This is a genomic window from Paraburkholderia hiiakae (assembly GCF_904848665.1).
In the GTDB taxonomy this organism is placed as follows: Bacteria; Pseudomonadota; Gammaproteobacteria; order Burkholderiales; family Burkholderiaceae; genus Paraburkholderia; species Paraburkholderia hiiakae.
Window position 1 is genome coordinate 57672 of the sequence record NZ_CAJHCQ010000002.1, and the last position, 230686, is coordinate 288357.

Sequence of the window (230686 nt, forward strand, 5' to 3'; positions counted from 1 at the left end):
CAGGCGCTCAAGATCGGCAAGCAGCTCAATGTGCCGGTGAAAGTGTTCTACACGCGCGAGGAGGACATTCAGCACGACATGTACCGGCCGTACTACTACGATCGCATCTCGGCCGGACTCGACGCGAACGGCAAACCCGTGGCCTGGCAGCACCGCATTTCGGGTTCTTCGATCATGGCGCGTTTTGCGCCACCCGCCTTCCAGCACGGCGTGGACCCCGACGCCGTGGAAGTCGCCGCCGACCTGCCCTACGACCTGCCGAACCAGTTGATCGAATACGTGCGCGAGGAGCCGCATGCGGTGCCCACCGCGTTCTGGCGCGGCGTGGGACCGACGCGCGGCACGTTCGTGGTGGAGAGCTTCGTCGACGAACTGGCCGTGGCCGCGAAAACCGATCCGGTCACCTACCGCCGTAATCTGCTCGGCAAGTCGCCGCGCGCGCTGGGCGTGCTCGACGTAGCCACACGCGCCGCGAACTGGGGTCCGCCCATGCCGAAGGGCCAGGGGCGCGGCGTTTCGGTGATGCACGCGTTCGGCAGCTTCCTCAGCATGGTCGCGGACGTCACCGTGGACGACGGCGAGGTGCGCGTGAACCGCGTGGTGTGCGCCGTGGATTGCGGCATGGCCGTGAATCCCGAGACCATCGAGGCGCAGATCCAGGGCGGCATCGTGTTCGGCATCACCGCCGCGTTGTGGGGGGAAATCACCATCGAGCGCGGACGCGTCACGCAAACCAACTTCACCGACTACCGGATCATGCGCATCGACCAGATGCCGGTGATCGAAGTCCATATGGTGAAAAGCACCGAAGCGCCCGGCGGGATCGGCGAACCCGGCACCTCGGCGGTCATTCCGGCCGTGGCGAATGCGATCTATGCGGCCACCGGAAAGCGTCTGCGGCATTTGCCCGTGGGCCGCCAGCTCGTGAACGCGAGCGCGTCCGCGCAATCGGCGTGAGGGAGCGAACCATGACGACAACGATCGAAGCATCCCAACGGGCCCGCGGCCTGCGCCGCGCTGGCGGCGACGGCGCAAAGCTCGCGCTTGCCCTCGCGGCCGCCGCGACGCTCGCCTGCGTGAGCGGGCGCCCCGCCCTCGCGGCGGACGCCGCCACGATCCAGCGCGGCGCGTATCTCGCCGCCGTGGGCGACTGCGCGGCATGCCACACGGCGCCGCACGGCAAGCCGTTTGCGGGCGGCCTGCCGATGAACACACCGCTCGGACGCATCTACACGACCAACATCACGCCCGACCCGGACACCGGCATTGGCGGCTACACGCAGGCGGACTTCGCGCGCGCCATGCGCGAGGGCGTCGCGAAAGACGGCCACAACCTCTATCCGGCGATGCCTTATCCCTCGTATGCGAAGGTCCGCGACGAAGACGTTGCCGCGCTCTACGCGTACTTCATGCAGGGCGTGCAACCCGTCAAGCAGAGCAACCGCGCCGCCGACATCAAGTGGCCGATGAACATGCGCTGGCCGCTCAAGATCTGGAACGCCGTCTTTCTCGAGAAGGGGGCCTACCAGGACAAAGCGGGCAAGGACGCAGCATGGAACCGCGGCGCGTACCTCGTGCAGGGTCTCGGCCATTGCGGCTCCTGCCACACGCCGCGCGGCATCGGTTTCAACGAGAAGGCGTTCGACGAAAGCGGCGACGCCTGGCTCACGGGCGCCGCGCTCGACGGCTGGTTCGCCTCGAACCTGACGGGGGAACACAACACGGGCCTCGGGCGCTGGAGCGAAGCGGACCTCGCGCAGTTCCTGAAGACAGGCGCGAACCAGCACGCCTCGGCGTTCGGCGCGATGACCGATGTGGTCAACAAGAGCACCCAGGCGATGAACGACGCGGACGTCAACGCGATCGCGGCCTACCTGAAGTCGCTGCCGGCGAAGGGCGGCGATGGCGGACCGGCGTATGCGTATGACGCGCAGGCGACGAAGGTATCGCTCTCGCGCCCGGCAAACGATGCGGGCGCGCGCGTCTACACGGCGTATTGCATGCACTGCCACGGCGCCGACGGGCGCGGCTTCGCGCCGATGTTCGCGCCGCTCGCGGGCAATCCGAATGTGCTGGAGAAGGACGCGTCGTCGCTCATCAACGTCACGCTCAACGGCACCGGCGATCTCGTGATCCAGGGCATGCCCGCGCCATACCCCATGCCCGCTTACGCAGATGTCCTAAGCGACAAGCAGATCGCCGACGTGCTCACGTTCGTGCGTGCGGGGTGGAACAACAAGGCAGGCGGGGTGGGCGCGGCGGAGGTGGCGAAGATGCGCACGAGGACGCAGGCTGCACGGTAGGAAGGAGTGTTGAAACAATCGCGCCGGCCATGAAAGCGGCCGGCGCGATTGTCGCAAGGCGCTTGTAGCAAAGCGCCGGTAGCGTTAGTGAGCGAGCGGCTGCGTCACGTCCTGACCGAACCACTGCATGGAGATCTTCTTGAGCGTGCCGTCCTGCTTGAGCGAGGTGAGCGCGTCGTTGATCGCCTTCTCGAACTTCGGATTGCCCTTGCGGAACGGAATGGCCATTTCCTGATCGGCGCCCGGCACCACGGCGCCCGGACGCAGCGGCAGATTCGACGTCTTGATGATGTACGGCAGCATCAGGCGGTCGTCCATCGTCGCGTCGATGCGCTTCGTGGCCAGGTCGCGCAGCTTCTCGGGCGCGCCGGGATACGTTTGCACGTTGATGCCCGGCACGGCGCGCGCCATCTGGTCATAGTTGGTGCCGAGCGTCACGCCGAGCTTCTTGTCGCCCTTGAATTCTTCGAGCGTCTTGAACTCGCGCTTGTCGTCGGAGCGCTGAATGAGCTGGGCCGCCGAATACGTGTACGGCTGACTGAAGTCGAGCGCCTGCTGGCGTTGCGGCGTGATGGTCACCTGATTGACGATCACGTCGAACTTGCCGGCCTGCAGCGCCGCGATAATGCCGCTCCATTCGGTGGGAATGAACTCGGGCTTGACCCCAAGCTTGGCCGCCACGGCCTTCGCGACGTCCACGTCGAAGCCGACGAGATCGCCCTTGCTGTCACGGGAATCGAACGGGGGATAGGTGCCTTCGAGACCGATCTTGAGCACCCCGGCCTGTTTGACGGAATCGAGCAGATCTTCCGCATGGGCGGAAATGGCGGTAAATCCCAGTGCCGATACGGCAAGCGCGCTAGTGAACAGGAGCTTCGTCAACTTCATTCAACTTCCCCTCTTTATCTGGATGTCTGGACTGCTTCGCGATGGCACATCAGCGCCCCCCGAGGCCGCGTCGCTAGAGAATACTACGATCGGCAGCGCGATCGTAGCCCGCACAACTGAGTACTTTCCCGCGCTAAAGCGGCGCGAAACGCTGCACGGGGTGCCATCAGCCCGCCGAGGCATTTATCGCCTTCACCGCCTCTAACGCGCCGCCCACCATCTCGCGCACCACCGGCTCGACTTTCTGCGCGAGCGTCGGCACGTAGTCGAAGGGCGCTGCCTCGCTCATGTACGTCGACTGGCACATTTCGAGTTGCACGGCATGCACGCCGTCCTGTGGCGCGCCGTAATGACGCGTGTTGTAGCCGCCCTTGAAACGGCCGTTCGCGATCCACGTGAAGTCGCTCGCAGATGCCGCGCGCTCGACCGCCGCCTGGACCGCGGGCGCCGCCGTGCGTCCGTCCTGCGTGCCGATGTTCAGATCGGGCAGCTTGCCGTCGAATAGCCGTGGCAGCACGCTCGCAATCGAGTGCGCTTCCCACAGCAGCACGTTGGCGTGCTGCGCGCGCAGGCGCTGCAGCTCGGCGCGCAGCGCATCGTGATACGGCTGCCAGTACGTGGCGACGCGGCTTTGCCGCTCATGCGCGTCAGGCACACGGCCCTCGCGATAGAGCGCCTCGCCGCGAAACGTTTCGGTCGGGCACAGCGAAGTCGTCGTCTGCCCCGGATACAGGCTTTCGTCATTGGGCGGCCGGTTCAGGTCGATCACATAGCGAGACACGCGCGCACCGAGTATCGTCGCGCCCAATGACTTCGCAAACGCATAGAGCCGGTCGAGATGCCAGTCGGTATCGGCGACCGTGAGCGCGATATCCGTATAGGCGTCGCGCAGTGGCTCGGGTATCTGCGTGCCGAGGTGGGGAATCGAGATCAGTAGCGGCGCCGTGCCGCGTTCGAGCAAAAAGAGGTCGGTCATGTGGGCTCCGTTCGGTTGGCCGGGCACTCAGGCGTCGGCGAGGAGATGGTGCAGCGCCTTGCGATAGTCGGCGTACAGGCGCGTTTCGTCGCGGTGGCGCCGCTGCGCGACGACTTGCTCGCCGCTCACATACACGTCGCGCACGGGCGTCTCGCCGTGCTCGCAGAACACGACTGAGGAAAGCCAGGTTTGCGGATGCTGCTGCGTGAGGCTCGGATGCTGTGCGTCGAGCACGAGCCAGTCGGCGCGGGCGCCCTCCTGCAATGCGCCCACCGCGCGTCCTGTGGCGCGCGCGCCGCCAGCGAGCGCCGCGTCGAACAGTCGGTCGGCGACCTGCGCGGTCTCGGGCGACGCGAGCACGTTGCGTTCGCGCCGCGTGAGCCGCTGCCCGTATTCGAGCAGGCGCAGTTCGGCGCGCCAGTCCACGCCGATATGGCTATCGGAGCCGATGCCGAAAGCGCCCTGCGCCGCCAGGTAGTCGCGGGCCGGGAAGATGCCGTCGCCGAGATTCGCCTCCGTCGTGAGGCACAAGCCCGCCACTGCGCCGCTCTTCGCGAGCGCCAGCGTCTCGTTCATGTCGACGTGAGTCGCATGCACGAGACACCATCGCGCGTTCACGTCGAAGCGATCGAGCAGCCATCGCAGGGGCCGCGCGCCCTCGGCTGCGAGGCACGCGTCCACTTCGGCTGTCTGCTCGGCGATGTGGATATGCACGGGCGCGTGTGGCAACACGGCATCGAGTCCTTCTAGCAGCACGCGTAACGAGTCCTGCGAAACCGCGCGCAGCGAATGGGGCGCTACGCCATAGCGCAATGCCCCGTGTTCCGGCTGAAAGCGTCGCATTGATTCAACGATGGCGAGCAACTGGTCGGGCGTGTTGATGAAGCGCCGCTGGTCGTCGCGCGGCGCTTGCTCGCCAAAGCCGCTGTACTGGTAAAGCACCGGCAGCATGGTCATGCCAATGCCGCTCCCCTCTGCGGCCTTCACCACACGCTGCGCCAGTTCAGCGGGGCTCGTATAACGCTGGCCGTCCTGCGCGTGATGCACGTAGTGGAACTCGCAGACGGACGTGTAGCCCGCTTTGAGCATTTCGACGTAGAGCCAGCTCGCGACCGCGGCAAGATCATCAGGCGTGATGCGTGCAGCGAACCGGTACATCAGGTCGCGCCAGCTCCAGAAGCTGTCGGTGGGATTCGCGCGATATTCGGTGAGGCCCGCCATCGCGCGCTGGAACGCGTGCGAATGAAGATTAGGCATGCCAGGCATGAGCGGACCCGCCGCATACGCGACGCCCTTCGGCGCTTGCGCGAGATCGGGTGTCACACCGCGCAGCGTGCCCGTTGCGTCCCATTCGAGCAGCACGTTGCGGCGCCAGCCGCCGGGCAGGTACGCGTGGTCTGCGAAGAGCGTGTTCGTCATAGCTCATGCCCGCGACAACACCGCTTGCAGGAAGCTACGCGTGCGCGGCTGCGCCGGCGCGGTAAAGATCGTCGACGGCGGCCCTGCCTCGACGATCTCACCGCCGTCCATCACCACCACGACATCGGCCACTTCCTTCGCGAAGCCCATCTCGTGGGTGACGACCACCATGGTCATGCCCTCGGAAGCCAGCAGCTTCATGACCTGCAGCACCTCGCCAACCAGCTCCGGGTCGAGCGCCGAAGTCGGCTCGTCGAACAGCATCACGCGCGGCTGCATGGCGAGCGCGCGCGCAATGGCGACACGCTGCTTCTGCCCGCCCGAAAGGCTCGCCGGCATCACATGCGCCTTGTGCGCGAGCCCGACTTTCTCGAGCAGGGCAAGCGCGGCAGACTCGGCCTGCGGCTTCGAAGCGCCGCGCAACATGCGCGGCCCAACCGTGATGTTGTGCAACACCGAAAGGTGCGGAAACAGGTTGAACGACTGGAACACCATGCCGACTTCAGTCCGCAGCGTATTGAGCGCGCGCTCCTTGAGCATCGCGCCGTTCTCCACGAGGCGATGACCGCAGATATCGACCGTGCCGCCCTCGGGCTGCTCGAGCCCGTTGCAGCAACGCAGGAACGTGCTTTTGCCCGAACCGCTCGGGCCGATCACGACGACCACCTGCTGCGGCTGAATATCGAAGTCGATGCCATTGAGCACGAGGTGCGAGCCAAACGACTTCTTGAGTCCGCGAATGCTGACGATCGGATCCGGTTGCGCGCTCATTGCACCATGCCTCCTGCGCGCAAGCGGCGCTCGACGCGATGCAGCGCATAGTTGGTGGTCTGCGTGAGCACGAGGTAGACGAGCGCAATCACGAGGTACACCTCCAGCGAACGATACGAAACGCTGATGATCTTCTGGCCTTCATGCATGAGGTCGTCGATCGTCAGCAGCGAGACCAGCGCGGAATTCTTGATGAGCGCGATGAATTCGTTGCCGAGCGGCGGAATCATGCGAACGACGGCCTGCGGAAGGATGATCGCGCGCATGGCCTGCCCCGCCGACATGCCGATCGAACGCGCGGCTTCCATCTGCCCGCGATCGACGGACTGGATCGCGCCGCGCACGATCTCCGAGACATAGGCCGCCGAATAGAGTCCGAGCCCTAACATGCCGCAGACGAACGCCGGCAGCAGAATGTTGAACTGCGGCAGCCCGAAGAACAGCAGGAACAACTGCACGAGCAGCGGCGTACCGCGAAAAAAGACGAGGTAGCCGGTGCAGAAGCCGTAAATGAGCCGTCGTTGCGGCGCGAGCCGGCCGATGCCGATCAGAAGGCCGAGCATGCAGCTGAGCACGAGCGCCGCGGCGGTCACTTCAACCGTGACCAGCGCGCCGTGTGCGATATCGGCCCAACCGGCAATCGCCGGAGAGAAGTCGAGTTGCATGGATCAGATCCGCCGCGTCACTTCGAACCCGAGCCGAACCACTTGTTCACGATCTGGGCGTAGGTGCCGTCCGCCTTGATCTTCGCAAGCGCGGCGTTGAGCGAATCGCGCAGTTGCGGTTCGTCCTTGCGCACCGCGATGCCATAGGCCTCCTTCGTCAGCTCCGTATCGAGCACGCGAAATCCTGGGCGCGTACGCGCGAACTGATACGCGGCGGGCTTGCCGGTGATGGCGGCGTCGGCGCGGCCAATGCCGACCAGGTCGAACATTTCCTGGTTCTTCTCGACCTCGACGCGCGTGACCTTCGGGTAGTTGTCGCGCAGGAAGTTCACCGACTTCGTCCCGACCTGCACTGAGACCTTCTTGCCGTCGAGATCGGCGAGCGTCTTGATCGGCGAGTCGGCCTTCACGAGCGCGACGAGGCCGCCCGCGAAATACGGCTGCGTGAAGTCCACCACCTGGCTGCGTTCAGGCGTGATGTAGATGCCGGAGATCGCGGCGTCGAAGCGGTGCGCGATGAGCCCCGGAATCAGCCCCTTGAAGTCGATGTCGGTCCACTGGACCTGCTTGCCCATGGCCTTGGCGAGCGCGTTCATGAGGTCGACGTCGAAGCCAGTGCGCTGGCCGTTTTCCGTGAACTCCATCGGCGGGAACGTCGCATCGGTCGCGACCTGGAGGACGTTCTGCGCTTGCGCGCTCGCAGTGCCGGGAGCGGCGGCGGCGAACATCGCGAATGCGACGCAGGTGGCAGACAGCAGTTTATGCAGTTTCATGGTTGGACTCCTGTGTGGTTTGTCGGGACGCTGCGTTTTGGCTTCGGGCGCTGGCTTCTGTCGTTGCAATCAATCGGTTTGCAGGCGGGTTTGCAGGCGCTCGGAAATGGCGTGCGCGGTGCGCAAGGTCCAGTCGGCGAGTTGCAACTCCCGGCCCGCCACGCGCGACGACGGCGCCATCAAGGTGATCGACGCGTTCGCGTTCGCGCCGCGCGCCACGCGCCGGAACACAGGCGCGCTCACGCCCCATACGCCGGGGTCGACTTCGCTTTCGCTGACCGCGTAGCCGCGTGCGCGAATCTGTTCCAGCTCCGCTTCGATCGCGGCGCGGCCCTTTGCGTCGCCGGCGAAGATGCGATCGAGCGCCTCGCCCCGCGCCTTTTCGTGCATGAACGCGAGCAATGACTTGGCCGACGCTCCGGCCTTGAGCGCCACCGCGCGCCCCTTCTCGAACGAGCAGCGCAGCGAATGCGTGCTTTCGATCATTTCGAGGCAGACCACCTGATCGTTCACCGCAACGACGAGTCCGACGCTCTCCTGCGAGGTCCGCGCGAGTTGAAGCATGCCTTCACGGCTCGATTCGACGAGCAGCGAATTGACGTCGAAACCGAGCGCAAGCTGCAGACTGATGGGGCCCGGCGCGTAGTAGCCGGCGTCTTCGGTCACGAAGCCCCAGCGCTTGAGCACGGCGACCTGGCGGTAGAGTGTGCTCTGCGCGAGACCCGTTGCCGCGAGCATGTCCTTCGCGGACATCGCCTTGCCGCGGCTCGCGAGTGCCGAAAGCACCAGTAGCAGGCGCTCTGCGCCAGTAACACCGGGTTCCTGTTTCACCTGGAGGACGGAGGCTGAATGGATGCAGTCAGCATGCCACGCCACTCCCGGAAATCAAAAATAGGATTCCCATCGAATGGGAAAGATGTGAGAGGGTTTTCCCTGGAGATGTCCCGCGTGGGTGAGCGCGATGTCTTTTACCCGCTTCTGGTAATGTCACGCACATGCAAACGATCCTCTCCATCGAGAATCTCTCGAAAGTCTATGCATCGGGACTCCGGGCGCTCACGAACGTCAACCTCGACATCCAGCGGGGCGAAATCTTCGCACTGTTGGGGCCGAATGGCGCGGGCAAGACGACGCTGATCAGCATCATCTGCGGCATCGTCAATGCGAGCGAAGGCAGCGTGCGCGTAGCCGGTCACGATATCCTCGCCGACTACCGCGCCGCGCGCTCACTGATCGGCCTCGTGCCGCAGGAGCTGACGACCGACGCGTTCGAAACAGTTTGGGGCACCGTCTCGTTTAGCCGCGGCCTGTTCGGCAAACCGGCCAACCCCGCGTATGTCGAGCGCGTACTGCGCGACCTGTCGCTGTGGGAGAAGCGCAACAACAAGATCATGACGCTCTCGGGCGGGATGAAGCGCCGCGTGCTGATCGCAAAGGCGCTTGCGCACGAGCCGCAGGTGCTGTTTCTCGACGAACCGACTGCGGGTGTGGACGTCGAACTGCGCCGCGACATGTGGGAACTCGTGCGCGGGCTCAAGGCAAACGGCGTGACGATCATCCTGACGACCCACTACATCGACGAGGCCGAAGAGATGGCCGACCGCATCGGCGTCATCAACGCGGGCAAAATCATGCTCGTCGAGCGCAAGGACGTGCTCATGCGCAAGCTGGGCCGCAAGCAACTGACGTTGCAACTCGAAGCCCCGTTGAGCGCCATTCCGGAAGGACTCGCCGCCTGGGGGCTGGAGCTGGCCGACGGCGGCACCGAGCTGACCTATACCTACGACAGCGAAAACGAACGCAACGACATCATTACGCTGCTCAGAAACCTGAACGACGCCGGCATCGGCTTCACGGACCTGAAAACGAGCCAGAGTTCGCTGGAGGACATCTTCGTGAGTCTCGTCCATAAAGACCCGCCGGCCGCTTCGCCATTCGCTGCACCTGCGGTCGCGGAAGACGGCAAAGGACAGGTAAAAGGACAGGTAACCTCACGATGAACCACTACGCAATTCGCGCCATCTACCGGTTCGAAATGGCGCGCACACGGCGCACGCTGATGCAGAGCATTGTCGCGCCGGTTATTTCGACCTCGCTCTATTTCATCGTATTCGGCTCCGCGATCGGTTCGCGCATCAAGGAAGTGAATGGTGTCAGTTACGGCGCGTTCATCGTGCCGGGCCTCATCATGCTGTCGCTCCTTTCGCAGAGCATTTCGAACGCGTCGTTCGGCATCTACTTCCCGCGCTTCACGGGCACGATTTACGAACTGCTCTCGGCGCCCGTGTCCTACCTCGAAATCGTGATCAGCTATGTCGGCGCGGCGGCGACCAAGTCGGTCGTGCTCGGGCTCATCATCCTCGCGACAGCGGCGCTCTTCGTGCCAATTCAGATCCAGCATCCCGTGTGGATGGCGCTGTTTCTGCTGCTGACGGCGGTCACGTTCAGCTTGCTCGGCTTCATCATCGGCATTTGGGCGGACAACTTCGAGAAACTGCAAATCGTGCCGCTCCTGATCATCACACCGTTGACGTTCCTCGGCGGCGCCTTCTACTCGGTCGACATGCTGCCGACCGCATGGAAGGTGATCACGCTGTTCAACCCGATCGTCTATCTCATCAGCGGTTTTCGCTGGAGCTTCTACGGGCTCGCGGACGTCGACGTTGGCGTGAGTCTCGGCATGACGGCTGCCTTTCTCGCGGTGTTCCTCGCGATCACCGCGTGGATCTTCAAGACGGGCTACCGGCTGAAAACCTGACGTTAGCGAATCAGCCGGCCGAACGCCTCGAACTTCAGGCCGGCACCTGCCCCGGTGCGCTGTCGAGCGGGCCGTTTTCGGGGCGGTTCAACGGGCCGCCAAACGAGCCGTCCAGAATACGAAGCTTGTCGGTCATATCGGGAAAACTGTGACCGGCGGCGCGAAGCTCATTCACGAGCCGATGCCCAACGGCGCGGCAGTGAGCCAGCGTCTCGTGCAAACGCGGCTCCGACTGCAGACCGGTCACCGCCCGCTCCAACTCAGGCGGTGATTCGCTCAGCAGCGCGGGAACGACTTCCTCCGGTGGGATCAGCGAGCCGTGACTCAGCAGTTGCGCGGTCCAGTCGCATCCGTACAGCAGTGCGCGTCGTTCGGCTCTGCGCGCTTCGTCCTGCTCGAGCGTGGCGAGGCTGTGGCGGCTTTTCTGAATCTCGGCGCGCCACGGCGCAAGGATATCGGCACGCAGCGCCGCTATCGCTTCGCCGAGCGCAGCGTTTTGCCCGCCCGCTACGAGGCGGCGTTCTTCGAGCCGGTCTGCTTCGTCCCGATAGCTTTCGAGGTACGCCAGCCAGTTCAACGGCAATTCCGGTTTTTCGAAAAACGCGCGGCGCACTTCATTGAGTTCGTTGCGAATATCTTGCAGCGCCTGGTTATCGGCGAGCCGCGCTTCATGAACGTCGTGGGCCGTCACCATCTGCCGATGCAAAGGGAAAAGTGGATTGCTGTAGCGCCGCTGTAGATGTCGCTCCGCCGCACCCGGCCGGGCGCTCCATTTCCAGTTGGGCAGCGATTTCGCGTCGAATTCGACCGCCTGGATCATCGGCCGGAAAACAGACAGCGCTTCGTCGGTGGCGTGGCGAAAGCAGTCCGCCAGCTTGTAGTCGTTGCCTTGCAGTAAGACGCCCGCATCCCCCGCATAAGGCGACTCGGGCCGAAGCCTCAGCGTGCCGGTGGCGAGAAAGAATTCCATCGGCAGTTCGACGCTCACGCCTTCCAGTGTGAACGTGCGCTGATTGGCGGAAATGGTCTCGACAGCATGCGCAAGGCGGTTTTCCTCGTCGAGGAGCGTGTCGATCGCGTCTCCCGACGACGGCTGCGCGGCGTCGGCAAGCAGGCAAAACGTTTCGCGCGCCATTCTCGCCGCGATGCTGCCGTGCTTCTCGGCAAACAGCCAGAACCAAAGGGCGAGCTGATAGCCCTTGACCCCATTTTGAGCGGTGGTTTCGACTTCGGGTGTGAACGCGATGCCGGGCGCAGCCCAGTTCGCGAACGGCGGTGTGCCAACGCCCTGATACATGCTCAGGAGTTGGCGTATCGATTCATGCGTATCGGTGGGCCAGTTGCGCGCTTCTTCCTGGCGCTTCTCTGTTTTCCAGAACCTCCAGTCCATTCTGCACCTCGCTAGAGAGCAAGAGCATCGGTGCTACTCGCTGCGAGCGATACTTGCACACTCCGCCGAGGGCGTAAACCGGTGATGTCCGCTGTTGCCCTTCAAGCCCCGCTCAATTCGTGATGTAGCGCGACAAATTCGCGCGTGAGTTTGTGCGCCGGATCGAGGTGAACGACGGGCTTGGCCTGTTGATGGGATTCGCGAATCTTCACCGACGACGACAGCCGCGACGACAGCACCGGCAACCCTTCATCCACGAGTTCATCGACAAGCTTCTGCGGCAGGCTCGCGCGCGGCTGAAACTGGTTGATGACGATGCCTTCAACCGTGAGCGCGGCATTGTGATCCTGCTGAATCTCCTTCACGTTCTCGAGCAGCGTGTAGAGCGCGCGGCGCGAGAAGTCGTCGCAGTCGAATGGAATGAGGCAGCGCTCGACCGCGATGAGCGCGGAGCGCGTGTAGAAGTTCAGCGCAGGCGGCGTGTCGATGTAGATCGCATCGTACATGTCGAGCTCTTTGAGCGCGTCGCGCAGCTTGTAGATCTTGTAGCGCGACTCGAGCTTGCCGTGCAGCGTGTCGAGATCGGGATGCGCGGGCATCACGTCCAGATTCTCGAAGGGCGTCGAATGAATGAACGACGTGACGTCGATGGGCTTGAAGCTGAAGGTCAGCGCGGTTTCGAAGAAGTCGGCGACGTTGGGCTTTGCATTGGTGGAAGCGGCCCCGAGCAGGTACTGGCTCGAATTTGCCTGCGCGTCGAGGTCGATGACGAGCGTACGCTGCCCCTCATTCGCGCTGATTGCTGCGAGATTACAAACGATCGTTGACTTGCCTACGCCACCCTTCTGATTGAACACCACACGCCGCATGTCTTCGCTCCCCTGTTTCTCGTCAATTCACAATGAGACGGATGGGGCTCAGCATACCCGATGCGGCGGTGCAAAAAAGTTTTTTGGTGGCGGTTTTCTCGGCGAGCGGCTAATTACATGACCACTTCATTTTCCCGTGCCGTTTGGTTGGTTATAACCACTGCCGTCGCATGCGTAACTCGCGGTTGCCGGAAGCGCCAGGACAAGCGAAACAGCCAACAGGGCTGCAAAAACGCGTCGAGCTTTCATTTGCTTTCCTCCTGTTCAAACGTAAGCCGGTGCGTTAAGGATAGGTCAGATGGACTTACCGCGTGCTTTTGTGTGATTACGTGTCATTACGACCCGAAGACTCCGCTCAAATGTGTCCCCAAAACCTGCGCTGCACCTGCATCACTTCTTCCTCGACCTCGGCCACCGGGCCGATCAGGTCAACGCGCTTCTGGCAATGGTCGAAGACATACCGCGACGACACACTCATCGTCGGATTCTCCGCGTGATTGCCCGTGGCTTGCAGCAGTCGCTCTTCCGTCATGCCGAAAACCACGCGCCCAATGTTCGCCCAATAGGCCGTGCCCGCGCACATGCAACACGGCTCGACCGTCGTATAGAGCGTGCAACCCCACAAGTATTGCGGCGTAAAGTTGAGCGCGGCGGTGCGTGCAAGCACCGCTTCCGCATGATTGACGGTATCGACATTGCCCTGTTCGATGAGAACCGACTCCTGATCGGGCCCGACGAGAATGGCGCCAAACGGGTGATGACCCAACAGCGTCGCGCGTTCCGCGACCAGGCTTGCGTGACGCAAATGGCGGACGATCTGTTCGCGCGTCGGCGCCAGCCCTTGCTCAGGAAACGCCGCTGCGTTCTGCGGCGGGGAAATGGTCAGGCTCAAAGTGTGTCTCCTCCTTGTTAGCGGTGTTACTTCGGCAACGCGCCGTCCACGCCCTGTACGAACCAGTTCAGCCGCAGCAACTCGGCGTCCGGCAGCGACGCGCCCGCGGCCACCTTGATCGCGCCGCTCTGATCCTTGATCGGTCCCGCGAACGGATCAAACTTGCCAGCAATGATGTCGTCGCGCTTTTGCGCGAGCGCTTTTTGCACGGCAGGCGATACGGTTGCCGTGTTGATGTCGGCGAGGTCGATGGCTTTTTCCTTGAGACCCCACCACGTTGGCGTGTTGGTCCACGTGCCCGCTTGCACCTGTTCTACCAGGTGAGAGTAATACACCCCCCAGTAGCTCACGCATGCGCCCAATTGGGCGTTCGGGCCGAACTTCTTCATATCGGAGTCCCAACCGAACGCGTGCACTTTCTTTTGCTCGGCGGTCTGCATCGTCGCCGTCGAATCGGTGTTCTGGATCAGCACGTCCGCGCCCTGGCCGATCAGCGTTTCGGCCGCCTGCTTTTCCTTACCCGGATCGAACCAGCTATTGATCCATATGACCTTGACCTTCGCGTCCGGATTGACCGAGCGCGCGCCCATTGTGAAGGCGTTGATGTTGCGCACCACTTCCGGCACCGGCACCGAGGCGACGAAGCCAAGCGTATTCGTCTTCGTCGTATAGCCGCCAACGAGCCCGGCGAGATACGCGCTCTGGTACGTGCGCACGTCATAGGTTGCGAAGTTCGTGGCCTTCTTGTAGCCCGTCGCATGCTCGAATACAACATCGGGATAATCTTTTGCGGTCTTCAGTTCGAAGTCCTGAAAGCCGAAACTCGAGCCGACGATAATCTTGTTGCCCTTGCTCGCGAGGTCCCGAAACACGCGCTCAGAATCGGCCGATTCGGGCACGTTCTCCACGCGCGTGACCTTGATCTTGTCGCCGAACTTCGCTTCGATCGCCTTCACGCCCTGTTCGTGCGCATAGGTCCAGCCTGCGTCGCCGGGATTGCCGAGGTAGACGAACGCGACGCCCATCGGGGCCGCGGCGGTGGCCGCGGGGCTCACCGCGGCACAGGCGCCAAGCGTGGCGAATACTGTAGCCACGAGGCGCAGTGAGCGCACCGCCGCGCAAGCGAGTTTTGTTGCCATGAAGTCTCCGAAACAGGGAATGGGAAGGACGCGGCGCGGCGGTAGTCCGCCGACTTAGGTCGCGTTAGCAAAGATAGTGGTAAATCAAAATTAAGGCCGAAATTACGATTCATTATGTGATGAATAACGGAATCGATATAACAGCGACGCGTCGTTGAAGCACGCAAACGTCCAGGGCTTCACGCTGGAACGCGTCGTGCTTGCCAAACCCGTTGCCCCTTCAACTTTTGCGCTCGGGAGACCTGCCATGGAAACCGCACTCGTCACGGACTTTTCGCACGTCAAGCTGCAGGACACGTCATTCACCGGCGGTGGGCTGCGCGACTTCTTTGTGTATCGAGACCTGGGGATCGCCAATGCGACGCACGGCAAGGTGGTCGCGCAACTCGTCAGGGCAAATCTTGCGCCGGAATTGGGCACTGGCTGGCACCGGCATGAGGCAGATTTTCATATCGTCATCATGCTCAAGGGCTGGGCGCGCTTCATGTACGGCGACAAGGAAACGCTCGTCGAAGCGGGAGACTGCGTGCATCAGGCGCCGGGCATCGCCCATTACCTCTTCGATTACTCGCCCGACATGGAGTACCTCGAAATCGTGAGCCCCGCCGACTTTAAGTCGATCGACGTGGAAGCGCCCTGCGCCGTGCCCGCGCCGACGTCGTGGCAAGCGAGCCCCGCGCTGTAGCGCTCGCCCTATTTGGGCTGCGTTTCGGCGGCGCGGCTGATCGCCGATGCGGCATGCGCTTCGGCGTCGAGCAGTGCGCGCAGGGTCACCTGATCGTCGCCCGGCGCCTCCGACGCCGCAATGCGCAGCGCGCGCGGCTCGTGGTCGTGAATGGTCGCACGCACGAGAGGATAAATCTGCGTGTCCCAGCGGCGGCCGTTGAATACGCCGTAATGACCCACGCCAGTCTGCACATGATGCGTCTTCATATAAGGGCGCAGCCCCCGGCACAGATCATGGGCGGCAACGGTCTGGCCAACCGCGCAGATATCGTCCTTCTCGCCTTCGATCGTGAGCAGCGCGGTGCGGCGGATCGCGTGCGGCTCGACGAGGCGCTCGCCCACCTTGAGCTTGCCGAGCGGCAGTTCGTACTCCTGAAACACCGAGCTGACCGTTTCCAGATAAAACTCCGCGGCGAGATCGGACGTGGCAAAGTACTCGCGATAGAACACATTGAGTGCATCGGCTCGCGTGGGGTCGCCCTTCGCCCGCTCGTGGCGCATCTCCTCGAACGAGGCGAGATGACGCTCCAGGTTCATCGACATGAACGCACTGAGCTGCACGAAGCCCGGATACACGCGACGCTGCGCGCCGGGAAAACCGCCCGGCACCGCGCTGATGAGATTGCGCTCGAACCACGTGATCGGCTTGCTGTTGGCGAGTTCGTTGACCTTGGTGGGATTCACGCGGCAATCGATCGGACCCGCCATCAGCGTCATGCTCGCGGGCTGCGCGGGATCGTTGTCGGCGGCCATCAACGATACGGCCGCGAGCGCCGCGACCGTCGGCTGGCAGATCGCCACCAGATGCGCATCGGGGCCGATCCGTCGAATGAAGGACATGACGTGCTCGACGTATTCGTCGAAGCCGAAGCGGCCCGCCGACAAGGGCACGTCGCGCGGGTTGTGCCAGTCGGTGATATAGACGTCGTGGTCGGCGAGCATGGTGCGTACGGTACCGCGCAGCAGGGTCGCGAAGTGCCCCGACATTGGAGCGACGAGCAGCACGCGCGGCTGCGGCGCGGCCACGTCCTTGCGAAAGTGGAGCAGCGAGGCGAACGGCGTGCGCTTGACGACGGCTTCGCTCACCGGCGTGCGCACGCCGTCCACGTCCACAAAATCGATTTCAAACGGCGGCCGCGCGTGCGAAAGCCCGGCAAGCTCGATCTGCTCCCACCAGGCATCGAGATAGCGCGCGTCGAATCCGCAAGCGAGCGCGGGCCAGGCCGCGAGCGTCGCGCGGGAGAACGACGCGCTAGCACGCCCGAACCTCGTCAGGTCCGCGAACGTCTGATAGACCAGATAGGCAAGCAGGTTCATGGGCACGGCTCTCAATTGTCTTGAACGCCAAGCGAAGCAGGCAATACGTATGCCAGAAGCGTTGACTGGCACAGTGCTTGCGCCTTCCCGGCACAGCGAGCCATGCGTGCGCAGGCCCTCGCGCGTTGGCCGGCGCGCCACGCCATGGCAACAGGGCGCGAGTGTATCGCGCAAAGCGCCGGCTGCGCCGCCTTCCTGCATGCCGCAATGTAGTGCGCCGAATGGCGCGAGAGGTGCATACCGGGGCGATGCGCGCATTCGGTGCATGCGGCTTCCCGCGCTTGGCCACCGTGTCCTTACCGTTCTGGAGCGCCCCATGAATCAGACGACCACGACCCTGACGATCAGCAGCCGGAACTATTCGTCTTGGTCCATGCGCGGCTGGCTGCTCGCCAGACTCGCTGGACTCGAATTCGACACGGTAACGGTGCCGCTCGACGACGCGGCCACGCGTGCCGAGTTGCTGCTGCTCTCGCCTTCCATTCTCGTTCCCTGCCTGCGCCACGACGGCATCGCGGTCTGGGACACGCTCGCGATCTGCGAATACCTCAACGAGATCCAGCCCCACGCGCAGCTGTTGCCCGTGGACCGCACAGCCCGCGCGCACTGCCGCTCGGTCTGCGGGGAAATGCATTCGGGCTTCAGCGCATTGCGCTCGGCGCTGCCGATGAACCTGCGCGGCCACTTTCCGAACTTTCGCGTCTGGTCGCGCGCGCAGGACGATATCGGGCGTATCGTGACTATCTGGCGCGAATGTCTGCAAAAGTATGGCGGGCCCTGGCTCTTCGGCGAGATCGGCGCGGCGGACGCGATGTACGCACCCGTCGTCACACGCTTGCTAACGTACGACGTACCGATCGACCCCGACATCGGCGACTACTGCATGCGCGTACTCAAGCAGCCTTACGTCGCTGAATGGATCGCGGCGGCCCAGTCGGAAACCGAGGACATCGACGAACTCGATATGGAGTTCTGAGCGTCAACAAAGCGTCACCGCGCACCAACATCGGGCATGACACGTTGCCCCTGCGTCGGCATGGAAGTTGCGTTGCCCCATGCAGCCCGAATACCGAACAGTATGAAGAAGCACTAAAGGCGCGAAAAAAGCAGCGCAAAAAAAGCAGCGAACGGAAAAACGCACATGACGCAAACATTCTTCAACGAGATGTTCGAGTACGGGGAATTCGACGTTCGCGGCCTCGCCGCCACGGCGTTCGCGCAGGCCGGCGAGCCGCGCGCCCACTACCGCGAATTCTTCACATGGATGCGCAGCCAGAGCGAGCAGCAAATGCTCAAGAAGCGCGCCGAAGCCGATGCGATCTTCCGTCGCGTGGGCATCACCTTCGCCGTGTATGGCGAGAAGGACGTCACGGGCGCGGGCACCGAGCGCACGATTCCCTTCGACGTGATTCCGCGCATCTTCCAGCGCCAGGAGTGGAACACGCTCGAGCGCGGTTTGCGTCAGCGCGTGAACGCGCTCAACCGCTTCATCCACGACATTTATCACGAGCAGGAAATCGTGAAGCGCGGCATCGTGCCCGCCGACCAGATCCTGCGCAACGCGCAATACCGCCCCGAGATGCAGGGCGTACACGTCGCACACGACATCTATGCGCATATCGCGGGCATCGATGTCGTGCGCGCCGGCGAGGGTGAGTTCTATGTGCTGGAGGACAATCTGCGCGTTCCCTCCGGCGTTTCGTACATGCTGGAAAACCGCAAGATGATGATGCGGCTCTTTCCCGATCTGTTCGTGCGCAATCGCGTGGCGCCCGTCGCGCACTATCCCGACCTGCTGCTCGATACGCTACGCGCCGCCGCGCCTTCCGGCGCAGACAACCCGACCGTCGTGCTGCTCACGCCGGGCACGTACAACTCGGCGTACTTCGAGCACGCGTTCCTCGCTCAGCAAATGGGCATCGAACTCGTGGAAGGCCAGGACCTGTTCGTCGAGAACGATCACCTTTATATGCGCACGACGCAGGGCCCGCAGCGCATTGACGTGATCTACCGGCGCGTGGACGACGACTTCCTCGATCCGCTCGTCTTCCGCTCCGATTCGACGCTTGGCGCGGCGGGCCTCATGAACGTCTACCGCAAGGGCAACGTGACGCTGTGCAACGCGGTGGGCACGGGCGTGGCCGACGACAAGTCGATCTACCCTTACGTGCCCGACATGGTGCGCTTCTATCTGGGCGAGGAACCGCTGCTCAAGAACGTGCCCACGTGGATGTGCCGCAAGACCGACGACCTGCAATACGTGCTCGACCATCTGCCGGAACTGGTCGTGAAGGAAGCGCACGGCGCGGGCGGCTACGGCATGCTGATCGGTCCCGCTGCCACGCGCGCCGAGATCGAAGCGTTTCGTGCGGCGCTCGTCGCACACCCGGACAAGTACATCGCGCAGCCTACGCTCTCGCTCTCCACCTGCCCGACCTGGGTCGAAACGGGCGTCGCGCCGCGCCACATCGACCTGCGCCCGTTCGTGCTCTCGGGCAAGGAAGTGCGCATGGTGCCGGGTGGGCTCACGCGGGTCGCGCTGCGCGAGGGCTCGCTCGTGGTCAATTCCTCGCAGGGCGGCGGCACGAAAGACACCTGGGTGCTCGAGCGCTGAGCCGGCGCATCAACTTACTCAAGCGGCGCGTGAGCGTTCACGACCGCGAAGACGAAGCCGAGATCACGCGATGAACGAAGCGCAATTTGTCGATGACAGGCGTTGGCAGCGCGAACGGATAGCCGTCGGGCATACCGAGGCTGCGGTTCAGGCTGTTGAGCGCGTAGGTGAGCGGAAACCAGCGCGCCATGAGGCCGTCGAAGCTCGCCTCGTCCACCGGCGTCTGGTCGACCAGCGTGGGCTCGTCGGGGCTGTCGGGCAGCAGCGCGAGGCCGCAGGCCGTTGCCGTGTCGAGGGTATCGACGATATGCAGGTAGTGCGCCCACGTCTCGGCCCAGTCCTCCCACGGATGCACCGACGCATACGCGCTCACGTGGCGCTCGGCCCAGTCGGGCGCGGGGCCCTCGGCGTAGTGCGCGGCGAGCGCTTCGGCATAGTCGGCGCGCTCGTCGCCGAAGCGGCGGCGAAACGGTTCGAGCCAGCGCTCCGTTGGCCCCCGCGCGATGAGACGATCGAAATAGTAATGGCCGACCTCGTGGCGGAAATGCCCCAGCAAGGTGCGATACGGCTCGTGCAGCGAGACGCGCGTGCGCTCGCGCTGCGCGTCGTCGGCCTCGGCGATGTTCATCGTGATGAGGCCGTGATCGTGGCCCGTCATGATCGGCTGGCCATCGCCCGTCTCTTCGAGGAACTCGAATTGCAGGCCATGTTCCGGGTCTTCGGCGCGCGTGACGAGCGGCAGGCCGAGCGCGCCCAGTGTATAGAGCAGGCGCCGCTTGGCCGTTTCGAGGCGATACCAGTAAAGGCGGTTCTCGGGCTGCGAGAGGTTGGGGATTGTGCGCGTGAACTGGCAGGCGCGACACAGCGTGTCCTCGGAATCGGCCGGGATCATGCCATTGCAGACGTTTTCGATTGCGTAGTTGTGGCACTGGCGAAAGAGCGCGCCGTCTGCCTGCGCATTCAGGCTGCGCCAGCGGCCCTCGCCGGCGTCTTCGAAGGCGTGCATCTCGCCCGTCTGCGGCACGTAGCCAAGGCGCGCCTCGCACCGTTCGCAGTGCTCGTTTTCGAAAAACACCAGCTGATTGCATTGGTCGCAGTGAAAAGTCTTCATAGCCGCATTCCTGAGATGGCCGCGCGGGCCGCAACGCTTCGCGCAGCACGCGGCGTGCCTCGCACGCGCGTGGCGCGGTTGTCGCCTCGGCTGTCACAGCCCGCACTCGCGCCATCCGCATCATACGCACGCTGCCCCGTGCGCCGCTTCGCCCTTTTTCCGCCGTTCCATCCACGTCGATCGAGGAGTCGGGTGTGTCCATCCGTGTCGCGTTAAACCATGTCACGCAGTATCGCTATGACCGGCTCGTGCGCCTCGCGCCTCACGTGGTGCGCCTGCGCCCCGCGCCGCACTGCCGCACGCCCATCCTCTCGTATTCGATGCGCGTGGAGCCCGCCGGTCATTTCGTCAACTGGCAGCAGGACCCGTTCGCCAACTATCAGGCGCGGCTCGCGTTTCCCGAGCCGACGCGCGAGTTCAGCGTCACGATCGATCTGGTCGCGGAAATGGCGGTGTACAACCCGTTCGACTTTTTTCTCGAGCCGAGCGCCGAGCGCTTTCCGTTCACCTACGCGCCCGAACTGGCCGCCGAACTCGCTCCGTATCTCGTGCCCTGGGCCGCGCGCGGCGAGCCCACGCCGCGCTTCGCCGCGTTCGTCGAGTCGATCGACCGCACGCCGCGCGTGACCATCGACTTTCTCGTCGATCTGAACCAGCGCCTGCAACGCGAGATTGGCTACCTGATCCGCATGGAGCCGGGCGTGCAGACGCCCGAGGAAACGCTGGAAAAGGGCTGCGGCTCGTGCCGCGACACGGGCTGGCTGCTCGTGCAGACGCTGCGTCAACTCGGGCTCGCGGCACGATTCGTTTCGGGCTACCTGCTGCAGCTCACACCCGACATCAAGGCGATCGACGGCCCGCGCGGCGCCGAGGCCGACTTCACCGACCTGCACGCCTGGTGCGAGGTCTACCTGCCGGGCGCGGGCTGGATCGGGCTCGATCCGACCTCCGGGCTGCTCGCGGGCGAAGGCCATATTCCGGTGGCGTGCACGCCGGAACCCGGCAGCGCCGCGCCGATTTCGGGCGCGCTCGACGAATGCGAAGTCGAGTTCTCGCATTCGATGTCGATCTCACGCGTGCTCGAAACGCCGCGTGTGACGAAGCCCTACACCGAAGCGCAATGGGCCGACATGCACGCGATGGGTGTCCAGGTGGACGCCGCGCTCACCGGCCAGGACGTGCGCCTCACGATGGGCGGCGAGCCGACCTTCGTGGCGGCGGGCGACCGCGATGCGCCCGAATGGAATACCGACGCGCTCGGCCCGACCAAGCGCCGCTACGCCATCGCGCTGATGGACAAGCTGCGCGCCCACTATGGCGCGATGGGCTTCCTGCATATCGGCCAGGGCAAGTGGTATCCGGGCGAGCAGTTGCCGCGCTGGGCGCTTTCGCTCTTCTGGCGCACGGACGGCGAGCCCTGCTGGCGCGACCCTACGCTCTTCGCCGACGAGCGCTCGCTCACCCACCATACGGCCCAGGATGCGCAGCGCTTCATCGCCCACCTCGCTGCGAAGCTCGCGGTCGATCCCGAGCACGTGCAGCCGGGCTACGAGGACACCTGGTATTACCTGTGGCGCGAGCGCCGCCTGCCCGTGAACGTCGATCCATTCGACTCGCGCCTCGACGACGAGCTGGAGCGCATGCGGCTGCGCCGCATATTCGACTCGGGCCTCGACACCGTGACCGGATACGTGCTGCCGCTCGCCTGCGAGCGCGGCGAGCCGTCGGCGACCCAGCCCGCCTTGCAGGGCCCGCGCTGGGTGAGCGGCCCCTGGTTCTTCCGCGACGAGCGCATGTACCTCATTCCCGGCGACTCGCCGATGGGCTACCGGTTGCCGCTCGATGCGCTGCCGTGGGTCGCGGCGGGCGACTACCCGTGGCAGCACACGCGCGATCCGTTCGCCGCGCCGGCGCCGCTGCGCAGCGCGGCCGAGCGGCGCATGCAGTACGAGGCGAGCTACGATGCCGCCGCGCACTCGCGGCATGGGCAAAGCGCGGGAAGCGCCAACGCAACCGAAACAAACCGCTACCCCGAGCGCGGCGAATCCGCCGCCTGGATCCACCGCACCGCACTGTGCGTCGAAGCGCGCGACCCGGCGCGCGCCGCAGGGCCGAAAGCCGAAGCGGCATCCTATGGCCGCGCGCAAGGCCAGTTGCACATCTTCATGCCGCCGCTCGCCGAACTCGACGATTACCTCGACCTGCTCGCCGCAGTCGAAGCCACCGCCGCGGACCTCGCGCTGCCCGTCGTGATCGAAGGCTATCCGCCGCCGCGCGACCCGCGCCTGAAAATGCTCCAGGTCACGCCCGACCCCGGTGTGATCGAAGTGAACATCCACCCGTCGTCGAACTGGGACGAGCTGGTCGAGCGCACCGAATTCCTCTACCAGGCCGCGCACGAAACGTTGCTCTCCACCGAGAAGTTCATGCTCGATGGCCGGCACACCGGCACCGGCGGCGGCAATCACCTCGTGCTCGGCGGCGCCACGCCTGCCGACAGCCCGTTCCTGCGCCGCCCCGACCTGCTCGCGAGCCTCGTGGCCTACTGGCACAACCATCCGTCGCTTTCGTATTTGTTTTCGGGCCTTTTCATCGGGCCGACGAGCCAGGCGCCGCGCGTGGACGAAGCGCGCAATGATCAGGTCTACGAACTGGAAGTCGCGTTCGCCGAAATCCAGCGTCAGGTCGATTTGCTGCGCGGTTTCGGGAGCCCCTTCGACGATGGCCCGCGCGTGCCGCCCTGGCTCATCGACCGCACGCTGCGCAACATCCTCATCGACGTGACGGGCAACACGCATCGCGCCGAGTTCTGCATCGACAAGCTCTACTCGCCCGACGGCCCGACCGGGCGCCTCGGCCTGCTCGAGCTGCGCGGCTTCGAAATGCCGCCGCACGCGCACATGAGCCTCGCGCAGCAACTGCTGCTGCGCGCGCTCGTCGCGCGCTTCTGGAAAACGCCGTACACGCAACGCCTCACGCGATGGGGCACCGAACTGCACGACCGCTTCATGCTCTCGACCTTCGTGCAGATGGACTTCGACGACGTGCTCGCCGAAACGTCCAAGGCGGGTTTCGCGCTCGACGCCGCCTGGTTCGCGCCGCACTTCGAATTCCGCTTCCCGCTCGTGGGCGAGTTGCAGACGAGCGGCATCGCGCTCTCGGTGCGCCATGCGCTCGAACCGTGGCACGTGATGGGCGAGGAAGGCGGGGCCGGCGCCACGGTGCGTTACGTCGATTCGTCGGTGGAGCGGCTCGAAGTGCGCGTGCTCGGCATCAACGAAAACCGCCATATCGTCAGCGTGAACGGCCGCGCGTTGCCGCTTCAGCCCACCGGGCGCGTCAGCGAGAGCGTGGCGGGCGTGCGCTTTCGCGCGTGGCAGCAGTCGACGTCGCTGCATCCGACCATCGGCGTGCACGCGCCGCTCACGATCGATATCGTCGACACCTGGAACGCGCGCGCGATCGGCGGATGCCAGTATCATGTTGCGCATCCTGGTGGCCGCAGTTATGAGACGTTTCCGGTCAACGCCTACGAGGCCGAAAGCCGCCGGCGCGCGCGCTTCTTCACGACCGGCCACACACCGGGGCCGCTGGAAGTGGCGCCGCCCGAGCGCAGCCTCGAATTTCCGTTCACACTGGATCTACGCCGCGGCGAATTGCGGCCGATAACCCGTCAAGAGCCCTAACCGAAGGCGCGCCTCGCGAACGAGGCGCGCTGTCACGACCCACGATCTTGCCGACCCAATCCACCCTGCCGTTCGATTCCTCCGCCAGCAACGAAGAGGCGAGCGCGCCGCTGCGCACGCTGCCGGTGCGCGCCGGACACTGGGACGAGCTGCAAACGGCGGACGGCGAACTGCGTGAGCCGTGGCGGCAGTTTTTCGGCCTGCTCGGCAAGCCGGGTGTGGCGGGATTCGACAGCGCCGCAGCAACGGTCGCGCGCCAGGTGCGCGAGAACGACATCACCTATAACGTCTACGCGGACACGGGCGGACCGCGGCCGTGGGCGCTCGACGTGCTGCCGTTCGTCATCGACGAAGCCGAATGGGCGCAGATCGAGCGCGGCGCCGCGCAGCGCGCGCGCCTGCTCAACGAGATCGTCGCCGATATCTACGGGCCGCAAACGCTGCTTGCGCGCGGCCTGCTGCCGCCCGCGCTGGTATTCGGCCATCCCGGCTATCTGCGCGCCGTGAAAGGCTTCGTGCCGCCCGAGGGTCAGTACCTGCAGATCGTCGCCCTCGACCTGGCGCGCTCGCCCGAAGGCCAGTGGACAGTCGTCTCGCACCGCACGGAAGCGCCCTCGGGACTCGGTTATCTGCTCGAAAACCGGCTCATCGTTTCGAGCCTCTTCGCCGAGCCGTTTCGCACCATGCGGGTGCACCGTCTCGCGCCCTCCTATTCGCAACTCGTCGCCACGCTCGCCGCGGCTGCGCGCGCGGTCATGAGCGCCGAAGAGCGCAGCGTGAGCGGCGCGTCCGCGCATATCGTGCTGCTCACGCCGGGGCCGTTTAGCGAGACCTACTTCGAGCACGTGTTCCTCGCGCGCTACCTCGGCCTCACGCTCGTCGAGGGCAAGGACCTCACAGTGCGCGACGACATGCTGTACCTCAAGACGCTCGACGGCCTGGAGCGCGTGCACGCGGTGCTGCGCCGCCTCGACGACACCTTCTGCGACCCGGTCGAGCTTCGCGCCGACTCGACGATCGGTGTGCCGGGGCTGCTGCAGGTCATGCGTGCGGGCAACGTGATGGTCTCGAACGTGCCGGGCGCCGGCTTCGTCGAATCGCCCGCGCTGCACGGCTTCATGCCCGGCATTGCGCAGGCGCTGCTCGGCGAGGAACTCGCGCTGCCGGGCGTCGCGACCTGGTGGTGCGGCGAAGACGCGGCCTGGCGCGATGCGCTCGCACAGGTGCCCGAGGCGCTGCTCGTGCCGACGTGGCCAGACGCTGCGAACGCGTCGCCCACGCCGCCCGGACTCGCCGCCGGGCTGCAAACGCTCGCGGACTGGCGCGAGCGCATCGAGCAGTTGCCCGACGCCTTCACGGTGCAGCAGCCGCTGCGCTACAGCTATACGCCGCGCTATGAGAACGGCGCCGGCATGCTCGGCGCGCGGCCCGCCGTCCTGCGCGTCTACGCGATTGCCGACCAGGAATGCGGCTGGCGTGTGCTGCCCGGCGGCTTCACGCGCCTGGCGGCAGAACATCAGGAATCCGTATCGATGCAGATGGGCGGCAGCAGCGTGGATACCTGGGTGCTGTCGAGCCAGCCCGGTTCGACCTTCACACTTCTGCCGAGCCCGATCAAGCCCGGTGAGCTGCGCCGCGAGCGCCGCCGCGTGCCGAGCCGCTCAGCGGAGAATCTGTTCTGGGCAGGCCGTTACGGCGAGCGCGCCGAAAACGGTGTGCGCCTGTGCCGGCTGATTCTCGGCTCGCTCGAAGGCAGCGACGCCGAAGAGTTGTTCGGCACCTTCATCGAACTGGCCGCCGCCAATGGCCTCGTGCCCTCCACGGGCGATGAAGCGCGGCGCAACCTCGACGACTTCGAGCGCGCGCTCGTCGCCAATCTGCACGAAAATGCGGGCGCAACGGGAATCGGCCGCACGCTCGCGAGCCAGGCGTACGCGTGCGGCGAGATTCGCGGCCGGCTTTCGAACGACCATTGGCGCACCGTGCTTGCCTCGCGCAACGACTTCCGCGACGCGCTCCACGCGCTTTCGCTCGTGCCACCGGCAGCGCGCAACGGTACAACCCTCGAGTTCAGGCGTCACACGCCGTACGACCGTATGGCGCTGATGGGCGCGCTCGATGCGCTCGCCACGCAGTTGAGCGCCATCAGCGGCTGCCAGGGCGACCGCATGACCCGTGACGAAGCCTGGCGCCTGCTGTTCGCGGGACGCCATATCGAACGCGTGGCGACGCTCGCCACCATGTTGCGTATCGCCGCGCACGAACGCACGCTCGCCACGCCCGCGGGCTTCGACGTGCTGCTGCAACTGTTCGACAGCACGCTTACGTATCGCTCGCTCTATCCGGGGCGCCTGGAAGTGCCCGCCCTGCTCGACGTGATCGTGACCGACCCGACCAATCCGCGCGGCCTCTACGGCGTCTATGCGCGGCTGCGCGCGCGGCTCGACGAAATCGCCCAGGCATCGCGCGGCCCGAGGCGTGAGCCGTTCGCCTCGCAGCTCGCGCCCATCGAGGCGCTGCCCACGCTGGAAACGCTTTGCGAGCCCGGCGATGACGGCCGCTACCCAGCGCTCACCGCACTGTGCGACAGTCTCGCCGAGCGCATGGCCGCGATGTCGAACGAGATCAGCGCACGCTGGTTCAGCCACGCCGTGCCGCTCGCCGCACAGGTGTGGTCATGAACGGCGCGCGCCTCGCGGTCACGCACCGCACGACCTATCGATATTCGACGCTCGTCGAAACCGCGCAGCATCTCGCGACGATCCGTCCGCTCGACCTGCCGTGGCAGCGCGTGCTCGCACACCGCGAACGGATCGAGCCCGCGCCGTCGTATCAGACGAGCCGCCGCGACGCATTCGGCAACGAGGTCCTCTACTTCTCGTTCGACGCGCCGCACGACTATCTGCAAATGACGAGCGAGACGAGCGTACTGCTCACGCCGCGCTACGATTCGCTCGATATCGCCGCGACACCCGCTTGGGAAGACGTCGAGTGCATGCTGCGCTACACGGCGGGCGGCGCGTTCCATGCGGAGTCGGAGTTTTGCTTCGCTTCGCCGAATATCGCGTTACAGCCCGGAATGCGCGCCTACGCGCTCGCGAGCTTCACGCCTGGCACCCCCGTTCTGGCCGGCGCGATCGACCTGATGCATCGCATCCATACCGACTTCGAGTACCTGCCCTCGGCAACGGCGTTCGACACACCCGCGGCGCGCGCGTTCGAACTGCGCCACGGCGTGTGCCAGGACTTCGCCCAGGTGATGATCGGCTGCCTGCGCTCGATCGGGCTCGCGGCGCGCTATGTGAGCGGCTATCTGCGCAACGACCCGCCCGAAGGCGCACCGCCGATGATCGGCGCGGACGCCTCGCATGCGTGGGTGTCGCTCTACGTGCCCTCGGGAACGTCTGCACCCTCTGCATCGTCCGCACCCTCTGCCGGCTGGATCGATCTCGATCCGACCAACGACGTGCTCGCCGATCAGGGCCACGTGACGCTCGCCATCGGCCGTGATTACACCGACGTGTCGCTTCTGCGCGGCGTCATTCTTGGCGGCGGCGCGCATCAGGTGGACGTGGCGGTCAGTGTGAACGCGAATTGATCGACGTGCTCGGACCCAGCGTCGAAGTCGTCAAGAATTTGCGGCGCAATTGCGGGTAATTGCGTAAGGCTAAAAGCGTGGCTGCATGCAGGCGCGCGCGATACCTACGCGCGCGCCTGCATGCCATTTCGGTTTATGGCGCGATCGGCTTTCCGCTCGCGTCCTTGACCTTCTCCTTCCACTGCGATTTGATTTCGCTCACGACGGAGTCCGGCAGCGAAATGTAGTCGAGGCTATCGGCGGCCGAAGCGCCATTCTTGAAGGCCCAGTCGAAAAACTTGAGCGTTTCCTTGCCCTGGTCCGGCTTGTCCTGTGCCGTATGCAGCAGCACGAAAGTCGCGCCGACAACGGGCCACGCATCCTTGCCCGGCTCGTTCGTGAGGATCTGGTAGAACGACGTCTTCCAGTCCGCGCCGGCAGCGGCTGCCTTGAACGTTTCGGTGCCCGGCTGAACGACTGCGCCCGCTTCGTTCTTCATCGAGGCATAGACCATGTGATTTTGCTTGGCGTACGCCCACTCGACGTAGCCGATCGCGCCCGGTAAACGCTGCACGAAGGCCGCGACGCCGTCGTTGCCCTTGCCGCCCGTACCTGTCGGCCATGCCACCGTCGTGCCTTCGCCGACCTTGCTCTTCCACGCGGGGCTGACCTTCGAGAGGTAGTTCGTCCAGATGAAGCTGGTGCCCGAACCATCTGCGCGGCGCACCACGGCGATGTCGAGGTCAGGCAGCTTGACCTTCGGGTTCAGCGCGACGATAGCCGGATCGTTCCACTTCTTGATCTTGCCGAGGTAGATGTCGCCGAGCACCGGGCCCGACAGCGTGAGTTCGCCGGCCTTGACGCCCGGCACGTTGATCGCCGGCACGACACCGCCGACCACCGTCGGAAACTGGAACAGACCGTCCTTGGCCAGTTGATCGTCCTTCAGCGGAGCGTCCGAGCCCGCAAAGTCGACGGTCTTGGCCTGAATCTGTTTGATGCCGCCCGACGAGCCAATGCCCTGGTAATTCACCTTGCCGCCGCCCGACTTCTGATAGGCATCCGCCCATTTTGTATAGATCGGCGCCGCGAAGGTACTGCCCGCACCGGTGATATCCGCAGCCTGGGCGATGCCCGTGCCCAGCGCGAGAATGACAATCGCAAATAGACTGACTTTCATCCCGTACTCCTTAAAATCGTTATTGATGCGCTGGACGTTACGTTCGTAATGTGACGATCGGGTGACACTGCAATCGATCGCCGAAGTGGGCTTATGGATGGTGACGCGATCATTCAGAGGGCGTGTTAGCGAAGGCTCGCTGAATACGTTCGCGTGCGCATGGCGGCACGCGTGCAATGTCCCAAAGGCGACGAAAACGCGTGATGCGCGCGAAGCGTTGGTGATGGACTTTGGTCCATGCCGTGGATGGCGGATGCAGGCAGACGCATCCGCATTGAACGCCGTGAGCGTTCAATGCCTCACCACGAAGGCCGTGGTGCTACTTCCTGCGCCTCTGGTTGACGAGCCGGAGAATATCGTTCGTCGGGCCGCTCGTGATCAGGCGCGAGATGTCGTCGAGATGGACCCATCGACACCGGGATATCTCGCTACTCGGGCGTGCCTTGGCTTGCCTGGGTATTTCGCAGGAGAACACATGATGGTGTTTCTGCTTGCCGCGAATGTCGAACAGATACCTGGCTGCCTTTCCGGCGAGCCGGGTCTCCTCCCTGAGTTCTCGTAGCGCGGCTTCCGTAAGATGCTCGCCGCGCTTCAACATGCCGCCCGGTAGTGCCCACTTCGACCGACTGCGTGCGACCAGGAGAATTCGCTTACCTCTGCGACAAATCACGGTGGCCCGTTTCTTCAACTCGAACTCCCACTTCGTTCCCGGAGGGTGCCGCTCGGTGCATCCGCATTGCAACGCCTGACTTGGGTAAGCATCGTAATACAGAAAATCAGAAATTCAACCTGCTAGCGGCGCGATGGCCGTCAACTTGCCAGATTTTTATCATTTCATCAAATCGTCATAAAAACCAGGTAGCCAACAGTCCTTATGGTAAGGTTTGGGCCAACATATTTTTTGTCGGACTGGAGCTGCAATGGATATGGACGGTGACTGGCCCTTGCCACGGCCGCGCACTCCTTTCAGAATCGATCGGCGACGCTCCGCTGCGGCACTCGCCAGAAAGACCTCTATCGCCAGCACCTTTTCGTCATTGGCCATGCCCGTGGTCATCGAGGTGGTGCAAAGAACGAAAGCCCTGGCGACGGAAGTCGACCCCGAAGCGTTTCATCAACTTCGGGTGGCTTTCAGAAAACTCCGTGCATTGTATTGGGCGTACTCCCCCTGGCTCGGCGAGGAAGCCACCGCGCAAGCCAGCGATGAATTCAAGCGCCTGGCTGCCGTGGCAGGCGGAACGCGCGACTGGGACATCGCTGGCGATCTCCTGAGAACCGCGCAGAAATCGGACGCATCGATCGAACTGCTTGTGAGCGCCGCGCGTGAGAAGCGCGCACAAGCGGTGGCGCATAGCCAGGCGCTGATCAACAGCGACACCGTCGAGGCATTTCTGAACGACGCCGTACTTCGTGCGCAAACCACGCTGCAGTCGTGTTGCAATGATCTTCCGATAAGCACGTTCGCTAAAAAGCGAGTCCGTATGGCACAACGCACGCTTCGAAAGCGCAGCAGGCGCGCCGTGCGAAGCGAGGCTGGCCATGAGGATAATCTCCATGACGTGCGCAAGGCCGGCAAAAAGCTGCGCTATCTGCTCGAGTTTTTTCAGCCCGTCATCAAAGGCGATCACGAACGCACGCTCAAAGAGCTGACGTCCGTGCAAAAGATGCTGGGGGAGTTCAACGACATTGCGGCAAGCGAGACCCTGATTCGCAACACGACATTCGACGCGGTTCCAGCCGACGTCGTCGAGAAGTCACTGCAATGGCTGGAAAGAAAGAAGTGCCAACGAATAGAAGTGGCGTCGCAAAGGGTAAAAGCCATATCTGGCTGAGCCAATGCCACCGCCGTCACTGGCAGGTCACGACGCTAACAGGCAAATTCTCGCTCGCCATTCCGAGTCTCTCGCGCGATGCCGTGGTGATGGAACCGCCCGGCGGCAGGCATTCCGATTGCCCCATCCCCCCGCCTTCCGTTTGCGGCGTGCCGTTGTTGAACGACTGCCACGTGATGATGACCGATGCACCGCAATTGTTGATCAAGTCGGTGTAGTCGAGCCCCAGTTTGGCGTTTTTCCCACGATATTCCCGGTCGATGCAGTCTGTCGAAAGCTCGCTCGGCTCGAAGCGCGGCGAAGCGGTTGGCGCCGCACGAGCGCCAGCAGCGCTGGCCGCGCCATGCGCCAGAAAGACCAGCAGAAGCACTGCAAGTCGGCTGTTAGCCAGATTGCGGGAAGCTGTCATTTCTTCACCTCGTTTTCGGGTGTCGATCACCGACAGTTAGCTTCCCACAGCGGCCAGCGTCAAGTGTCAGCAGGCGCCTTGCGTGTGCGAACAGACAGTATCCCCACCTTTTTATTAAGGAATTCGAAATGACGAACAGGATATCGGCGTGACACTCACAAGGCTTGGACCTGCACTGCGGGTCCGGGCGCGCCGCCCACACTGGGCGCAATCACGAGATATCTGCGGTGATCGGCGACGCCTGGCGTGTCAGGCGTAACGACCTGTCGAATCTGGCCCAGCGTGTTGACGATTGCCGAGCCGGCCGGATTGGTCTTGAAACTCGCGAGCACGTCAATGCGGCCACTGCCGTCGGCGTGGTCCGAAAGACCGAGGAAATACGGCTGACCCGCCTGCAACCCGGTGACCGCTGCCTGCAGGACCTGCAGCAAGCCCTGATCGAACAACGCCACGGAAGTGGGCGCATTGCCATGCCCGGCTGCCGCGCCACCCACCGGAATCAGCGTCACGTGCGTCGCCTCGCCCGCCGCGCCGAGCGGCTGCGTGTTGGCCGTGCCATCGCCGTCCGGCACGGCGTCGGGCACATACGCCACGGCTTGTGGCGCCTGGCCGACCGGCACCGTGGCGATGACTTTGTTGGTCAGCGTGTCGATTGCCGTCATCGCGTCGCCGTTTTCGAGGCCCACGTAGACACGCGTGCCGTCGCCAGACGGCCAGATGCCATGCGGCAAGCTCCCAACAGCAATGGTCGCCACCTGCGAAAAGTCGTCAGTACGGAACACCTTGATCTGGTTCAGGCCTCCCACCGTGACGTACGCAAACATGCCGTGGGCGTTCTGCACGATGTTCACATGATTGGTGATCGGTCCCGTATCGAGCGTTTTCAGCAGCGCAAACGGTGGCCGTGCGTCGAACACCTGAGTCTTGCCCACATCCTTGAGCGTGAACCAGACCTGCCGGCCATCCGGCGTGGCCGCAATGTTCGGGCAGAACGGGCTCGCCTGCGTGACTCTCGCCACGATCTGGTGATCGGCGACCGAGACGACATCGGTTTCCGGATTGAAGGACGAACAGATATATCCGTACTTTCCGTCCGGCGAGAAGATCTGCATGCCTGGCCCGGCTGGCACGACAATGCGCGTCTTCTCTTCGAAGGTCCTGGCGTCGAGCACATCGACGTAATTCTCGCCGCGCACGGTGACCCACACCTCGCTGCCGTCGGGCGTGAAAAAAGCTTCGTGCGGGGAGCGGCCCACGTAGGTCACATGCTTGACCGAATTGGTTTGTGTATCGATGAACGTCACCGAATTCGAGCCGATAGAGACAATGGCGAGCGTGCGATGATCAGGAGAAAAGCCCATTCCGTGCACGAGCAACTGACCGTGATAGAGCGGGCTGAAGTTGGCCGGAATCGGCTCCCCGAGCCGGATGACACCGATCAGACGATTGGCGGCGGGATCGATGACCGAAACGGTATTCGAAAACTGATCAGACGAATAGACGCGGTCCCGATGGCTGACTGGAATATCGGCAGCCGTGAGCGATCCGGGGACCTGCCCCGCTTCGGCGAGCATTGAGGCAACAAGCGATGCGGCAATCATGGCCGCGCCGAGAAGGGGGTTGTATTTCATGACGTTGTCTCCTGCGTCGTGACGCGAGTGGACCCGCGGGCCAAGGTGTCAGTGGGAGATCGGAGCTGGAGCCGCGATCGAATCATGCACCGCGAGGCGCATGGCGACGATCTCCTGCTGCTGCTCGACCACGATCTCCTGAGCGATCCTGCGTAGCTGTTCGTTGTGTCCGTGCCGCAGTTCCGCCATGGCCATGTCGATCGCGCCCTGGTGGTGTGGAATCATCGTTGCGACGAAATCGCGGTCGATATCGCCCGTGGGCCTGGCCGCCATGCCGGCCATCATCTTCGTCATTGCCGCTTCGTTTTCCGAAAGAAACAAGTCCTCTTCACTGTCGCGAGAAGATCCGGCGTCACTCGACGGCGCAGCGCATAGACCGGCCAGAGAAAGCACGGCCGCACCGCACACCATTGCTCGCAAAACGAGTCGAATTGCAGCGTTCATGACTTCCCCTCCGTATCGGTCGAATCACATTGGACGTGAAGGCAAACAGCGCAATAGTCCATTTACTCCATGTCGGCCAGATTCGCATTGCGGATTGACGCGCCGCGAAACGTTGTCAAACGCTTTTCAACTCCCGCGCCTCTGGCGGACCGAGTGGAATAACCGCCTCGATCTCGCGTTCGTACCGTCAAGTTCGGGTTTGCGGGCGTACCATCAATGCACATCGCATGAAGGTCGCACGCACGGCCCATTCATTTTTTACCGGGCACCGCACAGCAGATTAGCCGCTTCGCAGCGGCGGGGAGCGTTCCATGGCCACGGGCATCGAGCTTCAAGATCAAGGACGGCAACTGTTGCCGTTTCGCGAGTCGGTATTGGCGATGCTAGGCGTCGCGTCGGTTTCGATGCTGATCGCGCTCGACCAGACCATCGTTGGCACCGCGTTGCCGCGCATCGTGGCTGAGCTCAAGGGCTTCGAACTCTATGCATGGGTCGCGACCGCCTACATGCTGGCATCCGTCATCACCATTCCGATCTTCGGGCGTCTGGGCGATCTGTTCGGCCGCAAGCCCTTCATGCTCGCCGCCATTCTTCTCTTCACCCTCGCATCGGTGCTCTGCGGGATGGCGACCAACATGCTGTTTCTCGTGCTCGCGCGCGGCCTGCAAGGTATCGGTGGCGGCATCATGATGGGGACAGTATTCGCGACCGTTGCCGACCTGTTCCCCGATCCGAGGCTACGCCTGCGCTGGCTGGTGTTCGTCACCTCGGCGTTTGGCGTTGCGAACATGGTCGGACCCACGCTCGGGGGCATGCTGACCCAGCACGGAAGCTGGCGGCTCGTGTTCTTCGTCAACGTGCCGGTGGGTCTGGTGGCGCTCTACTTCGTGCACGCTTTCCTGCCGCATCTGCGCCATGCCCGCGAAGGTGGGAGGCTGCGCCTCGACTGGCTCGGCGCTTGCGTCGTCGCTGTCACGTTCGGCGCGCTGCAGCTAGTGATCGAGCTCTTGCCGAGACAAGGATGGACGACCATGACGATCATGCTGGCGATGATCGTGCTGGTCTTTTCGCTAACGCTTTTCTTCTGGGAAAAGCGCATGGGCTATCCGATCATCCCCGTGGACATGCTGCTCGATCGAAAGCTCGGTCCGCTCTTTGCGATGTCGGTGCTCGGCGGGTTCGCGCTGTTTTCGCTCGTTTTCTACGTCCCGCTGCTGTTCCAGGGCGGCTATGCGATGTCGCCGCGCTCCTCGGGCATGCTGATCACGCCGCTCCTGCTCGGCACGACGGTTGGCAGTTTCGTGAACAACCGCGTGGTCACGCGCATCCGGCGCGCCAACGCGATCCTCTATGTCGGCTTCGCACTGTCTGCTTTCGCGAGCCTCGCGGTGGTCGTGCTGCGCGGCAACGAGCCGCATCTCGTGTGGATGGCGTGCATGGGTGCGAGCGGCCTGGGGCTCGGCCTCGTGGGCACGAGCCTCACGGTCTGCTCGCAGCAGATCGTCTCGCGAGACCATCTCGGCGCCGCCACGGCGATGCTGCAATCGCTGCGCACCTTCGGCGGCATGCTGGGCACGGCGATGACCGGCGCGCTGCTCGGGCACCTTTACACCATGGGCGTGAATCGCTCGCTGGACTCGTATCAGGCGACTCAGTGGTTCAAGTCGTTTGCGAGTCCCGAACTACTCGTGGACCGCGCCGACCAGGCCGCGCTGATCAGTCGCCTCGTAAGCGCCGGGCACGCTGGCGACGCGATGATGAACTCGGCGCGCAGTGCGCTCGTGGAATCGATCCACATGGGCCTCGTCGTCGCTGCCGTGGCCGCGCTCGCCGGCCTGTGTCTCGCGTGGTTTGTGCCGCCTGTCCGGGTTGGCAATTATCCGTAGACGTCCAAGTTGAGCGGGTGTTGAGCGCAGGGTTAGGCCTTGTACGCAGGCAGGAACTGAGCCAGGCGTGCACCCATTTCCGCTCCGAGGGCCTGCAAGGCATTGAACGGCCGGATCATCACTTCGAATTCGACAATCAGGCCTTCGCTGTCGAAGCGGATCATGTCGATACCCTTGAGCTGTTTGTCGTCCACCATGGCGCTGAACTCCAGCACGACGTTCAGTCCATCTTCACTACTGAACTGCCGGTGGTAGCTGAAGTCCCGCAAGATGGTCACGACCGTTTGCAAGGCCATCAGCAACGCGGGAGCCGGTGCATAGGGCTTGAACGCCATGGGCGAACGGAAAATGGCATCGGGGTGCACGATGGAACTCAGCGTGCTGAGATCCCCGGTTTCCACCATCGTGTGCCACTTCTCAAGGGAAAGCGCGACCGCGGGCTGAACGTTAAGGGTCGACTGATTCATGGAAACTCCGTTCTCCGAACAATGGGATCGTCAAAGCGCTGCTGCGAGCGTGGTGCCCTGGTAAATGGCCCGCTTGGCATCCAGCTCGGCGGCCTCGTCAGCGCCGCCAATCACATGGACAGCGCGACCGGCGGCCTGCAATTGATCGGCCAGATCGCGCAGTGGCTCCTGCCCGGCGCAAATCACAACATTGTCCACGGCGAGAGTCCGAGGCTCCCCGTCGATCGTCACGTGTAGCCCGTCCTCGTCAACGCGTTGATACTCCACCGAGGACACCATGTCCACGCCACGCGCCTTCAGTGCGGTGCGATGAATCCAGCCAGTGGTTTTTCCAAGCCGGTCGCCTACCTTCGACTTCTTGCGTTGCAGCAGATGCACATGACGCGCAGGCTGCTCCAGATGCGGCTGCCGCAAACCGCCCCGCCCCGTATAGGTTGTATCCACGCCCCATTCGGCGAAGAATTTCGCGGGGTCCAGGCTAGCGCTTTCGCCGTCGTGCACCAGATACTCGGCTACGTCGAAGCCAATGCCCCCCGCGCCGACAACGGCTACATCGCGCCCGACGGATCTGCCGTCGCGCAGAACGTCGAGGTAGCCCAGCACCTTGGGATGGTCTGCACCAGCGATCCGGGAATCGCGCGGCACGACGCCGGTGGCGATCACCACTTCGTCGAACTCGCCCTGCATGAGGAGTTCCGTGGTGACACGCGTGTTGAGGCGAAGCGCAATACCTTTGAGTTCGAGCTGGCGCCGGAAGTAGCGTAGCGTCTCCTCGAACTCTTCCTTGCCGGGCACCTTCTTCGCAATGTTGAACTGTCCACCGATTTCGGAGCCGGCCTCGAACAGCGTCACCGAGTGGCCACGCTCGGCCGCCGTCACTGCACAGGCGAGACCCGCCGGACCTGCGCCCACAATCGCGACCCGCTTGCGCTGTTGCGCAGGCCGGATAACGATTTTGGTTTCATGGCAGGCGCGTGGATTCACCAGGCAAGACGTGACCTTGCCTGCGAACGTATGGTCGAGGCACGCCTGATTGCAGCCAATGCAGGTATTGATTTCATCGGCGCGGCCTTCGCGAGCTTTGCGCACGAAGGCGGCGTCGGCGAGGAAGGGACGTGCCATCGACACCATGTCGCAAGCGCCTTCAGCCAACAGACGTTCCGCCAACTCGGGGGTGTTGATGCGGTTGGTGGCAACGAGCGGAATCGACACGCTGCCCATCAGCCGCTGCGTGACCCAGGCGTAAGCGCCGCGTGGCACCTTCGTGGCAATGGTCGGTATACGAGCCTCATGCCAGCCGATGCCCGTATTGATGATGGTCGCACCAGCCTGTTCGATGAGCTGCGCGAGGCGGGTGACTTCCTCTAGCGTCGACCCGCCTTCCACGAGGTCGAGCATGGAGAGGCGGTAGATGATGATGAAGCTGCGGCCAACGCGCTCCCGGATGCGCCGCACGATCTCTACAGGAAAGCGAATACGGTTCTCGTAACTACCGCCCCAACGATCATTGCGATGGTTCGTGCGCGCAACGATGAACTCGTTGATGAGGTAGCCCTCCGAGCCCATGACTTCTACCCCGTCGTAGCCCGCATGCTGTGCGAGCGCCGCGCAGCGAACATAGTCGTCGATCGTCTGCTCGACCTCTTCGTCGGTCAGCTCGTGAGGCACGAAAGGATTGATCGGTGCCTGCAGGGCGCTGGGCGCAACCAGCTTCGGCTGATATGAATATCGCCCGAAATGCAGGATCTGCATCGCAATCTTGCCGTCTTCCGCATGGACTGCCCGGGTAATCACGCGGTGCTGCTCCGCTTCGGCCTCCGTGGTCAGCATGGCGCCGCCGTGCATGGGTCGAGCGCGTTCGTTCGGTGCAATGCCCCCCGTCACAATCAAGCCGACCTCTCCGCGCGCACGCTCGGCGTAGAAGGCGGCCATGCGCTCAAAGCCCTCGGGCACCTCTTCCAGGCCGACGTGCATCGAGCCCATCAGGACGCGGTTTCGCAGGGTGGTGAAACCCAGATCAAGCGGGCGCAGCAGATTGGGATAATGTTCCATGACGTTTATGAAACTAGTTGCATAGATGATGTGAGCCATCATGCAACTAGTTTCATGAACGAGCAAGGGAATGTATAGTTTTAGAGGAAATCCTTTATCTTCAGTCCATATCACCTGCTCTCCTCAGATGTCGCTCCCTCACGCTTTGCTTACCGCCCTCGTCGAAAGATCCTGCTCCGGATCCGAGTTGGCGACCCGCTTCGACAAGTCAATTGGCTACTTCTGGAGCGCCTCGCATCAACAGATTTATCGCGAATTGGGGCATCTCGAAGGAGCGGGGTTCATCGAGTCATTACCTGAGGAATCCACCCGCGGCCGCAAGCGCGCTTACCGGATCTTGCCGGCAGGCCAGACTGAACTGAGACGATGGATCACGCAGGAAGAAGAGCCCGCGGCATTACGTCATGAATTCATGGTCCGACTGCGAGCAGAAGCGGCGGTCGGACCTACCGGGTTGGAAAATGAGATCCGGCGCCGCATTTCGTTGCATGCCGGCAAGCTTGCGCACTACCGTGAGATCGAAAAGCGCGACTTCGCGGTCGAACCGCGGGACCGGGAGACTGCACTGCAGCTTGTCGTGCTGCAGGCTGGAATCGGCTACGAGAGCGGTTGGCTGGAAACTCTGAATGCTGCATTGGCTGCGTTCGAGAAACCGCCGCGCGATTCCAGATCAGTCTCGACTCGCCGAACGCCGGATGAGTGAGTTACCGAGCGCATAAAAAATCCGGGCCACGGCTTCACGACCCAGAGACGATTTCAAACATTTAGATGCGCGAAGTATCACGAATCGACTTCCGATTGCGTTTCCAGTGTTGACCGTCGTCGCTGGAGCGAAGGCGCGAACGCTGTCATTCGCGCGACTCGCACCCGTCGGCTGACGGCGAGCCTGGTTGCTCGTCGCGGGCGGCCACGTCGATGGTCCAGCCGAAGCCCCGAATATTCCGTATCACGTCGTGTCCGAACTTCTTGCGCACACCGTGTATGAGCACGGCCACAGCGTTGCTCTCGACTTCCTCGCCCCAGCCATACAGCCGGTCCTCTAGCTGGGCTCTTGAGAGGATCATGCCGGGCCGCTCCAGCAATGCTGCCATGAGAGAAAACTCGCGCGCGGACAGCACCTCGCGATGCCCCTTGAAAGAGAGTTCGCGAGTATCGAGATTCAGGCCCAACGTTTCGTCGCCGAGCACCGAAACCGCTGACCCGGCGTGGCGGCGGAGCACCGCGCGAATGCGCGCCAGCAGCTCGGAGGTGTTGAAGGGCTTGAGCAGGTAGTCGTCGGCACCGATGTCGAGGCCCCGAATGCGGGTCTCGATGTCGTCGCGAGCCGTCACGATGAGCACCGGCGTGGTACAGCCGCGCCCTCGCGCAGTGGACAGAACGTCGATGCCGTCAGAGCCTGGCAGACCGAGGTCCAGCAGCACAATCGAATACGCATTGCCCACCACGGCCTCCCTGGCCTGCGTGCCGTCCCGGATCCAGTCCACGCTATAGCCGGCGTCCTTCAATGCGCGCATCAAGCTTTGGCCGATATCGATGTCGTCTTCAACGATGAGGATTCGCATGATCAGTCATCCGCATGAATAGGCTGCTCCAAGGCAGACGTTCGCCTGCGCACGCGCGATTGTGATCCGGCGACGCGAGCAAAAGCAAGCGCCCGATAGCGCAGCGCGGCCCGGCAACGTATCGTCCCCATAATCTGATATCGTTGGCGCACGAGCCAGCATTGGCGGCGCGGCGGCGGGCCGCCATCCTCCACTGGCTAACGCGGGGCGAACCGTCATGCTCATGAAAGCCAGATCTCTCAGCACCCAGCTGATCGTCTCGCTAGGCCTGCTGCTCTCCATCTTCGGAATCGTGCAAGGCGTGAGCTCCTACCGGCTCGCCCTCGTAGGCGTGAATGCCCTGCTGGACGATCGGCTCTCGAACGTTGCGGGGCGCATACGCGAAGTGTACGAGGCGGCCATTCCGCACCGCTCCCCTGGCTCGAGCAATGCCGACGACATCGTCGTCATCGTTTGGACTGCAGAACACAAGTCTCCCGCTCGCACGACGGACAGCGCCGTCGAGTTCGACCGCAATTCGCCCACGGGCTTCTCGCAGCAAATCGCCGCGCACGAGGCGTGGCGTGTCTATACGCTCGTCACCTATGACGAGGTGATCCAGGTCGCCCAACGCATGTCAGTGCGGGTACGTATGGCACAAGATAGCGCGGCACACGCGCTAATGCCCGTTTACGTGCTGATTCCGGCCGTGTGGATCGCGGTCTACATTTGCGTGCGCCGTGCGTTCCGGGTGCTTGACCGGCTCGGGCGCCGCGCCCAGGCAATCGATTCGACGCGTCTCGAGGCCCTGCCGGACGAAGGCCTCCCCGTCGAGTTGCGTCCGTTCGTCAGTTCGATCAATCGCATGATCGCGCGGCTCGACGAATCGATGCGGCTCGAGCGCGATTTCATTTCCGATGCCGCACACGAGCTGCGTACTCCGCTCACCGCCTTGAAATTGCAGGCCGACAATCTGCAAGGCGACATCGCTCCGCAAAACCGCGAACGCTTCCAGGCTCTGCGGCGTGGAATCGAACGCACGAGCACACTCGTCGCGCAGCTGTTGCAGCTAGCGCGCGCGGATGCGCAGACGACCTCGACGCCGCCCGCTGCGCTCGACGTTACGGAGGTCGTTGCTTCGGTCGTCTCTGAGCTGCTGCCCATCGCCAACCAGAAGCGCATCGACATCGGCGCGAGCGAATTGACGCCGGCACGCATCTGCGCAACCGAGTCGGACCTGCACGCCGTGGTCAAGAACCTTATCGGCAACGCGCTGCGCTACACACCGGAAGGCGGCTCTGTCGATTTGCGCGTGCTCGCCACCGAGGGTCATGCACGCATCGAAATTGCGGACACGGGACCTGGCATTCCTGAAGAGGCGCTACCTCGCGTATTCGACCGGTTCTTTCGCGTGAACCATGACGTCGAGGGAAGCGGTCTGGGACTCGCGATCGTACGCGCAATCGTCACACGCTACGGCGGTCGCGTGACGCTCGATAATCGCCATGACGGCGTGACGGGGCTGCGAGCCGTAGTGGAATTTCCGCTGCTCGCCAAGGCCACGCGTTCGGTCCAGCTAACTCGCGACTAATTCTGCTTTGCCAAGATGCTTCTCGTCGACGGGCCTCCGTCCCCGTTCAAGGAGAAACATCATGTTCGCCAGACTCATCAGCAAGCTCGAAGCACACTTCGCCGCCATGGAAGATCAACGACGCGATGTCTACCTCGCCTCGTCGGCTGATCTCGCAGAACTCGAGCGCCGAAACCAGTACTTCGATGCTCACCACAATCCGTTCGCCCCTTACTATCCCGACGCGCAAACCGACTGGCGGCGTTGAAACGCGACGAGGTATAACCCAGGCCTAACTTTCCAGCGCCAGGATGCTATCCGTGCACTTACTGGACACTCTCATCATGAAATCCTCACGAACCGCCTGCCTTGCCCTATCCGCCTGTATTGTCGCCCTCGGCCTCGGCGGGTGCGCCGTCATCCCGCCAACCGGCCCAAGCGTGGTCGCATTGCCCCCGCAAGGCAAGCCGCTAGGCGAGTTCCAGCAGGAGGACTATGCATGCCGGAACTACGCCTTCCGCTCGGACGGCACCACCCCGCCTTCGGCGAGCCACGATGTGCTGGGCAGTACGGCGATCGGCACGGCGGGCGGCGCGGCGGCTGGGGCGCTCTTGGGTGCGGCGGCAGGCAATGCCGGTATTGGCGCAGCGATCGGCGCCGGAGCGGGCTTGCTGCTCGGGAGTGCCGTGGGCGCCAATAACGCCCAGGCGAGTTCCACAAGTTTGCAGGCCAGCTATGACGCGGCTTACTCGCAATGCATGGCGTCGAAGGGGAACAGGATCACGCAGCCGGCCGTCTATGCGACTGCGCCCGCGTATGCGCCGCCCCCCGTCCTGGTACCGGCCCCGGTTGTCTATGGCTATCCGCGCCCCCTCGGCTACTGGGCGTACTGAGGGCTTCACATTGCGCTTCACACCTCGACAAACGATGCAGGTTTGCCGATGCGGCTGTTCTTCCCGAACGTCCACTATCACTTCGTTTAGCACGGCTTGCCCGGACTGACGTTGCAGCCGTTTTGAACTGCGAAAACGAAATAGCAAACTGAATGCGCCGCACCCTAACCCGTCGCTAACTCAACCGCTTCAAGATGAACATGGACTTCAGGAGACGCGAACCGCTGTTCCTGCAATCCCCTTCATCAGCCGAGGCCCGCTCAATGTCCAAGACCATCGTTGTTGCAATCAACCAGAATCCGACCGACGCGTTCCTCGCGACGGCGCTCGACACCGCCAGAAATTGCGACGCGCATATTGTCGCCGTGCATATCGTCGACTTGACGCCCTGTTTTACGGGGATGGGCGACTTCGACTACGGCCTGATCGTGTGCGCAATGGAAGAAGGCGGCCGGACGACGCTGGCCCGCGCGATGAAGATACTGGAGGGCAATCGACGCGGCGCTGAAGCGCGCCTCTTGACGTCGCCTCTGTCCGGTTCGACCATCGGCGGCCAGATAGCTGCGGTTTGTGACGCGGCAGGTGCCGTGCGGGTTCTTCTGGGCAAGCGCAAACGGGGTTGGTGGCGCTTCTTGAACGAAGATATCGCCGCGTCCGTGCAGCGCCACACGAGCACGCCCGTACAGATCATCGGCAAAACGCGCTCCGCGCCCGCTGTCCAACGCCCGCTGCGAGGGCCGGTGCACGGCGAACGGGCCACTCCGGAACCGCAACCATAAGCGCCGACAATCACGATGGGTTCGCCGACGTAAGTGCGTCGCGCCGCAGCGCTCGATGTTTCCGCCAAAGCTCACCGCCCCTCCTTATTTATATGGAATCCTATGTACTTTTAGAATTTCCCTAACGTTTCGTCGTTATCCAGACCCCAAAATTCTTCCGGCAAACCACGATCCGCGGCATCGCCGTTGCGCCGCGCGTCGTTCGAGCGAATGAATCCGTTCCTCGACAAGCATCGCATCCAGCCTGTCATCGACCGCGTCTACGCGTTCGACGAAACCGTGCAGGCGTTCGGCAAGGTCGTGATCAAGATCGGCGATCGAGGCGATTGAGGCAATTAAGGCGATCGAGCGCGAGGCGGGCGTGGTCCGTCGTCAGAAGCGATGTGCGAAAAGCAGCTTGGGGGAGGCCAAAACGGGTGTTTTCGCCACACCGCACCCGGCAAGGGTTGACGCGCGGAATGCGTGGCCATTACCCTTGCGCGCTGATGGTTCCCGGCGACGGGATCAAAAGGGAACGCAGTGCAAGACTGCGGCTGCCCCCGCAACTGTCAGCGGCGAGTCCATGCCAGAGAGGGCCACTGGGAAACCGGGAAGGCCGGCAACGGACGTCGACCCGCGAGCCAGGAGACCTGCCATCAGCCGAGTCCAGCAGCCGCAGCGGGCGGGGATCCCCAATGCGCAAGCACCGCCCATGCGGCGGTCGCCCGTTGCAAGGACAGCCCTATACGGGAGCTGTTTCCAGCCACTGCATCATGACGTTTCGCCAATTCGTTTTGACTTCCGCCGCGCTCGCCTGTGCGTGGCAAACCGCGCATGCTACCGCTGTTGCCACCGCTGGTGCCACCGACGCCGCCAACGCATCGCCCACCCAGGCGCAGCAGCCCAGCGACGACACCACGCTGCCCAATATCCTCGTCGTGGGCGACACGCAGCATCTGCCGCAATCGTTCGACCAGCGCTACGCGAGCACTCAGGTGCTCACGCGCGCAGACCTCGAGCGCGTCTCCCCCGCCGACCCCAGTATCGCGCAGGCGCTCGCCACGCTGCCCGGCGTCACCGTCTCGCAGACGGGCGGCCCGGGGTCGTACACGGGGGTGAGCATCCGCGGGTCGTCGGCTGACCAGGTGGCCGTGTTCATCGACGGCATCCGCGTGGGCTCCGTCACCACCGGCACGGCCGAATGGGGCGATCTTGCGACCGCCTCGTTCGACCGCGTGGAGGTGATCTCGGGCCCCGCGGCCGCCTCGTTCGGCGCGGACGCCATGGGCGGCGTCGTCCAACTCTTCACGCGCCATGCGTCGAACCAGCCGAACCAGACCACCGTGTCGTTCGGCGGCGGCTCGAACAAGACCTTCGACACGCAGGTGCGCACCTCGGGCACGATCCCCTCGACCGGGCCGCTGTCCGCGTTGAGCGGCCTCACGTATTCGCTTGGCCTGCACGACTACAACACAGCCGGTATCGACGCGACGCAGCCCTGGGCTTACGGCCACGAAGACGGCCGCAACCCTTACCATGCGCAGAACCTGGACGCGCGCCTTGGCTACGCGTACGACAACTGGTCGATCTCGACCTTCGCGCTTTACCACCGCTCCGATCTGTCCTACGACAACGCGGGAGGCAACGACCGCCAGCGCGACAACCAGCTCACGACCGGCCTCGCGTTCCACCTCGACATCACGCCGACCACGCAGTTCGACCAGTCCGTGGGCTACGCGACGGACCGTCAGTTCCTCTATTCGAACGACCCGACGATCCCGACCGACGAAATCGACTCGACGCGCTTTTCCACCTCCACGTCGCTCACGCATCAGGAAAGGGGCCACACGCTCTTCGGCATGCCGCTCGACGGCGAGACCAAGCTCGCCTACGACTACACGCGCGAACTGGCGTTCCTGCCGGTCGATGTGCCGGGAGGCCTGCCCGCGCGCAACGATTCCGCGGTGTCGATGCATCAGTCGACCACGCTCGGACCGGTCACGCTGTTCCTCGCGGGGCGGCACGAGATCGTGCAAGGGGAAGCGGTCAATACCGGCAACGTCGCGCTCTCGTGGGCGATCACGCCGGTCTACACGGCGCGCGTTTCGTATGGCAATGCGTTCCGCCTGCCCACGTTCAACGACCTGTACTATCCGGGCTACTCGAACCCCAACCTGCTGCCCGAGCGCAGCGACTCGGTCGAGGCCGCGCTCGACGCCACCACGTCGATCGGCACGTTCACGGCAGCGGTGTACGACACGCGCGTGCACGATCTCATCACGTACAACTCGCAGACTTTCCTGCCCGTGAACGTGGGCCGCGCGCACATTCAGGGTCTCGACCTCTCGTACAAAGGTACGCTCGGCAAATACACACCGGTGAGCCTCACGGTGGGGATCCTGAATCCGCAGGACGTGACCGACCAGACCTGGCTCAATCGCCGCCCGCGCCAGACGGCGAGTCTGAGCGTGGATCACACGTGGGACGAGTTCCAGCTCCACGCGCTCAGCACCGGCGTTTCGCTGCTGTATAACGGCTCGACGTTCGACGACCAGCTCAACACCCTCTACCTGCCTTCGTGGACGACGGTGAGCCTGCGCGCCTCGTACCAGGTCAATGCGCATCTGGCGCTTTCGGCCACGCTTGCGAATGTGTTCAACCGGCAGTATGTGACCGCCTACGGGTACAACACGCTCGGGCGCACGGCGTTTGGCAAGGTGACCTATACGTTTTGACGCGTTGCCTGCGAGCGGGTGCGCTTAAGCTTTTTGCCCGCCCGCTCGCCTAGCCTTCACGCTTCGGCCGCCGCACCGCGCGAATCTTCCCGCTGTTCCCGCCGCCGCAAAAGAACTGCTCGCCGCCATCGGACTCCAGCCCCGAAACGGCGGTTCCGGGCGGCATGTCGAGCTGTTCCAGCACTTCGCCCGTGCCCGGATCGATACGCCGCAAGTCGCTCTCGTCGCCTTCCCAGGTGCCGTGCCACAGCTCGCCGTCCACCCACGTCACGCCCGTGACGAAGCGGCTCGATTCGAGCGTGCGCAGAATCGCGCCCGTCTGGGGATCGATCTGATGGATCTTGCGCTCGCGATACACCCCGACCCAGAGCGTGCCGTCCGCCCACGCGAGGCCCGAGTCGCCACCGCCTCCGGGCGCGGGAATCGTGGCGAGCACGCGGCCCGTTTCGGGGTCGATCTTGTGGATGCGGTCCTCGGCGATCTGGAACAGGTGCCGCCCGTCGAAGGCCGTGCCCGCGTGCGCCGCGATGTCGATCGAGCGCTGCGGCTGGCCGCTCACCGGATCGAGCGAGGCGATGCGCTCGCCCACGGCGAACCACACCTGCTTGCCGTCGTAGGTGACGCCGCCCACCTTCTCGACGCCCGGATAAGGGCCATACTCGCGAACGATCTCAGCCGTCGAACGTTTCATGTTTTCTCCTTTGGGTGAAGGGACAGGCGTTCATCCTAATCGCCCGGTAGCGGCGCGGGGAGTAACAAGGTCGTCGCGAATCCGGGAACAGGCGGCGTGGTCCAGCGGCGCGCACGGCCATAGCCGAACGACTGCACCTTGTCCGCCGTGGCGAGCGAATCGAGCGCGCGCTGCACGGTGCGCTGGCTCGCACCGAGCGCGAGTGCCAGCGCCGAACTCGACCACGATTCGCCATCGGCGAGAAAGGCCAGCACCGCCGCGTGTTTTTCTTCCACAGGCCGCGCGAGAACCACCACTTCGCTCGCGTTGCGCGGCGCGAGCGCAAAGCCCTGCTGGGTCGCGCCGATATCCGCTACGTCGCGCAACAGCGTGCGCAAGCGGCCAATTTCCACGCGCAGGCGCGCGCGGTGCGTTTCATCGGCGTGCTTCGTGCGAAAGGCGCGGGCGATGAGCGCGTCGCGGGGCACATCGGCGGGCCACGCCTCGGCGAGCGCGCGGGCGAGCACGAACAGCACGGGGCGCCTTGCGAGTTCGATGATCGTCGCGCCCTCGCGCGCGACGTAGCGGCACGCGTCCACGACAAGCGCTTTCGACGCGAGCAGCGCCTCGACGTCTTCCAGCAGGAGCACCCGCTCTTCGCCGCGCGCAATGAGGCGCGCAGCCGGCGAAGTCAACAGTAGCGCGGCGCTCTCGATCTCGGCGCTCAGCGCGGCGATGCCCGCCTCGCGCGCTGAGCGTGCGGCCTCGGCGAGCGAGCGCCGCGCCACCTGCGTTTGAATGCGCCGCATGGCAATGCCGGCGGCGATCAACTCGTGCGCCGCGCGCAACGCGGGCGGCAGCGGCGCGGGATCGGCCTGCGCGAGCATGCCCCCGGCCTCGTCGAGCCGGCCAATGAGCAGCAGACGGCGAATCTCCAGGTAGCGCGCGTGCGCGGCATTGAGGCGGTCGCCATGGGCTTCGAGCGTTTGCCGCGCCGCAGCGAGCGTATCGGCGGGCCAGCCGAGATCGCGCGAAGCGAGCGCGATCTCGGCCTCGGCGACGACGCAGCGAGCACGCGCCACTGCCTCGCGCGAGCCGAAGCCGCGCGCCGCGCTGCGCAGCAGCGCCTTTGCGCGCGCGAAGTCGCCGAGCTGCGCCATGGCGATGCCACGCAGCGCGAGCGCGGGCGCGTCGTCGCGCAATGCGACCCGGTTCAGCGCGCCGAGCGGATCACCGGCTGCGAGCGCGTGCGCCGCTGCCGTAATCAGCGAATCCATGGTCATGCGAATCCCGCCACACTTGTCACTCCCCTGCCTCCTCGGTCCGCGCCTAATCTAACACGGCGATCAACCGAATCATCGATCGAACGACGCGGCGGTGCGCACAGCACGCCGCCACTCTGGTGAATCCATAGGAGGACCAAGCAATGGCAACCCATACCACAGGAACGCGCGAAGACTGGCTTGCGGCACGTATCGAACTGCTCGCGGCCGAAAAGGAGCACACACGGCGCGGGGACGTACTGGCGCAGCAGCGCCAGGCGTTGCCGTGGGTGCGTGTGGACAAGACGTATCGCTTCGAAACCGAAGATGGGGGCGCCACGCTCGTAGATCTGTTCAAGGGGCGCTCGCAACTGCTCGTTTATCACTTCATGTTCGGGCCGGACTACGCGGCCGGTTGCCCGTCGTGCTCGTCGATTGCGGATGGCTTCGATGGCATCGCCGTGCATCTCGCGAATCACGACGTTCGGCTCATGGCGGTATCGCGCGCGCCGCTTGCCAAGCTGCTGGGCTACCGCGAGCGCATGGGATGGCAATTTCCGTGGGCCTCATCGAGCGGCAATGACTTCAACTTCGATTTCAACGTGTCGTTCACCACGGCGCAGCAGCGCGCGGGCGACATCGAATACAACTACGCGCGCAGCGGCCACGCGATGGACATGAATCCTCCGCCCGCGCCCGTTGTCGAGTTCGCAGCGAGCTGCGGCACCGACGCGGCGACCTACACGCGCGACCGCCCGGGCCTCAGCGCGTTCGTGCTGGAGGACGGCGTGGTCTATCACACGTACTCGACCTATGCGCGCGGTCTGGATGGCGTGTGGGGCATGTACCAGTGGCTCGACCGCGCGCCGAAGGGGCGCAACGAGGCCGGCATCTGGTGGCACCGGCACGATGAGTACACGCAAAGCTGAGGTGCGTCATGGATAGCGTCGGCATAACGGTACGGCGGCGCAGCGGCGCGCCGCGTGTGATTTTCTTCAGCGTTTCGTCGCTGGTCTTTGCGGCGAGCGCAGCGGTGACGTTCGTCTGGTGCGCTTCGATGGAGGCGATGGGCGGCACGCCCATGCCCGGCGGCTGGACGATGTCCGCACTCTGGGCACCCATGTGCGGACGCACCTGGTTCGACGCCGCCGTATCGTTTGCCGGCATGTGGAATGTGATGACGATCGCGATGATGTTGCCTGCGGTCGCGCCGGCTTTGTGGCGGTACTTTGAGGCCGTGGAGCATGCGCGCGCTGCGCGGATGACTGCGATAGCTGCGGCGGGGTATTTCCTTGTCTGGCTGCTTGTTGGGGTGCTCGTGTTCGCGGCGGGTGCGCAACTTACAGCGCTTGCCGTCGCCGCGCCTGCGTTGGCGCATACCGCGCCAGCCGCGGCGGGCGTTATCGTCGTGATCTCGGGCGTGTTGCAGTTCTCTGCGTGGAAAGCGCGGTGGCTTGCGTGCTGCGGGTACTCGCCGTCGTGCGGGCATGCGCGGCTCGATGTGCAGGCCGCACTGCGTCACGGCTTGAGGATCGGTCGGCACTGCCTGTGCTGCTGCGGGAATTTGATGGCGGCGCTGCTTGCGGCCGGTGTGATGGATCGGCCAGCGATGGCTCTGGTCGCTGCGGCTATTGCCGCGGAGAGATGGGTGCCAGGTGGCGAAAGAGTCGCGCGGGGGATCGGGGTGGCTGCGATCGCGGTGGGAGTGGTAATGGTGGTGCGGGCGGTGGCTACATAAAAAAAATCGCCGTTCCGCACTCGCGAAACGGCGATAAAACGCTCCGACTCTAACGTCGAACTCACGCCTCCAGACTCGCGCCTGCACACGAGCCTGATCGACGCTCCGGATTGTTATTAGCAGTCCGGAGTAACAGCAAGAGGCGGACTGGAGTCAACCTCTGCGCTGCTGGGCGAAGCCCGGCACGACCGGGGGGACACCCGGTCGCGCCGCACTGCGCGCCTCTTATGGCGGCTCACATGCCGCCGAAAGACTTCTTGACCGTCAGCTTGTTGGTCACCGACGTCACACCGGGAACACCCTTCGCGATGTCCTCGACCTTGGCGATCTGTGCCGTGTCCGAAACGGTCCCGTTGAGCGTAATCGCACCACCCTTGGCGCCCACGCTGATGTTGCCCGCGTTGATCGACTTGTCCTTCCCGATGGCCGCGTACACTTTGCGGCGCATGGCGCGATTCGCCTGTCTGTCCGTGGGCACCGCCGCGGAGGCCGCTGCGCCCGGAGCCGCCGTCGCGGACGCCGCCTGCGCCTGGGCGGGCGCGCTGGCGGACGCCTGGGGCTGTGCCCACGCACTCATGGAAGCCGCCGCGACGAACGTCGCGATTGCCAACCCAGCTACCGTGGTTTTCTTCATAAATTGCTCCGTTTTTTCTTGAGTTTATGAGGATCAGAACGCGTGACGAATACCCACCATCGCCGCCGTCGTCGACTGGCCCGGCGCGACCGGCGCACCGTAGATGATCGTCTGGTTCATGGTCCCCTTATTGCTGACGTAGCCGACCTGGGCATAAGCCTTCGTCGCCTTCGAGAGGTTGTATTCAGCGCCTACGGCAACTTCGCTCGAGTGATTCGCCGAGTTGTTGCGGTCCTTCAAATAGTAGTAGCCCGAAGTGACCTTGAAGACCGGGCTAAACTGGTAACCCAGGCCGGCCGAGATCATTTCGAAGTTGTAGGTCGCCTTCGTGAACAAGCTGGACGCGTTGGACGAGCTGAACGAGCTGGATATCGAGAATCCGCTGATCGTGTACATCGCGCCGACGTAGTAGAAGTTGTTGTTGTTGCGGCCAGTGGCTGGCGCAGCCGGCGTCGTGGGATAGTTTCCCGCGAACGGGTTGGTGTCGTGCCCGCTGTAGTAGACCCCAGCCAGGTTCAGGCCGTAGTTCGAGTACTTGAGCACCGCCGACTCGCGCGTGCCGCCCTGGAACTGGCCCGGCACACCGCCCGGCGCGTACTCCAGCTCGAGCGAAGCGCCATAGAACTTCGGCGATCTATAGACGATCGCGTTGCTGTCATAGAGCGCGCCGATCGGCGCGTTCGTGCTCGTGCCCGGCCAGCCGGCCGCCTGATTGAGGCCCAGCCACGCGGTGAGAATACTGCCGAAGTATTGCGCGCCGCGAACGTCGGTGTCCGCCATCGCGTAGATCATCGGAATGATCTGCCGGCCCGCGTCGATCGAACCGAACCAACCCGATCCACCAATGGTCGTGATCTGGTTGAAGAGCGCGGTCACGCCCGGCGTGTCGGACAGGCCCGACTTGCCGTTATTCGACGTGAACGAGCCTTGCAGCTTGAAGTTGATCTTGTAGCCGCCGCCAATGTCCTCCGTCCCCTTCAAACCCCAGATGCTCGAAAAGATGCCGCCGTCCTTGAGTTGCCAGACGCTTCCCAGATTCTTGGCAGTCCCTGAAAAGTTTGCCGCCGAGGTGCTTTGATACAGCACACCGGTGTCAACCACGCCATAAAGTGTGACCGACGATTGCGCATGCGCTGCGCTGGCGAACAGGGCCAACGCTGCCAGGCTGCCGAACTTCAATTTCATTGTCTCTCTCCGTGTGTGTGGCTACCGGGTGTCCCGGCGCCTATTGTTGTTGCCTGAAGGGTATTACCTGAATGAAAACTCTGTGACCAGGGACTTAACCAGCTTGCAGGTAGTGGCCGCCGTATTGATCACGCAACTGGTTCTTGAGCACCTTCCCCGTCGCGCCAATTGGCACGGCGTCGACGAACAGCACGGCGTCGGGCTTCCACCATTTCGCCACGCGGCCGTCGAAGAACATCAGCAAGTCGGCCGCCTCGAGCGCGCTGCCCGGCTTCTTCACGATCAGCAAGAGCGGCCGCTCGTCCCACTTCGGGTGGCGCGCCGCAATGCACACGGCTGTCGCGACTTCGGGGTGCAGACTCGCGACGTTTTCAATGTCGGCGGAACTGATCCACTCGCCGCCCGACTTGATCACGTCCTTGCTGCGATCCACGATCTGCATGAAACCGTCGGCATCGATCTTCGCCACGTCGCCGGTCGGGAACCAGCCGTCCTGCAGCGGCGAGGCGTAATCGCCGCCAAAGTATTCGTTCGCGACCCAATGGCCGCGCACCTGCAAATCGCCTGCGGCATTGCCGTCCCAGGGCAGTTCCTCGCCCGCGGCGTCGACGATCTTCATGTCGATGCCGAACACCGAGCGCCCCTGCTTCGCCTGAAGCGCGTAGCGCTCATCTTCGGCCAGCCCGGTCTGATGCGCCTTGAAACTGCAAACCGTGCCCACCGGGCTCAGCTCCGTCATGCCCCATGCATGCAGCACGTCGACGTGATGGCGCTTCTGGAACGCCTGGGTCATCGCGGTCGGGCACGGCGCGCCGCCGATGATGGTACGGCGCATGGAAGAGAACGAACCGGCTACCGATTCGACGTGCGCAAGCAGCCCTTGCCAGACAGTCGGCACGCCAGCCGAAACTGTGACCTGCTCTTCCTCGATCAGTTGATACAGCGACTTGCCATCCAGCGCCGCGCCCGGAAACACGAGCTTCGCGCCGGTCATGCAGGCGATGTACGGCAGGCCCCACGCATTGACATGGAACATCGGCACCACCGGCAGGATCGCGTCGCGCGCCGAGCAGTTCAGCGCGTCGGGCAACGCCGCGGCGTAGGTGTGCAGCAGCGTCGAGCGGTGGCTATAGAGCACGCCTTTCGGATTGCCAGTCGTGCCCGACGTATAGCAGAGCGACGAGGCGCTGTTTTCGTCGAGCAGCGGCCATTCGAAATCGTCCTTGTGATTGTCGATCAGATCCTCATAGCAAAGAAGTCGCGATCCAAGGCTATGGGTGCGCGGCATATGCGCGCGATCGGTCATGGCGATGAAAAATCTCGGAGAGGTCACACGTGCCGCGACGCTTTCGATGAGCGGCAAGAACGTGAGATCGAAAAAAATCACGCGGTCCTGTGCATGCTCGATGATGTACACGAGTTGATCGGCATGCAGGCGCGGATTCAGCGTATGAAGCACAGCACCCGAACCCGAAACCGCGAAGTACAGCTCCATGTGCCTGTAGCCATTCCAGGCCAGCGTACCCACGCGCTCGCCCGGCGCAATCACGAGGCTCGACAGCGCATTTGCCATGCGGCGCGCGCGCTGCGCGAGATCCCGGTAGCAGTAGCGGTGAATGTCGCCTTCCACGCGGCGCGAGACGATTTCGCGCGCGCCGTGATGGCGTTCTGCATGCTTGAGCAGCGAAGCAACCAGGAGCGGTTGCTCCATCATCATACCTTGCATGGTTTGCTATCCTAAGTAACTTTTGTTCGTGTGCGACGTTTAAATGCAGTGCCGCTCGGCTATGCCTGGCTGGAAGCCGGCGTTCCCATCACACTCAGCAGCAGCTTTCCTTCCACGGTCCGCACAGGAAACGTCGTGAGCTTCAGTCCGCCCGCGCCCGGCATACAGCCGCTGCGCACGTCGAAGCGCAGTCCGTGCGCCGGGCAGCGCAACATGCATCCTTCGAGCGGGCCGCTCGCGAGCGAGGCGCCGTTGTGGGGGCACGAATTGTCGACCGCGTGCATCTGTCCGTCGATATTGAACAGCACGATGCTGCGGCCATCGACGAAAACCAGCTTGCGCTGGCCCGGCGCGAGTTCGTCGGCCACGCCGACCGGTACTTCACGTGTCATTTCTCTTTCCCCTCAACTTCCCTCGGTTCGCCGCGACTCGCCTCAGTTTGCGAGCGCCAGCGCCATCGCGCCGGCCATCGCGACCGGCGAATACACGCCAGAGAGCGAATAACCCGTGTTGAACACGAAATAGGGCACGCCGGTCACCTGCGGGTCGGCGAAGGGCACGCGCTGTCCGGTCGGGTCCGCGAGGCGTTTCGATGCCGCAAGGTGCGCCTCAAGGCCCTCGCGTTCGAGGCCGCATTCAAGACCCAGACGTTCGAGCACCGCGTAGTCGCCGATGTCCTGACCTTCCATGAAGTAGGCCGTGAACACGCGCTCGATCAGCGCCGCGCTCTGTTCGCGCGTGCCGCGGCTAGCGGCGAACGTGACCAGGTCGTGCGCGGCGGCGGTATTCGGCAGCAGCTCGATGCGCTCGAACGCGAACTCGACACCCGCGTCGCGCCCCGCGCGCTGCACCTGCGCGCGCCGTGCGGCCACCGCTTCGGCGCTGCCCAGGCGGTCGCGATAGAACGCCTGATACGGCAGGCCTTCGAGCGGCGTCCACGGCAGCAGCTGGTGCGAGCGCCACTGCACACGCACGCGCACATCGGGCCGCGAACTCGCGAAACGCGCGAGCGCCGCATCCAGATTGCGCTTGCCGATCAGGCACCAGGGGCAGATGAAATCGAAGAAGGCTTCGATCGTCAATACGGCCGGTTCACCCGCGTCGCGACTCGCCTGCGCCGCCCACTTTTGATCAGACAAGTTCATGGATCAACATCTCGGCCATGGGCCATTCGCCAAATCCCGCTGCGGGATTCAGATGACCGACTTCACCCAGGTCAACAAGCCTGCTGCCCCAATCCTTCGCCATGGACTCCACGCGCTCGAATTGCGCGAGCGGATCGTTGCGGCTCGCGCCCACGATGCTCGGGAACGGCAGCGGCTTGCGCGGAATCGGGTTCCAGCCGTGCTCGACGAGCGTTTCGAATGCCGGATAACCCGGCGGCAGCGGCGTTTCGAGGTCCGCCGGCGCGGCAAGCAGCGCGCCATGAATCCTGCGGCTGTGCTGCTGCGCCCAATGCACCGTGATCATCACGCCCGCACTGTGCGCCACGAGGATAACGGGACCGTCGATTTTCGCGAGCGCCGCGTCGAGCGCGGCCACGCGCGCCGCGCAGCTCAGTTTGTCGTGCTCGAGAGGCGGCACGGAAGCCGCCTTGGGCAGTTTGCTTTCCAGCAGCGTCTGCCAGTGCTCCGCCACGTGGTCGCGCAACCCCGGGACCATCAAAATGGTCGGTGTGGTTTCCTGCGTCATTTGTTTGGTCTCCTGCGCGCTTTCAGTACGGCTTGTCGCCGATAATGCCGGCGCGTTCCATCTTGCGGTGACAGGGCGCATAGTCCATCACGGCATAGTGCTGGGTGCTGCGGTTGTCCCAGATCGCGATGCTGTTCGGCTTCCAGCGCCAGCGTACCTGGTACTCCGGAATATAGGCTTGGCTCACGAGATAGCGCAGCAGGTCGGCCGCGCCCGGATTGGCGTCCTGACCGAAGCGCACACGATCGGGCGTGTGATAGTTCGTGATGTGCGTCGTGAACGCGCTCACGAACAGCACCTTCTCGCCAGTTTCCGGATGCGTGCGCACCACCGGGTGTTCCGCGTCAGGAAACTGCGCTCTGAGCGCATGGCGCTTTTCGATCGGCATGGCCGCACCAAAGCTCGCTTCGATGCTGTGGCGCGCATACAGGCCGTCGATCTGCGCCTTCACGTGTTCCGGCAGCTTCTCGTATGCGAGCACCATGTTCGCCCACATCGTGTCGCCGCCCACGGGCGGGCACTCCACGCAGCGCAGCACCGCGCCGAACTGCGGCGCCTCGCGCCAGGTGGCATCCGCGTGCCAGGCGTTTTCGTAGCGGTCGTTGGGCTGCTCGGGGTTCTTGTAGATGCGCACGAGGCCCGGATGATCCGGGTCGCTGCCCGCCACCGGATGGTCCTCCAGCTCGCCGAAGCGGCGCGCGAACTCCACATGCTCGGTGCGCGTGATGTTCTGGTCGCGCAGGAACAGCACGCGGTGCTTGAGCAGCGCCGCGCGAATCTCGGCAAAGAGCCCGTCGTCGTGAACGGCATCGGCGAGATTCACGCCGGTCAGTTCCGCGCCGATGGCATAGGTCAGTTGTTCGACTTTCATGCTGAGCCCCTCAGATGACGAAGACCGACGACCCCGTCGTTCTGCGCGCTTCGAGGTCGCGGTGCGCCTGCACCGCGTCTTCCAGCGCGTAACGCTGATTCAGTTCGATCTTGATGCGGCCCGCGGCAACGTGCCCGAACAGCTCGGAAGCCAGCTCGTTCTTTTCCGCGGGGTCGGCGATATAGTCCGCCAGCGCGGGGCGCGTGAGATAGAGCGAGCCCTTCATCGCGAGGATCTGCGGATTGAACGGCGGAATCGGGCCGGAAGCCGTGCCCACGCAAACCATCAGGCCGCGGCGCTTGAGCGAATCGAGCGACGCTTCGAAGGTGTCCTTGCCCACGCTGTCGAACACCACGTTCACGCCCACGCCGTTCGTCAGTTCACGCACGCGCTTCGCGACATCTTCGCGGCCGTAGTAAATGATGTGGTCGCAACCATGTGCGCGCGCCACTTCGCCTTTCGCCTCGTTCGACACCGTGCCGATCACCGTGATGCCCAGCAGCTTCGCCCACTGCGAGACGATCAGGCCGACACCGCCCGCCGCTGCATGCAGCAGGATCGTGTCGCCGGCCTTGAAGTCGTGAATGCGGCGCATGAGGTACGACGAAGTGAGGCCTCGCATGGTCATGCCGGCCGCCGTTTCGCACGCAATCGCGTCGGGCAGCTTGATGAGCGGCGCCGCCGGGATCAGGCGTTCGGTGCTGTACGCGCCGAGCGTGTTGATGAAGCCGGTGTAGGTCACGCGGTCGCCCACTGCCACGTTGGTCACCTCGGGGCCCACGGCCTCGACCACGCCCGCGGCTTCCACGCCCATGCCAGCGGGCAGCGGAACGGGGTACAGGCCGGAGCGGAAGTAGGTATCGGCGAAATTCAGGCCGACTGCCTCATGGCGCAGGCGGACCTGCCCGGGGCCGGGGTCGCCCACTTCAACGCTCTCATAGCGCAAGACTTCGGGACCGCCGGTTTCATGGAAGCGAACTGCTTTGGCCATGTTCAATCTCCTATCCGTTACTCAAACGCAGTGACTCAAGCTCAGTCAAGCTGACTCAGACTGCAAAATCAGATTCATCGTTGTGCGTGACCACCGGCTTCTTCGCGCAGTGCGTTCACACGATCCAGATCGACGGCGTAGTTACGCTTGCCGATCAGGAAAACAGCTGCCGCCACGAGCGGCGCAAACGGCACGAGCTGCAGCGCGCCAAGCAGGCCGATATGGTCCGCGGCGATGCCCGTGAGCACCGCGGCAGGCGCAAGACCGAGCAGGTTGTTCGCCAGCGTGAGCGTGGCGAACGCCGAAGCGTGGATCGAAGGCGGCGTGAGGTTCGCCACCATCGCGCCCGAGGGGCCCGCTGCGCCCGCGCAGAAGAACATGGCGGCGCCGATCAGGGCGAGCTGCGCCGGGCCAGCCGGCATGCGCAAGCCGACCGTGAGCAGCGCGAAGCAGATCAGGCAGTACGCGATGGCGACGCTCCATTTCCGCGCGCCGTTATCCTTGCTCAAGCGGTCCGCGAGGTTGCCGCACACCACCATGCCAACGCCCGTCACCAGCACGAACAGCGCGGCGGTCGCGGCCGCTTTGCCGGTCGCCATGCCGTAATAGCGGTTCAAAAAGCTCGGCAGCCAGCTCCACACGGCCGCGGGCACGAGCAGATGCACGCCGCTGCCCACATACGCACACACCACGGAGCGCGTGGAAAAGAGGCCCTTGAGCAGCGCGCGCAGGCTCATGCGCATCCCAAGGCCATTCGCATCACGGCTCACGCTTGCCGGCTGCAGCGTGGCAATCCGCTTTTCGGTGACGACGATGCGATAGATCACGACCAGCACGATACCCATGGCCGCCATCGCGCCAAATGCCGCGCGCCAGCCGTGCTGCGCCGCGACCGCGCCGCCCAGCGCCATGCCGAGCACCGAGCCGAACGCGCCGCCCGCCATGAACGCGCCTGTGATCGTGGAGCGCAGCCGCACCGGAAAAATACTCAGGACAACGGCAATCCCCACGCTGCCATAAGCCGCTTCGCCGATACCCACGAAGGCGCGTGCGAGCAGCATTTCGCCGTAGTTCGTCGAGAGCGCGCAGCCCAGCGTGGCGATGCTCCACAGCGCCGCCATCAGGACGATGCTCTTCACGCGGCCCCAGCGGTCGGCGAGTACCGAAAGCGGAAACGTGAGCACGCCCACCATCAGCGCGACCACGCTGCTCAGCGAACCGAGTTGCGTATCCGAGAGATTCCATGAGGTCTTGAGCAGAGGGAACACTGCATTCAGGACCTGCCGCGACATGTAGTCCGAAAGCAGCAGCCCGACCGTCAAGGCGAACACCACCCACGCGTAAGCGGGCACGCTCGTCTCGGTCGTCGTCAATTCGCCCGCAGTGGGCTCAGCATGCGTGAGCATGGGTTGTCTCCTAGGTGTCCCGCTCTTCGTCGGGTTGCGTTGTTCTCTCAGGTCTGCCGGCAGGCAGGGGCCCAGCGCCAAACACCCGTTTCAAGGCCCGGCGCGCTTACGCGCCGGGCCCCACTGCCATTACGCCGCGCGCAGCGGCAGGTTCTTCACACCTGCTACGCGGTTCGGCGCCATGCCGTTGGCCGCGAGCGTTTCGTCGACGGTGTCGTACTGCACGCCAATGCGGTAGATCTCGCGCGCTTCCTTGCCCGTGGCAATTTCGCGGCCCAGCTCGCGCGCCACGCGCACGCACTGCTCGATCTGCTGCACGGACGTGAAACGCTCGCCGTGCTGGTCGATGATCGTATCTTCAATGCCGCAGCGCGGGTGCAGGCCCATGGCCATCGCCATCATGTTGAACGGCAGCACGTTCTTGAGCAGCGATTCCGCCGTGACCGTGCAGCCATCGGGCGCGCGGTGCACGAAGTTGAGGAAGTTGAACGGGTTCGGGCCGTCGAAGCCGCCGCCGATACCGATCCACGTGAGATTCAGCGGGCCCTTGTACGCGCCCTTGCGCACGAGGCGATCGAGCGTTTCGAGCGCGTGGATGCCCGTGAGCTGGAAGTGTGGCTGGATGCCCGAAGCCTGCAGGCGGCGCAGATGCTCCTCCACCCATGCCGGGCCGGCCGGCACCGTCATTTCGCTATACGCGGCCATGAGTGCCGGGTGCGCCAGCGAAGTGCCCTCCAGGTATTCCGGGTAGAGCAGCTCCATGATGTTCATCTGCGTGGTGTTGATCGCCACGGTCACCTGGTCCGGCTTCGGTTCGAGGTCGGCCAGCATGTGGCGCGTGTCGTCCGAGAGCCACTTGGCGGCCTGGCCGTCGTCTTCCGGCGCGAACGAGATCGAGCCGCCCACCTGGATGATCATGTCCGGCACCGCGGCGCGCACGCCCGCGATCAGCTCGTTGAACTTCGAGAGACGCTTGGAGCCCTTGCCGTCGAGTTCGCGCACGTGCAGGTGCAGCACCGTTGCGCCCGCGTTGTAGCAGTCCACGGCCTTCTGGATCTGCTCTTCCATCGTCACCGGAATGTCTTCCGGGAAGTCTTCGGGCATCCATTCCGGGCCATACGGCGCGGTGGTGATCACAACCTTGTCCTGATTCTCAGGGTGCAGCGAATCGTCGAGGAATTGCATCGTGCTCTCCAATATGGGGGGCGGTATTTCAATGTTTGGCAACGTGGCCAGGAGCCTGAAATACCGCTCGGAACTTGGCTGATCCGTTGAGATGCAAGATACGGCAATCCTGCGGTACACTTTTCTGATCGCGCGCCATCGTTTTAGTTTTTCGCGCCACCAGGCGTTAACACCGATATCAGCGCACGCCCATGTTTTACGGGCTGACATGGCGCGGCGAAGGTGCAGCATCGAGGAGACACGACTATGGAAACGACCCTGAGCGCGGTCTCGCTGAGCGGCTATTTCGACGTGGCGAAGCGCGTCGGGCTGAACCCGGTCGAACTTGCGCACGAGGCGGGCGTGGACACGGCGGCGCTTGCGAACCCGGACCACCGCATTCCCGCCGCCGCCGCGTGCCGGTTGCTGGAGCGTTCGGCGGAAAAGGCCGCCTGCCCCACGTTCGCGCTGCAAATGGCCGAAACGCGTCACAAGTTCGGCGCCGGCGTGGTCAACATTCTGCTCGCGCACAAGCGCACGCTGCGCGAGGTGCTGCTCGCCACCGCCGAGTACCGGCATCTGCTCAACGAAGCGCTCGCGGTATATGTCGAAGATACGGGCGCGACGGTCACGATCCGCGAGGAACTGGTCGTCGATCCTGGCACGCCGACACACCAGGCCATCGAGCTCGCGGTGGGCGTGCTCGCACGCCACTCCAGCGCGCTGCTCGGCGACCACTGGAAACCGCGCGCGGTGCACTTCGTTCATCGGGCGCCGCCCAGTCTCACATATCACCGGCGTTTTTTCGGCTGTCCGCTGGAATTCGGCAGCGACTTCAACGGCTTCGTGTGCACGGCCGCCGACCTCGACTACCCGAACCCGGCCGCCGACCCGGAGCTGGTGCGCTACGCGGAAAGCCTCGCCGATTCGCTCAACGTGTCGGGCATCGATTCCGCCGCGCTCGAGGTGCGCAAGGCGATCTACCTGCTGCTGCCGCTCGAACGGGCCAGCGTCGAAGGGGTGGCCGCGCATCTGCGCCTGAGTGTGCGCACCATGCAGCGCCAGCTCGGGGCTGCCAGTACGAGCTTCACGCAACTCGTGGAGGAAGTGCGGGGCGAGCTCGCCGTGCGCTACATGAACAACCCGCGCTACCCCATCGGGCGGGTTTCCGACCTGCTCGGCTATGCGCAGCAGGGCTCGTTCACGAACTGGTTCAGCGCGCGCTTTGGCATGACACCGCGCGACTGGCGCAATAGCCATTTGAAGTGACGGGAGTTGTGGCGCGCGTGCCCTGCCCCTCAGCCCCTTAGTCCCCCCAGCCCCTCAGCCCGTATGCGAAAGCGGATGCGGCTCGTCGGAATCGAACGTGGTCATGAGCCGCACCAGATCGGCAAGCGAGTTCGCTTTCATCTTCTCCATGACGCGGGCCCGGTGAATCTTGATCGTTTTCTCCGCCGCGCCCAGTTCGTCGGCCACGAGCTTGTTCGGGCGGCCGGTCACCACGAGCGCCATGACCTCGCGCTCGCGCGGCGTGAGCTTTTCGACGCGGCGCTGGATCTCGGCGCGCTGCTCGCGTTGTTCGAACAGGTGGCAGCCGCGCTCGAGCGCGCGCGACGTGGCTTCGAATAGCACGCGCGCGTCGATCGGCTTCGTCAGGAAATCCGATGCGCCCGCCTTCATCGCCTGCACCGCCGTGCCCATGTCGCCGTGGGCCGAAACAAAGACGATCGGCACCCTGCCCTCGAGCCGCTGCTGCAATTCAATGCCGCTCAAGTCGGGCAACTGGAGATCGAGCAGCAGGCACGCCGGCGCGCTCGCCAGATCCGCGCCCTGCAGAAAGGCGCTGGCGCTGCCGTAGGCCTCTGCCGTATAGCCGCCGGATCGCAGCAAGCGGCATAGCGCGTTGCGAACATGTTCGTCGTCGTCCACGACGAACACGATGGGAGTTGGCGAACTCATGGTGAAAAACGCGTATTCGTCTGCACGTACGCGCCCTCCGCGGGAAGTTCGATATTGAACGTCAGGCCGCGGTCGGCGTTGCGCTCGGCCCATAGCTGGCCGCCGTGCGCCATGACGATGGTGCGGCTGATGGAGAGGCCAAGACCCAGCCCTTGCGGCTTGGACGTCATGAACGGCTTGAACAGCGTGACGAGCCGGTCGGCATCGACACCAGGCCCATGATCGCGGATGGCGAGGCGCACCTTGCCGCGATCCTCGCTGGCCGTGACGACGATGCACACCCTGCGATCTTCAGCGCGGCAGTCGTGCACCGCGTCGAGCGCGTTCAAAAGCAGATTGACGAGCACCTGCTGCAGCTGAACCGCGTCGGCATGCACTTGCGGCAGGGCGTCTTCGATCCGCGCGCCCACTGCCGCGCCACAGGTCTCCGTTTCACGGCGCAGCAGGCGGATCACGTCGCGCACGAGGCTGCCGACATCGACAGGACACATCTCGGGCGGCTCGCACCGTGCGGACTGGCGCATCTTGCGGATGATCGCGTGCGCACGCGTGCTATCGGACACGACCTCGCCCAGCAGTTCCCGCAGGTCGCTCACGGCCGGCGGGTTCTGGGCGAGAAACCGCTGCGCCGCCTGCGCGTTGCTGAGAATGGCCGTGAGCGGCTGGTCGACTTCGTGCGCGAGCGCGGCGGCCATGTCGCCCACTTCGGCTGCCCATTCCCGACGCAGCCGGCGGGGTTCGCTGCCCGGTTGCGCGAGTGTCGCGTCGTGACTTTCCGGTTCGATGACGACCACCATGCGCGCCGCCGGTCCGGCGGCGAGCGACGCCGAAGCGCTCACATGAACGTCGATATCGGCGCCGTTCTTCGAGCGCGCGATGGCCACGCGCGTCACGCTGTGCGGCCTGCCTTGCTCGCTCTGCAATGCGGCGAACGATACGGGGCGCTCGTCTTTCTTCCAGGCCACGAGCACGGCCTCGATACGCATGCCGATCAATTCGCCCAAGGCGTAGCCGAGCACCCGGGTGGCCATGCCATTGGCCCAGGCTACGCTGCCCGCTTCGTCGATCACGAGCGCCGCCGCGGGCACGACTTCGAGAACGCTGTGCACACTTTGCGCGATAGCCTGCGTGGCCTGCGCCGAGGCGTGGCCGGTTTGGGGCGTAGCCAATGCCTTCCCGTCCGGGAGACCGCGTGGCTTGATTCTCTCGAGCCATGCCAGCAGGCTGGCCCCTGCATGCTCGGCTCTCGATCTGTTCAGTTTTAGCTTTTCGTTGCCCACGTCTGCCCTGATCACGGTGTCCTCCGACTACGCTGCGCCGCTCCGGCGTGAGAAACGTTTCAAGCGCTTCAGCGTCACGCGGGGCGGATTTGACGAGCACCAGAATTCCGGCCGTTTGCGGGGCAGGTTGCGCCCCAATACTGACTACCGCCTACTTTTGATTTCGAAGAATGCTCCGGCAGTTAATGAGTCAGTCATTGAAGAAAAGAATGGATGGGATCATCGTGCGGAACAGCGTGGCTGCACGCTTTCACTGCGCCTTCATTATATGAAAGAAATTGCTGGTGATTGATCCCGCACGCACTTGTTTTCGATAATTTTTCCCGTACCCGCCATCATCCAGGCGCTCCACGGCTTGAATGCGCTTGCGCTGGCTGATATACACTGACTATTTACGGGATATATTTGCGAACGTTATCTTTGATTTCGATGATGATTCCCGCAATCGTTATTTCTAGCTATTCAATATGAATAGCGATGATGTTTTTTGTATTGCGAATAATCTATGACGTTCTTCATGAAATAAGCGCGGCCATTATTTCGAAGTGGGAACGCGCTAAATGTCCAGCAGGAACAGTCACACTTTTAGCGCGCGCCGGCTCGCTTGGCGCCATTGTCGATCAAGGCGCCGAAGCTGGCGCCGCCGCGCTCGCCGCATGATGTTGCGTCGCGTTCTGCCTGGCATGTTGCTGAGACTGGTTCGAGCGAGCCTTGTGCTCCGCTTTGCGCTGCACGTCCCGCATCTGCCTCGTACCCATCGTTCCCGCTTGCCCATATACCTCAGACATGAAAACTGGCGCGCAAAGCAGGAGCGCCGTCGCACACGCAGCAAAACGCATTTTCATTTTGGACCTCCAGGTATGCACGCTGCCTGCCTTGACGAATGAATAGCATCGTTGCGCAGCCGCGCCGGTGTCAATAGGACTCTGGTCCGATTGCCAGCGCGATGCGGCTTACCGGACTATACCCGTGGGCCTCCCCGCCTCGCCATACTTGAAAAAGAATGCGCGCGCACGCGCTCACCCCTTCTCGTTGTCGCTATCCGCCCCGTAGTCTGGTTGAGCAAACGAATGGAAGGATCGGCCATGACCTCATGGATCAAACAACGCATGTACACGGTCTGCCTGCTCGTGTTCGCGTTGCTGTTCGCAGGCGCTCAGGCGTTGCGCGCGCAAGATGCGCCGCAGCCCGCCCCCTACAAACCCGAGGAGCTGGAAGCGCTCGTCGCGCCCATTGCGCTCTACCCCGATTCGGTGCTGGCGCAGGTTCTGATGGCCTCCACCTACCCGCTGGAAATCGTGCACGCGGCGCGCTGGGTCAAGGAGCACCCGAAGGTGAAGGGCGACGACGCCGTGAAGGCCGTTCAAGACCAGCCGTGGGACACGAGCGTGAAATCGCTCGTTGCCTTCCCGCAAGCGCTCGAACCGATGAACGACAAGCTCGACTGGACCCAGAAGCTCGGTGACGCGTTCCTCGCCCAGGAAAAGGATGTGCTCGCCGCCGTCCAGCGCCTGCGTGCGCGCGCGCAGGACTCGGGCAACCTGAAGAGCAACGAGCAGCAAAACGTCGTGGTCGAACAACCGCCCGCGCAAGGCGGCCAGACTATCGTGAAGATCGAGCCTGCCAACCCCCAGGTGATCTACGTGCCGGCGTACAACCCCACGGTCGTATACGGCGCATGGAGCTACCCGGCTTACCCGCCGTACGCCTGGCCGCCGTCTCCCGCTTACTATCCCGGCGGCGCGCTGATGACCGGCTTCGCATGGGGCGTCGGCCTTGCGGCCGCGGGCGCGATCTTCAGCGACTGCAACTGGGGCGGTGGCGACGTCAACATCAACGTGGACAAGGCCCGGAACGTCAACCGCAACTTCGACAGCACGAAGGTCCAGGGAGGCAGGTGGCAGCACGATTCGAGCCATCGCCAGGGCGTTGCGTACCGTGACAACGCTACGCGCGAAAAATTCGGCAACAACGTGGCGGGCGCCGACGGACGCCGCGACTATCGCGGCCGCAACGGCCAGAATGGCCAGGGCGGCGCCAGCGTGGCCGATCGCGCGGGCAACCGTGCGGGTGCAGGCGCGGGTGGCCAGGGCCTCGGCAATGGAAACCGCGCGGGCGCCGGCGCGGGTGGCCAGGGACTCGGCAATGGAAACCGCGGGAATCAGGGCAATGCCGGCAATCGCGGTGGCCCGGGCAATAACCCGAGTGTCGGCAATCGCGCCAATTTCGCCGACAACGGGGCGGCAGGCAATCGCGGGAACGTCGGCAATAACGGTGCGGGCGGCGGTCCAGGCGGCAATCGCGCGGGCGCGGGTAACAACGCCGGCGTGAGCAATCGCGTGAGCGCCGGCGGCGGCGGTGGTGCAAGGGGCGGCGGCGGGCGTGACGGCGCTTTCCAGGGGGTAGGCAGCGGCGGCGCCACCCAGCGCGACGCGAGCCGCGGCCGCTCCAGCGTGCAATCCTCGGGGTTCAATCGCCCAAGCGGCGGCGGTGGTATGCGCGGCGGTGGCGGCGGACGCGGCGGCGGCGGCCGACGCTAAGGAGAACAGCCATGAACAGACATGAGTTTCTCCGTCCGGCGGCATCCGCGGCAGTCGCGGCGGTTATCGCCATCGCACTCCTCGCGTTCGCGCCACGGCCTTGCGCGGCCGCCGGTCAAAACACCTTCTCCACGCCCGACGCGGCGATGACGGCGTTCGGCGACGCTGTGGCCGGCAACGACGAAGCGGAATTGCGCGCGCTTTTTGGCGCGGATTTCCGCCAGCTCATACCACCGGTTGGCGCCGAGATCCGCGACAAATTCCTGAGTGAATGGAAGACCTCGCACGCCATTCAGGATACCGATGCCAATCATGCGGTCATCGCCGTTGGCGACGACGGGTGGACCTTTCCGGTTCCGCTCGTCAAAACCGCTCACGGCTGGCACTTCGACACGCACGCCGGGGTCGAGGAAATGCGCGATCGCCGCATTGGCCGCAACGAGCTTGCCGTGATGCAGACGATGCTCGCGGTCTACGACGCGCAACGCGAATATGCGCAGACCTATCACGACGGCAACAAGATGCTGGTCTACGCCAGCAAGCTTGCGAGTTCGCCGGGCAAGCAGGACGGCCTGTACTGGCCGACCGAATCCGACCAGACGCCCAGTCCGCTAGGCGTTGCGTTCCTCACGGCCGGAACGCGCAACACCGAAAACGCGGGCTATTACGGCTATCACTACAAACTGCTGACCTCACAGGGTCCGCACGCACCGGGCGGTGCCTATAACTATGTGGTCGACGGGAAGCTGTTCGGCGGCTTCGGCGTCGTGGCATGGCCGGTGCACTACGGCGACACGGGCATCAAGACGTTTATGGTCAGCCACGACGGCCAGGTCTATGAGCGCGATCTCGGACCCGATGGCGCGGCGAAAGCGCAGGCGATGACGTCTTTCGATCCGGGCCCGGGCTGGTCGAAAGCTTCGCCCTGAGACGTAACGTCGGCCCGATCAAGGCGCGTGCGAAGCGTGGGCCGGTGCTCGCACCGGTGCGCCTTCGCCGAGCATATAGAGCAGCAGCGCGTCGCGATCGGGTCCACTCATTGCCGCCGTTGAGCGCATGAGCACCGCGCTCGCCCAGCAAACGTCGGCCATCGTGGCGTCAGGGCCGCCGTTTGTGACGCGTTCGAGCCGTGCCACGGCCTGCGGATCGCCCGCAAGCGCCGCGTTGACCGCATCGTCGAGATGCCGCAACGCCCTCTCGTACGCCACGGGCGCGGGCAGCGTGAGCGGCGCCGCAAGCAGGGACCGGATCACCACGCGGTAGAGCAGCGAGAAGTATTCGGCGGTGTCGGCGTCGCTCATGCTGCCGATCGAAATGCGGTCGGCAATGTCCTGCACACTCGCGATCCCCTGGCAATTGCCGCGCGCCACGCGGCCCATGTACTTCGCGAGCAGCGTGAAGTACGCCAACCGGTCCGGCGCAGTCAGGCGCGCAATGCCGCTGCGGATCAGACGCTCGCGCGCCGTGTCGTCGCGCAATCGCGCTTCGAGGCCCGCCACGCCGCCGGGCACGGCGAGCGCAACGGCTGGGTCCGCACGCAACCGGTAGAACCAGGCTTCGACGATGCGTGCCTTGATCGTCTCCCGCTCCACGCCGGCCTCGCTCAACGCAACCGCGTTCTGCGCGGACGTTTGCTCAGCGGGCGCGACAACGTAGTCGAGCACCGCGAAGAGTCCCGCTGGCGCGTCCTCGTTGCGTGGCACGCTGCCCGACGCGTCGTGAGCCGCCAACGCCAGCGCCGTGGTCAGTGCCAGCAACGTGCAACACAACGTCTTCATGAGATCCCACGTAGCGCGCTCAATTCTTCGCATTACCCACTGTTGCACGGTCCGCGCGAATCGCCGCCGCTATGTCGGCGCTGATGGTGGCGAGTGCGCGGTCATGCGCGTCGACGAGCGCGCCGTAGGCCCCGCTCGCCACCTGCTCATGCGCCACCGTGTGCCCGAGCGTCAGCGCCTCGTGACCCGGCGGCTTCACGACCCATTGCGCGTCGATCGTCACCGAATCCCCCAGCACGCTGTCGATGCGGGTGATATCCACGCGAACGCGCCAGACCGGCGCAGTGGCCGCGCCCGCATCGACCGTCGAAACGCGCGCCGTATCGAGCCGCTGCGCGAGGTCCGCGGCAACGACGCGCCCGACGTCCAGCTTGAGCGGCGAGGCCCAGCGCGCGCACTCGTTCATCTCGATCGTGTTGTCCGGATTGCGCGTGACGATTTGCGGCCGGTCCACCATGTCGGGCACGGTCACGGGACCGACGACGACATCGAGCGCCGCAGCGCTGGTCGGCACGGCGCTCGCCGCCGTAGACGTCGCGGCGCTCGCTTCGTCGGCGCGCAGCGCATAGAACGTGGGAGACGGCGAGGAGCATCCGGCGAGGCTCACCATCGCAGCGGCGAGAACGGTATGCAAAGTCACGTTGCGGCGGTTCACTGCTTGCCTCCAGGTTTGCCCTGCACCACGGCCTCGGGATGGCGCTCGAGATAGTCCGTGAGCATGCGCACGGAAGCGGCGGTGCGTGCCAGTTCACGCATGGCGTCGCTCGTGTTCTGCTGAAGCTGCGAGTCGGGCTGCAAGGCGTCGGTGGCCGAGTTGAGCGTGGACTGCGCCGCCGAGAGCGTGTCGTGCGCCTGCGGCACGACGTCGGTGCCGAGTTTCGCCATCACGTCGTTCGCGCTCTGCAGCGTGCGCTGCGCGCTCGCGCCGATCGCGTCGAACGGAATGCCGTTGAGCTTCGCGAGCAGCCGCGTGAGCGAATCCTGCAACGATTGCAGCGTGCGCGGCACTGTCGGCAGTTCGGGCGGCGTTCTCGACCAGTCGATTTTGGCCTTCGGCGCGTCCGGGAACACATCGAAGGCGACGTAAAGCTGTCCCGTGAGCGGATTACCCGAGCGCAGCTGGAACCGGAAGCCGCTGGAAATCAGAAACTCGGCAAGCTGTCGCGGTTCCGCTGAGAGCCGTCCGGTTGGCTTGCCATCCTGGAAGCGCGACGTAAAGCGCTGTGGATACAGGTTGATTTCAACAGGAATGCTGAACTGTTTCTTCACCGGGTCGAAGCGCGTATAGATGCGTGTGACCTCGCCGATCACGACGCCGCGGAAGTCGACGGGCGCGCCCACCGTCAGCCCGCGCACCGAATCGTAGAAGGTCACGACGTAGGTGTCGACAATCTGGTCGTGCTCCTTCATCGAGTCGGCGTGCGTGGCGTAGAGTTCGAACTTCGAGTCGGCGCCGGCCTCGGGCGACTCGCTGCCTGCGTCGGCCTCGGGCGATTCGAACGCCACACCGCCAATGAGCAGCGACACCACCGACTGCGTGTTGATCTGCACGCCGTCGGGGCTGAGCGACACGTCGAGTCCGCTCGCGTGCCAGAAGCGCGTGTCGCTGCGCACGAACCTGTCGTAGGGCGCGTTCACGAATACGCGCAGCGTCACGCCCTTGCCGTTCGGGTCCATTTCATAGGAAGCGATCTGGCCGACCTGAAGACGGCGGAAGAACACCGGCGAGCCGACATCGAGCGAGCCCATGTTCATGCTGTGCAGCACGAATTCGCGCCCCGGAACGTCGCTCGGGATCGCGGGCGGCACTTCGAGTCCCACGAAGTCGCGGCGTGTCCTGGTGGAGTTGCCTTCGTCCATGCCCACGAACGAGCCTGAAAGCAGCGTGCCCAGGCCAGAAACGGTGCCGCCCGAAATGCGCGGGCGCACGACCCAGAAGCGCGTGTTATCGACGAGCATGCTCGTCGCGTCTTTCACGAGCTCGCCCGTCGCGATCACGCGCTTGTGATCGGGCGAGAGCGTGACCGCCTTCACCACGCCGATATCGACGTCCTTGTATTTGATCTTCGTTTTGCCGGCCTCGAGGCCGTCGCCGGTCTTGAAGCTGATCGTGATGGTCGGCCCTTCCTCGATGACTGCCTTGGCGGCAAGCCAGCCGCCAATGAGCACCGCGACGATCGGCACGAGCCATACGATCTGCATGCGCCAGCGCGAGCCCTGCACCGGCTTTGCCTCGGGCAGATCCGGCAGGGAATTGTCGTTACCGGGTGCTGCCATTCTCGCGCTCCACAGCGTCCCAGATGAGACGCGGATCGAACATGTTCGCGGCGAACATCGTGAGGATCACGACAGCGCCGAAAGCGATCGCGGCGGGCCCCGCCCTGATCGTGGCTAGCGCGTTGAACTGCACCAGCGCAACGAGCATCGTGATGACGTAGATGTCGAGCATCGACCAGCGGCCGACCAGCTCGATCAGCCGGTAGATGCGGGTGCGCTGCTCGGGCAGCCATGTCCAGCGGCGTTGGGTGGTCCACGTCAGATACGAAAGCCCGAGAATCTTCAGCATGGGCACGGCGATGCTGGCAATGAACACGAGCAGCGCGAGCAGCCACGAGCCCGACACCCACAGATACACCACGCCGCTCATGATCGTGTCCTTCTGCGTGCCGAACAGCGAACTCGTGTCCATGACGGGCAGCACGTTCGCAGGCACATACAGCACGATCGCCGCGACCAGAAGCGCCCACGTGCGCGAGAGGCTCGCGACCTTGCGCAGATGCAGGGCGCAGCCGCAGCGCGGACATGTCGCAGCATGCGCGGCCGCCGGCATGCGCGCGAGCAGCCCGCACACATGGCAGCGCGCAATCCCGCACGCTGCGCCCGTGAGCGGGCCTGCAGCGCGGTCGCCTCGTCCTCTGGCCTCCTCGCGAGGCACGAAGTTCGTTGTCACGTTGGGGGCGTTGGCCGGCTGCGTCGCGCGTGCCACACGCGACCAGAACTGGCGCGCATCGAACGCCGCGCTCGCGCCCGCGAGCACCAGCATCAACGCGCCAAACGACCACAATGCAACGCCCGTCACGACCGTTGCGATATGGGACAGCTTCACGAGTGCGACCAGCAGGCCGAGGATCAGCACCTCGGTCATGCCCCAAGGCCGCGCGGTGTACATCACGCGAAACAGGAGCGGCGCCTGCCAGGGGGCGCGGTTGATCGCAAGCGGCACGAGAAGGGCGAGCAGACACACGACTTGCATGCCGGGCATGAGGATCGTCGTGGCGAACACCAGCGCCGCGATGGGCCACATGCCGTCCAGATAGAGAATCTCCACGGCGTGCCACAGGGTCGTGCGCACGAGATTGCCGTTCACCGAGAGCCCGACGATCGGATACAGGTTGGAAATGACGAACAGCACGAGCGCGCCCAACGCAAACGCAAGCGCGCGTCCGAGGCTTTCCGGGAGATCACGCTCCAGTTCAGCGTTGCAGCGCAGGCATCGCAGCGTGCCACGAGGCGGACAAGGCGCGCCGCGCTGCATAAGGTCGCAGTCGTGGCAAACAAGAAGCTCGGCGCGCTTCATCGCGAGGGGCCTCCCTGGATCCGGTCGTGGCGTGGTCGCTCCATCATCGCTGTACCGATTCGGCATGCGGGGCGTCAGCCTGGCGGCTGCACGCCAAGCACCGCATGGACCGCGCCAATGAGCGCGGAGTCGTCGAACGGCTTGCGCAGGTAGGCTACCGCACCGGCTGCCTGCGCCTGCTCGCGCACGCGCGCGTCGTCGTGCGCCGTAATGACGATGCACTGTATGCCGGTGCCATCCAGCCGGCGCTGCACCTCGATACCGTTGATGCCGGGCATCTGGATATCGAGGACCACGCACCTTGGCGCGTGAGGCGCCGCCGCCGCCAGCGCGGCGAGAAATGCCTCGCCGCTCGTGTACACGTCGGAGTCGATGCCGACCGACTTCAACAGGCGCTGGATGGCTCGCCCGACTGACTCCTCGTCGTCGACGACGGCCACGGATCGTGTCACGTTGCTCATATGACTGTGCGTTCGGTTACCGATGGAGACGGCCAGACCGGCGCCGCCGTGCGCGCCGACCGGCATCCTGAGCGCACGCGGCTGGCCCATGCCCGGCTACTTGTGCTGTGCAGGCTTGACGGATACGGCGAACGCTTCCGTATACACTGCCTCGACCTGATCGCCGACCTGCACGCTGGCAAGCTGTTGGGGATCCTCGACCCGCAGGTCCATCGTCCCGCCTTCGGGTCCCATCAAGGTAACCGTCTGCGTTTTCGTGTCGACCGCCACGACGTTCGCCGTGACTTTCACCTCACGCCCGACCATGCCGCCGGGCTTAGCGCCGGCAGCCGCGCGCTCGGCCTTCGGCGTTTCCTGTATCGAGGTCTCGCCGTCGCCTCCCTTCTTCAGACTCAGCGTGAGGGATTCCTTATAGGCCATCGTCACGATATCGCCGACCTTTAGTTGATCGAAGTTTCTGACTTCCGGCCCCAGCTCGGCTTCGACCAGCTTGCCGTCGTGACGCTTGAGCGTGACAGTGCGGGTATCGGCATCGATCTTCGTGATGGTCGCCGTCACCTTGTGCATGCCGGTGACGGTTGCCTTGCCCGGCTCGTGCGTCACGTTGGCCGTTGTCTGCCCCTGGGCCGCGGCAAGCTGCGCCGCGGCGACGATCGCTGCTGAAACAACCCACTTGAGGTACGGCATCGCGACCTCCAATTACAGATCGAGCTTCGTCACCTTGGTGCCGGCTACCGACGCATCGGCCATGATGCCCGTGTTGGTCATCACGATCGCCTGGACCGGCGCGGTTGCGGTTCTCGTGTCGATCTGACCATTCGCGCCAACCTTGACGAGCGCCACGGAAACGTCGCCGCCAACCGACCAGCCCTTCGAGTTGCGGAACTTGTCGAGCGAGTCCTGAGTCATGAAGAGAAAGATCACGGCGGTGGACTGCACCCCCGCCTGCAAGCCAAACGAAGCGGCCGCCGTGCTGTAGTACCCGACCGTCGATCCGCCTACGCGCAACGCGCCCTGGCCGTATGACCCGCCGATAATCAACGCAGCCTTTCCGACCGAAGGAAATACCAGCACGCCTTGCGCCTTGGAAACGAGTTCTTGCGAGCCCGCGACTGTCGAGAACAGCCGCGACAGCGCACCGTCCACGGACGCATCGATCTCCTGGCGTTTTGCCGTATCGGTCGCGCCGCTCGTCCCACTGCTCGTGGTCGTGCTGCAACCCGCAACGGCCAGACCGGCCGCGGCCGCCGCCGTAAGCACAAAAATCCGTCGCTTCATTGTTGTCCTCCATTGAGTTTAGACAGCCCGGACACGGCACTCACGCATGCGGATCGAACGTCACGCGAGAATGAGACGTTGCTCGCACATCGTTGAGTTACATAGTCTCAGACGCGGCGTACAGGACAAATCGGACCTTGGTCTTACGCCACCCAGAGGCACGACGGGCATCGCGCGCGCTAGTTGACCGTGTAGCCACGCCCTTGCATGCACGAGGCAAAGGCGCGGTTGAACGTGTCCATCGCACCCTGCTGCTGTTGCTGCGCGTTGGCCTGCTGGGCGCGCCGGTTCTGCCGCGCGCGTGATCCGCCCACCATCGTTCCGGCCGCGGCGCCTACCGCCGCGCCCCTGCCCGCGTCACCCGTGATGGCGCCGATCACCGCGCCGCCTGCCGCGCCGCGCGCCGCGCCTTGAACGCGCTCGCCGCCGCCCACCGCCGGGCCCGAAGGCGGCGGCGGCGTCGCCGCAACCTGTTGCGGGTCGATACCTGTATTGCTCTTCGCCCACGAATAGCACGCCGATTCGTCCTTATGCTGTTGCTGCGCGCTCTGCCCCTTCGCGGGGTAAGCAATAGGCGTTGCCTGCGCGGCGCTCACCAAAAGAAGCACTGCGGCGCTCAGCGCGCACGTCCGGCGATTTATATAGGTATCCATATCAACTCCTTGGGCGCGTGCGAGAGCGCGCCGATCACGCCTGCTGCTATCGGCGGGAGGTTGGGAAGCGACAGTCGTGCTGTCGGCACGACGCCCGGATTCAGGGCAAACACCGCACCGTGCGAGCGGCGCAGTGGTCCGTTCAATGATGTGGGAGCGGTACGGCGAAGACAATCAGACCATGGTCCTACCGTCAGCTATTGCGGCGGGAAGGCGCAATGACACGCCCGCCGGCGCAGGGCCAGAGCGGCCATGCGGTGCGGCGGGCGTACGAGAGGTACTGAAGCAGATGCTACGGTCGATCAGAACTTGTGGCGTATGCCGAGGCTAAACATGATCTGCGAACTCGAACTGCCGTTGAGCCCATAGTCCGCCACGGAAGCCACTGCGGTGGTCAGAATGGAGGTCGTTGGGCCGGTCGGCACGCGCTGCGTGCCATTGGCGTGCTGCCACGCGCCGACGAGGTACACATCGGTACGCTTGGAGAGGTTGTAGTCACCGCCCAGCGAGACCTGGTTATAGGTCGCCGAAGTATCGCCCGCGCTGTGCGTCCACGTATAGCCCGCGCCGATGAGAGACGCCGGTGTGAGCGCATAGTTCACGAAACCAGCGGCGACGTTGTAGCGCTGGTTGGATGGGAAGAGCGATTGCGCGTCGGCCTTGTACTGCGCGTTGCTATACCTGCCGCCGAACGTGAAAGATCCGGCCACGTATTGCAAGGCAACGGAGCCAATGCCGACCCACTTCGCGGTTTCGTAAGCGAGGTTCTGATAACCGCCATCGAACGTGCCGTCCGAACTGCTGGTCCAGTCGAGGCGAGGGACCGTCGAGTTTGCGTTATGCATGCGGATGTAGCCCGCCGCGATGCTGAATGGCCCAGTCACATAGCTCGCTGCCGCCGACCAGGTCTGCTGCGAACCCGTCGCGCCCGCGACGCCGCCAAACGCATACATGCCTTCGACCTGGAAGCCTGCGAACTGCGGCGACAGATACTTGATCGCATTGTTCGTACGAGAGCTGTTGTCGTTGTTGTCGACGTCGCCCGGCGTGGCGAAGGTGCTGCCCCAATAATTGTCTGCGGTAAGCGGCTGGACCATGTCGACGACCGGGTCGTACTGGCGGCCCAGTGTCACCGTGCCGTACTGGTCGTGCGTCAAGCCCACGAACGCCTGGCGGCCGAACAGGCGACCGCCCTGTTGCGAAGTGCCGCTATTGATATCGAATCCGCTTTCCAGCTGGAAGATCGCTTTCAGGCCGCCGCCCAGGTCTTCCGTTCCCTTCAATCCCCAGCGGGATCCTTGCAGATTGCCACCTTGCATCCGATACAGGTTGTTTCCCTGGGCGTCGGCGTTGTGGACGAACTGGAAGGCTTCGTCGATCACGCCATACAAGGTGACGCTGCTTTGCGCTTGAGCTACCGGCGCCAGCACGGAAAGCGGAACAGGAAGCAACATAAGCGCCAGCTTTTTCATGTTTGCAACTCCTTCACGCACCGAGTAATCGGTATTCCTATATTAGTCGCTTGCTTTGACGCGACTCGGCGTGAAATTGGTTCCGTTGTCGGCGCAAGACACCCCATGCGGCGCGCTCGCAGCCCTTCGCTCTGTAACCGTAGCTTAAATAAAGCGTTGAAACCGGCATGTTTGCAAATGCCGTGACGCCCCTCGTTACCGCGCCGACATCCGCTTCGCAAAAACAATCAGGAGTCCATACACGATACCCGCGCCGAGGCTCGTGCAACCGCTATACCAGACGAGCCCAAGCGCCCAACCCTTCCCCGCCACCGCCAGCCACAGTGCAACGAACAACGCGCTCCAACCCGCACAACGCAGAACACGGGAAGCCGCGGCAGACAACAGCGCGCCGAACAGCGTCTCTTGATGACGCTCCATGGCCATCGCGAGACACGCAAACGCGGGCACGCACAGCATCAAAGCGAAAACCAGCATCATGCATCCTCCTGCGGCGCGAGCGCGTTCACGCGGCGTTCGCCCGCCGCCTTCGTACGCGGCCGGTGCCGCGCCGCGCGCACCGCGAGCGCGGCGTGCAGCGCGGAAAGCGCCCACATCATCAGATCGAAGCCGGCATAGACCCAGTCGCCTTCCGCGAGACTGCGCCAAAGCGGGCGCTGAGTGGTCAGCGCATTGAGCACGGGCAACAACGCCAGCAACGCAGCCGCGAACCACAGCAACTCGATCCACGCCCGTTTCGCGGGGCGCGCGAGCGCGTAAAGCAGCGTGGCCGCCCAGATCGCGAAGAACGCATTGATTTCCGCTTCCGCCCGATGCGCCAGCGAGACTGGCAGCAGACGGTTGGCCCACAAATACCCCGTCATCGCAATGGAGAGTCCGGCGATGCTCGCGATATTCAGGCGCTCCACGAGGCGAAAGCCGAAGTACGGCCGCTCGGGATCGGGCAGCTTCTGGCGGCGCTTCACCGTCCACATCACGAGCCCGGTGCCCACCATCGCCGTGCCCGCGAGGCTCACGATGAAATACAGCCAGCGCAACTGCAGGTCGCTGAAGCGCCCCATGTGCAGCGCGTACAGCACGCCGCGCGTTTCAGCCGCACCACCCACGCTGTCGTTCACGCTGAGCAGCTTGCCACTCACGCCATCGAAGAGCAGGTACTGCGGGCTCATCGACACGCGCGCCGCCTCGCCCCGCGAAACCGCCACGCGCGCGCTGGCGTCGCCGGGATTCGTCACGGTCACGCGCAGCACGTTGTCGCGCCCCCAGCGCGCCTGCGCTTCGCGCACCATCGCGTCTAACGGCGCAAGGGGCGCTTTCACGCCGAGCGGCTTACCGGGCTGGATATACGCGCTCATCTGCGCGGCCAACGCTTCGCGTTGCGCCGGCGTCTTCAGCGCGGTTTGCGCGCCCCATGGCATGTACATCGTCATCAGCGTGACAAGGCCCGTATACGTGATCATGAGATGGAACGGCAGGCCAAACACCGAAAGCGCGTTATGGGCGTCTAGCCAGGAACGCTGGCCCTTGCCCCAACGGAATGTGAAGAAGTCGACGAAGATCTTCTTGTGCGTGATCACGCCGCTCACGATCGCCACGAGCATGAACATCGCGCACAGGCCCGCCAGCCAGCGTCCCCACATCACCGGCATGTAATAGAACTGGAAATGGAAACGATAGAAGAACTCGCCGCCCAGCGTGTCGCGCGCGCTGACTTTATCGCCCGTTGCAGGATCGAACGTCGCTTCGCCGAAGGCGCGCTTGCCTGACGCAGTAGCGGGCATGCGCCAGAATGCGCTGGCGATATTGCTGCGAGCGGTCGGCAGTTGCATGCTCCACTGCGGGCTGCCTGCCGCGATCGTTTCGAGCGTGCCGTTCACACGCTGCGCGACGGCGGCGGGGTCGGGCGTGACCTGCTGGTGCGCGAGTTCGGGCCGCATCCATTGCGATAGCTCCTCCTTGAAGTAGCTGAGCGTGCCGGTCAGGAACATCGCATAGAGAATCCAGCCAACTAGCAGACCAGCCCACGTATGGAGATCGGACATGCTCTGGCGCACGCCGCGGGCTTGCGGTTGTTTGTCTGAAGGCTTCATTTGTGCGCGCCTCCCGCCGCCACATAGGATACGGCAGACGTTGCGGACGCAACCGACGACGAAGCCCACCACGCCGCCAAAGCGAGCGGGAGCGCCACGAGCAGCAGACCGGCCCATGCGCGGCGCGCGCTTCGCGCGAGAAATACCCAGATCACCGCACCCGCGTAAAAAATGAAGCTCGCCAGCATGCCCGTGATGACGCCTTGCGGTGCGCTCACGGGCAGCGCGAGCGCAGCCACGCTCGCAAGTGCGCCGAGCGCATACCCGCCGAAAATGGCGCCGGCGATACGCGCGGCAAGCGGGCCCGCGCAACGCGCGCGGCGCATGTAGTCAAGCGCGACGCTCATGCCGCCGCTCGCACGGCTGATGTGACGTCCCCCAACGAACGCGTAGACAACGCCAACCCCGCCAAAACTCGTTTCATGACCCTTCCTGCAAACTTGAGATGTCGATCTGCATCGAACGCGGCGGCCTGCGAAGGCGCGCGCCAATGCTCACCTGCGCTTCACGCGAGGTGTCCGGATCGTATTGGGGGGACATTGATGTATTACCGACGAGGTCGTGATAATACCCCGTGCGCGCAAAGTGGGCAAAACGCCGGACCCGCGCGCAAACGCAGGCTGGCGCCTGCGCCATCTGTTGTTCATGCATCCATCTCGTACGACGAAGCGCGCCAGAACAAGATCGCGCGCGCCTCCCCGCTCAGATCGACTTGACCTCGCCGCCGTCCATCCTGAGCGTCGTGCCGGTCATCCAGTGCGCGCCGGGCGATACGATGAATGCCATCAGTTCGGCAATCTCCTCGGGGGTGCCGTAGCGCGCAATGCCCGCTTCGGCGGGGAATTTTGCCGTGGCTTCCTCCACGCTCACGTGGTGCAGCGGCGCCCAGCGTTCCAGATACGACTGGCGGCGGCCCGTCATCACGGCGCCGGGCAGCACGCTGTTGACCTGCACGCCGTCCGCGATACCGCGGTCCGAAAACGCCTTCGCGAGCGCGACGATCGCCGCGTTGATCGTGCCGACTGCCGCATAGGGCGCCTTCGGAAACACGGCCGAATTGCCCGACATCAGCACGACCGCGCCCGAGCTAGCCTTCAGCGCCGGCCAGGCTTCGATCGTCAAACGTCGCGCACCGTGCAGTTTGAGTGCGAGACCGCCCTCCCATTGCTCGTCGGTCATTTCGAACAGATCGACCTGCGGCACCGCGCCCGCAATGTTGAGCAACGCGTCGATGCGCCCGAACGCCGCGAGCGTTTGCTCCACCACTTGTCGCGCAGCTTCGGCACGCGAAAGATCGATGTCGATGACGAGTGCCTGAGCGCCAGCCTCCCTCACCTGCGCGGCGGTCTGCTCGAGTTGCTCGCGATTGCGCGCCACCACGGCGATAGCGTCGAAGTCACGCGCCAGCCTCACGGCCGTCGATCGGCCAATGCCCTGACTTGCGCCCGTTACGATTGCGACTTTGCTAACCATCTTCCCACTCCTCGTTCGATCAGTATTGCCAATCATCATTCGAGAAATTCTGTGATTGCCGTGGCGATCTCGTCTGCATGCGTTTCCAGCGCGAAGTGTCCGGTGTCGAAGAAACGCACCACCGCTTGCGGCAGGTCACGCTTGAATGCTTCCGCGCCCGCGGGCAGGAAGAACGGATCGTTCTTGCCCCACACGGCGAGAAACGGCGGCTGGTGCGTGCGGAAATACGCCTGAAACGCGGGGTAGAGCGCAACGTTGTTCCGATAATCGCGGAACAGGTCGAGCTGGATCTCGTGCGCGCCGGGGCGGCTCATATAGTAGTCGTCGAGCGAATAGCCGTCCGGCGACACCGCCGATGCATCGGGCACACCGTGCGTGTATTGCCAGTGGGTCGTTTCGCGCGTGAGCATCGCGCGCAACGCGTCGCGATTCGTGGGCGACGGGTCCTGCCAGTAAGCGCGAATCGGGTTCCAGCCGTCGCTCAGGCCTTCCTCGTAGGCGTTGCCGTTTTGCGAAATGATCGCCGTGATGCGCTCGGGATGCGCGAGCGCGAGCCGAAAGCCCGTGGGCGCGCCGTAGTCGAATACATACACCGCGAACCGGTCGAAGCCAATGCGCTCGGTAAAGCGCGCGATCACGTTCGCGATGTTCTCGAACGTGTAGGTGAATTGGTCCCGATCCGGCAAGTCCGATTGGCCGAAGCCCGGCAAGTCCGGCGCGACGATATGGAAGCGGTCGGCGAGCTTCGGAATGAGGTCGCGGAACATGTGGCCGGCGCTCGGAAAGCCGTGCAATAGCAGCAGCTTCGGTGCGTCAATGGCCCCGGCTTCCCGGTAGAAAACGTTGAAGCCGTCGACATCGGCGCGGCGGTAGGTAATGGCTGTCATGAGTTCCTCCAGAGATGAACGGACACTTGAACGAACAATTGCGCGGGTTAGCGCGAAGAGACGGACTGAACGGCTTCGACGATGACTTGCGCCACTGCATCGGGCGCCGTGACGCTTGGCGTGTGATCGACTTCATGGGCGCGGATCTGGGCGTTCATCCGGTTCGCCATGAAGCGTTGCGTGTCGGGATCGATCATGCGGTCTTCGCCGGCAACGAGAAACCAGGCCGGCCGGTCTCTCCATAGCGGGCGCCCCACCGCTTCACCAATGCACGCCGCCGCAATGGGACGCTGGATCGCGGCGAGCGCCGCCGCCTCCTGCGCAGTGGCGTGCTGCGAGAACGCGTTCGCAAACGCTTCCTGCGGGAGCCAGATCCAGCCGTGGCGGTCGGGCGCGAGTTGCGGCGCCTGCGGGTGCGTCTTCCCGCGATAGAACACGTCGGCTACGGTCTCGCCCTCGTCGGGTGCGAGCGCGGCCACGTACACCAGCGCCGCGATGTTCGCAGCACGCGTGGCCCCGATCACCGCCCCCGCGTACGCGTGACCGGCCAGCACGACCGGCCCGTCGACCCGTTCGAGCGTGCGCTCGAGCGCCGCCACATCGTCGCCCAGCGAAGTCAGCGGAAGCGGGGCCGCCACGGCGTCGATGCCCTGACGGTTCAACCGTTCGATCACCTTGCTCCAGCTCGACCCGTCCGCCCATGCACCGTGCGCCAGCACCACACTCGTTTTGCCGTGAGACATGCTCTGCTCCTTGAAAGAAAGTGGCGCTGGCTGCGACATCGGCCGCTCGGCACCATCACCTTTTGTAACCGTATTACTGATGCTTTAGAGGTTACGATGGGCGTGTGTAACTTGTCAACGGCATTTTTAATGGTTACACTGACCGCACCCTGATTACCCTTTTGCGGCAAGAAGATGGACTACCGTCCAATACCTGCGATATTCGTGGCCGACGCGCCGGGGCTCGACTTCCTGAACTCGGTTGCAACACCGGTGGACGCGCCCATCGACTGGATCGCCGACGGCGAAGGTTTGCTGTCCTGGCTCGACCAGGCGGGCATGGTTCCCGCGCCGGTGCTCGCCGCCATGCGCGCGCAGTTCACGTCGGCCGGGTTCGACACGGTCGCCGGCGAGGCGCGCGCCCTGCGTGAATGGTTCCGGGGCTTCGTGCGGGAAAGAATGGGCCGGCCGCTCACCCGTGGCGATTTGGACGAACTCGCGCCGCTCAACGACCTGCTCGCGCGCGACGATCGGTACGGCGAAGTCGTCGCGCTCGGCGGCGAAGGCGCGGCGGCGTTCGAGTACCGCGTGAATCGGCGCTGGAAATCGCCGGAATCGCTCTTGATGCCGATTGCCGAAGCGCTGGCGAAACTCGTGTGCGAGCAAGACTTCACGCACGTGAAAGCCTGCGAAGGGCCGAAATGCACACTGCTATTCGCCGACCACACGCGCGGCCACGCGCGCCGCTGGTGCAGCATGGCGATCTGCGGGAATCGCGCGAAAGTTGCCGCGCACCGCAAACGACTCAAGGAGCGCGAAAGCGCCTGAGGGGCTGACGTGGGCAGGCGTGCGCCCGGGCGCGAGCCTTGCGGGATCTGGCGAACCTACCGAAATGGGAGAGGAACGATGAACGCCAGCACCCCAAAGCCCCATGAAAATGGCACTGGCAAAGCCAACGAAAACCCGCAGCAGAAGCACACCGAGCACAGCGACGATCAGCGCAGCGCCATGCCCGAGCGCGATGACAAGTCGCGCAAGCAGTCGCCCGCCGACCGTCCGGGCAAGCAGTCCGGCGAAGGGGAACCTTCGGTGGGTTGATGCCGTTGTCTACACCGCGAAAGAGGCTTGCGTAGCGCAAGCCTCTCAGTATTTTCGCGTTGCGTACTGCTTCGGATAACTGATCGAATCACATCGGCGAATCAGTCGCGATCCGGTGCGCCGAGCGGAAAGAGCGGACGGTATGGCCGCGCCTCGTCCACGGCGCGCGCGTACGAAGGCCGTGCGAGCAGGCGCTCGCGATAGGCGCGCAGCGCGGGATACATCGGGGCGATGCGATGCGTCCAGTCCGCGTAGAAAAGCGACGAAGACGCGGCGCAATCCGCCATCGTGTAGTCCTCGCCCGCCGCCCAGGTTTTGCCCGCGAGCTGGCCTTCGAGCCATGCATAAGCGAGTTCGAGCTTTTCCGCCGCAAACGCCCGCCCTTCGTCGCGCCTCGCGGGGTCGCCGGTCAACGCGCCGTCCACGGCACGTTGCACGGGCGTCATGACATGCAGGTCGAAGAAGCGGTCGAGAAAACGCACGTCGAGCGCGGCCATGGGATCGGCGGGCAGCAGGCGCACCGGCCCGGGATGCTTAAGCTGCAGGTATTCGATGATGATGCTTGTTTCCGCAACGTTGCGCTCGCCGTCCACGAGCACCGGAAACTTGCGTAGCGGCCAGCGTCCGAGCCACTGCGCCGTATGTTCGGGCGTATCCGGACCGATGCCGCGAAATTCGAAGGGTGTGTTGTTCTCGTACAGCGCGACGAGCACTTTCTGCGTGTACGAGGAGAACGGATGACCATATAGCGCAAGCGACATCGTTGAGTCTCCTGGTTCGAGCCGGCGGCAAGTCTTTGAACCATGCGCCGGTTGCGTGCGCAATGCAAGCGCTGCCGGGAACTGCAGCGGCGCGTGTTCGGGCAACTGTACATGGCGGTGGCCGCACGCGTGACGTATCGTGGGCCCGTGCGGTTTCCCCTCTTATTCTTTCGATATGCTCAACATCCTTGGAAAAGCATCGTCCATCAACGTTCGCAAGGTGCTCTGGACCTGTGTCGAATTGAATCTTCCCTTCGAGCGGGAGGATTGGGGCGCGGGCTTTCGCTCGACACATACGCCGGAGTTCCTCGCCTTGAATCCCAATGCGCTCGTGCCGGTTATCAAGGACGGCGATTTTGTTCTCTGGGAGTCGAACACCATCATCCGCTATCTGGCGTCGCGCTATGGCGGCGCGCATCTCTATCCTGCCGATGCCGTGATGCGCGCACGCGTCGATCAATGGATGGACTGGCAGGCAACCGACCTGAACCGTTCGTGGAGCTATGCATTTCTCGGCTTGGTCAGAGCGTCGCCCGCTCACCAGGCGACGGGCGAAATTGCTCTTTCCATCGAGAACTGGACCCGGCATATGCGCATTCTCGACGCGCGGCTGCAGGCAACCGGCGCGTTCGTTGCCGGCACGCACTTCTCGCTTGCGGATATTCCCGTTGGGTTGTCGGTGAACCGCTGGTTCGGCACGCCGTTCGAGCATCCCTCTTTGCCCCGCGTTTCCGCGTATTTCGAACGGCTTGCCGAACGTCCCGGGTTTGCGATGCATTGCGGAAACGGGATACCGTGAGGAACGGTGCGGGCAGTGCGTCGAATTGCCAGGGAGACCGATCAGTCGTGGTTATCGCTCTGCCGTCCCAGTCCGCCAACTCGCAAGTAATTCTCCAATGACGCTATCCGCTCAGTCGCGACGATGGCGCCGACATAACCGTCCGGGCGCACGAGTACCCAATCGCCGGACCGAAGCGCGTAGGCATCGCGGAAATGACCTCCATCATCGATGACATCGCCGCACACGCCAAAGGTATGAATGCGCAAACCTGGGCGCGGCGCCACCCGATCGCGTTCGACGTCGTAACCCAGGAGTGTCCAGTGAGTGCCCTTGAACAACTCGAAGAGACGCGTTGAATGGCCGGTTGCGCGACGAAGGGGAGCGTCGGGCGCGCGGTCGCCGGCGCGCAGGCCGGCAGAGCGTTCAGGACACTCCATCGCGAGCGAGGACCCGAAGTAGCCGATGTCGAGCTGCTGAACTTCACGGCCGCGCCGAAGCTCGCCCCGCTTCATCGCGTCGAGCAACTTCGTCGAAAGACCGAGCATGTCGGCTGCGACTGGCCGGCGTTCTTCCTCGTAGCTATCGAGAAGCCCGTCGGGAGCGCCTTCGATCACCGCCGCCAGCTTCCAGCCGAGGTTGTAGGCATCCTGGACGCTGGTATTGAGCCCTTGCCCGCCCGTCGGCGGATGAAGGTGCGCAGCGTCTCCGACCAGAAACACGCGATTGTCCTGGTAGCGATCGGCAAGACGCGCGTTCATGGTGTAAGCGGACGCCCAGGATACCGATTGCACGCGGACATCGTGGCGGCCGGTGCGCTCGGCCACCATGGCAGTGAGGCCCGCGGACGAGAGATCGACATCGCCCTCTGACGGGACGGGCGCCTGTATCTGGAACAGGTCTGTGCCCGCGAGCGGGCATAGCGAAAGCTGCCGCTCCATCGACCCCTCGTTGAAGCGATGCCAGGCGTTGCGTTCCAGCCCCGTCAGGAAGACATCGGCCACGACGGCGCGCACGCCAAGTGTCTTACCCGGAAAACCGACGCCGAGCGCCGCGCGCACGAAGCTGCGCCCCCCGTCGGCGCCTGCCAGATAGCGCGCACGAACGATCTGTTCGCCGGCCTGATCGACAATGCGCGCCGCCACGCCGTCCTCGCCCTGCTCGACACCGACCAGTTCGCATCCATACTCGACCTGATGACCGAGTTCGGCGAGCCGTTCGCGCATGGCCATTTCGGTTAGAAACTGAGGAACGAGCAACGGCTGGCACCAGGGTTCGCTCGGCGTTGGGGATGCGTGCTCGATGATGTCCGACTCCACGTAGCTGCCGTCAGCACGATATTCGCGCTGCGGTGGATACGCGCCCCCCGCAACGACCACACGGTCGATGATGTCGAGGTCTTCGAATATTTCCTGTGTTCGCGGCTGAATGCCTTTGCCACGCGAACCCCGGAACGGTCCGTCATTCTTGTCCAGCAAGCGGAATGACACGTGTCGCCGCGCCAGTTCGATGGCGAGCGTCAGCCCGGCGGCGCCCGCCCCGCTGATCAGGACATCGACAGCTGAAGTTCTCGTCATCATCCGCTCCGTTATGTGTAATATGCACGCAACAGGAGGAATAGTATGTCGTCCAGAAAAAATGTGCAAGATACACATATATCCGAACGCATCCGGGAATTGCACCTTGCGTTGATCAGCATCGTCAGCGTGATGAACCGGCCCGAACTGGACGAGAAGATGGTCCGGGAGGCAGGCATTTCGCTCGATCGCGCATTGTTTCCGCTGCTGGTCCTGGTCGAGCGACTCGGCCCCATCGGAGTGGTCGATCTTGCCGGACGCGTGGGACGCGACCACACCACGGTCAGCCGTCAGGTGGGAAAACTCGAGAGCCATGGTCTGGTCGAGCGGCGCGCGGGCGCCGAAGACGGCCGCGTTCGGCAAGTCGTCGTGACGCCCAAGGGCCAGGCGATGACCGACGCGGTGGATGCCGCACGCGATCGGCTGGGCCAATCGTTGTTCGCCCGCTGGGAGCAGACGGAAATCGACGAACTCGTGCGACTGATGCGCAAGTTCGCTGACGATATCGAAATCCAGGCTTCCGGTGCCGGGACGTGATTCGGCAGCGGACTCGGTCCAGCATCGGCGCGGCAACGCCAAGCCGTGCACAATACCCCCTATGCAAGCCCCAGACCTCGAACGCCTCGTCACCCTCGCCATGCCCTTCGGCAAATACAAAGGCCGGCTCATCGCCGACTTGCCCGGGCATTACCTCAACTGGTTCGCCCGCGAAGGGTTCCCGCCGGGCGAAATTGGCCGGCTGCTCGCGCTGATGCACGAGTTGGACCATAACGGTCTGAAGGGCTTGCTCGAGCCGCTGCGCAAGCGCGCATAGCGCCACCCCGGCCCGGCGCACAATGCCCGGGCGAATCTCTTGCGAGGTAGGGCGACATGGCCAGATTTCAGCCCGACGGATGGCATACCGTCACGCCCCGAATCGTCGTGCGGGACGCGGAAAACCTGATCGCGTTCATCAAGACGGTGTTTCAGGCGCAGGGCGAATTCCGTCACGGGCTGCCTGCCGAAATCAGGATCGGCGATTCCGTCGTCATGGTCAGCGGGTCGGAAGGCCTTCGCGATCCGATGCCGGCATTCCTGTATGTCTACGTCGAGGACACCGATTCGACCTACCAGAGAGCGATGGCGGCAAATGCGATCTCGCTCGAGCTTCCGACCGACTTGCCCTACGGCGACAGGCGCGCGATGGTCAGAGATCCGTGGGGAAACACCTGGCAGATCGCCACACATCAGCGCGACCTCCCGGCTGCCGAGATCCGTTCAAGGTTGGCCAACGAAGGTTAGGCCAACATTTTGCGGAGCATGGCTGCTTGCCAGGACTCGCCGGTCAAATGCCCGTGCCGTTCGATTACGCGAATGGGGGTTGCAGGACAATGGCATCATCGCGTTCAGGGCCGGTCGTGACCATCGCCACGGGAACGCCGACTTCGTTCTGAATCGCATCGATCAGCGCCGCTGCCTGCGGTGGCAGGTCGCCATACGAGCGCACGCCCCGGGTCGAACCCACCCAACCATCGAAGCGCCTGAGGACCGGCTGAAGGCGTTGCTGCTCGGCGTTCGTGGACGGCATGTAGTCGATGCGCGCCCCATCGAGCATGTAGCCCACACATAGCTGCACCGACTCGAAGCCATCGAGCACATCGAGCTTGGTTAGCGCCAGCTGGTTGATGCCCGCGACTTTGCAGCTCTGACGCAGCTGTACGGTGTCCAGCCAACCGCAGCGGCGCGGGCGGCCGGTGTTGACTCCGTACTCGCCGCCGCGCTCCCTGAGTTCGTCACCGAGCGCTCCGTCCAGTTCCGATGTGAACGGGCCTTCGCCAACACGCGTTGCATAGACCTTGCTGACACCCAGCACGCGCCCGAGGTGCGACGGCGCAATGCCGGCGCCGCTGGCCGCGCCGGCGGCGATAGTGCTCGATGATGTGACGTAGGGGTAGCTGCCCCAATCCACGTCCAGCATGACCGCTTGCGAGCCTTCGAAAACCACGCGTTTGCCCGACGAATGGGCGTGGTCGAGCTGTTCCCAGACACGGCCCACGAACGGCAGGATGCGTGGCGCCATGGCAAGCAGGTCGTTCAACATTGGGTCGCGCGGGAATGGCTCCTGGCCCGAACCGCGAAGCCACGCGTTATGGTGCTCGAGCAAGACGTCGAGTTTCTGGGCCAGAAGTTCCGGTTCGGCAAGATCGCACACGCGCAAGCCGCGGCGCCCAACCTTGTCTTCGTATGCCGGACCAATGCCGCGCAGGGTGGTGCCAAGCGGCTTTGCGCGCATTCGTTCCTGGGCAGCGTCGATCGCGCGATGGACTGGCAGGACCAACGTAGCCGTCTCGGCGATTTGAAGCACCTCAGGCGTCACGCGAATGCCCATCGCAGCCATACGGTCGATCTCCGCGAGAAGCGCCTCGGGGTCGAGCGCGACGCCGTTGCCGATCAGGCCGAGCTTCCCGCGCACCACACCGCTCGGGAGCAGTGCCAGCTTGTACGTTCGGCCATCCACCACCAGCGTGTGCCCGGCGTTGTGCCCACCGTTGTAACGAACGACGATGTCCGCCTTCTCTGCGAGCCAGTCCACGATCCGGCCCTTTCCCTCATCGCCCCACTGCGCGCCGACCACGACGACATTCGACATGCGATATTTCCCCTGGTGAGTAAATCGAACAGATCCAGAACAGGAGCTGCTGCAAAGGGGCTCAATATAGGTCTACGCAGCTGCCATGAAAAGCGATGTAAACTCACCTAATCTGTCAGGAAAAATCACATAGGATTCGGGTTATGTCTCGTCGTCTGCCGCCGTTGAACGCGCTGCGCGTATTCGAAGCCGCCGCTCGCGTGGAGAGTTTTTCAGCGGCAGCCGAGGCGCTTTGTGTCACGCACGGGGCCGTTAGCCGGCAAGTGCGGCAACTGGAGGACTGGCTCGGACTCGACCTGTTTGAGCGTCGCGGCCGCAGAGTCGTATTGACAGCATCGGGGCGCGCTTACCTGGCCGAGGTATCCGCGGCGCTGGACCGCATCGCGCTCGCGACCAGTGAGCAACTCCGGGCCACCCGAGCGCAGATCGTGAGGGTCAATGCGCCCACGACTTTCGCGTTGCGCTGGCTGTTGCCGCAGCTTTCCAGCTTCCAGTTGACCAATCCGGCGGTGGAAGTGCGGCTGACGACTTCGGATGAGCCGATCGAAAAGCTGGGCGATGAATGCGATGTGGCGATTCGCGGCAGCGAGCAGAAGTCGGCGGGGTATGCGGTCAAGGAGTTCTTATCGGAAGTCCGGCTGCCGGTTTGCTCACCCAGGCTGCTGGAAACGCACCCGATACACGACGTCCCGGATCTCGCGCACCACACCCTGCTTCACACGGCGACCTATCCCGGCCTTTGGGCGCAATGGCTTGTGGCGAGCGGTAACCCAGGGCTTGCTCCTCGCCATTCCCAGCAACTGGATCACTTCTATTTGACCCTGCAAGCCGCCATCGATGGTCTGGGTATTGCAATGGGTCCGACCGCCCTTGTCGCACTCGATGTCAAAGAGGGCCGCCTCGTGTTTCCCTTCGACGGCCCCGCCCTGCCGGCATGGCGCTACTGCAGCTATGTGCGCGATGCGCGCATCGAGGACCCTGCTATCAATACCTTTCTGGCGTGGTTGCGCGAACTCGGGCAGCGCTTTTCACATCATGCGTAGCGAGGGTGGCGCATCGTCTGTTTCCGCGCTCACGGGTTGACAGCCTGAATTCGATGCTTTAAAAAGTAAAGCATGAAGATTCCACGACCAGGACAACCCGTTCGCGGCTCGACAACCGGACGGCCGATCATGGTCGTGCTGGACCTGCTCGGGCGGCGGACCGCACTGCGGATACTGTGGGAACTCCGTGACGAGGCGTTGACGTTTCGCGCGCTGCAGGAAGCCTGCGACACCAATGCCCGCCTGCTCAATACTCGCCTCGCGGAATTGAGAGCGTCCGGTCTCGTCGAGCACGGCGAAGGTGGTTATCAGATGACGGCAGAAGGCAGGAAGCTCAGGGCCGCATTGCAGCCGCTGCAGGCTTGGGCCCGACAATGGGCCGAACGCGACCCGCAGGGGTTCGAAGCGGCTGATCGCGATCACGCGGGCCGCGAGGCGTGATTCCTCAGGTGCCCGAACTATTCTCGCAGTGACGTGCACAAGGCTTGCGCGTCGGCATCGCTACGAGCGGGTTCGGGACGCCTTCGCACCGCACGCGAGCCACGTTCCGCACGACCCAGGGAGTTGAACGATGTTGCACAACGTGAACCATCTCCGCTGGAAGATTGTGGCATTGCTCGTCGCGCCGCTGACGTTCGTGATGACGCTCGACCGCACAGCCATGGCTGTGGCAGCCCCGACGATCCAGAACGAACTGGGCCTGTCGATCGTCGAGATGTCGATGATTCTCACGATCTACTTCTGGGCCTATGCAATCGGGCAGATACCGGCCGGCCGCGCCGCCGAACGCTTCGGGTCGCGTAAGGTGCTGTTCGGCACGAGCACGCTCTGGTCGCTCATGATGCTCGCCACGCCCCTGGGCACCTCGTTCGCCTGGCTCTTCGGGTGCCGCCTCGTGCTGGGCGGGGCGCAATCGGCGGACTGGTCGAGCAGTGTCGTCGCGCTCAAGCGCTGGGTTCCGGCCAGCGAGCGCGCGAAAGGCAACGCACTGCTGCTCGCGGGACTCTATCTCGGCCCGATCATTTCGGCGCCGCTTACGGCGTGGACCATCTCGCGGTTCGGGTGGCACGCCGTTTTCCATGGATTCGGCGCGCTGGGCCTGCTGCTCGGCGCGATCTGGTGGTTCGGCTACCGCGATACGCCGGCAGCGCATCCGCTCATCACAAAGGAAGAGGTCGAGTACATCGCAGCCGGCCAGCCACCTGAACACACCGCAGCCAGGGGCGCGCTCAGGCGCTGTCTGCGGCAGTGGCGCTTCTGGATCTTCGGTGTGCAGTACTTCCTGCTGGTGCTCATCCAGAGTTTCTATACGACGTGGCTGCCAACGTACCTCATGCGCGCGCGCGGGCTTTCGCTCAAGGCGATGGGTCTGTACGCATCGTTGCCGTGGGTGGCTGTGTTCGTGGCAGTGTTCGCCGCAGGGGCATTCAGCGACTGGCTGCTCAGAAAGACGGGCTCGGTCTATCGGGCGCGCACGCCCGTTGCGGTGAGCGGATTTCTCGTGAGCGCGCTTGCGTTGGCGGCGGCCTCGCGAGCGGATTCGATTACCGCGGTGATCGGCTTGCTGTGCCTGTCCTTTGCCGCGGTGGGATTCGTGCAGGTGGTCGTCTGGTCTGCCACGCAGGATCTCGGGCGCGAGTTTGCCGGCGTCATGTCGGGATGGACGAACGTGTGGGGGGCCCTGTCGAACGTCGCGGGTCCCATGACGCTGGCGCTGGTCGTCAAGGTCACGCATAGCTGGGGAAGCGGCATGATCGTGATCGGCGCGGCGGCCGCTTGCGGAGCGCTGCTATGGCTGTTCGTGCATCCCGAGCGCCCCTTGCTACGTGACGACGTGGGTGGCCCGCCAGCTCCCGTGGAAACGGGCGCAACAACAGACGCGATCGGGACCGCGGGGGTTTCGCGCAACGATGCGCGCGAAACCGATGCTGATGCCGGACAGGTGTCCGAGCAGAACGGCTGAAAAGATCCATCGTTGCCGTCGCGAAGCCGGTACTCGAATAAGTTGATTCGTCAACTTGATATCTGGGTGCGCATCCGGTTGCTCTGAATGCGGCGGGCATATCCTTGCTGCGCGTCTTGACGCACGCGGAGGCGCCCGACCGATCGAATACGGCAAGTGGCTTACGCATCGGGCTGAATGAGACCCTCACCATGCCGTCAATCAGAGCGATGGCAATCAACGTTGATCGCCCCAGTCCAGGAACGACAAGATACCTCCCGACTGCCTCCCCTGCCTGGATATCGGACCAAAGTCCCATTGTGCTCCACCCGGGTGGCGACCAGACTTGAGCAAAGGTGGCCACGGCAGCCATGTGGGCTCGCAATCCGCTGACAACTGGCACGAGCGAGCCGGCGCCATATGCCGGCCTGTTCGCGACCTGGTGGTCCCGGCTCCCCTCCTGTCGCGCGCAGATTCTCGTGGCTCCACGCCGGCGGCTGAATGGGACGTTGCGTAGCGACGCGGACGCTCGCGCGCTGCGCGCCTCTGCCGCGCCCGTGAACTGCTGAGTCAGACGAATGACGATGCGCAGCGCGCTCGGTCCGTCGAATGTCTGAACGTCGAGGAGCAGGTGAACGGTGCAGACCCCATGATATGTATGTATTCGTCGAGTTCATCGACCGCCAACCCGACGCTCAACGTTTTGTTCGAAATTGGCGCGAATCCGGAACTCACGCAAGCGGACGTGCAAAACCGTGTGTGCCTCGTGTTGCCACGAACGCCACGGCAGGTTGAGTCCCAGGGCATCCAGGTCCAGAAGAAGTCGAGCGCATTCATTGCTGCACAGGTGCCGCAATGACTCACAGGAAACTCATCGCCTGTCACGAATGCGATCTCCTGCAGCGCGAGGTGACCGTGCAAGCGGGCGGAGCCTTGCGATGCCGGCGCTGCCGCGCCCAGCTATACCGCGAACTCCCCAACAGTCTCGACCGGGCGCTCGCGTTTTCACTCGCCGCGGTTGTACTCTTCGCGGTCTCGAATCTCTATCCGATCGTCGGCCTGTCGGTCAACGGGACGGTCGTCGAAACAACGCTGCTGGGCGCCGTGGGCGTGCTGTATCTGGACGGGAAATGGCCAATCGCGGGCCTCGTGTTCATTACGACTGTCCTCATGCCGATCTTGCAGACCGTAAGCATGCTGTGGTTACTGATCCCGCTGAAATGCGACCGTGCGCCGTGGGGCGGTGCGGCCATCTTCCGGCTCTGCCGCTTTTGCCAGCCCTGGGGGATGACCGAGGTGCTGATTCTCGGCTTGCTCGTTGCGCTTGTGAAGTTGTCCGCGATCGCGGGCGTGGTTGTGGGTCCTGCGCTGTGGTCGTTCGCAGCCCTGATGTTCGTGCTGGCGGCGGCCGGCTCCGCTTTCGATATGCGCACCTTGTGGGCGCGGGTCGCCGCCGTTGAGCACATCGACGCGCAGCCAGACCTGGACGAGGCGTCTCTGCAAGGCGCGCTTACCGCAGCGCAATGCGGTCTCGCGCAGTGCCACGATTGCGGACTGCTCGCAAGCCTACGGGCCAACGCCCATACGTTCGATTGTCCGCGCTGTGGTGCAGCGATGCACGTACGCAAGCCCGCAAGCCTGTCTCGCACGTGGGCCTTCCTGGTCGCTGCGATGGTGATGTACATCCCGGCGAACATGTTGCCCGTGATGTACACGAACTCGCTCTTCGGCACCGAGAACGACACGATCCTCTCCGGCGTCGTGTACCTGTGGACTTCGGGATCGTGGCCGCTTGCGATTGTCGTGTTCGTCGCGAGCATCGCGGTGCCGATGCTCAAGATCCTCGCGCTCGTCTACCTGACGATCTCCACACAAAGGCACTCGCGCTGGTACCCCGTCGAGCGCACACGGATCTATCGGATGGTCGAATTTGTGGGGCGCTGGTCGATGCTCGACATCTACGTGATCACGATGCTCGTCGCGCTCGTGCAGTTCCAGGCACTTGCGACAATCCAGGCCGGCAACGCGGCGATCGCGTTCGGTGCTGTGGTGGTGTTGACGATGTTTGCAGCGATGGCGTTCGATCCCCGCCTGATATGGGACGAACTGGAGCGAGATCATGCCGGAACCGGAGAAAAAGCCTGATTTCCCCGACGCGCAAGCAACGCCGCGCTCGCGCTGGCGTCTTCAGGTCGTCTGGCTCGTACCTGTCCTCGCGGTCCTGATTGGCGGATGGCTCGCTGTCAAGGCAGTCGTCGAGAAGGGACCGACGATTACGATCAGTTTCCTGACCGCCGATGGTCTCGAAGCGGGAAAGACGAAAGTCAAGTTCAAGAACGTCGACATCGGGCTCGTCAAAACCGTAACGCTCACGCCCGATCACGAGCGAGTCGTCGCGACTGCCGACATCAATAAAAATGCGACGAACATGCTTGTCGACACCACGCGTTTCTGGGTCGTGCGCCCTCGTATATCCGGCGGAACGGTGTCTGGGATCGGCACGCTCCTGTCCGGCTCTTACGTCGAAATGGATGTCGGGAAATCGAAAGTCGACCGTCGCGACTTCGTCGGCCTCGAGACACCACCCGCGATCGCGAACGATGTGCCGGGGCGCGAATTCATTCTGAAAAGCACCAATATGGGCTCGATCGACGTCGGCACGCCAGTCTATTTCCGAAGGCTGCAGGTCGGACAGATATCCGGCTACAAGCTCGATCCTGACGGCCACGGTGTGACACTGAGGGCGTTTATCAATGCGCCATACGACAAGTTCGTTCTTGCGGACACGCGCTTCTGGCACGCGAGCGGTGTCGACGTAACAGTCGGCTCGGGTGGCATCCAGGTCAATACGCAATCGCTCGTGTCGATCATGATCGGCGGCGTGGCATTCGAGTCGCCGCCGAGCGGGTTCGACGGAGCCGTCGCCGCGACCGAGTCGACCTTCACGCTGTTCCCGGATCGGGCTGACGCGATGAAGGCGCACTATCACGTCGTCGCCAAGTACGTGGTCGACTTCACTGAATCGGTCAGGGGACTGACCGTGGGCGCGCCTGTGGACTTCCGCGGCATTGTGGTGGGCGAAGTGACAGCGATCTATACACGCTTTGATCTCAAGACAGAGAAGTTCACCATTCCGGTGGAAATAGACCTATATCCAGAGTTGTTCACGTCTCGCTATGAGGCCGGCGCAGTCAGCGCCCCAGGCGGGCGCGTGTCCAACGATCCGCACGCACTGGCGGATCGCCTCGTCGCGAAGGGACTGCGTCTCCAGCTTAGAACGGGCAATTTGCTGACAGGCCAACTGTATCTGGCCGCCGACTTCTTTCCTGATGCGCCAAAAGCCACCGTCAATTGGGCGTCATCGCCTCCAGAACTTCCGACGATCCCCGGAAACCTGCAAAGGCTGCAGGACAACGTCACGCAACTCGTGGCAAAGCTCAACACGATTCCGTTCGATGCGATTGGCAAGAACACGCGAGAGACGCTGGCGAACGCGAAGACGCTACTCAACGATCTCGACACCATGATCGTCCCGCAGGCGCAGGGCACACTTGCCGCGGCCCACACTGCGCTCGACTCGGCCAACAACGCGTTGCAGCCGGACTCCGCCCTGCAGCAGAACACGACCGACATGATTCAGGAGCTTTCACGCACGGCTACGGCCTTCCGCACGCTCGCCGATTATCTTGAGCGGCATCCGGAGTCGTTGCTTCGCGGCAAGCAGCAGGAGAACCACCCGTGACGCGTGCACTGATATCGGTCGTTATTGCCCTGTTGGCCGTGTCGCTTGGCGGCTGCGCCAGCTCGCCAGCGTCCAGCTTCTACCGGTTGAAGCCTGACGCAACACTTGCCACCATGGGCCCCGTGGCGCCGCTACATGTTGTGGTCAACCCGGTCACGATTCCCGCGTTGGTTGACCGCCCGCAGATCGTCGTCAGCCTTGCCGACAATCAGGTGTGGCCTGAAGAGTTTCAACGCTGGGCGGAGCCGCTGAAAGGCAATATTCAGCGAACGATCGCTGGCGATCTCGCGGTGCTGCTTGGCTCTGAGCACGTAAGCGTGTATGGGGCGGATACAAGTGGCTTGCCAACGTGGCGTGTGCGCGTCGACATCATGCAATTCGATTCGGTGCTGGGGGATATGGCAACGATAGACGCACTGTGGACAATCTGGCCTCCAGGCCAGGTGACACCGATTTTCGGGCGCACGCTCGCGCGCGAGCCTGTGCAAGGGCAGGCTTACGACGCGCTTGTTGCCGCTCACGATCGCGCATTGGGCTCGGTGAGCCGGGACATTGCGGCTGCGATCGTGAAGAGCCTGTCGCGATGACTGGCGCAATGGCATCCGCTACAGCGGCCCGGGCAACGCTCCCTTCCGGGTTTTACTTTGTCGGCTTCGTTAGTGACGACGTGTCAATCGCAGTCACGTACCGTTTGCGAGGTGGAAATGATGAAGGCCAAAACGAGCAAACTGCCTCCTCAAGTGGTCGACAGCCTTGCCAGGTTCGACCATACCGTTTTTGTATTGCAGGGCGGCGGCGCTCTGGGTGCGTATCAGGCTGGCGTATTTGAAGGCTTCGTTGAAATTGGTATCGCTCCGGACTGGATTGCGGGTATCTCGATTGGCGCAATCAACGCGGCACTGATTGCCGGAAATCCCCCGGAAAAACGGGTTGAACGGCTACGCGAGTTCTGGGAGCGCGTATCGGCCCGCACATCGCTGATACCGCAAGCCACCGCAGGCGCAACGCGGTCGTGGTTCAATGCCTGGAGTGCGGCATCGGTTATTACGTTCGGTGTGCCAGGATTTTTTGTGCCGCGCGCGCTACCGCCGTTCATGGCCGTTCATGGCACGCCCGATGCCCTCAGCTTTTATGACACTCACCCTCTTAAGAGAACGCTCGAGGAACTTGTCGATTTTGATCTGATCAACCGGCGCGATATTCGTCTTTCGCTCGGGGCGGTGAACGTGTGCTCGGGGGAATCAGTCTATTTCGACAATACCAAAACAAGGATAGGCCCGGAGCATGTCATGGCGAGCGGCGCATTACCTCCGGGGTTCCCTCCTGTATTGATAGAGGGACAGTGGTATTGGGACGGAGGAATCTCATCCAATACACCGATGTGGTACGTCGTCGATGAGGCTTATCGGGAGAGCGCGCTCGTATTGCAGGTCGATGTGTTCACCGGCTCTGGCCACTTTCCCGAAAATCTCCAGCAAGTTCAGGAGCGCCTCAAGGACATTCAATACGCGAGCAAAGCGCGCTTCAGTTCGGCGCATATCAAAAAGACCGAGGAGTTGCGCACTGCGCTACGCCGTCTGCTGGACAAGCTTCCCGAAGCGATGCGCGACGATCCGGACGCACAGCGGTTGGCGGCGGTGAGCACGCGAGGCGCGGTCGCCCTGGTTCATATGACCAACCGCCACAACACCGGCTCTTCGGACTTCAAGGATTACGAGTTTTCACGCGCCACCATTGACGAACTATGGCAGGGCGGCCTCGGCGACGTGCACGATGCAGTTGCGCGGAAAGCCTGGGAGGATGTGGTCGAGCTTGCTTATGGAATTCGTGTATTCGACCTGACACCGGTCGAATCACAACATCAGGAGAAAGCACCATGACGGAATCCGAGGTAAGAGAGCGCGCCTTTGCCATGCCACTCACGAGTCCCGCCTATCCACCGGGTCCCTACCGATTCGTGGATCGGGAATTTCTTATCATCACCTATCGGACTGATCCGGAGAGGTTGAAGAAGGTCATACCCGGCCCGCTCGAGATGGTTGATCCCATAGTCAAATTTGAGTTCATCCGGATGCCGAACTCCACTGGCTTTGGCGACTACACCGAAGCCGGACAGGTCATCCCGGTAAGTTTTCAGGGACACACTGGTGGGTACGTGCACGCGATGTTCCTCGACGACATGGCACCCATCGCCGGTGGTCGGGAAATCTGGGGCTTCCCCAAGAAGCTCGCGAGTCCGCAACTGCGGGTCGAGAAAGACACGATCGGCGGCGTGTTGCGCTACGGGCCCGTGCCGATTGCGGTGGCGACGATGGGCTACAAGTATCGTCCCGCGCCTCACGACCAGATCCTGGCGTCACTCTCCGCACCCAACTACCTGCTCAAGATTATTCCCCATGTGGACGGATCCCCCCGAGTTTGCGAACTTGTGCGGTACTTTTGCGAAGACATCAGTGTCAAGGGCGCATGGAATGGCCCGGCAGCGCTTGAACTGTTTCATCATGCGCTTGCGCCTGTCGCTGAACTGCCAGTTCTGGAAGTGCTTTCAGGAGTCCATATCCTTACCGACCTGACACTCGGTCTGGGTACGGTAGTTCACGACTATCTGGCGGATCGGGAAGCCGCATCGTAAGTTCAGATCGGCTTGCGCCTTTCGAGGAACGTGTTGAGCACGATCCATAGTGGTCGATGGAGTCGAGGTCGGTGGCAGGCTTACGGCAAGCTGTATTGCGCCATTCGTCACTGGATTGACACCGCGGGCTTCATTGGCCTTCGTTGACCACGCGTCCTAAACTCTTTGAGACGACGACGGGATGGCGATCGGCGCTTTATCGATCATGCACCATTCACGTTCAGGCCGAGCCCTTGGGAGACCGCAATGAAGACTGTGTTGCTAGTGGTTTGCTTAATGATCAGTTCAAGCGCGTTTGCGGAATGCGCGAGGAATGCCCGTGGCGAAACCGTTTGTGGCAACGGGGCGACGGCGGGCGGCTATAACCGGAATACGGGCACCGCCTGGACGTCCCAAACAAATCAGAATGGTGTTCGGACGACCCAAACCAATCGTGGTGGCGAGGCGAAGACGGCGAATGGAAAAGGCGTCGTGCGCGGGCCCGGCGGCGCTACTTGTTATCGGACAGCGAACAGTCACGGCTGCAACTGACTGCACTTATTTCATCCATGCGTGCATCGGCACAAGAAACCCGGTGGTTCTCGATTTGGGATTACGCGAGGCATTGTCATGTTTTTCGAAGGTAGTCGTTACCTAAGTTCAACAGACGTTGCTGCCACGATGTCAAGCGGCGACAGTTCGGCCTGGACTCAGGCATGCATCATGGCGCCGATCCATCTCTAGCAACCGACAACGCCAGCGCCTCGCGCATCGGAAGTGGCGACACGGTGAGCGAGCCGGGACCTGGTTCGCGGCTCGCAAAATCCGTACGACTGCCTTGGTCCTCCACTAACCTGGAGAGGTCGATGAGGAGCAAAAATTCCGCTATGGGGGTGAAAGACTACATGCTGCGCTATGCGCGCGACCTGGCCGACTCTGGCCGATACGCCGACTGGCGCGCGATCGAAGCGCTACTGCGGCTGAGGTACGGCGAAGAGCAGAGCGATCGCTTGCTCAACGATGCGTCAGTCCGGGGCGAGTTGGACCGGCGCTGCCAGCATCCCGCACATGCCGGCAATAACATCGAGCAGATCCGGCGTTGACGCGCATGGCGTTGGGGATATCGGACCAAAGTCTCATTGCTTTTGGCCGGGACGGCTAGCAGACTTCACGAGAACAGGCGCCGTGACCATGCGACGCCGATACCTGGGTTGCGCCGGCGGCCCTTTCGAGCGCGCCGCATACGCGGTCCCTCAGCCAGACTACGAACGTCATTCTGGTTTTTGCGCGAATCATCGGGCGGGATGTATCGAGCGAGTCATACCCGGCGTGGGTAGTGTGTCCGGGAGCGGCAAGTCGGCTGGCCCCTTCCTGTCTCGGCCAGCGCCGCGTCCAGTGCGATCGACGGACCCTTGCTGATCCGGATCGCGAACAGTAAGCGGGCAACGAAGAGGTGACCATGCGCGTGCGTGCCGGGGCGATGCGCAGGTCCGGCGCGTTGCGGGAGGCCATTCATGAGCGGACCGTTCTTTCCCGAGCATCGACCGTTATCCCGGGTTGTGGCACGCCGAGGCCGCCTGCCGCTAATCATCGTCACCGTTGCGCTGACTCTCTTCGCCGGTTGCAAGAAGGCCTCGGGGCCGCCAGCGCTCGGCGCGCCGGAAGTCACGGTGATGACGGTCGCGGCTCAAGACACCCCGGTCGATCTCGAGTTCACCGCACAGACGCAGAGTTCGCGTGAAGTCGAAATTCGTGCGCGTGTGGACGGCTTTCTCGACAGGCGGATGTACACCGAAGGCGACAAGGTGAAGGCCGGCCAGACATTGTTCCTGATGGATCCGAAGCCGTTTCAGGCCGCGCTGCAGACGACGCGTGGCGAGCTTGCGCAGCAGGAGGCGCGGCTCACGGTCGCGCAGCAGAATCTTGCGCGGGTGAAGCCGCTTGCCGCGCAGCAGGCATTGAGCCAGAAGGACCTCGACGACGCGATTGGCAACGAGAAGCAGGCGCAAGCCGCGGTGATCTCCGCGCAAGGGCAGGTGGAGACGGCGGAGCTCAACCTCGGCTACACGACGATCAAGTCGCCCCTGGACGGTCTCGCGAGCTATGCAAGACAGCAGGACGGAAGCTATCTCATCGCCAATTCATCTGGGCTCCTCACCTATGTCTATCAGCTCGATCCGATCTGGGTGAACTTCAGCATTTCCGAGAACGAAATGCTGAAATTTCAGGACCAGATTTCAGCCGGCAAGCTGCTCTTCCCGCCGCACAGCGAGTTCGTCGTGGCAGTCGAACTTGCCGATGGCACGGAATTTCCCCAGCACGGCACCATCAGCTTTGCGAATCCGGCGTTCAGCACCGACACCGGCACTTTCCTCGTGCGGGCCACACTCGCGAACCCGAAGGGTACGTTGCGGCCGGGGCAGTTCGTGCGCGCGCGCGTGTCGGGCGCCGTGCGGCCGAATGCCATCCTCGTGCCGCAGCGGGCGGTGCTGCAGGGTGCGAAGAGCCACTTCGTGTGGGTCGTCGACAATCAGTCGAAGGCGCGTCAACGAGTGGTCGAAGTCGGCGACTGGAACGGCGATAACTGGTTCATCAACGATGGCCTGAAGGCGGGCGAGCGCATCGTGGTGGACGGCGCGATCCGCGTCGTGCCCGAGGTGCCGCTCAAGATTGCCGCAACGCTCCCCTCGACGAAGAGCGGCGGCAAGACGGTCGTTGAGAAGGGCGGCGCGTCGGCGCCCCAGGTGAGCGCAGGCGAGCGAGCGACGGCGCCGGTCGCAACCAGCGGCGCGTCGCAGTAAGGGGCGACTCGATGAACATCTCGCGCTTCTGCATCGACCGGCCGATCTTCGCGTCCGTCATCTCGATCGTGATCACGCTCGGCGGCGCGTTGACGCTGTTCTCGCTGCCCATCGCGCAGTATCCGGACGTCACGCCGCCGCAGATCACGGTCTCCGCGACCTACCCGGGCGCCAGCGCGGACGTCGTCGCGAACAACGTGGCAGCGCCGATCGAGCAGCAGGTCAACGGTGCGGACAACATGATCTACATGTATTCGTCCGGCTCGTCGACTGGCAACTACACGCTCAACGTCTTCTTCGGGATCGGCACCAATCCGGAGCTAGCCCAGGTCGACGTGCAGAACCGCGTGAACCTCGCGTTGCCGCAGCTGCCGCAGCAGGTGCAGTCGCAGGGCATCCAGGTCCAGAAGAAGTCGAACGCCTTCATGATGGTGATCGCGATCTACTCGCCGGACGATCGCTTCGACCCGACCTATATCGCGAACTATGCGAACGTCTATGTGCTCGACACGCTCAAGCGGATTTCGGGTGCGAACCAGTCGGCGATCTTTGGCACTCCAGATTACGCGATGCGGATCTGGTTGAAGCCCGATCGTATGGCGCAGCTCGGCATCACCGCCGGCGACGTGCAGAACGCCGTGCGCGGTCAGAACCAGCAATTCGCGGTGGGCACCGTCGGCCAGGCGCCAACCGGCAACCCGGTCGAGCAGTCATTCGCGGTGACAACCACCGGGCGGCTCGCGACGCCCGCCGAGTTCGACGACATCATCATCCGCGCAGCGAGCAACGGTGCGGCGATCGTCCGCTTGAAAGACATCGGCCGGGCCGAGCTCGGTCAGAAGAGTTATTCCAACCGCACTACCTACCAGGGCAAGCCGGCGACGATCATCGCGGTCTACCAGCAGCCGGGCGCGAATGCGCTCGATGTCTCGAAGCAGGTCCGCGAGACGCTCGCCGAGCTAAAGACGGCATTTCCTGAAGGGCTCGACTATCAGATCGCGATGGACACGACGGATTTCACGCGTGCGTCGATCGCCGACGTGATCCACACGTTCTTCGAAGCGCTCGTGCTGGTGGTGATCGTCGTGTACGTGTTCCTGCAGAGCCTGCGCGCCACGCTCATACCGGTGCTGGCGGTGCCGGTGTCGATCGTCGGCACGGCGATGGGGATGGCGGCGCTGGGCTTCTCGATCAACATGCTGACGTTGTTCGGGATGGTGCTCGCGATCGGCATCGTTGTGGACGACGCGATCGTCGTCATCGAGAACGTCGAGCGCAATATGACCGTCTTCAAGCTCAGTCCGAAAGAGGCGGCCAAGCGAGCGATGGACGAGGTGTCGGGCCCGGTCATCGCGATTGTGCTCGTCATGTGCGCGGTGTTCGTGCCGGTTGCGTTCCTCGGCGGGATCACAGGACAGTTGTACAAGCAGTTCGCGATCACGATCGCGATCTCGGTGGTGTTCTCGGGCATCGTGGCGCTCACGCTATCTCCGGCGCTTGCCGCCATCCTGCTCAAGCCCACGCACCACGAGAAGCGGGGCTTCTTCCGGTGGTTCGACAATCAGTTCGAGCGGATGACGTCCGGCTACGGGCGCGCCGTGCAGTTCATGATCAGGCGTTACGTGATGGGGTTCATCGTTTTCGCCGCCGTGATTGCGCTCGCTGTCCTGATGGGGAAGTCGATCCCGGGTGCTTTCTTGCCGCCCGAAGACCAGGGCTATCTGCTTGGCGCGATCATCATGCCCGATGCGGCGAGCCTCGACCGGACCGCGGCCGTGGGCGACAAGGTCACCGACTATTTCATGAAGCAGCCCGCGGTCAGCAGCATCACGATCGTGAACGGCTTCAGCTTGCTCGACAGTCAGAACAAGAACAACGCGGGCACTTTCTTCGTTGGCCTAAGGGGTTTCGACGAACGGTACAAGTTCTCGAACATCAGGGAGCAAAACGCGCGCGCAGTGCTAATCAAGGCTTACGAGACGCTCTCGAAGATCCAGGAGGGCATCGTCATACCGGTGAATCCGCCGTCCATTCCGGGCCTGGGTACGACGGGCGGCAGCGAGATGTGGATCGAAAGCCACGGAGACGCCTCGATTCAGCAGCTTGCGGCTGTCGTGCAGGATTTCATGGCGAAGGCGAAGGCGCGCCCCGAGCTCTCCGGCGTGACCACGACGTTCAACGCGAGCTCGCAGCAGTTGCTCGTGAACGTCGACCGCGACCAGGCGGAGACGCTCGGCGTGCCGGTCGAAGAGGTGTACAGCGCGATGCAGACCATGTTCGGCTCGCTTTATGTGTCGCAGTTCAACAAGGACGCGCGGCTCTGGCAGGTGATCGTTCAGGCCGATCCGCGCTACCGGCTCACGCCCACGGACCTCGACCAGATCTACGTGCGCAGCAAGACGCAGAACATGGTGCCGATCAAGGCGGTGATGACCTACAAGTACGTCACCGGACCCGACCTGATCACGCGCTTCAACAACTTCCCGGCGGTGAAGATTACGGCGAACGCGGCGCCGGGCTACAGCTCGGGCCAGGTGATCGACACCTTGAAGGAGCTCGCCGCGCAGATGCCGCCGGGCTACGCCGTCGGCTGGAGCGGCGAGGCGTTCGAGGAGATCAAGTCGGGCTCGGCCGGGGGGCTCGTGTTCGTGTTCGGGATCATCATGGTGTTCCTGATCCTCGCCGCGCAATACGAGAAGTGGTCGCTGCCAGTCGGCGTGCTCATGGCGGTGCCATTCGCCCTTTTCGGCGCGCTGCTCGCGATCCTGCTGCGCGGCCTGAACAACGACGTGTACTTCCAGATCGGGCTCACCATGCTGATCGCGCTCGCCGCGAAGAACGCGATCCTGATCTTCGAGTTCGCCGTGCTGAACCGGGAGGAAGGCAAGACGCCGTACGACGCTGCGCTGACCGCCGCGAAAGAGCGCCTGCGGCCGATCGTGATGACTTCGCTTGCGTTCATCCTCGGCTGTGTGCCGCTCGCCATTGCGCTGGGCGCCTCGCAGAACAGCCGCCATTCGATCGGCACAGGCGTGATCGGCGGGATGCTGGGCGCGACCGCGATCGCCGTGTTCTTCATTCCAATGTTCTACTGGGGGATCGAGTCGCTTGGTTCGCGCAAGGACGGCGGCAAGGAAACACCCGCGCCGGGCAGCGGAACGCCGCCGCCCGCGTCCGGCGGCTCTGGCTCGCCTACGGTCACGCCGTCCGTGCGGCGTGAGGACGACTGACATGCGAGCCGCCGCCTTTGCGCGCGTCGCCGCGCCGGTCCTGGTGATGGGCTTGCTGAACGGCTGTCTGCTCGGCCCCAACTACGAGCGGCCGAAAGTGGACGTGCCGGCAACGTACCGGTTTGCGTACCCGGACGTGGCCGACGTCGCCAACACCACGTGGTGGGAACAGTTCGACGACCCGGTACTGAACGACCTGGTGAAGACCGCGCTCGAGAACAACCTCAACGTGAAGCAGGCGGCCGCGCGTGTCGACGAGTTCATGGGCCAGTTCGTGAGCACCCGTTCGGCACTGTTCCCGCAGGCGAGCGTCGGTTTCAGCGCGGCGCGCGAGCGCGCATCGCAGGACGGGCCGACGCCGATACCCGCCGGCGTCTCGCCGGTCTTCAACGAGTTCCAGCCGAGCGTGTCGGCCTTCTGGACCATCGACCTGTTTGGCCAGGTCCGGCGCGAAACCGAGGCGGCGCGTGCAAACGTGAACTCGGCTGAGCAGAGCCGCCGCGCGACGATCCTGACGCTCGTCGCATCGGTCGCGACGTCCTATATCACGCTGCGCAGCCTCGATATGCAGCTTGAGATCGCACAGAGCACGACCGCGAGCCGGGCCGATTCCGTGCACGTGTTCACGCTGCGCCAGCAGTTCGGACAGACCTCGGATATGGAGCTTGCCCAAAGCCAGTCCGACTATGCGGCGACGAAGGCGACCATCCCGCAATTCGAGCAGCAGATCGCGCAGCAGGAAGACGCGCTCTCGGTGCTGCTCGGCAGCAATCCGGAGCCGATCCTGCGCGGCCGCGCACTGGTGGATCTCTCGACGCCCGCCGTGCCTGAGGGCATGCCGTCGGACCTGCTCGAACGCCGGCCCGACTTGCTGCAGGCTGAGCAGAATCTGGTCGCGCAAAATGCGCTGATTGGCGCGGCGCGCGCGCTGTATTTCCCGCAAATCTCGCTCACGGGGCTCTTCGGATCAGTGAGCACGCAGTTCTCCAATCTCTTCACCGGACCTGCGCGGGTATGGACGTTTGCCGGCTCGGCAATGATGCCGATCTTCACGGGCGGCAACATCTACGGCCAGAACAAGCAGGCCGAGGCACGGCAGCAGGAGGCGCTGTTCGCCTACGAAAACGCGATCAAGGTTGCGTTCCAGCAGGTCAACGACGCGCTGATCGGGGTGCAAAAGTCACGCGAGCAGTTTGAGATTCAGAGCCAGCAGATCACCTCGCTGCGCAAATATCTGCGGCTTGCGCGGCTGCGTTACGAGGGCGGCTATACGAGCTACCTGGAGGTGCTCGATGCCGAGCGCAATCTGTTCAACGCGGAGCTGCAGCAAACGCAGACACAGGCTGCGACGCTGACGAACCTCGTCAACCTCTACATGGCGATGGGCGGCGGCTGGGTCGTTCAGGCGGAGCAGATGAGCGTGCCGCCGCCGGCGCAGCCCACTACGCCGCAACCCGTTGCGCAGGCGCCGCAATGACCCGAGGGGGTCTCATACGCGCCACAAATGCGACCGCTACAGCCATCCGCGAATCCCCTCCCCAAAAAAACGCCGGGCTGGAAAGCCCGGCGCGGAGTTCGCAGGAGGGGCAAGAGAGCCCGGCACTCCTACGACGTGTAGGACGCCCATTGTCGTTGTGACTGGCCCGGCGCGCCGTGATCAAAGTCAAAGACCGTGGCACCCGCCAGGCGCCGCCTCGCGCTCCAGCGAACCCACGCTTGAATTCAGCCGTCGCGGAAGATAAAGCTGTACGCGCTCAAAGCCGGCACGCCGCCCAGATGCGCGTACAGCACCTTCGACCCCGGCTCGAATTCGCCGCGGCGCACCTTGTCGATCATGCCGTGCATCGACTTGCCCTCGTACACGGGATCGGTGAGCACGCCCTCCAGCCGCGCGCACAAGCGAATCGCCTCCAGAGTGCCTTCGTTGGGCAAACCGTATTCCGGGCCGGCGTAACGCGTGTCGAGAATCACGTCTTTTTCGCTGATATCGCGGTTGAGATCGACCAGCCCGGCGGTGTGCCGCGCAATGCGCGTGATTTGCGCGTGGGTCTTCTCCGGTGTTGCCGAGGCATCGATGCCGATCACGCGATCCGCGCGGCCATCTGCTGCGAAGCCGACCACCATGCCCGCCTGCGTGCTGCCTGTCACCGAACACACGACGATGTAGTCGAACTTGAAGCCCAGTTGCGCCTCCTGCGCCCGCACTTCCTCGGCAAAGCCCACGAAACCGAGGCCGCCGAGCGGATGCTCCGAGCAGCCCGCCGGTATCGCATACGGCTTGCCGCCAGCCGAGCGCACGCCCTCGAGCGCTTCCTCCCAACTCGGTCGAATACCAATGTCGAAGCCGTCCGGCACGAGCCGTACGTCCGCGCCCATCATGCGCGACATCTGGATGTTGCCTACGCGGTCGTAGACGGCGTCGGAATAGTTGACCCAGTTCTCCTGGACCAGCACGCACTTCATGCCGAGATGCGCGGCGACGGCTGCAACCTGGCGCGTCTGGTTCGACTGGATGCCGCCAATCGAGACCAGCGTGTCGCAACCTTGCGCGAGCGCGTCGGGAATCAGGTATTCGAGTTTGCGCGTCTTGTTGCCGCCGAAGGCGAGCCCGCTGTTGCAGTCCTCGCGCTTCGCGTATAGCTCCACCTTGCCGCCGAGATGCTGGCTCAGGCGCTTGAGCGGCTGGATAGGTGTGGGTCCGAACGTCAATGGATAACGAGGAAAGCGCTGGAGGTTCATCGAATATCTCCGGGAGGTGGGCTCATGTGGAACGTGGGCGACGGCCGGAACACGCCATTGCGTGCGCCATCCGATGGAGAAATGTTAGGCGCCCTGCCGCGAAATGAGCTTGCTAAAAAAATATCGACGACCTACTTTTAAAGCGATCTCTTTGGCTATCGAACATGTTTAGTTTGCCAAATAATTAAAGGACGCAATGAAATTAACCAGGCAATCTCCCGCTACGCCGAATCACCCGCCAGCATTGGATCGCATCGATCGCGCGATCCTCAGGCATCTGCAGCAGGACGCGTCGATTTCGAACGTCAGCCTCGCGGCCAAGGTGAAGCTCAGTGCGCCCGCGTGCTTGCGGCGTGTGGAACGGCTCAAGGAGTTAGGGCTGATACGCTCAATCGTCGCGTTGCTCGATCCGAAGGCGCTCGGCGCGGGCATGCTGGTCGTGATCGGCTTCGTGCTCGATCGTTCGACGCCCGAAGCGTTCGCCGCATTCGAGAAAGCGGCGCAGAAGGTTTCAGGCTGTGTGGAATGCCACGTCGTGACCGGCGAATTCGACTACTTCATGCTGGTGCGCACGCGCGATAACGAAAGCTTCAACCAGTTGCATGCGGAGCAGTTGTTGTACTTGCCGGGCGTGCGGCAGGTCCGCAGCTTCATGGTGCTCAAGGAGATTCTTTCGACGCATGCGTTGCCGCTGTGACGGTAGACGCGCGAATGCGATCCTTTACAAAGGATGCCTAAATTTCGACGCAATGCCGGGAATTTGAATGAGGATGATGAAGCAACGTGCCTGAAATGTGCCTAAAGGCCACGCGTTCTGTTGGTGGAGGTAAGCGGGATCGAACCGCTGACCTCTTGCATGCCATGCAAGCGCTCTCCCAGCTGAGCTATACCCCCATGCAGAACGGCTTCCGCGCCAGTGGGATGACGCAGGATCGAGCGATGTCAGCTAACGGACCTGCTCGAAGAGCGGCGATTATATACGCCGCCCGTGCAAGCCCGCAAGCACCCGCTGCAGTCCTGGGAACACAACGCGAGGCGCGATGCGTCCTCCATCGCACCCCTCATTTGGAATCCTTATCATTACCGCGCAAAAGCAAAAAGCCGGCTAATAAGCCGGCTTTCTTGCCTTATTCGCAGCCAAATCGCGCGAATGCAATCCGCTCCAGTACCACAACGCTGTTGCAGCGAACGATACTGGAAGAATTTTGGTGCCGACGGCGAGACTCGAACTCGCACAGCTTTCGCCACTACCCCCTCAAGATAGCGTGTCTACCAATTTCACCACGTCGGCATTCCAATACAACCCGGGACTATAAGATCCCGTCCACTCTCGCCTCTTGGGCTCGAAGGGTCGCCATTGTATCGACTCGTCGCGCATTTTTGAAGACCCTGCGCGAAGATTTTTTCAAGCGCTGCGCCAACGCTTAAAACTCCAGCGTTGAAGTCAATTCCAGCGTGCATCCGAGCCCCACGCCCAGCTGATTCGACCCCGCCGCACTCCAGTAGCGCCGGTTGGCCGCATTCTCCCCACGTAATAAATGCCGCCGTTCACCGAAAGACCCGCGAGCACCGGCACGCGATATCCAGCGAACAGGCTCGCCGTGACGTGCGGCGTATTCTCCGGCGTCTTGCCAACGAGCGTCGGGTCGGAAGAATCGATCTGCTCCGCGTCGAGATAAACGGCCGATGCGGTGAGCGAGACGTCCTTCGTCACATCCCCCTGCACCGAAAACTCCACGCCGCGATAGCGCGCGTTGCCGTCGATCACATAGACGTTGTCGGCATTCGTTTCTGCGCTGGCCTGCTTGAGGTTGAAAAGCGCAAGCGAGACGAGCGTGTTGCCGGCGAGACGCGTGCGCACGCCCACTTCCTGCTGCCGGCTCACCGCCGCAGGCAGGATCTGGTTTGCGTTGACGGCCGTGGCCGGCGCGCTGCCCGCCGATTCGAGCGCCTCGACGTAGCTCGCGTAGACGCTCGTCTGCGGCGTGATGCGGTAGGTAATGCTGCCCGAGGGCGAGGTGTGGTTGATGTCGGAGCTCGGCGTACCTTCAGGCGCTCACACCGCCTGCTTCACGGTGCTGCAGGCGTTGCTTCGTGCGACGCGATCAGCGCCCGGCAGCAGGCCCACGCCGGCTCTTTTTCACCGGCGCGCGCTTGCGCACGGCGTCGGCGTGTTCGCGGATCGTCTCGATCAGCGCGCGTAGTCCCGCCGGCGCGTGCCGCCGCCCAGGGTAGTAAAGGCAGAGTCCGTCGAGCGGCGGCGTCCAGTCTTCCAGCACGCGCACGAGCGTGCCCGCCTCCAGGTCGGCGTTCACGTTCCATTCGGTCAAATACGTGAGGCCGAGTCCGTCGCGTGCGGCCGCGAGCATGAGACCCGGCTCGTCGAGCGTCAACGCACCCTCCACGTCCACGCGCACGGCCTGCCCGCGCCGCTCGAACTCCCATTGGTAGATTTGCCCGCTGGGCATGCGGCTGCGTATGCAGGGGTGCGACTTGAGATCGGCGGGCGTGCGCGGCGGTTTATGTTTCGCAAAGTATTCTGGACTACCAACCACCGCGAAACGCTGACGATCGCCAAAAGGCACGGCGATCATGTCCTGCGGCACGATATCGGCGAGACGAATGCCGGCGTCGTAGCCTTCGACCACGATGTCGATAAGGCGCCCTTCCGTGACGAGATCGAGCTTCATCTCGGGATAGCGCTTCAAATAGGCGATGAAAACGGGCATGACCTGCTTCGCCGCGCCCACGGAAGCATTGATGCGCAACGTGCCCGAGGGCGTGTCGCGAAAGCTGCCCGCCTGATCGAGCGCCTCGCGGATCGTAGACAGCGCGGGCGCGACGCTGCCCACGAACTGCGCGCCGGCTTCGGTCAACGCCACGCTGCGCGTAGTGCGATTGAACAGCCGCACGCCGATGCGCGCTTCGAGCGCCGCCACCGCGTGACTGAGCGCCGAGGTCGACACGCTCAGTTCATCCGCCGCCGCACGAAAGCTGCGATGGCGCGCCACGGCCAGCACCGCTTCGAGTTCCACCAGGCCCGATGTCTTCATTATCCCGAATCGCTCAAGAGGTCATGCACCATTGTACGGCTAGTCAACGCAATGCCAAGCGTCTATCTTGCCCTCATCGACTCACGTTTTCTGGAGCAGCCATGCAGATCATCGACAAGATCTATATCGACGGCGCGTTCGTCACCCCTCACGGCGAGGAGTACTTCGACCTCTTCAACCCCGCGACCGAGGCCGTGATTGGCCGCGTGCGTCTGGCCGATGCGGCGGATGCGGATGCGGCCGTCGCCGCCGCGAAACGCGCGTTCCCGGCGTTCTCGCGCACCACGAAGGCGCAGCGCATCGAGATGCTCATGGCGCTCTACGAGGCCGTCGTCGCGCGCGAAGACGCGCTTTTCGACGCGATCGTGGAAGAGTACGGCGCACCGGTCTCGCGCGGCCGCTGGATGGCGCAGCACGCCTCCAGCGTGCTGAGCGATGCCGCGAAGACGCTGGAAAACTATGCGTTCACGCGGCGCGCGGGCACAGCCGAGGTCACCATGCAGCCGCTGGGCGTCGCCGGGCTGATTACACCCTGGAACAGCGACGCGGGCTTTATCTGCGGCAAGCTCGCGGCCGCGCTCGCCGCGGGCTGCACGGCCGTCATCAAGCCGAGCGAGATGAGCGCGATCCAGACGCGCATCGTGACCGAGGCGCTGCATTCGGCGGGCCTGCCCGCGGGCCTCTTCAACATCGTCACGGGCCGTGGCGACACCGTGGGCGCGCGCATCGCCGAGCATCCCGACGTCGCCAAGATTTCGTTTACGGGCTCGACTGCGGTCGGCAAGACGATCCTGCGCACGGCAGCCGAAACGCTCAAGCGCGTGACGCTCGAACTGGGCGGCAAGTCGCCGGTCATCGTGCTGGACGACGCGAATTTCGACGAAGCCGTGCCGCTCGCGCTGCAGGCCGGCTTCATGAACAGTGGACAGGCGTGCATTGCGGGCACGCGCATTCTGGTGCCGCAGTCGCGGCTCGTCGAGTTCGAAGCGAGCGTCGCGAAGGCCGTGGCGCAGATTCAATCGGGCGATCCGCGCGACACGCACACGAGCGTCGGCCCGATGGTGAGTCAGAAGCAATGGGAGCGCGTGCAGCGGTATATCCGCATCGGCATCGACGAAGGCGCACATCTGATTGCGGGTGGCGCGGGGCGGCCCGAGGGCATCGAATCGGGATGGTTCGTACGTCCCACCGTGTTCAGCGGCGTGACGAACGACATGACCATCGCGCGTGAGGAGATTTTCGGGCCGGTGCTTTCGATCATCGCGTATCGCGACACCGAACACGCCATCGAGATCGCAAACGATACGCCGTATGGCCTGCAAGCCTATGTGCTTTCGCCCGATATCGAGCGCGCGCGCCGCGTGGCCGCGCAGATCGAAGCCGGCCGCGTGCTCGTCAACACGCTCACGCATGAACCGGCCGCGCCGTTCGGCGGCTTCAAGCAATCGGGAATCGGGCGCGAGTACGGCACCTTCGGGATCGAAGCGTTTCTGGAGCCGAAGTCCACGCTCGGCGTGTTTTGATGCGCCGCTAGCCGCGCAAAATGGCAAACGCCCCGGTTGCGCTGCTAACCGGGGCGTTTGAACTGCGCTTGAGGCGCTCTACATCAGAAGGTCTGCCAGTCGTCGTTGGACGTGGCCGTTGCCGGCTCGCGGCGATCCGCCTTCGGAGCGCTCGCAGAGGCGGCACGCACGGGCGCGGGCCTCGATGGCGCGGCACGCTTGACCGTTGCGCTCGCAACTATCTTCGTTGTCGGTGCGATGCTCGCCGTTGCAGCACGCCCAGCCGCGCCGATGTTGAACATCGATACCAGCTCGCGCAACGCCGCCGCCTGCGAGGACATCGACTGCGCCGCCGCCGAAGCTTCCTCGACTAGCGCCGCATTCTGCTGCGTGACCTCGTCCATCTGCGTGACGGCCTGGTTGACCTGCTCGATGCCGGTGCGCTGCTCGCCCGATGCGGCCGAAATCTCGTTCATGAGGTCGGCAACACGCTTGACCGATTGCACGATCTCGCCCATCGTGCGGCCCGCGTCGTCCACGAGCGCCGTGCCGTTGTTCACGCGCTCGACCGATACGCTAATGAGTTCCTTGATTTCGCGCGCCGCCGTCGCGCTGCGCTGTGCGAGCGTGCGCACCTCGCCCGCCACGACCGCGAAGCCGCGGCCCTGCTCGCCGGCTCGCGCCGCTTCCACAGCCGCGTTGAGCGCGAGGATGTTGGTCTGGAACGCAATGCCTTCGATCACCGAGATGATCTGCGCGACCTGTTCGGAGCTGTTCGCGATATCGCGCATGGTATCGACCACACGGCCCACCACTTCGCCGCCGCGCGTGGCCGTTTGCGAGGCCTGGCCCGCCAGCGTGTTGCCCTGCGTCGCGTTATCGGCGTTCTGCTTGACCGTTGCCGTGAGCTCTTCCATGCTCGCCGCCGTTTCTTCGAGCGAAGCGGCCTGCTCTTCGGTGCGCTGGCTCAGGTCGGTGTTGCCCGCCGCGATCTGCGCGGAAGCCGTCGCGATGCCTTCGCTGCCGGTGCGCACACGGCCCACCAGGTCGACGAGCCGCTCGTTCATGTGACGCAGCGCGCCGAGCAACTGGGCCGCCTCGTCGCTGCCGTCCACTTCGATGCGCGCGGTCAGGTCGCCACGCGCCACGGTTTCGGCCACATCCACGGCCCGCGCGATCGGGCCCGTAATCGAACGCGTGATGAAGAGCGCAATCGTGGCGCCGAAGCCAATGGCGAGCACGAGCAGCGCGATGGTCCAGGCGAACGCGCTGTGGTACGCCGCCTTCGCCATGGCGACTTCGGCGGTCGAGCCGTTGTGATTGAGGGTCACGTCCTGGTTGATGAGGTCCATCAAGGCCTGGAACGACTTCGCCGATGCGGTCGAAACCGCTGCGCGGGCATCGGCCGATCCGCCGTCGGCAGACATGACGAGGGCCTCGATCTTCTTGTCGTCATCCAGATACTGCGACCACGCGGTGCCGATCGAATCGGCCACACGGTGCTCTTCGGCCGAGGAAACCAGCTTCGAATAGCCGTCGAAGGTCGTGCCGAACTGGCCGATCATCTGCGAGTGCTGATCGTGCAGCGTAGCCTTCTCGCTGGCGTCGCTTGCGATCAGCATGCGCAGCGACGTGCGGCGTACGTCCTGCGCTTGATTGCGCAAATTGCCGAGCGTCTCGACACTAGGCAGCCAGTTCGCGCCGATTTCCTGGGTGCCGTCGAATATGCGCGACGCCTGAAGGAGCCCGATCCCGCCCACTGCGCCGAGCAGGAGCAACACAATGGCAAAGCCCGCGCCGAGACGCGGGCCGATTTTGATTCTGGTAAGGAATGACATGGGGACGCCGTAGTGAGAGGTCACTTGTATTGACGACCACGACGCCAAAAAATTAAGTCAATGTTGCAAATATAACAACACGTAAGGAAAGCACGCGCTGGTCGAACGATCGGTCTCTTCTCATATGATTAGGATGACATATCAATTGAATCAGCTATGCGCCACGCAAACTCCGACCTGCGCGATCGCCGCATCGCGCTGCGCCGAACTCGCGCGCGTCGCGCCCGTGAGATACGTCGTGACGAGGATAGGTGCGCGCCCGGTGGGCCAGACAATTGCCACATCGTTCGCCGTGCCCCGGTCGCCCGTGCCGGTCTTGTCGCCCACGCGCCAGTCCTTCGGCAAGCCCGCGCGCAAACGCGCGTCGCCCGTCTTGTTGGCGACCAGCCATGCAATGAGCTGCTCGCGCGAAGCCGCGGAAAGACGCTCGCCCAGCAGCAATTCGCGCAGGTTGCCGACCATGGCGGCGGGCGTGGTCGTATCGCGCGGGTCGCCCGGTATCGCTTCGTTGAGCGTGGTTTCGTTGCGGTCGAGGCGCGTGACCGGGTCGCCAAGGCTGCGCGCGAAGGCCGTAATCGCGGCCGGACCGCCGATGCTCTCCAGCAGCAGGTTCGCCGCCGTGTTGTCGCTGCGCGTGAGCGCGGCTTCGCACAGCTCGGCGACCGTCATGCCCTCGCCGCCCGCGCGCGGGCCGCTCACCGGTGAATACGACACGACTTGTGCATGCGCATACACGACCTTGCGCGCAAGGTCTTCCTTGCCATGATCCTTGCGCGTCAACACGGCCGATGCGAGCAACACCTTGAACGTGCTGCACATCGGGAAACGCTCGTGCAGGCGCCAGCCGCGCACGTGCCCGCTCGCCGTATCGAGTATCGACACGCCGAGCCGGCCGCCCACCTGCGCCTCGATGGCGGCAAGCTGCTTTTCCAGCGTGCCCGCTTGCGGCGGCTTCGCCGCGCTCGCGGCCGTCGCGCCGAACGCCTGAGATGCAACGCCAGCTATCGCACCGCCTAATACCGTCATCGTGAATCTACGTCGTGTGATCATGGCTTCTCCCTGAAGAGCCGCCACTATCGCGTGTTCTCCGTGAAGTGACAAACGATGATAAATTGCGCCACGCCCCAGAAAAACTTATGGCTCGATCATGCGACCGCATCTGCCCCTCAATGCCTTGCGCGCCTTCGAATCGTCGGCGCGTCACTTAAGTTTCACGCGCGCGGCGAGCGAGCTGAACGTGACCCAGGCGGCCGTGAGCCAGCAGGTCCGCATGCTGGAGGAGCGGCTTGGCGCGACGCTCTTCAAGCGCCTGCCGCGCGGTCTTGCGATCACCGACGAAGGGCTCGCGCTGCGCCCCGTGCTCACCGACGCATTCGATCGCATCGAAGCCGTGTTGCGGCAGTTCGAGGGCGGCCACTTTCACGAGGTGCTGACCGTGGGCGCCGTGGGGACTTTCGCAGTGGGATGGCTGATGCCGCGCCTGAAGTCGTTTCACGACGCGCATCCGTTCGTCGAGCTGCGCATCATGACGAACAACAATCTCGTCGATCTGGCGGGCGAAGGACTCGACTTCGCCATTCGGTTCGGCGACGGCACCTGGCCCGGTTCGCGCGCCGCGAAGCTATTCGACGCGCCGCTCGCCGCACTCTGCGCGCCCGATATCGCGCAACGCCTGCATAGGCCCGCCGATCTCGCCAACGAAAAGCTGCTGCGCTCGTATCGCGCCGACGACTGGACGCTCTGGTTCGAAGCCGCCGGGCTCGCGCCGCGTCCGGTGCGCGGGCCCGTGTTCGATTCGTCGCGGCTCATGGTGGAAGCGGCGATGCAGGGCGCGGGCATCGCGCTCGCCCCGGTTTCGATGTTCGAGCGCGATCTCGCGGCGGGCAGGCTCGTGCGGCCCTTCGATATCGAGGTGCAAGCGGGCAGCTACTGGCTCACGTCGCAGAAGGGGAAAACGGCGACGTCCGCCATGCGCGCGTTCAATCAATGGATCGTGAAGGAGGCCGGTAGCGGCGAGAACGCGTGAATGTTGCGTTACGCGCCGGCTTGCAAGAGCCGCGCATGAAGCGCATCGATTTCCGTCTCCGCGAAAACCTCGATGCCGTGCTGGCGCAGCAACGCAGTCGTCACACCCGCGCCCGCATGTTTGCGGCCCGCAAAGCTGCCATCGTAAATGGCACGGCTACCGCATGAAGGACTGCCGTCCACGAGCAATGCGAAGCGGCAGTCGTGCGCGAGCGCGAGTTCGAGCGCCACGTGCGCGCCCCCCACGAACTGCGAGGTAACGTCCTCGCCGCGCACGTCGATCACGCGCGCGCTCCCCTCCAGCACGGTGGCACCTGAGGCGGCATCCGCGATCTCCGCAGGCGGCCTGGGCACGCCGAACCCGCCAGCCACTTCAGGGCAGACCGGCACGAGGCGCCCCTCACGCTGCCACTGCTCGATCAGTGCATGCGCAACGGTTTTTGCCGAGCCGTTGTAACGAACCGGACGGCCAAGCAGACAAGCGCTAACGAGTATTCGGTGGAGCATGCGGGATACGTTCAGATTGCACGAATCCTTCGCATTTTACGCGCCGAAGTCGTGCAACATCACAGCGTCATCGCCAGCCGCGCGGCTTGATCGATCGCGCGCAGCGCGTCCAGTTCGGCCGCGACATCGGCGCCGCCGATCACCTTCGGTTGTGCGCCGCGCGCGACGAGTTCATCGTAGAGCGTGCGGTTCGAATGCTGCCCCGCGCACAACACGACATGATCCACGGCGAGCACATGCGGCTTGCCATCCACGCGATAGTGCAGGCCTTCGTCGTCGATCGCATCGTACGCCACGCCCGAGGTCATCATCACGTTCGCCTGGCGCATGCGTGCCTTCAGGATCCATCCCGTCGATTTACCGAGCCCCTTGCCGAGCGGCTGCGCCTTACGCTGGAACATATGGACACTGCGGCGCGGCGCGCCATGAGCGTCGACACGCGTCAGGCCGCCCGCATTCGCATTCGCGGGATCGACACCCCATGCGCGGAAAAACACCCCACGGTCCAGCGCTTCCTGCGCGTCGCCCAACAGATACTCGGCCACGTCGAAGCCGATGCCGCCCGCGCCGATGATCGCGACACGCGCGCCCACTTCGACCTTGCCCGTGAGCACGTCGATATACGACACCGCCTTCGGATGATCGACGCCAACGATATCGGGCACGCGCGGCGTGACGCCCGTGGCGATGACGACCTCGTCAAACGTCTCGCTTGCGAGTGCTTGCGCAGTGGGCGCATGTCCAAGCCGCACCGCTACGCCGAGACGCTCTAACCGCACCTCGAAATAACGCAGCATCTCGTGAAACTCGGCTTTGCCGGGCACGACCTTCGCAAGATTCAACTGGCCCCCCAGCCGCGCATGGGCTTCGAACAACGTCAGCTGATGGCCGCGCTCAGCCGCGTTGAGCGCGAACGCCATACCCGCCGGTCCGCCGCCCACGACCGCAATGCGTTTGGGCTGCTTGGCCTTGCCTGCCGCGAATTCGATCTCGCGCCCGGCGCGCGGATTGACGAGGCACGTCGCGGTGCGTTCCGTGAAGATGCGGTCGAGGCACGCCTGATTGCAGCCGATGCAGGTGTTGATTTCGTCGGCCATACCCAGCCGGGTCTTCTTCGCGAAGTCCGGGTCGGCGAGCAGCGGGCGCGCCATCGAAACGAGATCGGCTACGCCGGAGGCGATCAGTTCTTCGGCAACTTCGGGCATGTTGATGCGGTTCGACGCCATCACCGGAATCGATACCGCCTCTTTGACGTTGCGAATCGCGTCGCGCCACGCCGCGCGCGGCACGCACGCCGCGATGGTCGGCACGGCCGACTCGTGCCAGCCCACGCCCGTGTTGATGAGATCCGCGCCGGCCGCTTCGATCTCCTTGGCGAACGCCGCGGTTTCGGCGCCGCTCATGCCGCCTTCCACGAGGTCGATGGAGGAGATACGGTAGATCAGCATGGGCTCGCGGCCCATTTCCGCGCGCACGGCGCGCACGATATCGAGCGCAAAGCGGATGCGGCCTGCGAAGCTGCCGCCGAATTCGTCGTCGCGCGCGTTGGTGAGCGCGGCCGTGAACTCGTTGATGAGATAGCCTTCCGAGCCCATGATCTCCACGCCATCGTAGCCGGCCTGAACCGCTAACGCCGCCGTGCAGGCGAAATCGGCGATGGTGGCGCGCACCTCCTGCGTGCTGAGCGCGCGCGGCGCGTATGCGTTGATTCTTGCCTTGGCGGCCGTGGGGCCCACACACTCGGGCACTTTCGCATAACGGCCCGCGTGCAGAATCTGCAGCACGATCTTTCCTCCTGCTTCATGAACCGCGCGGGTCACAACGCGATGCTCGTCGAGCTGCTCCGCGCGATTGAACAGCGGGCCGCCCGGCTCCATCACGCCTTCGGGATTCGGCGCGAACCCGCCACTCAGGATCAGGCCGATCTCCCCGGCTGCGCGCGCCGCATAGAACGCGGCGAGACGCTCGTGCGGACGATCGAGCGTTTCGAGCCGCGTGTGCATCGCACCCATCACCATGCGGTTGGGGAGCAGCGTCGCGCCAACGCGAAGCGGGGTCAAAAGCCGGTCGAAGGTCGCCATGGGGTTGTCTCTTGATATTCTCGTGCGTCGTTTCACGACTCTAGGCGAGCCACCTAATTGCGTCAATATCATGATATATATTGATGGCGCGAGGAGGGGTAATGCCCAAATGGACGGCGCACCCACTTCCCGTCACTATTTTCGTATCAGGTATTTGTCTCATTGCCTGCGCGCTAGCGCGGGGACCGAAAGGCCCACATGACCCAGAACGACCCGTCGTACGACCAATCCGTCTCGTCCATTCACAACCGGTTGTTCTTCCGGCTGTTCCAGGCAGGCAACACGCTAGACCGGCAGACGGCCAAGGCGCTCGGCATCACCACCGTGCAGTGGTCGGTGCTGGGCGCGCTCTCGCGCCCGCAGGTAGCGCAGGGCATGTCGTTTTCCGAGCTGGCCGACTATCTCGTGGTGAGCCGCCAGAGTCTCGACGGCGTACTCAAGCGTCTGGAGCGCGACGAGCACGTGCTGCGTGTAGCCGACACCGTGGACCGGCGCGCGAAAAAAGTCGTGCTCACCAAGCAAGGCAAAGTGTTCTGGGAGAGTCTGCAGCCGAAGATCTACGAGTTCTATCGCCAGGCGCTCGCGAGCTTTCGCTTCGACGACAAGGTTTCGCTCGTGCATTTCCTGAATCAGCTGAACAAGGGCCTGGACGAGATCGATCTGGGCGAACAGGCGCAGCGCGAGCCGGAGTGAATGCACCCTCGCGCTTTCATATCGTGCAATGCGCGCCCGGTGTGTGCAAATTGCGCATTTCCGAATGCGGGCCAGCAATTGCACATGGAAGGACACCTTCTCTTATCGTGAAAGACATCACGTAAGCCATTGAACAACAAGGAAATTGCAGCGCCGCAAAGCGGCAGGGAAGTCGTCTGTCACTGAGATAGACTGAATCCAACGACGCTTCTTATTCGCTTGTTATTCAATGGAGACTCATCATGGACGTGTATATCGAACCGTTACCGAGGGGCCAGTGGGGGCCAATCGATGGCTACGCCCTGGAATTCGCGGACGGCACCAAGTTCGCCGACAACATCTTTCGCTCGGAGCTTCTCGCGATCAGCGAGATCGTCCTGCGGGGCTATAAGCCGCTGCTGGCCAACGTCCGCATTACGGACAAGCACGCCAACGCGCATTGGAAGCGCCCCGAAGCTTCGCGCTGACGCGCGCCAGCTCGACGGCGATGTTGACCGTCGAGCTGTCTGCCCTCTCCCTTGTCAAGCGCCGAAGGTAAAGCGTGTGCCCGTGGACGACCACAGCACCTTTCCTGGCATGGCCTGAGTCACCATCGAGTAGAACACTTCACCGGAACAATGCATCGGAACGATGTAGTCCGGATCGATTTCCTTCAGCACGTCCACGGTGGCCTGCTGATACTCCGGCGGTTGCGGCGCTAGATGGAAGCCGCCGAGGATCGCGTGCACGTGGTCGACGCCCGACACCTTCATCGCCGTTTTCACAGTATTGAGCACGCCCCGGTGCGCGCACGAAGTCAGCACCACGAGACCTCTGTCTTTCACCATATACGCGGTGCCCTGCTCGTGCTGAAAATCGTCGGGAATTGTCGTGGCGTTTTGCTTGGCCGCCGGTAGTTTGTCCGCGGCGCAGCCCACGCCATTGTGGACGCCAACGGTCATATTGCTCGGATTGAGCGGTTTCTCGAACGTGGTCTGGGGAATCCAGCCCGTGGTGAACGCATGGCCCGCCACCACTGCCGGGTGCTCGGCAAAGACGATGTTCAGATTGGCGTCGCGCATGGCCTGCCGGTCGAGCGAACCGAACTGACGCACGCCGATCTCGCGCGTGCAGAAGCATTCCTCGCCTCCCAGGTAGATGGGCAGCTTCGCCTTCAGCTTGCCCTGATTCGCCTGGAGAAAGCCAACCATGCCGCCGAAGTGGTCGTAGTGGCCGTGTGTCAGCAACAACGCATCGAGTTGCGCCGGGTCGATCTTCAGGAGTGCGACGTTATTGTTCAACGTCTCGGGCGTGTAGCCGAAGTCGATCAGGATGCGCCTGATCTGGTCCGCCTGTGCGGACTCGACATGCATCGAGAGCCCCCATTCGTTTTCGATGGCGAGGCGGGGCGGTTGATCTTGCCCAAGCGCGAGGCCAAAGCGCTGCACATCGACGTTGCCGATACGGCGGCTGCTCTCCAGCGCGGAATACGACGAGTCGGTGACCACGCGTACCGATACGCGATCGACAACGGGCACCGGTCCGCTCAGCGGCTCGGCAAACGCGACCCGCGATTCGCCGAACATCGCTCCCGCAAGCACCCCTAGCGCGCTGAATCCGCCGGCGCGCAGTATTCTGCGGCGCGACCAGTTACCCAGATATCGATCATCCATTGTCCGACCTCCGTCGCTCGCGACTCACCGCATGGTAGGTGACAGACCCTTATGCCCGATGCGAAGGGTCCACGCGAATGTGCGCTACCGCACATTCGCCCGGCGCATTCACCGAAACGAAAGGTCGTTGTCATGCGAATCGTGCGGGCCCGTAAGCGTGCCGGCGCAACGCACACGCATCGATGTGCAAGCAACGAGCGCAACACAGTTGACGCTACAGGCCGCCTCCTGCATGATCGTCCTCATGAACGCGCACCTGCTCTCCACGACGACTACCACGACCGCTTCCGGCGGGTCGTGAGTTCGGTGCGCACACGTTAGATTTCGTATCGACCACAGGGCCCCGCCAGCAATGGACGGGGCCTTGTCGTTTCTCCGTACGTTGCGGGCACAACTACTGGAGAACCACCATGCCCAGACTCGCTCGTGCCCTTCTCATCATCGATATGCAGGAGGGCTTGTTCAACGGCCCCAATACGCCATTTGACGGTCAGCGCGTACTCGCCAATATCACCGAATTGATTGCGAAAGCCCGCAAGGCTCGTGCGCCGGTCTTCGCTGCGCGCCACGTCGGGCCGCCGGGCTCGCCCATCGAGCCGGGCAGTCCACTCACGCGCTTGCTGCCGACGCTCGCCATCGACCCGGACATCGACAGTGTGTTCGAGAAGCATCGCCCCAGTTGCTTTACCGGCACCGATCTCGCGCAACGGCTCGCGCGCGCCAACGTGGGCGAGCTCGTCATCGCGGGAATGCAGACGGAGTATTGCGTGGACTCGACCTGCCGCGCCGCGGGCGACCTGGGTTTTCAGCCGCTGCTCGTCGCGGACGCCCACACGACCATGGATACGCCCGTGTTGAGCGCCGCGTCGATTATCGAACACCATAACCGCACCTTAAGCGGTCCGTTCGTGAAGCTCGTGAGCACCGCCGATTGTACGTTCGACAGTGCATTCGGCTTCCTTTAGCAGTCCGTTGTTTAGAACCCTTCGAGCACGAGCTTGCCGCGTGAGCGGTTGGTTTCCACGAGCTCGTGCGCCCGGCGCAGGTTCGTCGCATTGATGGTCCCGAAGCTCTCGTTGAGCGTCGTGCGCAACACGCCTTCGTCGATGAGCGTAGCCATGCGGTCGAGCAGATCGTGCTGGCGAATCTGGTCTTTCGTGCCGAACATCGAGCGCGTGTACATGAATTCCCAATGGAGCGCCACGCTCTTCCTCTTGAGCTTGCGGAAGTCGAACAGCTCCGGGTCGTCGATCAGCGCGAGATGCCCCTGAGGATTGATCGAGGCGACGATCTCGTCGAAGTGACGATCGGTCTGGTTCAGGCTCGCGATATAGTCCACGCCTTCCATGCCGATACGCTTGAGCTCCTGCGAAAGCGGCTTCGAATGATCGATAACGTGATGCGCACCCAGTTCGCTCACCCACTTCGATGTTTCGGGCCGCGACGCCGTGCCGATCACCGTGAGGCCCGTGAGCTTGCGCGCCAACTGCACGAGCACCGAGCCCACGCCGCCCGCCGCGCCGATCACGAGCAGCGAGTCGCCGGACGGCGCCGTGCCCTCTGGCACCTTGAGGCGGTCGAACAGCAGTTCCCACGCCGTGATGGAGGTAAGCGGCAACGCGGCCGCCTCGGCGAAGTTCAGCGTTTGCGGCATGCTGCCCACAATGCGCTCGTCCACCACGTGCAGTTCGCTGTTGGTGCCGGGGCGCAGCAGCGAGCCCGCGTACCATACGCGGTCGCCCGGCTTGAAGAGCGTCACGTCGCGGCCCACGGCGCGCACGATGCCGCTCGCGTCCCAGCCGATCACTTTCGCCTCGCCGTTTTCGGGCGCCATCTTCGCACGCACCTTCACGTCGACCGGGTTGACCGACACCGCGTGCACTTCGACGAGCAGATCGCGCGGGCCCGGCTGCGGATCGGGCAGTTCGAGATCGATCAACGATTCGGGGTCGCTAATGGGAAGGTTGCGGTAGTAACCAATCGCTTTCATCGTGAATACCTCCAGACAGTCAAATTGCGGCAAACCGGCTCGGTTGCGCGAGCGGCTCGAAGTGATAAAGGTCGGGGTCCGCCGAAAAGTATGGCCACAGCGCGTGCAGGAAGTTCTGGAAATCGCCGTGCATCATGAACGCGCTCTGCGCGTCGAGGCTGTCCCATTCCACTTCCAGCACATAGCAGCCTTCGTCTTCGCACTGCGGACCGAGGCGATGACCACGATAGCCCGGCTTTTTCGTGAGCAGCGGGCATACGCGCAGCCAGGCCGCCTCGAAACGCGAAATCTTGTCTGCTCTCAGGTAAAAGCGGCCTATCGCAACGATCATCCAAGCCTCCGTGCCGGTCGTCTTGGTACGAATAATCGGCCAGCACGCGTGGCGCGCATAGCGGCAAACGGCGAATTCACCTTCAAAGCCGCTTTGAAGATCGCGAGCAAGATCGAGCGGCGGGACCTATGGGAAAGACGGATGCAGGCCTGGCCCGATGGCGATCGGGACAGGTATCGGACCAGCGAACGGGCTTACTGCGCAATCACACGTCAGGCAAGAAAGGCGGCAATGCGATCGCGCAGCACATCGCGCAGCGCGTTGACGGTTGGCGACAGCATCGAGCGGTGGGCGCAGACGAGATGCAGCGGCGCGCCTTCGCCCTGAAACGCGTCGAGCGCGGTTTCGAGGCGGCCCGCCTTGATATCGGCCAGTACGTCCAGACGCGACTTGTACGCAAGGCCATGCCCCGCCACGGCCCAGCGGCGAACGAGTTCGCCGTCGTCGCTGCTGCGGTTGCCGTGGACGTTGACGACGCTGGCATCGTCGCCACGATGGAAGGTCCAGCGATCGTGCAGCGTGTCGCTCAGCGCGAAGCGCAGGCAGTTGTGGCGCGTGAGATCGGCGGGCGTGGCGGGTTTGCCGTGACGCGCGAAATAGCCGGGCGCGGCGCACAGCACGCGCCGGTTTTCCGGCGCGAGCGGCAGCGCGACGAGAGAGGAATCTTCGGGCACGCCGTAGCGAACCGCCACGGCCACCGGCGAGCGGAACATATCGGTCACGTGGTCGCCAATGTGCACCTGGAACGACACTGCGGGATGCTGCGCCTGGAAGTCGTCGAGCCAGGGCGCGAGCACATTGCGCCCGAGGTCGGAAGGAATCGACAGCGACACGGTGCCGCCGATCATCTTGCGCCCGTGCGCCACGGCGTTCTGGCCGGCCTCCACCTGCTCCATGACGCCGCGCGCGTACTCGAGGTAGCGCTCGCCGTCCGGCGTGAGGCGCAAGCTACGCGTGGAGCGTGCAAGCAGGCGCGTGCCAAGTTCGGTTTCGAGGCGCTTCAGGCCCGCGCTCGCCACGGCGGGCGTGAGATCGAGCGCACGCGCGGCGGCCGAGAGGCTCCCGTTGTCCGCCGCACTGATAAAGATGACGAGGTCTTCCAGTCTGATCATGTACCGTCGCGTTCTCGTTGGGCTGCGCTCGCCTCGGAAGCAGGCGCCGCGGTCATGGAGTAAGCGAACTGTACACGAAGCCACCGCGCGCGCGGCGCAGCGAAATGGGCTGCGGTTCTATACTCCCCAGTTGGAAACGCAGGTCGTTCATACAGGAGTACGAGGCAATGCTGAACTATCCCGCCGCCTACCAGTCGACCAAGGGCTCCGCGCTCGACGTGAACAAGCCCTTTTACCGCCGCATCGCCGAAGAGCAAGATCAGCGCGAGCTGATCGAGTCCATTGTCGTGCCGATACGCTCGGGCCAGGCCTGGAGCGTCCCCGCCGGACACGTGTTCCGCATCGTGACGATCGAAGGCCCGCAAGTGGCCGACCTCAATCTGTGGAACCGGCACGATCCGCGCGAACGCATGTGGGCTTCGCGCACGCGCCAGCTCCAGCAGGCGCACGTGAGCACCTTCGACCGCCTATGGTCCACGCTGCCCTTCCTGCGCCCGCTCGTCACCATCACGGACGACAGCCTCGCCGGCTACGGTGTGGACGAGCATGGCGGACGCGTTCACGACCTGCTCGGCACGCGCTGCGACCCCTACGTGAACCGCATGCTGACCGGCGAAGACTTCCATTTCCATTGCCACTCGAATCTCACGCGCGCCATCGCGCCCTATGGGCTGACCGAATACGACGTGCACGATGTGCTCAACGTGTTCCAGTGCACCGGCCTGAATCTGGAGGACAAGTACTTCATGAAGGCCTGCCCGGCGAAGAAGGGCGACTACCTCGAGTTTTTCGCCGAGATCGACCTGTTGTGCGCGCTTTCGACCTGCCCCGGCGGTGACCTTTCGCTGCCGATGTGGGGACCGGACGCCCGCGACCCGCTGGAAGTCTGCCGCCCGCTCGGCATTGAGGTCTATCGGCTGGCGCCCGCGCTGCTGCAAGGCTGGTCTTCGCCGCCTGTTGCCGAATATCGCGGCCTGCACGGTATGGCGCTGCAACAGCCCGACTGGAAGTGCGGTTGCTGAACCGCCGTGAGGAAAACCGTCGCCCAAAAAGCCGTCGGGCCATGCGCCCACCTAAGTGTTCGCATGGCCCGACGGTGTACAGCGGCTGCAGCTTACTGCTTGTCGACCTTCTTCGGCTTCGGCGGCGATTCGATCTTCGCGTACTGGAACGCCGGCGTGGCCTTCAGCGCTTCCTTGGTGGCACCGGCCAGATAGAGATTGCCCTGGCGCACGTCGAGCGATGCGATGGGCACGGCCACGTCGTGCGAACCGACGCCGAGGAAACCGCCTGCCGCAACGATGGCTGCGGAAACCGAGCCGTCCGGCGCGACGATCAGGTCGCGCACGGTGCCGATTTTCACGTTGTCGTCGTTATAAACGGGCTTGCCGAGCACACTCTTCTTCACGCTCCAGCCTTCGAGCAGCGCCTGCGACTGCTCGACCGAAACGCTCAAGGGCTGCGCGCCCGCGATCTGGGCATTCGCGCTGGCACTGGCCACCACGGCGCTGAATACGGCTACGGTCAACATCGTCTTGCGGAAAAACATTTTGTTTCGCTCCTGTATTCCGGTTATTTCGCCGCGCAGGTCGTTGCGAGTCACTGCGAGACTGCAGGCGGGATGTCATGGTAGCCGGTATGGCGCGGCGCTGCGCTCAAGGCGCGCGCGAAGTCCGGCCTGGATCAATTCAGGAGCGACCCGCCGGCCCATTCCCATAGGTCTGAAACACGCCAAGCTCGGGGTACATGTGTCGGATAGCCTGCCATTCGGCCGCGTTGCAGAACTCGCACGGATGGTCCGGCGACGCCACCGTAAAGCGCTTTGCCACCTCCAGACAGAAGCGTACCGCTTCGGCAATATCGATCTCGTGGCTTGCCGTCGAGTCGCTGCCGCCTACCACCGATTGCGCGGTCAGCGCGACGCCCACGACCGGCGCGCGCGTCGCCACGTGCGGTTGCATGATGCTGTTGAAATGGTAAAGGCCGTTGTCGTACGGCGTGATGTCCTGGAGGCTGATCGGCAGCGTGAACGCCGAGCGGCCGGTCGTGGATTGCATGACGTTGACGAGATCCGGCGACACGCGAAGGATGTAGCCCTGCATCGCTGTCGGCGTGATCGCGAAGCCGCGCTGTTTGACGATGCGATTGCCCTTGGAAGCGTCGATCGAAAGAATGGCGTCCATGGCAGGCGAGACCTGATGGTCATTCATCGTCGCGGAAGACACGGGCATGCCGGCGAACGGCACGCCATCGTTGTACTTGATCGCCACGTTCTTCGCGATGTGCGTCGTGACGATGACGTCGCCGGGAAGATCGTCGCCGGCCGCTTTCATCATCGCCAGCTTGAGCGCGCACGCAATCGAGCCGACCGGACCGTCCGCGTCCGAAATCATCCCGATGCGCACGGGGCGACCGCCGCTCGCCCCATTACGGCCGATGATGCCAAGCGTGCGCGCGCTGCCGCCCGCCGTTCTGCCCGCGGTTCCGGGAATCGGGATCGAGATGAAGTCGGCTGTCGTCGATGTGTCGGCGGGCGTTCGCCGTTGACGGTCGTCATGGTTACCTTCGTACTACGAAATATCAATCCCGGCGAGCACTCGCCAGAGGAACGAGAATAAACGGGAATCTCAGAACGTGTGTCGCAGTCCCGCCAGTGCGGAAACCTGTTCGTTGCGACCGTTGAGCTGCGTACCCGCGTTTGCCGCAGCGTTCGTCGTCGAATTGCCGAAAAGACCGCCCCAGCCTCCGGTCACGCGTTCCCAGGCGCCGGCGACGTAGATGTCGGTGTGCGAGCCCACGCCGTTTCCCTTGACCGCCGTTCTGAGCAAAACGCTGACGCTACGCGGCTACCTCGTACATGATGTCATTCGCATTCCTGATTGGTTGACGCGCGCCAAAGCCTTCATTCTGGAAGGCGTGGAAGCGGACGCACTGCGGCCCGTAATAGCCAGGACTTTTTCCTTCGAGCAGATCGTCGAGGCGCACCGCTATCTGGAATCGAACGAGCAGTTCGGAAAGATCGTCGTCACGCTCTGAACGTGGCGCCGATGGCGCGCCAGCTCACATCGAAGCCGCGGCACATTGGGCGCAAAGCCCGAAAACGACGAGACTCGAATGCGCATAGCGAAAGCGCTTCGCCGCCGCAATGGCGGCGTGCTGCTCCTGCAGCATGGGCTCGTCGATATCGACCACGGTCTTGCAGCTCTCGCACACGAGATGCGCGTGCGGCACGCCACGTCCAAGCTCGTACACCACGCGCGTTTCGCCAACCCACGTGCTGTCGAGCAGGGACGATTCCATCAGTTGCGCAAGCGCGCGATACACGCTCGCGAGGCTGCATTGCTCCACGTCTTTTGCAATGCGGCGAAAGACCTGGTCGGCGGTCAGATGCTCGTGCGGCGCTTCATGAAACACCTTCAGCACGGCCACGCGGCTGGACGTCGGGCGCAGGCGCGCGCTCTTCAGTTCGGAGTAGACCGTTCTCATACGATGGAAAACACGTCGGCAAGGCCGACAGTTTCGTCGACAATTGCTTAAGGTTTCCTTATGCCAGTATGGTGTCCGGCACGTTACGGCCTGGCCTCGCTCCGCTGTATGCTGCGGCGTCGTAAAGATTGAAAGCGTATTGGACAACAGTACGAACTGAGGCCCACATGGCTGCCACGCCCACGGTGATCTTCGGCGCATTCGACCGGCACAACTTCGGCGATCTGCTGATCGCACAAGTGGTGGCGCGCATGCTGCCTCGCCGCGAACGGCTGTTCGCGGGGCTCGCCGCGCGAGATTCGCATGGCGATGGCGGACCGCGCACCGTCGCGCTCTCGCGTATCGTCGCATTTGCGCGCAGCCGCGCCGTGAACGTGATTCACGCAGGCGGCGAGTTGTTGACCTGCGATGCGTGGGAAGCCGCTGTGATGCTCGCGCCGCCGCAACGCGTGCCGACGCTCATCGCCGCGGAGGGTGAATGGCTACGAAACGGGCGCGCGTGGGCGCAAAAGCATGTTGGCGTGGCGTCACTTGCGCCATATGCGCTTTCGAAGGCCGCGTTGCCAGGCGTGCGCGTGAAGCATCTCTCGTTCAACGCGGTGGGAGGCGTCGATCTCGAAGCACGCAACGCGCAGTTGGGCGCCGACGTGCTCACCGCGCTGCGCTCCGCAGACACGGTGAGCGTGCGCGATTGTCAAACCCAGGCGCTACTCGCGCAATGGGGCATCGAAGCCCGCCTGATCCCGGACCCCGCCACGATGACGGCTGTCTTGTTCGGCACGACGATACGCCGCCACGCCACAAGCCTCGCGCTGCGCGAAGTCCGGCAAGCGTTCCCGCACGGCTATGCTGCCGTGCAATTCAGCGCCGACTTCGGCGACGATGCGACACTCGATACGCTATCCGCCCAACTCGAACGCGTCGCGCAGGCGCACGGCCTGGGTATTGTGCTGTTTCGCGCGGGCGCCGCTCCCTGGCACGATGACCTGGAAGTGTATGAGCGCCTCTCGGTTCGACTGCGCGCGGCTCGTGTTCGCGTGTTCGCTTCGCTGAATGTCTGGGACATTTGTGCGTTGATCGCTGACAGCCGGATTTATTGCGGCAGCAGCCTGCACGGTCGTATCGTCGCGATGGCTTATGCGCTTCCTCGCATTAACTTCAGTCATCCTGATCATTCTTCCAAGGCGAGCAAGCATGCGGCTTATGTGCGGACATGGGAAGCAGCGGGCCTAAGCGGCGTTGTGCATCTGGAGAATCTAGCCGATGCGGTTGCCAATGCACTAGTGACCGATTGCGAACAACTGCGCGAAACTGCATCCGAGCTTGCACGGCAGTATCGGTTGGAATTCGAAACCGTGGTGGCGGGGTGACCACTTAATTGAATCAGCGCGGCCCAGGCCCCGGGAACGGTTCGACCGGCTGAGACTGCGCATCCGGATCGGCGTCATCGTCGCGCCGGAATGATTGGATGATTTCTCGTCGTGACAGGCGTGAGGTCATTGTTGTGCTGCATTGCGCGTGATGGGAGGCTTTACCGGGCTCGGCGCGCATGACGATTACATTTCTATTACGCCTTGTTTCGCGCCGGCAGGCGTACTTGTCCCGATTGCCTCGATCGAGCCGGCTGTGCAGAAATGCGCATGGAAACCGTCGCGAATGGTCAAGACGAAGCGATATTGGCTTCCTATAGTCGCTTTTAGCGTCTCGCCCCGGCGCTTTTCATGCGGAGCGGTTCGATCGATACCACGCTATCTGGAGGAGCCCAACACGCAGTCGACGCGAACAAAAGAGTCGTGAACCGGCCGCCGCCCCGACCGCGCAAAGCGGGAAATGCGGCGAGCGCAGCCGGTATGCACGCCACAGCAGTCAACCCATGCTTGCCGACAAAGGAAACAACATGCGTTTTGCGAAGACTCTTACCCCTATCGCAGTTGCCGTTGGAGCACTTCTCGCTGTTGCGCCGCTCGCCTCGCGCGCGGATACCGTCGTTAAAATCGGCTTTGCCGCACCGCTCACCGGACCGAACGCCAATTACGGCAAAGACCTGGAAAACGGCGTGAAAATGGCCCTCGACGACGCCAAGGCGCAAGGCGTCAAAATCAACGGCCAGCCCGTCTCGTTCGAACTCGTCGCCGAGGACGATCAGGCCGACCCGCGCGTGGGCGTGCAAGTCGCGCAAAAGCTCGTGGACGAAGGCGTTTCGGTTGTCGTCGGCCACTTCAACTCGGGCACGACCATTCCCGCTTCCGAGCTGTACGAAAAGGCTGGCCTGCCCGACATCGATCCGGCCGCCACGAACCCGGTCATCAGCGGCCGCGGCTTCAAGAACATCTTCATGGTGATCTCGAGCGACGCGCAAAACGCGGGCACCGCAGGCGCCTATGCGGTTACGACGACCAAGGCCAAGCGCATCGCCGTGATCGACGACCGCACGGCCTTCGGCCAGGGCGAAGCGGACGAATTCGTGAAAGCCGTGAAAGCGCATGGTGGCGACATCGTCGACCGCGAGTACACGACGAACCAGGCGACGGACTTCAAGACGCAGCTCACCAACATCAAGAGCAAGAACCCCGATCTGATTTTCGTGGGCGCCCTCAATCCGCAGGCGGCCGGCATCATGAAGCAGATGGCCCAGCTTGGCATCAAGGCGCAGTACGTGGGCGGCGGCGGCGTGAAGGACGTGGACTTCGTCAAGCTCGCGGGCGACGTGTCCGAAGGCGCCATGGCGTGGGAATACGGCCGTCCGCTCGACAGCACGCCGGTCGGCGCGAAGTTCGCCGACCGCTTCAAGCAGAAGTATGGCGTGGACGTGCTCTCGTACGCGCCGTTCGGCTACGACGCGGCGTGGGCCGCCATCAAGGCGATGCAGGCTGCCAATTCGACGAAGCCCGACGACTATCGCGCGAAGCTGCAAAGCATCGATTTCGAGGGCATAACCGGGCATACCGAGTTCAACGCGAATGGCTCGCTCAAGAACGGTTCGTCCACTGTGTATCAGGTGAAGAATGGCCAGTGGGTGACGGTCAAGACGGTAAGCGGTCTCTGATCCCTCACGCGGGTCCGCCTCTTGCGGGCGGGCCCTCCCTTCAACCTCTAACCGTCGGTCGAAACCGTCACGCTCTCCCAGGCGCGGATTTCGTCTTCCAGCGCGGCCAGTTTGGACCTGACGAGCCCCAGTGCATCGCTGCCGAGCAAAAGATGCCTGGGCGGGTGCGCCGCGTCGATGATGGCAAGCATCGCGCGCGCGGCTTTCTGCGGATCGCCCAGTTGCTTGCCACTCTTTTCCTCGCGCGCGCGGCGGACGGGGTCGAAGATCGCGTCGTAAGCCGCGATCGAACGCGGCGTTCGCCTCATCGAGCGTCCGGCCCAGTCGGTGCGAAACGAGCCAGGCGCTACCGCCGTCACCGCAATGCCCAGCGGCTCGACCTCTTTGCCAAGCGCTTCGGAAACGCCCTCCAGCGCGAATTTGCTGCCACAGTAGTAGCTAATACCCGGCAGGGTGATATGGCCGCCCATCGACGTGATATTCAGGATGTGGCCGCGCCCGCGCTCGCGCATGAAAGGCAGAACCGCTTTCATCATGGCAACCGCGCCGAATACATTCACGTCGAACTGCCTGCGCATCTCCGATAACGGCGACTCCTCCATGACGCCTTCGTGTCCGTATCCGGCGTTGTTGACCAGAACGTCCACGGCGCCGACGCTCGCCTCGATTTCCGCCACGACGCTGTCGATGGCATCGAAGTCCGTCACGTCGAGCACACGCGCCAATGAGCGAGGCGCCGACAGCGATTCAAAATCGCGCTTCGCCTGCTCGCTCCTCACCGTACCGACGACTGTGTGACCCGCCGCCAGCGCTTCTTGTGCCAGTGCGCGGCCGAAGCCGCTGCTGACGCCTGTAATGAGCAGAATCCTGCTGGATGCCATTTAAGGTTCTCCCGAGTGGTGTCTGGAGAGTGCATACTAGTCTGAATGGGGCGGCTGATTAAGCCGCATTCCGGTAATTTTCTTGCCTAAAGCTATGAGCACGAAGCGGGACTCCGTCAACCATTCCGGCCGCTCGTCACGAAGCCAGAAGCGCATGATCGCGTTGCTTCACGCGCTGGCGCCCGACGAGGGCTACAACCTCACGCCGCTGCCGAGCGTGCGCATTCTGCGCTCGAACCGGCCGCTCTCGCGCACGCCGGTGCTTTACGATCCCGGCATCGTGATCGTTTGTCAAGGGCGCAAGCGAGGCTACTTCGGCGACCAGCTCTATCTCTACGACGAGCATCATTACCTCGCTGTCTCCGTGCCTGTTCCATTCAGTATGGAGACCGAAGCAACCATGGAGCGCCCGCTGCTCGCGCTGTACCTTCACCTCGATTTCGCCCTCGCTGCCGAACTGGCGGCGCAGATCGATCGCGAAGGCACAAAGGAACGCGTGCAAGCGCCGCAGAGCATGATGTCGACGCCGATGGACGACACCATGCAGATGTCCGTGTTGCGCTTGCTCGAGGCAATGCATCGGCCTCTCGAAGCCGCTGTGCTAGGCCCGGGCTTGCTGCGCGAACTGTATTTCCGCGTACTCACCGGCGCGCAGGGAAGCTCCATGCGCGAGGCTCTGGCGATGAAAGGTCAGTTCGGCCGCATAGGCAAATCGTTGCGCCTCATCCATGCCGGCTATGCGCGTGCGCTGGACGTCGTGCAACTGGCCGAAGAAGCCGGCATGAGCGTGCCGAGTTTTCACAGCCACTTCAAGGCGATCACCCAGGTCTCGCCCATGCAGTACGTGAAATCTACGCGCTTGCATCAGGCTCGTCTGTTGATGATCCGCCAGGACCTGACTGCGGAGGCGGCGGGCCACGCTGTGGGCTACACGAGCCCGTCGCAGTTCAGCAGAGAGTTCAAACGACTCTTTGGTTTGACGCCGGCGGCGGAAGCAAAGCGCATGCGCGCAAGCTTCGCCATTCCGGCGCCGTTCGCCGAGGTGACGTACGTTGCGTCGCACTGAGTCTGATTTGCGTCGTCAAACGAGATTGCAGCTGCCTGGTGGCCGCGCACGATCGTCAGTTCCTATTCGTCGCGCAACAAGCGCCCCGCATTGGCGATCACCACGAACGTACCCACGTTGTGCAGCACCGCGCTCGCCACGGCGCTCAACACCCCAAGCGCCGCCAGCGTGATAACGGCCACCGTCCATGCGAGGCCGATCGCCGCATTGGCGGTCGCGATGCGCCGGCAGCGCCGCCCGAGGCGCACGCTGTCCGGCACGCGGCGCAGGTCGTCCGCGAGCAGCACGATATCGGCGGCGGCCACGGCGATATCGATGCCGCGCTCGCCCATCGCCACACTCGTCGCGCCAGCCTTGATGGCGAGCACATCGTTCAGGCCGTCGCCGACCACCATCGGGCGATGTCCCGCGCCGATCTCGCCCAGCACGTAGTCGAGCTTGTCGTGCGGCAGCGCATGCGCCACCACGGTGTCGATGCCCACCTCGGCGGCTACGCGGCGCGCCACGCGCTCGCGGTCGCCCGTGAGCAGTGTCGCGCGCTCGATGCCGAGCGCACGCAGCCCGTCCAACGCTTCGCGGGCTTCCGCGCGCACCGTGTCGGCAAAACCGAACCATGCGAGCAGGCGGCCATTCAGCGCGAGTCCCACGCATGGGCCGTCCAGCTCCGCGGGCGTGGGCGGCAGCACGCTCACGTACTGTTCGAGCAGGTCGTGGCGGCCCAGCACGGCTTCGCCCTCGGGTATCGTTGCGAGCACACCGAGTCCGCGCAGTTCGCGCGCGTGCGGGGGCGGCCCGGCTTGCGCCGTTCCCGGCGCACCGTAGCGCACGAGCGCGCGACATACAGGATGCGCGCTAACCTGGGCAAGCTGCACGGCCAGCGCAAGGGTGCTGGCTTCGTCCACGCCCGGCGCAAGCGCCACCGTCGTCACGCGCAACTCGCCGTGTGTGAGCGTGCCTGTCTTGTCGATCACGAGCGTATCGATCTCGGCGAGCGCGTCGATAAACGCAGCATTCCTGAACAAGATCCCGCGCCGTGCGCCCGCCGCAATGCCCGCGATGGCCGTGGAGGGCGCCGCCAGCACGAGCGCGCATGGGCACGCGGCGACGATCACCGCCAGCATGGCGGAGGCGTTCGCGCTCACGAACCACACGATCGCCGCGATCAGCAGCACGAGCGCGAGGTAGGCATCCATATAGCGTTCGAGCGCCTGCGTGATGGGCGGCTTCGCGGCCTCGGCGCGCTGCATCAACTCGACGACCTTGCCGAGCGTCGAAGCCTCGCCGACGTGTGTGATCTCCACGCGCAACGGGCCGTCCAGATTCATCGCGCCGCCGAATACGCGCGCGCCCTCGCCCGCGTCCTGCGGCAGCGATTCGCCCGTGATCGGCCCGTTGTCGATGGCGGAGCGCCCGTGCCGCACGATACCGTCAGCGGGCACACGTGAGCCGGGCAGCACGTCGACGACGTCGCCGGGGCGCAAGCTGTCGTACGGCACGGTCTCGACCACGCCCGCCGCGTTCACGCGCCGCACGTCGCCGGCAGTGAGGCGACCCAGCGCGCGTATCGCCTCCTGCGAGCCGAGCACGCTGCGCTCTTCGAGCGCGTGGCCGAAGGTCATCACGATGGGCAAGAGCGCGGCCGTCGTCATGTCGCCCACCGCCCAGGCGCCCAGCATGGCGAGCGCGATGAGGCGGTCGGTCACGCCGTGCAGGCTCGGCGTCTTGAGACTGCGCCACGCGCCCGCGAACACGGGCGGCGCGACCACGATCGAAGCCGCCGCCGCCAGGACTTGCGCAAGCGTGGCATTGCCGGGCGCGAGATGCGGCCATGCGAGCGAGAGCAGCAACAGCGCGCCCGCGAAAAGCGCCAGCAGTGTGTGGCGCGTGATGGCGCGGCGCTCGGCGTCCGACATGACGAGCGTGGCGACGGATTGCCTTCCATACCCTCCGTGTGCGCCGCGACCTTCGTGCGCGTGCCCATGCGCGTGCGTAGCTTGCTCTTCGTGCGCGCTGCCGCCTGCGCGATGACTCGTCGGCGTTTCGAATGGCGTGGTCATGGCGCGCGCCCCGGCAGCACGAGGCTCGATGCGTCGTTGGGGTCGAGCGTCGTCACGCGCGCGGCGTGCGCGAGGACCGCCTGCACGCGGTCGCGATACGCGCGCGCAAGCAGCCCCGGATCGTGATTCGCGCCGAGCGCCGCTTCGAGCTGTGCGATCGTCGAGGTTTCCGACTGCGCCGTCGCCGCGCGCTCCGCTGCACTGGCTTGCGCGTCCTGCACGATGCGGTCGGCGCTTTGCTGCGCGTGCTGCCGCGTTTTTTCCGCGAGTGTGCGTGCCTGCGCGACGTCACGCTCGGCGTTCTGCAGCGAAGTCAGCACCGCGTTGAACGCATCCACGGCCGAAGCCGGAAACGACGCTTGCAGATCCATACGCGAGACTTCGATGCCGAGCCCGGCATGCGCGGCAGTCAGTGCGTCGAGCTGGCGCTGGACCGCGCGCGCGAGATCGCCGCGCAATTGCTCGCGGCGCGCGGCCATTTGCTGATCGGCGGCCACCATTTCCGGGCGCGCGACGAGGATCGAATCGAGGTCGCGTTGCGCAGCGGTCTGAGCGACTGCGGCCGAGACGATGCGCTCGAGCGCGGCGTCGAGATGCTCGAGCTGCAACGCATACGCATAAGGGTCGCTGACACGGTAGAACAGCGTCGCGCTCACCTGCACGACGCCGTTGTCGCCCGTGAGCACGTAGCCGGAACCCGCGAGCGCGTCGCTCGCGTCGCCCAGTTGCGTGGGCGCGCCCGGATCACGCGCAAGCGAGACAATGCGCCGTTCGAGCACACGCTCACTGCCGGGCACGAGCAGCACCGTTTCGAACGGCTGCGGCAACGCGACGAGCAGCCCCGCGCCCTGGCTGCGCACGTAGGCGCCAAAGCGCATCACAACGGCGCTGCTGTCCGCGGGAATGCGGCGCACGTTCGAGGTGGCCCAGGCAAGCGCAGCGAGTACGGCAAGCGCCGTAATGAACCAGAACGACAGGCGCACCGCCTGTGCGCCGGGCCCGAGCGCCGGGAAGTTGTCGCTCGTGCTCATGGTGCGTGCCCGCGCGTATGGGCATTGGTTGCGGGCGCAACGACCGCGCCTGACTGCGCGGTAGCCGCGCCGAGCCCAGGCGGCCCCTGCACCAGCGCGCGGAATGGCGCGGCGTCGGTGCGCAGGATCAGGTTCGTGTTGCTATTGACGACCGTGCCGAGTGTGTCGAGCGAGCGCAGCATCGTATAGAGCTGCGGATCGGCGGCGTAGCTCTTGCCATAGATGGCCGCTGCGTCCTTGCGCGATTGCGCCTCGATATCGGCGGCTTTCACGTTGGCGTCGGCGATCAGCACGCGCGCATCGCGATCCGCGTCCGAGCGGATCTGCGCCGCTTCGCGCAGGCCTTCGGCCGTGCGCTGCGCGGCCACGGTCTCGCGTTCGGCGCGCATGCGATCGACGGTCGCCGCCAGCGTCACGGCGGGCAGCGTGAGGCGCTCGAGCCCAACCTGCACGACGTGCACGCCATAGGCCGCATAAACCTGCGCATCGACCTGGCGGCGCAACGCCTCTTCGAATGCAGCGATGCGGACCTGCGACGGATCGGTGTTCACGAGCGAAGCCAGATCGAAGCCCGCGGACGTGGTCTGCAATGCCGAGCCGACCAGCGAACGAATCTGGCGCGCGGCTTCGTCGGGTTCGTTGCGCACCGCGCGCACGAAGCGGCCAATGTCGCTGGCGTTGGCGGGCACGCGCCAGGCCACGTAGGCCTGCACGATGATGCGCAACCCGTCGCGCGTGCCGACATCCTGCAAACCGCTCGAGGTCGTGTGCAGCCGCAGATCCACCGGCACCGCGGCTTCGATGGGCGCGGGCAAGCGCCACGCGAGACCGGGCCGCAGCAGCACGCGCACCGGGTCGCCAAAGCGCGTGACGACTGTCGCTTCGCCCTCGCGCACCTGCACGACGCTCGCCACGACGAGCGCGACAATCACGCAGAACAGCGCGAACGCCACGCGCAACGCAAAACGCCGTGGATTCACGGGCGCCAATCCACCTGCGCCGCCTGCACCGTGGTCATGATGATGAGGAGGATGCGCATCGCCGTGCGTATGCAAAAAGCTCACGTTCGAATCACCTTGCTCGATAGATGGGGTAACGGGTTACCACGCCTTTTTCATGCCCGCCGCCGTAGCCGGGCTCAATGTGCGCAGGTCGATCGTCGCGCGGCTGCCGCTCGCGAGCCGGTCATCGATCACCGTCACGCTCGCGTTCTTCAGCCCTTTTTGCAGGCTGTGCAGGTAATACTCGAAGCCGAATGCCGGGCCGCCGAGCTGCTGCGCGATCACGTCGGCGTCGAAGCCGATCTGCTGGGCGCGCGCGGCGGCAAGCGTGTCCGCCGCGTTCGCACTGCCCTGCGCGATGGTCTCGATCGCCTGCTGCTGCGCTTGCCCGAGCGCCGCCGCCGCGAAGCCGCGCGCCTGCACCACGCTGGCCTGCGCGCGAATTTGCGCGGCCTGCACGCCGTGATACGCGGCGGCCGCGCCCGCGGGCGGATGCACGCTCTCGATCACCACGGCCACGACCTCGATGCCGCTTGCGAGCCGGTCCAGCTCGTGCTGCACGGTGCCGCGCAACGCGCCGGCCATGGCCGTTTGCGGCGTGTCGAGCAGCGACGGCAGCGTGCGCGACGCGAGGTAACGCACGACCTCGCGGTTCGCGATCGAGCGCACCGTATCGTCCATATCGACAGCGCGATAGAGCGAGGCGCGCGCCGCGGCATCCGTGAGTCCGACGCGATAATCGAGCCGCACGTCCGCGCTCACGATCTGGAACGCCTGCTGCGCGCCGCTCGTGCCCGCGATCACCTGGGTCGTCTCCCACGGATGCGTCACGTCCCACAGGCGATTCAATTGCGCGGGCGTGTCGCCGTCCGCGGAAACGGGCGGCGCGGCGCGGCTGCTGTCATTCGCGCTGCCCGAGACGATCAGTTGATGGACCGCGCCGTTGTCGATCACGCGCGTGCGGCCGAAGGGCCAGGGCAGGCCCGCATGCAGCCCGGGCTGCCACACGGCGACAGGCGCGCCAAAGCGCTCGTACACGGCGCGCTGATCGGGGCCGAGAATCGTCACGCCGCCCAGCAGCCAGCCCGTCACCACCATGGTCACGAGCGCACCCGGCAGGAGGCGAACGAAGCTTTGGAGCGCCCAGTTCTGCCGCAAGTCGATACCGTAGCGCATGCGCATTTGGGCGTTGAATGCGGCGAGCGGGCGTCCCCGAATGCTCAGCACGCCGGCGATGGTGCTATGCAGGAAGCGGTCCTCTTCGGGCTTTGCCAACGACGCGAGCAGCGCACGCAGGCCGAGTTCGACGGCAATCGCGCCAGAAAGCAGGACGACAATACGCACGAGCCACGTGAGCGCCTCGCCCGCATAAGCCTGCGCCGCGACCGAAGCCGCCATGCTCAACGCAGCGACGAGTACCACACGCAACAGCCCCGCGAGCGCGGCGGATTCGCGCGATTGCGCGCCGCGCTGCGCATGAAAGCGTTCGGCCACAAGCGCAGCAAAAGCGATGACGAGCGCGGCGGCCCCCGCGACGAGAAAAGCTGCGGATTCACGCTGCGGAGCCGATGGCGCAAACGCGGGAGACGTCCACGCATAGACGGCGAACGCAAGCGAAACGAGCGCGGCGAGCGGCGCAACCCACCGTTGCCACGGAAGCGACTGCAGCAGGCCGCGCATGTCGGCGGCCTCCGAATTGCGCTGGAACGCGAGGCGCAAGAGATGCAGCGAGGTCTTCAAGGCTGGCTCGCCGGACGGCGCGCGCGCCGCCAACAGCCGCGAGCCGAAGATGACGATGAATAGATTGAGGCACGCGCTCGACATCAAGGCGCACACGCGCGCATCGAGCGGCAAAGCGGGAACGAAAGCCAGCACGGCGAACACGGCAGCCAGGCCCAACGCGGACCAGCCAAGCCTCATCTGGCCCGCACGACCGCCGAGCCAGCCATATCCTTCGCGGTGGTCGCGCGATACGCGATGCATCATCAGCAATCCTTACATCGTAATTACACGAAATGAGCGGGCACGATACGACCACCGATCGCGCGAGGCTGAATTTCGCGCGCCCAATGTAGCGCGCTCAAATCCGAAACTCAATATAACTGGGCTCGCGCATCCGTGCCCCACTATATAGCCGATTCGGAGCACAATACCTTCAGTCAAATTCGTCTGCTTTCTGTCACGCGAGCGGCCCCACACGCGGTCACGCCACGATCGCAATTCCCGAGCTGCGCATCAACCCGAAAGTCATCACATGGACGGCTTGTTGATCGGACCGGCAACACGCAGGCAGGCGCTCTTCGCCAGCGTATGCGCATTTGCGATTCTCCTCACGCTCGCGCTCGCGGCGCCGCGTGCGCGCGACGCCTTGCCCGGTATCGCCCCGTTCATGCCGATGTGCGCGCTCACGGTGTTCACCACCTCGAGCATCGCGGCTTTCCTGCTGGGTGCGCGTTTCGCGGCGACGCGCGTGGCCATGCTCGCCGCGCTGGGCGGCGCTTATGCGTTCACGGCCATTACCGTCGCGCTGCAGTTGCTGATGTTTCCTGGCGTGTTCGCACGCACGGGCCTGCTCGGCGCGCTCCCGCATAGCGCCGCATGGATGTGGGTGTTCTGGCACGGCGGCTTTCCCGCGCTCGTCATCGTGGCCGAACTGGTGCGCAAGCGCCTGCCCGCCCCGCCGTTCGCCCGCGAACGTCTCGATGCACGCGGCTGGCTGCTGATCGCGGCCCCTGCAGCGCTCGCCGCCCTGCTGGGCGTGCTCGTGACGCATGTCGATCTGGCATCGCCGTTTCGCGACGTTGCGAATGCCGCGCCAGCGGCTTCTCCTTCTGCCGCGCGAGCGTCGGCCATCGCGAACAATCTCGCGGGCCTCGTGATCTGCGCGCTCAACCTGATCGCCATCGCGCTCGTGGTGCTCAAAGGCCGGCTGCGCCTCGTGCTCGATTTGTGGATCGTGGTCGCGCTACTCGCCTCGCTCGTCGATGCTGCGCTCAATACGCTCAGCATCGAGCGCTTCACGCTGGGCTGGTATGTCGCGCGCGTGTTCAGCATGTTCGCACCGGGCGTGCTCGTGTGCGTGCTGGTGTGGGAAGTGATGGCGCTCTATCGCCAGCTTGCTGAAGAACACGCCACGCTGATCCGCGCTTCCGCGCGCGATGCGCTCACGCGCGTCTACAACCGCAGCTATTTCGACGAGCAGTTCCGCCAGGCGTTCGAGCGCGCCACGCGCAGCGGCCAGCCGCTCTCGCTCGTGATGCTCGACGTCGATCACTTCAAGCACTACAACGACGCCTTCGGCCATCTGCACGGCGACGCCTGCCTCGGCGCCGTAGCGGGCGCGCTCGCGGACACACTTGCGAACACACTGCGCGAGCCGGGCGGCTTCGTCGCGCGCTATGGCGGCGAAGAATTCGCGCTGGTCCTGCCCGATACCGGCGCGGATGACGCCGCGGCGCTTGCCGAACGCGCTCGCGCCGCAGTCGAGCAGCTCGGTATTCCCTCTCCCGCCGCAGGCGGCCTCGTCACGGTGAGCGCGGGCTGCGCCACCCGCGACGCGATCGTTGCATCGTCCCCCAATGCGCTCATCGAAGCCGCGGATGCCGCGTTATATGCCGCCAAGCACGCCGGCCGCAACCGCGTGAGCCACGCGGGCGCGAGCATCGCGTAGAGCGCGGCTGAGACGTTGTCTGGTGCATTGGCATCGGTGGCATTGCCTTAAACGCCATTGCCATAAGCGCAACGCATTTGGGTTTCAACCAGGTGCTTCCACGTCGCGGCATCAATAAAGTGCGTGCTATGGCCTGTATCGGCATTTGCATACGTTGCGCGCAACCCATGCAAATCCGTCGATGCATGCACATTTTGCTCCCCACACGCTTTCAAAATGTAATGAGGAATCGGGATGTCCATTGAAAAATCGGCGGAAATTGCCGCCCGCTTCGACCGGCTGCCGCCGTCGCGCACAGTCTGGTCGATGGTGATTCTGCTGTCGCTTGGCGGCGTATTCGAGTTTTACGACCTCTTCTTCACGGGCTATGTCGCGCCCGGCATGGTGCATTCGGGTCTTTTCACGCCGGAGTCGCTCGGCTTCTTTTCCGCACTCGGGCCGCTCAAGGTGGCCGGCTTCGGCACCTTCGTGTTCTCGACTTTCGCCGGGCTGTGGGTCGGTGCGCTCGCGTTCGGTCAGGTGGCCGACCGCTTCGGGCGGCGCATCATCTTCACGTGGTCGCTGATCTGGTACATGGTCTGTACGGCCATCATGGCGTTCCAGACGAGCGGCGAAGCGCTCAATATCTGGCGCTTCATTGCCGGCATCGGCATTGGCATCGAACTCGTGACTATCGACACGTATATTTCCGAGCTGATCCCGAGCGGCGAGCGCGGCCGTGCCTATGCGGTCAACCAGTTCATCACGTTCAGCGTGGTGCCGGTGGTCGCGTTTCTCGCCTATATCCTCAAGGACTCCCATCCGATTGGTCTCGACTACTGGCGGGTGGTGATCCTGATCGGCTCGGTAGGCGCAGTGGTGGTGTGGTTCCTGCGCCGTAGCATTCCCGAAAGCCCGCGCTGGCTCGCGCGTAATGGCCGCGAGGACGAGGCCGAGCGGATCGTGGCCGACATCGAGCGCCGCGTCATCGCCGAAACGGGCACCGCTTTGCCGCCGCTCGGGCCGATCTCGCTTGAAAAAGCCGGACGCGGCTCGCTAGGCGAAGTGCTGCGTGCGCCGTATTTGCGGCGCACGGTCATTCTGTCGATTTTCAATATGGCGCAGGTGATCGGCTTTTACGGCTTCGCCGCCTGGGTCCCGACGCTGCTGATCGCCCGTGGCGTTCACATCACGCAAAGTCTTGCGTACGCCTTTGTGATCGCCATCGCCAACCCGTTCGGGCCACTGATTGGCGTGTGGTTCGCGGACAAGCTGGAGCGCAAGACGCAGATCGTCGGCGGCCTGCTCATCATGGCCGTGGTCATCACGCTATTCGCGCAAGCCACGCAGCCATGGGTCCTGATCGTGCTGGGCGTGCTCTTCACGCTCGCTTCGAACGTGATGTCCTACGCCTATCACGGCTATCAGGCCGAGCTTTACCCTACGCGTATCCGCGCGCGCGCCGTCGGCTTCGTGTACTCGTGGAGCCGCATTGCCGCCGCGTTCGCGGGGCTCGCTATCGGCATCCTGCTCCATCATTACGGTGTGCCTGGCGTGGCGGTGTTCATCGGCGCTTCGATGCTCGTGGGTATCGTGATGATTCTGCTTGGGCCGGCTACGCGCGGGCTCTCGCTCGAAGCTATCAGCCATTAATCGGCGCGATCGTCAAAACAGCACATGTGATTTGACGATCATTTGCGCGGCCGCGGCCAGCACGCACACGAGCACGACAACGCGAAACGCCAGCGGATGCAAGTTGTCGCGCAACGGTCGAATAATCAGCATGCCCGCGATGGCGGGCACGCTGGCCGCCGCCGAAATCGCGAGATCGACGAGATTGGCGTGCGTGCCGTGGCTGAACGTCGTGATGAGCGTGATGACCGAAACGACGAGAATGATCGCGATCTGCTTCGTGAAGGCACGGCCCGTGGCGCCCGACGCGATCAGATACATGGCGAGCAATGGCCCCGGCACGGCGGCAATGCTCTCCATGAGCGCCGCCCCGAAGCCGAGCGCGAAACCCACTGGCCTCGCGAGCGCAGGCGCGAGTTTGAAGCGCGGCGAGACGAGCAGAAGCACCGCCGCCACGATCAACGCCACGCCCGAAGCCGCCTGCGCGTGATGCGGCTCGAGCGCGATGAGCACCGACACCCCAATCACATTGCCGATCACGGTGCCAATTAATGGCGCCGCGATACTGCGCAAGGTAGGCAGCATTTCGCCCCCCTCCAGCGCCTGCGGAATATTACCGAGAATGATCGGCATGGAGAGCAGCAGCACCGCTTCCTTGACCGGCAAAAAATGCGTGACGATGGGCATGGCCACGAGCGGCACGCCAATGCCCGTCACGCCCTTCACCATACCGCCCAGCACCAGCGCAACCGCAATGCCGAGCAATTGAAGTCCGTCGAGCGACTGAAGATAGGGCGCAAGAAGGCCCGAGGAAAAAGAAAGGCCGGACATCGGTGACCAAAAAAGGCAATGGACGCGCGTCGTTTCGCGCCGCTCATGTGAAAGTGGCCGCGGGCGTCGAAACGCCGGAGCGGCCACCGGTTCGCAAAGCGATTCTCGCTTATGCGGCTTTCCGAGCAGCTTTCCTCGGGGTTGCTGCCTTGGCGCGCTTCGCAACGGTTTTCTTCACCGCCGCTGCATTGGCGCGCGGTTTCCGTGCGACTTTGGCAGCAGGTTTCGCCGCGCTGCCCTCGATCAGGAATTTCGAACGGTCTTTCACGTCGCGAATCCATGCCGGCGCACGGCCACGGCCGGTCCACGTCGCGCCCGTTTTCGGATCGGCGTATTTGGCCGCAACGGTGCGCTTCGCTCCTGCGGCTTTGACGCCTTTGCCGGGCTTGCGGCCACGCTTCTTGCCGATAAAGTGCTCGATGTCGGCCATGCTCAGGCCGTGCCTCGCCATCAGATCGCGAATTTTCGTGAGACCAACGGATGTTTGTTTTTCCACGATCGTTTCGGCCTGCTTTTGCAGTTTTGCGATCTTCGATTGAATTGCATCCAGGGTGACCATTCACTCCTCCTTATTCAAAGTTTTTACGGACACCCTTCAATCATCTCTGGCCGATCGAATTGCGATTTTGTCGGCCGGGGCGTCGCGAAAGACAGGGTGATTATGAAGTCAAATCACACATGCTGGCAATTTTAGACGATTGTTTTGTAGTGAAAAACATGTTTCTTGATCAGACTATTGATTGTTTCGCAATCAAAGTCCCCGTGAATTTTCATTGCGCAACATTCGCGCCGCTACGCGACAACAGGCGCGCGCTGCAATTCGACAACATTGACCTGCGCGCCAAATATCTCGCGAATCAACGGCAAAAGGTGATCGTGGTGCGTGAGAAACAACACCTGAGTTTTCGCGGAGAGATTCCGTAATGCCGCGAACCCGGCTTTTGCGCGTTCGTCGTCGAAATTGATGAACAGGTCGTCGGCAACGAAGGGCAGCGCCGCCTTGCTCGCCAGCTGCAATTCGAGCGCCGCGATACGCAGCGCGAGAAAAAGCTGATCGCGCGTGCCTTCGCTCATTCCACCCACTTCCACGGTTTTTCCGGTGCTGCGCCGCGCATGCAACGCGGGCGGATTGCGTTCGTTATCGACTACGAGCCGCGCGAATTCACCGAGCGTGAGTCCGCTGAATATTTCCCCCGCGCGACGCAGCATCGGCCCTTGTTTTTGGTCGCGATAACGATCCGTTGCCCATTTGAGCAGGCGGCTCGCGGTCGCGGCTTCTAAATATTGCTCCGCGGCTTCGCCCATGGCGCTCAGGGCTTCCTGGCGCTTCGCCTCCGCGAGCGCGGCATTGGCCTGGCCGTTGATCGCGTCGAACGCCTGCCTGGCGCTCACCTGTTGCTGCAGGCACTCGCTCAATGCGAGGTTGCCCGCTTCGCGTTGCTGGTTCACGGTTGTGAGCAGCGCGGGCACCTCGGTGATGAGCTGCTCCGCGATCTCCGCGGCGATGGTTTCCTGCGCAAGTCCGTCGCCTTCGCGCACGAGCGTGTCCCGCGCTGTTGAGATCGCATTCGACAACGCGCGGCGAGCGTCGGAACGCGCGGCGAGCGGCAGCGCCGCGTCGATTTCGTTCACGCCCGCGAGCTTCAGGATGGGCTCGATGCGCGCCTGTGCGCCCGCGACCGCCGCAGCGGCATCGGCTACGCGGGTGCGGGCTGTCTGCATGTCGGCATCGGCCTGCGCGAGGGATTTCGCCGTTTCGCGCGCGGTTGCGAGTCGCGCCGCGAGTTGGCACGCCACATCGATTCCATCGCTCGACGCAGGCCAATTGGGTGCGAGCGTCTGGGCGAGGCGTCGTGCGTCGGTTTCCAGCGTCTCCAATTGCGCGCGGATCGCGCGAATGCGGTTGCGAGGTGCTTCGGCGTCCGAAAAAGCGGCCGAAATGGCATTGGCGAGTTCGACGGCTCCCTCCGCCGCCGCGAGCGTCGCAGCGCGCGTGCCGAGATTCGCTTGCGCGAGCGCCTCGCGCCACTGCGTCTGCCACTTTGTGTAGGCATCCTGCTCAATCGTCAGTCTGGATTGCGCGGATTCGCTCGCGCGTTCAACGTCGCGAATCTGCGCTTCCAGACCTTCGCGCTGCACGGCGCTCTTTTGAGCCGACTGCACGACTGTTTCAGCGACGCCGATCAATGTCGTCAGCGCATCGTCTCCGTCTGCCTGCGCCACCGGGCGCAGCGTTTCGAGCAGCGCCGCATGCGCCGCGATGCGCGCCGCTCGACGCGCTTCAAGCTCGCTCGCGCGGCGGTCGCTTTCGCTCTGTGCATTGAGCGCCGCTTCGCGATTCGCTAGCCACGCGCTCATATCTGCAAGCAGCATGCCGGGCAGTTGCGCGTCATTCGCAATCTGCGTCCAGCCATTGCGAAAGGCTTCGAGTTCGCGCTCGCGTTCGCTTAGCGCCGCAAGTTTGCGCTGCGCATTCGCGCGCGCTGTTTCGACTTGCTGACGCAGATTCTGCAATGTAGCCGCCGCCTGCGAAGTGCCAAGTTGCGCGTCGACGAGTTCGTCGGCCAGGCGCATCGCGTCGTCCACGATGGGGGCGCCATCCGCGAGACTGACACGCGCCTCCTTGACCTCGTCCCACGCGCTATCGCGGCGCGTGCGCGCCGCCTGCACTTGCGCAGTCGTGACAACCTTGTTGCCCTGCGTGAAATGCTTCTCCTGCAATTCGAAGCGCTCGATATCCTCTTGCGCGGCCGCTGCCGTTTCTCGCGCGGCGGCCACCGCGCTCACGCGCTCGCTTTCTTCCTTTTGCAGCGCAGCCAGGCGCGTGGCCGATGGCAGGTCGAGCGCGCGCAGCGCTTGCACTGGCCTGCTCCATTGGCCCAGCAATTGGCGTTTCTCTTCGACCGTGCGTTGCGCGTCCGCCAGTTCACGCTCGAGCGCGCTTTCCTTCGTCACGCTGTTGCGCAATTCGCGCGCATCGTCGAGCGCGGCGCGCAACGCATGCGGCACGTCGATGCCGGGCAAGCGCGCAAGCTGCTCCTGCAATTGTGCGAGCTTGCGCGTCTGTTCGCCATGCGCCTCGCGCGCCGTCGTGAGTGCTTGCTCACGCAGACCGTGATCGCGCAGCAGGTTCGTCACCGTCTTCAACGCAAGCGCACCGGGCAGCGCAGCGCGCAATGCAGCTTCGTCGCCCGGCCAGCCAAGCTGGGCCGCAGCGGCGAATGCGGCGTCGAGATGGTTGCGGATTTCCGTTTCACGCACCAGCAATTCGCGCGGATGATTGACGCATTCGCCGCGCAGCGCGTCGAGCGCGTCGATTTCGGCGGCCAGCGCCAGTGCCGCGCGATCGGGCTCGATCGCGTCATGTGACGCCTGCTTGCCGGCGAGATCGACCTGGCGCGCTTCCTGCACTTTTCGTTCGGCCGCGATGTCGGCTTGCGCTTTCAACAGATCGGCATAAGCGGTGGGCGGCAAATCGACGACCTCGCCCAATGCGGCCAGCTCGTTCTGCTTGAGCGAAAGCTCTTCTATATAGGGAGCAAGGCGGCGCACGCGCTCGAGCTTCGAGCGCTGCGATTCGAGACCGCGCTGTTCGGCGCGCAAACGCTCGATAGTCTGTTCGACCGTTTCAAGCGCGTCCTTTTTCTCGATCCAGTCGCGCGTGCGCACTTGCGCCGCCTTCAGTTCGCTCGTTGCCTCAGCGAACGACGTTTCCGCCTGTGCATACGCACTGCCGCTACGTCGTGGTGCCCAGAGTTCGGCCGCGCGATTGTCCAGTTCCTCGCGCACGGGCCCGAGGCTCCCGACGCCCGCTGCCGATTCGAACAACACCTGCCCGAGCTTGTCCGACGCATCGAGAATGCTGCGGCCGCCTTCAATGAGCCGCGCATGATCGAGGCCGAACATCTGCTCGAAGAACTCCTTGCTCGCGCCGTCGAGAAATGCGGCGAGAAAATCGTCGGGCAGCTTGTCGTCTTGCGGGCTGCGCAGCGAGTTGCGTCCGCGCGCGCGATGAAAACGCTGCTCGGCCGCGCCGTTTTCCAGCACGCCGCCAATACGCAATTCCGGCGTGCCATGGAGGAAATCGAGCGGCGTTTGCAGGCGCATGCCGAACAGCAGTTCCGACACGGCGGTCCGCACCGTGGACTTGCCCGCTTCGTTCGGCCCCACGATGACGTGGAAATCGTGTGCCGCGTGGGGAAACGGCAAGGTCGTATCGGTGAACTTGCCGTATTTGATCAAATCGAGTTGCTTGAGACGCACTGGTCATTCTCCCGTGGAAAGACGCGCGAGCAGGGCGGGACCGACCTGCTCGACCAGCGCCGCGAGTTTGCCGTCGCGGGCCAGTTCGAGCAGCGGGGCGTCTTCTTTCACTTCGCTGCGCACCTTACCGACGAACGCGCGCAAATCGCGTTCGAGCAGCGCAAGGAATTCGGGGTCTTGCGTGGCGGCTTCGAGTATCTGTTTGAGATCCGCGAGCGCTTCGATCTGCTCGTTCTGTGCGGCAGCCGTATCGGCTGGGCCTGTTTCGAGTTTGACCTTTTCCAGCCACAGCTTGTCATTGCCGATAATGCCGATCTGATTGAGCACTTCGGCGCGCAATTGCGTGGCGCGCCCGAAAAACAGTCCATGCGCCGGCGACTTGCCCGTCACCGTCACGCGCACCGCGCGCGGCACATGCGCATCGACGGCTAGCAGCGCTTCGAGCGTTGCGCCAATCTTGCGCGACAGATCCGCAACGCTTTCGCAGTCGCTCGCATCGACACGCAGCGATTCCCAGCGCAGCACGTCGAGGTAGAGACGCTCGACCTGCGTGCGGCCGCCCTCGACACTTACGAGCACGGCGCCGCGGCGCCCGGTTTCACGGATGTGCCGCCCCTGGAGATTGCCCGGGAATACGATGGTCGATTGTTCCGACCACTGCTGATATTCGTGTACGTGGCCAAGCGCCCAGTAGTCGTACCCCTTCGCGTGCAATTCGGAACGCGTGCATGGCGCGTAGGTCGCATGCGCGGAATAGCCTTCGAGCGCGGTGTGGAGCACACCGATGTTGTAGTAACCGGAAACCGGCGACGGGTAGCCCACCGCGAGATTTTCGACCACGGCCTTGTCCTTGAAGCTCTGACCGTGCAACGCGACCTTGATATCGTCCAGCACATGCGTTTCTGGCTTGCGATGACTGAATACCACCACGTTGTCCGGCAGCGTGAGTTTCCTGGTCATTTCGCTTTCCGCGTCGTGGTTGCCCCACAGGGCGAAGACGCGAATGCCGGCCTTGCGCAGACGTCCCATCTGCTGACCGAAGAAAATGCCGGTGTTGTGGTCCTTCCAGTCGCCGTCGTAGAGATCGCCGGCAATGACGACGAACGCGACTTCTTCTTCAATGGCGCGATCGACGAGCAGGCGCAACGCCTCGCGCGTGGCATTGCGCAGCTGGCCGGCCGGCGCATCGGGATAGGCGCTCAGACCATGTAGCGGGCTGTCGAGGTGTAGGTCTGCCGCGTGGATAAACTTCACGACGTGTCCTCTATTGTGTTTGCGGGCGCTGAATGGGGAAAAGGCGATTGCTGCTGTCTGGCGCGAGCGGCGCATTGTGCGCGCTGGCGATTTGAGCACGAATAGGAGCCCGGATTGAAGCCCTGGAATATGGCTCGACAATGCGGCCCAATTTTAATCGACGCATGGGTCTGTTTTGGTTAGCGTGGCGCGCCGAGGCGCCATGCATGTGTCGGCATGCGCTGCGCGGTGTTAATTCTTCGGTTGTTGAGTGTGTCGTGCAAGTTGCTTGATGCAAAGATCAAAACGCGGGTGGAAGGCCTGCGCGTGACCGTGCTGCAAAGATTGCGCATCACTTTGGCGCAACGTATGCGCCGTAGGTCGCGCTGGTCGAATGAATTGCGGAACATGCCGCTGGGATGATTGGGGCAACGGCGGCGTTGCGAGTTCTGCTCGCTGGCTCGCTGGTTTGGTTTGTTCTTCATACTGGCGAACAGCGTGAGCAATGCTGAGCGGACGCGCATCCCCTGGAAGCCTGCTTCTGAAGGGTTGTTTTTGATTGGCGCAGCCATATTGTCAAAAACTACAAAATACGTATCAAAATATACGATTGGCGCTGGGTGGGTGGTTTTTATCTCGATGACGACCGTTCTCGATATGTTTCAGGGTCGGAGAGCCGTTATGCTCGTGAAACAAGTACTAGAATTTGGTTTGTTTTTGGCACGAAAGCCCCAAGGAGCAAGAGTTTCGCCGATTTCACGATTTTGAGTGAATTGTTTCACGGCGGATTGACCGCTTTCCGAGGGAGGGTCAGCGCAACGGTCGATGAGTTACCGGCTATGCATCCGTTGTTTTCCCTTGGGGGCGATGTGCGGTTGGCTCACCTACCGGACTTGCGCTACTCGTTTTGTATTTCCTGACGACGGGCACGCCGGTCGCCGCTCTGATTGCTTGATTGTGATTGCCGAGGCACGGGCGCGCGTGTCTTACATCGACGGTTATGGCGCTCTGTAGTGTTGCAGCGGAACTGTCGGTTAGTTGCATTTGCCGCTGGTACTGTTGGTGCGTCAAAAGCGAGTTGTTCAGCGATGAATGGGAATGCCGCCGCCGCTTGCCACAAGAGCAACGCATAGAGCCGAACGGCCTCGCGCACCTGAGCACGCAGACCGGGTCTCTAGCACGCTACCGTGGCGAACGGTACTACCCTGCTCACATACGGCGAGTAGCAAACGCCCCTCTGAGACACAGGCTATCCGATCGGCCACGTGCTGGCCTGCCAGTCTTCTCTCAAGGCACTTTACTGGGAGGCGTTGTTTGGGCTGCGCCGGGGCCGGCTGGGGAGAATCTCAGCGCAACGCGCAAGAGATGGGTGTAAGTGCATGGCGCCAGGTTGTCGCCGCGAGACCACAGGCGCAGAAGCGGACAGCGCTATGGTCGGGCTCGTTGGCACGAACGCGAGGCGTGAAATTTGATGCGGCTGGTCGTCGATGCTGCTCATCGCCGTGGAGACATCTGCTGTAAATCAAAGTCGGCGATGTGGGGAGTCCATGTCGCCAAGCCACGCGTACGACTTCCCACGGTGCGGTTCGAAGGCCAACCTGGAAGCTGACCATAGCGAGGCTGTTGGTGCATACCGCTCCCGGCGTACGCACCCATAGTTATAGAGCGACGCAATGGGGCCGCGCCAATTGGCAGCAGCACTTGCTCTTTTCGAAACGTGCGGAACGTGGTGATCTCCGAGCTTTTTGAAGCTGCTTGATCTCGAGCCCAGTCGCCGAGGCGTCGTCGCTTTCCATCGGAGCGCGAGCGCTCCTTAATCGACGCCATAGAGCGTTGAGATAGGCTGTCGGTGTGTCGACTCGACACACCGACAGGTGGTATACGGCACACACGCTGACCACACCGGATCTAACCGGGACGGCCAGCACGATGGACATCAGCGAGCGTTGATCCGCGAGTCGCACATGAAGCGCATCGCATCGCATCGCATCGCATCGCGGCGCGGCGCGGCGAGGATGCGCGTGCCCCGCACATAATCCACATATGGCACCTAAGGGGCATGTTTCGGATTGCGATCGCCTGAGGCCTCCACGGCACCGAAGCAGCGACTGTGTGTCGACTCGACACACGTCCTCGGACAGCAAGTCATGTTGCGCGCGAGGGGTCATCCTCACACACACAGCACGATGGCGGAGTCGGAGAGATGGCATCAACCTTGTTTGCGCCCCACCACCGATGCGCTGCATGTCGCAGATCGCGATTCCCTAAGGCGGTCGCGGCGAGGATGTTGCGACGGTGTGTCGACTCGACACACCGCCTCGGACAGCATGTTGGCATGCGCGCGATAGGTCACCAATTCGCGCACAAGACCATGGCGCGGTCTTAGAGACCCATCGTGCTTTGTTCTCGTGTGTTCCACGATTTTCCCAGTTTGCGGTCATGCTCCGCGTGTGTCGACTCGACACAGTGCCCCAATCAAATGAGTTCGAGGACCGCAGCGCCTGGCTTCCCCGCACGCCGGACACCGGCAGAAACCGGTGAGCATGGCATCTTCCAAATCGGAGTCGATACGGCCATATTCTTCGGCGCGTGACGAGCACGCTCGTCGTGTGTCGAGTCGACACACGAACGCTCAACGGGCGGCACAGGCATTTTCGACGCCAACTCACTGCGGCAAGACACGAGCTAAAGACTCTCCGAGCCATTGTGTGTCGACTTGACACACGAAGCAGTTCGCCGTGTCCCATCGACAGATGCGCTGCTCTCCGGGACAGCTCCGCGATGCGTCAGCTGCAAGTGCAATCCACCCACGCAGAGCATTTTCATCGCCGTCGCCTTCCCGCCGCGATGGCATTGCCGATGTGTCGACTCGACACACAATCTAAGCCGCAAAAAGAAAAAGCCCGCCGAAGCGGGCTTCCATCCACATCAACAGCTCAAGGCTCAATCAGCCTGGTTTTACGTTGAACAGCTGGCTAATCAACTCCCGGATTTGCGTCTCCTGGGCATCCGACAACACGCCCGTCTTCAGCTTCACCGTAAAGCTGTTGGTATCTTTGGTAATGCTTCCCGCGTGGCTCTTGCCCGAAAATATCTTCTCAATGCTGCGCTCGGATACACTTTCGGTCGATTCACCCCGGTCGGCTTGAGCACCGATCGCTGCAGCCAGCTTACCTTGATCCAGAGTCCGGCCGACTACGGCTGGCCACAAATCACGCGCGGCCGAAAGCCCTGCTGAGCCGTACTTTTTGATCGCTGAGACGACCTCATCAGCAGCCGACCCACCGAGCAGTCGAGGATTCAAATCAAGATCGCGCCGAATGAAATCCGGCAGATTTTCAAAGGCCAGAAAGCGGTACAAGCCTTTGCGCGACATACCCAGCGCCTCGGCCATGCGCTTGCGAGTCGGAAACTCCCGCTCGGCGCGGCGTAGCGATTGCCCAATCTCATAATCAGTGAGATCTTCACGACCGACGTTTTCGACCAGAGCGAGCACGGCCATGTCCTGATCCGAGCACTCGATCACAGACGCACGAATGTCCTGCGCCTGAATCAGAGCGTGCGCGCGCAGACGTCGTTCCCCAGCGATCAACTGATAGCCGTTCTCCGCACGGCGAACGACGATCGGCTCGATGAGCCCGACTTCACGGATCGATTCGGCCAGCGATGCAAGACCCTCGTCGCCGAAAATCTTGCGGGGCTGCCACGGGTTCGGCTGGATCGCGTTCACCGGAAGCATGAGCTTGTCGCTCGTGTTCTCCAGTTCCTGGATGCGCTGCTGCGCGACCGCCAACGCACCGAGCATGCCAGGTCCAGTCTTGAACGCGCTGCTGCGGCGCGGTTCCGCCGGCGCAACGGCGGCCGGCCGTTCGGCGGCTGGACGCTCCGAAGACGAGCCGAGCTCAGCGGTCTTCGCCGCCATCTTGTCGCGGAATGAACTCACTTGCCGGCCCTCCATTGTTCTACGTAAAGATCGTCGATCCACTGTACGTAATCAGTCAGCGGTTGACGCACGCGCGCCACCGTCTTATCCGCGAGGTCGCCCTTGCTGATGTCGAACACGGTAGCCATGGCCAGTGCGCCGTTGCTCATCGCGGAACTGGCCGGCACCTCGAGCGCGTTCACCCAGTCCTTGTAGGTCCGCTGCACCCAGGAGCGCACGACCGGTGCCGATGATGTTTTGCCGTAGTCGACCTTCGAAAGCAGAACGGAGACGAAGTCGTACGTCTTCTCGTCCCCGCGTTCCATGATCGTATGGGCGAGGTCGGAAAACAGGCTCCAGAACGACACCGAACTGATGAAATCCAGACTCTCGGGCACGAGCGGCATGACCATCGCGTCGGCGGCCATGAGCGCATTGATTGTGAGATAGGACAGCGACGGCGCCGTATCCAGAATGATGTAGTCGTATTGCTTGCGCAGCACTTCCACGCCCTGGCGCAACAGGTCCCAGAACTTGAACCCCGGGTTCTTGATCACGGTACCCGGAATATGGAACTCCGCTGAAAAGAGCGTGGGGTGCGCCGGAATGACGTCGAGCCCATCCCAGTAGGTTTCCTGCACGAAATTCAGCAGGCCGCCTTCCATATGCGGGTCGTAGATGAACGGCAGGACCGTGCTATCCTCGGTCACTTCCTTCTCGGCGTACAGGCCGCAGAGTTCCGTCAGCGACGCTTGCGGATCGAGGTCGATCAGCAGGACCTTGCGGCCACGCAAGGTCAGGCCTTGGGCGAGACACATGGTCGTGGTCGTTTTCGTCGAGCCGCCCTTGAAGTTGGCAACGAGTATTACCTTGCCGTCGGCGTCGCGTACGCCGGTATGGAGCGGTGTCTGATAAATATCGGAAACCTGCTGGACCCAGGTTCTCGCCTCAGGCAGGGTGAAGACCCGGCTTCGCCCGGACCCTTGTGCCACGCCTTGCGGGAGACCCTCGCGGGTGGCAAGCAGGTTGTTCAGTTTGATGCGATCAATGCCGCACATCTCTGCGACCTGGGCCGACGTAAATGTGGGCGCCATCTTTCGCGGCCGCGGCGCCAGCATCATCTCCCGAAGCTCTTCAGATAGACGCCCTGCCTCTTCGGCAAATTCAGTGATCGCGGAAAGATCCACACGTCGATCGATCGACGGCAATTCGATAGTCTTCGCCATTAATACGCTTTTTATCAGAATTTGGATAAAGCGTAGAATACAGGAAAAGTGTATGAAAACACACTAATTGAGGGCGATATGAAAAAAAATGACCCTTCAAAACGGCCTGTATTGCCCTCGCGAGACATTTCCAAGGGCAAAGCATCAGTAAATCAAGCAAAGCCACCAGCGCCCGTATAGGCCTGTCCTTCCCGGTCTGCCTATTTTTTGCGCAATCATTCGGGGTCCGAGCGATTCGTCGCAGCGTTCGTGGTCGAGGTTTTTGTGCAAACCCAGTTGCCAATCGGTCCGCGCTGACTTCAGCGCTCACATATACCCTGTGTGGTCACGGTTTTTGTGCAGTTCTCCTGCCTCGGTCGTCGGCAAGCGCAGATACCACCGCCAGGTAACGCTTTTTGTGCTTCCAGATTTCTGTTGCCCAGCGTAACCCGCCGGCACTGCACAAAAACCGTTACCGTGTGCAGCCAGCGAAAGCCTTCCCGCCTGGCTCTACGCCTATATTGCACAAAAACCGTTACCCCGTTCCCTTTCTACGCCCCGCACGGCCGCAATTCCGTATCTCCTGGCAGTCCAATTCCACCTGAAAGCGCCCCCACGCCATAGCTGCACAAATTCCGTTACCTCGCGCCAGCGGCCAACGAGTGAACCGCCACGCCCCGAACGCACAATAAACGTTACCTCACGCGGCTCCGGCCGTACGATGCACAAAAAACGGTGCTATCACTGCATATCTCCCGCTGGCACAAAATCCGTTGCCTTCCGCTTTCCCGTCGAAAAGTCACTCTAAGCAGGGTTCCACCGACTGCCGTCACCAAGTTCAGCACGATCTCGGCTCGCGACTAGACGTTCTGCACACAAACCACTTCCTTAGCGCATGCGCTCTGCACAGAAATCGTTACCCCTCTACGGGCTTGGCCGAGCCGAAGGCCGATCGAGTGCTGGCTCTTTACCGCAGAAAGCCCTTAGACATGGCGTTACGTGGCCAATCTGCTATGAATCCTTTGAACGAATTGCGAGACACAGCACGTCAAAATTCGCGCAGAGCATCTATTTGGGGGAGCGGTTTGTTTGTTTACTTAAAGATAAAAACCCACCAACCAACTAACGAATGCACGCGTTTCCTTTGATTTCAAAGACTTGTCCTTCAAAAGTACCGTTCTCTGTGCTCGCTGCACCGTTTTATGTGCAGCCAGGTTCCGTTTTATGTGCTGTCGCTGTAGAGATATTTGTGCAATCAGGTACGTTTTTTGTGCGCGAGCCGAATCGGGTGCCTGTTTGAGGTAACGTTTATTGTGTTGACTTGTGTTTTCGTAGTGATAGAGTGCCCGCCAATGTCGACGGGGAGAGCGTACGTATGTCGGAGGAGAGCGGGCGAAGGACTACAACAGTGCAGATGTCGCTGGGTCTCTTTGAGGAGATGTCCGGCCAGCCGATCAATGAGAGCACGCGCGAGATCGGCTTTCAGCGCAACAATGTGTTCGTCGCCATCAACGGGCTTGGGCTGTCGTCGCGTCGTTTCATCGACGCCGCCTATTTCATTGCCGCCCAGGAGCCCGCGCCGCGCGATACCTACGACGTCGACCTGAACTACTTCAAGTGGCTCATGCGCTACGAGAGCCGCAACGTGCGCCATTTGCAGAGCGTCATCAAGGAAGCGCAGCGCGTGCTGATCGAGGTGACCGACACGCCACCCGACCGCGCGCCCAGCGAAGACGACCAGTGGATATCCGAGCAGCTGATGGGCAGCGTCAAGATCGGCAAGGGGCGTATCCAGTTCCGCATTCCGCCGCTCATGCTGCGCCACATCACCGGGCCGGACAAGCATCACTGGCTGAATCTGTGCATCACGGCGTCGTTTTCGCAGACCTACGCCCGGGCGATCTACGACTACGTTCTCCCCTTCGTGGTGGCGGGTTTGACCGACTGGATCGAGCTCGACGTCATGCGGCGCTGGCCCGGCAAACTCGGTACGAGCGCGTCGGAGTTCAAGCATTTCCGGCCCAAGTACCTCGACCCCGCGGTGCGTCAGATCAACGAACTATCCGACATCGACCTCAGCTACGAAACCCGGGCCGACTCGGAAACTTCGCGCAAAATCAACAAGATCCGCTTTCGGATGAAGCGCAAGGACACGGTCGCCGCGTTGCTGAGCCGGCAGCCCGACGCGCACGACCTGCTGCTCACGCTCAAGGAGGAGTTCGGCCTTAGCAACAAGCAGTTCGACGTAATTGCGGAACATCGCATGAGCTGGACCGACGAGCGCATCCAGCAGGCCATCGAATACACGCGTTTCCGGCTCAACCAGGGCAAGGTGACGAAGAGCCCCGCGGGCTATCTGATGAAGGCGCTGAGCCACAACTGGCAGGTCTCCGAGGCCGAGCGCAAGATGGTGGCGATCCAGAGCGAGCTGGCCGTGGCGGCCACCGCTCAGGAGAGCGCCAGGACGGTGGCGACCACGGCGGTGAAGCAGAGCATCGCGGCGCGCGACGAAGAGGCGAGGTCGCAGCGCAACGAGGAGGTCAAGCAAGGCCGCGAACACTTCGAATCGGCCGACGAGAAGACCCGCAAGGAGCTGGTGCGGCTCTACATCGCCTCGCAGGCCGGCAAGCTCATGCTGCGCCGCCTGAAGCTCGAGGCGGGGGCCCTCTCCGACGCGAACATCCTCAACCACTCCGATTTGTCGTGGTACTTCGGGCAATTCGTCTACGGGAAGATGAAGCAGCTTGCCGTGCAGTGAGCGTCTTCAATACGCTTGACGGCTGATCTGCCGGTGGGTGTATTGCGGCCCCGCCCCGCAGCCCGTCACTGCCTCCCGCGTTCACGCAGCGGAAAATGTCCAGTCGATCAACGGGTTAGGTCACTGGTTCCAGGCGTTCTCCACAAGCTTGTGAACAAAATCTGTGGGTAACTCAAACGCCATGCACAAACCCGCGAAGCCATAAAAAAAGGGAAGGCGCACTGCCTTCCCTTTCTTCACAAGGCGACGACGCCTTACTTCTTCTCGTCGTTCAGTTGCGGCAACGTATAAGCCGCACCCGGCGTGAGCAGACCAACCTTCGAGTACACGCGCAGCTTCTCACGCGTATCGGTGATGTCGAGGTTGCGCATCGTCAGCTGGCCGATACGGTCGCGCGGCGAGAACGTCGAGGCGACCTTCTCCATCGACAGACGCTCCGGCTGATACGTGAGGTTGTCCGACTTCGTGCTGAGAATCGAATAGTCGTTGCCGCGGCGCAGTTCGATCTTCACTTCGCCGGTGATGGCGCGCGCAACCCAGTGCTGGGCCGTTTCACGCAGCATGATGGCTTGCGGGTCGAACCAGCGGCCCTGGTACAGCAGGCGGCCCAGACGGCGGCCGTTCTCGCGGTACTGCTCGATGGTGTCTTCGTTGTGGATGCCCGTCACGAGGCGCTCATACGCGATGTAGAGCAGCGCCAGCCCCGGGGCTTCATAGATGCCGCGGCTCTTTGCTTCGATGATGCGGTTCTCGATCTGGTCGCTCATGCCCAGACCATGACGGCCACCAATGCGGTTCGCTTCGAGCAGCAGTTCCACGGCGTTCGGGAAGGTCTGGCCGTTCAGTGCGACCGGCTGGCCTTCTTCGAAGCGGATCGTCACTTCTTCGCGGTCGATCTTGACGTCGTCGCGCCAGAACGCCACGCCCATGATCGGGTTGACGATCTTGATGCCGCTTTCCAGGCTCTCGAGGTCCTTCGCTTCGTGCGTTGCGCCGAGCAGGTTCGAGTCGGTCGAGTAAGCCTTTTCGGCCGACATCTTGTACTCGAAGCCCGACTGGCGCATGAACTCGGACATTTCCGAGCGGCCGCCCAGTTCGTCGATGAACTGCTGGTCGAGCCACGGCTTGTAGATCTTCAGGTCCGGATTGACGAGCAGGCCATAACGGTAGAAACGCTCGATGTCGTTGCCCTTGTAGGTCGAACCGTCGCCCCAGATGTTGACGCCGTCTTCCTTCATCGCGGCCACGAGCATCGTGCCCGTCACGGCGCGGCCGATCGGCGTCGTATTGAAGTACGTGACGCCGGCCGTCGAGATATGAAACGCGCCGCACTGCAGGGCGGCGATGCCTTCCGCCACGAGTTGCGCGCGGCAGTCGATCAGGCGTGCACCGGCGGCGCCGTATTCGGTCGCGCGGCGCGGGATCGAATCGTAGTCGTCTTCGTCGGGCTGGCCCAGGTTCGCCGTATAGGCGTAAGGCACGGCGCCCTTGAGCTTCATCCAGTGCAGCGCGGCGCTGGTGTCGAGGCCGCCGGAGAAGGCGATACCGACCTTTTGGCCGGTCGGAAGGCTTTCAAGAATTGTGCTCATGATGAGAAAGAACCCGGTAGGACGAGAATGCGAAGGGAATTCGGTCGAATCGTCAAGTATGTTGTATCCCTGGCCTTTCGGCAAGCCTGGCGGGGAGGGCCGCAGGCCCCGTTCGACGCGGCATCCACGTAAATAAAAAAGGGGCGCAGCAAGGGGGCGTGCTCAGCGCAGGCTGTCCCAGGCGGCTTCGATCGCATGCAGTGCGCCCATCACGATCGAGCGGTTCAGCGCGGCGGCCAGCACGCCGTCGCGCTCGGCGTACGCCTCGCACAGCCGCTGGTGGTCGGTGCACGAACGCTGCAAACGCCCCGGCAGCGAGGTGCTCAGGTGGCGCAGGCGGTTCGTGCGCATGCGCATGGAGTCCAGCACCTCCTTGAAGATGCCATTGCGGCTCACGCGCAGTTCCTCGTCGCGAAACGCGACGTTGGCCCAGAAGTAGCCGTCCACGTCACCGTTGGCCGCGACTTCGGCCAGCTTGCCATGCGCGCGCCAGAGCGCCGCGATGTCCTCGTCCGTGGCGTGCTCGACGATCGCGAGCGACACCTGCCCGTAGAGCAGGGCGCGCAGTGCGTAGATTTCGCGCACTTCCTTTAGCTGCATGGCGGCCACGCGGGGACGGCGGCGCGGCGACCAGTCGACGAGGCCCTCGCGCGTAAGCGCGAAAAGCGCTTCGCGCACCGGCGTGCGGCTTACGCCGAAGCGTTTGGCGAGATCAACCGAATTGAGATCGTCGCCAGGACGCAGCCGGCCTTCGATGATGCCGCGCGCCACCCAGTCGACGATCTCGGCCACGCTCGACTGCTCGCCCGTTTCCGGGGCGGCCATTACGCCGACATCTTCATCCATGCGCTTTCCCCCGAGGCGCCGCGACCGGCCCGGCGCAGCGCTGCCGATTGTAACAAACTCAATGCCGGCTTCGCTTTCGAAGTCACAGGTCGGTCCATTAAGTGTATACACTAAACCGAGAATATCTCAGTAGAACGCGAAAAATCACCATATACTGATTCTGACTGTCGACACTAAAACAAAGTCCAATCGGCTACCCGTCAGGCAAGGAGACGCCATGTACATGGGAACTGAGATTGCCGGCTCAACGCACGTCGAGGCGAGCGTCTCGGCGCGGCTCGACCGGCTGCCGCCTACCCGGTACTTTCGCGGGCTCGTCGCCCGCATTGCGGTGGGCGGCTGGTTCGAGTTCTACGAGATGTTCATGGCGGCCTATATCTCGCTGGGCCTGATCCACAGCGGGCTGTACCGCGCTACCACCGCCGGTCTCTTCGACGTGAACGGCTTCGCCAGCTTCCTCGGTTCGTTCTTCGCGGGCATGTTCGTCGGCACGGTCGCGCTGGGCGGCATCACCGACCGCTTTGGGCGGCGCGTGGTGTTCACCTTCGCCATGTTGACGTACTCCGTGGCGAGCTTCATCGCCGCCTTCCAGCATTCGGCGCCGGGCATGGACGCCTGGCGCTTCGTGGCGGGCGTGGGCATCGGCATGCAGCTCATCACTGTCGACACTTATATCTCCGAGCTCACGCCGCGCGATGCGCGCGGGCGCTACACCGCCTTCAGCATCCTCGTCATTCTCACTTCGGTGCCCGTGGTCGCGGTCATTTCCTATGTGCTCGTGCCGCGCACCTTCCTCGGTATGGAAGGCTGGCGCTGGGTGATGATCATCGGCGCGGCCGGCGCCGTGTGCATCTGGTTCATTCGCCACGGCTTGCCGGAGTCGCCGCGCTGGCTGGAGAGCAAGGGACGCGTGAGCGAGGCGCGCCAGATCGTCGACGAGATCGAGCGCAAGGTGGTAGCCGAAACCGGCAAGCCGCTCGCCGAGCCGCCCGAAAGCCCGGACGCGAGCCAACTGCAAGCGCGCGGCGCGTGGATCGAGATGTGGCAGGGCCGCTACTTCAAGCGCACGGTGATGCTGTCGCTCTTCAACTTTTGCCAGACCTTCGGCGTGTACGGCTTCGGCGCGTGGGTGCCGGTGCTGCTGTACTCGAAGGGCATCACGATCACGCATTCGCTGCTCTACACCATGGTGATCGCCATTACGACGCCGCTCGGCGCAATTGGTGCCATGGCGTGCGCGGAGCGTTTCCAGCGCAAGTGGCAACTGGTGGGCTGCGCCATCGTCGTGGCCGTGGCGGGCGTGATGTTCGGCCAGGTGCGCGACCCCGTTCCGATCCTGCTTTTCGGCAGCGCGGTGACGATCGCGAACAACTGGCTCATCGGTATTTTCCACACCTATCAGGCCGAGCTGTATCCCACGCGTATTCGCGCGCGCGCCGTCGGCTTCGTCTTTAGCTGGAGCCGCGTGAGTTCGATCTTCGTCGGCTTCTGGGTGGCGGCGCTGCTCAAGCACTACGGTGTGCCCGCCGTGTTCCTGCTGATTTCGTCGGCCATGGTCGTGATCGTCGTGGCGGTGGGCGTGTGGGGTCCGAAAACCAACGGTGTACGTCTAGAGGAGTTGTCGCAATGAGTGGTTCCATCGCTGCGGCGTTCGCGCAGGGCTTGTATGCGCTGGCACAGCGTCCGTTGCCCGCCGACGTCCTGAAGGAAGCGAAGCGTTCGTTCATCAACGTTGTGGGTACAACGATCGGCGCGTGTATGCATCCAGGCGTGGAAGCGATATTCGCCGCTGCGCGCGACCTTGGCGCTGCGAGGGAGGCGGGCGTGCTGGGCCGCGTCGAGCGCACCGACGTGCATTTCGCCGCGCTGGCGAACGGCTTCGCCGGACACCTCGACGATTTCGACGATACGCATCTCGCCACGGTGATCCATCCGGCGGCGGCCACGCTCGCGGTGCTCACCGCGCTGGCGCCGCAAACGCGGCCCACCGGCGCGCAGGCGCTCACGGCGTTCGCGCTGGGCTGTGAGGCGCAATTGCGCGTGGGCGTGGCGATCTCGCCCGAGCACTACGACCGGGGCTGGCATATCACGGGCACGTGTGGCGTGATTGGCTGCGCGGTCACGGCGGCGCTACTACTCGGCCTCGACGAAGCCGGACTTAAGGAGGCCGTATCGATTGCAGCTTCGATGTTCATCGGTCAGCGCGAGGCCTTCGGCACCATGACCAAGCCGTTTCATCCCGGCAAAGCGGCTGCCAATGGCATCGATGCAGCACGGCTCGCCCAGCACGGCCAGCAGGCGGCCGCGGATATTTTCGAAGCGCCGGGAGGCTATGCGCGATCGCTCTCGACGAAGGTGGAGTTCGAGCGCATGAACGGCGAGTTCGGCGAGCGCTGGGAACTGCTGTTCAACACCTACAAGCCGTATCCGTGCGGGATTGTCGCGCATCCGGCCATCGACGCGGGCCTCGCGATTGAGCAGCGCATTGCGGACGCCGGTTCGATCGACGCGATCGTGCTGCGCTGCCATCCGCTCGTGCCCGAGTTGATGGGCAATCCGCAGCCTCATGATGGCCTGCAGGCACGTTTCAGCGCGATCCATGGCGTGGCCGCCGCGTTGTGTGACGGCCAGGTGGGTCTCGCGCAGTACGACGACAGCCGCGTGACGAGCGACGACGTGAAGGCGCTGCGCGCGAAGACAACGCTCGCGCCCGACGCCGCTGTGAACCGCGACGAGGTGCACATCGAGGCGCGGCTTCACGACGGCCGCATTGTCGCGCATCACGTAGAACACGCGCGCGGCAGTCTCGCGCGGCCCCTGACCGACGACGAACTGCTCGACAAGGTGTGTCTGCTGATCGACCCGCGGCTTGGCGCGGGTGTGGCGGATCGTATTGCCGCTGCCGTCGAGAACGTGGAGCGCGCAACGAGTCTCGATGCGTTCTTCGCCCTGTGCACGCCGAACAAGGATCGGGTTCATGCATAACTCCGCCGCTCATTCCGCCGTTTCCGACGCATTCGTGGCGCTAGCCGCAGCGAAGCCTGGCGTGCGCGAACTCGAAGCCGCGCGCAGCGCCGTGGCGAACGCGCGCCGCTTCGCCGCGCAGCCCCGCGATGTCAGCCCGCTGAGCAACATGCTCGGGCAGGCCACCGATGCGCGCTCGCGCGCATGGCAGTTCGGCGCTACGCTCGCCACCCTGAATGCCGGTTCGACCGCTACGCCCGTCATTGCGGCAGCGCTTGCGCTGGGCGCGTCTCTCGAGGCCGCCGAAGAGGATATCGCCGCCGCCGTCGCGGTCGGCACGCGCGCGTCGGCGCGGCTCGCGGCCGCCGTGGACGACGAAGCGTTTCGCGCGCGCTGGAACGTGGCCGCGTCGCTCGGGATCGTGGGGGCGACACTCGCGGCAGCGCGTCTTCTCGGGCTCGACGCGCTGCGCACGCGCCACGCGCTTGGCATTGCCGCAACCCAGGCCGCAGGGCTCGCGCACAACGTGGGCGAAGTCATGGGCGCGCTGGAAACCGGCAAGGCGGCCGCCGATGCCATCGAAGCGGCCCTGCTCGCGAAGCACGGCTTCACGAGCGCAGCGGCATCGATAGACGGAAGGCGCGGGTTGGCCGCGCTGATGGCCTACCGTTTCGATGCGGCGGCGATTACCGCGTGAGCGCGGCTAGCAGAACGGATTAAATACGGATTCCGAACTGATAAAGATGCCAACAACGCCTTCGCCCTCGCGCCGCCGCATGCTTCAGTGCGCCGCGGCGTGTAGCATGCTGCCTGTCCTCGGCGCAAAGCACGCATTTGCCGCCGACGCATCGCCCTCGTCATCGCAGGACGACACAGGCATCACCGCGCAACTCGCGCGCTACATCGTCGCCGCGCGCGACAAGCCGTTACCCGACGCCGTGCTGATCGAATGCAAGAACCACATACTCGATACCTTTGGCGCGATGGTGTCGGGTTCCCGTATGCGTCCCGGCATGCTGGCGACGCAATACGTGCGCTCGCTCGGCGGCGCGCCACAGGCTTCGGTCGTGGGCGCCGACCTGCGCACGAGCACAGTGAACGCCGCGCTCGCCAACGCCATGTGCGCGCACTCCGACGAAACCGACGACTTCGAGCCCGTCACGAAGGCGCACCCGGGCTGCTCAACGGTGCCCGCCGCGCTCGCGCTCGGCGAAGCACAAGGCGTATCAGGCGCGGCGTTCGTGCGTGCCGTCGCGCTGGGCTACGACGCCGCGTGCCGGCTCCTCATGGCGCTCGGCCCGGACCTCGTGCGCGCATCGCATCGCAGCGCGGAAGGCACGGCCTCGACGTTCGGCGCGCTTGGCGCGGCCGCTGCGCTCGCGCGGCTCGACGAACGGCAGACGCGGTATGCGATCTCTTACGCGGCGCAGCAGGTTTCGGGGCTGTGGAGTTGGGTGAAGGACCGCGACCACATCGAAAAGGCATTCGATTTCGCGGGCATGGGCGCACGCAACGGCGTGATGGCGGCGACCATGGTGCAGTCGGGCATGACCGGCGTGGACGATGTGCTCGACGGCACGCACAATCTCTTCATCGCGCTTTCCTCGAAGCCGCAGCCTCAAGCGATGATCGACCAGCTCGGCGGTCGCTTTTTCGTAACGGAAACGGCGATCAAGACGTATTCGGTAGGCTATCCGATTCAATCCCCGCTCGATGCATTGCTCACGCTGCGGCGGCAATATCGCCTCACGCCGGACAACGTGCGTACGGTGGTGGTGAAGGTGCCACCCGACGCTATCGGCATTGTCGGCGATAGCGCGATGCCCGACGTCAACTGCCAGCACATGGTGGCGCTGGCGCTCGTGAAGGGCGCTGTGTCGTTCGCGGACAGCCACGACGTAGCGCTCATGCGCGATCCGCAGATTCAGGCGCAGCTCGCGAAGGTGAGCGTCGTTGCGGACCCGAAGCTGAGCGACCCGGCGGCGCCGCGCGGCGGCATCGTCGAAGTGACGTTGACGGACGGGCGCACCGTGAGCCACTACACGCGCTTTCCGCCCGGCACGAAAGAGAACCCGCTGAGCGTCGCGCAGGTGAACGAGAAGGCGCGCGATCTCATGGAGCCTGTGCTCGGTCAGCAAAAAACCGCGCAACTGATCGCGCGGATCAACGCGCTGGAGCACGTCGCGAACGTCGCCGACCTGCGGCCGCTGTTCACGGCGTGAAGCGCTCGCTACGGCATACGCGCTCGGGAAGTATCCACGCCTTGCTCGTCCTTGATGGCCAACAGGGCGACGGACTCTGAGCCGGGCCGCCGCGTGGCTTTCCAGATCATCAGCAGGTGGTAGTAGAGGCGCGGGCTGAAGCCGAACCGGTACGCGTGGAGGTTGCCGAGCGCGAGCTGCAGCCCGGCGCGCGCCTCGCGGTTGCGCGCGAGCAGCGAGACCACGATCGGTACGAGCCGGCGCATGGCGAGCTTGCGGGCCGGTTCGAGCTCGGGCGGCAGCGCGAGGCTGTTGAGAAAGCGCCACGCCGCGATCGACGAGGCATTGATGCTCGTGCGTGTTGCCTGGGATACCGAAACATCCGTGATGCGATAGCACGAGACATATTCGTTCACGTAGCACACACGTTTTGCCGCGAGACAAAGCCGCGTGCCGAATACGTAGTCGCAGCAGGTGCCGTAGTGATCGTCGTAGCCGATGCGCTTGACGAGCGCCGCATTGGCGAGCCAGCCGTTGTTGGGGAACATCTGCACGATGCCCACGCGGCCCGGCGGGTTTTGCAGGCCTGACGCGCTGGCCGTACGGTGATAAGCGAGGTTCATGCGTTCGCTAGCCGCGTGCATGATGCGCCCGTCATGATCGGTTTCGTATTGATCGCCGAACGCGACTTCCAGATCCGGGTAACGCTCCCACTGCGCAAGCAGCTTCTCGATGCAGTGCACGAGCAGGTAGTCGTCGTCGTGAATCAGGAGGATCTTGTCTCCGCTCGCCCGCTCGAAGAGGCTGGCCACGTTGGGCGCCTGGCCGAGCGCGGGCACGTTGCGCCGGTAGGCGATGCGCGGGTCGCGACCGTAACGCGAAGCGACCAGTTGCGCCGTGCGATCGTCGCTCGAGTCGTCGCCGATCACGATCTCGATGTTCGCATGCGTTTGCATGAGGCACGATTCGATGCAGCGAACGAGCAGTTCAGGCCGGTTGTACGTCGGCAGGCAAATGGAGACCTTCGTTGTTGTCGTCATGGGCAGACCCCAGTGCTTGAGGGATGCGGAGACGTTCGCAAAAACGGGTTCGTAATGCGAACTTCATCCGGTGGACATGACGGTAAATGAAAAAAACGCGAAAGAAATTGAAAATAATTCGCAAGGAACGCACCTTGCGCAACGCGGCCCGCAGAGCCCGCAACGGCGGGCATCCGCACAAAGCGCCGATCTTAAATCTGACGAATCGGAAAGAAAATCCGGGCGGCAAAATAATCCGGATTTATCGGTCGATGGACTAAGTGCCGGAACACACACGTCAATCGCGTTAACATGGGAGCTCCGCCTGAAACGACCGACGGCATCCATGGCTTCCATCTCCTACGCCCACAAACCGCTCACGCCGTTTCGCCGTGCGCTCGCCCGCTTTTCCCTCTCCGAACTCGCGAAATACACGAAGCTCACGCTCGGCATGTGGATCGGCTTCGGCGTTCCGTATGCGTGCGGATATCCCGAAGCGGCAGTCGCGCTCTCGGGTTCGGCCATGCTCACGCTTGCGCTCGGCAGTTCCATCTCTGCGGCGCGCGGGTACTTCTACAAGCGCGTGATGTCGAACCTCGTTGCGATGCCGATCGGTACGCTGCTGATCTGGCTGACCGCGCCGCATTTGTGGCTGGGGGTGATCCTGCTGCCGCTCGTGATCTTCACGATCGTGCGCATCAGGCCTTCGGTGTTCCAGATGACGAGCGTCACCGTGCCGATGACCCTCGTGCTCTACACGGGCGAGCACATACCGTTGCTGGAGCAGCGTTTGATCGGCGTGGTGCTCGGCATGCTGCTCGGTTTCATCATCCAGCAGATCGCGTTTCCGCCCGATCACGGCTTCTGGGCGAATACGCTCGTCAACGACGGCAACGCGCAGGCCGAAGCCTTGCTGAGCGAAGTCGCGACGAAAACGCTGGACCGCGCGAAGCTGAAATCGGCGACGGCCGCGCTGCGGGTGTCGAGCAGCAATCTGAAGCAGGCGCATGATCTCCTGAAGTCGGACCTGGAGCAGTCGTGGGTGTCGGCGCATTTGAAGCGCAACCGTGATCGCGTGCCACTGTTCTCGTGCTACCACGAGCTATTCGATTCGATCGTCGGCTTCCTCGAAACGCTCGACACGTTCAACGCGCAATACGAGGCGCTGGACGCGCAATGGAAAGACGCGTACCGGCGCGGCCTCGCGCGCCTCCTGGATGTCCACCGGCAACTGGCTACGCAGGCGGATCTCCGGGTGGAACGCCCGGGTCTTCTCGTGGAGCCGCTGACGCGCGAGGAACTGCACGCGCTTGTCGAATCGCTGCCCGCAACGGGCGTGTTCACGAGCGTCTATCTCGGTCATTTGACCGGCTACGGCATCCTGCTGCGCCGTTTGACCGCCATGCACACCGAGCACTTGCGTAAAGCGTGATCGCCGCGCACCGCACCACGCTGTCGATGTTTTGAGCGCCTGCGCCGGCATACCGCCCGGCGCAGGCGCGAGCGTCTACCCGTAATTGTCCTGGGGTGGGCGTGCCGCGGCGCAACTCGTGTCGTGCACCCCTCGCAGCGTCCCGGCAGCCGTGCCCGCCGGCCTTGCGCGCCCGATTGTTCGCGATTCGCAAATGACGTATTCGGGCGTTATCCGGTACTGATTACACCCCGCTTGCGACTATCCTGGCAGCGTCGATGCCGATGTCGTCCTGCAAGCCTGCAGCGGTGCACCTCGCGTCGCACACCGTTTTCGAACATGAGCGTGTGGCGCGGCATCCTGCCGGCCCAAGGAGACAGAGATGAAACCGAACACATGGGATACGGCCTACGAATGGAAGGCCGTGACGCTGCTGGCGCTGGGTTTTGGCCTCGTGGGCCTCGACCGCTGGCTGATCGCGCCGCTGTTTCCGTCGATCATGAAAGACCTCAACCTCAACGCGCAGGATGTGGGCAACTGCATCGGCATACTCGGCCTTTCGTGGGGTGTGTTCGCGGCGGTCATGGGCGGCTTGTCCGACAAAGTCGGGCGGCGCAAGGTGCTGATTCCGGCGATCATCGTGTTCTCGCTGCTTTCGGGCTTTTCCGGCCTCGCAGGCGGCTTTGCGAGCCTGCTGGCCGTACGCGCGCTCATGGGCGTGGCCGAAGGCTCGTTTTGCCCCACGAGCTTCGCCGCCACGGCCGATGCCTCGCACCCGAGGCGCCGCGGCTTCAACCTCGGGCTCCAGCAAAGCGGCTTCGCGCTGTTCGGGCTCGCGCTTGCGCCGATCATCGCCACGCAGCTGCTGGGCGTGATGAGTTGGCGCTGGGTGTTCGCGCTCGTCTCGGTGCCGGGCCTCATACTCGGTTTGCTGATGTACCGCGTGATCCGGGAACCGCGAGGCGCGCTGACGCGTGACGCGGGTGCGCCCGCGGCAAAGGCCGAACGCGGCCACTGGCGCGACGTGCTCCGCAGCCGCAACATTCCCGTGGCGATGGTCGCGCTCTTCTGCGCCATGACGGGTGTGTTCGTGCTCGGCGCCTTGCTGCCGCTCTACCTCACGCAGTATCTTTCGCTCGACACGCAGCGCATGGGCGTGGTGGCCTCGGCGATCGGCTTTGGCGGTTTCGTCGGACAGTTCGGCTTGCCGGGGCTTTCGGATCTGCTGGGGCGGCGCATGGCTAGCGTCCTCGGCTTCGTCGGAACGGCTGTCATGCTGATCGTGTTTCGTGGACTCGGCGCGCAGCCGCTCGAACTCTTCGCGGTGCTGTTCGCGGCTTCCTTCTTCACGCTGGGCCTCGTCTCGCTGCTCTCGGGACCCGTTGCCACCGAAGCCGCGCCGGCCGGCATGGTCTCGACCTCGATCGGGCTGGTGGTGGGCGCGGGCGAAATCTTCGGTGGCGGCGTGGCGCCCGCGCTCGCCGGGTTCGTCGCGGCCCATTTCGGTATCCAGAATATTCTGTGGCTGCCTATTGGCGCGGTTTTGCTCGGTGTCGTGGTGAGCCTCTTGCTCAAGGAAACCGCGCCGGCGAAGCTGGCGCGCAGCGAGGCCGTTGCACCAGCCGCGCCACTGCCTGCGGCGGGGCAGGCGGAGTAGGGCTGGAACGCCACGTCGCCCTCTCTTGCCACGCCGCTCGTGACACAGTGGCGTGAACGACGGGAAGCGAGCCCTATACTTGGAGGGCGCGAACCCATGAAGAAGAGAGGAGCATGGATCGATTCCTGAGCATCGAAGCCTTTGTGCGCGTGGCGGAAACAAGCAGTTTCGTGGAAGCGGCCCGGCAACTCGGCGTCACCAGTTCGGTCGTGACGAACCGCATCCAGCAACTGGAGAAGTTCGTCAACGCACCGCTCTTTCATCGCAGCACGCGGCACGTGCGCCTCTCCGAAGTTGGCGAGGCGTTTTATCGTGAATGCGCCGAGGTGGTGGGGCGCGTGAACGAACTGACCGACCAGATGCGCGAGTTGCGTGCCACGCCAACGGGCAGACTGCGCATCCAGATATTGCCGGGATTCGCGCTGGGCCATTTCGGCGCGCCGCTTGCCGAATTCAATCGCCGCTATCCTGGCATTCAGCTCGATGTGATCGTCAACGACCGCGTGGTCGATCCGATCGAAGAAGGCTTTGACGTCGCTTTCCAGATCTTCCCGCCTATTTCCGACTCGCTCATCGAGCGGCGGCTCTTTTCGGTGCGGCGGCTCTTTTGCGCCACGCCCGCTTATGTGCAAGAACATGGCGCGCCGCAGCATCCACGCGAATTGCTGCAGCACACCACGGCGCTCTATTCGGGTTATCCCTCGCGCAACCGCTGGACGATGACACGCGGCGACGAAGTCGTGGAGATGGAATTGCCCGGCATGATCCGCTCGAACTCGGTGCATTTGCTGCGCGACTACGCGCTCACGGGCGGCGGCGTGGTGTGCCTGCCTACGCTCGTGGCGAGCGAGGCGCTCCTCAACGGCTCGCTCGTGCCGATCCTCACCGACTACCACCTCTCGGCGTTGAGTTTCGCCGCCGTGTATCCCTCCACCCAGCGCCAGGCACTGAAAGTGAAGGCACTCGTGGAGTTTCTCGCCGAGTATCTCGGCCCCGAGCCCGCATGGGACGTGCCGCTGATCGAGCGCGGCTGGGTGCGCTAGCGCCTGGGCAACCTTTGCCTACCGCGATTATTTGCGAAACGCGAATACCGTAGTCGTCCCGTCGCCGGTTGTTGTCGACGTGCAGCGCTCCTAAAGTTGACTCCAACGACACCTTCCAAAACAGGAGACAGCCATGACCGATTCGTCATTCCACACCGCCTTCGGCTCGCTCGAGCAGTACCGCAAGGGCGAGATCGAAATCACGAGCGGCGACGCCCGCCACTATGTTTTCTCGAACGTCTTCGAAGTCGCCGCGCGCTCAGTGCCCTTTGAGAAGGTCGTGGTCGGCAAGAACCTCGAGTACGTGATCGAGGTGCTGCGCACGGAAGGACAGTCGCGCTGGTTCGCCTGCGCACACGATGAGTTCGTCATCCTGATGGATGGCGAAGTGCGCATCGACTTCATCAAGCTCGATACGCCGCTCAAGGGCGGTACGGGCACGGTCGACGCGGGCGAGCAACCCGCAGGCCGCAAGATGGGCCACGTGGTGTTGCGCCGCGGGCACCAGGCGTTGCTGCCGGCAGGCTGCGCGTATCGCTTCAGCTCGCACAAGGCTGGCGTGGCGCTCGTGCAGACCATGGTCGGTGAACTGTCCGTACAGAAGTGGGCAGATATCTGCCTGCACTGAAAACACGCGCTAACTGATCACTCGACTACTGGAGACACCAAATGGCCACCCTCGAAACCCTCGACCACGCCGCAGGTTTTGCCGCCGACACCGTACGCGCGAGCGAGCCCGACGCCGTGACCGGCTATCGCCGCTACACGCTCGGCGCCTTCGAATTCACGCGCGACGAATACTTCGTGAAAGTGCTGTGGCCCGCGAAGGGGCAGACCCGCACGCACGCCATCCCCGCCGACGCCTTCCTGCGCGCGATGATGCGCGACGTCGCCTGGGGCTTCTTCTACGGCTGGGTGAATTTCGACCACGTGTTCGGCACGCGCAATCACTACGGCAAGGTGGACGTCTATGCGGGCTCGTTCAACGGCATCATGAAGGACGCCGGCGTGGACTATATCGAGAGCTTCGAAACGCCCACCATCATGGCGACCTTCAAGGCGATCCTGCACGACTGGACCAACGAAGGCTTCGACCCGTTCGCCGCGCCCGAGGAAACCGGCACCGCATTCGGCCGCAAGCATGGCGAGAACGACGCAGCAATCGAGCGCACGCGTATCGCCACGCGCCGCATGCCTGGCCTCGAAGGCGACTCGCCGCTGCGCGACGACCTGCCGGTGAACCGCGCCTTCGCCGACGTGCCCCAGGACAGTCCCGAAGTGCACGCCGAGCCCGGTTTCGAAGGCGAGCTGCACGCGTTCAACCTCTTCAAGTACCTCTCGCGCTCCGACGTGACGTGGAACCCCTCGGTCACTTCGGTGTGTGGGCAGAGCCTGTTCTGCCCGACCACGGAGGAGTACATCCTGCCGGTTTTCCATGGCAACGATCGCGTTGAATGGTTCCTGCAACTCTCGGACGAAATCGTCTGGGACATCGGCGACAAGAACACCGGCGCGCCGCGCGCCCGCATCACCATGCGCGCGGGCGACATCTGCGCGATGCCCGCCGATATCCGCCACCAGGGCTATTCGACCAAGCGCTCGATGCTGCTCGTATGGGAGAACGCGACCGCGGGCTTGCCCACGCGCTACGAGAGCGGCGAACTGAAGCCGTATCCGGTCGAGTTCTGAGCGAGTTGCGCAGTTATAACGCACGCCTAAGCATCAATCGAGGATTTACTCATGCAAACGCAATTGTTCATCGACGGCCGCTTCGTTGACGCTGTCGAGGGCGGCACCATCGACGTGCTCAATCCGCACGATGGCTCGCTGATCACGAAGATCGCCGCCGCGACGGCCGCCGATATCGATCTGGCCGTGGCCGCCGCCACGCGCGCCTTCCCCAAGTGGGCCGCGATGGCCGCCGCCGAGCGCGGCCGCCTCCTGCTGCGTCTGGCCGACGCCATCGAAGCGAACGGCGAAGAACTCGCGCAGCTGGAGTCGCTCGACACGGGGCACCCGATTCGCGATTCGCGTGCGCTCGACGTCCCGCGCACGGCGGCGTGCTTCCGCTATTTCGGTGGCATGGCCGACAAGCTCCAGGGTTCGGTGATTCCTGTTGAGGCGGGCTTTCTCAACTATGTGCAGCGCGCACCCATTGGCGTGGTGGGGCAGATCGTGCCCTGGAATTTTCCGCTCATGTTCACGAGCTGGAAGATGGGTCCGGCGCTCGCGGCTGGCAACACGGTCGTGCTGAAGCCCTCCGAAATCACGCCGCTTTCCACGCTGCGCATCGTCGAACTGATGGCGGAAGTGGGCTTTCCCGCGGGTGTCGTCAACATCGTGCCGGGCTATGGACATACGGCCGGGCAGCGGCTTGCGGAGCACGAGGGCGTGGGCAAGATCGCCTTCACCGGGTCGACGGCTACGGGGCGGCGTATCGTGGAAGCCTCGCAGGGGAACCTCAAGCGCGTGCAACTCGAACTGGGCGGCAAGGGCGCGAATATCGTGTTCGACGACGCCAATCTCGACGCCGCCATCAACGGCGCGGCCTGGGCGATCTTCCACAACCAGGGCCAGGCGTGCATCGCAGGTTCGCGTTTGGTGCTGCACGAGCGCATCGCCGACGAATTTCTCGAACGCTTCGTCGCGCTCGCCTCGTCGATTCGTGTTGGAAATCCTTTGGATTCCGAAACAGAAATGGGGCCGCTCACGTCGCTGCAACATCTGGAGCGTGTGAAGGCCTTTGTGGACGTGGCGCGCGAGCAGGGCGGCCGCGTGCTCACGGGCGGCAGCGCGCCGCAGGACCCCGCGCTCGCCAACGGCTACTACGTACGCCCGACGGTGATCGAGGCGAAGACGCCGCACGACCGTATCGCGCAGGAAGAGGTGTTCGGCCCGTTCGTGACCGTGCTGCGGTTCAAGTCCGACGAAGAGGCGCTCGCCATTGCCAACGGGACCGAGTACGGTCTCGGCAGCGGCTTATGGACGCGCGACCTCTCGCGCGCGCACAGCCTCGCGGGCAAGATTCACGCGGGCATGTGCTGGGTGAACTGCTACAAGCGCGTGAATGCGGGCAGTCCGTTCGGCGGCGTCGGTCAATCGGGCTATGGCCGCGAAATGGGCTTCGAGGCGATGCACGACTACACGGAGGCCCGCTCGGTGTGGGTCAACGTGGACGCGCAGGTGCCTCCGCACTTCAAGCGTTGAGGCACGTATGGATCGCTTCGTCTATCAGGGCTTGCCCTCGCGCGTGGTGTTCGGCTGGGGTAACCTCGCGCGGTTGCCCGAAGAAGTGGACCGGCTAGGCGCGCGCCGCGCGTTGATTCTCTCTACGCCCGAGCAGCGAGCACTTGCCGAAGAAGTCGCGCGCCTGCTCGGCGAGCGCGCCGCTGGCATCCACGCGCAGGCGGTCATGCACGTGCCGGTGGAGGTCGCGCGGGCCGCACGCGAGAAGGCGGCGGCGCTGGACGCGCAGTGCTGCGTGGCCGTGGGCGGCGGCTCGACCATCGGCCTTGGGAAGGCGATCGCGCTCGAATCGGCGCTGCCGATTGTCGCCGTGCCCACCACCTATGCGGGCTCCGAGATGACACCCATCTACGGTCTCACCGAAGGGCGCTTGAAAAAGACCGGGCGAGACCCGCGCGTGCTGCCGCGCACCGTGATTTACGACCCGTCGCTCACCGTCTCGCTGCCTGCCGGTATTTCGGCGGCCTCGGGCGTGAACGCAATGGCGCACGCGGTGGAGGCGCTCTATGCAGAGGACGCGAACCCGGTGATCAGCCTGATGGCCGAAGAATCGATTCGCGCGTTAGGCGAAGCGCTGCCGGTTGTCGTGCGTCGCCCGGACGACGCGACGATGCGCAGCCGCGCGCTCTACGGCGCGTGGCTCGCGGGCAGTTGCCTCGGTGCTGTGGGCATGGCGCTGCATCACAAACTCTGCCACACGCTCGGCGGCACCTTCAACCTGCCGCACGCGCAAACGCACGCGGTCATGCTGCCGCATACGGCGCACTACAACCACGCGGCCGCACCACAAGCGCTCGAGCGCGTGGCGCGTGCGCTCGGCGGCGTGCGCGCGGACGAAGCCGGGCCGCGGCTCTACGCGGTGAACGAATCGCTTGGCATTGCGCTGTCGCTCAAGGAAATCGGCATGCCCGAAGCGGGCCTCGACGAAGCGGCCGATCTCGCGTGCACGAATGCCTATTCCAATCCGCGAGCGTTGGAGCGCGGTGCGATCCGCACGCTGCTGCAACGGGCGTGGGAAGGCGTGGCGCCGCGCTAGTCGGGCCGCGCCACGCCGCGTGCGTGGCGCACAAGACACAGGAAAGGAGACAACCATGTCGATGCATGGCACCGAGGCCGAACGCGCCTTGACGGAGCAGGTCGTTGGCCGTTTCGCGAACACACCCGATGCGCGCCTGCGCACGCTGATGCAAAGCCTCGTGCGGCATTTGCACGCCTACGTGCGCGAAGTCGAGCCTACGGAGGCGGAGTGGTTTGCGGCGATCCGCTTCCTGACCGAGACGGGCCAGATGTGCGACGACGTCGTGCGCCAGGAATTCATCCTGCTTTCCGACACGCTCGGCGTGTCGATGCTCGTCGACGCGATCAATCACCGCTACGCCTCTGGCGCGACCGATACGACCGTGTTCGGTCCGTTCTATATCGAAGGCATGCCGGAGCGCGCCTATGGCGAGAACATGGCGTTCACGCCGGGCACGCCGGCCCTCGTGCATGGCCGCGTGCTGACGACCGACGGCAAGCCCGTGGCGAACGCGCTGCTCGACGTGTGGCAGACGGCGGACAACGGTATGTACTCGGGGCAGGACACCGGGCAGCCGCACGGCAACCTGCGCGGCCGCTATCGCACCGACGCCGAAGGCCGTTACGCGATCCGCACCATCGTGCCAGTGTGCTATCCGATTCCGACCGACGGCCCAGTGGGCCGCATGCTCAACGCCACGGCGCGGCATCCGTGGCGGCCCGCCCATCTGCACTTCATGGTTACGGCGCCGGATCACAGCACGCTCGTAACGCATCTGTTCAACCAGAACGACCCGTATCTGGACTCGGATGCTGTGTTCGGCGTGAAGCCCTCGCTGCTCGTGGACTATCGCGAGCACGCGGCGGGCGAGGCGGCCGCGCAGCAGTTCGGCTTCGAGGGCGGCTTTCGCGAGGCGCGCTACGACTTCGTGCTGGAGCGCGCATGAGACCGCACACGCGCTACTACGCGGTATTCGCCACCGACAAGCCCGGCATGCGCGAAGTACGTGAGCGCGCGCGCGCGGTGCATCGCACGTATCTGCGCTCAGCCGCGCAGCGCGGTGTGTTCGTGAGGCTGGGCGGATCGACGCTCGCACCGCATTGCGACGCGCTCAACGGCACGCTGCTCGTGATCGAGGCGGAAGGATACGACGATGTGATGCGTTTCGTGCGCGACGATCCCTATACGCTGGCGGGGGTGTTCGAACGTGTCGAGATCCGTCCGTGGGACTGGAATCTTGGCAATCCTGAGCAAAGAGTGTGAGTCATGCCGACCGTGAGCCTGTGTTGCTTTGACGATGTGCCCGATGGCGGCGCGCGCGTGATCGATGCGGTGCTGGCGGGGCGGCCGGTCGTTGTCGTGCGGCGTGCCGGCGAAGTATGGGCGTACGCAAACCGCTGCCCGCATTTCTCGGTGCCGCTCGACTACGAGCCAGGCCGTGTGCCGACGTATCGCGCACAGGTGATCATGTGCGCGCATCACAGCGCATTGTTTCGCTTCGAAGACGGTCAGTGCATCGAAGGTCCGTGCGAAGGCGCAAAGCTCGATGCGATTCCCGTGTGGCTCGACGCGCAGTCCAACGTCGTGACGCAGTGCGCGTGAGACGCGTACGTATGCGCCGTTAGCGGCGCAGTCAGACCCGCTTGATGAGCCCGAGCTGCGTGAGCGCCGTTACGCCGTCGTCGAGTCCGATCTCTTCGACGATTTTCCCGTTCTTCAGGCGCAACACCGTCGTGCCGGTAAAATGCATCTTTCGGCCGCTCGCCGCCGGCAACGATCCCGCGAGAAAGTCCCCGAACGCCGGGCCCGAATGCGTGCCGCCGCCTTCCCACTGACCCACCACGAATTCGCCTTCGGCAATGAGGCCCGCGGCGCCCCAAAAGTTCAGATCGGGGAATGCCGTGCGAAAGCCGGTCATGAACGCCTTGATGTCCTCGCGGCCGCGGCGCGGCTCGTGCAGCGAATACTTGAGCAGCATGTCCGGCGCGGCTAGCTCGTCGACGATGCCGAGATCGCAGGTTTCGCCCCAGAAACTCGTGAACCAGCGGCCAACGATCGCCTTGTTGTCCTCTTCCATCGACATGTTCGACTCCTTGCTGATTTCGATTCACGGTGAAGCAGGATTGCTCCGCCTGAAATGCACGATATCGAGCGGCGAGTCGGGCAGATACCCGTTTCTTGCCGTGACATTCACGCGGTGGCGCGCGCCGAATTAGAGCGCAACATTCGGATCGGAACGCGCGGGGCGTTGGCGTATCGTTGGCCTGTATGCGATATCGGCGAAAATGGCCGTCGCAAGAGGAGGAAAGGACGCGATGAACACCGCAGCCATCAAGGCGGAAAAACCGGATTCCGGCACTTACGATTGGGTCGAGATCGAGCGATCGCTCGATGCGCGCGGTTACGCCGTTTTGCCTCGTGTACTCAGGCCCGGACAATGCGCGCAACTCGCCGCGCTGTACGTGAGCGACGATGGCTTCCGTTCGCGCATCGTCATGGCGCGTCACAATTTCGGGCGCGGGGAATACAAGTACTTCGCCTATCCACTGCCGTCGCTGCTTCAGCGGTTACGGCATGCGCTTTATCCGTACCTGGCGCCTATCGCCAATCGATGGAATGAGCAACTGCGGATCGACACGCAGTATCCGGCCGAGCTCGACGCGTTTCTCGACCAATGCCACCGCGCAGGACAGACGCGCCCGACGCCGCTCATCCTCCAATACGGCCCAGGCGACTACAACTGCCTGCACCAGGATCTCTACGGCGAGCATGTGTTTCCGCTGCAGGTGGCGATGCTGCTCTCGCGGCCCGGCGTTGATTTCGAGGGCGGTGAGTTCGTGATGACGCAGAGCGCATCGAACGGTCAATGCGCCGAAGTGGTGCCACTTGAGCAGGGCGACGCGGTGCTGTTCACCGTCAACCAGCGGCCGGCGGCGAACCGGCGCGGCGGTACGCGCAAGGTCGCCATGCGGCACGGCGTGAGCGTGGTGCGCAGCGGGCAGCGTCACACCGTCGGCCTGATTTTTCACGATTCACGTTAGCGCGCGCAAAACGCGAAGGACCGCATCATGCAATTGTTTCTTAGCCATATCGAGTCGCCGCCTGGCGATCTCGTGCTGGTGAGCGATGCGCAGCATCGGCTGCACGCGCTCGAATTCGCCGATCACCGCTCGCGCCTGCATCGTGGTTTGCGCGAACGTTACGGGAGCGCCGAATGGATCGACGCTCCCGCGCCGGCTTCGATTGCCGACGCCATGGCGCGCTATTTCTCCGGCGAATTGAGCGCGCTCGATTCTCTCCCGGTTGTCATGGCGGGTTCGGACCTGGAAGAAAAAGTCTGGGCCGCGTTGCGTCACATTCCGGCTGGCACGACCACGAGCTACGGCAAGCTCGCGAAAGCGCTGGGATTCGAAGATCCGCGCGCGGCGATCGATATCGGCGCGGCGAATGGCGCGAATCCCATTGCCATCGTCGTGCCGTGCCACCGCGTGATTGCCAGCAACGGCGAGCTGAAAGGCTACGCGTGGGGCTTGCATCGCAAGCGCTGGCTGCTCGAACACGAGAAGGCGATTCCCGCCACGCGCGATGTCCCGAAGACGGCAACGCTCCCGGGGTTTTGACATGAATATGTCCTTGCCTATGACTTTATCTACCGGCACATTCGATACGCTGGATTGGAGTGCGATCGCGGCGCAACTGGATAGCGAAGGTTATGCCGCGCTGCCCGGTCTTCTTCGCGCGGACGAAGCCCGCGCGCTCGCGCGCGAGGCCGGCACATGGGACGCATTGCGCCGTGCGTCACTGGATTCACTCGATCTCGGCCGCGGCGATCTGCTTTATTTCGACGCCGCGCTGCCGCAGCCTTGGGCGCGATGGCGTACGGACTTCTATCGTCAGTTGGCGCCTCTCGCGAATCGCTGGAACGAGATGCTTGGCATGACTTATCGATTCCCGGCGCAATTGAATGCGTTTCTGGAGCGCAACCGGCGAGCGGGGCAAACGCAGACGCAGTCGCATTTGAACCGGCTAGGCACCGACGACTATCTGGCGCTGCATCAACGCAACGAAGGCGAGCATGTCTTTCCCCTGCAAGTGGTCGCCTTGCTCTCGGCGCCCGGGAAAGACTTCACGGGCGGCGAACTGGTGTTGACGGAGCAGCGTCCGCGCATGCAGTCGCGCCCGACGGTCGTTCCGCTCGGCCTGGGTGACGCGGCGATCATCGCCACGGCCCAGCGGCCATTCAAGGGCAGCAGCGGTTGCTACCGTGTGAACCTCCGGCATGCCATCAGCCGGGTGCGCAGCGGCGAGCGCATCGGCTTCGAGTTGTCGTTCCACGACGCGCCGCAAGCGGCAAACGATCAACACGCATTCGATCTGGACACCTGACTCATCCCGCGCACTCGCGCTGAGGCATGCGCAGGCATCCAGATCCATCGCATACAGATGCAACTAACTGCCTAACCCGCCGACCCCAGACCCACGCCGCGTTGCGGCGGCAACAATCCGCCTCCACCGGTTGCGCTCGGCCCAGGGACTTCCCTTATAAAGACTTTATCGACTATTTATCGATAAATTGTCGTGATAGATTCCTGGGCTGAATTGGGCGCAACGGGGAAGCGCGCGCCCGCGCGGCCGGCTCCATGAGACCGGCGGAAATACATAAGGCGGAGGAGAGATGCTGGTTCTGATAGGGGTGCCGATCGTTGTGATCGGTTTCGCATTGCGCCTGAACGCGCTGCTCGTCGTGACCGCGGCGGGTATCGCGACAGGGCTTGCGGGCGGTCTGCATACGGTCGAGATCGTCAGCGCCTTCGGCAAGGCGTTCGCCGATAACCGCTACATGGGCCTCATCTGGCTCACGCTGCCCGTAATCGCGCTGCTCGAGCGCAACGGCTTGCGCGAGCAGGCCAAGCACCTCATTTCGCGCGTGCACGCCGCCACCACCGGCCGCGTGCTGATGCTCTACTTCGTGATCCGCCAGATCACGGCCGCACTCGGTCTCACGTCGCTGGGCGGCCACGCGCAGATGGTGCGTCCGCTCATCGCGCCCATGGCCGAAGCCGCCGCCACGAGACGTTACGGCGACGTACCCGACGCCGTGCGCCAGCAGATCCGCGCGAACGCCTCGGCCGTAGACAACATCGCCGTGTTCTTCGGCGAAGACATCTTCATCGCGATCCAGTCGATCCTGCTCATCAAGGGCTTCCTGGAGCAGAACGGCATCATCGTTCAGCCGCTGCAGGTCTCGGTCTGGGCGATTCCCACCGCGTTCGCGGCGCTCCTCATTCACTGCGTGCGCCTGAAGCTGCTCGATCACAATCTCTCGCGGCGCCTCGGCGCGGCCAACGCGAAGGGCGCCGCAAGCCGCCAGGGAACTGCATCGTGATCAAGCTCGAATCGCTCTATATCGTCGCGGGCCTGATGTTCGCGTCGTTCGCCCTGTTCAACCTGCTCGACCGCGCGAACCCGCGCCGTGTCGTCAACTTCGTGTTCTGGGGCGTCTATGCCGTGACGTTCCTGTTCGGCGGCGTGCTGCCGCATTTCGTGATGGGCTGCCTTGCCATCGCGCTCGCCTTGATTGCGGGCTCAGGCAAGCTCGGCCGCAGCCCCGCGGGCAACGACAACGCCACGGCCGAGTCGCGCCGCGAGCAGGGGGCGCAGCGCTTCGGCAGCCGGCTCTTCATTCCGGCGCTGCTCATCCCCGTGGTTACGCTGGTCGGCACGCTCACGCTCAAGTACGCGCCTTTCGTCGAAGCGAAGAACGTCACGCTCATCTCGCTCGTGATTGCTACGCTCGTTGCGTTCGGCGCGGCGCTCGTCATGTTGCGCGATTCACCCGTGCAGGCGCTCAAGGGCGCGCGGCACACCATGGACGCCGTGGGCTGGGCCGCCATCCTGCCGCAGATGCTCGCGGCGCTCGGCGCGCTGTTCGCGGCGGCGGGCGTGGGCCACGTAGTGTCCGAACTCGTCACCAACTGGATTCCGCAAAATTCGGCGTTCGCGGTCGTGGCCGCCTACACTTTCGGCATGGCCCTCTTCACGATGATCATGGGCAACGCGTTTGCGGCCTTTCCGGTGATGACCGCGGGCATCGGCCTGCCGTTGATCGTGCATCAGTTCCACGGCAACCCGGCCATTCTCGGCGCGATCGGCATGCTCTCGGGCTTCTGCGGCACGCTCATGACGCCCATGGCCGCGAACTTCAACATCGTCCCCGCAGCGCTGCTCGAATTGAGCGACAAGAACGGCGTGATCAAGGCGCAATGGCCGACCGCCGTGTTGCTTCTCGTCGTCAACACGTTGCTGATGTACGCCTTCGTTTTCCGGTTCTGATGAGTTCACGATGACCACACACCTCACCGCCGCCCATGCCTCGAAGTTCGCCTCGCTCGCGCTTGCCCACCTCACGCGCGAGTACCCGAACAAGCTGACTCACTCGCTCGACGGCCCGCAGGACGTGCAGGGCCCGCGCGCGCTGCACCCGGTCTTTTATGGCAGTTATGACTGGCATTCGTGCGTGCATGGTTACTGGCTCGTGCTGCATCTGCTGGAGCGTTTTCCCAACTTGCCCGAGGCGCCGCAGATCGTCGCCGTGGTCGACGAGCACTTCACCCCGGAGAAAATGGCCGGTGAGATGGCCTACCTCACGCTCGCGCACAATCGTGGCTTCGAGCGGCCTTATGGCTGGGCGTGGCTGCTTGCGCTCGCGGCGCAGGTCGAGGCGCTGAAGCTGCCGCAGGCCGCGCGCTGGAAGGCGGCGCTGGCGCCGCTCACCGAGTGGTTCGTCGAGCGCTTCGAGGAATTCCTGCCGAAGGCGACTTATCCGCTGCGCGTGGGCACGCACTTCAATACGGCGTTCGCGCTCACGCTCGCATACGACTTCGCGAAAGCCACGTCGCGCCCGGCGCTCGCGACGCTGATCGAGGACACCGCCACGCGCTGGCACGCGAACGATGCGGGCTGCCAGGCGTGGGAACCCGGCGGCGACGAATTCCTCTCGCCCGCACTGAGCGTGGCCTTGCTGATGAGCCGCGTATTGCGCGCGCCGGACTTCGAGCCGTGGTTCACGCGCTTCTTGCCCAACCTCGCGGCGAATGAGCCCGCCACGCTCTTTACGCCGGCCACCGTGACCGACCGCAGCGACGGCAAGATCGCCCACCTGGACGGACTCAATCTGAGCCGCGCGTGGTGCCAGCGCGCGCTCGCACGCGCACTGCCCGCCGGCGACGCACGCGTGGCCGTGCTCAACGATGCCGCGCTATTGCATCTGGCTAGCGCGCTCGACCACGTGGCTGGCGACTATATGGGCGAGCACTGGCTCGCCACCTTCGCGACGCTCGCGCTCGAAGCATGACAAACGCATGAAACAGGTGGGGCACGCCGTCCGCGCGTGCGCCCCCCGTCGCTTTTCAGACTGAAGATTTCCGCGCGCGCGGTCGATATAACGGGCTGAAGCCCCGAGCCGCCGCCGGAAACTGCAGCGCATAGGCCGGCTCGGGACGTCGAACCCACTCAGGTCTGGAAGCTATGCAAGTAGAGAAATTCATGACGAGCCGTGTCGTCACCATCGGTTTCGACGATACGCTCGCATCGGTGCGCGAGATCTTCGCGCAAGCGAGCTTTCACCATCTGCTCGTGGTCGAAGAGGGCAAGCTGCAAGGCGTCGTCTCCGACCGCGACCTGCTGCGCGCAATCAGCCCGTTCATTGACAGCGTGGTCGAATCCGAGCGCGACCTCGGCACGCTCAAGAAGCGCGTGCACCAGATCATGAGCCGCAAGCCCATTACGCTGCGGCCCGAGTCGAGCCTTTCCGAGGCTGTGGCCCTCTTTCTCGCCAACAAGATTTCGTGCATTCCCATCGTCGATGCGGAATTCCGGCCCGTGGGTATCGTGAGCTGGCGCGACGTCCTGCGCTATCTCGTGCCGATGGACGAGAGCGCACCCGGCGCGGAGGAAGCGAGCGCGTGATGTGCATTTGACTCGCACGCATCCCACATTGCGGTCCGCATTACGAAGTCTTGCTAACGGTCGTACTTCTTTGCGGCGAACCATAAAGTTCGCAACCTCTCCTGCCGTTGTTATGTACTGGGCGCTTAAACAGCCTGAACGACTGGGCTGTACTGGATAAGCGCGCCGGAACATTCGATGAAAAACGACTGGGACACGCGTGGCCTCCAGAGCCGCGCGCCCCACGGAAGAGAGACCAGGAATGCTTCACAAGCTGTCAATCCGCGCAAGCCTGACCCTGATGATCGCCTTCTTCGGCATCGTCCTGATTGGCGGGGCTGCCACAGGACTCCTGTCGATGCGAGCAGGCAACGAGTCGCTGCGCACGATGTACACCGTCGATACGCCCGCGGTCGCGGACCTGGAGGGCAGTGCCGGCCAGTTGCTGCGTCTGCGCCTCGCGCTCGCCACCAACGCATCGCTTTCCGAACTCGGCGACCACGACGCCGCGGACGCGGTGCTCAAGCGCTTCGACCAGTACCTGAAGAACTCGAACGAGCGTCTGGACCACTATCTGTCGATTGCGAGCGGCGAAGGCGAGGCGCAGGATCTCATCGCCGACATGCAGGCCAAGCGCAACAGCTTCCTGCACGACGGCGTCGATCCGGCGCTGGCGGCGCTCAAGGCCGGCGACAAGACCGCGTTCCAGGAACTGCAGGGCCACAAGCTGCCGACGCTCTACAGCAACTACGAAAAGGCAATGCTCGTGCTGGAGAAGCGCCAGATCGACCTCGGCGCGCAGCGCTACCAGGAAGCGCAGGATCGCTTCAATGCGGTGAGCATCGCGGTGGCTGTGGGTATGGTGCTCTCGCTGCTGTTCGCATGGATTGGCCGCGCCGCGCTCATGCGCGCGATCGTGCATCCGGTCGACGCGGCTATCGCGCAGTTTCAGCGCATCGCCGCCGGCGATCTGAGCGGCACGGTTCAGACGACGAGCAACAACGAAATGGGCCGCCTGCAGGCCGCGTTGCGGCAGATGCAGGATGCGCTCATCAAGACGGTCAGCAGCGTGCGCGAAGGCGCGCTGTCGATCGACAAGGGCGTGAGCGAGATTGCCGCGGGCAATACGGATCTTTCGCAGCGCACCGAAGAGCAGGCTGCCTCGCTCGAGCAAACGGCTGCGAGCATCGAAGAGCTGACCTCCACCGTCAAGCAGACCGCCGAAAACGCTCGTCAGGCCAGCACGCTCGCCGAGGGCGCTTCCGGTCTCGCCGCGCAGGGCGGTGCGCTCTCGCGCGAAGTGGTGGGCACGATGCAGGACATCGTGGGCGACTCGCGGCGCGTGGGCGAGATCGTCGGCGTGATCGAAGCCATTGCGTTCCAGACCAACATTCTCGCGCTCAACGCTGCTGTGGAAGCGGCGCGCGCGGGCGAGGAGGGGCGTGGCTTCGCGGTGGTGGCGAGCGAAGTGCGCTCGCTCGCACAGCGCAGCGCCGCGGCGGCCAAAGAGATCAAGGAGCTGATCGAATCGTCGACGTCGCGCGTGGAGACAGGCGCGGGCCTCGTCGAGCGCTCGGGCTCGACGATGAGCGAGATCGTCGAAGCGATCGCCCGCGTGAGCGCGATCATGAACGAGATCGCATCGGCGGCTGCGGAGCAGAGCACGGGCATCGATCAGGTCAACATCGCCGTTGGACAGATGGACCTCGTGACCCAGCAGAACGCGGCACTCGTTGAGCAGGCAACGGCCGCGGCTTCGTCGCTCGAAAACGAAGCGCACCGGCTGAATGCCGCGGTTTCGGTGTTCCGCACCGCTCGCGCGGGGTAACGCGCACGCTGCATGGTGTGATCCGCCGGTATAGTCGTGCATTGACGACAGCGGACCTCAGACACCATGCAGCTTCTCGATCACGTTTCGATCGGCGTTCCCGATCTCGATGCGGCGCGCCTTTTTTACGACGCGATCATGAACGCGCTGGGTGCGCGCAAGGTCTACGACCGCCCCAACGCGCTTGGCTACGGCGAGCGTTGCGACGCCGCCGAAACACAATCGTCGTATCTTTCCGTCTATCTGGATGCCAGCGCCATTGGGCCGAACAAGCGGCACTGGTGCTTCAAGGCCGCTTCGCGCGCGCAGGTCGATGCGTTCCATGCGGCCGGTTGCGCGGCGGGCGGCCGCTCCGATGGCGATCCAGGCTTGCGGCCGCATTATCACGCCGACTACTACGCCGCCTTTCTTGTCGATCCGGCCGGCAACCGCGTCGAGGCGGTGTGCCATTCGGCACCGGCCTGACGTTGCCCAACGCGCCAGACGCGCACATTCATCTTCATAAAAACTTCGCAATCCTTTTCGATCCGGATTGGCCCGGCGCAAGGCGGCCGCGCAATGCGGTTGCCAAACGCCCACGTGCGCGCGGATGATGCACAAAGACGCCGCGTTGCGATTCGTGGGAGAAGGGTAAATGTCAGGCACCGGGAAATACTGGTTTCGAGCCAAACACTATGGCTGGGGGTGGGGACTTCCGCTCACGTGGCACGGTTGGGCGGCGCTAGCCGTGTATGTGCTGTCGATCTGTTTGATCGCTGTTTTTTTTGAACCGCATCGGCATGCGTTCGCGTTTGCGGGGCTCGTGATACTCGCCACGCTCGCGCTTTGCGCGGTGTGCTGGCTCAAGGGCGAGCCGCCTCGCTGGCGGTGGGGCAAGGCGCGCTAGCGTGCTGCTCCAGTTGTGCTGAAGGGGGACGACATGGCACGAGCTCGGCAAACCGGCAGCGCTGCGCTGCTGGGCACATGGAAGCTGCAATCTTTCACGACCGAAGACCTGGCCACCGGGGAAAAGACCGATCTGTTCGGCGCTCACCCTGGCGGTTATCTCAACTATGGCGCCGACAAGCGTATGTACGCGATTCTGCTCGAGGAAAACCGCAACGCGCCAGCCGACCTCGTGCCAACCGACGCCGAACGCGTCGCGCTATTCAACGGCTTGTGCGCCTACGCCGGGACATGGAGCATCGAGGGCGACCTGGTGAGCCACCATGTCGACACTTCGTGGAATGAATCATGGACGGGGACGATTCAGTTGCGGCGTTTCAGAATCGACGGCAAAAACCTGCACATCACGACGCTGCCCGCCCGCAATCCGGTGACGGGCAAGGAATGCATTTCCGAGTTGGTGTGGGTGAAGGTCGAATAGACGGAACGGCGAAGTGCTGCGCGTCGTGTCCGCCTCCGCGCGGGCAAGCGCATTTTCTTGCCGCTATGCACCATCAAACCTGGACGTTACCTGTCATCGTTTGTACCGATTGAGCGCGCAAAGACTGGTGATACTGTTGTGGGCGCATTCTTCAAAGCTGCAATGTAGCGGGCAGATGTCCCTCAACGATCCTGGCGAATCGGAGATGCATGATGTCCAATAACGGCGTGTGGCGAAACCTTCATCGCGTAGCGGCGACGGGTATGGTGGCAGCAGGGCTTGGCCTCGCGGCCGGCGCGCATGCCGCGGGCGACCCGATCAAGATTGGCGTGATCAGTGAGGAGTCCGCAGTGGCGGGCGCCTCGATCAGCAAGGCGGCACAACTCGCCGCGGACGAGATCAACGCGAGCGGCGGCGTGGATGGCCGCCCCATCCAGATCGTCGCGTATGACGACCACTCGTCGGCCTCGGACGGCGTGCGCGCGTTCCAGCGCGCCGCGACCCAGGACAAGGTGGTCGCCGTGATCGGCAGCTATATCAGCGAAGTGGCGCTCGCCATGGAGCCGTGGTCGGCGCGGCTGAAAATGCCCTTTGTTACGCCGGGCGCCGCGAGCAACGATATTTCGAAGCACGTCCACGACGACTACGACCACTACAAGTACACGTTCCACGGCTGGATGACGTCGGCGTTCATCGCGCAGTCGATCTGCGATTTCTCCCACGATATTCTCGTCGGCCAGTTCAAGATGAAGTCGACGGTCGTGATGAGCGAGGATGCGGCGTGGACCAAGCCGCTCGACGAGCGCTTCATGGAATGCCTGCCCAAGGCCGGTCTCCAGGTGGTCGATCACATCCGCTTCAATCCGGATACTTCGGACTTCACACCGATTTTCAACCAGATCGAGGCCAGGCACCCCGATACGATCACCACGGGCATCAGCCACGTGGGCGTGCAGCCAACCGTGCAGTGGCACGATCAGCAGGTGCCGATCCCGATGTCGGGCCAAAGCTCGCAGGCGACGACCACGAGTTTCTGGAAGGATACGAACGGCGCGACCGAAGGCGTGATTACCGCTTCCGCTGCGGCGCCAGGCGTGGCGATCACGCCGAAGACGGTGCCCTTCGCGGATGCGTATCAGAAGAAGTTCGGCGTGTCGCCTGCTTATTGCGGCTTCTCGACATATGACCTCGTCTACATCATTGCGGATGCGATCAAGCGCAACAAGGGCTCGACCGATCCGGACCAGATGGTCGCCGCGCTCGAGACAACCGACTACGTAGGCACGATCGGGCGCTGGGCGTTCTACGGCAAGAACGATCAGTTCACGCACGCGCTCAAGTACGGCCCGGGCTATATCACCGGCATCAACCTGCAGTGGCAGGACGGCAAGCAGATCGCGATCTGGCCCAAGTCCGTCGCGAACGGCAAGGTCAAGTTCCCGACCTTCATCAAGATCCAGCAGGCTAGCGCGAACTAGCTTCGTAGTCCTTCGCGCCGTACGGACCAACGCTCAGGCGTTGGTCCGCACGGCGCATCTAGCGACACGCCAACCCACATGAAGGGCCGGACATGCTGCTCTTGCAGATTCTCATCGACGGCTTTGCCATCAGCTCGCTCTACGCGCTCGGCGCCATCGGCTTCACGCTGATTTTCGGCGTCTCCGGCATATTGAATCTCGCGCACGGCGGCGTGATGCTCGTCGCGGCGCTGATGGGCTGGATGCTTGCGGGCGAAGCCGGCCTCGGGACCTACCTTGGAACGCTGCTCGGCGTGGTCGCTGGACTCATCGCGGCCTATGTCACCTACCTGTTGGTGGTCCGGCCTATTCAGCGTTCCGCAGCCATTCCGAACGAAGAGAAGGAAATCTTCGTGCTCACCGGCACGCTGCTGTGGGGCATCATGATCCAGCAGGGCATGGCCTGGCTCTTCACCGACAACCCGGTGACGATGCGCCCGCTCATCAGCGGCGTGGCGATGATTGGCAGCGTGCGTGTGCCATTCAACGAGATCATGATCGCCGCGGTCTGCTGGGCTGTGATCGGCCTGTTGTGGCTGTTCGTGAACCGCACGCGCGCGGGCAAGGCGCTGCTCGCGGCCTCGATGAATCCGCGCGGCCTCACGCTGCTCGGCTTCGAACTTTCGCGCATCTATCTGCTCGCGTGGACCATTTACGGCGTGCTGGCGGGCATTGCGGGCGTGCTGCTCGCGTCGTTCCTCGGCGTGAGCACGAACAACGCCGGGCAGCTCACGGCCAGCGCATTCTCCATCGTCGTGCTGGGCGGCCTCGGCAGCGTTTCCGGGTCGCTGATGGCCGCGTATGTCGTCGGCTATCTGGAGACCCTCACCGCGTATCTCGTTGCGCCGACGCTGCGGCCGCTGCCCGCGCTGCTGCTGCTGGTGCTCGTCGTGTATGTGCGGCCTCAGGGCTTCCTGGGCCGCCGCTAACCGAACGCAGGGAGCGTCGACATGTCCGGTCTTCTTCGTTCGCGTGGCGTATGGGTGGCCGCGTTGCTTGCCGTCGCGGCGGCCACGCTGCCGTGGTGGATGTCGGGCTATATTCTCGGCGTGCTCACGGTCGCGTATTACTTCGGCGTGTTCGCGATGTCGTGGGACCTGCTGTTCGGCTTTGCCGGCGAGGTCAATTTCGGTCCTACCTTCCTGATTGGTCTAGGCGCGTATTCAGCGGCGATCATCGACGCCCATTGGGGTTTGCCAATACCCGTTTGCGTGGTTGCGGGCGGCCTCGTCGCGCTGGTGGGCGGGCTGCTGCTCGCGGTGCCCGCGCTGCGGCTGCGCGGTCCGTACTTCGGTCTTGTCACGCTCGTGGCGGTGCTGCTGCTGCAGAACGCCATCGTGATTTTCGCGGGCGTGACGGGTGGCGAGATCGGCATGATGGTGCCCGACGTGATGTCCGTCGACGCCAGCCACAACTACTGGATCGCGCTGGCGTTTCTGGTGATATGCGCGATCCTGCTGTTCGGCCTCTCCCGCTCGGCAATCGGCCTCATCCTGCAGGCGAGCGGTCAGGACGCCACCGGCGCGCAGGCGCTGGGATTCAACGTGACGCGGCACAAGCTCGTGGCCTTTTGCGTCAGCGCGGTCTTTTCGGGCGTGGCGGGTGCGATGCTCGTGTTCTATCAAGGCACGGCTTCCGTGAGCACGGTGGTGGATTTGAGCGTAGGTGTGCAGATCATCATCGCAGCCGTGCTCGGCGGCCGACGCACGATACTCGGCGCGGTGCTCGGATCGATCTTCCTGATCGTGGCCGGAGAATTTCTGCGCCCGCTCGGCCAGCTCAACACGTTCGTCGTCGCGGCCGTCGCGCTCGCGGCGCTGCTGTTCTTTCCGGACGGCCTGCTCGGCAACTTGCTGCGTACGAGGGAACGCCAATGAACGACACGCCGCTGCTCTCAGTACGCGGGTTGACCAAGCGCTTTGGCGGTCTCGTCGCGGTGAAGGACATTGGCTTCGACATCCGGCCCGGCGAGATACTGGGCCTGATCGGACCCAACGGGTCCGGCAAGTCGACCGTGATGAAGCTCATCATGGGCATCGAGCGGCCCAACGCGGGCTCGGTCAGGGTGAACGGCGTGGAGATGGCCGGCTGGGCACCGCATCGCATCGCGCGCGCGGGCGTGGGCATCGTGTTCCAGCATTCACGGCCGCTGCATCGGCAAACAGTGCTGGAGCACATCAAGCTCGCGCTGCTTCCGGACTCGCTCGTCAAGCTCGCGGCGGAACCCCACGTGCATCAGCGCGCGCAGGAAATTGCCGCGCGCGTGGGTCTTGCCGCCGTCATGCATCGGCATCCCGCGACGCTGCCTTTCGCCGACCTGCGCCGCATGGAAATGGCGAAAGCGATTGCGCGCGATCCGAAGGTCGTGCTCGTCGATGAGCCCTTCGCAGGACTAACGGTTGCGGAGTCGGAGGCATTCTCCGAGCTGATACGCGGCTTTCGCGCGGAGGGCCGCGCCGTGCTGCTGGTCGATCACAACGTCAAGAGCCTCTCCGCGCTCGCCGACCGCGTGCTCGCCATGTACCTTGGCGAGCACATCGCCGAAGGCACGGCCGAAGAGGTGATGCAAAACGAAACGGTGCGCCGCGTGTATCTGGGCGGCAAGCTGGAATTGCGCCAGCGCTCGAGCGTCGCGGGCGCGGCGAAGCGCTCCATTCTCGAGGTCTCGGACGTGCGCGTGCTGTACGGCAAGGCATGCGCGCTCGACGGCGTGAGCCTCCACGTTCGCGAGGGCGAGTTCGTTTCGGTGGTCGGCCTCAACGGCGCGGGGAAGACAACCCTCTTCAACGCGCTCTCGGGCCTCCTTCCCTACCAAGGGACGATCCGCTTCGACGGGCGCGACCTGAAGGGCACGAGCGGGGCGGCCGTTTCGCGCGCGGGCCTTGTGCAATGCCCGGAAACGCGCGAGCTGTTCGGCGACATGACGGTGCGCGAGAATCTCGAACTTGGCGGCTATCATCTTGCGGGCGAAGTGCGCAACAGGCAGCTCGCCTGGCTCTTCGACCTCTTTCCCATTCTCAAGTCACGGCAGGGTCAAACCGCGCGCACGCTCTCAGGCGGCGAGCAGCAAATGCTGGCCATTGCGCGTGCGCTCATGCCCCAGCCCAGGCTCCTGATTCTCGACGAGCCGACGCTCGGGCTCGCGCCCCTGATCCTCGAACAGTTATCGAAGGCGCTGGATGCGCTGCAGCAGTCTACGCCCATTACCGTGCTCCTGGGCGAGCAGAACGTTCGCTTCGCCCTGCCGCACGCGGACCGCGTTTATGTGCTGGAGCATGCGCGCATCATCTGGGAGGGGAGCGCTTCGCGTTTCGAAGCGGAGATGGGTCGCGGTTTTCTCGAAGCGGTGCCCACGAGCGATCCCCATGCACTGACCTCGGGCGCTACGCGTTGAAGCCCACACACGGTGCCGCCTTCACGGCTGGACTTCAGCCTCAACTTCGGCCACCGCCTCGGTGTCCTGAGGTTCCACCACTTTCACGTCGTGCAGCCAGCGCGTGGCCTTGGCAATGGCGCGGGAGAGTCGCGCCACTTCGTTGAGCTGCTCGATCACGTCGTTCGCGAAGCGGAAAATGAACGCCGCGCCCTCGTTGCGCAACTGCAGCGAGGACATGATGTGTTGCCGCGCCGAGTCGGACTGCGCTTCGATTTCCGGCTTGGCGTTGACGATGCGCGTCACGACGTCCGCCTCGGGGTGCGCGATCGTCTGCACGGCGAGCGTGAAATGCTCGATCACGGACCTGGCGAATTGCACCAGCTCGGCGTTGCTCGTCAACACGCTCACGTCTGCGCTTTGCGCGGCACGCCTCTGGCTCAGCGCGAGCATGCTCGTCGTGGCCACGTCGCGGATGGCGTCGAGGCACGTCGCAATTCGCGCAAGATCCACCAGTTGCCGGCCTTCGTCGTCGCTGTGCACGGCATCGGAGAGCTTGCCGATATAGGTGAGAATGGCGGTGGCAAGCGAGTCCGCCGACTTGTCCTCGTTCGTCACCGCGGAGAGCGCCTGTGTGGAGCTTTCGACCAGGAGCGCGGCGCTATGCTCGACCAGAAGCTGCACGAGCTTGCCGAGCGAAGCCAGTTCGAGTTGCACGCGGGCAATGGCGAGCGCCGGCATTTCGACCAGCGTTTCATCGAGGTAACGCGGCACGCCGGGGTCCTGCCACGCTTCGCGACGCACCGGAGCCAGGCGTTCGGCGAGCTTCGCAATGGGCCCGGTGAACCAGATCAGCACGAAGGTGCTGAACACGCTGAACACCGTGTGCGCGTTGGCGGCCTGACGCGGTGTTTCCGCCGCGAGCCGCGCAGCGCCGCTCAGCTCGGGCGCGGAAGGCGAGATCGTGCGGATGAAATCGGCGAACTGTGGAATCGCAAAGGCGAAGAACAGCACGCCAAGCATGTTGAAGAGCAGGTGAACGATACCGACCTGCGCCGCTTCCGCCGACTTGCCGATCGAGGCGAGCAGCGCCGTCCCGCAGGTGCCCACATTGGCGCCGAGTATCAGCGCAATGCCCGATTCGAGCGGAATCAGCCCCTGGCTGCCGAGCGCGATGACGATCGCAAGCGTGGCCGCCGAGCTTTGCACGATGGCCGTGAACACGGCGCCGATCACGATGCCGACGAGGGGATTGCGCATGTCCTGCATCGCGTCGATGAACGGCTGGTAGTCGCGCAGGGGCCGCGTGGCGTTGCCCATCATCTCGATGCCGAGAAACAGCAAGCCGAGGCCGAGTAGCGCGCCGCCCAGCTCGCGCGGCGTTTCCCGTTTCGCAAAGCCGTAGAGCAGGAAGCCGCCGGCGAGCATGAACGGCACGAGTGCGGAGATATTGAACGCGATGATCTGCGCGGTGAGCGTCGAGCCGATATTGGCGCCCATGATCATCGGAATGGACTGCCGCAGCGTCATGAGCCGCGCGGAAACGAAGCCCACCAGTAGCACCGTGGTGATGGTCGACGAATTAAGCAGCGCCGTGATGCCCGCGCCCGCAAGCACGCCGCGAAAACGGTTGGCGGTGAGCGAACTCAGCAGCGATTGCAGGCGCGCACCGGCAATCGTCTTGAGCGCGCCCGTCATGAGGTCCAGCCCGAAGAGGAACAGGGCGAGACCGCCAACCAGCAAACCAGTCACCTCGACCAGATTCAGATGCGCACCAGGCATGGCAATGGGTCCTCGCTCTCGAGTCGGGACGAAACGATTCTACGCGTCATGGTACTGCCTCGTGGCCGCGCCGCGCGGCTGCGGGCTCACGGCACGCTTGAGCGCCGGGATCGAGCGAATGACGAGCTTCTCGATCTCCACCACGAGGAAGAACAGGATCGCGCCCGCCACGAGCCACAGCCAGGCCGGCATCGGCAGCGACTCGGTTTCGAATACGGCATGAAAGGGCAGCGTATAGGTGAACAGGATCTGCAGCACGACGACCGCGCCAATGCCGTACCAGAGATACGGGTTGCCCATGTGCGCGCGCACCGATAGCGCCGAATTGATCAGCGAGCGGCTGTTGAGCAGATAGAAGACCTGTCCCAGCGTGATGGCGTTGACGGCGGCCGTGCGCGCCATCGAGTCGGGCACGCCCTGCGACTTCATCCAGAAGAATGTCGCGAGCGTATAGAGCACAAGCGTGGCGCCGACAAAGAGAATGCGCCACACGCCGAATGGTGTGACGATAGGCCGGTCGATCGAACGCGGCGGGCGCTGCATCACGTCGTCCTCGTGCGGCTCGAAGGAAATGACGAGCCCGAGCGCGACAGAGGTGACCATGTTCACCCACAGCACCTGCGGCGCGGTGATCGGCAGCGTGAAGCCGAACAGGATCGCGATGGCAATCACCGCGCCCTGGGCGATATTCGTTGGCAGCATGAAGAGCATGGCCTTTTCGATGTTGTTGTAGACCGTGCGCCCTTCCTTCACCGCCGCGGAGATCGAGGCGAAATTGTCATCGGCGAGGATCATGCCCGCCGCTTCCTTCGTCACTTCCGTGCCTTTGATGCCCATTGCCACGCCGATATCGGCCTTCTTGAGCGCGGGCGCGTCGTTGACGCCATCGCCCGTCATGGCGACCACCTGGCGGTTGGCCTGGATCGCCTTCACGAGCCGCAGCTTGTGCTCGGGGCTCGCGCGCGCGAACACATCCACCTCGCGCACGCACTCCTGCAGCGCGGCGTCGTTCATCGCCTCGATCTCGGTGCCGGCCACGGCCGTCTTGCCGTCGCCGATGCCGAGCATGCCCGCGATCGCGGCGGCCGTGACCTTGTGGTCGCCCGTGATCATCGTCACGCGGATGCCGCCGGCGTGGCATTCGCGCACGGCGTCGATCGCCTCTTTGCGAGGCGGGTCCATGAGGCCCACGAGACCGAGCAACACGAGCGTCTTCGGCAGGTCCTGCGGGCCGAGGTTGCCCACTTCGAGGCCGGGGTTGGGCAGCCACGCCAACGCCAGGACGCGTTCGCCCTGCGAGGCGAGCCGCTCGCCTTCGTGCGCGAAGCGCTCGCGCTCCAGCGGCACGGGGCCGGTTGCCGTTTGCTGGCGGTCGCAGTTCTCGATGATCACTTCCGGCGCGCCCTTCACGAGCAGCATCTCGCCTTGCGCCGAACGATTCAGCGTGGCCATGAACTTGTGCTCGGACTCGAAGGGAATGGCGTCGATGCGGGACGCCGCCGCGGCTTCCGCGCCGCGGTCCATGCCGAGCTTGCCGGCGAACGGATAGAGCGCGCCCTCGGTCGGGTCGCCTTCCACCTTCCATTTGCCGTCTTCTTCGAAGAGCCCGGCGTCGTTGCACAGGATCGATACGCGGCCCATGAGCGTGAGGACTTCCGGCGGCGCGGCGCCGAGCGCCTGGCCAGCCGCGCGGACTTCGCCTTCAGGCGCATAGCCGTCGCCGGTCACTTCATAGGGCGCGTCCGCGGTCACGACGGAGGTCACCATCATTTCCATGAGGGTGAGCGTGCCGGTTTTGTCCGAGCAGATGCGCGAGACGGAGCCGAGCGTCTCCACGGCGGGCAGGCGGCGGATGATGGCGTTGCGCTTCGCCATGCGCTGCACGCCAATCGCGAGCGTGATGGTGATGAGCGCGGGCAGGCCCTCGGGGATCACCGACACCGCGATGCCCACCACCGCCTGGAACAACTGGATGAAGGTCATGTGGCCGAGCCAGTGACCCCATGCGAAAAGCAGCACGCTGAGGATACCGATCGCGATCGTAATGACGTATCCAAACTTCTTGATCTGGCGAAGGAGCGGCGTTTCCAGCGCGCTGACCTCGGCGAGCATCTGGTTGATGCGGCCAAGCTCCGTCTGGCTGCCCGTTGCGACGACGATGCCGGTTGCGCGGCCCGAGAGGACCATCGTGCCGGAAAACGCCATGTTTTCGCGGTCGCCCACGGTGGCTTGCGCCGGCACCGCGTCGGTGTTCTTCTCGGCAGGCACCGACTCGCCCGTGAGCGCCGCCTCTTCCGTGCGCAGGTTCCTCGCTTCGACGAGGCGGATGTCCGCGGGGATCTTGTCGCCCGATTCCAGCAGCACGATGTCGCCGGGCACGACCTCGTCGGCGGGGATCAGGCGCACCTCGCCGGCGCGCAGCACGCGCGCTTCCGCAGAAAGCATGTTGCGAATCGAGTCGAGCGCTTTCTCGGCGCGCCCTTCCTGCAGGAAACCCAGCAACGCGTTGAGGATGACCACCGCGAAGATGATCGAGGCGTCGAGCCACAGGCTCAGCATCAGCTTGATGAAGCCGGCCGCGAGCAGCACGTAGATGAGCACATTGTTGAACTGGGCAAGGAGCCGCACGAGGGGGCCGCTTTTCTTCCCCTGGGGCAGCACGTTCGGCCCATAGGTGGTAAGGCGCTGTGCGGCGTTCGCCACATCGAGCCCTTGCGACCGATTCACGCCCAGCTGGCGCTCGATTTCGTCGGCGGGCATGGCGTGCCATTGCGCTGCGCCCGCGCCTGTTGCCGCATTCTCGGCAGAACTCATCTTCGCCCCCTGGTTGCACAGAGATTCAACGCAATAGTATGTTTTTTTCGCAACCGGCACGCGCAACCTGGTGCGCGCAACTTTTGTTTGGAGCAGCCGCCGCGGTATGTATGGCAACATCTGCCTGCCACGACCCGCCCGAGTCATTCCATGCGCATCACGCCTCTGCCTCCGCTGCCCTGCCTCGTCGCGTTCGAAGCCGCCGTGCGACACGCCAGCTTCACGCGCGCGGCCGCCGAACTGCACCTCACACAAAGCGCGATCAGCCGCCAGATCCAGCAGCTCGAAGAATTTCTCGGCCGCTCGCTGTTCGTGCGCGAGCACCGTTCGCTGCGGCTCACGATAGCGGGCGAACAATATGCGACGCAGGTGCAACGGCTCCTCACGCAATGCGCCGAAGCCACGTTCGATGTGATGAAGCACTATGGCGAGCTCGAACTGACGATTGCTTGCTCGTCGGGCGTGGCGGTGCTGTGGCTCACGCCGCGCCTGCCGGCATTCCGCGAGACGTACCCCAACATCAAGCTGCGCCTGATCGTGCGCGACGGACTCGCCTCGATGTCGCCTGCGGAGTTCGACGTTGGCGTTTATTACGTGCGCCAGCAGGCGCCCGCGCATTTCACCGCGCGCCGCCTCTTCAACGAAGAGGTGTTTCCCGTTTGCTCGCCAGCTTATCTCGCGCACCGGGCGCTCGCGCCAGCCGATCTCGCGAACGAAACGCTGCTGCTCCTCGAGGACGGCCAGCGCCAATGGATGTCGTGGCCCGAATGGTTCGACCTGAACGGCGTGACGATGCCGAAGACGCCGCAGGGCATCACGATCAACCACTATCCGCAGCTCGTGCAGCTGGCCATTCTCGGCCAGGGCGTGGCGCTCGGCTGGCGCTACATGATCGACGCGTGCATCGAAGACGGTTTGCTCGTGCGCGTGGGCGAGAGTTCGGCGAGCCACGGTGGCGGCTATTACGTGATCTCGCCCAACGACCGCGCGCAGAACCAGGCGGCGCGTTTATTCACGCGCTGGCTGTTCGAGCAGGCGGAGGTGCAGACGGCGGCGTGACGGACCAGACGGCAGACCAGGCGCCTCGCATGCGCTCAGCGCATGCATGCATGCGAATCTTTCGTTTCAGAAAATAATCGGGCTGTCATTAGCATGAGGAGCATGTGGGGGCTCCGGGCGCGTAGTTGTCGGCGCGCAGCTACGATCAATCTGACAAGGAAGAGACCATGCAAGGAACGCTTTCACCTCGCGTCGCGCGTGACGCCGTCGCGACAACCGCGCAGCAGCGCCGCCGCGCGATCATCGCGACGGTATTGGGCAACGGCCTCGAGTGGTTCGATTTCACGGTGTACAGCTTCTTCGCTGTCATCATCGCGAAGCTGTTCTTTCCGACTGGCAACGAGCTGACTTCCGTGCTGCTCACGGTGGCGACCTTCGGCGTGGGCTTTTTCATGCGGCCCGTGGGCGGTATCGTGCTCGGCGTTTACGCCGACAAGGTGGGCCGCAAAGCAGCACTCTCGCTCACCATCTTGCTGATGGCCTTCGGCACCGCGCTCATCGGGCTCGCGCCCACCTACGAGCAAGCCGGCATCGCCGCGCCGCTGCTGATCGTGCTTGCGCGCCTGCTGCAGGGATTCTCCGCAGGCGGCGAAATGGGCGGCGCCACGGCGTTCCTCACCGAGTACGCGCCGCCGGGCAAGCGTGCCTACTATTCGAGCTGGATTCAGTCGAGTATCGGCTTTGCCGTGCTGCTGGGCGCGGCCACGGGCACCTTTGTGACCTCGTCGCTCGACTCGCAATCGCTGCATAGCTGGGGATGGCGCCTGCCGTTCCTGATCGGCATTCTCGTGGGCCCGGTGGGTTACTACATCCGCAGCCATATCGACGAAACGCCCGCGTTCAGCGCCGTGGAAGCGCAGGCGAAAGACCATTCGCCCCTCAAGGAAGTGTTCGAACGCTACCCGCGCGAGACTTTCGCGAGCTTTTCCATGGTCATTCTCTGGACGGTCTGCACCTACGTGCTGCTGTTCTACATGCCGACCTATTCGGTGCGCACGCTGCATCTGCCGCAGTCGACGGGCTTTTCCGCGGGTATGGTGGGCGGCCTGATGATCATGTGCTGCTCGCCTATAGTGGGCAAGCTGGCGGACGCGTGGGGCCGGCGCGTGTTCCTGAGCGGCGCCGCGTTCCTGATCCTCGTGCTGGCATGGCCCATGTTCACGTGGATCAACCGCGCTCCCGGCTTCGCCTCGCTCATCGTGTTTCAGGCTGTGTTCGGCGTGCTGATCGCCGCCTACACCGGGCCGATTCTCGCCGCGTTTTCGGAACTGTTCCCGACCAAGGTGCTCTCGACGGGCCTCTCGGTGGCCTACAACTTCGCGGTCACGATCTTCGGCGGCTTCGCGCCGTTCCTGATCACATGGCTCATCGCCCGCACGGGCAGCAACATGGCGCCCGCGCTCTACGTGATCGTTGCGGCCGCAATCAGCCTGGTCGGCACGTTCTTCGTGAAGGACATGCGGCGCGCGAACTGAACGACTCTATAAGGAATCCAGACAATGACCATCACTGTTCTCAAAGGCGGTAACGTACTCGATCTCGAACGTGGCGTGCTGCTCGAACATCATCACGTCGTAATTGAAGACGAGCGCATCGTGGAAGTGACGGATCGACCCATCGATCTGCCAAACGCGAACGTGGTGAACGTGCGCGGCAAGACAGTCATGCCGGGCTTTATCGACTGTCACGTGCACGTGCTCGCCTCGAACGCGAATCTCGGTGCGAACGCCATGCAGCCCAACATTCTCGCGGCCATCCGCTCGCTGCCGATTCTCGACGCGATGCTCTCGCGCGGCTTCACGAGCGTGCGCGACGCGGGCGGAGCCGACTGGAGCCTGATGCAGGCTGTGGAAACGGGCCTCGTGCGCGGGCCGCGCATTTTTCCCTCGGGCAAGGCGCTCTCGCAAACGGGCGGTCACGGCGATTTTCGCCCTCGCGGCGACTTGCTCGAACCGTGCTCGTGCTGCTTCCGCACGGGCGCGATTGCGCGCGTCGTGGATGGTGTGGACGCCGTGCGCCTCGCCGTGCGCGAGGAGATTCAGAAGGGTGCCACGCAGATCAAGATCATGGCGTCGGGCGGCGTGGCATCGCCTACGGACCCGATCAACAATACGCAGTACTCCGAAGATGAAATTAGCGCCATCGTGGCGGAAGCGCAAGCGGCGAACACCTATGTGATGGCGCATGCCTACACGGGCCGTGCGATTGCGCGCGCGGTGCGCTGCGGCGTGCGCACGATCGAGCACGGCAATCTCGTGGACGAAGCAGCGGCTCGGGTGATGCGTGAGTTCGGTGCATTCGTGGTGCCGACGCTCGTGACCTACGACGCGCTGGCGACGCATGGCGCGCAGTTCGGACTGCCGCCGGACTCGGTGGCGAAGGTGGCTTCGGTGCAGCAGAAGGGGCGCGAATCGCTGGAAATCTATGCGAAGGCCGGTGTGCAGATGGGCTTCGGCTCCGACCTGCTCGGAGAGATGCACGCGTTCCAGACTGGCGAGTTCCGCATTCGCGCGGAAGTGCTCGGCAATCTGGAGGCGTTGCGCTCGGCGACGAGCGTTGCTGCGGACATCGTGAATATGAAGGGCGAACTGGGCGTGATCGCGGCGGGTGCTTTTGCCGATGTGGTGGTGCTCGATGGGAATCCGCTTGACGATATTGGCGTCGTGGCCGGAGAGGGCGAGCGGATCGATTATGTGTTGCAGCGGGGGAAGATTGTGAAGGCGCGGGTGGAGGGGTGAAGCGGCGCCGGGCATGATTCACATTGCCGCGAAAGCGGGTCGATCTGGCGGAGCCTCGGGGCTGGTTCTGCCTTCCGGTAATCTCGTCGCTGAAGTCGGTATCGGCCCATGCATGGAAGTACGCAGCGAACGCTTCCCGGCATCTGGCGCGACGCGAATTTCTCGCCGACAACTGACGGTCGCACCGACCACCCGCGCCACATCGTCGAAGTCAGGCAATTGTTGCGTGTATGCGCGCCAGCACACACTTGGAACGTAGAAACGAGAATACTGTTTGTCTCCAAATCGGCCTTGCACAACGTTGGAAGCCGCAAACGTCGCAGATTGTTTGCAGAGAGGAGGAACTGTCACAGTTGCCTTGGCTCTCGCAATACCCTGGCGCCGTCGCGGACCCGCAATCCGGCGAGCCGCCCGTCACGTCCGTGGTGAACGTGTTGCGGCGGCAATTGTGAAACCAGCTAGTTAATTCGGGTTCCTTAGGCGGACGCGCCGCAAGCGGCGCCTTCATTCCCGTAACACCGGTGGACTGACGAAAATCCCTGACGTGGAGGAGGTTGAAAATGACTCCCAACGGCCCGCCGACAGGCGAACCAATCAACGTTGGTCAATTGCGCATCCGGTACCTGCTCGATGGAACGGCCACAGGCGGCATGGGTGTTTTCGAGCTGACCGTGCCGCCCAACTCTCCAGTCCCGCCGCCACATAGCCATAAACACAACGAAGAATGGATCTATCTTTTAGAGGGCGTGCTCCGGTGCTCGGTCGATGGAACAGTCCGAGACCTAACGCCGGGAGAGTGGGGGTTTAGCCCAAGGGGTTCGGTCCACCACTTCAGCAACCCACACACTGATACAGCACGCGCCCTGGTTGTCCTGACGCCCGACATCGGAGCACAGTATTTTCGTGATGTCGCAACAATCATCAATGCCGGTGGGCCGCCCGACCGCGAGAAGCTGCTCGGTGTAATGTCGAGGTACGGACTGATGCCTGCACAGCTTTCGTGAAATGTCCCCAGCGCAAAGCGCCCGTTCTTGCGGAAACGTTGAATCTTAGTCCTCCGTTTGGTCGGTCACGCAAGCCATGTTTTGATAGACGTGGCCATTGTCCCCGTCGAAATGCCGTAGCGGTCGTGCAGCGTTGGTAGGGCGCCTGCATCGAGAAACTCGTCGGGCAGGGCGATCTGCCGGAACGGCGGCGTCACGCCCGCGCTGAGCAGCGTGCGCGCCACGGCTTCGCCGAGCCCGCCAATCACCGTATGGTTTTCTGCGACGATCACCATGCGGCCGGTACGCTTCGCTTCGCGCAGGATCGTGGCGGTATCGAGCGGCTTGATGGTTGGCACGTGCAGCACGGCGACCCCGATGTTGTCCGCTTCCAGCGCCTTCGCGACCTCGAGCGAGCGCATCGTCATGATCCCGGACGAGATCAGCAGCACGTCGTTACCGTCGCGCAGCAGCTTCGCCTTGCCGAGTTCGAACTTGTAGTCGTATTCGTCGAGTACAGCAGGCACGTTGCCGCGCAACAGGCGCGCGTAGACGGGGCCTTTGTGTGCGGCGATAGCCGGCACCATCTGCTCGATATCGAGCGCGTCGCACGGATCGATCACTGTCATGTTCGGCATCGCGCGCATCAGCGCGAGATCTTCGGCGGCCTGGTGACTCGGGCCATAGCCTGTCGTGAGGCCCGGCAGTGCTGCCACAATCTTCACGTCGAGGTTGTCCTCTGCGATTGCCTGATGGATAAAGTCGTAGGCGCGGCGCGTGGCGAACACCGCATAGGTTGTCACGAACGGCTGCGCGCCTTCATGCGCAAAGCCTGCCGCGGCGCCCATCAGCAACTGTTCGGCCATGCCCATCTGGTAATAGCGTTCAGGGAATGCCTTCCCGAAGATGTGCAGGTCGGTGTATTTGCCGAGGTCCGCTGTCATGCCGATCACGTTGGACTTCGTGCGCGCGAGTTCGGCAAGCGCGTGGCCGAACGGCGCGGAACGCGTGATCTGCCCTTCTCCCGCGATCGACGCGATCATCGCCGATGTTTTCAGGCGCGGCTTTTTCTCAACGGTGCTCATGCTTTTCTCCCTGCTTCGAGTGCTTCGAGTGCTTCGAGCGCGAGTTGCCACTCATGCGCGTCGACGCGGACAAAGTGGTTCTTCTCGCGTTGTTCGAGGAACGGCACGCCGCAGCCCATCTTCGTATCGCACACGATGATGCGCGGTTGCGGCTTGTCGTGATTTCGGGCGTTATCGAAAGCCAGCTTCACAGCTTCGATGTCGTTGCCATTCACGCGCTGCGTGTACCAGCCAAATGCCTCGAGTTTCTCGACGAGCGGCTCGAACGCCATGATTTGCGTCGACGGGCCGTCCGCCTGCTGGTTGTTCACGTCGACCATGGCGATCAGGTTGTCGAGCTTCCAGTGTGCAGCAGACATGATGCCTTCCCAGATTGCGCCTTCGTCGAGTTCACCGTCGGAGAAGAGCGTGTAGACGAACGCGTTCGACCCCTTGCGTTTGAGCCCGAGGCTGCGGCCCACGGCAATCGTCAGGCCGTGGCCGAGCGAGCCACCTGACATTTCCATGCCGGGCGTATAGCTCGCCATGCCGGACATGGGCAGACGGCTATCATCGCTGCCATAGGTTTCGAGTTCGCCGGCGGGCAGGATGCCGGCTTCGAACAACGCCGCATACAGCGCAATCGCGTAGTGGCCATTCGACAAAAGGAAGCGGTCACGCTCTTCCCATTCGGGGTCCTGAGGGCGGTAACGCATGGCGCCGAAGTACGCCACGGCCAGTACGTCTGCGATGTCGAGCGCCTGGCCGATATAGCCCTGGCCCTGTACTTCGCCCATCAACAACGCGTTTCTCCTGATCCGGTACGCGCGCTCAGCGAGCGAGACGTCCCCGGTCTTGATTTCGGTGTCCATGTACTGCTCCTTTGATATCGAGAGAATCCTGAAAACGTCAGCGGTTGACGGACCTGGCCGGGACGAGGAACACGAGCGCGGCACCCAGCGTTACCGCCACGGAGATAAAGACGAGACCCGCGGTCGATTTGCCGGTCAGATCATTGAGCCAGCCGACGATGGCGGGTGAGAAGAATCCCGCCAGATTGGCGAAACAGTTGACAGCGGCGATACCCGCAGCGGCCGATACCCCGCCAAGCAGTGAAGTCGGCAGCGCCCAGAACTGCGAGGACGATGCGAGGATGCCGGCGGCAGCAACACTCAGGCAGACAATCGATGCCGCGACGCTGCCCAGCGCAGGCAAGGCTGCAAAACCTGCTGCTGCGATCAGCATCGGAATCGCAAGGTGGAAGCGGCGTTCGCGGCGGCGGTCCGCGCTCATGCCGATCAGCGGCAGCGCGATGAGGGCGCACAGGTAGGGAATCGCGGTGAAAATGCCGACCCACAGCGGGTCCGATACACCCGCTTTGCGCACGATGGTGGGTAGCCAGAAGGTCAGACCGTACTGGCCGAGCACGACGCAGAAGTAGATCGCGGCCATCAGCCACAGGCGCCGGTCGCCGATGAACGCCCTGATCGACAGGTGAGCCGTCTTGTGCGCATTGTCTCCAGCGACATTACGGGCGAGCAGCGCCTTTTCGGAGTCGGTGAGCCACTTTGCCTTCGCGATGCTGTCATCGAGGTACAGCAGGATCGCGATGCCGAGCACCAGCGATGGCACGGCTTCGAGCAGAAACAGCCACTTCCATCCCGCCATCGACATCGCGCCCTGGAGCGAATGCATGATCGCACCCGACAGAGGGCCGCCAATGATGCCCGCCAGCGGAATCGCCATGAAGAACAGCGACAATGCTTTTGCGCGGCGCGCGGAGGGAAACCAGTAGGTCAGGTACAGGATCACGCCTGGCGCAAACCCCGCTTCGGCCACGCCGAGCAAAAACCGCAACATGTAGAAGGCGGTTGGCGATTTGACGAACACGAAGCTCGCGGAGATAGCGGCCCACGTGAGCATGATCCGCGCAAGCCACCTGCGCGCACCGACCCTGTGAAGAATGAGATTGCTTGGGACTTCGAACAGAAAGTAGCCGAGAAAGAAGATGCCGGCGCCCACGCCGTAGACGGTCTCGCTGAAGCGCAGGTCGTTCAGCATCTGCAGTTTCGCGAAGCCCACGTTGACGCGATCGAGATACGCGCCCAGGTAGCACAGCATCAGAAAGGGAATCAATCGGCGGCTGACTTTCGAGTAGGTTTTGGCCTCGAATGTCGGCGAGTCGCCACGCGGGATCGCATCGCCCGGAACGGGCGGCGCGGTGTATCTGGATTTCATGTGTCTGTCTCCTGCCACGGCCCCGATTTGTCCCGGGTGCTTAGGAATGCCACGCAAGCGCGGCGTTGTCATCAGTGAATCAGCATGCCGCCATTCACGTCGAGTGTGATGCCAGTCAGGTAGGTCGAGAGGTTACTGACGAGAAAGAGGCATGCGTTCGCGACATCGGTTGCATCGCCAAGTCTCCCGAGGGGGATGCCCTTGATGATATCGGCGCGCATGTCGGGCGTCAGTTTGTCGCCCGTGATGTCTGTCTGGATGAGACCTGGCGTGATGGAATTGATACGGATGTGATTCGCGCCAAACTCGCGCGCCATGGCTTTGGCGAGCCCGAGCACGCCCGCTTTGGCGGCGCTGTAGTGCGGTCCGCCGAAGATGCCGCCGCCGCGTTGCGCGGAAACGGACGACATGCAGACGATGCTGCCGCCGTTTTGCTCCTTCATCGCGGGAATCACCGCCTGCGACATATACAGCGTGCCACGCAGATTCACGTCGACGATCGCGTCGAAATCCTTGCCGCTGATTTCAAGCGTGCGGACCGGCTGCGTGATGCCCGCATTGTTGATCAAGCCATCGATGCGGCCGTACCGTTCGAGCGTGACACGCGCAGCGGCTATGCAAGCGTCCTTGTCGGTGACATCGCAGGCGAGGCCGAGATGTTCAGGGCCGAGATCGGCGGCGGCAGCCTGCGCGTCTTCCCGGCGCAGGTCGAGGATCACGACACGCGCGCCCTGTGCGGCGAGCGCCTTTGCGGTCGCCTTGCCGATACCACGGGGCGATGCCGCGCCCGTCACCACGATAACCTTGTTCTCGAGCAGCATTGCTTGTCTCCTGAGTGTCGATTGGTGCCTGTAGTGTCGGCGGACAGGGCAGCGGCATCAACGCGGAAACGTTCAACAATGGCTGAGAAAAATTCAGATGGACGCCGCCTCCCGCTCGATCCACGCGAGGAACCGTTCGATACGCGGCAATTCGGCGTTTTGCATCGGGTAAACCAGATGATGCGCGCCGACTTCAACGGAATACGTCTCGTCGAAAACAGGCACCAGCAAACCATCGCGGATTTTCACCGACGCCAGCGTGAGGCTTTCGAGCGCGATGCCGAGGCCGAGCGCTGCTGTTTCGATCGACATGTACGAGCGGTCGAACGCAAAGTCGAAGGTCTTCTGTTTGGCGGATACACCCGTTCTGCCAAACCACTGTTTCCACTGGACGAGCGGCGTCTCCGAATAGATCAGACGATGCGCCAGCAGATCTTCCGGCGTCTTGACGGGATGGCGCTCCAGATAGGCGGGCGACGCAATCGGCGCAATGAACTCGCCACGCACCGTTTTCACTTCCAGATTGTCCCAGTTGCCGTAGCCATGCCGGATGTCGATATCGTAATAGCCGTTTGAAAACGAGACGTTTTCATACGAACACGCGAGATTGAGCTGGAGATCGCCGTTTGCTTCCTGAAACGAAGCGAGTCTCGGAAGCAGCCACATGAGTCCAAAGCTCGGGCTCGAATGTACGCGCAAGATGTCGACCTCGGTACGGCTCGATGCGCGCTCCGTCGCGCGGCTCAGATCGGCGAGTGACCCGGTCACGTCGGAAAGGTAGCGCTCGCCAGTTGGCGTCAACACGAGGCCGCGCCCTGACCGCTGGAACAACGGCTGGCCGATGATCGACTCGAGATTGCTGAGCTGATGGCTCACGGCCGACGCCGTCAGGCCCAGTTCTTCCGCCGCGCGATTGACGCTTTTGGTTCTGGCGACACTCTCGAACGCGATGATGGACTTAAGCGGTGGAATACGCATCGTGAAATTTTTTCAGTTTCAGTTGCGGTGGCGGTTGAACGAAACCGCCTTTTGCGCGCGTCGTGTGCGCTGCCATTCTGTCGATACTCCTCACCGGTCGCATGAAAAAAATATGGCGACGACCCCGGTGCGGCGGGTCGGAAGCTTTGACTTCACCGGCACATTATCTTGATGCGCTGCACAACTGCGCCGGAGACAACGATGCATTATCCGTTTTTCCTTGCCGATGGGGCGCACCCTCGATTTCGACTGCGTGGAGATCGGTGCTTCGGCAAGCTGTGCAGCTGGTACGACCACCTATTCGAAGCGTTCAAGATGATCACAGAGGACTTCGCACCGCAGGCGTGGCGTGAGTGATCCCATGACAATGCAGAGCGGGTAGCTCTGCGCGGTGCAATCAGCGCGGTAACCGCTAGAATTGCGGTTTTAGCCCGGAATACGTCCATGTCTTTTGCCTCGCTTGGCCTGATCGATCCCTTGCTGCGTAATGTGCAGGACCTCAATTACCAGACACCTACGCCGGTGCAGGTCAAGGCGATTCCTGCTGTGCTCAGTGGCAAGGACGTCATGGCCGCGGCACAGACCGGCACCGGCAAAACCGCGGGTTTTGCGCTGCCGCTGCTGCAACGGCTGGTGCAACACGGCCCGGCGGTGTCCAGCAACCGTGCGCGCATTCTGGTGCTGGTGCCCACGCGTGAACTGGCCGAACAAGTGCTGCAAAGCTTTATCGTTTACGGCAAAGGCCTCGACTTACGATTTCTGGCCGCCTACGGCGGTGTGAGTATCAACCCGCAGATGATGAAGTTGCGCAAAGGCGTGGATGTGCTCGTGGCCACGCCGGGCCGTTTACTGGATCTCAATCGCCAGAACGCAGTGCAGTTCGATCAGATACAAACGCTGGTGCTGGACGAAGCCGACCGCATGCTGGATCTGGGCTTTGCGCGCGAACTTAACGCCGTCTTTGCTGCTTTGCCGGCTCAGCGCCAGACCCTGCTGTTCTCTGCCACGTTTACCGATGATATCCGCGCCATGGCGGCGAGCATTCTGCGCGGCCCGGTCAATATCAGCGTCAGCCCGCCCAATGCCACGGCCAGCAAGATCAAGCAGTGGGTGGTGACGGTGGATAAAAGGAACAAGCCTGAGCTCTTCATGCACCTTGTGGCTGAGAACAACTGGGAGCACGCGCTAGTGTTCGTTAAGACCCGCATTGGCGTGGACTACCTGGCGGCCATGCTGGATGAAGCGGGCTATGCGGTCGACACCATCCACGGCGACAAACCGCAACCCGCGCGCCTGCGGGCGCTGGAGCGCTTCAAGACGGGCGAAGTCAATATGCTGGTAGCGACCGATGTGGCTGCGCGCGGGCTGGATATCGACGATCTGCCGCTGGTGATCAACGTTGATCTGCCGATCGTGGCGCAAGACTATGTGCACCGTATTGGCCGCACTGGCCGCGCGGGCGCCAGCGGCGTGGCGGTGTCCCTTGTGTGTGCCGATGAAGCGCCACTACTAGCCGCGATTGAGGCGCTGATCCGGCAAACGCTGCCCCGTAAAGAAGAGCCCGGTTTTGAAGCCGAACACCGCGTGCCGGAAACCAGCGCGACGGGTCAGATCATCAAGAAACCAAAAAAGCCCAAGAAGCCCAAAGTGTTGCAAGCTGCGCCGGGCGCCATGCCGGTGCCCGGCAAAAAACCGCGCCCGCAAAGTGGCGAAAACAAACACAAGCCTGCGGCGCAGCGCGCTGTGGCCGCGGGTAAAGGCACAAGCTTGTCCAGCGGCAGCCCATTCAGCGTGCAAAAGCCACGCAGCAAACCCGCCAGCAAGCCAGCAGCGGGTTCACGTAAGCCGGCTGGCAAACCCGCTGGTGGCCGCGGCAAACGCCAACCCTGATGCGTGCGGATGAATAACGCCAGCCCTGGAACAGGCCGGCGGTTTGCGGCCCACTGGCAGGCCAACTTCTTATGGAATGCGAACGCAGCCTGGTGCCTGGGTTCGATGGTGGAGGCGCGCAGCCGGAGTGCCTTGCCATCGAACACCTAGTGATACGTGCCGTGTTCGGGGCGCTCGTCGCGACCCCCGCGCGCCAGCACGTAGAGCAGCACGCCCGCTTCCCGCGAAACGGGAAGGGCAACGTCCTTGAGGCGGCCGACCTATGATTGAAGTGGGAACGGATCGAAATTACGGAGTAGGACTAAGCATTATGAAATGAATCGTTCGAGCTTTGCAATCACGTTAGTCAGTTGTCAAACGTGCCGCGATATTCGGGAGCAGCGTCCAAGCGAGTATTCATTTCGAACATCACGCCGCCCGGCGCGCGGCAGAAAAAACGCGACCCGCGGCCATTGTTGAAGATGCCGGTTTCCATGTGGACGCCCTCTGTCGTGAAGCGCTCATACAGGTCGCGCACGGCGTCGAGGCTCGGTAGTTCGAAGCCCACGTGGAAGGCCTTCGGCCAAGTCGGCGTGTCGCCGCTTGCGTGGTCGATTACCACGTCGTAGCCGGGGCGCTTGAGGATAAGCGACCGGTCCCATGTTCCCGCTATGGTGAATCCCAGGTGGCATTCGAAGAAGGCCGCTGTCGCGGCGGTATCGGAAGAGGGGAAGCTCAGGTGATTGAGCTTCATGGCTTGAATCACGTCATTCATCGTCGGTCTCTCGTGGTGTGGCGGCGGCCCCGTGCCGTTACCGCCTGAGGACTTCAGAATATAAGCAAATGCTCACATTCGGCTACTCGCATTGGGCGTGTGCGCGCCATGCGCGCAAAACTCCTGTGTCACAGCCGATTCAACGATAAAAGACAGGAGCCACGCCGACGCGTACTCGCATTCAGCGGCGCACGAGCGCCACGACGTAGACGCACGAGCCCTCGCCCGGATTGAAGAACGCGCAGGCGGCGGGCGGCCCGAGCTGGAGGCAGTCGCCGGCTTCAAGCGTGTGAACCTGCTCGCCTTCCTCGAATACCAGCGTGCCGCTGCGCACCCAGATCTGCTGATGCTGGAACGTGAACGCCGACGCCGGATACGCGACACGAACTCCGCCCGGCAACTCGATCTCCACCAGGTCGAGCATGCCGCCGCTGCGCGGCGAAACGGCTCGTCGCGTATAGCCGGTTTCAGGGTCTTGCCAGATCTGTTGATCGGCGGCGCGGCTCAAACGCTCGCCGGTCTGCTCGGCGAGCGCGAGCAGCATGGAAAGCTGCAGGCCGAAGGCGCCTGAGAGCCGGCCGAGCACGGTTGCCGTGGGGCTCGCTTCGCCGCGCTCGATCTTGCTGATCATTGCCTTGGACACGCCTGAGCGCTCGGCCATGTCTGCGAGCGACCAGCCGCGCGATTCGCGCTCGATGCGCACGCGCGTGGAAATGGCGGAGGTGGGGTCGGTGAGCGGTCGGTTCATGCCTTGAAGGTTGGCGTCGGGCGGGAGCGAGTCGATTATACGGGGCCAGTCGCAGCGCACCGTTTAGCAGATCGAACGGCATTCGAGTTAACCCGGATTAAATCGCAGTTTCATTAGTATCCATTCGTCTACTATAGTAGATGGCATCGAGCGCGCCGAACAGGAGCCGACATGCCGCGTGAAATCCGTCTGAACGCTTTCGACATGAACTGCGTGGGCCACATTCAGCAGGGCTTGTGGACGCATCCGCGCGACCAGTCGAGCCGCTATACGGAGCTGCAATACTGGACCGATTACGCGAAGAAGCTCGAACGGGGCCTGTTCGACGGCATTTTTTTCGCGGATGTCGTGGGCGTGTACGACGTCTACGGCGGCAACGCAGACGCGGCGCTGCGCGGCGCGGTGCAGGTGCCCGTGAATGATCCCACGCTCGTCATACCGGCCATGGCCGCGGTCACGCGGCATCTGGGCTTCGGCGTGACGGCGAATCTCACGTACGAGCAGCCGTTTCTGTTCGCGCGGCGCATGTCCACGCTCGACCATCTTACGGGCGGGCGCATCGGCTGGAACATCGTGACGGGCTATCTCGACAGCGCGGCGCGCGCCATCGGCATGGACGGCCAGAACGCTCACGACGACCGCTACGATCTGGCCGACGAATACATGTCGCTCGTGTACAAGCTCTGGGAAGGCAGCTGGGACGACGACGCCGTCGTCAACGACCGCGCGGGTGGCCTATACGCCGACCCGGCGCGCGTGCGCATGATTCATCATTGCGGGCCGCAGTACAAGGTGGATGCGATGCACCTGTGCGCGCCGTCGCCGCAGCGCACGCCCGTGCTGTACCAGGCGGGGTCGTCCACGCGCGGCAGGCGCTTTGCTGCGACACACGCCGAGTGCGTGTTCATCAATGGTCAGAAAATGGAAGGCGTGAAGGAGATTGTCGATGACATTCGGCGCCAGGCGCTGCAACTCGGGCGCGCGGCCGACGACGTGAAGGTCTTTCTCGGCGCAACGCTGATCGTCGGACGCACGGATAGCGAAGCGCGCGAGAAGTTCGAAGAGTACCGGCGCTATGCGAGTTCCGAAGCGGCGCTCGCGCACGCCGCGGCGTCGCTTGGCATCGACTTCGCGCGCTACGATCTCGACGAGCCGATCGAGACAGGCAAGAGCCAGGCGATCGTTTCCAACGTCGAAGCCATGACGCGCAGCGCCGGGCCGCAATGGACGCGCCGCAAGCTGCTCGAGCAGATGGTGCTCGGCAGCCGCCAGGCGCCGTGGGTGGGTTCTGCGCAACGCATCGCGCAAACGTTGATCGAGTGGAGCGAAACGGCTGGCGTGGATGGTTTCAATCTCTCGCGCACGGTGGTGCCGGAGTGCTTCGACGACGTGGTCGAACTGCTGGTGCCGGAACTGCAAGCGCGTGGAGCGTACAAGCGCGCGTATCGTGAGGGCACCCTGCGCGAAAAGCTCTCTGGCGGCGCGCGACTGCCGGCATCGCATATGGCAGCACGGTATCGCGGCGCGCGCGTCAACGACGCATGACAATCAGGCACTGAATTCCCGCTACGAGGAGACCGCGGCAAGCGGGCAAGAATATGGTAGACAAATCCCTCTTTCGCGACGCCATGGCAGGTCTTGGGGCCGCCGTGAACATCGTGACCACCGATGGCGACGCAGGGCGCGCCGGGTGCACGGCGTCCGCCGTATGCGGCGTGACGGACGAACCGCCCACGCTGCTCGTTTGCATCAATCGCACGAGCCGCAATAACGCGATCCTGCGCGAGAACGGCCGGCTTTGCGTGAACGTGCTGGCGGCCGACCAGCGCGAGGTGGCCATGCGCTTTGCCACGAAAGACATGGACATGGGCGAACGGTTCGCGCTCGCCGACTGGTATCGGCTCGAAACGGGCGCGCCGGCGCTGCGCGGCGCGGTGAGTTCGTTCGATTGCCACATTACGCGCACGACCGAAGTCGGCACGCACACGGTGTTCTTCTGCGAGATCAAGGCGGCGCGCATGGTGGGCGGGCGTGACGGGCTGATCTGGTTCGGCCGCGCGTTTCATCGCGTGCTCGCGCAGGCGCACGCGGCAGCAGCGGCCTGAGCGTGGTGCGCACGCCTTCTCAAGGTGCTGCCGGTTCCCGTTCTTCGGACGAAACGGGGCCGCCCGGGCGAGGCGCGGCGCAACGCGGCAAGGCCGCATCGCTGGCGTTGCTGCTGCTTGCGCAGGTGGCGGCGATGGGCGTGTGGTTTTCGTCGAGCACCGTGGTGGCCGTCATCAAGCAGGCGCACGCCATTGCCGCGTTCGATGAGGCGCTGCTTACGAGCGCCGTGCAGTGTGGCTTCGTGGTGGGGACCATCACGTCCGCGCTGCTTTCGCTGCCCGACCGCTACGATCTGCGCCGGTTGCTCGCGGGCTCCGCGCTCGTGGCGGCGGTCGCTACTGCCTCGCTCGCGTTCCTGCCTCCGGTTGGCGGCGCGGTCGTCGCGCTGAGGTTCATCACCGGCATGTGCATGGCGGGCGTCTATCCGGTCGGCATGCGGCTCGCGGCCACCTGGGCGAAGGGCGATCTCGGCCTCCTTGTTGGGCTACTCGTCGGCGCGCTTACGCTCGGCTCGGCGAGCCCCCATTTGCTGGCAGCGACTGGCGGGCTCGATTGGCGCACGATCTATGGCGTCGCCGCGGCGTGCGCGGCGTGCGCCGCGGTGCTGATCGGCTTTGCGGGAATCGGGCCGAATATCCGGCGCGCAACGCGCATCGACTTTGCGAAGGTCACGCAGGCGTGGCGCCAGCCCGCCTTGCGGCTCGCCAATCTCGGTTATCTCGGCCACATGTGGGAGCTTTACGCGATGTGGGCGTGGCTCGCGCTGTTCCTTCAGCAAACCTTTATCGCGCGCGGCATGGTCAACGGCCGCACGCGCGCGGAATGGATGACGTTTAGCGTCATCGCGATCGGCGCGGCGGGCGCGTGGCTCGGCGGCGTGCTGGCGGACCGCGTGGGGCGCACGGCCGTCACGGTGGGTGCAATGGCGACGAGCGCAACGTGCGCGGCGCTAATGGGCTGGCTGGCCGACGCGCCGCTCGTCACGATGGGTGCGGTCGCGCTCGTGTGGGGCGTCTCGGTGATCGCCGACTCCGCGCAGTTTTCGGCAAGCGTGGCCGAACTGGCCGATCCGGACTCGGTCGGCACGCTGCTGACCGCGCAGACCTGCGCGGGTTTTTTACTCACGCTGGTGAGCATTCATCTCGTGCCGTATGTGGTGACGTGGCTGGGATGGCGGGGCGGCTTCGGCATGCTGGCCGTGGGTCCGGCGCTCGGTTGCGTCGCGATGCTGCGCTTGCGCCGCCATCCCGATGCGGTGAAGCTTGCGGGCGGGCGGCGTTGAGCATCGAGCCAGCATGAGCCGCGCGTCGATACGGTCTCAGTGTTGAAAAGACTCATGAATCGTTGCGCACGCATGCATCTCTCCCGGCGCAACGAATTGCAGGACTGGCGTGCCGCGATGTCGCAAGAATCGGGCGAATTCGAATCCGGTCGTGGTTCCAGCGCATCCACAATCCGTGGATCTTTTCACGGGGCCACAGCTAATGTACCTTTGCGCGGATACCCCCATCTGTCTCGCGCAAGAGGAGCTTGTCACGCATGTCAGCAAGACTGAACGAATACCAGCAGCCCATTGGCGATCCTGTAACTGGCTGGCAGCCGCGTGAACGGCCCGCGCGCGTGACGATCGAGGGTCAGTTCTGCCGCATCGAGCCCATTGACCTCGACCGGCACGCCGCCGATCTCTTCGAAGCCTACAGCGCGGCGGCCGACGGCCGCGACTGGACCTATCTGTTCGCCGAGCCGTTCACCGACTTCGCGGTGTTTCGCGAGTACCTCGCGAAAGCGGCCGCGTCGAGCGACCCGTTCCACTACGCCGTGATCGACCGTGCGAGCGGCAAGGCCGTGGGCACGTTCGCGCTCATGCGTATCGAACCGGTGCATGGCGTGATCGAAGTGGGCAGCGTGACGTTTTCGCCGCGCCTGAAGCAAACGCCGGTTTCGACCGAGGCGCAGTACCTGCTGATGCGCTACGTGTTCGACGACCTGGGCTACCGGCGCTACGAATGGAAATGCGACAGCCTCAACGCGCCTTCGCGCAAGACGGCGCTGCGTCTGGGCTTCCAGTTCGAGGGCATTTTCCGCCAGGCGATCGTGTACAAGGGCCGCAACCGCGACACCGCGTGGTTCGCCATCATCGACCAGGATTGGCCGCTCGTGAAAGCCGCGTTCGAGAAGTGGCTCGCTACGGAGAACTTCGACGCCGACGGCAAGCAGCGCGCGTCGCTCGCGAGCCTCAGGCAAGCGGCGTCCTGAATGTCCGGGGCGATCGTCATCCGCGACGTCGCGCCCGCTGACCGCGACGCGTGGTTCCACCTTTGGGCCGGCTACAACGCGTTCTACGAAACGAGCGTGGCGCCGCACATCAGCGAGCGAACCTGGCAGCGCATGCTCGATGCGAACGCGCCGGTGTTCGCGCGCGTCGCGCAAGTCGAGGGAAGGCTGGCGGGGTTCAGCCTCTGCGTGCTGCATGAAGGCACATGGGTCGACGCGCCCATCTGCTATCTGGAGGACCTGTTCGTCGACCCCGGCTGTCGTGGGCGGGGCGTAGGCAGGCGGCTCATCGAAGACCTCATCGCACTGGCGCGTTCGCGCGCGTGGTCGCGTCTTTACTGGCACACGCGCGAGGACAACCCCGCGCGCAAGCTCTACGACGAATTCGCCAAAGCCGACGATTTCGTGCGGTATCGATTGCAGTTCTGAATTGCTCTTTGGATGTGGCGCGCGCTTACGCGCAAACGGTAACGGTGGCCTCGCGCGAAAGCTGAACGCGCGGGCCGGCGTTCCCACGTCCCAAAGGCGATAGATAGGATTGTAACGAGTATTGTCACGATCGTTTCATCGGTATAGGATGGGTGCGAATAAACCACCACGGTTTGATGTGCATTGCACAAATTCGCCTCCCAGCCTATGTCAGAAGCTTCAACGAACTCGCTCGTCGTGCTGCGCGGCGCCTCAGCCCAGCATGCTGCGCATGTCGCGCGCAACGCCGGCGTGGCGTTCGACGCGGCGTGGCTCGACGCCTTGCGCGTCAACCAGTCCGCCGTCGAGCGGCGCACGGCCACGCTCGGCACGCGCCGCGCAGTCAAGAAGGACGCGCAGGCCGCGTGGCTCTTGAAGGCCATCACCTGCATCGATCTCACCACGCTCAACGGCGACGACACCGAAGGCCGCGTGCGGCGCCTGTGCACGAAGGCGCGCCACCCCGTGCGCGCCGACCTGCTCGCTGCGCTCGGCTTCGCGCCCGAGACCATCACGACGGGCGCGGTGTGCGTGTACCACCGCTTCGTCGCGGCGGCCGTGGACGCGCTGGCGGGCAGCGGCATTCCCGTTGCGGCGGTCTCCACCGGCTTTCCTGCCGGCCTCAATCCGCACGCGCTCAAGCTCAAGGAAATCGAGGCCTCCGTTAAGGACGGCGCCGAGGAAATCGACATCGTCGTGACGCGCGAGTACGTGCTGACCGGCAACTGGCGCGCGCTCTACGACGAAGTGCGCGAGTTTCGCGCGGCGTGCGGCGACGCGCACCTGAAGGCGATTCTCGCCACCGGCGACATTCGCGTGCTGTCGAACGTCGCCCGCGCTTCGATGGTCTGCATGATGGCGGGCGCGGACTTCATCAAGACGTCCACGGGCAAGGAAGGGACCAACGCCACGCTCGACGTTTCGCTTGTCATGGTGCGCATGATCCGCGAGTACCGCGAACGCACCGGCGCGCTGGTGGGCTTCAAGCCCGCGGGCGGCGTATCGAACGCCAAAACCGCGCTCGCGTACCAGATCCTCATGAAGGAAGAGCTGGGGCGGCCCTGGCTCGAGCCCGAACTGTTCCGCTTCGGCGCGTCGAGCCTGCTTGCCGACATCGAGCGACAACTCGAACACCACGTGAGCGGCCGCTATTCCGCCTTCCACCGCCACCCCGCAGCCTGAGCAGACCATACCGATGAGCGTAGCCGAGTACTTCCGAACGATGGATTACGGTCCCGCCCCCGAGGACGATCAGCCCGTGCGCGCCTGGCTCGCACAGCACGAGGCCACGTTCGGGCATTTCATTGACGGCGCGTGGCGCGAAAGTGGCGATGGCGCGCGCTTCCAAGTGCGCGCGCCCGCCACCGGCGAGGCGCTCGCAACCGTAGCACAAGGCGGCGCGGCCGATGTGGCGGCAGCCGTCGCGGCAGCGCGCGCGGCGCAGCCCGAGTGGTACGCCATGGGGGGCGCCGCCCGTGCGCGCCATCTCTACGCGCTTTCGCGCATGGTGCAGCGCCACAGCCGCCTCTTTGCCGTGCTCGAAGCGCTCGACAACGGCAAGCCGATTCGCGAGGCGCGCGATATCGACATCCCGCTCGTGGCGCGCCATTTCCTTCATCACGCGGGCTGGGCGCAACTTCAGGAGAACGAACTGGCCGGCTGGTCGCCGCTCGGCGTGATCGGTCAGATCGTGCCGTGGAACTTCCCGCTGCTGATGCTCGCGTGGAAAGTGGCGCCCGCTATCGCGCTCGGCAACTGCGTCGTGCTCAAGCCCGCCGAATACACGCCGCTCACCGCGCTCCTGTTCGCCGAACTGGCGCATCGCGCTGGGCTGCCCAAGGGCGTGCTCAACGTGGTCACGGGCGACGGCAGCGCGGGCGCGGCGCTCGTCGAGCATCCCGGCGTCGACAAGATCGCCTTTACCGGCTCGACCGAAGTGGGTCGCCTCATCCGCGCCGCCACGGCCGGCACGGGCAAGTCGCTCACGCTCGAACTGGGCGGCAAGTCGCCGTTCATCGTTTTCGACGATGCCGACCTCGACGGCGCGGTGGAAGGTGTGGTGGACGCCATCTGGTTCAACCAGGGCCAGGTGTGCTGCGCGGGTTCGCGCCTGCTCGTGCAGGAGGGCGTGGAAGCGCGCTTCATCGAAAAGCTCAAGCGCCGCATGGCGACGCTGCGCGTGGGGCCTTCGCTCGACAAGGGCATCGACATTGGCGCGATCGTCGATCCGGTGCAACTCGAACGCATCGAGTCGCTTGTGGAAGCCGGGCGGCGCGAATGCTGCAACGTGTGGCAGCCGCGTGAAGTCGAGCTGCCGTCGGGCGGCTGCTTCTATCCGCCAACGCTCGTGACGGGCGTGGGGCCTGCCTCGACGCTCGCGCAGGAAGAAATCTTCGGGCCGGTGCTCGTGGCCATGAGCTTTCGCACGCCGGAAGAGGCCGTAGCGCTCGCGAACAATTCGCGCTACGGACTCGCCGCGAGCGTGTGGAGCGAGACCATCGGGCGCGCGCTCGACATCGCGCCGCGTCTGCAATGCGGCGTGGTGTGGATCAACGCGACGAACCTTTTCGACGCGAGCGTGGGCTTCGGCGGCTACCGCGAATCGGGCTTCGGGCGCGAGGGTGGCCGCGAAGGCGTGTTCGAATATCTGAAGCCGGCCGCATGGAGCAAGCTGCCGATGCGCGCGCAACGTAAGGCGCGGCCGCCCGTACAAGACTTTGCGCACGCGGGAACCGGTCTCGATCGCACTGCGAAGCTCTTTGTCGGCGGCAAGCAGGTGCGGCCCGATAGCGGTTATTCGCACGCCGTGTACGCGCCGAATGGCGAGTGGGTGGGCGAAGTCGGCGCGGGCAGCCGCAAGGACGTGCGCGACGCCGTTGCCGCCGCGCGCGGCGCGAGCAAGTGGACGCAGATGAGCACGCACGCTCGCGCCCAGGTGCTGTACTACCTCGCGGAAAACCTGAGCGCGCGCGCGGAAGAATTCGCGCGGCAACTCACGCGCCGCGCGGGGCATGACGCGCGCGCGGCCGAGCGCGAAGTGGAAATGGCCATCGACCGGCTGTTCAGTTACGCGGCGTGGGCCGACAAGTTCGATGGCGCGGTGCACACGCCGCCGTTGCGCGGCGTTGCGCTCGCGATGCACGAGGCGATTGGCGTGGTCGGCATCGCTTGCCCCGACGAAGCGCCGCTGCTTGGCTTCGTTTCGCTGATCGCACCGGCGCTCGCGATGGGCAATCGCGTTGTGGCACTGGCGAGCGAGGCATGCCCGCTCGCGGCAACGGATTTTTATCAGGTCGTGGAGACCTCGGATGTGCCCGCTGGTGCGCTCAACATCCTGACCGGCGAGCGTGCGGCGTTGCTGCCGGCGCTTGCGAAGCACGATGACGTGGACGCGCTCTGGTGCTTCGGCACGGCGGCGGATTCCTCGCTCGTGGAGCGCGAGTCGGTCGGCAACCTGAAGCGGACCTTCGTCGATCATGGCCGCGAGGTTGACTGGTTCGACCGGACGAGCGCAGGATTGCCGTTCCTGCGCCAAGCCGTGCAGGTGAAGAACATCTGGATACCTTACGGCGACTGAGCGCTCCGAAACAAGAAAGCGCCACGCCGATCGACGGCTTTGCATGGGGCAGCACTAAGCGCTAAAGCGCCAAGTGCTGCCGACAGCTTTGCATGGGGCGGCACTAAGCGCTAAAGCGCCAAGTGCTGCCGACAGGAGACAAAAATGCTGAAGAATCTTGACCCGCTTCTGAACGCCGATGTCCTGCAAGCGCTGCGCGCAATGGGTCACGGCGACGAACTCGTCGTTTGCGACGCTAACTTTCCCGCCGACTCCGTTGCGCGCGCAACGGTGCTCCGCAAGCTCCTGCGCATCGACGGCGCAGACACACCTCGCGCCGTGCGAGCGATCCTCTCCGTGCTGCCGCTCGACACCTTCGTTGAAGCCCCGGCCATGCGCATGGAAGTGGTGGGCGAGCCCGACACGATCCCCACGGTGCAGCACGAAGCGCAGGCCGAAGTCGACGCCGCGGAAGGCCGTTCCGTGCCGTTCGCGCCCATCGAGCGTCATGCCTTCTACGCGCGCGCCCGCAAAGCCTACTGCGTGATCGCCACGGGTGAGACGCGCGGCTACGGCTGCTTCGTGTTCACCAAAGGCGTGTTGCTCGCGCCCGATGCGCCGCGTGCGACGGAGCCAGGCCAATGAGCGGACGCGTCGTCATCCTCGGCATCTATGTGACCGACCTCGCATTCCGCGCGAGCCGCATGCCGATGATCGGCGAGACGCTCGCCGGCTCGGCGTTCGCGATGGGGCCGGGCGGCAAGGGCTCGAATCAGGCCGTGGCGGCCGCGCGCGCGGGCGCGCAGGTGGTGTTCTGCACACGCGTGGGCAACGACGCGTTCGGCGATATCGCACGTGCGACGTGGGCCGCCGAAGGCATCACGGCGCGCACCCAGGCGGTGGACGGACTGGCCACGGGCGCGGCGCACATCTTCGTGGACGATACGACCGGCATGAACGCGATCATCGTCGCCGCGGGCGCGGCGGGCACGATGGAGCCCGGCGACGCCGAAGCGATCGAAGCCGATATTGCGGCCTCCCAGGTATTCGTCACGCAGCTCGAACAGCCGCTGGCGGCGGCGCGGCGCGGCCTCGAACTCGCTCGCCGGCACGGCGTGAAGACCGTGTTCAATCCGGCGCCCGCCATGGCGCTGCCCGACGACATCTTCCCGCTGTGCGACTACGTCACGCCCAACGAGACCGAGGCGCAGGCACTCACCGGCATCGAAATCCGCAACGCCGACGACGCGCGCCGCGCGGCGGACGCGCTGCTCGCCAAGGGCGCAGGCGCGGTCATCGTGACGCTGGGCGAAGCCGGTGCGCTATTGCATACGCGCGATGCCTCGGTCTTGCTTCCCGCGTTCAATTGCGGCCCGGTGGTGGAAACGGCGGGCGCGGGCGACGGCTTCACGGGCGGCTTCGCGGCGGCGCTCGCGCGCGGCGACGATGCGCTCACGGCCACACGCTTTGGCTGCGCGCTGGCGGGCATTTCCGTCACGCGCCCCGGCACCGCGCCTTCCATGCCACGAAAGGAAGAAGTCGACGCCATGCTCGCGCGCACGGTGAGCGCCGACGCACATTAAGCGCGGCACAGTAAGCATTGCCAGGTGAAAACACACCGCAAAGGATGAGGTCCATGAAGTCTGCACTCTTTGCCAAATGGTTCGGCGACCGGCAGTTGAATTTCCTGCTAGCGGTGAACCTGCTGGTCGTGCTGGTCGCAGTCTGGGTATCGCGCGGGCAGTTCGTCGGTATCGACAACCTGCAGTCGATGGGCGCGCAACTGCCCGAAGTCGCGTTGCTCGCGCTCGGCATCATGCTCTCCATGCTTTCGGGTAACGGCGGCATCGACCTTTCCGGCGTGGGGCTCGCGAATCTTTCGGGCATGATCGCCGCGCTGGTGGTGCCGCGCTTCGTGAGCGGCGACGACTCACCCGTGCTGTATACGACGCTCTTTTGCGTGATCGTCTTGTGCATGGGGCTGATTGGCGGCCTGCTCAACGGCGTGGTGATCGCGCGCCTCGGGCTCACGCCCATTCTCTGCACGCTCGGTACCCAACTGCTTTTCACGGGCTTCGCGGTGGCGCTGAGCAACGGCGCCTCGGTCCATGTGGATTATGTGGAACCGCTCGCCGATATCAGCAACGGCACGTTCTTCCAGGTGCCGATCTCATTCCTGTTATTCGTGGCCGTGGTCGTGCTGCTGGGCTGGTTGCTCAGGCGCACGCCGTTCGGGTTGCGCCTCTACCTCATGGGCACGAACCAGCGCGCTGCGTTCTATGCAGGCATTCCGCGTGCCCGCATGCTGATCATGACCTACGCGATGTGCGGCGTGCTCGCCTCGCTCGCGGGGCTCGTGAGCGTCTCGCACACGCTCAGCGCGAAATGGGACTACGGCAATTCCTATCTGCTGATCGCCATTCTCATTGCGGTGATGGGCGGCGTGAATCCGGCGGGCGGCTATGGACGCATCATCTGCGTGTTCTTTGCCGCGACGGTGCTGCAATTCCTTTCGAGCCTCTTTAATTTGATGGGCGTTTCGCAGTTTTTCGGCGACTGCGCCTGGGGCTTCCTGCTGTTGCTCTCGCTCGCGTTCGCGGGCGGTGAGCGGGTACGCGCGATTTTCGGTTTCGGAGGCTCCCCGTCCGCGGGCAAAGGGCGGACCTCGGGCTGACCGGCTGAACCGTGCAGCAGGCGGGCCTCGAGCCTCGGAGGTCCGCCGCCATCCATTTCGGGGCGCGAGCTTATAACAAACGGAGACAAGGAACATGAAGATCAAGCGACTCAGCGTAGCAATCACAGCGTGTGCACTCGCCGCTGGCATGGCGGCCGTGGCGTACGCGGCGGAAAATCCGACCATCGTCACGGTGGTGAAGGTGACCGGCATTAGCTGGTTCAACCGCATGGACGACGGCGTCAAGGAGTTCGGCAAGGACAACCCGAACATTTCGGTCTACCAAACGGGGCCGGGCCGTGCGGACGCCGCGCAGCAACTGAAGATCATCGACGACCTGATTGCGAAGAAAGTGAGCGCGATCGCCGTCGTGCCGTACGATCCGCCGACGCTCGAACCGGCGCTCAAGAAGGCGATGGACCGCGGCATCAAGGTGGTCACGCATGAGGCCGACAACGAGAAGAACACCATGGTCGACGTCGAGGCGTTCGACAACTCCGCTTACGGCGCCGCGCTCAACGACCGTCTGGCCTCGTGCATGCACGACGACGGCAAGTGGGCGACGATGGTCGGATCGCTCGGCAGCCGCTCGCAGGTGCAGTGGGCCGACGGCGGCATCGACAACGCGAAGAAGAAGTTCCCGAAGATGCAGCTCGTCGAAACGAACCTCGAGACCAACAACGATGGCGAGCACGCCTATGAGGTAGCCAAGGAAGTGCTGCGCAAGCATCCGGACATCAAGGGCTTTCAGGGCTCGTCGTCGCTCGACGTGATCGGCATTGGCCGCGCTGTCGAGGAAGCGGGCCTGCAAGGCAAGATCTGCGTGTATGGCACGGGCCTGCCGACCGAGGCCGGCAAGTACCTCGAAAGCGGTGCGATCAACGGTATTGCGTTCTGGGATCCGAAGCTTGCAGGCATGGCGATGAACAAGATCGCGATGATGCTGATCGACGGCAAGACCGTGGAAAACGGCGCGAATCTCGGCTTGCCGGGCTACGAGAAGGTCACAGTGTCGAAGGGTCCGGGCAAGGGCATTATCGTGCGCGGGCAGGGTTGGGTGAGCGTCGACAAGTCGAACTACAAGCAATACAACTTCTGATCGGGAGAAGGTGGCGCGCGCAGCGGTCATGGGACCCAGCGCGCGCTTCGTCGCAACGTCACGAAGAGACGACATGGCTTCAGAACCGTTATTGCAGGTGCTCGGCGTGCACAAGCGCTTTACGGGCGTGCACGCCTTGCGCGGCGTGACGCTCGCGTTCGAGCGCGGGCAGATCTATCACCTGCTCGGCGAGAATGGGTGTGGCAAGAGCACGCTCATCAAGATCATCTCCGGCGCGCAGCCGCCCGACGAAGGCGAGCTCGTGATCGACGGCGCGCGCCATGCGCGGCTCACGCCGCTCGAATCGCTTGCGGCGGGCATTGAGACCGTCTACCAGGATCTTTCGCTGCTGCCCAACATGAGCGTGGCGGAGAATGTTGGGCTCACGACCGAACTCGCCGAGCATGCTGGGCGTCTCGCCCGCACGTTCGATCGCCGCGCACTCGCTCGCACGGCCGAGCGCGCCCTGAAGGCCGTGGGCCTACCTGGCGACGCCGACTTTCAGGCGACGCTCATCGAACAACTGCCGCTCGCCACGCGCCAGCTCGTAGCGATCGCGCGTGCCATTGCAAGCGAGGCGAAGTTCGTCATCATGGACGAGCCCACGACCTCGCTCACGCAAAAGGAAGTGACCAACCTCATCGCCGTGCTCGGCCAGTTGCGCGCGCAGGGCGTGACCGTGCTGTTCGTGAGCCACAAGCTCGACGAGTGCTACGCGATCGGCGGCGAAGTGATCGTGCTGCGCGATGGCCAGAAAGTGACGCAAGGCCCGATCACGAATTACACCAAGGCGCAGTTGAGCGAACTGATGACGGGCCGCGAGCTTTCCACCGAACGCTACCGTAACGTCGCGGCGCAAGCCGATGTGCTGCTCGACGTTCGCGGCCTTGGCCGCACGGGCCTCTTTCGCGATGTGTCATTCACGCTGCATCGCGGCGAGATTCTCGGCGTGACGGGTCTGCTCGATTCGGGCCGCAACGAACTCGCGCGTGCGCTGGCGGGCGTCGCGCCAGCCGACGCGGGCGAGATCGTGCTCGAAGGCCGCGCGATCAAGCTTTCCACGCCCGGCGACGCGCGGCGCGCGCGTATTGGCTACGTGCCCGAAGACCGCCTGAATGAAGGCCTTTTTCTCGACAAGCCGATTCGCGACAACGTGATCACGGCGATGATCGCGAGTTTGCGCGACCGCTTCGGCCAGATCGACCGCACGCGTGCACGCGCATTGGCCGAGAACACCGTGAAAGAACTGCAGATCGCCACGCCCGATGTGGACAAGGCCGTACAGTCGCTTTCGGGCGGCAACCAGCAGCGCGTATTGATTGGCCGTTGGCTCGCCATCGACCCGCACGTGCTGATTCTGCATGGGCCGACCGTGGGCGTGGACGTCGGCTCGAAGGACATCATCTATCGCATCATGCAGCGGCTCTCGCAGCGCGGCATCGGCATTCTGCTCGTGAGCGACGACCTGCCCGAGCTGCTGCAGAACTGCGACCGCGTGCTGATGATGCGCAAAGGCCGCCTCGCTGAAGAGCACCACGCCGACGGCCTCACCGAGGCCGAGCTGTACCGCGCGCTGCTTGCCGAAGCTGCCTGAATTTCGCGTAACGTTTTGCCGGATACCGCATGAGCATGAATCAGACAATGAGCACGTCGTCCAACACCGTCGAAGTCGCGCGCCAGACCGTGCCGCTCAACTGGCGCGCGAAACTCGCCCGCAATCCCGAGTGGTTCACGGCCACGCTGATCGTCATTACCTGCGTGATCGTGGCCTCTATCAACCCGCGCTTTTTCCAGTGGGCGACGCTGTTCGACCTGCTGCACTCGGCGACGATCACGTCGTTGTTCGCGCTCGGCACGCTTGTCGTGCTGGCGTCGGGCGGCATCGATGTGTCGTTCACGGCCATCGGCGCGCTCACGATGTACTCGATCACGAAAGCGGTATTCGCCTGGTGGCCCGATGCGCCGTTCGCGCTCATTCTGCTCGCGGGCGCGGTGGGCGGCATCGTGCTCGGTGTGATCAACGGCATGCTCGTGCACCGGCTGCAAGCGCCCTCGCTGATCGTGACGATCGGCACGCAGTACCTCTATCGCGGGCTGCTGCTCACCTTCGTGGGCACGACGTTCTTCATGAACATTCCGCACAGCATGGACCACTTCGGCCGCATTCCGCTCATTGCGTACAAGACTGCCGACGGGCTCAACGCGGTGCTGCCCGTTTCCGCGATCGCGCTCGTGGCGGGCGCGATTCTCACGTGGTGGCTGCTCAATCGCACGATGATGGGACGCGGCGTGTACGCCATGGGCGGCAGCACGGCGATTGCGGAGCGGCTCGGTTTCAACCTGCGCGCGATCCGGCTGTTCGTGTTCGGCTATACGGGGTTTCTCGCCGGCGTGGCGGGTATCTTGCACGTTGCGAACAACCGCCTTGCCAATCCGTTCGACCTCGTGGGCTCGGAACTCGACGTGATCGCGGCGGTGATCCTGGGCGGCGCACGCATTACGGGCGGCAGCGGTACGGTCGTGGGCACGCTGCTCGGCGTGGCGCTCGTTACGCTCATCAACAACGTGCTCATTCTCGTAGGCGTGCCGAGCACCTGGCAGAAGGTCATTGTCGGCGCGTTCATTCTGGTGGCCGGCACGCTGTTCGCGTTGCGCCGGCGCGGCTGAGTCAGCCGGCATTGAGAGCGACCGGCCTTCGCGGCCGGTCGGCGCTTATGCGCTGGGCTCGCGCAGCGTCTGGCCTTTTTCGGTGATGATGGAATTGAAGTCGTCCATCTGCGAAAAGCGCCACGCTTTCACGATGCCGTATTTGCTTGCGTCCACAACGAGATGACTTTCCACGGCGCTGGCCATGGCGGCCTGCTTGAGCGCCACTTCGTGGAAGTTCCAGCAGGTCACGCCGCGCGCGGTGTCCACGCCGCCTGCCGAAATAAACGCCTTGTTGATGCCCATGCGGCGCAGCGTTTCAAGGCTCTCCTCGCCGGAAAACGAGTCCGACGACGGCACATAGACGCCCCCCAGCAAGATCATGCGCACATTGGGCATGCGCCGCAGAATCTCGGCCACGTTGAGCGAATAACACACCGCCGTGATCTGCAGTTGGGAAGGGATGAGGCGCGCGAGCGCCGCGAGCGTCGTGCCGCAGTCGATGAATACGGTGTCGTTCTGCGCGATGAGCCGCGCCGCGTGCGCTGAAGCTTGCGCCTTGGCCTGCGCGAAGTGGTCTTTTTCGTGCTCGAGCGAGTAGCCGGCGGTATTGGGCACGTCTTGCGCGCTCACGATATAGCCGCCCAGATACGTGAAACGCTCGGGATTCGCGGCGATATCGCGCCGCACGGTCATTTCGGAGACACCAAGCACGCTGGCTGCATCGCGCAGATGCATGACGTTGTGTTTTGCGAGCGCGTCGGCAAGGGCGCGCAGCCGGTCGGTTTTGGCCATGGAGTGGGGTGCTGCGCCGCAATGGGCTGCCTTCCGGCAGACGTTAGATTTGTTTCGTCGGTGTGATCGAATTATAACAAGCACGGCGTGCGAAGGCCACGCGCTTTGGTTTGCGCCGCTGCCGTGCTGCACTCGGCGAGCATGCGTTTTTCGCATGCTCCGCTCGACAATTAATCGTTTGTCGCGTCCCGATGCCGCGCAGATACTGCCCTTTCTCAAGAAGCGGCGGCAACGCCAAACCGGCAGCAATCCATGCGATCAGACCTCAATTTCATCAATGGGCAGTTCGTCGGCGCCGAAGGGCCGCACATCGCTGTCTATAACCCCGCAACCGGCGACGCGATCGGTCAGGTGAGCGCAGCGAGCGCCGCCGAGGCAGTGCGCGCGGTCGATGCGGCGAAGGCCGCCCAGCGCGCCTGGCGCAAGCTGCCCGCCGCCGAACGCGGCGTGATCCTGAACCGTTTTGCGGACGCGATCGTCGCGCGCGCGCCGAAGATCGGCGCGGCGCTTGCCGCCGAGTCGGGCAAGAGCGTCGCCGACGCAACCGCCGAAGCGCAGTACGCCGCCGAAATTCTGCGCTACCACGCGCAATGGGCGCGCCGCATTGAAGGCGAGGTGATTCCGAGCGACAGCGCGAACGAAAACCTCATTCTCATGCGCGAGCCGATCGGCGTGGCTGCGTGCCTGATTCCGTTCAACTTCCCGGTGTACACGCTGCTGCGCAAGGTCGCGCCGGCGCTCATCACGGGCAACGCGGTGGTCGTGCGGCCAAGCAACAACACGCCGTGCTCGGCGTTCGAAGTGGCGCGCGCGGCGCAGGAAGCGGAGTTGCCGGCGGGCATTTTCAACGTGCTGGCAATGGACCACGACACGGCAGCAGTGCTCTGCACGCACACGGACGTCGGCATGATCACGCTCACGGGCAGCGTGAACGCGGGCCGCAAGGTGCTCGACTACTGCAAGGAAAACATCGCCAAGCCGTCGCTGGAACTGGGTGGCAAGACGCCCGCGATCATCGAAGACGACGCCGATCTCGAAGCGGCCGCAACGGCCATCGTGCGCTCGAAAACCACGCATTGCGGCCAGCTTTGCACGGCGATTGAACGTGTGTACGTGCACGCCAGCGTGCATGACCGCTTCGTCGCGCTGCTGCGCGAAAAGATGAGCGCCGTGCGCTTCGGCGACCGCGCCGAAGACGAAACCCGTATGGGTCCGCTCGTGAGCGCCAGCGCGCGCACGGCGATCCACGCGATGGTCGAACGTGCGGTGGCAGAAGGCGCGAAGCTCGAAACGGGCGGTTACGTGCCCGAAGGCAACGGGCATTTCTATCCGCCTACGCTGCTTACGCATTGCCGCCAGGACATGGAGATCGTGCAGGAGGAGATCTTCGGCCCGGTGCTGCCGGTGCTGTCGTACGAAACGCTCGACGACGCGCTGCGCATGGCAAACGATCACCAGTTCGGCCTTTCGTCGGTGCTTTTTACGGAGCGCTACCGCACGACCATGCGCGTCGCAAACGAGATCGAAGCGGGCGAACTGTACGTGAACCGCACGCCTGCCGACCCCTACCAGGGATACCACGCTGGCTGGAAGCGCTCGGGACTTGGCGGTGACGACGGCAAGCACGGCATGCTCGAATTCACGCAAACACGCCTTGTCGTGATGCCATTCTGATTATTCGACATACTGATTAATCGCAGAAACGGCGCCCCTCGCAACGGGCGCCGAAGATGAAGAAAAGAACGCCTCGCGCCGGCAACCGCCCGCGCGCTGGCGTCAGGAGACAATCTTGCAGAAGTCCATCGGAAAGCCCAATGCGCCGGCGAGTTTGCCGCGCGCCGAAAACTCATCGCTCACGCCCGTCGCATCGGGCTCCATGCAGCGCTACGTGCAATTGCTGCTGCTCGTGCTCGCCGCGGGCGGCATCTATCCGCTGCTGTATCTGCGTCAGGTCTACCAGACCACGATGCTCGATGTCCTGCATATCGATAATGCGCAGCTCGGCTATCTCTACTCGGTGCTCGGCATCGTGTTCTTCGTATGCTATCTGCCGAGCGGCTGGCTCGCCGACCGCGTCGCGCCGCGTCTGTTGATCTGCTTCTCGCTCATCGGCACCGGCGCGCTGGGCCTTTGGTACTCCACGGCGCCCTCGTTCCATGCACTGCTCGTGATCTTTTGCTGCTGGGGCATTACCACCGGCCTCACTTTCTGGGCCTCGGTGCTCAAGCGCGTGCGCATGATCGCGGCGGCGAATGAACAAGGCCGGTTTTTCGGGTTACTCGACGGCGGACGCGGGCTCGTCGAGGCGCTGCTCGCCACCGCGGCGCTCGCGCTCTTCGCCGCTGCGACCGGTTCGGGACGCGGTGAGGCGGCGGGCCTGCGCCACGTGATCTATCTGTATTCCTTCACGTGTATCGCGCTCGGTGCGTTGATGAGCTTCTTCAAGGATCCCGCGCCCGCGCAGGCCGAAAGCAAGTCGGTCGAAGCGAATGCCAAGGGTTCGCTTTGGCGCGATCTCGCGACGCTCGCCTCGATTCCGCAACTCTGGCTCATGGCGGCCGTGGTGTTCTGCGGCTATCAGATCTTCTGGGCGACCTACAGCTTTTCCGCGTATCTCCAGCAAGGCGAGATGCATATGAGCGTCGTGGCTGCCGGCATGGTCACCACCGCGAAGCTCTGGATGCGTCCCATCGGCGGCATTGGCGGCGGCTTTCTCGGCGACCGTCTCTCGAACCTGCGCGTGCTGATCTGGGCGCTGTTCCTGGCCGTCGTGGGGCTGATCGGCCTGATCCTGTTGCCCGCGCTGCGCAACATGGTGCTGCTCGGCGCGGTGGTGCTGTTCATCGGCCTCATGACCTACGCGATTCGCGGCCTCTACTGGACGCTGCTCGACTACTGTGCGATTCCCATGCGCATAACGGGCCTCGCCATTGGTCTCGTTTCGCTGATCGGCTATTCCTCGGACATCTTCCTGCCGCTCGTGAACGGCTACATCACCGAGCACTACGCAGGCATGCTCGGCTACCAGATCTATTTCGCCTATGTGGCCGCCATTGGCACGCTCGGCGGTATCGCTGCGCTCGTGCTCAAGCGCATGACCCACTCCAAACTTGCCTGAAACAGCCTGAACCATGAAAGTCGTTGCAATTGAAACGCACGTCGTTGCGGTGCCTCCTCCGCACCTCGGCGGCATGTACTGGATCTTCGTCACGTTGAAAACGGATTGCGGCATTGAGGGCGTGGGCGAAATCTACGCCGCCACGTTCCACCCCGACGTGATGGTGCCCGCGATCGAAGACGTCTTCACGCGCTATCTGCTCGACCACGACCCGCATCGTGTCGAGCGCCTGTTCCGCGAGGCGTATTCGAGCGGCTTCACGCAGCGCCCGGACCTCACGATGATGGGCATCGTGAGCGGCCTCGAAATGGCGTGCTGGGACATTATCGGCAAGGCGGCGGACAAGCCCGTGTACGCGCTGCTCGGCGGCATGGTGAATGAGCGCCTTCGTTCGTATACCTACCTGTACCCGAAGAACGCGAAAGGCGAATACGATTACGACGACCCGGACCTCGCCGCGGAATGCGCGGCCGAGAACGTGAAGCGCGGCTTCACCGCGGTCAAGTTCGACCCGGCGGGGCCGTACACGGCCTACTCGGGGCACCAGCTCTCGCTCGAAGTGCTCGACCGCTGCGAAACGTTCTGCCGCAAGGTGCGTGAAGCGGTCGGCAGCAAGGCCGACCTGCTGTTCGGCACGCACGGGCAGATGGTGCCTTCTTCGGCGATCCGGCTTGCGAAGCGGCTCGAAAAATACGACCCGCTGTGGTTCGAAGAGCCGGTGCCGCCGGGGCAGGAAGAGGCCATCGCCAATGTCGCGAAGCATACGTCGATTCCCATTGCCACGGGCGAGCGCCTCACCACGAAATACGAATTCCACAAGCTCTTGCAGGCGGGCGGTGCGTCGATCCTGCAATTGAACGTGGCGCGCGTGGGTGGCCTGCTCGAAGCGAAGAAGATTGCCACGCTGGCGGAAGTGCATTACGCGCAGATCGCGCCGCATCTCTACAACGGGCCCATCGGCGCGGCGGCGAGCATTCAGCTGGCGGCCTGCACGCCGAACTTCCTGATTCAGGAAAGCATCGGCACGTGGGACGGTTTCCACGCGCAAGTGCTCAAGCAGCCCATTCAGTGGGAAGACGGCTACATCATTCCCTCGAAGGCGCCGGGCCTCGGCGTCGAACTCGACATGGACGTCGTGCGCGCGCACTCGCCCTATACGGGCAAGCGTCTGCATCTGCAGATGGCGAGCCAGCCCGCCGACGTGCGCGACACCTCGCCCGCACGCGGCTGACCTGCCGGAGCACACAGATGAACTACGACTACATCATCGTCGGCGCCGGTTCGGCGGGTTGCATTCTCGCGGAACGGCTCTCCGCTTCCGGCCGTCATTCGGTGCTGCTGCTCGAAGCGGGCGGACCTGACGACTCGTTCTGGTTCAAGATCCCGATTGGCTTCGCCAAGCTGTACTACAACAAACAGTACAACTGGATGTATTACAGCGAACCGGAGCCGGAGCTGGCCGGCCGGCAGATCTACGCGCCGCGCGGCAAGGTCCAGGGCGGCTCGGGCGCGATCAACGCGATGATTTACGTACGCGGCGCCGCGCGCGACTACGACGACTGGGCCGCGGCGGGTAATGCGGGCTGGTCGTACCAGGAAGTGCTGCCGTACTTCCGCAAGCTCGAGTCGCACCCGCTCGGCGACACGCCCTGGCACGGCGCGAATGGTCCGGTGCGCATCACGCCGATGAAGGAAGGGGCGCATCCGGTCTGCCGCACCTTTGTCGAAGGCTGCACGCAATTGGGCTATGAGCGCAACGACGACTTCAACGGCGCACGGCTCGAAGGCGTGGGCATCTACGATGTGAATACGCGCGACGGCAAGCGCGATTCGAGCAGCGTGGCCTACCTGCACCGCGCGGGACCGCGCTCGAACCTGAAGATCGAGCATCATGCGCGCGCCACGCGTGTGCTGTTCGACCAGGGCAAGCAACGCGCCGTTGGCGTGGAGATCCTTCAGCAAGGCGTCAAGCGCACGTTCCAGGCGAGTCGCGAAGTGATCGTCGCGGCTGGCGCGGTCGACTCGCCGAAGCTGCTGCAGCTTTCGGGCGTGGGCCCGCGCGCGTTGCTCGCGAAGCACGGCATCGACGTGGTGCACGAGCTGCCTGCGGTGGGGCAGAACCTGCAGGATCACCTGTGCGTGAGCTTCTACTATCGCTCGCGCGTGAAGACGCTCAACGACGCGTTCAGCAGCTGGACGGGCAAGCTCAAGTTCGGCCTGCAATACGTGTTCAAGCGCAAGGGACCGTTCTCGATGAGCGTGAACCAGTCGGGCGGTTTCTTCCGCAGCAGTCAGGACGAGGCGCACCCGAATATGCAGGTGTACTTCAATCCGCTGTCGTATCGGATTCCTAAGTCAAATCGGGCGCAGCTCACGCCCGAGCCGTACTCCGGCTTTCTCGTCTGCTTCAATCCGTGCCGGCCCACGAGCCGCGGCTCGGTGGAGATCGCTTCGGCGAACGTGGAAGACGCGCCGAAGATCCGCGGCAACTACCTCTCGACACAGAAGGACCGCGACGAGGCGATTGCAGGCAGCCACCTCGTGCGCAAGCTGATGACGGCGCGCGCGTTGGAGGCAATCACCGAAGCCGAGGTGACGCCTGCCGGTGAAGTGACCGACGACGCGAGCATGCTCAAGTTCTTCCGCGAGCAAAGCGGCTCGATCTATCACCTGTGCGGCACCTGCGCGATGGGACCCGATCCGCGCACGGCGGTCGTGGACGCGCGTCTGCGCGTGCATGGCATCGAAGGCTTGCGCGTGGTGGATGCGTCAATCTTTCCAAATATCACATCGGGCAACACCAACGCGCCGACGATGATGGTCGCGGAGAAGGGCGCTGACCTGATTCTGGAAGACGCCGATCAGGCCATCGCCGCGAAGGCCGTCGCGCAGGGCCGTCAGCCCATGGCGGCGATCTCGTCCTGAATCCATTGCCGGAACAGCTTGAGCGGCTTCGAAGCCTTCTGTTCGGGCCGCACGACGAACCAGTATGACTGGCGGCCGTCCACGTGGATGTCGCGCACGGGCGCGAGCAGGCCCTGGGCCAGCTCGTGCTCGATCATGTGGCGGTCGGCCATCGTCACACCGAGCCCTTCGATGGCCGCGCGGATCGCGTGATCGAGCAGGTCGAATTCGTAACCGCCCGAGGTGTCCACGTCCTCGATGCGCGCCGCGTCGAGCCAGTGCCGCCACGTGAGATAGCGCTGGTTGTCGCCCGCGAGCACGTGCAGCAAGGTTTGCTGCGTGAGGTCGACGGGACCTTGCGCGAGCAGCGCGGGCGCGCATACCGCAATGTGCGATTCGTGCATCAGCAGGGAGCTGTCGAGGCCTTCCCATTCGCCATCGCCAAAGCGGATCGCGCAGTCTAGCGCCGTCGAATCGGCAAGGCTGTCCTGCAGATGCGTCGTGAGGCTCAGCTCGAGCTCAGGATGGCGCGCGCGCAGGCGCGTGAGGCGCGGCACGAGCCAGCGGCTCGCGAAGGTGGGCGGCGCGTTCACGCGCAGGCGGTTGAGGTCGCTCTTCTGCTGGATCGTGCGTACCGTCAATTCGATGCGGTCGAACGACTGCTGGAGCGTACGCAGCAGCGCGCGCCCGGCTTCGGTCAGCTCGAGCCGGTGGTGATGGCGCTCGAGCAGCGCCTCGCCAAGCTGTTCCTCCAACTGGCGCACCTGGCGGCTCACCGCGCTCTGTGTCACGTTCAGCTGCTCGGCGGCGCGGGTGAAGCTGCCGCTCGTGCCTGCCGCCTCGAACGCCTTCAGGGCGTTCAGCGCCGGCATCTTTCGCTTCAAGGTCGTCTCCTCGCTCCAGGCGCCATCTCGAAACGACGCCTCATGCAAACGACGCAGTATACCGGCCCGCACCGCCATTCAGGCGCCCCGCGCACGTGAGAGCGCGGCTAGCGCAAGCGTGACGACGAGCGCGAACACATAGAGGCCGCCCGCCCCCAAAAGACGCATGAACAGCGAAGCGACGGTAGGACCAGCCGCGCCGCCGAGCGAGAAGACGAGCAGCAGCGTCGCGCTCGTCTGCACGCGCCGCGCCTGATCGACCCGGTCGTTCACGTCGGAGACGATCACGCCGTACAGCGTGAAGGTGAGCGCGACATAGAGAAAGAGCAGCGTATCGACGAAAGCCGGCGCGCGCAGGACCGCGAGCGCCGCGGCCGCGCACGCGGAAACGAGCGAGATCAGGCCGAGCGTGGCGCGCCGCCCAAGGCGGTCGGAGAGTCGCCCCACGGGCCATTGCGAAAGGAGCGCGCCGATCAGCACGACACCCATGGCGCGCGAAATGCTGCCGGCCGGATAACCGATGCGCGCGAGATACACCGGCGTGAGCGCATAGAACGCGCTGGAAAGCAGCCCTGCGCCAATACAGGCCGGCACGCTGCGCGGCGCGACGCGGTGCAGTTCGCGCAGGCCGTCGAGCAGCAGCGTGGGGCGCTTGGGCGTGCCGAGCGCGGAAGCCGGTGCCCTGGCCGCAGGCGCGGGCAATGCGGCTTCAGCCGATTGCCACTCGCCGATCAGCGCCACCGGAATGAGCGCGGCCACGAACAAGCCATTCACCAGCGCGTGCTCGAAAATGCCGCCGGGCGCGCCGAGACCCAGCAGGAACTGCCCGGCGCTCACGCCGAGATACGTGAGCACGAGATAGAGCGCGAATGCGCGCCCGCGCCGCTCGTTCGGCACGGCGCCGTTCACGCCGCTTTCGATCGACGTGAACACGCCGACCATGCTGAAGCCGGTAATGAGGCGCAGCACGGCCCAAACGTCAGGGGAATCGAAGGAGAGATAGCCGAGCGCTGCAAGCGCGGCGAGCGCGCCGAAGCCGATGAAGGCGCGCTGCGGCCCGATGCGCCCGACGACGGGCCCAAGTCCCAGCGCGCCCACGATGAAGCCGACGTAGTAGCACGATTGCACGAGGCCGACGTCGAGCGCGGTGCGTTCGTCGTGCAGCATGCGCAGCGAGATCAGCGTCGTGAGAAGGCTGTTCCCGCAAACGAGGATCGTATAGCCGCCCAGCAGGCCGATGAGCGCCCGCATCTACGGTTTAGTGCGTGGTCCCGGCGCGGCGCTCGACGAAGCGCCGCACGTAGTCGTCGGCGGGGCGGTGCAGGATGTCGTCGGGGGTGCCGCACTGGATGAGGCGCCCGTCGCGCAGGATGGCGATCTGGTTGCCAATGCGCAGCGCTTCATCGAGATCGTGCGTGATGAACACGATCGTCTTCTTGAGCGTGGCCTGGAGTTCGAGCAGCTGGTCCTGCATTTCGGTGCGAATGAGCGGATCGAGCGCCGAGAACGCTTCGTCCATCAGCAGCACGTCGGTGTTCGCGGCCAGCGCGCGGGCGAGGCCCACGCGCTGGCGCATGCCGCCCGAAAGCTCGTCGGGATAGTGGTCCGCATAACCCGAGAGGCCCACCTTGCCGAGCCATTCGCGCGCGCTCGCCTGCGCCGCCGCTTTCTTTTCGCCGCGCGTGGCGAGGGCATACGCGGCATTGTTGAGCACCGTTTGATGAGGCAGGAGTCCGAAGCTTTGGAACACCATGCTCACGCCGTAACGCCGCAAATCGCGCAGGCCGTTGTCGGAGAGCTTGAGCACGTCCTTGCCGTCGATGAGGATCTCGCCCACGGTCGGCTCGATGAGCCGGTTGAAGTGGCGCACCAGCGTGGACTTGCCCGAGCCCGAAAGGCCCATGATCACGAAGATCTGGCCCGAACCGATCGACAGGCTCACGTCGTTGAGCCCCACGTTGCAGCGCGTCTTTTCGAGGACTTCGGCCTTGCCCGCGCCGCCGCGCAGCAGCTCGAGCGCGCGCTGGCCCGCTTCGCGCGTGCCGAAGATCTTGTAGACGTTCTTGACTTCGATGCCGCTCATGATCGTTACCTCACTCCATGCTCATTGCGTATGCTGGATGCGCCGGCCGGGTTGCTTCCACACATTGCTCATTGTGCCGGCGCTTTTGCGTTCGCGTTGGTTATTTGGCCGGCTGGCTCGTCAGATCGCTGGCCTTGGCGGCTTGCGCGCTATCGCGTTCCTGTTCGCGAACACGGCGAAACGGAATGCGCGAGGGCTGCTTCGACTTGCGCGCGAGACCACGCGTGCGCCGGCCCTGACCATAGCCCTGGCTGATGCGGTCGATCACGATCGCGAGAATCACGATGGCGACGCCCGCCTGCGTGCCCTTGCCCACATCGAGCGTTTGAATGCCCGCGAGCACGTCTTCGCCAAGACCGCGCGAACCGATCATCGAGGCGATCACGACCATCGAAAGCGCCATCATCGTGGTTTGGTTGATACCGGCCATGATGCTCGGCCGCGCGAGCGGCAACTGCACGCCAAAGAGCAATTGCAGGCGCGTGGTGCCGAACGCCCGCGCGGCCTCGACGATTTCCGCATCCACGTGGCGAATGCCGAGATCGGTCAAACGAATGAGCGGCGGCAGCGCGTAGACGACCGTGGCGAGAATGGCGGGCACCTTGCCGAGGCCGAACAGCATGAGCACCGGAATGAGGTACACGAAGCTGGGCAGCGTTTGCATCACGTCGAGCACTGGCAGCAGCACGCGGCGCAGCCCGCTGCTCGAGGCGGCGAGGATGCCGAGCGGCACGCCGAGCACGACCGAGATGAGCGTGGCGACCACCATCAGCGCGAAGGTCTGCATGAGCTTGTCCCACAGCCCAAAGCAGCCGATCAGCCAGAGCAGGACGACGAACAGCAGCGCCACGCCAATGCGCCGCGACGCATGCCAGCCGAGCAGGCCCACGGCGGCGAGCACGACGATGGGCGGCGTCGCGCGCAGCAGGCTTTCGAGCGGCACGAGCACGTCGCGCAGCATGAGCACGCTGAAGTTGTGGAACGCGTCGCCGTAGCGCTGGACGAACGCGGCGACCTGATCGTTGACCCAGTCGGCGATCGAGAGGTGAAGAAAGGGAGATCCCATGGTGAGCCTCATTCTGCGTGTGTCATGTGATGCGTACCGTCGTGCGGCCAGTGTCGTGGCTTACGTGCGCAGGCCAGCCTGCACGCGCGCCGCGACTTCCGGCGTGACCCATTGTTTCCAGATTTCCGGATGCTGCTCGAAGAACGTACGCGCGACCGTGGAGGCGTCGAGCTTCTTGTCGTGCATTTGCTGGACCAGTTGTTCGTCGAGCGCGAGCGGCAAGCTAACCTTGCCGAAGAACGCAACCGCGTCGGGCTCGGCATCGTAGAACGGCGTGGAGACCGCGACCTTCAGATGCGACACCTTGAACGCGGAAGCGCAGGGCGTGCCCTTCGGATCGGCGATGGTGTTCCAGCAGGCGTCGGAATACGGCGCACTTTCCAGTTGTACGAAGCGGTACTTCGCCATCAGGCCGGCGGGCTGCCAGTAGTAGAAGAGAATGGGCTTGCCGCGCTCGTAGGCGGAGGCGATGGCCGCGTCGAGCGCGCCGCCGGTGCCGGGACGGAAGTTCGTGTAGTCGTCGCCGAGCTTGTAGGCCGTGAGCAGGCGGTTGTTGAAGCGCTCGCAATCCCAACCCGCAGGGCAGTTGTAGAAGCGGCCTTTGCCGGGCTCTTCGTCGTCGGTGAAGAGGGATTTGTACTGCGGCAGTTGCGCGACGGAGCGCAGTTGCGGCGCCATCGGCTTGATGCCGCGTTTTGCGTCGCCGTTGATCACATAGTCGGGGACGTACCAGCCTTCCTTGTCGCCGCCGGGAATCAATTCGCCCACGAGCTTCACGCTGCCATCCGTCAAGCCGCGCGCGACGATGGGGCTGCGGCCCGTCCAGTGCTCGGCCCACACCTGCAGGTCGTTTTTCGTGAGTGCGGTTTCGGTGGCGGCCGTGGCGCCTGGCACGACTTCGGTCTTGCAGCCGTAGCCCTTCTCCAGCACGGTGCGCACCATTTCGGTCATCAGCGCGCCGCTTTCCCAGGTGATTTGGGCAAGCTTCACGGTTTTCCCCGCCTCGCACCAGCCTGGGGCGGCAAAGCTGCTCGTGGCCGCGCAGGTCAGCGCGAGGGCGGCGGCAATACGCACGCCAGCCAGCGTGATACGTCTCATGTCGTCTCCAGTTTTATATGCACGGGCCGTGCTTTTCGAATCAATCCGACCAGAGTCTATCCGCGGCATTTCGGGTTGCGAAAGCCACGAATAGTCATCGATGCATTACCTGATCTCATGCCACTCTCATCACGCGAATGACGCATGCGAGAGCGATGACTGCGCGTCATGCCCCCATGAGATTTCATAGCTTTTGGGCGCTTGCGGCATGTGCTGGAATGCGTCTGGCCAAATTCGAACCCATGACACAGGAGACGGAGTCAAACATGAAAGACCTGCAAGTCTATATCGGCGAAGGTTTCGCTGGACCAGGCGTAAACGCGGCCCACATCAACATCATGATCGGCCCGCGCAATGGCCCCGTGGGGCAGGCGTTCACGAACAGCTTGTCGTCGCCTTCGCAAGGCCACGTGCCGTTCATGGTGGTGGCGCAGCCGAACGTGC

208 protein-coding genes, 2 tRNA genes, 1 pseudogene and 1 riboswitch (2 of these 212 only partly in view) are annotated in these 230686 nt (G+C 63.9%); of the genes and pseudogenes, 110 read left to right on the forward strand and 101 right to left on the reverse strand.

All coding sequences use genetic code 11. The features are described 5' to 3' along the window. Positions 1–957, forward strand: partial view of a xanthine dehydrogenase family protein molybdopterin-binding subunit gene (locus JMY28_RS04175; protein WP_201694650.1) — the 3' end only. The gene continues 1308 nt to the left of window position 1, outside the view; only the last 957 of its 2265 coding nucleotides appear in the window; its start codon lies beyond the left edge, outside the window; its stop codon occupies positions 955–957. Positions 958–968: 11 nt separating this feature from the next. Beyond that, the gene (locus JMY28_RS04180; RefSeq protein ID WP_201694651.1) at positions 969–2303 is read left to right on the forward strand and encodes a c-type cytochrome; all 1335 of its coding nucleotides are present in this window, start codon (positions 969–971) and stop codon (positions 2301–2303) included. Positions 2304–2387: 84 nt separating this feature from the next. On the opposite strand, the gene JMY28_RS04185 is transcribed toward JMY28_RS04180, so the two are convergent. The 7 genes from JMY28_RS04185 to JMY28_RS04215 form a co-directional block, all read right to left on the reverse strand. Beyond that, a complete protein-coding gene (locus JMY28_RS04185; protein ID WP_201694652.1) occupies positions 2388–3191 on the reverse strand; it encodes a transporter substrate-binding domain-containing protein in 804 nt (267 codons plus the stop codon). Positions 3192–3357: 166 nt separating this feature from the next. Further along, positions 3358–4167, reverse strand: a complete 810-nt coding sequence (hutG, locus tag JMY28_RS04190; RefSeq protein ID WP_201694653.1) for an N-formylglutamate deformylase — start codon at positions 4165–4167, stop codon at positions 3358–3360. Between the two features lie 27 nt (positions 4168–4194). Continuing rightward, positions 4195–5586: a formimidoylglutamate deiminase gene (locus JMY28_RS04195; protein ID WP_201694654.1), complete on the reverse strand. Its 1392-nt coding sequence runs from the start codon at positions 5584–5586 to the stop codon at positions 4195–4197. A gap of 3 nt (positions 5587–5589) precedes the next feature. Continuing rightward, a complete protein-coding gene (locus tag JMY28_RS04200; protein ID WP_328809369.1) occupies positions 5590–6357 on the reverse strand; it encodes an amino acid ABC transporter ATP-binding protein in 768 nt (255 codons plus the stop codon). Continuing rightward, positions 6354–7022, reverse strand: coding sequence for an amino acid ABC transporter permease (locus tag JMY28_RS04205; protein WP_201694655.1), 669 nt, complete (start codon positions 7020–7022; stop codon positions 6354–6356). Before JMY28_RS04205 ends, JMY28_RS04200 begins: the two co-directional genes overlap by 4 nt. Positions 7023–7039: 17 nt before the next feature. Further along, positions 7040–7795: a transporter substrate-binding domain-containing protein gene (locus JMY28_RS04210; protein ID WP_201694656.1), complete on the reverse strand. Its 756-nt coding sequence runs from the start codon at positions 7793–7795 to the stop codon at positions 7040–7042. Positions 7796–7864: 69 nt separating this feature from the next. Then, positions 7865–8626 (reverse strand): IclR family transcriptional regulator, encoded by a 762-nt coding sequence (locus JMY28_RS04215; protein ID WP_201694657.1) that lies wholly within the window; start codon positions 8624–8626, stop codon positions 7865–7867. Between the two features lie 164 nt (positions 8627–8790). On the opposite strand from JMY28_RS04215, the gene JMY28_RS04220 reads away from it, so the two are divergent. Together JMY28_RS04220 and JMY28_RS04225 are read left to right on the forward strand one after the other, a co-directional pair. Further along, positions 8791–9795 (forward strand): ABC transporter ATP-binding protein, encoded by a 1005-nt coding sequence (locus tag JMY28_RS04220; RefSeq protein WP_201694658.1) that lies wholly within the window; start codon positions 8791–8793, stop codon positions 9793–9795. Then, positions 9792–10553, forward strand: a complete 762-nt coding sequence (locus tag JMY28_RS04225) for an ABC transporter permease (protein WP_201694659.1) — start codon at positions 9792–9794, stop codon at positions 10551–10553. Before JMY28_RS04220 ends, JMY28_RS04225 begins: the two co-directional genes overlap by 4 nt. 34 nt (positions 10554–10587) lie before the next feature. On the opposite strand, the gene JMY28_RS04230 is transcribed toward JMY28_RS04225, so the two are convergent. The 4 genes from JMY28_RS04230 to JMY28_RS04245 all read right to left on the reverse strand — a co-directional run bounded on the left by JMY28_RS04230 (position 10588) and on the right by JMY28_RS04245 (position 14843). Further along, a complete protein-coding gene (locus tag JMY28_RS04230; RefSeq protein ID WP_236596686.1) occupies positions 10588–11943 on the reverse strand; it encodes a tryptophan leader peptide in 1356 nt (451 codons plus the stop codon). Between the two features lie 101 nt (positions 11944–12044). Next, a complete protein-coding gene (locus JMY28_RS04235; RefSeq protein WP_201694660.1) occupies positions 12045–12812 on the reverse strand; it encodes a ParA family protein in 768 nt (255 codons plus the stop codon). A gap of 355 nt (positions 12813–13167) precedes the next feature. Then, positions 13168–13704 (reverse strand): nucleoside deaminase, encoded by a 537-nt coding sequence (locus JMY28_RS04240; protein ID WP_201694661.1) that lies wholly within the window; start codon positions 13702–13704, stop codon positions 13168–13170. 26 nt (positions 13705–13730) lie between these two features. Next, a complete protein-coding gene (locus JMY28_RS04245; protein ID WP_201694662.1) occupies positions 13731–14843 on the reverse strand; it encodes a BMP family ABC transporter substrate-binding protein in 1113 nt (370 codons plus the stop codon). A gap of 247 nt (positions 14844–15090) precedes the next feature. Between JMY28_RS04245 and JMY28_RS04250 the strand changes: the two genes are divergently transcribed. Then, positions 15091–15528: a cupin domain-containing protein gene (locus tag JMY28_RS04250; protein WP_201694663.1), complete on the forward strand. Its 438-nt coding sequence runs from the start codon at positions 15091–15093 to the stop codon at positions 15526–15528. A gap of 8 nt (positions 15529–15536) precedes the next feature. Here JMY28_RS04250 and JMY28_RS04255 read toward each other — a convergent pair whose 3' ends face one another. After that, positions 15537–16886, reverse strand: coding sequence for a polyhydroxyalkanoate depolymerase (locus tag JMY28_RS04255; RefSeq protein WP_201694664.1), 1350 nt, complete (start codon positions 16884–16886; stop codon positions 15537–15539). Positions 16887–17202: 316 nt separating this feature from the next. On the opposite strand from JMY28_RS04255, the gene JMY28_RS04260 reads away from it, so the two are divergent. Together JMY28_RS04260 and JMY28_RS04265 are read left to right on the forward strand one after the other, a co-directional pair. Further along, positions 17203–17862, forward strand: a complete 660-nt coding sequence (locus JMY28_RS04260) for a glutathione S-transferase family protein (RefSeq protein WP_201694665.1) — start codon at positions 17203–17205, stop codon at positions 17860–17862. Between the two features lie 165 nt (positions 17863–18027). Beyond that, complete coding sequence (locus tag JMY28_RS04265; RefSeq protein WP_201694666.1) at positions 18028–19500, forward strand: circularly permuted type 2 ATP-grasp protein; 1473 nt, start codon at positions 18028–18030, stop codon at positions 19498–19500. Between the two features lie 37 nt (positions 19501–19537). Here the strand turns inward: JMY28_RS04265 and JMY28_RS04270 are convergent, their stop codons facing one another. Then, the gene (locus tag JMY28_RS04270; protein WP_201694667.1) at positions 19538–20611 is read right to left on the reverse strand and encodes a zinc-binding metallopeptidase family protein; all 1074 of its coding nucleotides are present in this window, start codon (positions 20609–20611) and stop codon (positions 19538–19540) included. Between the two features lie 194 nt (positions 20612–20805). Here JMY28_RS04270 and JMY28_RS04275 point away from each other — a divergent pair, with 194 nt between their 5' ends. Genes JMY28_RS04275 through JMY28_RS04285 form a run of 3 tightly spaced genes read left to right on the forward strand, consistent with a single transcriptional unit; the run spans position 20806 to position 27895 of the window. Continuing rightward, positions 20806–24297, forward strand: a complete 3492-nt coding sequence (locus JMY28_RS04275; protein WP_201694668.1) for a transglutaminase family protein — start codon at positions 20806–20808, stop codon at positions 24295–24297. A gap of 47 nt (positions 24298–24344) precedes the next feature. Further along, positions 24345–26978 carry a circularly permuted type 2 ATP-grasp protein gene (locus JMY28_RS04280; protein WP_201694669.1) on the forward strand — a complete coding sequence of 878 codons (2634 nt, stop codon included), beginning with the start codon at positions 24345–24347 and terminating at the stop codon, positions 26976–26978. Further along, positions 26975–27895, forward strand: a complete 921-nt coding sequence (locus tag JMY28_RS04285) for a transglutaminase family protein (RefSeq protein ID WP_201694670.1) — start codon at positions 26975–26977, stop codon at positions 27893–27895. The genes JMY28_RS04280 and JMY28_RS04285 overlap by 4 nt, the downstream gene beginning before the upstream one ends. A 133-nt stretch (positions 27896–28028) precedes the next feature. Here JMY28_RS04285 and pstS read toward each other — a convergent pair whose 3' ends face one another. Both pstS and JMY28_RS04295 read right to left on the reverse strand, forming a co-directional pair. Then, complete coding sequence (gene pstS / locus JMY28_RS04290) at positions 28029–29054, reverse strand: phosphate ABC transporter substrate-binding protein PstS (RefSeq protein ID WP_201694671.1); 1026 nt, start codon at positions 29052–29054, stop codon at positions 28029–28031. 319 nt (positions 29055–29373) lie between these two features. Next, positions 29374–29742, reverse strand: coding sequence for an NUDIX hydrolase (locus JMY28_RS04295; protein ID WP_201694672.1), 369 nt, complete (start codon positions 29740–29742; stop codon positions 29374–29376). A gap of 232 nt (positions 29743–29974) precedes the next feature. Between JMY28_RS04295 and JMY28_RS04300 the strand changes: the two genes are divergently transcribed. After that, positions 29975–30886 (forward strand): CHAD domain-containing protein, encoded by a 912-nt coding sequence (locus JMY28_RS04300; RefSeq protein WP_201694673.1) that lies wholly within the window; start codon positions 29975–29977, stop codon positions 30884–30886. A gap of 16 nt (positions 30887–30902) precedes the next feature. On the opposite strand, the gene JMY28_RS04305 is transcribed toward JMY28_RS04300, so the two are convergent. From JMY28_RS04305 to JMY28_RS04315, 3 genes are all read right to left on the reverse strand, one after another. Continuing rightward, on the reverse strand, positions 30903–31325 hold the full coding sequence (locus JMY28_RS04305) for a hypothetical protein (protein ID WP_201694674.1): 423 nt from the start codon (positions 31323–31325) through the stop codon (positions 30903–30905). Between the two features lie 125 nt (positions 31326–31450). Then, positions 31451–32926 (reverse strand): YncE family protein, encoded by a 1476-nt coding sequence (locus JMY28_RS04310; protein ID WP_201694675.1) that lies wholly within the window; start codon positions 32924–32926, stop codon positions 31451–31453. 48 nt (positions 32927–32974) lie between these two features. After that, positions 32975–33370, reverse strand: a complete 396-nt coding sequence (locus tag JMY28_RS04315) for a DUF305 domain-containing protein (RefSeq protein WP_201694676.1) — start codon at positions 33368–33370, stop codon at positions 32975–32977. 311 nt (positions 33371–33681) lie between these two features. On the opposite strand from JMY28_RS04315, the gene JMY28_RS04320 reads away from it, so the two are divergent. Further along, a complete protein-coding gene (locus JMY28_RS04320) occupies positions 33682–35256 on the forward strand; it encodes an MFS transporter (RefSeq protein ID WP_201694677.1) in 1575 nt (524 codons plus the stop codon). A gap of 32 nt (positions 35257–35288) precedes the next feature. On the opposite strand, the gene JMY28_RS04325 is transcribed toward JMY28_RS04320, so the two are convergent. Beyond that, positions 35289–35723 carry a nuclear transport factor 2 family protein gene (locus JMY28_RS04325; protein WP_201694678.1) on the reverse strand — a complete coding sequence of 145 codons (435 nt, stop codon included), beginning with the start codon at positions 35721–35723 and terminating at the stop codon, positions 35289–35291. 30 nt (positions 35724–35753) lie between these two features. Beyond that, entirely contained in the window at positions 35754–37775 is a 2022-nt protein-coding gene (locus tag JMY28_RS04330) for an NADPH-dependent 2,4-dienoyl-CoA reductase (RefSeq protein ID WP_201695170.1), read from the reverse strand. Positions 37776–37902: 127 nt separating this feature from the next. Between JMY28_RS04330 and JMY28_RS04335 the strand changes: the two genes are divergently transcribed. Then, positions 37903–38478: a PadR family transcriptional regulator gene (locus tag JMY28_RS04335; protein ID WP_201695171.1), complete on the forward strand. Its 576-nt coding sequence runs from the start codon at positions 37903–37905 to the stop codon at positions 38476–38478. A 145-nt stretch (positions 38479–38623) separates the two neighbouring features. Here the strand turns inward: JMY28_RS04335 and JMY28_RS04340 are convergent, their stop codons facing one another. Next, positions 38624–39337 (reverse strand): response regulator transcription factor, encoded by a 714-nt coding sequence (locus tag JMY28_RS04340; protein WP_201694679.1) that lies wholly within the window; start codon positions 39335–39337, stop codon positions 38624–38626. Positions 39338–39560: 223 nt separating this feature from the next. On the opposite strand from JMY28_RS04340, the gene JMY28_RS04345 reads away from it, so the two are divergent. The 5 genes from JMY28_RS04345 to JMY28_RS04370 all read left to right on the forward strand — a co-directional run bounded on the left by JMY28_RS04345 (position 39561) and on the right by JMY28_RS04370 (position 45272). Next, entirely contained in the window at positions 39561–40907 is a 1347-nt protein-coding gene (locus JMY28_RS04345; protein WP_236596687.1) for a sensor histidine kinase, read from the forward strand. Positions 40908–40968: 61 nt separating this feature from the next. Continuing rightward, positions 40969–41154 (forward strand): DUF3563 family protein, encoded by a 186-nt coding sequence (locus tag JMY28_RS04350; RefSeq protein WP_201694681.1) that lies wholly within the window; start codon positions 40969–40971, stop codon positions 41152–41154. A gap of 76 nt (positions 41155–41230) precedes the next feature. Further along, complete coding sequence (locus tag JMY28_RS04355) at positions 41231–41779, forward strand: glycine zipper family protein (protein WP_201694682.1); 549 nt, start codon at positions 41231–41233, stop codon at positions 41777–41779. Between the two features lie 194 nt (positions 41780–41973). Next, on the forward strand, positions 41974–42558 hold the full coding sequence (locus tag JMY28_RS04360; RefSeq protein ID WP_201694683.1) for a universal stress protein: 585 nt from the start codon (positions 41974–41976) through the stop codon (positions 42556–42558). A 469-nt stretch (positions 42559–43027) separates the two neighbouring features. Beyond that, positions 43028–43209, forward strand: a riboswitch (cobalamin riboswitch). 101 nt (positions 43210–43310) lie between these two features. Beyond that, the gene (locus JMY28_RS04370) at positions 43311–45272 is read left to right on the forward strand and encodes a TonB-dependent receptor domain-containing protein (RefSeq protein ID WP_201694684.1); all 1962 of its coding nucleotides are present in this window, start codon (positions 43311–43313) and stop codon (positions 45270–45272) included. Positions 45273–45321: 49 nt separating this feature from the next. On the opposite strand, the gene JMY28_RS04375 is transcribed toward JMY28_RS04370, so the two are convergent. Together JMY28_RS04375 and JMY28_RS04380 are read right to left on the reverse strand one after the other, a co-directional pair. Continuing rightward, on the reverse strand, positions 45322–45963 hold the full coding sequence (locus JMY28_RS04375) for a Vgb family protein (protein WP_201694685.1): 642 nt from the start codon (positions 45961–45963) through the stop codon (positions 45322–45324). 35 nt (positions 45964–45998) lie between these two features. Further along, positions 45999–47219 (reverse strand): helix-turn-helix domain-containing protein, encoded by a 1221-nt coding sequence (locus JMY28_RS04380; RefSeq protein ID WP_201694686.1) that lies wholly within the window; start codon positions 47217–47219, stop codon positions 45999–46001. A gap of 149 nt (positions 47220–47368) precedes the next feature. Between JMY28_RS04380 and JMY28_RS04385 the strand changes: the two genes are divergently transcribed. Beyond that, positions 47369–48133 (forward strand): DUF899 domain-containing protein, encoded by a 765-nt coding sequence (locus tag JMY28_RS04385; RefSeq protein WP_201694687.1) that lies wholly within the window; start codon positions 47369–47371, stop codon positions 48131–48133. Between the two features lie 8 nt (positions 48134–48141). After that, positions 48142–48942: a DUF2182 domain-containing protein gene (locus JMY28_RS04390; protein ID WP_201694688.1), complete on the forward strand. Its 801-nt coding sequence runs from the start codon at positions 48142–48144 to the stop codon at positions 48940–48942. Between the two features lie 235 nt (positions 48943–49177). Here JMY28_RS04390 and JMY28_RS04395 read toward each other — a convergent pair whose 3' ends face one another. From JMY28_RS04395 to JMY28_RS04440, 10 genes are all read right to left on the reverse strand, one after another. After that, positions 49178–49576 carry a BON domain-containing protein gene (locus JMY28_RS04395; RefSeq protein ID WP_201694689.1) on the reverse strand — a complete coding sequence of 133 codons (399 nt, stop codon included), beginning with the start codon at positions 49574–49576 and terminating at the stop codon, positions 49178–49180. 33 nt (positions 49577–49609) lie between these two features. Further along, positions 49610–50761: a porin gene (locus JMY28_RS04400; RefSeq protein WP_201694690.1), complete on the reverse strand. Its 1152-nt coding sequence runs from the start codon at positions 50759–50761 to the stop codon at positions 49610–49612. 94 nt (positions 50762–50855) lie between these two features. After that, positions 50856–52487: a 3-(methylthio)propionyl-CoA ligase gene (locus tag JMY28_RS04405; RefSeq protein ID WP_201694691.1), complete on the reverse strand. Its 1632-nt coding sequence runs from the start codon at positions 52485–52487 to the stop codon at positions 50856–50858. Between the two features lie 59 nt (positions 52488–52546). Beyond that, positions 52547–52879 carry a Rieske (2Fe-2S) protein gene (locus tag JMY28_RS04410; RefSeq protein ID WP_201694692.1) on the reverse strand — a complete coding sequence of 111 codons (333 nt, stop codon included), beginning with the start codon at positions 52877–52879 and terminating at the stop codon, positions 52547–52549. 42 nt (positions 52880–52921) lie between these two features. Further along, positions 52922–53632, reverse strand: a complete 711-nt coding sequence (locus JMY28_RS04415; RefSeq protein WP_201694693.1) for a DsbA family oxidoreductase — start codon at positions 53630–53632, stop codon at positions 52922–52924. Next, complete coding sequence (locus JMY28_RS04420) at positions 53619–54179, reverse strand: RBBP9/YdeN family alpha/beta hydrolase (protein WP_201694694.1); 561 nt, start codon at positions 54177–54179, stop codon at positions 53619–53621. The genes JMY28_RS04415 and JMY28_RS04420 overlap by 14 nt, the downstream gene beginning before the upstream one ends. A 22-nt stretch (positions 54180–54201) precedes the next feature. Beyond that, the gene (locus JMY28_RS04425) at positions 54202–55050 is read right to left on the reverse strand and encodes a TauD/TfdA dioxygenase family protein (RefSeq protein WP_201694695.1); all 849 of its coding nucleotides are present in this window, start codon (positions 55048–55050) and stop codon (positions 54202–54204) included. Positions 55051–55060: 10 nt separating this feature from the next. Further along, positions 55061–56041 (reverse strand): quinone oxidoreductase family protein, encoded by a 981-nt coding sequence (locus JMY28_RS04430; protein ID WP_201694696.1) that lies wholly within the window; start codon positions 56039–56041, stop codon positions 55061–55063. A gap of 74 nt (positions 56042–56115) precedes the next feature. After that, positions 56116–57447, reverse strand: a complete 1332-nt coding sequence (locus JMY28_RS04435; protein ID WP_201694697.1) for an MFS transporter — start codon at positions 57445–57447, stop codon at positions 56116–56118. A 129-nt stretch (positions 57448–57576) separates the two neighbouring features. Continuing rightward, entirely contained in the window at positions 57577–58632 is a 1056-nt protein-coding gene (locus JMY28_RS04440; protein ID WP_201694698.1) for a BKACE family enzyme, read from the reverse strand. A 246-nt stretch (positions 58633–58878) separates the two neighbouring features. Between JMY28_RS04440 and JMY28_RS04445 the strand changes: the two genes are divergently transcribed. Further along, positions 58879–59880, forward strand: a complete 1002-nt coding sequence (locus JMY28_RS04445) for an AraC family transcriptional regulator (protein WP_201694699.1) — start codon at positions 58879–58881, stop codon at positions 59878–59880. A gap of 54 nt (positions 59881–59934) precedes the next feature. On the opposite strand, the gene JMY28_RS04450 is transcribed toward JMY28_RS04445, so the two are convergent. Both JMY28_RS04450 and JMY28_RS04455 read right to left on the reverse strand, forming a co-directional pair. Continuing rightward, a complete protein-coding gene (locus tag JMY28_RS04450; protein ID WP_201694700.1) occupies positions 59935–60570 on the reverse strand; it encodes a response regulator transcription factor in 636 nt (211 codons plus the stop codon). Continuing rightward, complete coding sequence (locus tag JMY28_RS04455) at positions 60567–61739, reverse strand: two-component system sensor histidine kinase NtrB (RefSeq protein ID WP_201694701.1); 1173 nt, start codon at positions 61737–61739, stop codon at positions 60567–60569. The genes JMY28_RS04450 and JMY28_RS04455 overlap by 4 nt, the downstream gene beginning before the upstream one ends. Before the next feature lie 28 nt (positions 61740–61767). On the opposite strand from JMY28_RS04455, the gene JMY28_RS04460 reads away from it, so the two are divergent. The 4 genes from JMY28_RS04460 to JMY28_RS04475 all read left to right on the forward strand — a co-directional run bounded on the left by JMY28_RS04460 (position 61768) and on the right by JMY28_RS04475 (position 65319). Then, positions 61768–62142, forward strand: coding sequence for a hypothetical protein (locus tag JMY28_RS04460; protein ID WP_201694702.1), 375 nt, complete (start codon positions 61768–61770; stop codon positions 62140–62142). Between the two features lie 185 nt (positions 62143–62327). Continuing rightward, on the forward strand, positions 62328–62510 hold the full coding sequence (locus JMY28_RS04465; protein WP_201694703.1) for a hypothetical protein: 183 nt from the start codon (positions 62328–62330) through the stop codon (positions 62508–62510). A gap of 425 nt (positions 62511–62935) precedes the next feature. Further along, on the forward strand, positions 62936–64390 hold the full coding sequence (locus JMY28_RS04470) for a DUF3300 domain-containing protein (protein WP_201694704.1): 1455 nt from the start codon (positions 62936–62938) through the stop codon (positions 64388–64390). A gap of 11 nt (positions 64391–64401) precedes the next feature. After that, positions 64402–65319 (forward strand): DUF2950 domain-containing protein, encoded by a 918-nt coding sequence (locus JMY28_RS04475; protein ID WP_201694705.1) that lies wholly within the window; start codon positions 64402–64404, stop codon positions 65317–65319. Between the two features lie 18 nt (positions 65320–65337). On the opposite strand, the gene JMY28_RS04480 is transcribed toward JMY28_RS04475, so the two are convergent. From JMY28_RS04480 to JMY28_RS04550, 15 genes are all read right to left on the reverse strand, one after another. Then, the gene (locus JMY28_RS04480) at positions 65338–66168 is read right to left on the reverse strand and encodes a hypothetical protein (protein WP_201694706.1); all 831 of its coding nucleotides are present in this window, start codon (positions 66166–66168) and stop codon (positions 65338–65340) included. 19 nt (positions 66169–66187) lie between these two features. After that, on the reverse strand, positions 66188–66823 hold the full coding sequence (locus JMY28_RS04485) for a PqiC family protein (RefSeq protein ID WP_236596688.1): 636 nt from the start codon (positions 66821–66823) through the stop codon (positions 66188–66190). After that, complete coding sequence (locus JMY28_RS04490; RefSeq protein WP_201694707.1) at positions 66820–68445, reverse strand: PqiB family protein; 1626 nt, start codon at positions 68443–68445, stop codon at positions 66820–66822. The genes JMY28_RS04485 and JMY28_RS04490 overlap by 4 nt, the downstream gene beginning before the upstream one ends. After that, complete coding sequence (locus JMY28_RS04495) at positions 68429–69745, reverse strand: paraquat-inducible protein A (protein WP_201694708.1); 1317 nt, start codon at positions 69743–69745, stop codon at positions 68429–68431. Before JMY28_RS04495 ends, JMY28_RS04490 begins: the two co-directional genes overlap by 17 nt. Positions 69746–69819: 74 nt before the next feature. Then, on the reverse strand, positions 69820–70206 hold the full coding sequence (locus tag JMY28_RS04500; protein WP_201694709.1) for a response regulator transcription factor: 387 nt from the start codon (positions 70204–70206) through the stop codon (positions 69820–69822). A gap of 96 nt (positions 70207–70302) precedes the next feature. After that, complete coding sequence (locus JMY28_RS04505; protein ID WP_201694710.1) at positions 70303–70893, reverse strand: DUF1344 domain-containing protein; 591 nt, start codon at positions 70891–70893, stop codon at positions 70303–70305. 12 nt (positions 70894–70905) lie between these two features. After that, a complete protein-coding gene (locus tag JMY28_RS04510) occupies positions 70906–71484 on the reverse strand; it encodes a BPSL1445 family SYLF domain-containing lipoprotein (RefSeq protein WP_201694711.1) in 579 nt (192 codons plus the stop codon). A 179-nt stretch (positions 71485–71663) separates the two neighbouring features. Further along, positions 71664–72137 (reverse strand): glycine zipper family protein, encoded by a 474-nt coding sequence (locus JMY28_RS04515; RefSeq protein WP_201694712.1) that lies wholly within the window; start codon positions 72135–72137, stop codon positions 71664–71666. A gap of 302 nt (positions 72138–72439) precedes the next feature. Further along, positions 72440–73609 (reverse strand): porin, encoded by a 1170-nt coding sequence (locus JMY28_RS04520; RefSeq protein ID WP_201694713.1) that lies wholly within the window; start codon positions 73607–73609, stop codon positions 72440–72442. Between the two features lie 195 nt (positions 73610–73804). Then, entirely contained in the window at positions 73805–74089 is a 285-nt protein-coding gene (locus JMY28_RS04525) for a DUF3325 domain-containing protein (protein ID WP_236596689.1), read from the reverse strand. Beyond that, positions 74086–75699 carry a PepSY-associated TM helix domain-containing protein gene (locus tag JMY28_RS04530; protein WP_201694714.1) on the reverse strand — a complete coding sequence of 538 codons (1614 nt, stop codon included), beginning with the start codon at positions 75697–75699 and terminating at the stop codon, positions 74086–74088. Before JMY28_RS04530 ends, JMY28_RS04525 begins: the two co-directional genes overlap by 4 nt. After that, positions 75696–76046 (reverse strand): DUF3649 domain-containing protein, encoded by a 351-nt coding sequence (locus JMY28_RS04535; RefSeq protein WP_236596690.1) that lies wholly within the window; start codon positions 76044–76046, stop codon positions 75696–75698. Before JMY28_RS04535 ends, JMY28_RS04530 begins: the two co-directional genes overlap by 4 nt. Before the next feature lie 355 nt (positions 76047–76401). After that, positions 76402–77172, reverse strand: a complete 771-nt coding sequence (locus JMY28_RS04540; RefSeq protein WP_201694715.1) for an SDR family oxidoreductase — start codon at positions 77170–77172, stop codon at positions 76402–76404. Positions 77173–77207: 35 nt separating this feature from the next. Then, positions 77208–78059 (reverse strand): alpha/beta fold hydrolase, encoded by an 852-nt coding sequence (locus JMY28_RS04545; RefSeq protein ID WP_201694716.1) that lies wholly within the window; start codon positions 78057–78059, stop codon positions 77208–77210. 47 nt (positions 78060–78106) lie between these two features. Then, positions 78107–78802 carry an alpha/beta fold hydrolase gene (locus JMY28_RS04550; protein ID WP_201694717.1) on the reverse strand — a complete coding sequence of 232 codons (696 nt, stop codon included), beginning with the start codon at positions 78800–78802 and terminating at the stop codon, positions 78107–78109. 174 nt (positions 78803–78976) lie between these two features. On the opposite strand from JMY28_RS04550, the gene JMY28_RS04555 reads away from it, so the two are divergent. Continuing rightward, positions 78977–79609: a CGNR zinc finger domain-containing protein gene (locus JMY28_RS04555; RefSeq protein WP_201694718.1), complete on the forward strand. Its 633-nt coding sequence runs from the start codon at positions 78977–78979 to the stop codon at positions 79607–79609. A gap of 78 nt (positions 79610–79687) precedes the next feature. Next, positions 79688–79879 carry a hypothetical protein gene (locus JMY28_RS04560; RefSeq protein ID WP_201694719.1) on the forward strand — a complete coding sequence of 64 codons (192 nt, stop codon included), beginning with the start codon at positions 79688–79690 and terminating at the stop codon, positions 79877–79879. Between the two features lie 101 nt (positions 79880–79980). Here the strand turns inward: JMY28_RS04560 and JMY28_RS04565 are convergent, their stop codons facing one another. Beyond that, the gene (locus tag JMY28_RS04565; RefSeq protein ID WP_201694720.1) at positions 79981–80640 is read right to left on the reverse strand and encodes a glutathione S-transferase family protein; all 660 of its coding nucleotides are present in this window, start codon (positions 80638–80640) and stop codon (positions 79981–79983) included. A 175-nt stretch (positions 80641–80815) separates the two neighbouring features. Between JMY28_RS04565 and JMY28_RS04570 the strand changes: the two genes are divergently transcribed. Further along, complete coding sequence (locus tag JMY28_RS04570) at positions 80816–81439, forward strand: glutathione S-transferase family protein (protein WP_201694721.1); 624 nt, start codon at positions 80816–80818, stop codon at positions 81437–81439. A 41-nt stretch (positions 81440–81480) separates the two neighbouring features. Here the strand turns inward: JMY28_RS04570 and JMY28_RS04575 are convergent, their stop codons facing one another. Then, the gene (locus JMY28_RS04575) at positions 81481–83064 is read right to left on the reverse strand and encodes an FAD-dependent oxidoreductase (RefSeq protein WP_236596691.1); all 1584 of its coding nucleotides are present in this window, start codon (positions 83062–83064) and stop codon (positions 81481–81483) included. On the opposite strand from JMY28_RS04575, the gene JMY28_RS04580 reads away from it, so the two are divergent. The 3 genes from JMY28_RS04580 to JMY28_RS04590 all read left to right on the forward strand — a co-directional run bounded on the left by JMY28_RS04580 (position 83041) and on the right by JMY28_RS04590 (position 84276). Beyond that, positions 83041–83532, forward strand: a complete 492-nt coding sequence (locus JMY28_RS04580; protein WP_201694722.1) for a MarR family winged helix-turn-helix transcriptional regulator — start codon at positions 83041–83043, stop codon at positions 83530–83532. The two genes, JMY28_RS04575 and JMY28_RS04580, sit on opposite strands and share 24 nt — an antisense overlap. A 61-nt stretch (positions 83533–83593) precedes the next feature. Beyond that, positions 83594–83809: a DUF3820 family protein gene (locus tag JMY28_RS04585; protein ID WP_158761255.1), complete on the forward strand. Its 216-nt coding sequence runs from the start codon at positions 83594–83596 to the stop codon at positions 83807–83809. Positions 83810–83865: 56 nt separating this feature from the next. After that, positions 83866–84276, forward strand: coding sequence for a VOC family protein (locus tag JMY28_RS04590; RefSeq protein WP_201694723.1), 411 nt, complete (start codon positions 83866–83868; stop codon positions 84274–84276). Between the two features lie 64 nt (positions 84277–84340). Here the strand turns inward: JMY28_RS04590 and JMY28_RS04595 are convergent, their stop codons facing one another. Beyond that, the gene (locus JMY28_RS04595; protein ID WP_201694724.1) at positions 84341–85624 is read right to left on the reverse strand and encodes an adenylosuccinate synthase; all 1284 of its coding nucleotides are present in this window, start codon (positions 85622–85624) and stop codon (positions 84341–84343) included. A 143-nt stretch (positions 85625–85767) separates the two neighbouring features. On the opposite strand from JMY28_RS04595, the gene gcvA reads away from it, so the two are divergent. The 13 genes and pseudogenes from gcvA (at position 85768) to JMY28_RS04660 (ending at position 102470) form a co-directional block, all read left to right on the forward strand. Further along, positions 85768–86667, forward strand: a complete 900-nt coding sequence (gene gcvA / locus JMY28_RS04600; protein WP_201694725.1) for a transcriptional regulator GcvA — start codon at positions 85768–85770, stop codon at positions 86665–86667. Between the two features lie 129 nt (positions 86668–86796). Then, positions 86797–87108: a winged helix-turn-helix transcriptional regulator gene (locus JMY28_RS04605; protein ID WP_236596692.1), complete on the forward strand. Its 312-nt coding sequence runs from the start codon at positions 86797–86799 to the stop codon at positions 87106–87108. A 130-nt stretch (positions 87109–87238) separates the two neighbouring features. Continuing rightward, positions 87239–88630 (forward strand): MFS transporter, encoded by a 1392-nt coding sequence (locus JMY28_RS04610; RefSeq protein WP_201694727.1) that lies wholly within the window; start codon positions 87239–87241, stop codon positions 88628–88630. 598 nt (positions 88631–89228) lie between these two features. Further along, positions 89229–89447, forward strand: a pseudogene (locus tag JMY28_RS04615) (efflux RND transporter permease subunit); the annotation flags it as partial. 17 nt (positions 89448–89464) lie between these two features. Continuing rightward, positions 89465–90754, forward strand: a complete 1290-nt coding sequence (locus JMY28_RS04620; RefSeq protein ID WP_201694729.1) for a paraquat-inducible protein A — start codon at positions 89465–89467, stop codon at positions 90752–90754. Next, complete coding sequence (locus JMY28_RS04625; RefSeq protein WP_201694730.1) at positions 90729–92351, forward strand: PqiB family protein; 1623 nt, start codon at positions 90729–90731, stop codon at positions 92349–92351. The genes JMY28_RS04620 and JMY28_RS04625 overlap by 26 nt, the downstream gene beginning before the upstream one ends. Continuing rightward, entirely contained in the window at positions 92348–92938 is a 591-nt protein-coding gene (locus JMY28_RS04630; RefSeq protein WP_201694731.1) for a PqiC family protein, read from the forward strand. Before JMY28_RS04625 ends, JMY28_RS04630 begins: the two co-directional genes overlap by 4 nt. A gap of 117 nt (positions 92939–93055) precedes the next feature. After that, positions 93056–94231: a patatin-like phospholipase family protein gene (locus JMY28_RS04635; protein ID WP_236596693.1), complete on the forward strand. Its 1176-nt coding sequence runs from the start codon at positions 93056–93058 to the stop codon at positions 94229–94231. Beyond that, positions 94228–94983 (forward strand): acetoacetate decarboxylase, encoded by a 756-nt coding sequence (locus tag JMY28_RS04640; RefSeq protein ID WP_201694732.1) that lies wholly within the window; start codon positions 94228–94230, stop codon positions 94981–94983. The genes JMY28_RS04635 and JMY28_RS04640 overlap by 4 nt, the downstream gene beginning before the upstream one ends. Before the next feature lie 845 nt (positions 94984–95828). Continuing rightward, on the forward strand, positions 95829–96065 hold the full coding sequence (locus tag JMY28_RS04645) for a hypothetical protein (RefSeq protein ID WP_236596694.1): 237 nt from the start codon (positions 95829–95831) through the stop codon (positions 96063–96065). Between the two features lie 411 nt (positions 96066–96476). Further along, on the forward strand, positions 96477–97763 hold the full coding sequence (locus JMY28_RS04650; protein ID WP_201694733.1) for an efflux RND transporter periplasmic adaptor subunit: 1287 nt from the start codon (positions 96477–96479) through the stop codon (positions 97761–97763). Between the two features lie 11 nt (positions 97764–97774). Next, positions 97775–100993, forward strand: coding sequence for an efflux RND transporter permease subunit (locus tag JMY28_RS04655; RefSeq protein WP_201694734.1), 3219 nt, complete (start codon positions 97775–97777; stop codon positions 100991–100993). 1 nt (position 100994) lies between these two features. Next, entirely contained in the window at positions 100995–102470 is a 1476-nt protein-coding gene (locus tag JMY28_RS04660; protein WP_201694735.1) for an efflux transporter outer membrane subunit, read from the forward strand. A gap of 245 nt (positions 102471–102715) precedes the next feature. Here JMY28_RS04660 and JMY28_RS04665 read toward each other — a convergent pair whose 3' ends face one another. Beyond that, positions 102716–103732, reverse strand: a complete 1017-nt coding sequence (locus tag JMY28_RS04665; RefSeq protein WP_201694736.1) for a 1-aminocyclopropane-1-carboxylate deaminase — start codon at positions 103730–103732, stop codon at positions 102716–102718. Between the two features lie 196 nt (positions 103733–103928). Here JMY28_RS04665 and JMY28_RS04670 point away from each other — a divergent pair, with 196 nt between their 5' ends. Next, positions 103929–104429 (forward strand): Lrp/AsnC family transcriptional regulator, encoded by a 501-nt coding sequence (locus tag JMY28_RS04670; RefSeq protein ID WP_201694737.1) that lies wholly within the window; start codon positions 103929–103931, stop codon positions 104427–104429. 121 nt (positions 104430–104550) lie between these two features. Here JMY28_RS04670 and JMY28_RS04675 read toward each other — a convergent pair. The 4 genes from JMY28_RS04675 to JMY28_RS04690 all read right to left on the reverse strand — a co-directional run bounded on the left by JMY28_RS04675 (position 104551) and on the right by JMY28_RS04690 (position 106785). Beyond that, positions 104551–104626, reverse strand: a tRNA-Ala gene (locus JMY28_RS04675). A 312-nt stretch (positions 104627–104938) separates the two neighbouring features. After that, a tRNA-Leu gene (locus JMY28_RS04680) sits at positions 104939–105023 on the reverse strand. 153 nt (positions 105024–105176) lie between these two features. After that, complete coding sequence (locus tag JMY28_RS04685) at positions 105177–105761, reverse strand: TonB-dependent receptor domain-containing protein (RefSeq protein WP_201695178.1); 585 nt, start codon at positions 105759–105761, stop codon at positions 105177–105179. A gap of 76 nt (positions 105762–105837) precedes the next feature. After that, positions 105838–106785 carry a LysR family transcriptional regulator gene (locus JMY28_RS04690; protein ID WP_201694738.1) on the reverse strand — a complete coding sequence of 316 codons (948 nt, stop codon included), beginning with the start codon at positions 106783–106785 and terminating at the stop codon, positions 105838–105840. Between the two features lie 101 nt (positions 106786–106886). Here JMY28_RS04690 and JMY28_RS04695 point away from each other — a divergent pair, with 101 nt between their 5' ends. After that, positions 106887–108308, forward strand: coding sequence for an aldehyde dehydrogenase family protein (locus JMY28_RS04695; protein ID WP_201694739.1), 1422 nt, complete (start codon positions 106887–106889; stop codon positions 108306–108308). Positions 108309–108391: 83 nt separating this feature from the next. Here JMY28_RS04695 and JMY28_RS04700 read toward each other — a convergent pair whose 3' ends face one another. After that, complete coding sequence (locus tag JMY28_RS04700) at positions 108392–110125, reverse strand: methyl-accepting chemotaxis protein (RefSeq protein ID WP_201694740.1); 1734 nt, start codon at positions 110123–110125, stop codon at positions 108392–108394. A gap of 150 nt (positions 110126–110275) precedes the next feature. Beyond that, entirely contained in the window at positions 110276–111151 is an 876-nt protein-coding gene (gene bla / locus JMY28_RS04705; protein WP_407945474.1) for a class A beta-lactamase, read from the reverse strand. Positions 111152–111272: 121 nt separating this feature from the next. Here bla and JMY28_RS04710 point away from each other — a divergent pair, with 121 nt between their 5' ends. Further along, positions 111273–112151, forward strand: coding sequence for a LysR family transcriptional regulator (locus JMY28_RS04710; RefSeq protein WP_328809370.1), 879 nt, complete (start codon positions 111273–111275; stop codon positions 112149–112151). An 8-nt stretch (positions 112152–112159) separates the two neighbouring features. Here the strand turns inward: JMY28_RS04710 and JMY28_RS04715 are convergent, their stop codons facing one another. Together JMY28_RS04715 and JMY28_RS04720 are read right to left on the reverse strand one after the other, a co-directional pair. Beyond that, on the reverse strand, positions 112160–112657 hold the full coding sequence (locus tag JMY28_RS04715; protein WP_201694742.1) for a DUF523 domain-containing protein: 498 nt from the start codon (positions 112655–112657) through the stop codon (positions 112160–112162). Positions 112658–112716: 59 nt separating this feature from the next. Further along, positions 112717–114738 carry an oxidoreductase gene (locus JMY28_RS04720; protein ID WP_201694743.1) on the reverse strand — a complete coding sequence of 674 codons (2022 nt, stop codon included), beginning with the start codon at positions 114736–114738 and terminating at the stop codon, positions 112717–112719. A gap of 198 nt (positions 114739–114936) precedes the next feature. On the opposite strand from JMY28_RS04720, the gene JMY28_RS04725 reads away from it, so the two are divergent. Together JMY28_RS04725 and JMY28_RS04730 are read left to right on the forward strand one after the other, a co-directional pair. Next, positions 114937–115431, forward strand: coding sequence for a MarR family winged helix-turn-helix transcriptional regulator (locus JMY28_RS04725; protein WP_201694744.1), 495 nt, complete (start codon positions 114937–114939; stop codon positions 115429–115431). Between the two features lie 242 nt (positions 115432–115673). After that, positions 115674–115898: a hypothetical protein gene (locus tag JMY28_RS04730; RefSeq protein WP_236596695.1), complete on the forward strand. Its 225-nt coding sequence runs from the start codon at positions 115674–115676 to the stop codon at positions 115896–115898. Positions 115899–115952: 54 nt separating this feature from the next. Here JMY28_RS04730 and JMY28_RS04735 read toward each other — a convergent pair whose 3' ends face one another. Continuing rightward, positions 115953–117083, reverse strand: coding sequence for an MBL fold metallo-hydrolase (locus tag JMY28_RS04735; protein ID WP_201694745.1), 1131 nt, complete (start codon positions 117081–117083; stop codon positions 115953–115955). 410 nt (positions 117084–117493) lie between these two features. Between JMY28_RS04735 and JMY28_RS04740 the strand changes: the two genes are divergently transcribed. Next, positions 117494–118048 (forward strand): cysteine hydrolase family protein, encoded by a 555-nt coding sequence (locus JMY28_RS04740; protein WP_201694746.1) that lies wholly within the window; start codon positions 117494–117496, stop codon positions 118046–118048. A gap of 11 nt (positions 118049–118059) precedes the next feature. Here JMY28_RS04740 and JMY28_RS04745 read toward each other — a convergent pair whose 3' ends face one another. The 3 genes from JMY28_RS04745 to JMY28_RS04755 form a co-directional block, all read right to left on the reverse strand. Continuing rightward, positions 118060–119073, reverse strand: coding sequence for a zinc-binding alcohol dehydrogenase family protein (locus JMY28_RS04745; RefSeq protein ID WP_201694747.1), 1014 nt, complete (start codon positions 119071–119073; stop codon positions 118060–118062). Between the two features lie 19 nt (positions 119074–119092). Continuing rightward, complete coding sequence (locus tag JMY28_RS04750) at positions 119093–119404, reverse strand: antibiotic biosynthesis monooxygenase family protein (protein WP_201694748.1); 312 nt, start codon at positions 119402–119404, stop codon at positions 119093–119095. 212 nt (positions 119405–119616) lie between these two features. Continuing rightward, complete coding sequence (locus tag JMY28_RS04755) at positions 119617–120516, reverse strand: LysR family transcriptional regulator (protein ID WP_201694749.1); 900 nt, start codon at positions 120514–120516, stop codon at positions 119617–119619. Between the two features lie 167 nt (positions 120517–120683). Between JMY28_RS04755 and JMY28_RS04760 the strand changes: the two genes are divergently transcribed. After that, positions 120684–121538 (forward strand): urea carboxylase-associated family protein, encoded by an 855-nt coding sequence (locus JMY28_RS04760; RefSeq protein WP_201694750.1) that lies wholly within the window; start codon positions 120684–120686, stop codon positions 121536–121538. A 92-nt stretch (positions 121539–121630) separates the two neighbouring features. Here JMY28_RS04760 and JMY28_RS04765 read toward each other — a convergent pair whose 3' ends face one another. The 3 genes from JMY28_RS04765 to JMY28_RS04775 form a co-directional block, all read right to left on the reverse strand. Further along, the gene (locus tag JMY28_RS04765; protein ID WP_201694751.1) at positions 121631–122065 is read right to left on the reverse strand and encodes a PRC-barrel domain-containing protein; all 435 of its coding nucleotides are present in this window, start codon (positions 122063–122065) and stop codon (positions 121631–121633) included. Between the two features lie 139 nt (positions 122066–122204). Then, positions 122205–123020 (reverse strand): DUF1177 domain-containing protein, encoded by an 816-nt coding sequence (locus tag JMY28_RS04770; protein ID WP_201695181.1) that lies wholly within the window; start codon positions 123018–123020, stop codon positions 122205–122207. A 123-nt stretch (positions 123021–123143) separates the two neighbouring features. Further along, the gene (locus JMY28_RS04775) at positions 123144–123314 is read right to left on the reverse strand and encodes a hypothetical protein (RefSeq protein WP_201694752.1); all 171 of its coding nucleotides are present in this window, start codon (positions 123312–123314) and stop codon (positions 123144–123146) included. Between the two features lie 10 nt (positions 123315–123324). Here JMY28_RS04775 and JMY28_RS04780 point away from each other — a divergent pair, with 10 nt between their 5' ends. Further along, positions 123325–123552: a zinc-binding dehydrogenase gene (locus JMY28_RS04780; RefSeq protein ID WP_236596696.1), complete on the forward strand. Its 228-nt coding sequence runs from the start codon at positions 123325–123327 to the stop codon at positions 123550–123552. A 24-nt stretch (positions 123553–123576) separates the two neighbouring features. Here the strand turns inward: JMY28_RS04780 and JMY28_RS04785 are convergent, their stop codons facing one another. Next, positions 123577–124002 (reverse strand): Fur family transcriptional regulator, encoded by a 426-nt coding sequence (locus JMY28_RS04785; protein ID WP_201694754.1) that lies wholly within the window; start codon positions 124000–124002, stop codon positions 123577–123579. A 167-nt stretch (positions 124003–124169) separates the two neighbouring features. Here JMY28_RS04785 and JMY28_RS04790 point away from each other — a divergent pair, with 167 nt between their 5' ends. Together JMY28_RS04790 and JMY28_RS04795 are read left to right on the forward strand one after the other, a co-directional pair. Next, positions 124170–125372, forward strand: a complete 1203-nt coding sequence (locus tag JMY28_RS04790; RefSeq protein ID WP_201694755.1) for a polysaccharide pyruvyl transferase family protein — start codon at positions 124170–124172, stop codon at positions 125370–125372. 527 nt (positions 125373–125899) lie between these two features. Further along, positions 125900–127048: a branched-chain amino acid ABC transporter substrate-binding protein gene (locus tag JMY28_RS04795; RefSeq protein WP_201694756.1), complete on the forward strand. Its 1149-nt coding sequence runs from the start codon at positions 125900–125902 to the stop codon at positions 127046–127048. Between the two features lie 47 nt (positions 127049–127095). Here JMY28_RS04795 and JMY28_RS04800 read toward each other — a convergent pair whose 3' ends face one another. Continuing rightward, the gene (locus tag JMY28_RS04800) at positions 127096–127929 is read right to left on the reverse strand and encodes an oxidoreductase (protein ID WP_201694757.1); all 834 of its coding nucleotides are present in this window, start codon (positions 127927–127929) and stop codon (positions 127096–127098) included. Positions 127930–128023: 94 nt separating this feature from the next. Here JMY28_RS04800 and JMY28_RS04805 point away from each other — a divergent pair, with 94 nt between their 5' ends. Further along, the gene (locus tag JMY28_RS04805) at positions 128024–128995 is read left to right on the forward strand and encodes an AraC family transcriptional regulator (protein ID WP_407945467.1); all 972 of its coding nucleotides are present in this window, start codon (positions 128024–128026) and stop codon (positions 128993–128995) included. Positions 128996–129057: 62 nt separating this feature from the next. Here the strand turns inward: JMY28_RS04805 and JMY28_RS04810 are convergent, their stop codons facing one another. The 4 genes from JMY28_RS04810 to JMY28_RS04825 all read right to left on the reverse strand — a co-directional run bounded on the left by JMY28_RS04810 (position 129058) and on the right by JMY28_RS04825 (position 135070). Beyond that, positions 129058–131052, reverse strand: a complete 1995-nt coding sequence (locus JMY28_RS04810) for a heavy metal translocating P-type ATPase (protein WP_201694759.1) — start codon at positions 131050–131052, stop codon at positions 129058–129060. Further along, the gene (locus JMY28_RS04815) at positions 131049–132083 is read right to left on the reverse strand and encodes an SPFH domain-containing protein (RefSeq protein WP_201694760.1); all 1035 of its coding nucleotides are present in this window, start codon (positions 132081–132083) and stop codon (positions 131049–131051) included. Before JMY28_RS04815 ends, JMY28_RS04810 begins: the two co-directional genes overlap by 4 nt. Then, a complete protein-coding gene (gene hflC, locus JMY28_RS04820; RefSeq protein ID WP_236596697.1) occupies positions 132080–133063 on the reverse strand; it encodes a protease modulator HflC in 984 nt (327 codons plus the stop codon). Before hflC ends, JMY28_RS04815 begins: the two co-directional genes overlap by 4 nt. Before the next feature lie 120 nt (positions 133064–133183). Then, positions 133184–135070 carry an SPFH domain-containing protein gene (locus tag JMY28_RS04825; protein ID WP_236596698.1) on the reverse strand — a complete coding sequence of 629 codons (1887 nt, stop codon included), beginning with the start codon at positions 135068–135070 and terminating at the stop codon, positions 133184–133186. Positions 135071–135338: 268 nt separating this feature from the next. Here JMY28_RS04825 and JMY28_RS04830 point away from each other — a divergent pair, with 268 nt between their 5' ends. Further along, positions 135339–136754, forward strand: coding sequence for a GGDEF domain-containing protein (locus JMY28_RS04830; protein WP_201694762.1), 1416 nt, complete (start codon positions 135339–135341; stop codon positions 136752–136754). A gap of 306 nt (positions 136755–137060) precedes the next feature. Further along, a complete protein-coding gene (locus tag JMY28_RS04835) occupies positions 137061–138386 on the forward strand; it encodes an MFS transporter (protein ID WP_201695183.1) in 1326 nt (441 codons plus the stop codon). 12 nt (positions 138387–138398) lie between these two features. On the opposite strand, the gene JMY28_RS04840 is transcribed toward JMY28_RS04835, so the two are convergent. The 7 genes from JMY28_RS04840 to JMY28_RS04870 form a co-directional block, all read right to left on the reverse strand. Continuing rightward, positions 138399–139196: a sulfite exporter TauE/SafE family protein gene (locus tag JMY28_RS04840; RefSeq protein ID WP_201694763.1), complete on the reverse strand. Its 798-nt coding sequence runs from the start codon at positions 139194–139196 to the stop codon at positions 138399–138401. 109 nt (positions 139197–139305) lie between these two features. Continuing rightward, a complete protein-coding gene (locus tag JMY28_RS04845) occupies positions 139306–139755 on the reverse strand; it encodes an H-NS histone family protein (protein ID WP_201694764.1) in 450 nt (149 codons plus the stop codon). Positions 139756–139988: 233 nt separating this feature from the next. Continuing rightward, entirely contained in the window at positions 139989–143459 is a 3471-nt protein-coding gene (locus JMY28_RS04850) for an ATP-binding protein (RefSeq protein WP_201694765.1), read from the reverse strand. Between the two features lie 3 nt (positions 143460–143462). Then, positions 143463–144713 carry a metallophosphoesterase family protein gene (locus JMY28_RS04855; RefSeq protein ID WP_201694766.1) on the reverse strand — a complete coding sequence of 417 codons (1251 nt, stop codon included), beginning with the start codon at positions 144711–144713 and terminating at the stop codon, positions 143463–143465. A gap of 179 nt (positions 144714–144892) precedes the next feature. Then, positions 144893–145264, reverse strand: coding sequence for a hypothetical protein (locus JMY28_RS04860; protein WP_201694767.1), 372 nt, complete (start codon positions 145262–145264; stop codon positions 144893–144895). 2375 nt (positions 145265–147639) lie between these two features. Continuing rightward, positions 147640–148635, reverse strand: coding sequence for a ParB/RepB/Spo0J family partition protein (locus tag JMY28_RS04865; protein ID WP_201694768.1), 996 nt, complete (start codon positions 148633–148635; stop codon positions 147640–147642). Beyond that, positions 148632–149840 (reverse strand): AAA family ATPase, encoded by a 1209-nt coding sequence (locus JMY28_RS04870; RefSeq protein ID WP_028208684.1) that lies wholly within the window; start codon positions 149838–149840, stop codon positions 148632–148634. The genes JMY28_RS04865 and JMY28_RS04870 overlap by 4 nt, the downstream gene beginning before the upstream one ends. Before the next feature lie 1393 nt (positions 149841–151233). Between JMY28_RS04870 and JMY28_RS04875 the strand changes: the two genes are divergently transcribed. Then, positions 151234–152577, forward strand: a complete 1344-nt coding sequence (locus tag JMY28_RS04875) for a replication initiation protein (protein ID WP_236596742.1) — start codon at positions 151234–151236, stop codon at positions 152575–152577. Positions 152578–152831: 254 nt separating this feature from the next. On the opposite strand, the gene argG is transcribed toward JMY28_RS04875, so the two are convergent. Together argG and JMY28_RS04885 are read right to left on the reverse strand one after the other, a co-directional pair. Continuing rightward, positions 152832–154166: an argininosuccinate synthase gene (argG, locus tag JMY28_RS04880; RefSeq protein WP_201694770.1), complete on the reverse strand. Its 1335-nt coding sequence runs from the start codon at positions 154164–154166 to the stop codon at positions 152832–152834. A gap of 162 nt (positions 154167–154328) precedes the next feature. Then, the gene (locus JMY28_RS04885; RefSeq protein ID WP_201694771.1) at positions 154329–155012 is read right to left on the reverse strand and encodes a GntR family transcriptional regulator; all 684 of its coding nucleotides are present in this window, start codon (positions 155010–155012) and stop codon (positions 154329–154331) included. Between the two features lie 217 nt (positions 155013–155229). Here JMY28_RS04885 and JMY28_RS04890 point away from each other — a divergent pair, with 217 nt between their 5' ends. From JMY28_RS04890 to JMY28_RS04905, 4 genes are all read left to right on the forward strand, one after another. Beyond that, on the forward strand, positions 155230–156642 hold the full coding sequence (locus tag JMY28_RS04890; RefSeq protein ID WP_201694772.1) for an MFS transporter: 1413 nt from the start codon (positions 155230–155232) through the stop codon (positions 156640–156642). Further along, positions 156639–157997: an MmgE/PrpD family protein gene (locus JMY28_RS04895; RefSeq protein WP_201694773.1), complete on the forward strand. Its 1359-nt coding sequence runs from the start codon at positions 156639–156641 to the stop codon at positions 157995–157997. The genes JMY28_RS04890 and JMY28_RS04895 overlap by 4 nt, the downstream gene beginning before the upstream one ends. Then, positions 157990–158673, forward strand: a complete 684-nt coding sequence (locus tag JMY28_RS04900) for an MmgE/PrpD family protein (RefSeq protein ID WP_201694774.1) — start codon at positions 157990–157992, stop codon at positions 158671–158673. The genes JMY28_RS04895 and JMY28_RS04900 overlap by 8 nt, the downstream gene beginning before the upstream one ends. 106 nt (positions 158674–158779) lie before the next feature. Next, the gene (locus JMY28_RS04905) at positions 158780–160198 is read left to right on the forward strand and encodes an MmgE/PrpD family protein (protein ID WP_201694775.1); all 1419 of its coding nucleotides are present in this window, start codon (positions 158780–158782) and stop codon (positions 160196–160198) included. A gap of 8 nt (positions 160199–160206) precedes the next feature. Here JMY28_RS04905 and JMY28_RS04910 read toward each other — a convergent pair whose 3' ends face one another. Beyond that, a complete protein-coding gene (locus JMY28_RS04910; RefSeq protein ID WP_201694776.1) occupies positions 160207–161217 on the reverse strand; it encodes a glycosyltransferase family 2 protein in 1011 nt (336 codons plus the stop codon). A 325-nt stretch (positions 161218–161542) separates the two neighbouring features. Here JMY28_RS04910 and JMY28_RS04915 point away from each other — a divergent pair, with 325 nt between their 5' ends. The 10 genes from JMY28_RS04915 (at position 161543) to JMY28_RS04960 (ending at position 171173) form a co-directional block, all read left to right on the forward strand. Then, positions 161543–162628, forward strand: a complete 1086-nt coding sequence (locus JMY28_RS04915) for an aromatic acid exporter family protein (RefSeq protein ID WP_201694777.1) — start codon at positions 161543–161545, stop codon at positions 162626–162628. Between the two features lie 361 nt (positions 162629–162989). Continuing rightward, a complete protein-coding gene (locus JMY28_RS04920; RefSeq protein WP_201694778.1) occupies positions 162990–164264 on the forward strand; it encodes an MFS transporter in 1275 nt (424 codons plus the stop codon). A 113-nt stretch (positions 164265–164377) separates the two neighbouring features. Beyond that, positions 164378–165307, forward strand: a complete 930-nt coding sequence (locus JMY28_RS04925; protein ID WP_201694779.1) for a LysR family transcriptional regulator — start codon at positions 164378–164380, stop codon at positions 165305–165307. Positions 165308–165440: 133 nt separating this feature from the next. Further along, entirely contained in the window at positions 165441–165935 is a 495-nt protein-coding gene (locus JMY28_RS04930; RefSeq protein WP_201694780.1) for a cupin domain-containing protein, read from the forward strand. A 41-nt stretch (positions 165936–165976) separates the two neighbouring features. Next, entirely contained in the window at positions 165977–166996 is a 1020-nt protein-coding gene (locus JMY28_RS04935) for a hydroxyquinol 1,2-dioxygenase (protein ID WP_201694781.1), read from the forward strand. A 51-nt stretch (positions 166997–167047) separates the two neighbouring features. Then, positions 167048–168514 (forward strand): aldehyde dehydrogenase family protein, encoded by a 1467-nt coding sequence (locus JMY28_RS04940; RefSeq protein ID WP_201694782.1) that lies wholly within the window; start codon positions 167048–167050, stop codon positions 168512–168514. 7 nt (positions 168515–168521) lie between these two features. Next, entirely contained in the window at positions 168522–169589 is a 1068-nt protein-coding gene (locus tag JMY28_RS04945) for a maleylacetate reductase (protein ID WP_201694783.1), read from the forward strand. A gap of 55 nt (positions 169590–169644) precedes the next feature. Then, entirely contained in the window at positions 169645–170517 is an 873-nt protein-coding gene (locus tag JMY28_RS04950; RefSeq protein ID WP_201694784.1) for an intradiol ring-cleavage dioxygenase, read from the forward strand. After that, entirely contained in the window at positions 170514–170834 is a 321-nt protein-coding gene (locus JMY28_RS04955; protein ID WP_201694785.1) for a YciI family protein, read from the forward strand. Before JMY28_RS04950 ends, JMY28_RS04955 begins: the two co-directional genes overlap by 4 nt. A 3-nt stretch (positions 170835–170837) precedes the next feature. Next, the gene (locus JMY28_RS04960; RefSeq protein WP_201694786.1) at positions 170838–171173 is read left to right on the forward strand and encodes a Rieske (2Fe-2S) protein; all 336 of its coding nucleotides are present in this window, start codon (positions 170838–170840) and stop codon (positions 171171–171173) included. Positions 171174–171204: 31 nt separating this feature from the next. Here JMY28_RS04960 and JMY28_RS04965 read toward each other — a convergent pair whose 3' ends face one another. After that, entirely contained in the window at positions 171205–171654 is a 450-nt protein-coding gene (locus tag JMY28_RS04965) for an ester cyclase (protein WP_201694787.1), read from the reverse strand. 232 nt (positions 171655–171886) lie between these two features. Between JMY28_RS04965 and JMY28_RS04970 the strand changes: the two genes are divergently transcribed. The 15 genes from JMY28_RS04970 to JMY28_RS05040 all read left to right on the forward strand — a co-directional run bounded on the left by JMY28_RS04970 (position 171887) and on the right by JMY28_RS05040 (position 185623). Continuing rightward, on the forward strand, positions 171887–172612 hold the full coding sequence (locus tag JMY28_RS04970; protein WP_201694788.1) for a 2OG-Fe(II) oxygenase: 726 nt from the start codon (positions 171887–171889) through the stop codon (positions 172610–172612). Between the two features lie 27 nt (positions 172613–172639). Next, a complete protein-coding gene (locus tag JMY28_RS04975) occupies positions 172640–173191 on the forward strand; it encodes a methylated-DNA--[protein]-cysteine S-methyltransferase (RefSeq protein WP_201694789.1) in 552 nt (183 codons plus the stop codon). Between the two features lie 19 nt (positions 173192–173210). Then, positions 173211–173957, forward strand: coding sequence for a 2OG-Fe(II) oxygenase (locus tag JMY28_RS04980; protein ID WP_201694790.1), 747 nt, complete (start codon positions 173211–173213; stop codon positions 173955–173957). A gap of 289 nt (positions 173958–174246) precedes the next feature. Beyond that, entirely contained in the window at positions 174247–174957 is a 711-nt protein-coding gene (locus tag JMY28_RS04985) for a DUF969 domain-containing protein (protein ID WP_201694791.1), read from the forward strand. Next, entirely contained in the window at positions 174954–175904 is a 951-nt protein-coding gene (locus tag JMY28_RS04990; protein WP_201694792.1) for a DUF979 domain-containing protein, read from the forward strand. The genes JMY28_RS04985 and JMY28_RS04990 overlap by 4 nt, the downstream gene beginning before the upstream one ends. 10 nt (positions 175905–175914) lie before the next feature. Continuing rightward, positions 175915–176925 (forward strand): DUF2891 domain-containing protein, encoded by a 1011-nt coding sequence (locus JMY28_RS04995; RefSeq protein WP_201694793.1) that lies wholly within the window; start codon positions 175915–175917, stop codon positions 176923–176925. A 173-nt stretch (positions 176926–177098) separates the two neighbouring features. Further along, on the forward strand, positions 177099–177539 hold the full coding sequence (locus tag JMY28_RS05000; RefSeq protein ID WP_201694794.1) for a CBS domain-containing protein: 441 nt from the start codon (positions 177099–177101) through the stop codon (positions 177537–177539). 241 nt (positions 177540–177780) lie between these two features. Beyond that, complete coding sequence (locus JMY28_RS05005; RefSeq protein ID WP_201694795.1) at positions 177781–179346, forward strand: methyl-accepting chemotaxis protein; 1566 nt, start codon at positions 177781–177783, stop codon at positions 179344–179346. Positions 179347–179412: 66 nt separating this feature from the next. Beyond that, positions 179413–179811 (forward strand): VOC family protein, encoded by a 399-nt coding sequence (locus JMY28_RS05010; protein ID WP_201694796.1) that lies wholly within the window; start codon positions 179413–179415, stop codon positions 179809–179811. A gap of 169 nt (positions 179812–179980) precedes the next feature. Beyond that, positions 179981–180232 (forward strand): hypothetical protein, encoded by a 252-nt coding sequence (locus JMY28_RS05015; RefSeq protein ID WP_201694797.1) that lies wholly within the window; start codon positions 179981–179983, stop codon positions 180230–180232. Positions 180233–180265: 33 nt separating this feature from the next. Next, complete coding sequence (locus tag JMY28_RS05020) at positions 180266–180712, forward strand: lipocalin-like domain-containing protein (RefSeq protein WP_201694798.1); 447 nt, start codon at positions 180266–180268, stop codon at positions 180710–180712. Positions 180713–180924: 212 nt separating this feature from the next. Next, a complete protein-coding gene (locus JMY28_RS05025; protein ID WP_201695184.1) occupies positions 180925–182190 on the forward strand; it encodes an ABC transporter substrate-binding protein in 1266 nt (421 codons plus the stop codon). Between the two features lie 92 nt (positions 182191–182282). After that, positions 182283–183158, forward strand: a complete 876-nt coding sequence (locus JMY28_RS05030) for a branched-chain amino acid ABC transporter permease (protein WP_201694799.1) — start codon at positions 182283–182285, stop codon at positions 183156–183158. A 21-nt stretch (positions 183159–183179) separates the two neighbouring features. Beyond that, positions 183180–184106, forward strand: coding sequence for a branched-chain amino acid ABC transporter permease (locus tag JMY28_RS05035; RefSeq protein WP_201694800.1), 927 nt, complete (start codon positions 183180–183182; stop codon positions 184104–184106). Continuing rightward, entirely contained in the window at positions 184103–185623 is a 1521-nt protein-coding gene (locus JMY28_RS05040; protein WP_201694801.1) for an ATP-binding cassette domain-containing protein, read from the forward strand. Before JMY28_RS05035 ends, JMY28_RS05040 begins: the two co-directional genes overlap by 4 nt. A 21-nt stretch (positions 185624–185644) precedes the next feature. Here JMY28_RS05040 and JMY28_RS05045 read toward each other — a convergent pair whose 3' ends face one another. Next, positions 185645–187384, reverse strand: a complete 1740-nt coding sequence (locus JMY28_RS05045; protein WP_201694802.1) for a Na/Pi cotransporter family protein — start codon at positions 187382–187384, stop codon at positions 185645–185647. 39 nt (positions 187385–187423) lie between these two features. After that, the gene (locus JMY28_RS05050) at positions 187424–190198 is read right to left on the reverse strand and encodes a cation-translocating P-type ATPase (RefSeq protein ID WP_201694803.1); all 2775 of its coding nucleotides are present in this window, start codon (positions 190196–190198) and stop codon (positions 187424–187426) included. 150 nt (positions 190199–190348) lie between these two features. Here JMY28_RS05050 and JMY28_RS05055 point away from each other — a divergent pair, with 150 nt between their 5' ends. The 4 genes from JMY28_RS05055 (at position 190349) to JMY28_RS05070 (ending at position 194999) form a co-directional block, all read left to right on the forward strand. After that, on the forward strand, positions 190349–191257 hold the full coding sequence (locus tag JMY28_RS05055) for a LysR substrate-binding domain-containing protein (RefSeq protein ID WP_201694804.1): 909 nt from the start codon (positions 190349–190351) through the stop codon (positions 191255–191257). A gap of 167 nt (positions 191258–191424) precedes the next feature. Further along, a complete protein-coding gene (locus JMY28_RS05060) occupies positions 191425–192732 on the forward strand; it encodes an MFS transporter (RefSeq protein ID WP_201694805.1) in 1308 nt (435 codons plus the stop codon). 24 nt (positions 192733–192756) lie between these two features. After that, positions 192757–193995 carry a metal-dependent hydrolase family protein gene (locus JMY28_RS05065; RefSeq protein WP_201694806.1) on the forward strand — a complete coding sequence of 413 codons (1239 nt, stop codon included), beginning with the start codon at positions 192757–192759 and terminating at the stop codon, positions 193993–193995. A gap of 560 nt (positions 193996–194555) precedes the next feature. Continuing rightward, positions 194556–194999 carry a cupin domain-containing protein gene (locus JMY28_RS05070; RefSeq protein ID WP_201694807.1) on the forward strand — a complete coding sequence of 148 codons (444 nt, stop codon included), beginning with the start codon at positions 194556–194558 and terminating at the stop codon, positions 194997–194999. Positions 195000–195064: 65 nt separating this feature from the next. Here JMY28_RS05070 and JMY28_RS05075 read toward each other — a convergent pair whose 3' ends face one another. From JMY28_RS05075 to JMY28_RS05095, 5 genes are all read right to left on the reverse strand, one after another. Next, positions 195065–196063, reverse strand: a complete 999-nt coding sequence (locus tag JMY28_RS05075; protein WP_201694808.1) for a transketolase family protein — start codon at positions 196061–196063, stop codon at positions 195065–195067. After that, on the reverse strand, positions 196060–196914 hold the full coding sequence (locus JMY28_RS05080) for a transketolase (RefSeq protein WP_201694809.1): 855 nt from the start codon (positions 196912–196914) through the stop codon (positions 196060–196062). Before JMY28_RS05080 ends, JMY28_RS05075 begins: the two co-directional genes overlap by 4 nt. 37 nt (positions 196915–196951) lie before the next feature. Beyond that, a complete protein-coding gene (locus JMY28_RS05085) occupies positions 196952–198280 on the reverse strand; it encodes an MFS transporter (RefSeq protein WP_201694810.1) in 1329 nt (442 codons plus the stop codon). 71 nt (positions 198281–198351) lie between these two features. Continuing rightward, positions 198352–199101, reverse strand: a complete 750-nt coding sequence (locus JMY28_RS05090; RefSeq protein WP_201694811.1) for an SDR family NAD(P)-dependent oxidoreductase — start codon at positions 199099–199101, stop codon at positions 198352–198354. A gap of 93 nt (positions 199102–199194) precedes the next feature. Then, positions 199195–200079 (reverse strand): LysR substrate-binding domain-containing protein, encoded by an 885-nt coding sequence (locus tag JMY28_RS05095; protein WP_201694812.1) that lies wholly within the window; start codon positions 200077–200079, stop codon positions 199195–199197. Positions 200080–200523: 444 nt separating this feature from the next. Here JMY28_RS05095 and JMY28_RS05100 point away from each other — a divergent pair, with 444 nt between their 5' ends. Further along, positions 200524–201969 (forward strand): DEAD/DEAH box helicase, encoded by a 1446-nt coding sequence (locus tag JMY28_RS05100; protein ID WP_201694813.1) that lies wholly within the window; start codon positions 200524–200526, stop codon positions 201967–201969. A 346-nt stretch (positions 201970–202315) separates the two neighbouring features. Here the strand turns inward: JMY28_RS05100 and JMY28_RS05105 are convergent, their stop codons facing one another. Continuing rightward, complete coding sequence (locus JMY28_RS05105; RefSeq protein WP_236596699.1) at positions 202316–202702, reverse strand: VOC family protein; 387 nt, start codon at positions 202700–202702, stop codon at positions 202316–202318. Positions 202703–202904: 202 nt separating this feature from the next. Next, positions 202905–203471: a helix-turn-helix domain-containing protein gene (locus JMY28_RS05110; protein WP_201694815.1), complete on the reverse strand. Its 567-nt coding sequence runs from the start codon at positions 203469–203471 to the stop codon at positions 202905–202907. 171 nt (positions 203472–203642) lie between these two features. Here JMY28_RS05110 and JMY28_RS05115 point away from each other — a divergent pair, with 171 nt between their 5' ends. The 13 genes from JMY28_RS05115 to JMY28_RS05175 all read left to right on the forward strand — a co-directional run bounded on the left by JMY28_RS05115 (position 203643) and on the right by JMY28_RS05175 (position 218315). Then, complete coding sequence (locus JMY28_RS05115) at positions 203643–205016, forward strand: LLM class flavin-dependent oxidoreductase (protein ID WP_201694816.1); 1374 nt, start codon at positions 203643–203645, stop codon at positions 205014–205016. 53 nt (positions 205017–205069) lie between these two features. Then, positions 205070–205576 (forward strand): flavin reductase, encoded by a 507-nt coding sequence (locus tag JMY28_RS05120; RefSeq protein ID WP_201694817.1) that lies wholly within the window; start codon positions 205070–205072, stop codon positions 205574–205576. Between the two features lie 5 nt (positions 205577–205581). Then, positions 205582–206859, forward strand: coding sequence for an MFS transporter (locus JMY28_RS05125; protein WP_236596700.1), 1278 nt, complete (start codon positions 205582–205584; stop codon positions 206857–206859). Between the two features lie 257 nt (positions 206860–207116). After that, on the forward strand, positions 207117–207833 hold the full coding sequence (locus JMY28_RS05130; protein ID WP_201694818.1) for a GNAT family N-acetyltransferase: 717 nt from the start codon (positions 207117–207119) through the stop codon (positions 207831–207833). Then, the gene (locus tag JMY28_RS05135; protein ID WP_201694819.1) at positions 207834–208280 is read left to right on the forward strand and encodes a GNAT family N-acetyltransferase; all 447 of its coding nucleotides are present in this window, start codon (positions 207834–207836) and stop codon (positions 208278–208280) included. It begins immediately after the preceding gene. A 207-nt stretch (positions 208281–208487) separates the two neighbouring features. Further along, entirely contained in the window at positions 208488–209501 is a 1014-nt protein-coding gene (deoC, locus tag JMY28_RS05140) for a deoxyribose-phosphate aldolase (RefSeq protein ID WP_201694820.1), read from the forward strand. 13 nt (positions 209502–209514) lie between these two features. After that, positions 209515–211896 carry an aldehyde dehydrogenase family protein gene (locus tag JMY28_RS05145; protein ID WP_201694821.1) on the forward strand — a complete coding sequence of 794 codons (2382 nt, stop codon included), beginning with the start codon at positions 209515–209517 and terminating at the stop codon, positions 211894–211896. Positions 211897–212040: 144 nt separating this feature from the next. After that, positions 212041–212520 carry an RbsD/FucU family protein gene (locus JMY28_RS05150; protein WP_201694822.1) on the forward strand — a complete coding sequence of 160 codons (480 nt, stop codon included), beginning with the start codon at positions 212041–212043 and terminating at the stop codon, positions 212518–212520. Further along, a complete protein-coding gene (gene rbsK / locus JMY28_RS05155; RefSeq protein WP_201694823.1) occupies positions 212517–213458 on the forward strand; it encodes a ribokinase in 942 nt (313 codons plus the stop codon). The genes JMY28_RS05150 and rbsK overlap by 4 nt, the downstream gene beginning before the upstream one ends. A gap of 53 nt (positions 213459–213511) precedes the next feature. Further along, positions 213512–214549 carry an ABC transporter permease gene (locus tag JMY28_RS05160; protein ID WP_201694824.1) on the forward strand — a complete coding sequence of 346 codons (1038 nt, stop codon included), beginning with the start codon at positions 213512–213514 and terminating at the stop codon, positions 214547–214549. Positions 214550–214643: 94 nt separating this feature from the next. Next, positions 214644–215648, forward strand: a complete 1005-nt coding sequence (locus JMY28_RS05165) for an autoinducer 2 ABC transporter substrate-binding protein (protein WP_201694825.1) — start codon at positions 214644–214646, stop codon at positions 215646–215648. 73 nt (positions 215649–215721) lie between these two features. After that, positions 215722–217242 (forward strand): sugar ABC transporter ATP-binding protein, encoded by a 1521-nt coding sequence (locus JMY28_RS05170; protein ID WP_236596701.1) that lies wholly within the window; start codon positions 215722–215724, stop codon positions 217240–217242. Positions 217243–217277: 35 nt separating this feature from the next. After that, on the forward strand, positions 217278–218315 hold the full coding sequence (locus JMY28_RS05175) for an ABC transporter permease (protein ID WP_407945475.1): 1038 nt from the start codon (positions 217278–217280) through the stop codon (positions 218313–218315). 45 nt (positions 218316–218360) lie between these two features. Here JMY28_RS05175 and JMY28_RS05180 read toward each other — a convergent pair whose 3' ends face one another. Then, positions 218361–219089 carry a DeoR/GlpR family DNA-binding transcription regulator gene (locus JMY28_RS05180; RefSeq protein WP_201694828.1) on the reverse strand — a complete coding sequence of 243 codons (729 nt, stop codon included), beginning with the start codon at positions 219087–219089 and terminating at the stop codon, positions 218361–218363. A 252-nt stretch (positions 219090–219341) separates the two neighbouring features. On the opposite strand from JMY28_RS05180, the gene aldA reads away from it, so the two are divergent. The 4 genes from aldA (at position 219342) to JMY28_RS05200 (ending at position 225132) form a co-directional block, all read left to right on the forward strand. Beyond that, positions 219342–220763, forward strand: coding sequence for an aldehyde dehydrogenase (gene aldA / locus JMY28_RS05185; RefSeq protein ID WP_201694829.1), 1422 nt, complete (start codon positions 219342–219344; stop codon positions 220761–220763). Between the two features lie 112 nt (positions 220764–220875). Continuing rightward, on the forward strand, positions 220876–222207 hold the full coding sequence (locus tag JMY28_RS05190) for an MFS transporter (RefSeq protein WP_407945476.1): 1332 nt from the start codon (positions 220876–220878) through the stop codon (positions 222205–222207). A gap of 13 nt (positions 222208–222220) precedes the next feature. After that, positions 222221–223438 (forward strand): mandelate racemase/muconate lactonizing enzyme family protein, encoded by a 1218-nt coding sequence (locus JMY28_RS05195; RefSeq protein ID WP_201694830.1) that lies wholly within the window; start codon positions 222221–222223, stop codon positions 223436–223438. Between the two features lie 17 nt (positions 223439–223455). Next, positions 223456–225132 (forward strand): GMC family oxidoreductase, encoded by a 1677-nt coding sequence (locus tag JMY28_RS05200; RefSeq protein ID WP_201694831.1) that lies wholly within the window; start codon positions 223456–223458, stop codon positions 225130–225132. Here the strand turns inward: JMY28_RS05200 and JMY28_RS05205 are convergent. The 5 genes from JMY28_RS05205 to JMY28_RS05225 all read right to left on the reverse strand — a co-directional run bounded on the left by JMY28_RS05205 (position 225105) and on the right by JMY28_RS05225 (position 230242). Continuing rightward, positions 225105–225983: a LysR substrate-binding domain-containing protein gene (locus JMY28_RS05205; RefSeq protein WP_201695187.1), complete on the reverse strand. Its 879-nt coding sequence runs from the start codon at positions 225981–225983 to the stop codon at positions 225105–225107. The genes JMY28_RS05200 and JMY28_RS05205 overlap by 28 nt on opposite strands. 90 nt (positions 225984–226073) lie before the next feature. Then, positions 226074–227246, reverse strand: coding sequence for an MFS transporter (locus tag JMY28_RS05210; protein ID WP_201694832.1), 1173 nt, complete (start codon positions 227244–227246; stop codon positions 226074–226076). Positions 227247–227253: 7 nt separating this feature from the next. Further along, entirely contained in the window at positions 227254–228078 is an 825-nt protein-coding gene (locus JMY28_RS05215) for a quaternary amine ABC transporter ATP-binding protein (protein WP_201694833.1), read from the reverse strand. A 100-nt stretch (positions 228079–228178) separates the two neighbouring features. Next, a complete protein-coding gene (locus tag JMY28_RS05220) occupies positions 228179–229144 on the reverse strand; it encodes an ABC transporter permease (protein ID WP_201694834.1) in 966 nt (321 codons plus the stop codon). A gap of 60 nt (positions 229145–229204) precedes the next feature. After that, positions 229205–230242, reverse strand: coding sequence for an ABC transporter substrate-binding protein (locus JMY28_RS05225; RefSeq protein WP_201694835.1), 1038 nt, complete (start codon positions 230240–230242; stop codon positions 229205–229207). 266 nt (positions 230243–230508) lie between these two features. On the opposite strand from JMY28_RS05225, the gene fae reads away from it, so the two are divergent. Continuing rightward, positions 230509–230686, forward strand: partial view of a formaldehyde-activating enzyme gene (fae, locus tag JMY28_RS05230; protein ID WP_158761135.1) — the 5' end (the start) only. The gene runs 344 nt beyond the window's last position; the window shows 178 of its 522 coding nt (coding positions 1–178); it begins with the start codon at positions 230509–230511; the stop codon falls past the right edge of the window.

Excerpts from the sequence above, each read along its gene's own strand:
- JMY28_RS05025 (WP_201695184.1), top strand. The coding sequence starts at position 180,925 with ATGTCCAATAACGGCGTGTGGCGAAACCTTCATCGCGTAGCGGCGACG.
- JMY28_RS04340 (WP_201694679.1), bottom strand. The coding sequence starts at position 39,337 with ATGCGAATCCTCATCGTTGAAGACGACATCGATATCGGCCAAAGCTTG.
- JMY28_RS05215 (WP_201694833.1), bottom strand. The coding sequence starts at position 228,078 with ATGAGCGGCATCGAAGTCAAGAACGTCTACAAGATCTTCGGCACGCGC.
- JMY28_RS04545 (WP_201694716.1), bottom strand. The coding sequence starts at position 78,059 with ATGACAGCCATTACCTACCGCCGCGCCGATGTCGACGGCTTCAACGTT.
- JMY28_RS04330 (WP_201695170.1), bottom strand. The coding sequence starts at position 37,775 with ATGGAACATTATCCCAATCTGCTGCGCCCGCTTGATCTGGGTTTCACC.
- JMY28_RS04640 (WP_201694732.1), top strand. The coding sequence starts at position 94,228 with ATGACGGAATCCGAGGTAAGAGAGCGCGCCTTTGCCATGCCACTCACG.
- JMY28_RS04720 (WP_201694743.1), bottom strand. The coding sequence starts at position 114,738 with ATGGCGACCTTCGACCGGCTTTTGACCCCGCTTCGCGTTGGCGCGACG.
- JMY28_RS05120 (WP_201694817.1), top strand. The coding sequence starts at position 205,070 with ATGGTAGACAAATCCCTCTTTCGCGACGCCATGGCAGGTCTTGGGGCC.
- JMY28_RS05075 (WP_201694808.1), bottom strand. The coding sequence starts at position 196,063 with ATGAGCACCGTTGAGAAAAAGCCGCGCCTGAAAACATCGGCGATGATC.
- JMY28_RS04835 (WP_201695183.1), top strand. The coding sequence starts at position 137,061 with ATGGTGATTCTGCTGTCGCTTGGCGGCGTATTCGAGTTTTACGACCTC.
- JMY28_RS05225 (WP_201694835.1), bottom strand. The coding sequence starts at position 230,242 with ATGAGACGTATCACGCTGGCTGGCGTGCGTATTGCCGCCGCCCTCGCG.
- JMY28_RS05030 (WP_201694799.1), top strand. The coding sequence starts at position 182,283 with ATGCTGCTCTTGCAGATTCTCATCGACGGCTTTGCCATCAGCTCGCTC.
- JMY28_RS04540 (WP_201694715.1), bottom strand. The coding sequence starts at position 77,172 with ATGGTTAGCAAAGTCGCAATCGTAACGGGCGCAAGTCAGGGCATTGGC.
- JMY28_RS04550 (WP_201694717.1), bottom strand. The coding sequence starts at position 78,802 with ATGTCTCACGGCAAAACGAGTGTGGTGCTGGCGCACGGTGCATGGGCG.
- JMY28_RS04370 (WP_201694684.1), top strand. The coding sequence starts at position 43,311 with ATGACGTTTCGCCAATTCGTTTTGACTTCCGCCGCGCTCGCCTGTGCG.
- JMY28_RS04660 (WP_201694735.1), top strand. The coding sequence starts at position 100,995 with ATGCGAGCCGCCGCCTTTGCGCGCGTCGCCGCGCCGGTCCTGGTGATG.
- JMY28_RS04930 (WP_201694780.1), top strand. The coding sequence starts at position 165,441 with ATGACCGATTCGTCATTCCACACCGCCTTCGGCTCGCTCGAGCAGTAC.
- JMY28_RS04250 (WP_201694663.1), top strand. The coding sequence starts at position 15,091 with ATGGAAACCGCACTCGTCACGGACTTTTCGCACGTCAAGCTGCAGGAC.
- JMY28_RS04590 (WP_201694723.1), top strand. The coding sequence starts at position 83,866 with ATGGCCAGATTTCAGCCCGACGGATGGCATACCGTCACGCCCCGAATC.
- JMY28_RS04965 (WP_201694787.1), bottom strand. The coding sequence starts at position 171,654 with ATGTCGATGGAAGAGGACAACAAGGCGATCGTTGGCCGCTGGTTCACG.
- JMY28_RS05020 (WP_201694798.1), top strand. The coding sequence starts at position 180,266 with ATGGCACGAGCTCGGCAAACCGGCAGCGCTGCGCTGCTGGGCACATGG.
- JMY28_RS04845 (WP_201694764.1), bottom strand. The coding sequence starts at position 139,755 with ATGGTCACCCTGGATGCAATTCAATCGAAGATCGCAAAACTGCAAAAG.
- JMY28_RS04715 (WP_201694742.1), bottom strand. The coding sequence starts at position 112,657 with ATGCTCCACCGAATACTCGTTAGCGCTTGTCTGCTTGGCCGTCCGGTT.
- JMY28_RS04270 (WP_201694667.1), bottom strand. The coding sequence starts at position 20,611 with ATGAAGACTTTTCACTGCGACCAATGCAATCAGCTGGTGTTTTTCGAA.
- JMY28_RS04860 (WP_201694767.1), bottom strand. The coding sequence starts at position 145,264 with ATGGCTGCGCCAATCAAAAACAACCCTTCAGAAGCAGGCTTCCAGGGG.
- JMY28_RS05000 (WP_201694794.1), top strand. The coding sequence starts at position 177,099 with ATGCAAGTAGAGAAATTCATGACGAGCCGTGTCGTCACCATCGGTTTC.
- JMY28_RS04890 (WP_201694772.1), top strand. The coding sequence starts at position 155,230 with ATGTACATGGGAACTGAGATTGCCGGCTCAACGCACGTCGAGGCGAGC.
- JMY28_RS04815 (WP_201694760.1), bottom strand. The coding sequence starts at position 132,083 with ATGAGCACGAGCGACAACTTCCCGGCGCTCGGGCCCGGCGCACAGGCG.
- JMY28_RS05195 (WP_201694830.1), top strand. The coding sequence starts at position 222,221 with ATGAAAGTCGTTGCAATTGAAACGCACGTCGTTGCGGTGCCTCCTCCG.
- JMY28_RS04180 (WP_201694651.1), top strand. The coding sequence starts at position 969 with ATGACGACAACGATCGAAGCATCCCAACGGGCCCGCGGCCTGCGCCGC.
- JMY28_RS04470 (WP_201694704.1), top strand. The coding sequence starts at position 62,936 with ATGACCTCATGGATCAAACAACGCATGTACACGGTCTGCCTGCTCGTG.
- JMY28_RS05130 (WP_201694818.1), top strand. The coding sequence starts at position 207,117 with ATGTCAGCAAGACTGAACGAATACCAGCAGCCCATTGGCGATCCTGTA.
- JMY28_RS04625 (WP_201694730.1), top strand. The coding sequence starts at position 90,729 with ATGCCGGAACCGGAGAAAAAGCCTGATTTCCCCGACGCGCAAGCAACG.
- JMY28_RS04635 (WP_236596693.1), top strand. The coding sequence starts at position 93,056 with ATGATGAAGGCCAAAACGAGCAAACTGCCTCCTCAAGTGGTCGACAGC.
- JMY28_RS04500 (WP_201694709.1), bottom strand. The coding sequence starts at position 70,206 with ATGAGCAACGTGACACGATCCGTGGCCGTCGTCGACGACGAGGAGTCA.
- JMY28_RS04960 (WP_201694786.1), top strand. The coding sequence starts at position 170,838 with ATGCCGACCGTGAGCCTGTGTTGCTTTGACGATGTGCCCGATGGCGGC.
- JMY28_RS05135 (WP_201694819.1), top strand. The coding sequence starts at position 207,834 with ATGTCCGGGGCGATCGTCATCCGCGACGTCGCGCCCGCTGACCGCGAC.
- JMY28_RS04985 (WP_201694791.1), top strand. The coding sequence starts at position 174,247 with ATGCTGGTTCTGATAGGGGTGCCGATCGTTGTGATCGGTTTCGCATTG.
- JMY28_RS05060 (WP_201694805.1), top strand. The coding sequence starts at position 191,425 with ATGCAAGGAACGCTTTCACCTCGCGTCGCGCGTGACGCCGTCGCGACA.
- JMY28_RS04415 (WP_201694693.1), bottom strand. The coding sequence starts at position 53,632 with ATGAACTTGTCTGATCAAAAGTGGGCGGCGCAGGCGAGTCGCGACGCG.
- JMY28_RS04185 (WP_201694652.1), bottom strand. The coding sequence starts at position 3,191 with ATGAAGTTGACGAAGCTCCTGTTCACTAGCGCGCTTGCCGTATCGGCA.
- aldA (WP_201694829.1), top strand. The coding sequence starts at position 219,342 with ATGCGATCAGACCTCAATTTCATCAATGGGCAGTTCGTCGGCGCCGAA.
- JMY28_RS04420 (WP_201694694.1), bottom strand. The coding sequence starts at position 54,179 with ATGACGCAGGAAACCACACCGACCATTTTGATGGTCCCGGGGTTGCGC.
- JMY28_RS04225 (WP_201694659.1), top strand. The coding sequence starts at position 9,792 with ATGAACCACTACGCAATTCGCGCCATCTACCGGTTCGAAATGGCGCGC.
- bla (WP_407945474.1), bottom strand. The coding sequence starts at position 111,151 with ATGACGGTATTAGGCGGTGCGATAGCTGGCGTTGCATCTCAGGCGTTC.
- JMY28_RS05040 (WP_201694801.1), top strand. The coding sequence starts at position 184,103 with ATGAACGACACGCCGCTGCTCTCAGTACGCGGGTTGACCAAGCGCTTT.
- JMY28_RS04910 (WP_201694776.1), bottom strand. The coding sequence starts at position 161,217 with ATGACGACAACAACGAAGGTCTCCATTTGCCTGCCGACGTACAACCGG.
- JMY28_RS04750 (WP_201694748.1), bottom strand. The coding sequence starts at position 119,404 with ATGATCGTTGCGATAGGCCGCTTTTACCTGAGAGCAGACAAGATTTCG.
- JMY28_RS04620 (WP_201694729.1), top strand. The coding sequence starts at position 89,465 with ATGACTCACAGGAAACTCATCGCCTGTCACGAATGCGATCTCCTGCAG.
- JMY28_RS04665 (WP_201694736.1), bottom strand. The coding sequence starts at position 103,732 with ATGAACCTCCAGCGCTTTCCTCGTTATCCATTGACGTTCGGACCCACA.
- JMY28_RS05220 (WP_201694834.1), bottom strand. The coding sequence starts at position 229,144 with ATGGGATCTCCCTTTCTTCACCTCTCGATCGCCGACTGGGTCAACGAT.
- JMY28_RS04310 (WP_201694675.1), bottom strand. The coding sequence starts at position 32,926 with ATGAAATACAACCCCCTTCTCGGCGCGGCCATGATTGCCGCATCGCTT.
- hutG (WP_201694653.1), bottom strand. The coding sequence starts at position 4,167 with ATGACCGACCTCTTTTTGCTCGAACGCGGCACGGCGCCGCTACTGATC.
- JMY28_RS04645 (WP_236596694.1), top strand. The coding sequence starts at position 95,829 with ATGAGGAGCAAAAATTCCGCTATGGGGGTGAAAGACTACATGCTGCGC.
- rbsK (WP_201694823.1), top strand. The coding sequence starts at position 212,517 with ATGAGCGGACGCGTCGTCATCCTCGGCATCTATGTGACCGACCTCGCA.
- JMY28_RS04385 (WP_201694687.1), top strand. The coding sequence starts at position 47,369 with ATGGCAACCCATACCACAGGAACGCGCGAAGACTGGCTTGCGGCACGT.
- JMY28_RS05170 (WP_236596701.1), top strand. The coding sequence starts at position 215,722 with ATGGCTTCAGAACCGTTATTGCAGGTGCTCGGCGTGCACAAGCGCTTT.
- JMY28_RS04570 (WP_201694721.1), top strand. The coding sequence starts at position 80,816 with ATGCTCAACATCCTTGGAAAAGCATCGTCCATCAACGTTCGCAAGGTG.
- JMY28_RS04725 (WP_201694744.1), top strand. The coding sequence starts at position 114,937 with ATGACCCAGAACGACCCGTCGTACGACCAATCCGTCTCGTCCATTCAC.
- JMY28_RS04955 (WP_201694785.1), top strand. The coding sequence starts at position 170,514 with ATGAGACCGCACACGCGCTACTACGCGGTATTCGCCACCGACAAGCCC.
- JMY28_RS04525 (WP_236596689.1), bottom strand. The coding sequence starts at position 74,089 with ATGATGCTGGTTTTCGCTTTGATGCTGTGCGTGCCCGCGTTTGCGTGT.
- JMY28_RS04565 (WP_201694720.1), bottom strand. The coding sequence starts at position 80,640 with ATGTCGCTTGCGCTATATGGTCATCCGTTCTCCTCGTACACGCAGAAA.
- JMY28_RS04285 (WP_201694670.1), top strand. The coding sequence starts at position 26,975 with ATGAACGGCGCGCGCCTCGCGGTCACGCACCGCACGACCTATCGATAT.
- JMY28_RS04745 (WP_201694747.1), bottom strand. The coding sequence starts at position 119,073 with ATGAAAGCGATTGGTTACTACCGCAACCTTCCCATTAGCGACCCCGAA.
- JMY28_RS05180 (WP_201694828.1), bottom strand. The coding sequence starts at position 219,089 with ATGGCCAAAACCGACCGGCTGCGCGCCCTTGCCGACGCGCTCGCAAAA.
- JMY28_RS04350 (WP_201694681.1), top strand. The coding sequence starts at position 40,969 with ATGTTCGCCAGACTCATCAGCAAGCTCGAAGCACACTTCGCCGCCATG.
- JMY28_RS04230 (WP_236596686.1), bottom strand. The coding sequence starts at position 11,943 with ATGGACTGGAGGTTCTGGAAAACAGAGAAGCGCCAGGAAGAAGCGCGC.
- JMY28_RS05145 (WP_201694821.1), top strand. The coding sequence starts at position 209,515 with ATGAGCGTAGCCGAGTACTTCCGAACGATGGATTACGGTCCCGCCCCC.
- JMY28_RS04710 (WP_328809370.1), top strand. The coding sequence starts at position 111,273 with ATGCGACCGCATCTGCCCCTCAATGCCTTGCGCGCCTTCGAATCGTCG.
- argG (WP_201694770.1), bottom strand. The coding sequence starts at position 154,166 with ATGAGCACAATTCTTGAAAGCCTTCCGACCGGCCAAAAGGTCGGTATC.
- JMY28_RS04790 (WP_201694755.1), top strand. The coding sequence starts at position 124,170 with ATGGCTGCCACGCCCACGGTGATCTTCGGCGCATTCGACCGGCACAAC.
- JMY28_RS05065 (WP_201694806.1), top strand. The coding sequence starts at position 192,757 with ATGACCATCACTGTTCTCAAAGGCGGTAACGTACTCGATCTCGAACGT.
- JMY28_RS04315 (WP_201694676.1), bottom strand. The coding sequence starts at position 33,370 with ATGAACGCTGCAATTCGACTCGTTTTGCGAGCAATGGTGTGCGGTGCG.
- JMY28_RS04390 (WP_201694688.1), top strand. The coding sequence starts at position 48,142 with ATGGATAGCGTCGGCATAACGGTACGGCGGCGCAGCGGCGCGCCGCGT.
- JMY28_RS04980 (WP_201694790.1), top strand. The coding sequence starts at position 173,211 with ATGACTTTATCTACCGGCACATTCGATACGCTGGATTGGAGTGCGATC.
- JMY28_RS04690 (WP_201694738.1), bottom strand. The coding sequence starts at position 106,785 with ATGAAGACATCGGGCCTGGTGGAACTCGAAGCGGTGCTGGCCGTGGCG.
- JMY28_RS04360 (WP_201694683.1), top strand. The coding sequence starts at position 41,974 with ATGAACATGGACTTCAGGAGACGCGAACCGCTGTTCCTGCAATCCCCT.
- JMY28_RS04935 (WP_201694781.1), top strand. The coding sequence starts at position 165,977 with ATGGCCACCCTCGAAACCCTCGACCACGCCGCAGGTTTTGCCGCCGAC.
- JMY28_RS04795 (WP_201694756.1), top strand. The coding sequence starts at position 125,900 with ATGCGTTTTGCGAAGACTCTTACCCCTATCGCAGTTGCCGTTGGAGCA.
- JMY28_RS05090 (WP_201694811.1), bottom strand. The coding sequence starts at position 199,101 with ATGCTGCTCGAGAACAAGGTTATCGTGGTGACGGGCGCGGCATCGCCC.
- JMY28_RS04940 (WP_201694782.1), top strand. The coding sequence starts at position 167,048 with ATGCAAACGCAATTGTTCATCGACGGCCGCTTCGTTGACGCTGTCGAG.
- JMY28_RS04810 (WP_201694759.1), bottom strand. The coding sequence starts at position 131,052 with ATGACCACGCCATTCGAAACGCCGACGAGTCATCGCGCAGGCGGCAGC.
- deoC (WP_201694820.1), top strand. The coding sequence starts at position 208,488 with ATGTCAGAAGCTTCAACGAACTCGCTCGTCGTGCTGCGCGGCGCCTCA.
- JMY28_RS04920 (WP_201694778.1), top strand. The coding sequence starts at position 162,990 with ATGAAACCGAACACATGGGATACGGCCTACGAATGGAAGGCCGTGACG.
- JMY28_RS04700 (WP_201694740.1), bottom strand. The coding sequence starts at position 110,125 with ATGTCATTCCTTACCAGAATCAAAATCGGCCCGCGTCTCGGCGCGGGC.
- JMY28_RS04245 (WP_201694662.1), bottom strand. The coding sequence starts at position 14,843 with ATGGCAACAAAACTCGCTTGCGCGGCGGTGCGCTCACTGCGCCTCGTG.
- JMY28_RS05205 (WP_201695187.1), bottom strand. The coding sequence starts at position 225,983 with ATGCCGGCGCTGAACGCCCTGAAGGCGTTCGAGGCGGCAGGCACGAGC.
- JMY28_RS04735 (WP_201694745.1), bottom strand. The coding sequence starts at position 117,083 with ATGGATGATCGATATCTGGGTAACTGGTCGCGCCGCAGAATACTGCGC.
- JMY28_RS04915 (WP_201694777.1), top strand. The coding sequence starts at position 161,543 with ATGGCTTCCATCTCCTACGCCCACAAACCGCTCACGCCGTTTCGCCGT.
- JMY28_RS04830 (WP_201694762.1), top strand. The coding sequence starts at position 135,339 with ATGGACGGCTTGTTGATCGGACCGGCAACACGCAGGCAGGCGCTCTTC.
- JMY28_RS04395 (WP_201694689.1), bottom strand. The coding sequence starts at position 49,576 with ATGAAGAAAACCACGGTAGCTGGGTTGGCAATCGCGACGTTCGTCGCG.
- JMY28_RS04255 (WP_201694664.1), bottom strand. The coding sequence starts at position 16,886 with ATGAACCTGCTTGCCTATCTGGTCTATCAGACGTTCGCGGACCTGACG.
- JMY28_RS04900 (WP_201694774.1), top strand. The coding sequence starts at position 157,990 with ATGCATAACTCCGCCGCTCATTCCGCCGTTTCCGACGCATTCGTGGCG.
- JMY28_RS04195 (WP_201694654.1), bottom strand. The coding sequence starts at position 5,586 with ATGACGAACACGCTCTTCGCAGACCACGCGTACCTGCCCGGCGGCTGG.
- pstS (WP_201694671.1), bottom strand. The coding sequence starts at position 29,054 with ATGAAAGTCAGTCTATTTGCGATTGTCATTCTCGCGCTGGGCACGGGC.
- JMY28_RS04220 (WP_201694658.1), top strand. The coding sequence starts at position 8,791 with ATGCAAACGATCCTCTCCATCGAGAATCTCTCGAAAGTCTATGCATCG.
- JMY28_RS04200 (WP_328809369.1), bottom strand. The coding sequence starts at position 6,357 with ATGAGCGCGCAACCGGATCCGATCGTCAGCATTCGCGGACTCAAGAAG.
- JMY28_RS04605 (WP_236596692.1), top strand. The coding sequence starts at position 86,797 with ATGGTCGTGCTGGACCTGCTCGGGCGGCGGACCGCACTGCGGATACTG.
- JMY28_RS05005 (WP_201694795.1), top strand. The coding sequence starts at position 177,781 with ATGCTTCACAAGCTGTCAATCCGCGCAAGCCTGACCCTGATGATCGCC.
- JMY28_RS05200 (WP_201694831.1), top strand. The coding sequence starts at position 223,456 with ATGAACTACGACTACATCATCGTCGGCGCCGGTTCGGCGGGTTGCATT.
- JMY28_RS04400 (WP_201694690.1), bottom strand. The coding sequence starts at position 50,761 with ATGAAATTGAAGTTCGGCAGCCTGGCAGCGTTGGCCCTGTTCGCCAGC.
- JMY28_RS04825 (WP_236596698.1), bottom strand. The coding sequence starts at position 135,070 with ATGATGCATCGCGTATCGCGCGACCACCGCGAAGGATATGGCTGGCTC.
- JMY28_RS04320 (WP_201694677.1), top strand. The coding sequence starts at position 33,682 with ATGGCCACGGGCATCGAGCTTCAAGATCAAGGACGGCAACTGTTGCCG.
- JMY28_RS04580 (WP_201694722.1), top strand. The coding sequence starts at position 83,041 with ATGTCGTCCAGAAAAAATGTGCAAGATACACATATATCCGAACGCATC.
- JMY28_RS04530 (WP_201694714.1), bottom strand. The coding sequence starts at position 75,699 with ATGAAGCCTTCAGACAAACAACCGCAAGCCCGCGGCGTGCGCCAGAGC.
- JMY28_RS05095 (WP_201694812.1), bottom strand. The coding sequence starts at position 200,079 with ATGCGTATTCCACCGCTTAAGTCCATCATCGCGTTCGAGAGTGTCGCC.
- JMY28_RS04410 (WP_201694692.1), bottom strand. The coding sequence starts at position 52,879 with ATGACACGTGAAGTACCGGTCGGCGTGGCCGACGAACTCGCGCCGGGC.
- JMY28_RS04435 (WP_201694697.1), bottom strand. The coding sequence starts at position 57,447 with ATGCTCACGCATGCTGAGCCCACTGCGGGCGAATTGACGACGACCGAG.
- JMY28_RS04800 (WP_201694757.1), bottom strand. The coding sequence starts at position 127,929 with ATGGCATCCAGCAGGATTCTGCTCATTACAGGCGTCAGCAGCGGCTTC.
- JMY28_RS04950 (WP_201694784.1), top strand. The coding sequence starts at position 169,645 with ATGTCGATGCATGGCACCGAGGCCGAACGCGCCTTGACGGAGCAGGTC.
- JMY28_RS04260 (WP_201694665.1), top strand. The coding sequence starts at position 17,203 with ATGAATCAGACGACCACGACCCTGACGATCAGCAGCCGGAACTATTCG.
- JMY28_RS04610 (WP_201694727.1), top strand. The coding sequence starts at position 87,239 with ATGTTGCACAACGTGAACCATCTCCGCTGGAAGATTGTGGCATTGCTC.
- JMY28_RS04805 (WP_407945467.1), top strand. The coding sequence starts at position 128,024 with ATGAGCACGAAGCGGGACTCCGTCAACCATTCCGGCCGCTCGTCACGA.
- JMY28_RS04975 (WP_201694789.1), top strand. The coding sequence starts at position 172,640 with ATGCAATTGTTTCTTAGCCATATCGAGTCGCCGCCTGGCGATCTCGTG.
- JMY28_RS04205 (WP_201694655.1), bottom strand. The coding sequence starts at position 7,022 with ATGCAACTCGACTTCTCTCCGGCGATTGCCGGTTGGGCCGATATCGCA.
- JMY28_RS04425 (WP_201694695.1), bottom strand. The coding sequence starts at position 55,050 with ATGAAAGTCGAACAACTGACCTATGCCATCGGCGCGGAACTGACCGGC.
- JMY28_RS05210 (WP_201694832.1), bottom strand. The coding sequence starts at position 227,246 with ATGCGGGCGCTCATCGGCCTGCTGGGCGGCTATACGATCCTCGTTTGC.
- JMY28_RS04995 (WP_201694793.1), top strand. The coding sequence starts at position 175,915 with ATGACCACACACCTCACCGCCGCCCATGCCTCGAAGTTCGCCTCGCTC.
- JMY28_RS05165 (WP_201694825.1), top strand. The coding sequence starts at position 214,644 with ATGAAGATCAAGCGACTCAGCGTAGCAATCACAGCGTGTGCACTCGCC.
- JMY28_RS04505 (WP_201694710.1), bottom strand. The coding sequence starts at position 70,893 with ATGCCGTACCTCAAGTGGGTTGTTTCAGCAGCGATCGTCGCCGCGGCG.
- JMY28_RS04210 (WP_201694656.1), bottom strand. The coding sequence starts at position 7,795 with ATGAAACTGCATAAACTGCTGTCTGCCACCTGCGTCGCATTCGCGATG.
- JMY28_RS04885 (WP_201694771.1), bottom strand. The coding sequence starts at position 155,012 with ATGGATGAAGATGTCGGCGTAATGGCCGCCCCGGAAACGGGCGAGCAG.
- JMY28_RS05150 (WP_201694822.1), top strand. The coding sequence starts at position 212,041 with ATGCTGAAGAATCTTGACCCGCTTCTGAACGCCGATGTCCTGCAAGCG.
- JMY28_RS04670 (WP_201694737.1), top strand. The coding sequence starts at position 103,929 with ATGAAATTAACCAGGCAATCTCCCGCTACGCCGAATCACCCGCCAGCA.
- JMY28_RS05050 (WP_201694803.1), bottom strand. The coding sequence starts at position 190,198 with ATGAGTTCTGCCGAGAATGCGGCAACAGGCGCGGGCGCAGCGCAATGG.
- JMY28_RS04300 (WP_201694673.1), top strand. The coding sequence starts at position 29,975 with ATGGATATGGACGGTGACTGGCCCTTGCCACGGCCGCGCACTCCTTTC.
- gcvA (WP_201694725.1), top strand. The coding sequence starts at position 85,768 with ATGTCTCGTCGTCTGCCGCCGTTGAACGCGCTGCGCGTATTCGAAGCC.
- JMY28_RS04325 (WP_201694678.1), bottom strand. The coding sequence starts at position 35,723 with ATGAATCAGTCGACCCTTAACGTTCAGCCCGCGGTCGCGCTTTCCCTT.
- JMY28_RS04490 (WP_201694707.1), bottom strand. The coding sequence starts at position 68,445 with ATGGCAGCACCCGGTAACGACAATTCCCTGCCGGATCTGCCCGAGGCA.
- JMY28_RS04555 (WP_201694718.1), top strand. The coding sequence starts at position 78,977 with ATGGACTACCGTCCAATACCTGCGATATTCGTGGCCGACGCGCCGGGG.
- JMY28_RS04765 (WP_201694751.1), bottom strand. The coding sequence starts at position 122,065 with ATGTTTTTCCGCAAGACGATGTTGACCGTAGCCGTATTCAGCGCCGTG.
- JMY28_RS04650 (WP_201694733.1), top strand. The coding sequence starts at position 96,477 with ATGAGCGGACCGTTCTTTCCCGAGCATCGACCGTTATCCCGGGTTGTG.
- JMY28_RS04585 (WP_158761255.1), top strand. The coding sequence starts at position 83,594 with ATGCAAGCCCCAGACCTCGAACGCCTCGTCACCCTCGCCATGCCCTTC.
- JMY28_RS05100 (WP_201694813.1), top strand. The coding sequence starts at position 200,524 with ATGTCTTTTGCCTCGCTTGGCCTGATCGATCCCTTGCTGCGTAATGTG.
- JMY28_RS04440 (WP_201694698.1), bottom strand. The coding sequence starts at position 58,632 with ATGCAATTCCTCGACGATTCGCTGCACCCTGAGAATCAGGACAAGGTT.
- JMY28_RS04730 (WP_236596695.1), top strand. The coding sequence starts at position 115,674 with ATGGACGTGTATATCGAACCGTTACCGAGGGGCCAGTGGGGGCCAATC.
- JMY28_RS04495 (WP_201694708.1), bottom strand. The coding sequence starts at position 69,745 with ATGAAGCGCGCCGAGCTTCTTGTTTGCCACGACTGCGACCTTATGCAG.
- JMY28_RS04430 (WP_201694696.1), bottom strand. The coding sequence starts at position 56,041 with ATGGCCAAAGCAGTTCGCTTCCATGAAACCGGCGGTCCCGAAGTCTTG.
- JMY28_RS05080 (WP_201694809.1), bottom strand. The coding sequence starts at position 196,914 with ATGGACACCGAAATCAAGACCGGGGACGTCTCGCTCGCTGAGCGCGCG.
- JMY28_RS04945 (WP_201694783.1), top strand. The coding sequence starts at position 168,522 with ATGGATCGCTTCGTCTATCAGGGCTTGCCCTCGCGCGTGGTGTTCGGC.
- JMY28_RS04925 (WP_201694779.1), top strand. The coding sequence starts at position 164,378 with ATGGATCGATTCCTGAGCATCGAAGCCTTTGTGCGCGTGGCGGAAACA.
- JMY28_RS05035 (WP_201694800.1), top strand. The coding sequence starts at position 183,180 with ATGTCCGGTCTTCTTCGTTCGCGTGGCGTATGGGTGGCCGCGTTGCTT.
- JMY28_RS04335 (WP_201695171.1), top strand. The coding sequence starts at position 37,903 with ATGTCGCTCCCTCACGCTTTGCTTACCGCCCTCGTCGAAAGATCCTGC.
- JMY28_RS05055 (WP_201694804.1), top strand. The coding sequence starts at position 190,349 with ATGCGCATCACGCCTCTGCCTCCGCTGCCCTGCCTCGTCGCGTTCGAA.
- JMY28_RS04475 (WP_201694705.1), top strand. The coding sequence starts at position 64,402 with ATGAACAGACATGAGTTTCTCCGTCCGGCGGCATCCGCGGCAGTCGCG.
- JMY28_RS05045 (WP_201694802.1), bottom strand. The coding sequence starts at position 187,384 with ATGCCTGGTGCGCATCTGAATCTGGTCGAGGTGACTGGTTTGCTGGTT.
- JMY28_RS04445 (WP_201694699.1), top strand. The coding sequence starts at position 58,879 with ATGGAAACGACCCTGAGCGCGGTCTCGCTGAGCGGCTATTTCGACGTG.
- JMY28_RS05010 (WP_201694796.1), top strand. The coding sequence starts at position 179,413 with ATGCAGCTTCTCGATCACGTTTCGATCGGCGTTCCCGATCTCGATGCG.
- JMY28_RS04840 (WP_201694763.1), bottom strand. The coding sequence starts at position 139,196 with ATGTCCGGCCTTTCTTTTTCCTCGGGCCTTCTTGCGCCCTATCTTCAG.
- JMY28_RS04560 (WP_201694719.1), top strand. The coding sequence starts at position 79,688 with ATGAACGCCAGCACCCCAAAGCCCCATGAAAATGGCACTGGCAAAGCC.
- JMY28_RS05115 (WP_201694816.1), top strand. The coding sequence starts at position 203,643 with ATGCCGCGTGAAATCCGTCTGAACGCTTTCGACATGAACTGCGTGGGC.
- JMY28_RS05110 (WP_201694815.1), bottom strand. The coding sequence starts at position 203,471 with ATGAACCGACCGCTCACCGACCCCACCTCCGCCATTTCCACGCGCGTG.
- JMY28_RS05015 (WP_201694797.1), top strand. The coding sequence starts at position 179,981 with ATGTCAGGCACCGGGAAATACTGGTTTCGAGCCAAACACTATGGCTGG.
- JMY28_RS04905 (WP_201694775.1), top strand. The coding sequence starts at position 158,780 with ATGCTGCCTGTCCTCGGCGCAAAGCACGCATTTGCCGCCGACGCATCG.
- JMY28_RS04895 (WP_201694773.1), top strand. The coding sequence starts at position 156,639 with ATGAGTGGTTCCATCGCTGCGGCGTTCGCGCAGGGCTTGTATGCGCTG.
- JMY28_RS04655 (WP_201694734.1), top strand. The coding sequence starts at position 97,775 with ATGAACATCTCGCGCTTCTGCATCGACCGGCCGATCTTCGCGTCCGTC.
- JMY28_RS04465 (WP_201694703.1), top strand. The coding sequence starts at position 62,328 with ATGATGTTTTTTGTATTGCGAATAATCTATGACGTTCTTCATGAAATA.
- JMY28_RS04535 (WP_236596690.1), bottom strand. The coding sequence starts at position 76,046 with ATGAGCGTCGCGCTTGACTACATGCGCCGCGCGCGTTGCGCGGGCCCG.
- JMY28_RS04695 (WP_201694739.1), top strand. The coding sequence starts at position 106,887 with ATGCAGATCATCGACAAGATCTATATCGACGGCGCGTTCGTCACCCCT.
- JMY28_RS04515 (WP_201694712.1), bottom strand. The coding sequence starts at position 72,137 with ATGGATACCTATATAAATCGCCGGACGTGCGCGCTGAGCGCCGCAGTG.
- JMY28_RS05085 (WP_201694810.1), bottom strand. The coding sequence starts at position 198,280 with ATGAAATCCAGATACACCGCGCCGCCCGTTCCGGGCGATGCGATCCCG.
- JMY28_RS04520 (WP_201694713.1), bottom strand. The coding sequence starts at position 73,609 with ATGAAAAAGCTGGCGCTTATGTTGCTTCCTGTTCCGCTTTCCGTGCTG.
- JMY28_RS04870 (WP_028208684.1), bottom strand. The coding sequence starts at position 149,840 with ATGGCGAAGACTATCGAATTGCCGTCGATCGATCGACGTGTGGATCTT.
- JMY28_RS04355 (WP_201694682.1), top strand. The coding sequence starts at position 41,231 with ATGAAATCCTCACGAACCGCCTGCCTTGCCCTATCCGCCTGTATTGTC.
- JMY28_RS04405 (WP_201694691.1), bottom strand. The coding sequence starts at position 52,487 with ATGCAAGGTATGATGATGGAGCAACCGCTCCTGGTTGCTTCGCTGCTC.
- JMY28_RS04875 (WP_236596742.1), top strand. The coding sequence starts at position 151,234 with ATGTCGCTGGGTCTCTTTGAGGAGATGTCCGGCCAGCCGATCAATGAG.
- JMY28_RS04235 (WP_201694660.1), bottom strand. The coding sequence starts at position 12,812 with ATGCGGCGTGTGGTGTTCAATCAGAAGGGTGGCGTAGGCAAGTCAACG.
- JMY28_RS04450 (WP_201694700.1), bottom strand. The coding sequence starts at position 60,570 with ATGAGTTCGCCAACTCCCATCGTGTTCGTCGTGGACGACGACGAACAT.
- JMY28_RS04760 (WP_201694750.1), top strand. The coding sequence starts at position 120,684 with ATGCTGAACTATCCCGCCGCCTACCAGTCGACCAAGGGCTCCGCGCTC.
- JMY28_RS05105 (WP_236596699.1), bottom strand. The coding sequence starts at position 202,702 with ATGAAGCTCAATCACCTGAGCTTCCCCTCTTCCGATACCGCCGCGACA.
- JMY28_RS04785 (WP_201694754.1), bottom strand. The coding sequence starts at position 124,002 with ATGAGAACGGTCTACTCCGAACTGAAGAGCGCGCGCCTGCGCCCGACG.
- JMY28_RS04345 (WP_236596687.1), top strand. The coding sequence starts at position 39,561 with ATGAAAGCCAGATCTCTCAGCACCCAGCTGATCGTCTCGCTAGGCCTG.
- JMY28_RS04265 (WP_201694666.1), top strand. The coding sequence starts at position 18,028 with ATGACGCAAACATTCTTCAACGAGATGTTCGAGTACGGGGAATTCGAC.
- JMY28_RS04480 (WP_201694706.1), bottom strand. The coding sequence starts at position 66,168 with ATGAAGACGTTGTGTTGCACGTTGCTGGCACTGACCACGGCGCTGGCG.
- JMY28_RS04755 (WP_201694749.1), bottom strand. The coding sequence starts at position 120,516 with ATGATCAGACTGGAAGACCTCGTCATCTTTATCAGTGCGGCGGACAAC.
- JMY28_RS05175 (WP_407945475.1), top strand. The coding sequence starts at position 217,278 with ATGAATCAGACAATGAGCACGTCGTCCAACACCGTCGAAGTCGCGCGC.
- JMY28_RS04380 (WP_201694686.1), bottom strand. The coding sequence starts at position 47,219 with ATGGATTCGCTGATTACGGCAGCGGCGCACGCGCTCGCAGCCGGTGAT.
- JMY28_RS05070 (WP_201694807.1), top strand. The coding sequence starts at position 194,556 with ATGACTCCCAACGGCCCGCCGACAGGCGAACCAATCAACGTTGGTCAA.
- JMY28_RS04510 (WP_201694711.1), bottom strand. The coding sequence starts at position 71,484 with ATGAAGCGACGGATTTTTGTGCTTACGGCGGCGGCCGCGGCCGGTCTG.
- JMY28_RS04375 (WP_201694685.1), bottom strand. The coding sequence starts at position 45,963 with ATGAAACGTTCGACGGCTGAGATCGTTCGCGAGTATGGCCCTTATCCG.
- JMY28_RS05160 (WP_201694824.1), top strand. The coding sequence starts at position 213,512 with ATGAAGTCTGCACTCTTTGCCAAATGGTTCGGCGACCGGCAGTTGAAT.
- JMY28_RS04595 (WP_201694724.1), bottom strand. The coding sequence starts at position 85,624 with ATGTCGAATGTCGTCGTGGTCGGCGCGCAGTGGGGCGATGAGGGAAAG.
- JMY28_RS04740 (WP_201694746.1), top strand. The coding sequence starts at position 117,494 with ATGCCCAGACTCGCTCGTGCCCTTCTCATCATCGATATGCAGGAGGGC.
- JMY28_RS04970 (WP_201694788.1), top strand. The coding sequence starts at position 171,887 with ATGAACACCGCAGCCATCAAGGCGGAAAAACCGGATTCCGGCACTTAC.